The organism is Wolbachia endosymbiont (group A) of Urophora cardui (genome assembly GCF_964028435.1).
Taxonomy (GTDB): Bacteria; Pseudomonadota; Alphaproteobacteria; order Rickettsiales; family Anaplasmataceae; genus Wolbachia.
In genome coordinates this window covers 230,687-461,372 of sequence record NZ_OZ034774.1, presented here as the reverse complement: position 1 = coordinate 461,372, position 230,686 = coordinate 230,687, and the positions used below count along the sequence as shown (strand labels likewise).

General features: G+C 35.3%; 192 protein-coding genes, 10 tRNA genes and 12 pseudogenes (2 of these 214 cut by a window edge). 93 read left to right on the top strand and 121 right to left on the bottom strand.

All coding sequences use genetic code 11. The features are described from left to right. Positions 1 to 421, top strand: the end of a protein-coding gene (gene glyA / locus ABWU38_RS02220) for a serine hydroxymethyltransferase (protein WP_264688225.1). The gene continues 857 nt to the left of window position 1, outside the view; only the last 421 of its 1,278 coding nucleotides appear in the window; its start codon lies beyond the left edge, outside the window; the stop codon is at positions 419 to 421. A 598-nt stretch (positions 422 to 1,019) separates the two neighbouring features. Here glyA and ABWU38_RS02215 read toward each other — a convergent pair. The 4 genes from ABWU38_RS02215 to ABWU38_RS02200 all read right to left on the bottom strand — a co-directional run bounded on the left by ABWU38_RS02215 (position 1,020) and on the right by ABWU38_RS02200 (position 4,607). After that, a complete protein-coding gene (locus ABWU38_RS02215; RefSeq protein WP_353272405.1) occupies positions 1,020 to 1,937 on the bottom strand; it encodes an AAA family ATPase in 918 nt (305 codons plus the stop codon). Between the two features lie 99 nt (positions 1,938 to 2,036). Beyond that, positions 2,037 to 2,996 (bottom strand): IS5 family transposase, encoded by a 960-nt coding sequence (locus ABWU38_RS02210; protein ID WP_353272271.1) that lies wholly within the window; start codon positions 2,994 to 2,996, stop codon positions 2,037 to 2,039. A gap of 96 nt (positions 2,997 to 3,092) precedes the next feature. Further along, a complete protein-coding gene (locus tag ABWU38_RS02205; RefSeq protein WP_353272404.1) occupies positions 3,093 to 3,569 on the bottom strand; it encodes an AAA family ATPase in 477 nt (158 codons plus the stop codon). Positions 3,570 to 3,932: 363 nt separating this feature from the next. Next, on the bottom strand, positions 3,933 to 4,607 hold the full coding sequence (locus ABWU38_RS02200) for a septal ring lytic transglycosylase RlpA family protein (RefSeq protein WP_253309498.1): 675 nt from the start codon (positions 4,605 to 4,607) through the stop codon (positions 3,933 to 3,935). A gap of 26 nt (positions 4,608 to 4,633) precedes the next feature. Here ABWU38_RS02200 and murC point away from each other — a divergent pair, with 26 nt between their 5' ends. From murC to cgtA, 3 genes are read left to right on the top strand one after another with little or no spacing between them, the layout of a single operon-like run. Further along, positions 4,634 to 6,157: a UDP-N-acetylmuramate--L-alanine ligase gene (gene murC / locus ABWU38_RS02195; protein ID WP_353272403.1), complete on the top strand. Its 1,524-nt coding sequence runs from the start codon at positions 4,634 to 4,636 to the stop codon at positions 6,155 to 6,157. Between the two features lie 4 nt (positions 6,158 to 6,161). Next, positions 6,162 to 7,427 (top strand): phosphopyruvate hydratase, encoded by a 1,266-nt coding sequence (gene eno / locus ABWU38_RS02190; protein ID WP_353272402.1) that lies wholly within the window; start codon positions 6,162 to 6,164, stop codon positions 7,425 to 7,427. Further along, positions 7,415 to 8,437 (top strand): Obg family GTPase CgtA, encoded by a 1,023-nt coding sequence (gene cgtA, locus ABWU38_RS02185; RefSeq protein WP_264688220.1) that lies wholly within the window; start codon positions 7,415 to 7,417, stop codon positions 8,435 to 8,437. The genes eno and cgtA overlap by 13 nt, the downstream gene beginning before the upstream one ends. Before the next feature lie 617 nt (positions 8,438 to 9,054). Here cgtA and recG read toward each other — a convergent pair. Further along, positions 9,055 to 11,094 carry an ATP-dependent DNA helicase RecG gene (gene recG / locus ABWU38_RS02180; RefSeq protein ID WP_353272401.1) on the bottom strand — a complete coding sequence of 680 codons (2,040 nt, stop codon included), beginning with the start codon at positions 11,092 to 11,094 and terminating at the stop codon, positions 9,055 to 9,057. A 257-nt stretch (positions 11,095 to 11,351) separates the two neighbouring features. On the opposite strand from recG, the gene ABWU38_RS02175 reads away from it, so the two are divergent. Beyond that, the gene (locus ABWU38_RS02175; RefSeq protein WP_264688491.1) at positions 11,352 to 12,290 is read left to right on the top strand and encodes a hypothetical protein; all 939 of its coding nucleotides are present in this window, start codon (positions 11,352 to 11,354) and stop codon (positions 12,288 to 12,290) included. Between the two features lie 3 nt (positions 12,291 to 12,293). On the opposite strand, the gene miaA is transcribed toward ABWU38_RS02175, so the two are convergent. Further along, positions 12,294 to 13,187 carry a tRNA (adenosine(37)-N6)-dimethylallyltransferase MiaA gene (gene miaA, locus ABWU38_RS02170; protein WP_253309493.1) on the bottom strand — a complete coding sequence of 298 codons (894 nt, stop codon included), beginning with the start codon at positions 13,185 to 13,187 and terminating at the stop codon, positions 12,294 to 12,296. A 75-nt stretch (positions 13,188 to 13,262) separates the two neighbouring features. On the opposite strand from miaA, the gene ABWU38_RS02165 reads away from it, so the two are divergent. From ABWU38_RS02165 to ABWU38_RS02145, 5 genes are all read left to right on the top strand, one after another. Further along, the gene (locus ABWU38_RS02165) at positions 13,263 to 13,733 is read left to right on the top strand and encodes a hypothetical protein (RefSeq protein WP_353272400.1); all 471 of its coding nucleotides are present in this window, start codon (positions 13,263 to 13,265) and stop codon (positions 13,731 to 13,733) included. A 118-nt stretch (positions 13,734 to 13,851) separates the two neighbouring features. Beyond that, entirely contained in the window at positions 13,852 to 14,439 is a 588-nt protein-coding gene (locus ABWU38_RS02160; protein WP_253309491.1) for an L-threonylcarbamoyladenylate synthase, read from the top strand. 17 nt (positions 14,440 to 14,456) lie between these two features. Beyond that, the gene (locus ABWU38_RS02155) at positions 14,457 to 15,278 is read left to right on the top strand and encodes a DNA polymerase III subunit delta' (RefSeq protein WP_253309490.1); all 822 of its coding nucleotides are present in this window, start codon (positions 14,457 to 14,459) and stop codon (positions 15,276 to 15,278) included. Positions 15,279 to 15,351: 73 nt separating this feature from the next. Further along, complete coding sequence (locus tag ABWU38_RS02150) at positions 15,352 to 16,146, top strand: hypothetical protein (RefSeq protein ID WP_253309489.1); 795 nt, start codon at positions 15,352 to 15,354, stop codon at positions 16,144 to 16,146. A 58-nt stretch (positions 16,147 to 16,204) separates the two neighbouring features. Next, positions 16,205 to 16,876, top strand: a complete 672-nt coding sequence (locus ABWU38_RS02145; RefSeq protein ID WP_253309488.1) for a VirB8/TrbF family protein — start codon at positions 16,205 to 16,207, stop codon at positions 16,874 to 16,876. Here the strand turns inward: ABWU38_RS02145 and ABWU38_RS02140 are convergent. The 4 genes and pseudogenes from ABWU38_RS02140 to ABWU38_RS02125 form a co-directional block, all read right to left on the bottom strand. After that, entirely contained in the window at positions 16,873 to 18,369 is a 1,497-nt protein-coding gene (locus ABWU38_RS02140; protein WP_253309487.1) for a proton-conducting transporter membrane subunit, read from the bottom strand. The genes ABWU38_RS02145 and ABWU38_RS02140 overlap by 4 nt on opposite strands. A gap of 517 nt (positions 18,370 to 18,886) precedes the next feature. Beyond that, entirely contained in the window at positions 18,887 to 19,258 is a 372-nt protein-coding gene (locus ABWU38_RS02135) for a holo-[acyl-carrier-protein] synthase (protein WP_253309486.1), read from the bottom strand. Beyond that, on the bottom strand, positions 19,255 to 20,523 hold the full coding sequence (gene proS / locus ABWU38_RS02130; RefSeq protein ID WP_353272399.1) for a proline--tRNA ligase: 1,269 nt from the start codon (positions 20,521 to 20,523) through the stop codon (positions 19,255 to 19,257). The genes ABWU38_RS02135 and proS overlap by 4 nt, the downstream gene beginning before the upstream one ends. A 256-nt stretch (positions 20,524 to 20,779) precedes the next feature. Then, positions 20,780 to 21,903, bottom strand: a pseudogene (locus ABWU38_RS02125) (IS256 family transposase); the annotation flags it as partial. 129 nt (positions 21,904 to 22,032) lie between these two features. Between ABWU38_RS02125 and ABWU38_RS02120 the strand changes: the two are divergent. Beyond that, positions 22,033 to 22,251 (top strand): hypothetical protein, encoded by a 219-nt coding sequence (locus ABWU38_RS02120; protein ID WP_341819653.1) that lies wholly within the window; start codon positions 22,033 to 22,035, stop codon positions 22,249 to 22,251. Next, positions 22,238 to 23,359 (top strand): annotated as a pseudogene (locus tag ABWU38_RS02115) (recombinase family protein); the annotation flags it as partial. The gene ABWU38_RS02120 and the pseudogene ABWU38_RS02115, both read left to right, overlap by 14 nt. A gap of 501 nt (positions 23,360 to 23,860) precedes the next feature. On the opposite strand, the pseudogene ABWU38_RS08390 reads toward ABWU38_RS02115, so the two are convergent. The 6 genes and pseudogenes from ABWU38_RS08390 to icd form a co-directional block, all read right to left on the bottom strand. Further along, positions 23,861 to 23,983: pseudogene (locus ABWU38_RS08390) on the bottom strand (IS256 family transposase); the annotation flags it as partial. 57 nt (positions 23,984 to 24,040) lie between these two features. Beyond that, positions 24,041 to 24,166 carry a hypothetical protein gene (locus ABWU38_RS02110; protein WP_353272397.1) on the bottom strand — a complete coding sequence of 42 codons (126 nt, stop codon included), beginning with the start codon at positions 24,164 to 24,166 and terminating at the stop codon, positions 24,041 to 24,043. A gap of 54 nt (positions 24,167 to 24,220) precedes the next feature. Then, positions 24,221 to 24,505 (bottom strand): annotated as a pseudogene (locus ABWU38_RS02105) (IS630 transposase-related protein); the annotation flags it as partial. Positions 24,506 to 24,557: 52 nt separating this feature from the next. Next, a complete protein-coding gene (locus ABWU38_RS02100) occupies positions 24,558 to 24,659 on the bottom strand; it encodes an IS630 transposase-related protein (RefSeq protein ID WP_253309320.1) in 102 nt (33 codons plus the stop codon). Positions 24,660 to 24,811: 152 nt separating this feature from the next. Then, the gene (gene nth, locus ABWU38_RS02095) at positions 24,812 to 25,450 is read right to left on the bottom strand and encodes an endonuclease III (protein WP_353272817.1); all 639 of its coding nucleotides are present in this window, start codon (positions 25,448 to 25,450) and stop codon (positions 24,812 to 24,814) included. A gap of 27 nt (positions 25,451 to 25,477) precedes the next feature. Then, the gene (gene icd, locus ABWU38_RS02090; RefSeq protein ID WP_353272396.1) at positions 25,478 to 26,896 is read right to left on the bottom strand and encodes an isocitrate dehydrogenase; all 1,419 of its coding nucleotides are present in this window, start codon (positions 26,894 to 26,896) and stop codon (positions 25,478 to 25,480) included. Positions 26,897 to 27,039: 143 nt separating this feature from the next. Here icd and ABWU38_RS02085 point away from each other — a divergent pair, with 143 nt between their 5' ends. Both ABWU38_RS02085 and ABWU38_RS02080 read left to right on the top strand, forming a co-directional pair. Next, a complete protein-coding gene (locus ABWU38_RS02085; protein WP_264687985.1) occupies positions 27,040 to 27,519 on the top strand; it encodes an RDD family protein in 480 nt (159 codons plus the stop codon). Positions 27,520 to 27,541: 22 nt separating this feature from the next. After that, complete coding sequence (locus ABWU38_RS02080) at positions 27,542 to 28,018, top strand: RDD family protein (protein WP_353272395.1); 477 nt, start codon at positions 27,542 to 27,544, stop codon at positions 28,016 to 28,018. 841 nt (positions 28,019 to 28,859) lie between these two features. On the opposite strand, the gene sucD is transcribed toward ABWU38_RS02080, so the two are convergent. The 7 genes from sucD to hemF form a co-directional block, all read right to left on the bottom strand. Beyond that, a complete protein-coding gene (gene sucD / locus ABWU38_RS02075; protein ID WP_253309325.1) occupies positions 28,860 to 29,732 on the bottom strand; it encodes a succinate--CoA ligase subunit alpha in 873 nt (290 codons plus the stop codon). 3 nt (positions 29,733 to 29,735) lie between these two features. Then, positions 29,736 to 30,887, bottom strand: coding sequence for an ADP-forming succinate--CoA ligase subunit beta (sucC, locus tag ABWU38_RS02070; protein ID WP_353272394.1), 1,152 nt, complete (start codon positions 30,885 to 30,887; stop codon positions 29,736 to 29,738). 29 nt (positions 30,888 to 30,916) lie between these two features. Continuing rightward, positions 30,917 to 31,117: a 30S ribosomal protein S21 gene (rpsU, locus tag ABWU38_RS02065; protein WP_064125049.1), complete on the bottom strand. Its 201-nt coding sequence runs from the start codon at positions 31,115 to 31,117 to the stop codon at positions 30,917 to 30,919. 155 nt (positions 31,118 to 31,272) lie between these two features. Beyond that, a tRNA-Pro gene (locus ABWU38_RS02060) sits at positions 31,273 to 31,346 on the bottom strand. Positions 31,347 to 31,571: 225 nt separating this feature from the next. Beyond that, complete coding sequence (locus tag ABWU38_RS02055; RefSeq protein WP_353272393.1) at positions 31,572 to 32,258, bottom strand: 16S rRNA (uracil(1498)-N(3))-methyltransferase; 687 nt, start codon at positions 32,256 to 32,258, stop codon at positions 31,572 to 31,574. Positions 32,259 to 32,286: 28 nt separating this feature from the next. Next, positions 32,287 to 32,358: transfer RNA gene (locus tag ABWU38_RS02050), tRNA-Glu, on the bottom strand. A gap of 406 nt (positions 32,359 to 32,764) precedes the next feature. Continuing rightward, on the bottom strand, positions 32,765 to 33,589 hold the full coding sequence (gene hemF, locus ABWU38_RS02045; RefSeq protein ID WP_253309328.1) for an oxygen-dependent coproporphyrinogen oxidase: 825 nt from the start codon (positions 33,587 to 33,589) through the stop codon (positions 32,765 to 32,767). Positions 33,590 to 33,749: 160 nt separating this feature from the next. On the opposite strand from hemF, the gene ABWU38_RS02040 reads away from it, so the two are divergent. The 3 genes from ABWU38_RS02040 (at position 33,750) to ABWU38_RS02030 (ending at position 38,011) form a co-directional block, all read left to right on the top strand. Then, complete coding sequence (locus ABWU38_RS02040) at positions 33,750 to 36,230, top strand: response regulator (protein WP_353272392.1); 2,481 nt, start codon at positions 33,750 to 33,752, stop codon at positions 36,228 to 36,230. A 90-nt stretch (positions 36,231 to 36,320) separates the two neighbouring features. Beyond that, on the top strand, positions 36,321 to 37,163 hold the full coding sequence (locus tag ABWU38_RS02035) for a ParA family protein (protein WP_264687980.1): 843 nt from the start codon (positions 36,321 to 36,323) through the stop codon (positions 37,161 to 37,163). After that, entirely contained in the window at positions 37,160 to 38,011 is an 852-nt protein-coding gene (locus tag ABWU38_RS02030) for a ParB/RepB/Spo0J family partition protein (RefSeq protein ID WP_264731549.1), read from the top strand. Before ABWU38_RS02035 ends, ABWU38_RS02030 begins: the two co-directional genes overlap by 4 nt. Before the next feature lie 1,004 nt (positions 38,012 to 39,015). Here the strand turns inward: ABWU38_RS02030 and ABWU38_RS02025 are convergent. Then, positions 39,016 to 39,345: a TrbC/VirB2 family protein gene (locus tag ABWU38_RS02025; RefSeq protein ID WP_353272391.1), complete on the bottom strand. Its 330-nt coding sequence runs from the start codon at positions 39,343 to 39,345 to the stop codon at positions 39,016 to 39,018. Positions 39,346 to 39,479: 134 nt separating this feature from the next. Here ABWU38_RS02025 and ABWU38_RS02020 point away from each other — a divergent pair, with 134 nt between their 5' ends. The 5 genes from ABWU38_RS02020 (at position 39,480) to ABWU38_RS02000 (ending at position 44,743) form a co-directional block, all read left to right on the top strand. Next, complete coding sequence (locus ABWU38_RS02020; protein ID WP_253309333.1) at positions 39,480 to 40,295, top strand: YihY/virulence factor BrkB family protein; 816 nt, start codon at positions 39,480 to 39,482, stop codon at positions 40,293 to 40,295. After that, positions 40,282 to 41,037, top strand: coding sequence for an SDR family oxidoreductase (locus ABWU38_RS02015; protein ID WP_264687976.1), 756 nt, complete (start codon positions 40,282 to 40,284; stop codon positions 41,035 to 41,037). The genes ABWU38_RS02020 and ABWU38_RS02015 overlap by 14 nt, the downstream gene beginning before the upstream one ends. A gap of 616 nt (positions 41,038 to 41,653) precedes the next feature. Beyond that, positions 41,654 to 42,253 carry a peroxiredoxin gene (locus tag ABWU38_RS02010; RefSeq protein WP_253309335.1) on the top strand — a complete coding sequence of 200 codons (600 nt, stop codon included), beginning with the start codon at positions 41,654 to 41,656 and terminating at the stop codon, positions 42,251 to 42,253. Then, positions 42,240 to 43,178 (top strand): thioredoxin-disulfide reductase, encoded by a 939-nt coding sequence (gene trxB, locus ABWU38_RS02005; protein ID WP_264687975.1) that lies wholly within the window; start codon positions 42,240 to 42,242, stop codon positions 43,176 to 43,178. Before ABWU38_RS02010 ends, trxB begins: the two co-directional genes overlap by 14 nt. A 236-nt stretch (positions 43,179 to 43,414) precedes the next feature. Next, positions 43,415 to 44,743 carry an ankyrin repeat domain-containing protein gene (locus ABWU38_RS02000; RefSeq protein ID WP_353272390.1) on the top strand — a complete coding sequence of 443 codons (1,329 nt, stop codon included), beginning with the start codon at positions 43,415 to 43,417 and terminating at the stop codon, positions 44,741 to 44,743. 196 nt (positions 44,744 to 44,939) lie between these two features. Here ABWU38_RS02000 and ABWU38_RS01995 read toward each other — a convergent pair whose 3' ends face one another. The 6 genes from ABWU38_RS01995 to tldD form a co-directional block, all read right to left on the bottom strand. Beyond that, positions 44,940 to 45,872 (bottom strand): tyrosine recombinase XerC, encoded by a 933-nt coding sequence (locus ABWU38_RS01995; protein ID WP_253309339.1) that lies wholly within the window; start codon positions 45,870 to 45,872, stop codon positions 44,940 to 44,942. Positions 45,873 to 45,874: 2 nt separating this feature from the next. Further along, positions 45,875 to 47,263 carry a dihydrolipoyl dehydrogenase gene (lpdA, locus tag ABWU38_RS01990; RefSeq protein WP_353272389.1) on the bottom strand — a complete coding sequence of 463 codons (1,389 nt, stop codon included), beginning with the start codon at positions 47,261 to 47,263 and terminating at the stop codon, positions 45,875 to 45,877. Further along, positions 47,256 to 48,365, bottom strand: a complete 1,110-nt coding sequence (locus ABWU38_RS01985; protein ID WP_353272388.1) for a PQQ-binding-like beta-propeller repeat protein — start codon at positions 48,363 to 48,365, stop codon at positions 47,256 to 47,258. Before ABWU38_RS01985 ends, lpdA begins: the two co-directional genes overlap by 8 nt. Before the next feature lie 263 nt (positions 48,366 to 48,628). Next, the gene (locus tag ABWU38_RS01980) at positions 48,629 to 49,507 is read right to left on the bottom strand and encodes an IS3 family transposase (protein ID WP_264374805.1); all 879 of its coding nucleotides are present in this window, start codon (positions 49,505 to 49,507) and stop codon (positions 48,629 to 48,631) included. Then, positions 49,483 to 49,782 carry a transposase gene (locus ABWU38_RS01975; protein WP_264374494.1) on the bottom strand — a complete coding sequence of 100 codons (300 nt, stop codon included), beginning with the start codon at positions 49,780 to 49,782 and terminating at the stop codon, positions 49,483 to 49,485. The genes ABWU38_RS01980 and ABWU38_RS01975 overlap by 25 nt, the downstream gene beginning before the upstream one ends. An 847-nt stretch (positions 49,783 to 50,629) precedes the next feature. Next, positions 50,630 to 52,048, bottom strand: a complete 1,419-nt coding sequence (tldD, locus tag ABWU38_RS01970) for a metalloprotease TldD (RefSeq protein WP_353272387.1) — start codon at positions 52,046 to 52,048, stop codon at positions 50,630 to 50,632. A gap of 62 nt (positions 52,049 to 52,110) precedes the next feature. Here tldD and ABWU38_RS01965 point away from each other — a divergent pair. The 5 genes and pseudogenes from ABWU38_RS01965 to ABWU38_RS01945 all read left to right on the top strand — a co-directional run bounded on the left by ABWU38_RS01965 (position 52,111) and on the right by ABWU38_RS01945 (position 54,844). Further along, positions 52,111 to 52,195 (top strand) — tRNA-Leu (locus tag ABWU38_RS01965). A gap of 70 nt (positions 52,196 to 52,265) precedes the next feature. Next, positions 52,266 to 52,740: pseudogene (locus tag ABWU38_RS01960) on the top strand (hypothetical protein). A gap of 81 nt (positions 52,741 to 52,821) precedes the next feature. After that, positions 52,822 to 53,205 carry a hypothetical protein gene (locus tag ABWU38_RS01955; RefSeq protein ID WP_253309343.1) on the top strand — a complete coding sequence of 128 codons (384 nt, stop codon included), beginning with the start codon at positions 52,822 to 52,824 and terminating at the stop codon, positions 53,203 to 53,205. A 152-nt stretch (positions 53,206 to 53,357) separates the two neighbouring features. Next, positions 53,358 to 54,065 (top strand): uroporphyrinogen-III synthase, encoded by a 708-nt coding sequence (locus ABWU38_RS01950; RefSeq protein ID WP_264687969.1) that lies wholly within the window; start codon positions 53,358 to 53,360, stop codon positions 54,063 to 54,065. Then, a complete protein-coding gene (locus ABWU38_RS01945) occupies positions 54,065 to 54,844 on the top strand; it encodes an exodeoxyribonuclease III (protein ID WP_353272386.1) in 780 nt (259 codons plus the stop codon). Before ABWU38_RS01950 ends, ABWU38_RS01945 begins: the two co-directional genes overlap by 1 nt. A 37-nt stretch (positions 54,845 to 54,881) precedes the next feature. Here ABWU38_RS01945 and ABWU38_RS01940 read toward each other — a convergent pair whose 3' ends face one another. From ABWU38_RS01940 to ABWU38_RS01900, 9 genes are all read right to left on the bottom strand, one after another. Continuing rightward, positions 54,882 to 55,949, bottom strand: a complete 1,068-nt coding sequence (locus ABWU38_RS01940) for a hypothetical protein (protein ID WP_410542161.1) — start codon at positions 55,947 to 55,949, stop codon at positions 54,882 to 54,884. A gap of 59 nt (positions 55,950 to 56,008) precedes the next feature. Continuing rightward, a complete protein-coding gene (polA, locus tag ABWU38_RS01935; protein WP_264687966.1) occupies positions 56,009 to 58,573 on the bottom strand; it encodes a DNA polymerase I in 2,565 nt (854 codons plus the stop codon). 1,468 nt (positions 58,574 to 60,041) lie between these two features. Beyond that, positions 60,042 to 61,292, bottom strand: a complete 1,251-nt coding sequence (locus tag ABWU38_RS01930; protein WP_353272816.1) for a citrate synthase — start codon at positions 61,290 to 61,292, stop codon at positions 60,042 to 60,044. A 111-nt stretch (positions 61,293 to 61,403) separates the two neighbouring features. Beyond that, positions 61,404 to 61,673, bottom strand: coding sequence for a 30S ribosomal protein S20 (rpsT, locus tag ABWU38_RS01925; RefSeq protein WP_006279236.1), 270 nt, complete (start codon positions 61,671 to 61,673; stop codon positions 61,404 to 61,406). 50 nt (positions 61,674 to 61,723) lie between these two features. Next, a complete protein-coding gene (locus ABWU38_RS01920; RefSeq protein ID WP_319604560.1) occupies positions 61,724 to 62,449 on the bottom strand; it encodes a lysophospholipid acyltransferase family protein in 726 nt (241 codons plus the stop codon). Between the two features lie 55 nt (positions 62,450 to 62,504). After that, on the bottom strand, positions 62,505 to 63,491 hold the full coding sequence (locus ABWU38_RS01915; protein ID WP_353272384.1) for a tyrosine recombinase: 987 nt from the start codon (positions 63,489 to 63,491) through the stop codon (positions 62,505 to 62,507). Positions 63,492 to 63,864: 373 nt separating this feature from the next. Beyond that, entirely contained in the window at positions 63,865 to 64,500 is a 636-nt protein-coding gene (locus ABWU38_RS01910; RefSeq protein WP_253309351.1) for a DnaA ATPase domain-containing protein, read from the bottom strand. Positions 64,501 to 64,629: 129 nt separating this feature from the next. After that, entirely contained in the window at positions 64,630 to 65,703 is a 1,074-nt protein-coding gene (locus tag ABWU38_RS01905; RefSeq protein WP_264735948.1) for an AI-2E family transporter, read from the bottom strand. 49 nt (positions 65,704 to 65,752) lie between these two features. Beyond that, positions 65,753 to 66,661, bottom strand: coding sequence for an alpha/beta hydrolase (locus ABWU38_RS01900; protein ID WP_253309353.1), 909 nt, complete (start codon positions 66,659 to 66,661; stop codon positions 65,753 to 65,755). Positions 66,662 to 66,745: 84 nt separating this feature from the next. Here ABWU38_RS01900 and ispF point away from each other — a divergent pair, with 84 nt between their 5' ends. Next, positions 66,746 to 68,074 (top strand): 2-C-methyl-D-erythritol 2,4-cyclodiphosphate synthase, encoded by a 1,329-nt coding sequence (gene ispF / locus ABWU38_RS01895; protein ID WP_353272383.1) that lies wholly within the window; start codon positions 66,746 to 66,748, stop codon positions 68,072 to 68,074. A 597-nt stretch (positions 68,075 to 68,671) separates the two neighbouring features. Then, entirely contained in the window at positions 68,672 to 69,511 is an 840-nt protein-coding gene (gene prmC, locus ABWU38_RS01890; RefSeq protein ID WP_253309355.1) for a peptide chain release factor N(5)-glutamine methyltransferase, read from the top strand. Between the two features lie 171 nt (positions 69,512 to 69,682). On the opposite strand, the gene ABWU38_RS01885 is transcribed toward prmC, so the two are convergent. From ABWU38_RS01885 to ABWU38_RS01850, 8 genes are all read right to left on the bottom strand, one after another. Then, complete coding sequence (locus ABWU38_RS01885) at positions 69,683 to 70,534, bottom strand: P44/Msp2 family outer membrane protein (RefSeq protein ID WP_253309356.1); 852 nt, start codon at positions 70,532 to 70,534, stop codon at positions 69,683 to 69,685. A gap of 122 nt (positions 70,535 to 70,656) precedes the next feature. Next, positions 70,657 to 72,672: a type IV secretory system conjugative DNA transfer family protein gene (locus ABWU38_RS01880; protein WP_253309357.1), complete on the bottom strand. Its 2,016-nt coding sequence runs from the start codon at positions 72,670 to 72,672 to the stop codon at positions 70,657 to 70,659. A gap of 30 nt (positions 72,673 to 72,702) precedes the next feature. After that, positions 72,703 to 73,695 (bottom strand): P-type DNA transfer ATPase VirB11, encoded by a 993-nt coding sequence (virB11, locus tag ABWU38_RS01875; RefSeq protein ID WP_353272382.1) that lies wholly within the window; start codon positions 73,693 to 73,695, stop codon positions 72,703 to 72,705. A 1-nt stretch (position 73,696) separates the two neighbouring features. After that, positions 73,697 to 75,193, bottom strand: a complete 1,497-nt coding sequence (locus tag ABWU38_RS01870; RefSeq protein ID WP_353272381.1) for a TrbI/VirB10 family protein — start codon at positions 75,191 to 75,193, stop codon at positions 73,697 to 73,699. Positions 75,194 to 75,209: 16 nt separating this feature from the next. Next, positions 75,210 to 76,010, bottom strand: a complete 801-nt coding sequence (gene virB9 / locus ABWU38_RS01865; RefSeq protein ID WP_253309956.1) for a P-type conjugative transfer protein VirB9 — start codon at positions 76,008 to 76,010, stop codon at positions 75,210 to 75,212. Continuing rightward, entirely contained in the window at positions 75,997 to 76,677 is a 681-nt protein-coding gene (locus tag ABWU38_RS01860) for a virB8 family protein (RefSeq protein ID WP_253309360.1), read from the bottom strand. Before ABWU38_RS01860 ends, virB9 begins: the two co-directional genes overlap by 14 nt. A gap of 72 nt (positions 76,678 to 76,749) precedes the next feature. Next, a complete protein-coding gene (locus ABWU38_RS01855; RefSeq protein WP_253309361.1) occupies positions 76,750 to 77,832 on the bottom strand; it encodes a GTP cyclohydrolase II in 1,083 nt (360 codons plus the stop codon). 31 nt (positions 77,833 to 77,863) lie between these two features. Next, a tRNA-Leu gene (locus tag ABWU38_RS01850) sits at positions 77,864 to 77,951 on the bottom strand. Positions 77,952 to 78,141: 190 nt separating this feature from the next. Here ABWU38_RS01850 and ABWU38_RS01845 point away from each other — a divergent pair. Next, entirely contained in the window at positions 78,142 to 79,407 is a 1,266-nt protein-coding gene (locus tag ABWU38_RS01845) for a metallophosphoesterase family protein (protein ID WP_353272380.1), read from the top strand. A gap of 27 nt (positions 79,408 to 79,434) precedes the next feature. Here ABWU38_RS01845 and dnaA read toward each other — a convergent pair whose 3' ends face one another. Then, positions 79,435 to 80,817: a chromosomal replication initiator protein DnaA gene (gene dnaA / locus ABWU38_RS01840; protein ID WP_353272379.1), complete on the bottom strand. Its 1,383-nt coding sequence runs from the start codon at positions 80,815 to 80,817 to the stop codon at positions 79,435 to 79,437. 326 nt (positions 80,818 to 81,143) lie between these two features. On the opposite strand from dnaA, the gene ABWU38_RS01835 reads away from it, so the two are divergent. Further along, entirely contained in the window at positions 81,144 to 81,881 is a 738-nt protein-coding gene (locus ABWU38_RS01835) for a glutamine synthetase (RefSeq protein WP_265017437.1), read from the top strand. A 3-nt stretch (positions 81,882 to 81,884) separates the two neighbouring features. On the opposite strand, the gene ABWU38_RS01830 is transcribed toward ABWU38_RS01835, so the two are convergent. Next, positions 81,885 to 82,448 carry a hypothetical protein gene (locus ABWU38_RS01830; RefSeq protein WP_353272378.1) on the bottom strand — a complete coding sequence of 188 codons (564 nt, stop codon included), beginning with the start codon at positions 82,446 to 82,448 and terminating at the stop codon, positions 81,885 to 81,887. Between the two features lie 175 nt (positions 82,449 to 82,623). Between ABWU38_RS01830 and ABWU38_RS01825 the strand changes: the two genes are divergently transcribed. The 6 genes from ABWU38_RS01825 to ubiA all read left to right on the top strand — a co-directional run bounded on the left by ABWU38_RS01825 (position 82,624) and on the right by ubiA (position 91,305). After that, positions 82,624 to 85,137: an efflux RND transporter permease subunit gene (locus ABWU38_RS01825; protein WP_353272377.1), complete on the top strand. Its 2,514-nt coding sequence runs from the start codon at positions 82,624 to 82,626 to the stop codon at positions 85,135 to 85,137. A 320-nt stretch (positions 85,138 to 85,457) separates the two neighbouring features. Continuing rightward, positions 85,458 to 86,033, top strand: a complete 576-nt coding sequence (locus ABWU38_RS01820; protein WP_410542160.1) for an efflux RND transporter permease subunit — start codon at positions 85,458 to 85,460, stop codon at positions 86,031 to 86,033. Positions 86,034 to 86,121: 88 nt separating this feature from the next. Further along, on the top strand, positions 86,122 to 87,684 hold the full coding sequence (nusA, locus tag ABWU38_RS01815) for a transcription termination factor NusA (RefSeq protein ID WP_264731488.1): 1,563 nt from the start codon (positions 86,122 to 86,124) through the stop codon (positions 87,682 to 87,684). Positions 87,685 to 87,693: 9 nt separating this feature from the next. After that, positions 87,694 to 90,018: a translation initiation factor IF-2 gene (infB, locus tag ABWU38_RS01810; protein ID WP_253307362.1), complete on the top strand. Its 2,325-nt coding sequence runs from the start codon at positions 87,694 to 87,696 to the stop codon at positions 90,016 to 90,018. Between the two features lie 9 nt (positions 90,019 to 90,027). Beyond that, positions 90,028 to 90,444 carry a ribosome-binding factor A gene (locus ABWU38_RS01805; protein WP_353272375.1) on the top strand — a complete coding sequence of 139 codons (417 nt, stop codon included), beginning with the start codon at positions 90,028 to 90,030 and terminating at the stop codon, positions 90,442 to 90,444. Positions 90,445 to 90,447: 3 nt separating this feature from the next. After that, the gene (ubiA, locus tag ABWU38_RS01800) at positions 90,448 to 91,305 is read left to right on the top strand and encodes a 4-hydroxybenzoate octaprenyltransferase (RefSeq protein WP_253307364.1); all 858 of its coding nucleotides are present in this window, start codon (positions 90,448 to 90,450) and stop codon (positions 91,303 to 91,305) included. Between the two features lie 1,136 nt (positions 91,306 to 92,441). Here ubiA and ABWU38_RS01795 read toward each other — a convergent pair. After that, positions 92,442 to 93,860: a hypothetical protein gene (locus ABWU38_RS01795; RefSeq protein ID WP_265017439.1), complete on the bottom strand. Its 1,419-nt coding sequence runs from the start codon at positions 93,858 to 93,860 to the stop codon at positions 92,442 to 92,444. A 122-nt stretch (positions 93,861 to 93,982) separates the two neighbouring features. On the opposite strand from ABWU38_RS01795, the gene ABWU38_RS01790 reads away from it, so the two are divergent. Continuing rightward, positions 93,983 to 95,260, top strand: coding sequence for an APC family permease (locus tag ABWU38_RS01790; RefSeq protein WP_253307367.1), 1,278 nt, complete (start codon positions 93,983 to 93,985; stop codon positions 95,258 to 95,260). Between the two features lie 8 nt (positions 95,261 to 95,268). Here ABWU38_RS01790 and ABWU38_RS01785 read toward each other — a convergent pair whose 3' ends face one another. Continuing rightward, positions 95,269 to 95,715: a hypothetical protein gene (locus tag ABWU38_RS01785; protein ID WP_253307368.1), complete on the bottom strand. Its 447-nt coding sequence runs from the start codon at positions 95,713 to 95,715 to the stop codon at positions 95,269 to 95,271. Positions 95,716 to 95,855: 140 nt separating this feature from the next. Between ABWU38_RS01785 and ABWU38_RS01780 the strand changes: the two genes are divergently transcribed. Then, on the top strand, positions 95,856 to 96,890 hold the full coding sequence (locus tag ABWU38_RS01780; RefSeq protein WP_253307369.1) for an aspartate-semialdehyde dehydrogenase: 1,035 nt from the start codon (positions 95,856 to 95,858) through the stop codon (positions 96,888 to 96,890). A 236-nt stretch (positions 96,891 to 97,126) separates the two neighbouring features. On the opposite strand, the gene ABWU38_RS01775 is transcribed toward ABWU38_RS01780, so the two are convergent. The 5 genes from ABWU38_RS01775 to ABWU38_RS01755 all read right to left on the bottom strand — a co-directional run bounded on the left by ABWU38_RS01775 (position 97,127) and on the right by ABWU38_RS01755 (position 103,469). Next, a complete protein-coding gene (locus ABWU38_RS01775; protein WP_253309116.1) occupies positions 97,127 to 98,290 on the bottom strand; it encodes a porin in 1,164 nt (387 codons plus the stop codon). A 62-nt stretch (positions 98,291 to 98,352) separates the two neighbouring features. Beyond that, positions 98,353 to 99,168, bottom strand: a complete 816-nt coding sequence (locus ABWU38_RS01770) for a hypothetical protein (protein ID WP_353272374.1) — start codon at positions 99,166 to 99,168, stop codon at positions 98,353 to 98,355. Positions 99,169 to 99,268: 100 nt separating this feature from the next. Further along, on the bottom strand, positions 99,269 to 101,062 hold the full coding sequence (locus ABWU38_RS01765) for a reverse transcriptase/maturase family protein (RefSeq protein ID WP_253309139.1): 1,794 nt from the start codon (positions 101,060 to 101,062) through the stop codon (positions 99,269 to 99,271). Positions 101,063 to 101,471: 409 nt separating this feature from the next. Next, a complete protein-coding gene (locus ABWU38_RS01760) occupies positions 101,472 to 102,458 on the bottom strand; it encodes a hypothetical protein (RefSeq protein ID WP_353272373.1) in 987 nt (328 codons plus the stop codon). A 36-nt stretch (positions 102,459 to 102,494) separates the two neighbouring features. Beyond that, complete coding sequence (locus tag ABWU38_RS01755) at positions 102,495 to 103,469, bottom strand: hypothetical protein (RefSeq protein ID WP_264707162.1); 975 nt, start codon at positions 103,467 to 103,469, stop codon at positions 102,495 to 102,497. A 272-nt stretch (positions 103,470 to 103,741) separates the two neighbouring features. Between ABWU38_RS01755 and ABWU38_RS01750 the strand changes: the two genes are divergently transcribed. After that, on the top strand, positions 103,742 to 104,923 hold the full coding sequence (locus tag ABWU38_RS01750; protein ID WP_353272372.1) for a hypothetical protein: 1,182 nt from the start codon (positions 103,742 to 103,744) through the stop codon (positions 104,921 to 104,923). 78 nt (positions 104,924 to 105,001) lie between these two features. Then, entirely contained in the window at positions 105,002 to 106,924 is a 1,923-nt protein-coding gene (locus ABWU38_RS01745) for an ankyrin repeat domain-containing protein (protein ID WP_353272371.1), read from the top strand. Positions 106,925 to 107,205: 281 nt separating this feature from the next. On the opposite strand, the gene ABWU38_RS01740 is transcribed toward ABWU38_RS01745, so the two are convergent. The 6 genes and pseudogenes from ABWU38_RS01740 to ABWU38_RS01715 form a co-directional block, all read right to left on the bottom strand. After that, on the bottom strand, positions 107,206 to 108,678 hold the full coding sequence (locus tag ABWU38_RS01740) for a recombinase family protein (protein ID WP_353272370.1): 1,473 nt from the start codon (positions 108,676 to 108,678) through the stop codon (positions 107,206 to 107,208). Positions 108,679 to 108,680: 2 nt separating this feature from the next. After that, a complete protein-coding gene (locus ABWU38_RS01735) occupies positions 108,681 to 109,112 on the bottom strand; it encodes a DUF2924 domain-containing protein (protein ID WP_353272369.1) in 432 nt (143 codons plus the stop codon). Between the two features lie 4 nt (positions 109,113 to 109,116). Beyond that, on the bottom strand, positions 109,117 to 109,581 hold the full coding sequence (locus tag ABWU38_RS01730; RefSeq protein WP_353272368.1) for an ankyrin repeat domain-containing protein: 465 nt from the start codon (positions 109,579 to 109,581) through the stop codon (positions 109,117 to 109,119). A 33-nt stretch (positions 109,582 to 109,614) separates the two neighbouring features. Continuing rightward, positions 109,615 to 110,325, bottom strand: coding sequence for an ankyrin repeat domain-containing protein (locus ABWU38_RS01725; protein ID WP_353272815.1), 711 nt, complete (start codon positions 110,323 to 110,325; stop codon positions 109,615 to 109,617). A gap of 21 nt (positions 110,326 to 110,346) precedes the next feature. After that, positions 110,347 to 111,291, bottom strand: a pseudogene (locus tag ABWU38_RS01720) (IS481 family transposase); the annotation flags it as partial. 242 nt (positions 111,292 to 111,533) lie between these two features. After that, positions 111,534 to 112,159, bottom strand: a pseudogene (locus ABWU38_RS01715) (IS110 family transposase); the annotation flags it as partial. Positions 112,160 to 112,382: 223 nt separating this feature from the next. On the opposite strand from ABWU38_RS01715, the pseudogene ABWU38_RS01710 reads away from it, so the two are divergent. Beyond that, positions 112,383 to 112,928: pseudogene (locus ABWU38_RS01710) on the top strand (IS256-like element ISWpi15 family transposase); the annotation flags it as partial. 23 nt (positions 112,929 to 112,951) lie between these two features. Here ABWU38_RS01710 and ABWU38_RS01705 read toward each other — a convergent pair. The 3 genes from ABWU38_RS01705 to ABWU38_RS01695 all read right to left on the bottom strand — a co-directional run bounded on the left by ABWU38_RS01705 (position 112,952) and on the right by ABWU38_RS01695 (position 116,377). Beyond that, positions 112,952 to 113,884, bottom strand: a complete 933-nt coding sequence (locus ABWU38_RS01705; RefSeq protein ID WP_353272367.1) for an Rpn family recombination-promoting nuclease/putative transposase — start codon at positions 113,882 to 113,884, stop codon at positions 112,952 to 112,954. A gap of 344 nt (positions 113,885 to 114,228) precedes the next feature. After that, positions 114,229 to 116,226, bottom strand: a complete 1,998-nt coding sequence (ligA, locus tag ABWU38_RS01700) for an NAD-dependent DNA ligase LigA (RefSeq protein WP_353272366.1) — start codon at positions 116,224 to 116,226, stop codon at positions 114,229 to 114,231. A gap of 4 nt (positions 116,227 to 116,230) precedes the next feature. Further along, a complete protein-coding gene (locus ABWU38_RS01695) occupies positions 116,231 to 116,377 on the bottom strand; it encodes a hypothetical protein (RefSeq protein WP_264687924.1) in 147 nt (48 codons plus the stop codon). 78 nt (positions 116,378 to 116,455) lie between these two features. Here ABWU38_RS01695 and gltX (ABWU38_RS01690) point away from each other — a divergent pair, with 78 nt between their 5' ends. Together gltX (ABWU38_RS01690) and ABWU38_RS01685 are read left to right on the top strand one after the other, a co-directional pair. Continuing rightward, entirely contained in the window at positions 116,456 to 117,778 is a 1,323-nt protein-coding gene (gene gltX / locus ABWU38_RS01690; protein ID WP_264687925.1) for a glutamate--tRNA ligase, read from the top strand. Positions 117,779 to 117,941: 163 nt separating this feature from the next. Next, complete coding sequence (locus tag ABWU38_RS01685; RefSeq protein ID WP_353272365.1) at positions 117,942 to 118,823, top strand: Rpn family recombination-promoting nuclease/putative transposase; 882 nt, start codon at positions 117,942 to 117,944, stop codon at positions 118,821 to 118,823. 9 nt (positions 118,824 to 118,832) lie between these two features. Here the strand turns inward: ABWU38_RS01685 and ABWU38_RS01680 are convergent, their stop codons facing one another. The 8 genes from ABWU38_RS01680 to der form a co-directional block, all read right to left on the bottom strand. Further along, complete coding sequence (locus ABWU38_RS01680; RefSeq protein WP_264735675.1) at positions 118,833 to 119,228, bottom strand: cytochrome c-type biogenesis protein CcmH; 396 nt, start codon at positions 119,226 to 119,228, stop codon at positions 118,833 to 118,835. Next, a complete protein-coding gene (locus ABWU38_RS01675; RefSeq protein WP_353272364.1) occupies positions 119,212 to 120,252 on the bottom strand; it encodes a hypothetical protein in 1,041 nt (346 codons plus the stop codon). Before ABWU38_RS01675 ends, ABWU38_RS01680 begins: the two co-directional genes overlap by 17 nt. A 2-nt stretch (positions 120,253 to 120,254) precedes the next feature. Further along, positions 120,255 to 120,614, bottom strand: coding sequence for a ferredoxin family 2Fe-2S iron-sulfur cluster binding protein (locus ABWU38_RS01670; protein ID WP_064125547.1), 360 nt, complete (start codon positions 120,612 to 120,614; stop codon positions 120,255 to 120,257). Between the two features lie 564 nt (positions 120,615 to 121,178). Next, the gene (locus tag ABWU38_RS01665; protein WP_353272271.1) at positions 121,179 to 122,138 is read right to left on the bottom strand and encodes an IS5 family transposase; all 960 of its coding nucleotides are present in this window, start codon (positions 122,136 to 122,138) and stop codon (positions 121,179 to 121,181) included. 86 nt (positions 122,139 to 122,224) lie between these two features. Beyond that, positions 122,225 to 125,770 (bottom strand): hypothetical protein, encoded by a 3,546-nt coding sequence (locus ABWU38_RS01660; protein ID WP_353272363.1) that lies wholly within the window; start codon positions 125,768 to 125,770, stop codon positions 122,225 to 122,227. A gap of 170 nt (positions 125,771 to 125,940) precedes the next feature. Continuing rightward, a complete protein-coding gene (locus tag ABWU38_RS01655; protein ID WP_253309557.1) occupies positions 125,941 to 126,483 on the bottom strand; it encodes a demethoxyubiquinone hydroxylase family protein in 543 nt (180 codons plus the stop codon). After that, positions 126,458 to 126,988 (bottom strand): disulfide bond formation protein B, encoded by a 531-nt coding sequence (locus tag ABWU38_RS01650; protein ID WP_253309556.1) that lies wholly within the window; start codon positions 126,986 to 126,988, stop codon positions 126,458 to 126,460. Before ABWU38_RS01650 ends, ABWU38_RS01655 begins: the two co-directional genes overlap by 26 nt. Further along, entirely contained in the window at positions 126,985 to 128,310 is a 1,326-nt protein-coding gene (gene der / locus ABWU38_RS01645; RefSeq protein WP_253309555.1) for a ribosome biogenesis GTPase Der, read from the bottom strand. The genes ABWU38_RS01650 and der overlap by 4 nt, the downstream gene beginning before the upstream one ends. Positions 128,311 to 128,439: 129 nt before the next feature. Between der and ABWU38_RS01640 the strand changes: the two genes are divergently transcribed. Then, positions 128,440 to 129,195: a hypothetical protein gene (locus ABWU38_RS01640; RefSeq protein ID WP_353272362.1), complete on the top strand. Its 756-nt coding sequence runs from the start codon at positions 128,440 to 128,442 to the stop codon at positions 129,193 to 129,195. 12 nt (positions 129,196 to 129,207) lie between these two features. Here ABWU38_RS01640 and ABWU38_RS01635 read toward each other — a convergent pair whose 3' ends face one another. Next, complete coding sequence (locus tag ABWU38_RS01635; RefSeq protein ID WP_353272271.1) at positions 129,208 to 130,167, bottom strand: IS5 family transposase; 960 nt, start codon at positions 130,165 to 130,167, stop codon at positions 129,208 to 129,210. 102 nt (positions 130,168 to 130,269) lie between these two features. Between ABWU38_RS01635 and ABWU38_RS01630 the strand changes: the two genes are divergently transcribed. Together ABWU38_RS01630 and ABWU38_RS01625 are read left to right on the top strand one after the other, a co-directional pair. After that, positions 130,270 to 130,521, top strand: a complete 252-nt coding sequence (locus ABWU38_RS01630) for a hypothetical protein (protein ID WP_353272361.1) — start codon at positions 130,270 to 130,272, stop codon at positions 130,519 to 130,521. Positions 130,522 to 130,799: 278 nt separating this feature from the next. After that, positions 130,800 to 132,326, top strand: a complete 1,527-nt coding sequence (locus ABWU38_RS01625; protein ID WP_253309552.1) for an acyl-CoA carboxylase subunit beta — start codon at positions 130,800 to 130,802, stop codon at positions 132,324 to 132,326. A 53-nt stretch (positions 132,327 to 132,379) separates the two neighbouring features. Here ABWU38_RS01625 and ABWU38_RS01620 read toward each other — a convergent pair. After that, positions 132,380 to 132,452, bottom strand: a tRNA-Thr gene (locus ABWU38_RS01620). Between the two features lie 19 nt (positions 132,453 to 132,471). On the opposite strand from ABWU38_RS01620, the gene ABWU38_RS01615 reads away from it, so the two are divergent. The 4 genes from ABWU38_RS01615 to ABWU38_RS01600 all read left to right on the top strand — a co-directional run bounded on the left by ABWU38_RS01615 (position 132,472) and on the right by ABWU38_RS01600 (position 135,372). Further along, on the top strand, positions 132,472 to 132,693 hold the full coding sequence (locus ABWU38_RS01615; protein WP_253309551.1) for a hypothetical protein: 222 nt from the start codon (positions 132,472 to 132,474) through the stop codon (positions 132,691 to 132,693). 17 nt (positions 132,694 to 132,710) lie between these two features. Continuing rightward, the gene (gene mutM, locus ABWU38_RS01610; protein ID WP_253309550.1) at positions 132,711 to 133,526 is read left to right on the top strand and encodes a bifunctional DNA-formamidopyrimidine glycosylase/DNA-(apurinic or apyrimidinic site) lyase; all 816 of its coding nucleotides are present in this window, start codon (positions 132,711 to 132,713) and stop codon (positions 133,524 to 133,526) included. A 16-nt stretch (positions 133,527 to 133,542) separates the two neighbouring features. Beyond that, positions 133,543 to 134,136 carry a pyridoxamine 5'-phosphate oxidase gene (pdxH, locus tag ABWU38_RS01605; protein WP_353272813.1) on the top strand — a complete coding sequence of 198 codons (594 nt, stop codon included), beginning with the start codon at positions 133,543 to 133,545 and terminating at the stop codon, positions 134,134 to 134,136. A gap of 285 nt (positions 134,137 to 134,421) precedes the next feature. Then, entirely contained in the window at positions 134,422 to 135,372 is a 951-nt protein-coding gene (locus ABWU38_RS01600) for an IS110 family transposase (protein ID WP_151808084.1), read from the top strand. Positions 135,373 to 135,653: 281 nt separating this feature from the next. Here the strand turns inward: ABWU38_RS01600 and ABWU38_RS01595 are convergent, their stop codons facing one another. Then, the gene (locus ABWU38_RS01595; RefSeq protein WP_353272271.1) at positions 135,654 to 136,613 is read right to left on the bottom strand and encodes an IS5 family transposase; all 960 of its coding nucleotides are present in this window, start codon (positions 136,611 to 136,613) and stop codon (positions 135,654 to 135,656) included. A 102-nt stretch (positions 136,614 to 136,715) separates the two neighbouring features. Between ABWU38_RS01595 and ABWU38_RS01590 the strand changes: the two genes are divergently transcribed. From ABWU38_RS01590 to ABWU38_RS01570, 5 genes and pseudogenes are all read left to right on the top strand, one after another. Then, positions 136,716 to 137,039: an ankyrin repeat domain-containing protein gene (locus ABWU38_RS01590; RefSeq protein WP_353272360.1), complete on the top strand. Its 324-nt coding sequence runs from the start codon at positions 136,716 to 136,718 to the stop codon at positions 137,037 to 137,039. A 271-nt stretch (positions 137,040 to 137,310) separates the two neighbouring features. Continuing rightward, complete coding sequence (locus ABWU38_RS01585; protein WP_353272359.1) at positions 137,311 to 137,604, top strand: hypothetical protein; 294 nt, start codon at positions 137,311 to 137,313, stop codon at positions 137,602 to 137,604. 243 nt (positions 137,605 to 137,847) lie between these two features. Then, positions 137,848 to 138,258, top strand: a complete 411-nt coding sequence (locus tag ABWU38_RS01580; protein WP_353272358.1) for a recombinase family protein — start codon at positions 137,848 to 137,850, stop codon at positions 138,256 to 138,258. A gap of 212 nt (positions 138,259 to 138,470) precedes the next feature. Next, complete coding sequence (locus ABWU38_RS01575; RefSeq protein WP_353272357.1) at positions 138,471 to 139,775, top strand: recombinase family protein; 1,305 nt, start codon at positions 138,471 to 138,473, stop codon at positions 139,773 to 139,775. Positions 139,776 to 139,832: 57 nt separating this feature from the next. Continuing rightward, a pseudogene (locus ABWU38_RS01570) lies at positions 139,833 to 140,535 on the top strand (transposase); the annotation flags it as partial. A gap of 231 nt (positions 140,536 to 140,766) precedes the next feature. Here ABWU38_RS01570 and ABWU38_RS01565 read toward each other — a convergent pair. Together ABWU38_RS01565 and pdhA are read right to left on the bottom strand one after the other, a co-directional pair. Then, positions 140,767 to 141,782, bottom strand: a pseudogene (locus tag ABWU38_RS01565) (IS110 family transposase). A gap of 608 nt (positions 141,783 to 142,390) precedes the next feature. Beyond that, positions 142,391 to 143,371, bottom strand: coding sequence for a pyruvate dehydrogenase (acetyl-transferring) E1 component subunit alpha (gene pdhA, locus ABWU38_RS01560; RefSeq protein WP_353272356.1), 981 nt, complete (start codon positions 143,369 to 143,371; stop codon positions 142,391 to 142,393). Positions 143,372 to 143,436: 65 nt separating this feature from the next. Between pdhA and hemJ the strand changes: the two genes are divergently transcribed. From hemJ to ABWU38_RS01540, 4 genes are all read left to right on the top strand, one after another. Then, complete coding sequence (hemJ, locus tag ABWU38_RS01555) at positions 143,437 to 143,865, top strand: protoporphyrinogen oxidase HemJ (protein WP_253302778.1); 429 nt, start codon at positions 143,437 to 143,439, stop codon at positions 143,863 to 143,865. A 269-nt stretch (positions 143,866 to 144,134) separates the two neighbouring features. After that, positions 144,135 to 145,454, top strand: a complete 1,320-nt coding sequence (gene miaB, locus ABWU38_RS01550) for a tRNA (N6-isopentenyl adenosine(37)-C2)-methylthiotransferase MiaB (RefSeq protein ID WP_264688421.1) — start codon at positions 144,135 to 144,137, stop codon at positions 145,452 to 145,454. Between the two features lie 334 nt (positions 145,455 to 145,788). Next, on the top strand, positions 145,789 to 149,175 hold the full coding sequence (ileS, locus tag ABWU38_RS01545; protein ID WP_253309963.1) for an isoleucine--tRNA ligase: 3,387 nt from the start codon (positions 145,789 to 145,791) through the stop codon (positions 149,173 to 149,175). A gap of 68 nt (positions 149,176 to 149,243) precedes the next feature. Continuing rightward, positions 149,244 to 151,931, top strand: a complete 2,688-nt coding sequence (locus tag ABWU38_RS01540) for a hypothetical protein (protein ID WP_353272355.1) — start codon at positions 149,244 to 149,246, stop codon at positions 151,929 to 151,931. On the opposite strand, the gene pheT is transcribed toward ABWU38_RS01540, so the two are convergent. Beyond that, positions 151,925 to 154,321 carry a phenylalanine--tRNA ligase subunit beta gene (gene pheT, locus ABWU38_RS01535; protein ID WP_265016522.1) on the bottom strand — a complete coding sequence of 799 codons (2,397 nt, stop codon included), beginning with the start codon at positions 154,319 to 154,321 and terminating at the stop codon, positions 151,925 to 151,927. The genes ABWU38_RS01540 and pheT overlap by 7 nt on opposite strands. A gap of 120 nt (positions 154,322 to 154,441) precedes the next feature. Then, on the bottom strand, positions 154,442 to 154,729 hold the full coding sequence (locus ABWU38_RS01530) for a hypothetical protein (protein WP_253309467.1): 288 nt from the start codon (positions 154,727 to 154,729) through the stop codon (positions 154,442 to 154,444). Between the two features lie 230 nt (positions 154,730 to 154,959). Here ABWU38_RS01530 and ABWU38_RS01525 point away from each other — a divergent pair, with 230 nt between their 5' ends. The 6 genes from ABWU38_RS01525 to ABWU38_RS01500 are packed head-to-tail and all read left to right on the top strand — an operon-like array spanning position 154,960 to position 159,533. Next, positions 154,960 to 155,685, top strand: a complete 726-nt coding sequence (locus ABWU38_RS01525) for a F0F1 ATP synthase subunit A (RefSeq protein WP_253309466.1) — start codon at positions 154,960 to 154,962, stop codon at positions 155,683 to 155,685. Between the two features lie 59 nt (positions 155,686 to 155,744). Beyond that, positions 155,745 to 155,972, top strand: a complete 228-nt coding sequence (locus ABWU38_RS01520) for a F0F1 ATP synthase subunit C (protein ID WP_250294934.1) — start codon at positions 155,745 to 155,747, stop codon at positions 155,970 to 155,972. 3 nt (positions 155,973 to 155,975) lie between these two features. Continuing rightward, entirely contained in the window at positions 155,976 to 156,455 is a 480-nt protein-coding gene (locus ABWU38_RS01515; protein WP_264688424.1) for a hypothetical protein, read from the top strand. Between the two features lie 8 nt (positions 156,456 to 156,463). Beyond that, positions 156,464 to 156,940 (top strand): hypothetical protein, encoded by a 477-nt coding sequence (locus ABWU38_RS01510; RefSeq protein WP_064125097.1) that lies wholly within the window; start codon positions 156,464 to 156,466, stop codon positions 156,938 to 156,940. Positions 156,941 to 156,954: 14 nt separating this feature from the next. Then, positions 156,955 to 158,553, top strand: a complete 1,599-nt coding sequence (locus ABWU38_RS01505) for a glycosyltransferase family 2 protein (protein WP_309166964.1) — start codon at positions 156,955 to 156,957, stop codon at positions 158,551 to 158,553. After that, positions 158,535 to 159,533, top strand: a complete 999-nt coding sequence (locus ABWU38_RS01500) for a COX15/CtaA family protein (RefSeq protein WP_253309463.1) — start codon at positions 158,535 to 158,537, stop codon at positions 159,531 to 159,533. Before ABWU38_RS01505 ends, ABWU38_RS01500 begins: the two co-directional genes overlap by 19 nt. Here the strand turns inward: ABWU38_RS01500 and ABWU38_RS01495 are convergent. Further along, a complete protein-coding gene (locus ABWU38_RS01495) occupies positions 159,516 to 161,594 on the bottom strand; it encodes an acetyl-CoA carboxylase biotin carboxylase subunit (RefSeq protein ID WP_353272354.1) in 2,079 nt (692 codons plus the stop codon). The two genes, ABWU38_RS01500 and ABWU38_RS01495, sit on opposite strands and share 18 nt — an antisense overlap. 72 nt (positions 161,595 to 161,666) lie before the next feature. Beyond that, positions 161,667 to 162,419: an ankyrin repeat domain-containing protein gene (locus ABWU38_RS01490; RefSeq protein WP_353272353.1), complete on the bottom strand. Its 753-nt coding sequence runs from the start codon at positions 162,417 to 162,419 to the stop codon at positions 161,667 to 161,669. A gap of 149 nt (positions 162,420 to 162,568) precedes the next feature. Between ABWU38_RS01490 and gltX (ABWU38_RS01485) the strand changes: the two genes are divergently transcribed. Then, positions 162,569 to 163,999: a glutamate--tRNA ligase gene (gene gltX / locus ABWU38_RS01485; protein ID WP_353272352.1), complete on the top strand. Its 1,431-nt coding sequence runs from the start codon at positions 162,569 to 162,571 to the stop codon at positions 163,997 to 163,999. A 1,014-nt stretch (positions 164,000 to 165,013) separates the two neighbouring features. Here the strand turns inward: gltX (ABWU38_RS01485) and purH are convergent. The 5 genes from purH to ABWU38_RS01460 form a co-directional block, all read right to left on the bottom strand. Next, the gene (gene purH / locus ABWU38_RS01480) at positions 165,014 to 166,525 is read right to left on the bottom strand and encodes a bifunctional phosphoribosylaminoimidazolecarboxamide formyltransferase/IMP cyclohydrolase (protein WP_253309458.1); all 1,512 of its coding nucleotides are present in this window, start codon (positions 166,523 to 166,525) and stop codon (positions 165,014 to 165,016) included. A gap of 80 nt (positions 166,526 to 166,605) precedes the next feature. Then, positions 166,606 to 167,505, bottom strand: coding sequence for a methionyl-tRNA formyltransferase (gene fmt, locus ABWU38_RS01475; RefSeq protein WP_253309457.1), 900 nt, complete (start codon positions 167,503 to 167,505; stop codon positions 166,606 to 166,608). A gap of 19 nt (positions 167,506 to 167,524) precedes the next feature. Next, a complete protein-coding gene (gene rplT, locus ABWU38_RS01470) occupies positions 167,525 to 167,890 on the bottom strand; it encodes a 50S ribosomal protein L20 (protein ID WP_064125369.1) in 366 nt (121 codons plus the stop codon). A 20-nt stretch (positions 167,891 to 167,910) separates the two neighbouring features. Continuing rightward, complete coding sequence (gene rpmI / locus ABWU38_RS01465; protein WP_253309456.1) at positions 167,911 to 168,117, bottom strand: 50S ribosomal protein L35; 207 nt, start codon at positions 168,115 to 168,117, stop codon at positions 167,911 to 167,913. A 98-nt stretch (positions 168,118 to 168,215) separates the two neighbouring features. Beyond that, positions 168,216 to 168,659 (bottom strand): PAS domain-containing protein, encoded by a 444-nt coding sequence (locus ABWU38_RS01460; protein ID WP_253309455.1) that lies wholly within the window; start codon positions 168,657 to 168,659, stop codon positions 168,216 to 168,218. 174 nt (positions 168,660 to 168,833) lie between these two features. Here ABWU38_RS01460 and alaS point away from each other — a divergent pair, with 174 nt between their 5' ends. Further along, positions 168,834 to 171,443 carry an alanine--tRNA ligase gene (gene alaS / locus ABWU38_RS01455; RefSeq protein ID WP_253309454.1) on the top strand — a complete coding sequence of 870 codons (2,610 nt, stop codon included), beginning with the start codon at positions 168,834 to 168,836 and terminating at the stop codon, positions 171,441 to 171,443. A 1,205-nt stretch (positions 171,444 to 172,648) separates the two neighbouring features. Here alaS and gatA read toward each other — a convergent pair. Beyond that, positions 172,649 to 174,118: an Asp-tRNA(Asn)/Glu-tRNA(Gln) amidotransferase subunit GatA gene (gene gatA, locus ABWU38_RS01450; protein ID WP_264688431.1), complete on the bottom strand. Its 1,470-nt coding sequence runs from the start codon at positions 174,116 to 174,118 to the stop codon at positions 172,649 to 172,651. 98 nt (positions 174,119 to 174,216) lie between these two features. On the opposite strand from gatA, the pseudogene ABWU38_RS01445 reads away from it, so the two are divergent. The 4 genes and pseudogenes from ABWU38_RS01445 to gpmI all read left to right on the top strand — a co-directional run. Then, positions 174,217 to 174,328, top strand: a pseudogene (locus ABWU38_RS01445) (IS5/IS1182 family transposase); the annotation flags it as partial. A gap of 35 nt (positions 174,329 to 174,363) precedes the next feature. Further along, positions 174,364 to 174,555: a hypothetical protein gene (locus tag ABWU38_RS01440; protein ID WP_353272351.1), complete on the top strand. Its 192-nt coding sequence runs from the start codon at positions 174,364 to 174,366 to the stop codon at positions 174,553 to 174,555. 19 nt (positions 174,556 to 174,574) lie between these two features. Then, a tRNA-Asn gene (locus ABWU38_RS01435) sits at positions 174,575 to 174,646 on the top strand. A 33-nt stretch (positions 174,647 to 174,679) separates the two neighbouring features. After that, complete coding sequence (gene gpmI, locus ABWU38_RS01430) at positions 174,680 to 176,254, top strand: 2,3-bisphosphoglycerate-independent phosphoglycerate mutase (RefSeq protein ID WP_264688433.1); 1,575 nt, start codon at positions 174,680 to 174,682, stop codon at positions 176,252 to 176,254. A gap of 31 nt (positions 176,255 to 176,285) precedes the next feature. Here the strand turns inward: gpmI and fabD are convergent, their stop codons facing one another. Continuing rightward, positions 176,286 to 177,266, bottom strand: a complete 981-nt coding sequence (gene fabD / locus ABWU38_RS01425) for an ACP S-malonyltransferase (protein WP_253309450.1) — start codon at positions 177,264 to 177,266, stop codon at positions 176,286 to 176,288. A 128-nt stretch (positions 177,267 to 177,394) separates the two neighbouring features. Here fabD and rpmE point away from each other — a divergent pair, with 128 nt between their 5' ends. From rpmE to ABWU38_RS01405, 4 genes are all read left to right on the top strand, one after another. Next, complete coding sequence (gene rpmE, locus ABWU38_RS01420) at positions 177,395 to 177,607, top strand: 50S ribosomal protein L31 (protein WP_253309449.1); 213 nt, start codon at positions 177,395 to 177,397, stop codon at positions 177,605 to 177,607. Positions 177,608 to 177,634: 27 nt separating this feature from the next. Then, positions 177,635 to 178,429: an NAD kinase gene (locus ABWU38_RS01415; RefSeq protein ID WP_353272350.1), complete on the top strand. Its 795-nt coding sequence runs from the start codon at positions 177,635 to 177,637 to the stop codon at positions 178,427 to 178,429. Positions 178,430 to 178,520: 91 nt separating this feature from the next. After that, the gene (locus tag ABWU38_RS01410) at positions 178,521 to 179,636 is read left to right on the top strand and encodes a hypothetical protein (protein WP_353272349.1); all 1,116 of its coding nucleotides are present in this window, start codon (positions 178,521 to 178,523) and stop codon (positions 179,634 to 179,636) included. A 65-nt stretch (positions 179,637 to 179,701) separates the two neighbouring features. After that, entirely contained in the window at positions 179,702 to 180,280 is a 579-nt protein-coding gene (locus ABWU38_RS01405; protein WP_265016513.1) for a hypothetical protein, read from the top strand. Between the two features lie 734 nt (positions 180,281 to 181,014). Here ABWU38_RS01405 and ABWU38_RS01400 read toward each other — a convergent pair. From ABWU38_RS01400 to mnmE, 3 genes are all read right to left on the bottom strand, one after another. Further along, positions 181,015 to 182,031: an NAD(P)/FAD-dependent oxidoreductase gene (locus ABWU38_RS01400; protein WP_353272348.1), complete on the bottom strand. Its 1,017-nt coding sequence runs from the start codon at positions 182,029 to 182,031 to the stop codon at positions 181,015 to 181,017. Positions 182,032 to 182,199: 168 nt separating this feature from the next. After that, positions 182,200 to 182,287 (bottom strand) — tRNA-Ser (locus ABWU38_RS01395). 47 nt (positions 182,288 to 182,334) lie between these two features. Continuing rightward, positions 182,335 to 183,684: a tRNA uridine-5-carboxymethylaminomethyl(34) synthesis GTPase MnmE gene (mnmE, locus tag ABWU38_RS01390; RefSeq protein ID WP_353272347.1), complete on the bottom strand. Its 1,350-nt coding sequence runs from the start codon at positions 183,682 to 183,684 to the stop codon at positions 182,335 to 182,337. Between the two features lie 213 nt (positions 183,685 to 183,897). On the opposite strand from mnmE, the gene nuoI reads away from it, so the two are divergent. The 3 genes from nuoI to infC all read left to right on the top strand — a co-directional run bounded on the left by nuoI (position 183,898) and on the right by infC (position 187,063). Then, the gene (gene nuoI, locus ABWU38_RS01385; protein ID WP_038199316.1) at positions 183,898 to 184,380 is read left to right on the top strand and encodes an NADH-quinone oxidoreductase subunit NuoI; all 483 of its coding nucleotides are present in this window, start codon (positions 183,898 to 183,900) and stop codon (positions 184,378 to 184,380) included. A 250-nt stretch (positions 184,381 to 184,630) separates the two neighbouring features. Further along, positions 184,631 to 186,532, top strand: coding sequence for a threonine--tRNA ligase (thrS, locus tag ABWU38_RS01380; protein ID WP_353272346.1), 1,902 nt, complete (start codon positions 184,631 to 184,633; stop codon positions 186,530 to 186,532). Positions 186,533 to 186,544: 12 nt separating this feature from the next. Then, positions 186,545 to 187,063, top strand: a complete 519-nt coding sequence (gene infC / locus ABWU38_RS01375; RefSeq protein ID WP_253309442.1) for a translation initiation factor IF-3 — start codon at positions 186,545 to 186,547, stop codon at positions 187,061 to 187,063. Positions 187,064 to 187,091: 28 nt separating this feature from the next. Here the strand turns inward: infC and nuoF are convergent, their stop codons facing one another. Further along, positions 187,092 to 188,345, bottom strand: coding sequence for an NADH-quinone oxidoreductase subunit NuoF (nuoF, locus tag ABWU38_RS01370; RefSeq protein ID WP_353272345.1), 1,254 nt, complete (start codon positions 188,343 to 188,345; stop codon positions 187,092 to 187,094). A 19-nt stretch (positions 188,346 to 188,364) separates the two neighbouring features. After that, positions 188,365 to 188,437 (bottom strand) — tRNA-Lys (locus tag ABWU38_RS01365). 442 nt (positions 188,438 to 188,879) lie between these two features. Between ABWU38_RS01365 and ABWU38_RS01360 the strand changes: the two genes are divergently transcribed. Continuing rightward, a tRNA-Ala gene (locus ABWU38_RS01360) sits at positions 188,880 to 188,955 on the top strand. Between the two features lie 198 nt (positions 188,956 to 189,153). Next, on the top strand, positions 189,154 to 190,353 hold the full coding sequence (locus ABWU38_RS01355) for an MgtE intracellular N domain protein (RefSeq protein WP_353272344.1): 1,200 nt from the start codon (positions 189,154 to 189,156) through the stop codon (positions 190,351 to 190,353). On the opposite strand, the gene ABWU38_RS01350 is transcribed toward ABWU38_RS01355, so the two are convergent. Beyond that, positions 190,297 to 191,958: a recombinase family protein gene (locus tag ABWU38_RS01350; RefSeq protein WP_353272343.1), complete on the bottom strand. Its 1,662-nt coding sequence runs from the start codon at positions 191,956 to 191,958 to the stop codon at positions 190,297 to 190,299. The two genes, ABWU38_RS01355 and ABWU38_RS01350, sit on opposite strands and share 57 nt — an antisense overlap. After that, entirely contained in the window at positions 191,945 to 192,163 is a 219-nt protein-coding gene (locus ABWU38_RS01345; RefSeq protein WP_341819653.1) for a hypothetical protein, read from the bottom strand. The genes ABWU38_RS01350 and ABWU38_RS01345 overlap by 14 nt, the downstream gene beginning before the upstream one ends. A gap of 147 nt (positions 192,164 to 192,310) precedes the next feature. Here ABWU38_RS01345 and ABWU38_RS01340 point away from each other — a divergent pair, with 147 nt between their 5' ends. From ABWU38_RS01340 to ABWU38_RS01330, 3 genes are all read left to right on the top strand, one after another. After that, positions 192,311 to 192,658, top strand: a complete 348-nt coding sequence (locus tag ABWU38_RS01340; RefSeq protein ID WP_353272342.1) for a hypothetical protein — start codon at positions 192,311 to 192,313, stop codon at positions 192,656 to 192,658. A gap of 62 nt (positions 192,659 to 192,720) precedes the next feature. Continuing rightward, a complete protein-coding gene (locus tag ABWU38_RS01335) occupies positions 192,721 to 193,035 on the top strand; it encodes a hypothetical protein (protein ID WP_253309440.1) in 315 nt (104 codons plus the stop codon). Positions 193,036 to 193,156: 121 nt separating this feature from the next. Continuing rightward, the gene (locus tag ABWU38_RS01330) at positions 193,157 to 193,585 is read left to right on the top strand and encodes a hypothetical protein (protein ID WP_253309439.1); all 429 of its coding nucleotides are present in this window, start codon (positions 193,157 to 193,159) and stop codon (positions 193,583 to 193,585) included. Between the two features lie 77 nt (positions 193,586 to 193,662). Here the strand turns inward: ABWU38_RS01330 and ccmE are convergent, their stop codons facing one another. The 8 genes from ccmE to ABWU38_RS01290 all read right to left on the bottom strand — a co-directional run bounded on the left by ccmE (position 193,663) and on the right by ABWU38_RS01290 (position 201,637). After that, the gene (ccmE, locus tag ABWU38_RS01325) at positions 193,663 to 194,055 is read right to left on the bottom strand and encodes a cytochrome c maturation protein CcmE (RefSeq protein ID WP_253309438.1); all 393 of its coding nucleotides are present in this window, start codon (positions 194,053 to 194,055) and stop codon (positions 193,663 to 193,665) included. Between the two features lie 117 nt (positions 194,056 to 194,172). After that, positions 194,173 to 194,895 (bottom strand): biotin--[acetyl-CoA-carboxylase] ligase, encoded by a 723-nt coding sequence (locus ABWU38_RS01320; protein ID WP_253309436.1) that lies wholly within the window; start codon positions 194,893 to 194,895, stop codon positions 194,173 to 194,175. A gap of 17 nt (positions 194,896 to 194,912) precedes the next feature. After that, complete coding sequence (locus ABWU38_RS01315; RefSeq protein ID WP_265045032.1) at positions 194,913 to 196,277, bottom strand: NADH-quinone oxidoreductase subunit N; 1,365 nt, start codon at positions 196,275 to 196,277, stop codon at positions 194,913 to 194,915. Next, entirely contained in the window at positions 196,274 to 197,716 is a 1,443-nt protein-coding gene (locus ABWU38_RS01310; RefSeq protein ID WP_253309434.1) for a NuoM family protein, read from the bottom strand. The genes ABWU38_RS01315 and ABWU38_RS01310 overlap by 4 nt, the downstream gene beginning before the upstream one ends. Positions 197,717 to 197,719: 3 nt before the next feature. Further along, positions 197,720 to 199,567, bottom strand: coding sequence for an NADH-quinone oxidoreductase subunit L (gene nuoL / locus ABWU38_RS01305; protein WP_353272341.1), 1,848 nt, complete (start codon positions 199,565 to 199,567; stop codon positions 197,720 to 197,722). A gap of 4 nt (positions 199,568 to 199,571) precedes the next feature. Further along, positions 199,572 to 199,880 carry an NADH-quinone oxidoreductase subunit NuoK gene (nuoK, locus tag ABWU38_RS01300; protein WP_019236815.1) on the bottom strand — a complete coding sequence of 103 codons (309 nt, stop codon included), beginning with the start codon at positions 199,878 to 199,880 and terminating at the stop codon, positions 199,572 to 199,574. Then, positions 199,871 to 200,458, bottom strand: a complete 588-nt coding sequence (locus ABWU38_RS01295; RefSeq protein ID WP_253309432.1) for an NADH-quinone oxidoreductase subunit J — start codon at positions 200,456 to 200,458, stop codon at positions 199,871 to 199,873. The genes nuoK and ABWU38_RS01295 overlap by 10 nt, the downstream gene beginning before the upstream one ends. 60 nt (positions 200,459 to 200,518) lie before the next feature. Further along, positions 200,519 to 201,637 carry a hypothetical protein gene (locus ABWU38_RS01290; protein ID WP_353272340.1) on the bottom strand — a complete coding sequence of 373 codons (1,119 nt, stop codon included), beginning with the start codon at positions 201,635 to 201,637 and terminating at the stop codon, positions 200,519 to 200,521. A 260-nt stretch (positions 201,638 to 201,897) separates the two neighbouring features. On the opposite strand from ABWU38_RS01290, the gene ABWU38_RS01285 reads away from it, so the two are divergent. From ABWU38_RS01285 to ABWU38_RS01275, 3 genes are all read left to right on the top strand, one after another. Further along, positions 201,898 to 203,811: an ATP-dependent helicase gene (locus ABWU38_RS01285; protein ID WP_353272339.1), complete on the top strand. Its 1,914-nt coding sequence runs from the start codon at positions 201,898 to 201,900 to the stop codon at positions 203,809 to 203,811. Positions 203,812 to 204,523: 712 nt separating this feature from the next. Next, complete coding sequence (locus ABWU38_RS01280) at positions 204,524 to 205,465, top strand: Rpn family recombination-promoting nuclease/putative transposase (protein WP_309166848.1); 942 nt, start codon at positions 204,524 to 204,526, stop codon at positions 205,463 to 205,465. Between the two features lie 167 nt (positions 205,466 to 205,632). Beyond that, positions 205,633 to 206,178: a hypothetical protein gene (locus tag ABWU38_RS01275; protein ID WP_265017317.1), complete on the top strand. Its 546-nt coding sequence runs from the start codon at positions 205,633 to 205,635 to the stop codon at positions 206,176 to 206,178. Here the strand turns inward: ABWU38_RS01275 and dapA are convergent. From dapA to ABWU38_RS01220, 11 genes are all read right to left on the bottom strand, one after another. After that, entirely contained in the window at positions 206,168 to 207,100 is a 933-nt protein-coding gene (gene dapA / locus ABWU38_RS01270; RefSeq protein WP_253309202.1) for a 4-hydroxy-tetrahydrodipicolinate synthase, read from the bottom strand. The two genes, ABWU38_RS01275 and dapA, sit on opposite strands and share 11 nt — an antisense overlap. Positions 207,101 to 207,109: 9 nt before the next feature. Continuing rightward, positions 207,110 to 207,583, bottom strand: coding sequence for a single-stranded DNA-binding protein (ssb, locus tag ABWU38_RS01265; RefSeq protein WP_096616007.1), 474 nt, complete (start codon positions 207,581 to 207,583; stop codon positions 207,110 to 207,112). Positions 207,584 to 207,650: 67 nt separating this feature from the next. Further along, positions 207,651 to 207,724: transfer RNA gene (locus tag ABWU38_RS01260), tRNA-Arg, on the bottom strand. Between the two features lie 110 nt (positions 207,725 to 207,834). Further along, on the bottom strand, positions 207,835 to 208,650 hold the full coding sequence (locus tag ABWU38_RS01255) for a hypothetical protein (RefSeq protein WP_253309204.1): 816 nt from the start codon (positions 208,648 to 208,650) through the stop codon (positions 207,835 to 207,837). Positions 208,651 to 208,654: 4 nt separating this feature from the next. Beyond that, positions 208,655 to 209,263, bottom strand: a complete 609-nt coding sequence (locus ABWU38_RS01250) for a hypothetical protein (RefSeq protein ID WP_253309205.1) — start codon at positions 209,261 to 209,263, stop codon at positions 208,655 to 208,657. Positions 209,264 to 209,267: 4 nt separating this feature from the next. After that, positions 209,268 to 210,707: a hypothetical protein gene (locus tag ABWU38_RS01245; RefSeq protein WP_253309206.1), complete on the bottom strand. Its 1,440-nt coding sequence runs from the start codon at positions 210,705 to 210,707 to the stop codon at positions 209,268 to 209,270. A 205-nt stretch (positions 210,708 to 210,912) separates the two neighbouring features. Further along, complete coding sequence (locus tag ABWU38_RS01240; protein ID WP_264687919.1) at positions 210,913 to 211,038, bottom strand: hypothetical protein; 126 nt, start codon at positions 211,036 to 211,038, stop codon at positions 210,913 to 210,915. After that, positions 211,031 to 212,776, bottom strand: coding sequence for a type I secretion system permease/ATPase (locus tag ABWU38_RS01235; protein WP_353272338.1), 1,746 nt, complete (start codon positions 212,774 to 212,776; stop codon positions 211,031 to 211,033). The genes ABWU38_RS01240 and ABWU38_RS01235 overlap by 8 nt, the downstream gene beginning before the upstream one ends. Positions 212,777 to 213,334: 558 nt before the next feature. Next, positions 213,335 to 214,342, bottom strand: coding sequence for a tRNA (adenosine(37)-N6)-threonylcarbamoyltransferase complex transferase subunit TsaD (tsaD, locus tag ABWU38_RS01230; protein ID WP_353272337.1), 1,008 nt, complete (start codon positions 214,340 to 214,342; stop codon positions 213,335 to 213,337). A 234-nt stretch (positions 214,343 to 214,576) separates the two neighbouring features. Continuing rightward, positions 214,577 to 214,867 (bottom strand): GIY-YIG nuclease family protein, encoded by a 291-nt coding sequence (locus ABWU38_RS01225; RefSeq protein WP_253309210.1) that lies wholly within the window; start codon positions 214,865 to 214,867, stop codon positions 214,577 to 214,579. 213 nt (positions 214,868 to 215,080) lie between these two features. Continuing rightward, on the bottom strand, positions 215,081 to 215,818 hold the full coding sequence (locus ABWU38_RS01220; RefSeq protein ID WP_353272336.1) for a hypothetical protein: 738 nt from the start codon (positions 215,816 to 215,818) through the stop codon (positions 215,081 to 215,083). A gap of 858 nt (positions 215,819 to 216,676) precedes the next feature. On the opposite strand from ABWU38_RS01220, the gene ABWU38_RS01215 reads away from it, so the two are divergent. Then, a complete protein-coding gene (locus tag ABWU38_RS01215; protein ID WP_264687915.1) occupies positions 216,677 to 217,285 on the top strand; it encodes a superoxide dismutase in 609 nt (202 codons plus the stop codon). A gap of 1 nt (position 217,286) precedes the next feature. After that, complete coding sequence (locus ABWU38_RS01210; protein WP_353272335.1) at positions 217,287 to 218,570, top strand: M16 family metallopeptidase; 1,284 nt, start codon at positions 217,287 to 217,289, stop codon at positions 218,568 to 218,570. 19 nt (positions 218,571 to 218,589) lie between these two features. Here the strand turns inward: ABWU38_RS01210 and ABWU38_RS01205 are convergent. Next, positions 218,590 to 219,063: pseudogene (locus ABWU38_RS01205) on the bottom strand (transposase); the annotation flags it as partial. Between the two features lie 43 nt (positions 219,064 to 219,106). After that, positions 219,107 to 220,066, bottom strand: coding sequence for an IS5 family transposase (locus ABWU38_RS01200; RefSeq protein WP_353272271.1), 960 nt, complete (start codon positions 220,064 to 220,066; stop codon positions 219,107 to 219,109). Positions 220,067 to 220,590: 524 nt separating this feature from the next. On the opposite strand from ABWU38_RS01200, the gene murD reads away from it, so the two are divergent. From murD to ABWU38_RS01180, 4 genes are all read left to right on the top strand, one after another. After that, positions 220,591 to 221,997, top strand: a complete 1,407-nt coding sequence (gene murD / locus ABWU38_RS01195; RefSeq protein ID WP_353272334.1) for a UDP-N-acetylmuramoyl-L-alanine--D-glutamate ligase — start codon at positions 220,591 to 220,593, stop codon at positions 221,995 to 221,997. Positions 221,998 to 222,003: 6 nt separating this feature from the next. Next, complete coding sequence (locus ABWU38_RS01190) at positions 222,004 to 222,603, top strand: COQ9 family protein (RefSeq protein ID WP_353272333.1); 600 nt, start codon at positions 222,004 to 222,006, stop codon at positions 222,601 to 222,603. A 147-nt stretch (positions 222,604 to 222,750) separates the two neighbouring features. Further along, positions 222,751 to 223,182: a hypothetical protein gene (locus tag ABWU38_RS01185; RefSeq protein WP_353272332.1), complete on the top strand. Its 432-nt coding sequence runs from the start codon at positions 222,751 to 222,753 to the stop codon at positions 223,180 to 223,182. A 69-nt stretch (positions 223,183 to 223,251) separates the two neighbouring features. Then, a complete protein-coding gene (locus ABWU38_RS01180) occupies positions 223,252 to 224,052 on the top strand; it encodes a hypothetical protein (RefSeq protein WP_353272331.1) in 801 nt (266 codons plus the stop codon). Here the strand turns inward: ABWU38_RS01180 and rsmD are convergent. The 4 genes from rsmD to ABWU38_RS01160 form a co-directional block, all read right to left on the bottom strand. Beyond that, positions 224,049 to 224,597 (bottom strand): 16S rRNA (guanine(966)-N(2))-methyltransferase RsmD, encoded by a 549-nt coding sequence (rsmD, locus tag ABWU38_RS01175; RefSeq protein WP_253309159.1) that lies wholly within the window; start codon positions 224,595 to 224,597, stop codon positions 224,049 to 224,051. The two genes, ABWU38_RS01180 and rsmD, sit on opposite strands and share 4 nt — an antisense overlap. Positions 224,598 to 224,717: 120 nt before the next feature. Beyond that, positions 224,718 to 225,350, bottom strand: a complete 633-nt coding sequence (locus ABWU38_RS01170) for a hypothetical protein (protein ID WP_253309160.1) — start codon at positions 225,348 to 225,350, stop codon at positions 224,718 to 224,720. Beyond that, positions 225,334 to 228,708 carry a type IV secretion system protein gene (locus tag ABWU38_RS01165; RefSeq protein ID WP_353272330.1) on the bottom strand — a complete coding sequence of 1,125 codons (3,375 nt, stop codon included), beginning with the start codon at positions 228,706 to 228,708 and terminating at the stop codon, positions 225,334 to 225,336. The genes ABWU38_RS01170 and ABWU38_RS01165 overlap by 17 nt, the downstream gene beginning before the upstream one ends. Positions 228,709 to 228,798: 90 nt before the next feature. Next, positions 228,799 to 230,686, bottom strand: the 3' portion of a protein-coding gene (locus ABWU38_RS01160) for a type IV secretion system protein (protein WP_265045102.1). It continues 1,106 nt past the right edge of the window; the window shows 1,888 of its 2,994 coding nt (coding positions 1,107-2,994); its start codon lies off the right edge, out of view; its stop codon occupies positions 228,799 to 228,801.

Here is a 230,686-nt window from a genome sequence, read left to right as displayed (position 1 = left end):
AGCGCCAGAGTTTAAGACTTATAGCAAGAAAATCGTGGAAAATGCGAAAGTACTAGCTCAAGAATTGCAAAAGCATGGACTCGACATTATAACCGGTGGCACTGACTCTCATATAGTGCTAGTTGACTTAAGATCGCAGAAATTAACTGGAAAAGACGTTGTAGATAGCCTTGAGAGGGCTGGCATTACCTGCAATAAAAACTCTGTACCATTTGATACAGAAAAGCCAACCATCACTTCAGGGCTCCGTTTTGGCACCGCTGCTGAGACAACACGCGGACTTGAGGCAGAAAATTTTAAAGAGATAGCCAGCCTAGTAAATGAAGTGGTTCAGGGATTAATCAGCGGAAATAGCTCAAGTGTCGAAAAAGCAGTAAAAACTAAAGTTGAAAAGATTTGTAGTAATTTTCCTATTTATTAATTTATGTGGTGTCATCCAAGTAGCTGGTAGAAACGAAAAAACTTACTTGACAAACTCCGCCAGTCCCCTTATTATGACGATAAGGGTATTTATGACTCAAAACTTGTTTTTGACCTGCAGGCTCAATGACAAAATTCAGTAAAAAACTCAGGGTATTTTTTGGCGGATTACATAAAATTATAGCGGCTGCATGTCTTTTAAATTTTTTCTACATTCAGCCAAACCGCGCTTATTTTAAGCGTTAGCACATTATTACAGCGCCACTTACAGTAATATAGAGTCAAAACTCGCACCACGGGAGTTCTTTGCCTTTTTTTTCATTTGGTAAATTTCTTAATGTTTATAGCTAAAAGAGCCCAAGAGAGGTGTCATCCCGCTGCTTGTTAGCGGGATCTATGTGAGATACCGCGGCGGTATGACGGTTAATTATTCCGCGCGGGATGACAAGAAAGGAGCAGCAGGATGACACCTCACCATGTCATTCCAGCGCGTGGCACACATCTGTACGAACATTGTTATAATAAGAGTTCATGAAAGATGTCATCTGGAATCTTGTTCCAATGTTAAACAACACAAAGTTGAAAAAGTAGAGCAAGAATTACTTACAATTCAATAATTCTCCAAAATCAATTATGTTTGAAAAGTAATCACTATCTATAACGTCATCACTCACACCGTTAACGTGAATAAGGACTGGACGACATGAAAAGCCTTTTGGACGCTTTAGTGTATCTATTTTCTTTTGTACTTCTTGTATTATTGAATGACCGATTTTATTTTTTGAAAATTTGATTTCGCAAATGTAGAGAGTGTTAAACCTTGTTTGAATCATGTAATCAATTTGACAACCAGCACCTGTCTTCCTCTGAAAAAATGGATTTTCGCTTACTATTCCATCAATTCTCAAGATATTATGTATGCTCTTTCTATTGTTAAGCACCAAATTTTCAAACTGAAGTCCAATAATTGTATGCCACTCTGGTAGAGATGTAAGTAACCCTATAGAGTAGGTGTCGCGATTAATTTTTCCTAGATTTTTTTCAATATATTTTAGATAAAACCTTAAATAATTATCTTGAAGTCTGTACTTCCTGAGTCGTGAATCAGTACCCGTTTTTATATCCCAAGTGTGATCCTTTGCAATAAAACCGGCAAGCTCGAGCTCATATAGATACTCAGAAATGCGTCCGTGTCTTGCAATGTTTAAAGCAGTACAAATTTCTTCCTGTTCTTTAGCTCCAGTAGAAAGAGCTCTCACTACTTGCTTATAAAAAGCTGTTTTTCGCATGAATAGATCTGAAAATATTTGGTCAAACTCCTCAACTAAAAACCCACCTTTTGTAAAACAAAGCTTTTTAATATTTTCTTCAGTACCATGTTTAAAATTTACCTCTTCTAAATATTTTGGAATTCCACCGGTTACTGCAAGCACCTTAAACTTTTCGTATGCTGAAATATTTTTTGGCCAAAATTCATTGCAATCAGAAAGTGATAACTCCCCGAGTGTTAAAGTCAACGATATTCTTCCTACAAAACCAGTACTACTAAGTATATTTTTTTCAATCCAGGATGGCTTTGTTGCATAGCACTGATAGGCATGTAAATCACAGTGAATTTACGCAGCTAATTTAAATTTAGCCATACCTATATCAGTAAATTTGTTCAATAAGTAGCACTTAATTAACAGCTCTTTTTCACGATTTACCTCTGATTTATTTTTCAAGCCAAACCCAAATATTTGCTTCAACCTATAGAAAAAGACTTCAATATAAGACCGTGCTCCATACTTAACTTTTTTCTTCCATTCATTAATACCATCTTCATAATTCTCATATGACCTAATTCTACTAATATACTTGTTTCTTTCTGATAAGTAGTCAGCTAAACAAATTTTAGTATCCTTCCTAGGGCGAATAATAGGCACAATATTGTATTTTCTGCATTCTTTATACACACTTTTTATATCATAAGCCGCATCTGCTCGAATAGAACAAATGTTATATTTATCACTGACTTCTTCTAACATATCGCAGACCGGCAAATAGTCTACAGCAACACCACTAGTGTAGTTCATGCTTATTGCTTTCTTATCATTTATGTTTAAAACAACATGTAATTTTCTTACTTGACCATAACCACTGTATTTTCTTTTTCGAATATTAAGCTTACTATGCCCACCGTTCTTATTGTAGATACTAACTCTAGTGCTATCTACGGCAATTTCAACATTTTCCAGATCATCTTTATTGCTTCTATGGTCATCAATCTTCAAATTAAGCTTTTTAAATCTTCTGGAAGCTTGTGTATAGCTGATAATCTTAAGTTTTTTGCCTATTTGTACCATATAACCTTTTACAAAACCTACAGCTTGTCTCAAGCCAATTCTAAAAAGATGAACTATTATGTGTATTAAAATTACAACTTTATCACTATAAGTGTTATTGCCACCTGCAACTTTTGGACTATTTTCATACCAATTTTCTATGGCTTGATTAACAAAATGAAAAACATTTCCTCTTTTTTTGAGAAACTCGTTATATTCTCTTTGGTTACTTACTCTCATTTTTTGTGGCATAAGTTGTACTTGTTTGAAAAATGCCTATTTTACAACAAAATGCGTTAGTAGCCATATATTAAAAAGCTTTTCTTCTTACAATAACCTCAACCAACACTAGCTATGCAACAAAGCCATCCAGGATGAAGCTGATCCACAGACAACAAAAATTAGCTTGTTATTATTTTTTAGCTGTGTATCCCAAAAATTCTTTATTTTGCCTAAAAAAGTTGGATCTTTTGAGCCCATCCAAGAAATTTCATCAAGGAGCAATAATATTTTGCCAGATAGTAAACGTTCACCAACTGCCCATAGTAAGTCACTCCAGTCGTCATATCTAGCAAAAGATGTATTAAATTGTCTAGCAACTTGTCTAGAAAATTCATTAAGTTGGTGGGATGTTGTAGTATGCTTTTCTGGTGGCAAACCTGCAAATGAGTAATGTTGTTCGAAATGTTTACCAAACTCTTGAATTAAACGACTTTTTCCTATACGACGCCTTCCTTTGACTACTACAAAAGATGCAGTGTTTTTTTCCGTAAGCTCCAGCAGTTGCTTCAACTCGGTTTGCCTACCAATAAATGATGGAGACATAAAATACAAAATATAAATCTTTGTCTCCATTATACACAATGAAATTGGAGACGTAAATAAGTAAATTTCGATCTTTGTCTCTATAGTGCTATAGCTAAACTGACTTACGACAATTTGAAAAACCGTCATTCCGCTACGTGTTAGCGGAATCTATGCTGGGATACCGCGAATGAATCGCGGTATGACGGTTCGCGGCGGTATGACGGTTCGCGGTGGTATAGTAACTCGTCATTCCGCTACGTGTTAGCGCCGCGGCGGTATAGCTATAAATTGTTGATATCTTTTTTATATCACATTTTTAACTTACAATAGTTAGCCAGCGTTTCTTACATTAACCAAATCTTTCGAATTCTGCACTCACCACTACCTATAACTCACTTTCACGCAATATTGATCGTTCTTAAAAAGCAATCTAACATTTTTTATTCCTTGATTGCGAAGCTTTGATGCAGCTGATTTAGCAGCCTGAGCACTTTTAAAAAATGCAACATATCCCTTACTTTCTGCACTGTCTTGTTTCGGGTGACGTTTCTGCATTTCTTTTTCATATTGCTTTCTGTAATGAGGAGTATTTTGTATCAATTGTTCTGACATCTTTCTTAGGTATTGGACTTTTACCTTTGCAAGCCCTACTTTATGAAATCCTAAGACTTGAGCTGCTTTTTCTGATAAGTCTATTATTCTGCCTTCAATAAAAGGCCCTCTATCGTTAATCCTTACAACAAGCTTTCTTCCATTTTCTAAATTAGTGACAAGAGCAAAGCAGGGTAGGGGCAAAGTCTTATGTGCTGCAGAGATCAAGTGACGGTTAAACACTTCACCATTTGCTGTAAGCGTGCCATGATCTTCTATTCCATACCACGACGCTATCCCTATCTCTTCATAGTGTTTACAGTTTTTTGGATAATAAGTTATACCATTTATTGTGTAGCTGCAGCCAATTTTATAATGACCTGCAGTGCAATTAAACCTGTTGCTAAAACTGCAACTACTTATCAAAACAAATATTAGACATAGGAAGGCTAGGTTTTTTATCATTGTATTCGGTAAGAGGGTTCGATACTATGAGGATTTTAAATTATACTATAATAAATTTAGTAATGAGTAAACATCTACTGCTAAATATTAACAAAACTCAAAAAAGAATAATACATATAATTGGTATAGGTGGAATCGGAATGAGTGCCATTGCTGAAATTCTTCACAATTCCAATTACAAAGTTCAAGGCAGTGATGCACAATCAAACAACAATGTAGATAGATTACAAAGGCTGGGCATAGAGGTTTTTATTGGTCACAATGCTAATAATATAAGCCAAGCTCAAATAGTTGTACATTCTTCTGCGATAGAATCTGATAATGTGGAGTTAGTAACAGCGAGAAATAACAATAAAACCATTTTGCATAGATCAGACATACTTGCTGAAATTATGAAAGATAAATATGTGATAGCAGTTTCAGGTTCAAGTGGAAAAACGACAACAACGGCTATGATTGCTTCTATTTTTGATCATTCTGGCATTGATGCGACTGTAATTGTAGGAGGAATACTAAATTCGTATCAGAGTAATTCAAGACTTGGAAAGAGTGACATTTTTTTAATCGAAGCTGATGAGTCTGATGGAACCATGCTAAAAATTCCTGCAAATATTGCTGTCATAACGAGTATTAACGACGATCATATGGATCATTATGGTACATTCGACGATATTAAAAATGCGTTTTCTCAGTTTATAAGCAAAGCAGGTTTTGCAGTTTTGCCTGATTCTGTAGGCATTAATTATGATGCGAGTAATTCTATAACGTTTGGGTTTGAGAATGGTAGCATAAGAGCCAGCAACATTAAACAGCATGCTAACAGCATAGAATTTAACGTGTTGAACAACTGGATTCCAGCATCAGCTACTTGCATGACAAAAAAGCAGGTGTCATCCCATCACCTTCTGTCATCCCATCACCCTCTGTCATCCCAGTGCGTGACACTGGGATCCAGCCCTTTAAAAAACATAGTACTATCAAACGCAATAGGTATTCACAAAATGAGTAACGCCTTGGCTGCAATATCAGTTGCGATAAAGCTCGGGATTAGCAATGCAGAGATTAAAAAAGGCCTTTTGGAATTTCAAGGAGTAGCAAGAAGATTCTCTTTGATTGCCAATATTAAAGGTGTTAAGTTAATTGAGGATTATGCCCATCATCCAAATGAAATATATGCAACTTTAACGGCTGCACGTTCGATTACTAAAGGAAAAGTAATAGGAATTATCGAACCACTTCGTTTTGCTCGCGTTCGTAATTTTTTTGGTGAATTCATAAGGATCTTTATGATGTTTGACTATGTAATCCTTACTCCTATTCATCCCCCAGAAGACAAGCCTATTCCTGGTTGTGGGATTGATGATATACAAAAAGCTTTAATCAGTAATGGGTTTAATGATGTAAAGATTATGAATGATGCTCTACTCATTTCACATTTTATTAGTGATTCGACAAGTCCAGGTGATATAGTATTATTTATTGGTGCTGGTAGTAATATAGCTAAATTGGCAAAGGAAACTGCAGCACTTATTGCGGAAGTTAAGGTTTAATGCGATGAATAAGATAATCAACAACGTATTTGCAAGAGAAATTTTAGATAGCAGGGGTTACCCCACTGTTGAGGTGGAAATTGAACTCTGTGATGGAGCAATAGGTAGGGCCTCTGTACCTTCTGGAGCTTCAACTGGTAAATTAGAAGCCTTGGAACTCAGAGACCAAGATGAGAAAAGGTATTGTGGTAAAGGAGTGCTGAAAGCTGTTCAAGCTGTAAATGGAGTGATAGCAAATGAAATCATTGGCATGGATGCAACAAACCAAAGTGCAATTGATAAAGCATTAATTGAACTAGATGGAACAAAAAATAAATCTAAACTTGGAGCAAATGCAACTTTGGGTGTGTCTCTTGCGGTTGCAAAAGCAGCAGCAAACAGTTTCAAAATACCGTTGTATAGATATTTGGGAGGAGAGCAGATGCCGGTTCCACTCATTAACATAATTAATGGTGGAGTACATGCAGACAATAAGCTCGATTTCCAAGAATTCATGATTCTTCCGGTCGGTGCTGAGACTTTCAGTGAAGCAATCAGAATATCTGCGGAGGTGTTCCACAACTTACGTAGCATTCTTAAGAAAAAGGGTTATAGCACAAACGTAGGAGATGAAGGCGGTTTTGCACCAAATATTGAAAGTACTGAAGAAGCACTTGACTTGATCATATACGCTATAGAATCAGCAGGTTATTCAGCGCAAAGTGATTTTGCACTAGGCCTTGATGTTGCTTCATCTACTTTTTATGAAGATGGAATTTACAAATTTGAAAATAAAGAGCTTACTTCAAAAGAATTGACTGAATATTGTTGTAGTCTTGTGGAAAGATATCCAATAATTTCTATAGAAGATGCAATGAGTGAAGACGATTACGAAGGTTGGAAATTACTTACTGCAAAATTGGGGAGTAAAATTCAATTGGTTGGGGATGATTTATTTGTTACAAATTGTGAACTAATAGGCAAAGGAATAGAAGAAAAAATGGCAAATGCTGTACTGATCAAGCCAAATCAAATAGGGACGTTAACAGAAACTTTTGCTGCTATTGAAATGGCAAAATCAAACAACTACAAAGCTGTTATTTCTCACCGCTCAGGTGAAACAGAAGACACAACAATATCTCATATAGCAGTTGCATCAAATTGCGGGCAAATAAAAACCGGGTCGCTGTCGCGTTCTGATAGGCTCGCGAAGTATAACGAGCTAATGAGAATAGAAGGCACATTAGAAAAAGATGCTAAATATTATCATGGGTTAGCATGGGTTTTATAGACGAAGTAAAATTGTACTTAAAAGCCGGTGATGGTGGTGACGGTTGTGCAAGTTTTCGTCGAGAAAAGTTCGTTGAATTTGGTGGTCCAAATGGTGGTAATGGAGGAAAGGGTGGAAACATAGTTTTCATCAGCGACGCTAATCTCAACACTTTGCTTCATTTTCGTTATAGAAGACACATTAAAGCAGATAATGGGAAAAATGGTGCAGGCAGGGATAGATCTGGCACAGCAGGGAAAGACGTTATACTTCGAGTTCCAGTCGGTGCACAAATAATTGATGAAGAAAGTGAAGAGATAATAGTAGATCTTGACAAGCCTGGTATGGAATTTCAAGTAGCACAGGGTGGAAAAGGTGGACTTGGAAATACTAATTTTAAATCTTCTACTAATAAGGCACCAAGACATTTTACTTACGGTCAGCCTGGCGAAGAAAAACATGTATTATTAAAACTAAAAGTTTTATCAGATGTTGGAATTATTGGCATGCCAAACGCAGGTAAATCAAAATTTTTGACTCGCTGCTCAAATTCCGATACAAAAGTAGGCGATTATCCATTTACCACCGTAAGACCCCACTTAGGTGTGACAAAAGTGGATGATAGCGAAGTTGTAATAGCAGATATTCCTGGAATAATTACTGATGCTCACCTTGGAGTTGGGCTCGGGCATAAATTTTTAAAGCACATAGAAAGGTGTCAAATTTTACTTCATTTAATCGATGTAACTCACGATGACGTTGTTTCGGCTTATAGTTGTATCCATAATGAATTGGAACTTTACAATAGTGATCTTGTTGAAAAAGAAGAGATTGTAGTATTAAACAAATGCGACTTATTGAGGGAAGCAGAAATTCTGGAAAAGAAGAATCACCTAGCTAATTATCTCAATAAAGAAGTGCTGTGCTTATCAATTAATGGTGATTTACAGCCTATTTTAAGATTATTAAGTGAAAAATTGAAAAAGAGTAATTCTAAGGAAATCGATGTATATGATCCTTTTAAGATGTGAATTTCATTTAGATAATTGATGTTTTTCATTTATTTTATCATATAACTAGAATATATGTGTACGAACGTTTGTTTTTGAAGGTGATTTGCACAGTAAATGGTCAGCGCGTGACGCACTGCCCAGTTCATGTTAGCTATAAATATTTAAGAAATTTACCAAACGAAAAAAAAGGCAAAAGAAGCCCTAGTCATTGTCTATTTTCAGTATTGGCGTTTTTTTATGTTTTAAACGTCTAATAACCGCGACTCAGCTGCTTTTTAATGCAACTAACCTTAGTTTAAATGTTTAAGAAATTTACTAAGCAGAAAAAAAGGCAAAAGAAATCCCGTGTTAGCTAGTTGTCACTCTCTAATCCTGCAAATTGGCGTACTATACTGTCTTAAACGACTTATAAGCGCGTTTCAGCTTATATAGGTAAAAACCCAGAAATGTTGTGAAGACATAAGGTGCACATAGTGCAAAAAATTAAAAATAAGACGCCAACTACGTTGTTTTCTTGCTGTTTAATCTGCACAGATGAAGATAACTGAATACCTTCACTATCATGATAAGGGGGCTGGCGGAGTTTGTCAAGGAATTTTTGCATTTAATTCGTTTCTGCGAGCTACCTGGTTTTCCTACTGAAATTTTGAAAAATGTAATCTACTTCTATATTCAAATATATCAAGCAGTAATTCAAAATTAGCCATTGCGCCTTTTGCGTTATTATACGCGAGATTGAGCAGCTCTTTGTCCTGATATAAATCAGCAAATTTAAATTCCATACATCCTGATTGTTTTGTGCCTAAAATATCTCCACTGCCTCTTAGCATCATATCCCTTTCAGCAATGTAAAATCCGTCCTGTGACTCACACATGATCTTTAACTTTGAAGATGAGCTTTTACTTAAATTATCGTATAATAATACACAAAAAGATGGCTTGTTTCCTCGCCCTACTCTGCCTCTTAACTGATGTAATTGCGATAACCCAAATTGCTCTGCATTTTCTATAATCATAATGGTTGCATCTGGCACATCTATACCAACTTCTATCACAGTGGTTGCAACAAGCAAAGAAAATTCATTTCTTTTGAAGGAAAACATAACTTGATCTTTCTGCTCCTGAGTCAATTTTCCGTGTATTATCCCGACTCTATCAAAAAATGTTTTTTGTAATTCCTGAAAACGCATCTCTGCTGCAGCAATATTGGTCTCTTCGTTTTCTTCTATATATGGACAAATCCAATATGCTTTTTCGCCCCTGTTTATAGCACCTTTTAGCTTTTCAATAACATCTGGCACCCTACTAATGTTCATAGTTACAGTTTTTATTGGCAATCTGGATTTTGGTTTTTCTCTCAAAATTGAACATTCAACGTCACCATACATAGCTTGCTGCAAGGTTCTTGGAATGGGAGTTGCAGTAACGAAAAGTATATCGGCATTTTCTCCTTTTCCTACCAAGCGATTTCTCTGCATCACTCCAAATCGCTGTTGCTCGTCTATGACTGCAAGCCCTAAATTTTTAAATGTAACGTTAGCTTGAAATAACGCGTGGGTGCCAATCACTATATTTAAAACACCACTTGCAAGTTCGTTCATGATAATCTTTCTTTCCTTGCGCGAAGTTTTACCAGTAAGCAGCGCAACTTTTATATCGGTACAGGATAAAACTTCCTCAATCCAATTATAATGTTGCTCCGCCAAGATAGTAGTCGGTGCCATTAGAGCTACCTGCATGTTGTTTTCTACCACATTTAGCATCGCAAAAAGTGCAACTACGGTTTTGCCACTACCAACATCACCTTGCAGCAAGCTCATCATGCGATACTTGGATTTTTGCCTCTCTGAAATTTCATCTATTGCACGAATTTGATCGTTTGTTAATTGAAACGATAATTCATTTAAAACTTGCTCTTTATATTTATTCAATACTATAAATTCTCTTCCCCTTTTTTTTACATGATTTTCTCTTGCAAGTTTCAGTGCTAGCTGATACGCAAACAATTCATCATAAGCAAGCCTTTTTCTACAAACCTCGGCTTCCGCCAATGAGCTTGGTCTGTGCAACTTTATGATGCTTTCCCTCCAACTTAGCCATTTTTTTTGCTTGATTAATGTATCATCTATCCACTCTGGCAAATCAGGCAATTCTTTCAGGTTAGAGCTTATTATGTTTCCAATGCTCTTATTGGTAATGCCACGGCATAATTGGTAGACTGGCTCTATGCGAGCTATTTCTTTAAATTGGTTGATGTCAAGCGACACGTAATCTGGATGAGTAATCTGCCAATGCTCAGCAAATTTTTCGAGTTTGCCACTGATGATTACATAGGCTCCAACTGGAAATAGTTTATATAAATACTTAACTGAGTGATTAAAAAAGACTATGAATATATACTGACTCTCACTTTCAACGACTATTTTATATGGTCTACCTCTAAAAGTGGGCGACTGATGCTCATAAACTTTTGCCATGAAAGTTGTAAATTCTCCAACTCGAGTATCAAGTAGTGACTTACTTCTATCTATATAACCAAGCGGCCTATAAAACAGCAGGTCCACCACTTTGTTCCCACCACAGAGTTTAGGTAATATTGCGGAATGGAACTTAAGCATATTTTCCAGCTTGCCATTTAGAAAAGCCAGCACATCTAATTGCTCATTGAGATTCATACATGTGTAAAAACTGTTTATCAATAATAGAGCCTTTTTAAAATCTTGTCACCTTATGGTCAGGTATGCACTATAGCTAGCACAGCTCTCTAACATCATACCACCGCGGTGCTAACAAGCAGCGGGATGACGGTTGTCAGTAAGCCTAAGTTACCCCTAACTATATTTGCTATCATAGGGCTTATAGCAGGTATTTTATTGAATTATTAATAATTTATGATATAATTAATTATGATGTTAATAGGTCTATGATAGAAATGAATAGTACCAATCCAGTAGTTACATTAAGGGCTCAAGCAGAAGAGTTTGATTTTGGCAAATTAAGAGCTGGTAAAGATAATGCTGAAGCAAACTCTGGTGAACAGATGTATAAAGACATCAATAGAATGGATTTTGTTATTAATGGTAAAAGTATAGACCAAACTTTAACTAGTGCGTTGATGGAAGGAGCTAAGCAACGTGAATTCGATAAAATTTGGAGCGAATATTGTGAAAATGACAATACTCCTGATCATAAAAAAACTGACCAGTATGAAAAGGAATTTGAGAGATTTTACAATTTAGGCAAGGAGTATGCTCACCTATTACCAAAGGAAGAAGCCAGAAATTATCGCCCGTTTGCAAAAGAAGTTTTTAAGGAAATGTTTAAATATGCTGAAGCAAAAGTTCCAAGTGATTCTATTCTAGAAGAGCTAATTACTAATTGTAATCAAGCAGGGTATGAAGGCACTTTATTCACTGATGTTCTCTTTCAAGCATTTCGCCAGTCCGAATTTACGCTACTAAGTCCTCAAAAAACAATAGTTATTGATTGCACTGATCCAAATCATGTAAAAGTCAAATCTGAGATGGCAGTGCCTACGGTAAAATCTGATAATCCAGAAGAAGAAGTTTGTCAGATAAATAGCTCATTAGAGTTTACACTTGCATTCCAAGATGAGAAAAATGATGTAACATATAAAGATGGTAAATTGTTACTTACTGCTCCTCGAGAACTGAAAAATTACAAAATTGATGGCAAAAATTTATTTGATATTATTAAAGAGTATTTCCAGAAATTTTGCGAGAAGTTAGGATTTAAGTTTGAAGCAGAGATAGAACATAGTTTAGGTAATCCACTAGAAGTAAACAGCCATCTGGAAAATATGGAACCGCCCATTCATAGCAATGAGCATGGAAATACACCTGGAAACTAACAATTAAAATATTTCAAGCGCTGTTAGCTCATTTGCACAATCAATTACTTCAGAACTTGGGAACTGGTTTTTAAACCAAGTGTACTGGCGTTTTGCGTAGTGTCTTGTGTTTGTTTGAGCAATCTGTATCGCTTCGTCTAAAGTAATCTCACCTTTCAAATACTTTACAATTTCTGGCACTCCATGTGCTTTCATAGCTGGCAAATGTGGAGCTAAGTTCATACTAAGTAGCTTTTTTACTTCATCAATTGCTCCATTTTCGATCATTTTGATAAAACGAGAATTTATTTTTTGGTATACATCCTCACGTTTAGGCAAAATTGTATATATCTTAAAATTATCGAATAAAGGAGGCTGTCTATTTTCTTGCCATACAAAGATTGTCTTACCAGTTTCAGTGATAACTTCAAGTGCCCTTGAAAGGCGGTGCGAGTCATTCATGAATACTTTACCTTGAATCCTTGGATCTTTGCTTAGCACTAATTTGTAAAACTCCTCTTTACTTAAATTTTTCCTTAATTCGCTTACATTTTTCCTTACTTTCTGACTTATTTGTGGCATTGATGATAAGCCTTTGATTAAACTGCTGATGTAAAGCCCGCTTCCTCCAGTGATGATAGGTATTTGAGCATTTTCTAATGCGTGATTAACTTCTTTTTCTAAATCCTCTAACCATAGACCCACGGAATAATTTTCTTTTGCTGAAACATAACCATATAATTTATAAAATTCTTCTTGCTTTAGTGGTTGAGCAGTAATTATGGGAATTTCTTCATATACCTGCTTTGAATCACAATTTATTATGCTGATATTATTATATTTTTTTATCAGGTTATCACACAATTCTGATTTACCTGAAGCTGTAATTCCTGTAATAATTACTATATTATTTTTCATTTATATTAATTTAATTAACATATGATAGAGTGTAGTAAAAATTTGGGTCCTACAATCTAAAGTTTGGAGATTTTTATGGCAGAAAACAACGACAATAATTCATTTATTAAGCGTTTCACAAACAGGACTCCTGGCGGTACAGGGGAAGGTTTTTCCAGTAAGTATTCGTCTCAAAACACCAAAGAACGGGCATTAGGGGAAAAAGGGGGAATTTCTGAATTAGCAAACAAAAAAACCGAATCCAAGGAAGCTTTTTCTGAAAGTGGCGGCATAAAAAGTAAAAGCAGAACTGTCAATGAAAGATCTTTTGCTGATGCAACAAAAAGAAGTAGGTCAGATCTTATATATTTAGTCCGTGGTAAAGATCGTGGAAAATCAGCGTGGCATTATGTATTAGTTGATAAAGAGAAAAGAGAAATGTTTCTAGCAAAAAGCAGAACTGGCTCTATAGATGTTGCAGACTATGGAGAGATTTTGTATTCAGGATGGGGAGAGGATCCACCACAGGCAATAGTTGATAAAATCAATGAAGAGTTTGGGTTGTAGCAAGTCTGCATAACAAATGGTAAGCTGCGTTGCATTGCGTTCACAAAAACTAGCAGTTACTATATAAGATACAATGCAACAAAACTGATCTAGTTGTTATGAATAAGTTTTTAGCTATATGGTATCTAAAATAATAAATGCAATACAGAACAACTTGTTAGTGTGTTTTCCAACAGAAACAGTGTATGCTCTTGCTTGTAATGCATTAAATAATGAATCTATAGGAAAAATATATCAGATAAAGAAACGCTCTCAAAATAAACCACTGTCTATATTTGTTAGTGATATTTGCAGCTTGATGAGAATAGCAAAGCTAGAGAAAAAGTATATTGGTTTAGTAAATCACTTTTCTCCTGGACCGATTACCTATATTTTACCACTTAAAAACAATAATATATTGCCAAACGAATTCTTTAAAGATAGTATAGGCATCAGAATCCCTGAGCATCCTATTGCAATTTCAATACTAAACAAACTGAAAGTTCCAATAGTTGCAACTAGTATAAATATTTCAGGAGAAAAAAGTGTATGTAAGGCAGACGATATACCACAATCCATTAAGCAACATTTATCTGCAGTGATTGAAGATGATGAATTAGTTTCTGGTATAGAATCTACTATTATTGACTTAACCGAAGATAAGATTAAGGTTTTAAGGGAAGGTGCAATTTTATTACAAACAGTAACCAATGCATTTTCAAACTAAGATCTATAGGAGAAAGAATGAAAAAAGTAATAGGTCACAACCAGGCCAAAAAAAAATTAATGAACAACTTATCTGTTCAGTCTTGGCTGATCTGTGGTAAAAAAGGTATAGGAAAAGCAACACTTGCAAAATCCTTCTCCAATTGGTTACTCATAAAAAGCTATAATGAAGTAGCATTGGACTTACACATTGTTGAAGGTGATACTATCGGAATAGAAAAAGTCAGAGAAATGAAAAACTTTCTACACTTAAGTCCCATTCAATCAGAACACAAAATAGCTATAATAGATAGCTTAGAGGCAATGACTAATAACGCTAAAAACGCAATATTGAAAATATTAGAAGAGCCGCCAAAAAATTCTAAGATATTTATAATTAGCCATAAGCCATATGATATACAAACTACTATCCAGTGTAGGTGCTTTCAGCTAAATTTACTTCCATTAACTTATGACGAAACAAAGCAAGTTGCTTCATCTCAATGTAAATTTGATGATCAAACGTTTGACGAAATGATTACTTTATTTCCTGGAATGCCAGGAATGATAATAAATGCAATAAGTAGTGATGCTTATGAAGCATACAAATGCTTTTATAAATTTCTTCATGATTTAAAGAATCCCAATATGATTAATAAAGTAATTAATAGCGAAATCGAACTAGAACTAGCATCATATATAATTCAGGCCTTCATTTTAGAAAGCATAAAGAGAGAGGTAAATGGTGTTGAAATTTTACTAGGTCAGTGGAAAAAAATAGATGAACTTTTTGTTGTTGCTAAGCAACTTCACTTAGATAAAAAGCATGTTTTAGCTAATGTAGTTAATATCATGACATAAGTTTACAAAGTATAATACTTTTAACATAAATTCATGATAAAATTCTGTTAATTTAATACTCAAAGTATATAATTTGACTGATAATAAATTAACTGTATGGCAATCAATAGAAGTTTTGACGAAAGCCATACTAAACATGCAGAAAGAATTAAGTTCAATCAAGAATATAGCTTTAGACCAGGACGTCACCTTAGAAAAAGGAAAGGAGTTGTTAAGCGGCATTTATGAAGCAAATTTTAAGCTAAACAAGGCAATCAATATAGCTACTTTGCCAAAAATTGGCTATCATATGCTAAATGGTGAGCTTGTTGTACGTAATCATATCACGGAAGAGGAAGTAAAGATTCCTAGAGATTTTCATTACCTTAAAGTCGTTAAATCCGATCATGATGATTATAAATTAACGTTTTGTAATTTTTTAGGTAATGAGTTCTTTGAATATAAAAAGTATGATCCACAATATTCTGGCGTTTCAGATGAATATAAGTTTGTGGATTTTGGTAGTGTAAAAAAGACTCATAATCTAAAATTTAAGGAATACGTTGGTCATGCACCTAAGTTTTTTGCTGCAGAAGGGCCTATTGAGCCTGGATCTCAAAACCATGCAATTGATCTATTTGAGCTAGTCAAAAGTGGTAAAGGTAGCAAAGTGGGAACCCTCGCTGATGAATTTGGTTATTTTGATGATCAAAATAAATTACATTATTATAATTATCACAAAAGTGCTGAAAGTAATATTTACAATCCTGAAAATTTCAGTGTAAAAATGATCAATGTAGATGTGAGCAAAATCGATAAATTCTACCTTATTGCGGAACAAGGTGATATAATCATTCATCCTATTTTGGAAAATTTAGACATATTTTAAAGTTTTTTAGAGTATCTAATCTTATTGTTATTATAATTGGGTTTGGTAGCATTGTGTTATGGAAGATAAATTGCTTGAATCAGTAAAAAACAAAAGTTATTTCAGTAAAGCAGTCGAATGGTACTGCCATAGGTATCTGTTTTGTGTAGCAGAAAGATCTTGGATGGCATTAATAGTATCGCTTCTCCTAGTATGCTTATGTTTATTAATATTAAACATATACCTGTTATTTCCTGTTAAAAAAGATTTAAATTTTGTGAAGTACATGAACCACACAGAAGATGAGTTCTCTGCAATGCATAAGCTTAGTTTCAGTAAAAAGGAAGATGAATACACTTCCACAGCGAGGTACTTAATAAGTAAATACATTGAAATATACGAGTCCATTAAGATCGTTGAACCGAAGTACCAAGAAAATTTTATAAGAAACAATTCTATACATAAAATCTATCAAGGCTTTCAGGAAAAAACGAACAATGAAGCTGTTAGTTCACCTTCATCCAAAAGAAAAACTGCCAACATAAATGTAATAACATTATCTATTGATCGATCGACCAAGGACTTAGTTACATTTGCTGGAAATGCTACTGTAGTTTTTACAACCGAGCAAAATAAGGAGGTGAAAGATCATACTGTGGAGATTAGCTTCACTTTGTCGAGTATAAAAGCAACTCTGGCTGGTATAATACCATTTAAATTTATTGTTAATGGTTATAAATACAGATTTTAAAATATTACTTGGTAGCTAAAAAAAATAACTAAAGTGCATGTAGCAGTAATAACTGGAGGTAAAACTAGAAGAATTGGCGTTTTTTTAATAAAGTAATTCTGAGAAGGTTTTAAGAAAAAGGCATTGTAAATTATCGGTAAAAAGTACAGAGCGTTAAGTATAGTACTAACAATTAACACTAGAGTTACAAACACAGAAAGTATTACATTGCCAGAGTTGAAAACAGCTTGAAAAATGAGAAATTTACCCCAAAAAGTCGGAGCAGGCGGCACCCCTATCATAGACAATGCACCTATAGCAAATGCTGTCATGTTAATTGGCATACTGCGTCCTATACCGTGAATCTTATCTATATATTTCTCACCTGTTTTCGTTATTATTGCTCCGGCAATGAAAAACAAAGTGATTTTTGCAAATGCGTGGCAAACTAATTGAAAAATTGCAACCCTCATGCTGAGCTCACTAAAAATTGAAGCAAATAATATAATATACGACAATTGAGAGATGGTAGAGTAAGCAAGCAATTTCTTTAATTCTTTTTGCTTTAATGCAATCAATGATGCAGTAATAATAGTAAATCCAGCAGCGTACGGAAGCCACCCTCCAGCAAACCAATTTTGCTGCACAAAACGTTGTATATTATCGACGCCGAAAGTGTATAATATAACTTTTATGATGATGAAAACTCCGGATTTCACAACAGCAACAGCATGTAATAGTGCACTCACAGGAGTTGGTGCAACCATTGCTTTTGGTAACCAAAAATGCATTGGCATTAATGCAGCTTTTCCTATTCCATAAATCAGCATAGCAAAACACACTGCAATGAAAGTGATGAGTGAAGTATCAAATTTGAATATTCCACCACTTACAAAGTCTAAAGTATGAAATTCATTATATAAAAGGCCTATTGCAGGAAAAAATAATACTAAAGAAGAGAAAAATAGCACGCCAAAGTAATAGCGCCCTGCAATCATTGATTCATTTGTTGAGTTGTAAGTAACCAGAGGGTATGTACTAATAGTTAGAAGCTCATAAAAAACAAATGTAGTGAGCAAATCTCCAGAAAAAGCAATAAACATTGCACAGCTAATCGATATTGAAAAAAAGCATAGAAAACTTGAGTGATTGCCATCAGCATAGTTATTCTGCATATAACATATTGCATATATACTGGTTAGTATCCATAAAAACGATATTAATAAACTGAATATTACTCCGGTAGACTCTAGCTTTAAACTAATGTGCAAATTATTACCAAAATCCATGAGAATAAATTGAGAATGATCACCATATACCCAATATAAAGTGCACAGACACGTATACGTAAACAGAAGTACAGAAGAAATGACAGTAATACTATTGTTCACTCCGGGCCATTTACCAGTAAAAAAGATAACAAAAGCACTTAAAAGCGGAATCAACGCAGTAATTAATAAGTAATTCTCAGTAATTGAAAATGGTAAGGAAAGATACATTAAGATATAGTCCATTAAATTTTCTGTTTAGGTAAAGCTAGAATTATACTCAAATCATAGAAAAACCGCCATGTTTTTTTGGCAAACTAGTTGTTTGTGTATGCTATAGCTATACCGCCGCGGTATCTCTAGATCCCGCTAACACGTAGCGGGATGACGAATTTGTCGTTACGTCATCCCGCGATTCATTCGCGGTATCTCATCCGCTAACTAGTAGCGGGATATGAGGTTATCGTCATACCGCTGCGAACCGTCATACCGTGATTTATTCACGGTATCTCTTAGCATAGATCCCGCTAACACGTAGCGGTATGACGAACTTGTCGTTACGTCATACCGCGATTCATTCGCGGCATCTCATCCGCTAACACGTAGCGGGATGACAAGCTTATCGTCATGCCACCGCGAACCGTCATACCGCCGCGGCGCTAACTAGTAGCGGAATGACGGTTTTTCAAATTGTCGGTAAACCTAAGTCAGTTTAGCTATATAGATAGCATAAAGTCAACTGCATAAATTGAAACAATATCTGCTAGACGCAAATTATAACAAATGCAGTAGCGTAATCTCCATCGTCACTCAGAGAAAGATGAATCTTGTAGTCCTTTGAGATGAAATCCTTTCTGACAGCAATATATGGTTTTCCTCTTACATCGCTGTATATTTCTATATCTTTCATTATAATGCCCTGGCTAAATCCAGTACCTCGTGCTTTAACAAAAGCTTCTTTTGCTGCAAAGCGTTTGGCAAAATACCTTGCTCGCATTTCTTGACTATTATACTTTCTACTTAGCTCTATTTCTTTTTCAGTGTAGATTCTATTGAGAAATTTTTCCCCGTATTTTTGTAATATTCTCAATACTCTTGGTATATATACTATGTCAGTGCCGATACCGCGTATCATTTTGTGCTAAAGCGATTTATTGCTTCCTCAATCTGCATTTCTTTTACCTCTCCAGTTGCTCTATTTTTTACTTCAACTATATTTTCATCTATTGCCTTTTTTCCAACAATTATTTGCCACGGCAAGCCTATCAGATCCATTCTAGAAAATTTTACTCCTATACTTCTTTCCGTATCATCGTAAAGCACTTCATCACTTTTCAAAGCTTTGTATATTTTATCTGCAGCCTCCGTTACTTTCGTTTGTAAATTGATTAAACCAATTCTGAAAGGAGCTACCGCTTCTGGCCAGATAATTCCCTTATCATCATGAAAAGCTTCTATTATTGCACCGACAAGCCTTGAAACCCCAATGCCATACGAACCCATATGCATGTTGACATTTTTTCCATCTTGAGAAGTAACACTTGCCTTCATAGGCTTTGAGTATTTGTCGCCAAAATAAAAAATATGCCCTATTTCAATACCTTTACTAACATTTAACTGCTCTTGCGGCACAAGGCAAGTTTTAGGGTCGTGCATATCATCTGCAACTGCATATATATTCTTCAAACTTTCAACATCTTCACTTTCCAGTAGTTCAGAAAATTTATTGTCATAATATAAAGTGCTCTCACCAGTGTTTGCCAATATATGAAACTCGTGGCTCAAATTTCCTCCAATTGGCCCAGTGTCCGCTCTCACTCCAATTGGAGTAAGTCCCATGCGTTTGAAGATTTTTATGTAAGTTTTGTACATCAAATTATATGAATTCAGTGCACCTTCGTAATCTACATCAAAACTGTATGCATCCTTCATCAGAAATTCCCTACCCCTCATAACACCATAACGTGGTCTTACCTCATCACGGAATTTCCACTGGATATGATACAAACAAAGTGGCAAATCTTTGTAACTTTTTACCACATCTCTAATTAGATCAGTTGCTACCTCCTCATGCGTTGGACCGAAAAGCATATCTTCCTCATGCCTATCCCTTATACGTAGCATTTCCTTACCGTAATCATCGTAACGTCCCGATTCTCGCCAAAGATTTGCTGGTTGCACACAAGGCATTAATGCTTCAATTGCACCAGATTTATCCATTTCATCTCTGATAATATCTTCAATATTCTTAAGCACGCGCAGACCAAGCGGCGACCACGTATAGATGCCAGATGCTATCTGCTTTATTAAACCTGCACGTAAAGAATATTGATGGGAGATAATTTTAGCATGGGTAGGCTTTTCCTTTAGAGTTGGTAGGTAATATTTGGATAAACGCATATAATAGACCTGATTGTATTAAGTAATCTTAATACAATCAGACCTGTAGGTAAACTTATTTTGAAAAAGAAGGGAAGTGTGTGGTACTTCCCTTGATAATTTTATAGCTACCGTGGTCTTGGTACAACATTTTCATCCCGCTAACAAGTAGCGGGATGACGATTGTCAGGGTGTCATCCCAGCGCCCCTATGATGTCATCCCAGTGCCCAGACACCTTAGACGGGAGTATTAAATAAACTGTGTCAAACCGCATTTTTAGTTCAACTCAATTTTCAATCTGCCAGGAAAGAAAACATCAAGTTGAGAGATAGTTAATGCCCAATCATGTACAGGCATCGTCCACTTTTCCTCTGCCTTCTTTATAGCACAATATACCTGCTTATACAAGGCATTTATGCTGGTAAATGAGCCTTTGGTCTTAGTGAATTTCCTAATTTGCCTATGTAGCCCCTCTATGGGATTGGTGGTGTAGATTATCCTCCTAACTGGACCAGAATACTTAAAATAACCAGACAAGTTTTCCCAATTATTCTGCCAAGATTTTATAACCATAGGGTACTTTGTGTCCCATTTTTCATCCAATTCCAACAGATAATTCTCGGCAATTTCCTTGCTTGAAGCTTGATATACCTTCTTTAAATCGCTCAAAAAACTCTTCGCATCTTTACTGGCCACATACTTCAGTGAGTTGCGTATCTGATGCACTATACACATCTGCACTTCCGCATTAGGAAAGACACTGTTTATAGCTGCAGGAAAGCTTTTCAGCCCATCAACGCAGGCAATAAGGATATCTTCTACTCCTCTTTCTTTGAGGTCATTTAGCACTCCCAACCAGAAGTTAGCTCCTTCACTTTCAGCCAAATAAAAACCTAATACTTCTTTTTTGCCATTTTGATCTATGCCTAATATGTTATACATGCATTTACTTACGCAATGCCCGTCCTCTTTGACTTTAAAAAACCATGAAAACTATCGGATATACAGACTGCAGCGGGCGACTACGCCATTCGTTGATTACTGGTAGCAATTTGTCAGTAATACTTGATATCTCTGCCACCGATATTTTGTGATCATAAATTTCCTCAACATGTGACACTATATCTCTATAGCCCATACCACTGGCAAATGTGCTCAAAATCTTCGTTTCAAGCTCTGGATGTAAGTTTGTTTGCCTTTTTTTGACTATTTGTGGTTCGAAACTTCCTTCCCTATCTTCTTGGCGTCAAAAGCTCAAATGACCCTGCGCTTGTACGTAAAGTCTTTGCATTCCTCCCATTTCTTCGATTATTCTCTTCGCTTTCAGCCGACAAGTGGTTTTCTATTTCACCTTCCAGGCTTACCTCCAGCAACTTTTTTATAAACGGTGTTAATACCCCTGCAACAATGTTGCAACAAACATAAAACTAAAAAAAATAATTTCCCGGCAGCTTCTACTCAAAGAACGAGGAGTTGTTTTCACTTATAGAACCAACGATCAACTGACCATCTGTTTCGATGAGTGATATATGAACATATTTATATATTTTCAAGGAAAGCTCATGGGAAAAAAGAAACTGACTGTTCGTGTTAGCTATAGTTATGAACCTAATCGGTTAGCAGAATTGTACTTATTAGATGCATATAAAAAACTAGCATTAAATAAACAAGTAAATGGGAGCCAAAAGGAGAAAATTTTTGAATGTAACAATAGAATCAATTTAAGGGGGAGCAATGATAACTGTTAGTCTGTACGCGAGAGTTTCTTCAGGAAAACAAGTGCAAGGAGATACAATAGCAAGCCAAATTACTGCTATAGAGAATAAGATTAGTGCTGATGGACATAAATTACTAAGTGAATATAAATTTATTGATAATGGTTATAGTGGCTCTGATATAATACGTCCTAGTTTAGAAAAATTAAGAGATCAAATAGCAGAAGGTAATATTAATAAGGTTTATATTCATTCTCCTGATCGTTTGGCTCGCAAATATGTACATCAAATGTTATTAGTTGATGAATTTAAGAAATTGGGTGTAGAAACAGTTTTCTTGAATTGTCAAATTGACGATAATCCAGAATCTCAATTACTATTACAAATACAGGGTATGATAGCAGAATATGAACGTGCAAAAATTATGGAACGAAGTCGTAGAGGCAAGATTCACGCAGCCAATAAAGGCAGTATAAATGTAATGAGTGGAGCTCCTTATGGCTATCGTTATATAAATAAGCATATAGGAGGAGGACAAGCCTTTTTTGAAATTAATGAAGAGGAAGCTGAAGTCATTCGTAAAATGTTTTTTTGGGTGGGAAGGGGAAGAGTAAGCATTGGAGAAGTATGTCATAGATTAAGAGCTATGTCCATCGTAACACGAACAGGAAAAAGGTATTGGGATAGGAGTGTAGTCTGTCGTCTATTACAAAATCCTGCTTATAAAGGACAAGCAGCATTCGGTAAAAAAAAGCTAGGAGTAAAATTAAAACACGTAAGACCACAGAAACGCTCTTGTGAGCAACCGAAAGACAATTATTCTACTTTTCGTACTGATAAAGAAAATTGGATTTATATTCCTGTACCTAATATTATAAACGAAGATTTATTTGATATAGTTCAAGAACAGCTAACTGAAAATAAAAGAATAGCTAGGAGAAGACGAATGGGAGCAAATTACTTGTTGCAAGGTTTAACAGTATGTCAGCTTTGTCATTATGGATATCATGGTATTAGCACTTGCTCTAGCGCTCGTCGAACATATTATCGTTGTACTGGTACGGAGCGAGGTCACTTTGGTGGCAATAAAATGTGTAATAATAGAATGATTCGTACAGATGTATTAGACGTGGCTGTATGGGAAGAGGTAAAATACCTATTGAAAAATCCTACTCGGATATTAGAAGAATACAAGCGTAGACTTTCAGAGATTAAAAAATCACCATTAGATCAAAAAAGTGACTTTCTTGAGAAAAAAGAAGATCAATTAAACTGTGGCATTGCAAGGCTTATTGATGGCTATACTCAAGGATACATCAATGAAGAAGAGTTTAAACCAAGAATTAAAGCAATGAAACAAACCTTACAAATGATCGGAGAGCAAAAGAAAAAGATATTTGATCAAAAAAGACTTGAACAAGACTTAACTCTAGTGGTGACTACTTTAGAAGAGTTTTCTTCTAGCGTTAACTCAAGTCTTGATAACGCAGATTGGCTAACTAGACGTGATATCATTAGAACATTAGTTAAGCGAATTGAGATTAACCATGAAGACGTGCATATCGTGTTTCGAGTAAAAGAGCTGCCAGACTCTTTCACACACAGTGGAAAAGCGGACCAAAGTTTATTGCAACATTGTTGCAGGAGTCAATGCTCCATCTCTTCCTGTCAACGGTCTTCCTTCTCGTATAGACAACAGGATATTTGTTTCTAATTCTTTATAATCTACCAAACCGGTAGTTCTGTTTACTACTTTCTGACTCATTGTCAAACCTCCATTTTTTTATATCAATTTATTACTTTTTTTTCGGTTTGACACAGTTTATTTAACACTCCCTGCAATTGTGGTTCGCTCTAACCATACATTAAATACATCTTTATTACACTCTCCTGTGAAGGTCATTGGTGTAATAAACTTCTTTTCAATCCATCCACCTATTATACTCACTCTTTCCCACTTTTTTCCTGGAACATCAGCATATATTTTTTCTCCTCTTGGAGCTCATGCATATTCTCGGTATAGTCTATTATCAACTCCTGCTTCATCTATATATAAAATGCTACAGTGGTCTATTTTTGAGACTTTATCGATAAATTGCTGCCTATCTTCTTGATTGCGCTCTTGATAGAATGTGACTTTTTTTAAGGTTATTTTTAGCTGTTTTAACCTATACCAAATTGCACTTATTCCAAAGCCAAGGTTTTGTTTCATTTCTGCTAGTGTGTGATCTGGGTGTTTTTTAACATAGTCTACAAGTATTTTTGGGTCTATTTTCCGAATAAAACCAGTACTTTTTACCGCTTTGAGACCTTGGCCAGTAGCTTTCTTTTTTAGCCATCTATATAGTTTCTATCTCAAAAACCTCTGCAACTTCAACCTTTGACTTTCCTTTTTCTACCAAAGACACTGCTTTTTCCCTTAAATCTACACTATATACCATCGCTTTCCCTACTTTAAAAAAACATATTATACCTTTATCATTCGCTTTTGAAAATACTATAGTTTGCTTATGAGCAACCTGGATCCCAGCGTCAGCTACTCGGATGATAAAAGGAAGGAATATCGGAGTGACAAGAAAGGGATCATAGTGTGCTAGACTTTATACCTTTTGCATTCAAACTCACACAAATCATGAATTATACACGTTTCACACGAAGGCTTTTGCGCTTTGCAAACATATCTACCATGCAAAACTAGCCAGTGATGAGCATAAAGCAGGTATTCTTTTGGAACTACATTTAAAAGAGATTGCTCTGTTTTAAACACATCTTTTTCTCTCACAAGTCCAAGTCTATTGCTTACTCTAAAAACATGAGTATCAACTGCCAATGTTGGAATACCAAGTCCTGAATTTAAGAACACATTAGCGCTCTTTCTCCCAACCCCTGGTAAAGATACCAAATCATCGAAATCAGTAGGCACTTTGCTATTGTACTGCTCAATCAATATTTTGCTGAGCCCGATTATGTTTTTTGCTTTGGAATTATATAAACCAATACTGCTTATGCATTTTTTCAGCTCATTTTGTCCAAAGCTCAGCATTTTTTCTGGCGTATCAGCGATACTAAATAGCTCCTTTGTAATTTTATTAACACTGACATCGGTTGTCTGCGCTGATAGAACTATTGCAACTAATAACGTAAAATGATTGGTATAATTTAGCTCTATTTTCGGTATAGGATTTGATTGTTGAAACTTTTCAAATATCAATTCTACTTTTTTTGAATCCATTTCATTTATCACACCTCTTTTAAAGAATTAAGAAAAGAACCCCTCTTTCCCATCATATAAATACAACTTATCCATTCTCACCACGTCAAAGCTATTTTCTTCGAGTTTGATTAGCAAGTTATTCACATCAATATTTGTAATAGTTTTCTTTTCATTATTTGCGATAAACCTACAGGTTATTTGATTGCTTGAAGATTTTGAGCTTCTTGGCCAAATTGCCAGTCCTTTTGAGTATATTGCTATCATTTGCAGATTATTTAATCCTACTATTTGATCAAAATTGCTGGATTTGTCCCAAGCAAGCGTTATATCACTACCCACTAGCTTTTTAACTTTGTAATCTTGTTCGTAATTGTCTTGTACTTTATTTATTTTACTATCTGAACCACTGCTAATTATAAGCTCAGGTAATGTTGCAGGTTTCTTTCCTAGATTATCTATAACAGCTTCTGCAAATTCTTTTGTACCAACTTTCTGTTTACTTCTTTTCTCCTTATACAAATCGGCAGTGTGTATTCCATCCTCTAAAGTCTTCAGCCATGCATCGTAGATTAGTTTTGCAGTACCCACTTGACCTATGTAAATTAGCATATGCACTGCAGCATTTAAAAGACCAGAAGGATTAGCTATGTTTTTTCCTGCAATATCAGGAGCAGAACCATGAACCGCTTCAAACATCGCATATTCATTACCTATATTGCTACTTCCAGCGAGTCCCACAGATCCAGAGGTTTGTGCCACTATGTCTGATAATATGTCGCCATATAGATTTTCAGTTACTATAACATCGAAATTCTCCGGTTCTGTGGCAACACGTGCCATTCCAATATCAACTATATAATGTTCTGCCTTTATGTCCTGGTATTCCTTTGCAATGCGATCAAACGCTGCATGGAAAGTTCCGTCAGTCATTTTCATTATGTTGTCTTTAGTCAGGCAAGTTACTTTTTTTCTGTTGTGTTTTTTCGCGTATTCAAAAGCATACCTGCATATCTTCTCTGAGCCAGATCTAGTAATAATTTTAGTGCATTGGTAAGAATCACCAGTGAGCCTATGCTCTATTCCGGTGTAAACGTCCTCTTCATTTTCGCGTATCACTACGATATCAAACTTATCGAATTTATTTTCTATAACAGGATGATATGAAACGCATGGTCTGATATTTGCATACAACCCTAGATTTTTTCTGAGTGCAACATTTAAGCTCTTGTGGCCTTTACCTTGAGGAGTTGTTGTTGGAGATTTTAATAATATTTTTGTCCTTTCAATTGATTCCCAACCACTTGGAGAAATTCCGTGAGACCATTCCTTACTATAAACACGCTCACCTATTTCAATAATATCTATTGAGATTTTTGCTTCCGCTTTGCGCAATATCGACAGCACCGCTTCCATGATTTCTGGTCCGATACCATCACCATATGCAACTGTGATTGGTGTTGACATAACTTTCCTAGTTATAAATGATTTAATATTAATTCAAATAACAGAGTGGCACAAGTAGCTAGTATTATCCAAATTAGTATATTTACGGTTATTTAATAACATATTTTTATACTAGTTATGTCACAGTAGAACATGGGCAGAGTATGGATACTAAAGTAAGTTATGCAGGGATTCTGAGGCGAGTTTCAGCATGTGCGATCGACGGTGTTTTATGGATGATAATAGCACTTGTTTCACTCCTTTTTCTAAATTACGATGTAGATGATATATCTACCCATAGGATAATCCTTATGGCAACACTGCTTATAACATATATAGTATTTAATATATTAACAATAACGAAGTACGGTTGCACTCCAGGAAGACTACTGTGCGGCGTACGTATAAAAGATGCAAATACATTTAAAAACGTTACTCTAATGCAAGCAACAATAAGATACATTTTTAGGGAAGGCATTTGGGTTATTTATAATTTTCTGTCTTATCTTCTGCCTGGCTATGTTTCTGGATGCCTTTTTATTATACTAACTTTAGTTTTAATGTTTGCAATATTTGACCAACGTAAACAGACCTTTTATGATAAAATTGCAAAAACAGTGGTAATAGACTATAAACCTAGTTGATATTTTTCTTTATAGGCAGTGTATGGATAAAAACGTAAACTACTCAAAAATGATAAGGCGTATTCTAGCATTTATAGTTGATTGTATTTTATTTATCGCAATACCATTTGCTTTAATGGCGGTAGGTTTCTCACTTACACACGTAATACAAGGGATCATGGGTGCAATAATTGTAATCACCACGATTGTATTTTCTTTATTTTTAATGATACCATGTATATTTCATATATTCATGCTAGTAAAATTTGGCGGCACTCTAGGGCACTTGTTATTTAGCATGCGTGTAAGAGACAAAGATACACTTGAGCAGATCACTCTAATACAAGCAATAAAAAGAACCATCGCTTTTTTCATAATTTACTGTATATCGCTTTATAATCCTATTTTACTTTTAGCTATACTAATCCTAGTTTTAGTATGTGCAGTAGATGATGAACATAAACAAGCTTTTCATGACAAAATTGCAAACACGGTAGTGATAGATTATAAACCTAGTTGATATTTTTCTTTAGTTGTTACCACCAAGGGTGTTATTCCAGCGCGTGACGTTAGTTAGAATCCAAAAACCATGAGAGCTACAAAAAATTACTTTACAAACTCCGCCAGCCCCCTTATCATAACACTGAAGCTATTTATTTATCTTCGCAATCTCTGCAGTGGATTAATGACAAAAAACTTAATGTATTTGGCGTAAATCATGCTTAATTTTTGCACTATGTGCACCTCATGTCTTTATAAAACTTCTAGGTTTCTACCTATATAAGCTGAAACGCGCTTATAAAGCGTTTAAGACAGTAAAAGACGTCAAATAGACAAGGGAGAATTTGAATACTAGCTACCCTAGGGTTTCTTTGCCTTTTTTTCCGCTCAGTAAATTTCTTAACGTTTATAATTTAGGTTAGTCGCATTTAAAAGCAGCTAAATTGCAGCGTTTAGAATAAAAAACGCCAATATTTTGAAGTACATATAAATAACTAGCCAACCATGGGGCTTCTTTTGCCTTTTTTTTGTTTGGTAAATTTCTTAATATTTATGACTAAAGTAATTTAGGCCTACCGACAACCGTCATCCCTGTAAAGGTCAAGTATCCCGCTACGTGTTAGCGGATGAGATACCGCGAATGAATCGCGGTATGACGTAGAGTCAGCGTTAGCTATACTTTTATACTCACCAAATCAGTTTGCTTGCTTACAAGCAAACTTTCCTGGATCCAAGTAGTCAAGCTACTCGGATGACACCATTATAGAGTGAACCAGTGTCAGCTACTTGAGTGACACCCTTTCTAGCAGAAACTGCTCCTCAAATCACAACGTTCGTACAGCTGCGTTTTAGATTAGGCACTAATGCATTACTTCCAATACCTTCTTACCAATCACTGCAGGGGTTTCAGCAATTGCAATCCCGGCGCTCCGCATAACTTCTAGTTTTGCACCAGCACTTCCACCACTGGAAGAGATGATTGCTCCAGCGTGTCCCATACGTCTTCCTGGAGGTGCTGTTTGACCTGCTACAAAACCAACGATTGGCTTTTTAGTTTTTTCTGTTTTCACAAAATGTGATACATCTTCTTCTTCGTTTCCACCTATTTCACCAATAACTACAATACCATGAGTATCGTCATCTTTTAAAAAGAGCTCCATACAGTCGACAAATGTCATACCATGAACTGGATCCCCCCCAATTCCGATACACGTGGATTGACCAAGACCAACAGCGGTCGTTTGTGCTACTGCCTCGTAAGTTAAAGTTCCAGAACGAGACATAATCCCTATATGTCCACGCTTATGGATATGGCCAGGCATAATCCCTATTTTGCACTCTTCGGGCGTAATAATTCCCGGGCAGTTAGGACCAATCAATCGACTTTTTGAACGAGCAAGAGCATGCTTCACCTTTACCATGTCAAGTATAGGAATGCCCTCTGTAATGCAAACTATTAGCTCTATCTCTGCATCTATTGCTTCAAGTATTGCATTAGCTGCAAACTTAGCAGGTACATATATTACCGTGGCATTCGCATCAGTTTTTTCTTTGGCTTCTGCTACAGTATTAAAAACTGGTAAGTTAAGGTGAGTGCTACCACCCTTGCCAGGAGTTACACCACCAACCATTTTTGTTCCGTAGCTAACTGCTTGCTCTGAATGAAATGTACCTTGCGCACCAGTAAAACCCTGGCATATTAACCTTGTATCTTTGTTTACTAAAACGGACATACTCTATTTCACCTCTTGTACTATTTTCTGCGCAGCATCGCCCAGTTCATCTGCAGCAATAATATTTAATCCTGACTCTTCTAAAATTCTTTTTCCTTCTTCGAAATTAGTGCCTGATAATCTAACCACTAGAGGAACTTTAATGCTCATTTCTTTTACAGCCGCAACAATTCCACTTGCGATAATATCGCAACGCATTATACCACCAAATATGTTAACCAAAATTCCTCTTACATTGCCATCAGACAATATGATTTTAAATGCTTCAGTTACAGTTTCTTTACTCGCTCCACCACCAACATCCAAAAAGTTAGCAGGCTCTGCTCCGTAGTATTTTATTATATCCATTGTTGCCATAGCAAGACCTGCACCATTTACCATGCAACCAATACTGCCATCCATTTTGATGTAACTGAGCCCATACTTTGAAGCCTCTATCTCTTCTTTCACTTCTTCATCATAATCACGAAGTTCCATAATTTCTGGGTGACGATATAAAGCATTGTCATCAAAATTAATTTTCGCATCGAGCGCAATAAAATCTCCAGAACTTGTTTCAACCAGTGGATTAATTTCAATTTGGCTCGCATCAGTTGCAATAAACGCATCATATATATTTTTTGCAACATTTGTTATTTTTTCTATTTGTTCTGAACTCAAATTAAAACTGCTGCTTAACTTGCTGCTATCAAAACTTGTAGCAAGATCAATATCAAATTTCACAATTTTTGCGGGAGAATTTTTCGCCACTTCTTCGATGTCCATTCCACCTTCTGAGGAAAATATGAATATTGGCCTACTGAGCTTCGGGTCAATTACCAGGCTTAAGTAATACTCTTTCTTAATGCTTGAGCCTTCTTCAATATATACTCTTCTTACTTGCTGCCCGCTTGGCCCTGTTTGATGAGTAACTAAAGTCATACCAATCATGTCTTTTACAAACTGTTGAGCTTCTTCAGCTGACTTTGCTAGCTTTACGCCACCGGCTTTACCCCTACCACCTGCATGAATTTGAGCTTTAACCACAAACACGTCAGATTTTAATTGACTTACTTGAGTCTTTACTCCTTCTGCAGATATAGTGACAAAACCTTTTGGCACCGAGACATTAAATTTATGCAAAATCTCTTTTGCTTGATATTCGTGAATATTCATAAAACAACCAATGATAAACTATTAAAAAATTACCAACCGTAACGCTGCCTTCTGCATTCTTGCTGGTGCCTCTTTTTTCTCGCTTCAGCTTTCTTTTTAGCTCTTTTTTCTGATTTTTTTTCATGATATTGTTTTTTCATTTTCAACCCTCTTCCTTCCTTTTGAATTGTTTTTTTCAATACTGGAAGAGCTCTGTCTACATCACCATAATGGACTGATACTTCAATCAAACTCTATACCTCCTTCGGTAATCATTTCAAAATTTATTTATAAATTAGAAAATTAACATTGTCAATTATTTTATAAACTTGAGCGTTAAACTGCAATATGAACGAAATGCCTTTAAAAGCTCTAACTATTAAAAGCGTTAAAACTTCTGCTAGCATCGGGGCGGAGAGATTTGAACTCCCGACCCTTTGGTCCCAAACCAAATGCGCTACCAGGCTGCGCTACGCCCCGACTTCTTTACTCAGAGTATCAATAACTCAGGCAAAATGCAAGATTCATTTGTTTATTTTAGAAAAAATATAATATAAGATTTAATATTATTTTAGAATATGTTTTTTATTAGCTCCTCTTTAGTAGCAAACTGCTTCGCAGGCGGCCTATAGAGTTTGTACAGTTAGCGCGTGCAACACTGAATCAGATTTCTCTATGGCCCAAACCTTAGCCATATTTAAAAATCTAGCTACACCAATTGGTGAAAGTTAGTGCAGCAACCACAGCAGTATCGACCCTTAAAATTCTTTTTCCTAGACTCAATTTTTGACAAAACTTATCGGCAAGATCAAGTTCATAAGATGAAAAACCACCTTCAGGGCCAACAATAATAGCAACATTTTTCTTACCTTTCAGCACTTTATCAGCTTTACCTGTTTCATCACATAAAACAAAATTTTTACTCTGGGAATCAGGTAACTCACAAAAGTTAATAGGAGGCAAAATCTCTGGTATACTCATCCTACCGGATTGTTCCGCAGCTTCGATTGCCTGTAATTTTGCTCTACTTAGGTTAATGTTTTTTACTACTGTACGTTCCGTTGAAATAAATTGAATGCAGGTTACTCCCATTTCAGTTGCCTGTCTTACTATGTTGCCTAAAGCACCACTTTTTACCATGGCACAATATAAGTATAAATTTTCCTCATATTGCTGTTGTTTAGTGCATTCTTTGAGTGTAACTTTTGTTAATTTACGCAATATATTAACTACTTCTCCTAACCATTCTCCATCCTTTCCATTAAAAAGAGAGAGATTATCATACTTCTTAAGCCGCATTACATTGCAAATATAGTGACTTTGTTGTGGATTAAGTGCTAAACTCACGCCTTGTGATAAAGCTTCTTCAAAATAAAGCCTAATTTTTCCCATTCAAAACTTTAATTATATTCTACTTGAGTGACTCTTACGGGATTTGAACCCGTGTTACCACCGTGAAAGGGTGGTGTCCTAACCACTAGACGAAAGAGTCAATGCGAATTAACTCAAGTTATATTGATTATGCACATAAAGTCAATTATTTTATGGCGCAAACGTCTTTCTCTATTCCATATTTAATATTCACTGAATTTATTTCAGATTTAGGAGTTTTAGATCCTAATTCTAATTGTTGTTCAACTTTTGTATCGGAATCATAGCCAGAATCGTAGCCAGAATCTCTACGCTCATATTTCTGCTTTATTTCTTCTACACTAAAGCCAGCCTTTTAGTGCATTGTAGAGACTTAGAGTCAGTTTAACACCTTTTATGTCATTGTTTTTGACAGATTTAATTAAAAAATTATCTATTATACCCATGATTATACCCCCTATATAAAAGCTCACTATCATGGTACAACTTTAAACTATGATGATTTATTTTCTGCTAATAGCAGCTCTCTATAACCACTTAACAAGTGGTGGCATTGACATCATAATTGCATCTGGATTGCCGTCAGTCATTAAACCAAACCTTGTGCCACGATCGTATAACAGATTGAATTCTACATATCTGCCACGTTTTATTAATTGATTTTCTCGTTGTTCTTTTGTCCAAGATTTTTGTATATGTTTACGTATGATGTGCAAATAAATTTCCAAAAAGGCTTCACCTACTGCTTTTGTGAACTCAAAATCATTTCTCCAATTGCCAGAACTCAGATTATCATAGAAAATACCACCAATGCCACGCGGCTCTTTTCTATGTGGTAAGAAAAAATAGTTGTCACATTGCTCTTTAAATTTTGGATAATATCCGGTGTCAAATCTATCACATGTCATTTTGATTGATTCATGAATATACTTGCAATCTTCTTCATTTTTATATATTGGCGTAAAATCCATCCCTCCACCAAACCATTGTTTTGAAGTATATATCAGCCTTGTGTTCATATGTGCTGCAGGGATAAGGGGCGATTGCATATGAGACACTAAAGATGTACCGCTTGCCCAAAACTCTCCGTTACTTTCACTTGCACCAGGAATTTCATTAATGGCTGAATCTGCAAATTTTCCGTGTACTTTTGAAACGTTTACTCCAACTTTTTCAAAAACATTGCCAAAAATAATTGTAGATTCACCACCTCCACCACCTGGGCGATCCCACTTTCTTTTTTCAATCTTTGGCTCTGTGGATGATTGTTTTTCAATTAATAAGAAAGATTCTATGATCTTATCTCTTAGTGCACAGAACCACTTAAATGCTTGTGTTTTTTGTTTTTCCATAATGTCCTCTTGCTAGCTTATTAACATTGTTATATCTGATATTTAAGGAACTTAATTAGATTTGGATGATAATTATCTATCAAAGACGTTAATAAATCTATAATAATTAAATCAATATAATAAAACATTTTCGTATATACAACAATGCCAAATAGCAATAATGAATAAAAGATACATAGATAACAAGAAAGAGAACAGGGTTGACTTCATACTAAGAAATTATGGAATGTCAATTGTTGTGATGGCAGTTATTATGCTCTTACCTCCAGTAGCAATATCGATACTCTACTTTTTTGATATATATAGTCAGCATATTAATATAGAGATTAATTTATTAGTGAGCATTCTAACAACTCTCTTTATGATATATAATGTAAAACGCTACAGACACCTACTTAATACTATAGAATTTCAAAATGCAATATTTGCAAATGCACTAAATTATAATACAGAATTTTGCCTTATTTTACATAGAGATGAGGGTATTATTTATGCTGATGCAAGGTTCTACGAAAGGTTTAAAGATCATATAGATGATGACATTACGTTAGGCAAGATTTTTGAAATAGGAGATGTTTCAGAAGAAGACAAAAAAGTACTCTATCATGCACTAAAAAATAACTCTTCTGTACAAGTATGCATTTCCTTAAACAAGAAGAATAGAGTATCTAACTTTCTTTTGCTCTTTGAGCCGATACCAGATAATCCCCAAATTGCTATAAATAGTAATAAGATTTTAAATTTATCATTAGTGCCAATAGCAAGGCCAGATGGGTATTTTGTGTTAAAAGCAACACAGATAAACAAGGAGCAGATATATGAAGAGTTAATAGAAAAACACAGTATAGGAACTTACATTGCAAATGCCAAAGGGGTGATTTTATCTGTAAATAAAAGATTTTTAGATATATTTGAACTGAAAAAACTGGAAAAAGGTAGCTCAATCAGTGATTTTATATCTCAATCTAAATATAACAATACAACAACCGATAATGAAATTTTGTTTTTTACTATAAGTGGTATTCCATTCAAGGCTTATATGAGCACTGCTATATTTTGTGATAAATACAACCATAGCTATATATATGGCTTTATAACACCAACCGAATCAAATATTGTTGATTATCAATTACACCCTTGTTTTGCAAATTCATCAATTGCTATTGCACAATGTGACATAAACGGCAACTTTGTAAAGAAAAATACGGCACTAATAAAGCTTGCAGGGTCAGATAATAATTCAATCTTTACATTGATATTAGATAGTTATCATGTGAAAATACGTGAATATTTTTCGAGTAATAGAATAAATAATGCGTCCTTTGATGTACAGCTCAACGGCGATAATAACATAAAAATATATTTCAATAAGTTTCTTCATAATAAAATGATCTTCATACTTTGTTATTTTATTGACAATACTGAACACAAAAACCTAGAGATAAAGCTTGAGCATTATCAAAAGATGCAAGCTATAGGGCAGTTAGCAGGTGGTATTGCGCATGATTTCAACAATATATTGACTGGGATAATAGGATTTTGCGATTTGCTTTTACTCCAACATTCAGCTGGTGATCCATCTTTTGGAGATATAATACAGATACAGCAAAATGCAAAGCGTGGATCAAATTTAGTAAGACAATTGCTTGCTTTTTCAAGAAGACAGACCTTGCAGCCAAAAATTATTGATGTAAATAGTACTATAGCTAATCTTTATGAAATGATAAAAAGATTAATAGGTGAAAATATAAAGTTTAATATTTATTATGGTAGAGACTTGGGTGCTGTTAGGGCTGATCAAGGGCAATTAGAGCAAGTTATACTTAACTTAGCAGTCAATGCTAGTGCTGCTATGGAAAAGGGCGGAGAATTAACTATACGAACCTTTAATCAAAAGATTGACTCATTAAATTCTACATCTCAGGACATGTTTTCTCCAGACAAGGAAACGATCGAACATGGAAATTATGTTGTGATTGAAGTAATTGATACTGGATGTGGAATGACAAGTGATACAATTGAAAAGGCATTTGACCCATTTTTTTCTACCAAAGATATTACCTCTGGTACAGGTCTTGGCCTCTCTACTGTATATGGCATTATTAAACAAACTGAAGGATACATCTATGTTGCTAGCAAAGTAAATCATGGAACTAAATTTAGCATATTTTTGCCCATGGTTTACATATCAGATGAAAATCTGATAGAGGAAGATAGTGAAGAAATAGAAAGACCGGTAGTAAGTGAAATTAAAGGTAATGGTATAATTTTATTGATTGAAGATGAAAATTCAGTAAGGGAATTCATCTCTAAAGCACTCAAAAGAAAAGGATTTGATGTAATAGAAGCGAGCATAGGCAGCGAGGCGCTAGAAATAATCAGTAAAAAAAATCAACACATAGATCTAATAATCACTGATGTAATCATGCCAGAGGTGAGTGGTCCAGAAATAGTTAAAGAAGCATTGATCCATAGGCCAAATATCAACGTTATTTTTATTTCTGGGTATGCAGAAGATGCTTTTTTAAAGAGTGATGACATCAATATAGAAGATTTTCACTTTTTGCCAAAACCATTCACTCTGAATGAATTAGGAAACAAGGTTCAAAGTGTGTTACACAAAGCAAAAAAGACAGTCTAATTTTAGTGTGATTAGCAACAAAAAAATTTTCTAATGCAAAAGTTTCTTGCATATATACAATAGAATTATTTTATACATAAGATAAAAGGCGTGAGCAAGATTATTGCAATAGTAAATCAAAAGGGTGGAGTTGGCAAAACCACAACTAGTATAAATTTATCGACAGCCTTTGCTGCTGTGGGAAAAAGCACTTTATTGGTAGATCTTGATCCTCAAGGAAATGCTAGCACCGGACTCGGGATTTCTTATCGTAGTAGGGAAGAAAAAAATATATACAAAATACTACTGAGCAGAGAAAATAAATTGATAGAATCGGCAATTTTCAATATAAAGGAAATTCCAAATTTATCACTAATTTCGTCAGTAGTTGATCTGTCAGCTGCAGAAATTGAATTATCGCAACTTGAGCGAGGAAAATTTGTGCTAAAAAGCGCATTAGAGAAGATACGCGATAATTATGAGTATATAATCATCGATTGCCCTCCATCACTTGGGCTTCTAACCATAAATGCTTTGACTGCTGCTAATTCTATTATTGTTCCTCTTCAGTGTGAGTTTTTTGCTCTGGAAGGATTAAGCCATTTAGTTAAAACTGTAGAACTGATAAAAAGGAATAACCTAAACCCTTTTTTGGCAATAGAAGGGATCGTGTTAACAATGTATGACAGGCGCAACAAACTCAGTGAACAGATTAAAAACGATATTTGCCAGTATTTAAATGATAAAGTATACAAAACTATCATCCCATTGTATGAGACTGTTATTCCACGTAACGTACGGTTATCAGAAGCGCCTTCTCATGGAAAACCCGCTATTGTGTATGATCTTAAGTGTCCTGGTGCACAAGCATATATAAGTTTGGCAAGGGAAATTTTAAAAAAGCACGCGAGCAGTTGTAAGGAGAAGAAGCTAGTGAGTGAGGGCGTGGTATGAAGGATGATAGACGCCTCGGCAGAGGTCTTGCCGGCCTCATAGGCGATAATTATGATAATAAAGAAGATCGACAAGAGTATTTGCCTATTTCATTACTGCACCCAAGCAAATTTCAACCGAGGAAACATTTTGACGAGGAGTCATTAAGAGAACTTGCAAATTCGATAAAGAAAAGTGGCATTATACAGCCTATCGTGGTACGCAAAGATTCAAATGATGATGGTTACGAAATAATAGCTGGGGAACGTCGTTGGCGAGCAAGCAAGATTGCAAATCTTGATAGTGCACCCGTTATCATAAAAGATCTGAGCGACAAGGAATGCTTGGAAGTATCCATTATTGAAAACATACAAAGGCAAGATATTAATCCAATAGAAGAAGGTGAAGCGTATAAGAGACTGATAGATGAGTTTTCCTATACACATGAAGAATTAGCTTCAACTATAGGCAAAAGCCGCAGTCACATAACCAATATGATTCGGATGTTGTCACTTCCTGATGGAGTAAAAACAATGATCAACGAAAAAAAGCTATCTATGGGCCATGCAAGAGCGTTGATTAATGTTGAAAATGCGGAAAGTATTGCAGAAAAAATAATTTCCCAAGGCTTAAGCGTTAGGCAAACTGAAAAATTGATAAAAGACTTACATCAAAGTAACAACCAAAAAGAGCAGAGATATACCAAAAATCAAGATATGGCAGCACTAGAAGGTGCTATATCTTCTCAACTTGGTTTAAAGATCAAAATTAATGACAGTAATTCTAAGGGTAAAGTTATGATACGGTATAATAATCCAAATGAATTGAATTTAATATTAAAAATTTTAAATAGGAAACTTGAGTGCTAGTAGAGCAAAAAGATAATATAAAATACAACTGTTGGTGTCACCCAAGTAGCATGGAGAGACAAAAATCACTTGACAAACTCTGCCAGCCCCCTTATCATGAAACTGAAGGTATTCAGTTATCTTCATCTGTGCAGATTAAACAGCAAGAAAACAACGTGGTTGGCGTCTTATTTTTAATTTTTTGTACTATGTGCACCTTATGTCTTCACAACATTTCTGGGTTTTTACCTATATAAGCTGAAACGCGCTTATAAGTCGTTTAAGACAGTATAGTACGCCAATTTGCAGGATTAGAGAGTGACAACTAGCTAACACGGGGTTTCTTTTGCCTTTTTTTCTGCTTAGTAAATTTCTTAAACATTTAAACTAAGGTGAGTTGCATTTAAAAGCAGCTAAATTGCAGTGTTTAAGACTTAAAAAACGCCAAATACTGAAAATAGACAATGACTAGGGCTTCTTTTGCCTTTTTTTTCGTTTGGTAAATTTCTTAATGTTTATAGCTAACATGAACTGGGCAGGAAGGTGTCATCCCAGTGCTCCTTTCTCGTCATCCGAGTAGCCCCTATGATGTCATTCCAGCGCGTGACGCTGGAATCTAGTCTTTATTATGCAGCCACTTATTTAAAGTTAAGTTTTCTGGATCCAAGTAGTCAAGCTACTCGGATGACACCTTGACAATCGTCATCCCGCTACGTGTTAGCGGGATCTATGCTAAGAGATACCGCGAATGAATCGCGGTATGACGGTCTGCGGCGATATGACGGTTCGCGGTGGCATGACGATAACTTCGTCATCCCGCTGCTTGTTAGCCGGTATCTAGAGATACCGTGACGGTATGCGGCAGCATGACGATAACCTTGTCATTCCAGCGCGTGACGCTGGAATCCAGACTTTAACTGATATGATTACAGAAAGAGAATTTATTAGGTAGTCATAGACACTGAAAGTGGTAAAACTTACCACTTTCAAGTAAAGAAAACTACGTTTTGTGCCTCCAATAATTTCTATGGATGAACCGCTACTGCACCGTCTTTACAAATCACACCGCTTGGTGTTATTTTTGAAACGACTATAGGAGCGCCAAAAAACACAGCAGTAAATGCACCGAGTGCAAAAAGCGCTGGCCACGGCATTCTGCCGAATATTGCAAGCAACGCTGCACCAATTATCACTATTGTGATCATTGGTCCACCTATGCCATGAGTATAGCCTATTATCTTGCATATCACTAATGATGTTGTATCATTTTGATCAACAAAAGTAGGACTAGTATCAGCATTTGCATCAAATGCAAAGGAGAGAATTAAAGCTACAAGTAGAAGAAAATTTTTCATTACGCCTCCTATAATTTCTGTTTCATATTTGATTATCTATCACATTGATTAAGTTTAAGTAAATGGTGAGGATTTTTTGCTTAAAAGTATCCTTTATTTCATTTAGAATACTTTTCTTGGTTCGTTTATATTACATGCTACAGAAATTTTACAGCATCGTTTATTGCCTTTATCGTGCTTTGATTGACACAATTCATAATGATGGAGTGGAGCATGCAGGGTATCTATCATTTTTAATCCTGTTATCAATATTCCCTTTTCTCATCGTTTTAATGGCTGTGGCGTCAACATTCGCAAATTTCTTAGACCAGTATAACATTGGCTGGGTATTTATCATTGATAACATGCCACAGGATATTTTATCATCTTTGATGCCGCGTATCAGAGAGATAATATCAGGCCCGCCGCAAAGCTTACTAACTTTAGCAATTGTAGGCGCTGTTTGGACCGCCTCGTCAACAATTGAAGGGCTAAGAACAATATTGAACAAAGCTTATAAAGTTCCGGTTTCGCCACCTTATATATTAAGAAGGTTGTTAAGTATACTACAATTTTTAGTGATCACGCTTATTATAACTCTAACTATAGTGTTCTCTACATTAGTGCCAATGCTAATTGATTTTTCCTATCAGGGGATTAGTTATACTAAATATCTCCTCATTGAATTTGTACTTTTCACAGTAGTCTCTTGGCTATATTTTATGTTGCCAAACATAAAACAAAATTTATCAGACGTCTTTCCTGGATCTTGTGTGGCTGTTATTCTTTGGACAATTTCTGCTTCAGCTTTCAAGCAATACTTAAAAGCTTCCTTTGATCAACTGAATTTGATATATGGAAGTTTAGGTGGTATGGTAGTGTCATTACTATTTTTTTATATGCTAAGTTTGATTTTTATATATGGAGCAAAATTTAATTTTCAGCTAAAATATTTCAATGAATCTCGCTAAGGAGAAAGAAATGAGTAAGTTAGAAGGTAAAGTAGCTTTAATCACCGGAGCTTCAGGTGAAATAGGCTCTGCTGTTGCAAAAAGATTTGTAAAAGAAGGTGCATGTGTAATTCTGATTTCAAGATCTCTTGATAATCTCAAGCCACTATATAATGAAATTGAAGAGCTTGAAGAATTTAAAGAAGGCTCTGTGAAACTAATTCAGCTTGATCTTTTAGACTTTGAGAATGTAAAGATACTGACAAACATGATAGAAAGCCTGAAATTATCAGAATCTGGAGCACTTGATATATTAGTTGCATGTACTGGAATTTTAGGCAAATTGAACCCTATTCACGACTGTGAGATTGAAGAGCTACAGAACGTAATGAATACAAATTTTACTGCCAATTGGTACTTACTAAAAAACTTAGATCCAATGCTAAAGAAGTCTAATGCTGGAAGAGTGATATTCATGACCTCAGAGGTGACACTTTCTCCTTCCTCTTATCCATATTGGATGCCGTATGCTGCAAGTAAAGTTGCACTAGAAATAATGGTGCAGATATATGCATCTGAGACAAAACATACAAAATTATGTGTAAATGCTGTATACACGAAAGGACCTGTGGGTAGTGAGCAGGCATTTCCTGGATCTGAATTGGTGTCACCTGATAAACTAACAGACAAATTTGTGGAGTTAGCTTCTAACGATTGCAGCGTATCAGGAAAAATCTTACCGCTTAGCAAATCTCCCGAATAAATTACACTAGAAAGGATGTCATCCCAGTGCCCAGACACTGGGATCTAGTTTTTAATTTAACATAATCAAGAACGTTGTGTTTTACTTTTATGCTTACCAAATTAGTTTACAATCAAAGTTTCCTGGATCCCAGTGTCTGGGCACTGGGATGACACCATTCTTTTTCCTGGATTCCAAACTGGGATGACAGCTAGCCTGACAATCGTCATCCCGCTGCTTGTTAGCGGGATCTAGAGATACCGCGGCGGTATGACGGTTCGTGGTGGAATGACGATAAGCTCGTCATCCCGCTGCTTGTTAGCGGGATCTATGTGAGATACCGTGAATAAATCACGGTATGACGTAGAAGCTATACTTTTATGCTTACCAACCCAATCAAAATCCTGGATCCCGCTGCTTGTTAGCGGGATCTAGAGATACCGCGGCGGTATGACGGTTCATGGTGGAATGACGTAGAATTTTATACTCACCAACTCAGTGTCCAATCTGGATTGTATCTTATCGGTAAAAAAGAAGAGCTATTTTAGGAAGTTTTTATAGGGCTAAAACTAAAGAAAACTTGCATATAAGTTCATCAAGTGTAAAATTAGAGTTGTTTTAAAAGAATAGGTCAATTATGAATCTTGTAACAAAATCTGCTATCGATTTTACTGCTTCAGCTGTTCTCTCCGGCGGAGAAATTGTTGATGATTTCTGTCTGAGTAAGCACATAAAAAATAAGTATGCTGTCCTTTTTTTCTATCCACTTGATTTTACTTTTGTTTGCCCAACTGAATTGATATCGCTCAATAATAGAATAAATGAGTTTGCAAAGCGTGGTATTGAAGTGATAGGAATAAGTGTAGATTCAAAATTTTCACATTATAAATGGCGAAACACTCCAGTTAATGATGGTGGTATTGGAGAGGTTAGCTACACTTTAGTGTCTGATATCAAAAAGTCTATATCAAGAGACTATGGGGTCTTATATGATGACTCAATTGCGCTGAGAGCAACTTTCGTTATTGATGATAAATTTATTGTACGTCATCAATCGATAAATGATTTGCCTTTAGGGCGTAATATCGATGAATTCGTTAGAATCATTGATGCAATTAAACATAATGAGGAGCATGGTGAAGTATGTCCAGCAGGGTGGAAAAAAGGTAAGCCAGCAATGCAGGCAAGCGATGAAGGAGTAGCTGATTATCTAAACTCATACAGTGAAGAATTATAGATTTAGTACAAAAGTTCTTATTATTGGATCTGGAGCAGCGGGTTATGCTGCTGCTATATATGCAGCACGTGCAAACTTAGAGCCAATTGTAGTAACGGGAATGCAGCCTGGTGGTCAGCTTACAATTACTACAGATGTTGAAAACTATCCTGGTTTTGTTTCAATACAGGGTCCAGAACTAATGGAGCAAATGAGGTTGCATGCAGAACAGGTTGGAGCAAAAATAATAGATGATGAGATAAAAAGCGTTGAACAACTTGAGGATTCTAATGAGTATAGGTTTAGATCTTCTGGTAATACTAATGACTACTATTCAGATGCAATTATAATTGCATCTGGTGCGCAAGCGAAGTGGCTTGGTCTCAAGAGTGAAAAGGAATTTCAAGGTTACGGAGTTTCGGCTTGTGCAACTTGTGATGGTGCATTTTTTAGGAATAAAGTTGTAGCCGTGATTGGTGGTGGAAATACCGCTGTTGAAGAAGCAATATTTTTAACTCGATTTGCCAAAGAAGTGATATTAATACACAGGCGTGATAAATTGAGAGCGGAAAAGGTAATGCAAGATAGGCTCTTTAAAAATGATAAAATAAAAGTAATGTGGAACCATACCGTAGAGCAGATTCTTGGAGAAGAAAATCCGAAAAAAGTTACTGGTATTATAGTTAAATCAACGGAAGCTCAAGAATTGAAAGTCGATGGAGTGTTCATTGCAATTGGGCATGCACCAAATACAGGTATTTTTAAAGGCTTTGTTGAAATGGATGAACAGGGTTACATAATTACAAAACCTGGAACAACTTTAACTAGTAAAGCAGGAGTATTTGCTGCAGGTGATGTTCAAGATAAGGTATATCGCCAGGCAGTAGTTGCCGCAGGAACAGGGTGCATGGCTGCACTTGATGCAGAGAAGTTTTTAGAGTCGTAATTAATTAACTCAGAATTAGGATTTTATAGCTAAAGTGACTTAAGTTCATCGATAATTTTAAAAACAAAAATTCGTCATTCCGCTACTTGTTAGCGGAATCTATGCTGAGATACCGCGAATAAATCGCGGTATGACGTAGGAAAACCTTTCTTGGGTTAGCTATAGATAAATCGCTTGCAATTTTCCTTTTTTTTTACATAATTATATTAGTAAATCATTAATAAAGAGGGTTTAGTATGCCTTATAGAAACGGTGTAACATATTATGGAGCTTATGGAGGTGGTGATAACACGGCATCGCAAGCTCGAAATTCGACAACTTTAAGACAGCTAAGTGAATCAACAAAACAGTTATTTAAAGCTATTGATGATGAAAACCTAGAGAATTTTAAACAAGCTCTAGCAGAAGGTGCGGATGTTAATGCGTTTGATGAGAGATATACACCACTAATGACTATTATCATGAATGGTGATGACAGCCCTATATGCTTAAAAATGATGATGTTGCTTTTACAACATCAAAATTTAAATATTAATGCTCAAGAAACTAAAAAATGTAATACAGCTCTACATCTAGCCTTTCACATGGAAAATAAGAATTTTATACGGATGTTACTTAGACATCCTAGCATTAATACAAACAGTAAAAACAAAGTTTTTCTTCTTCAGGATAAATATCTTGAGCCTGAACATGATCGTACCAGAGCATATCTTATAGAACATGCAGAGTACAACCAATGTTTTTTTTATACTTCTAAGGAATATATTGAAAAAATAGGGCGAATACAAAAAAAGGACTTTTCGCATCTTACAATGGAAATAACAAAAGCACAAAAAGGAAAAAAATTATTAGATGCTCTTTTTAATGGAAATATTAACCGAGCAAAAACACTGTTGGCTCAAGAGCTTAATCCTAATTGCTGGAAAAGAAACCAAAATGGAGAAATAGAAACACCCCTGAGCTTAATATGTTTACAAGGAATAACACAAGATAACGAAGAAGTATTGATTAAACTTTTAAAACATAAAGACCTAGATTTTAGTCAAATAAAGCCAATACGAGCTATAGAGCAAAATTCACGGTTGAAGAAAATAATTGAACAAGCTATTACAGAGCGATTAACTGATGCTATTAATAGAAAAGATTTAGATGATGTAGAAAAGTTAGTAGAGGATAATTGTTTCATAAATCGTGCAATTGTTACTGCTGCATTTGAAAGTATTGAACGTATCAGAAATTATCTAAATGAAAAATTCCCTACAAGTGCAGAGCAACCTGTAGCAAATACGAATAATATACCAGCAGGTTTTGAGGAGTTTGCACAAAAACTTGTAGATGAACTTGAAAAGACAAAAGCTCAACTTGCAGAAACAGAGCAAAAGCTGGATAAGGTTGTGCGTGAAAAAACGAGCGAAACTAGCAAAATTTCACAATTAGAAAGAGATTTGAAACAAGTAAGGGAAGAAAGAGATAGGCTTTCATCAGAAAATATACTGCTCCGTACTAAAAGTCTGAGTAATAAAAACGAAAAATCCTCGGAGGCAATTTCTCCTGGTAAAAAATAAAGCAACTATGCTTATGCATTTTTTATATTATCTGGAGCATTGACTGGTTGTGTAGGTTTAGCAATTTTATACGATTATCTAGTAATAGGTGCTTGTCTTACAGCAGTTGCACTGGTTCTTTTTTTAGTAGGATATTATTTATGTAAAGCGGATGAACGAGATATAGGACCTGGTGGTACCACCGACAATCCTCAAGTTACAAGGGTTTTGATTTCTTCTCCAGGCCCTGCTGAAAATTTTTGTACATGTTAAAAACATCTTGATAATTGAGGTGAGTGTAAACCTGGGTGGTTTCCAGGCTTGAGTGGCCAAGCAGTTGTTGTATTGATCTTATGTCAATATCTTCTTGAAGCAAATGAGTAGCAAAACTATGACGAAATGCATGTGGAGATAAGATTTCTGGCAGATTTAATATTCTCCTTATTTTCTGCAAACGATTAGCCACATAAGTTCTTCCCAATTTTTTTCCTCTTACTCCCAAAAAAAGATATTGTGTTTCATTATTAATGCCAAGATAAGGACAGGCTTTTACATATTCCTGTATACACTTTTTTACTACCGGAAGAATGAATACCTGCCTTTGTTTATCTCCCTTACCTGTTACTATTAAACTTTCATTGTTAATATCACTAACCCCAAGGTTCAACGCTTCACTGATTCTTAAGCCTGTACCATATAGCAGGACGATAATTGCAATTTCTCTTTTTACCACCCAAGGTTCGCTCAAGTCAGATAATTTCATTTCTTTCACCAAAGTTTTTATATCAGGTATTGATAATGCTTTGGGCAGAGTTCTTCTCTGAATTGGCCTTGATAAGGAAAATACAGCTTCATTGTCTATATTGTAGTTGTTTTTTATGTACTTGAAGAAATTTCTGATTACTGACAATGCACGAGCGTTAGATCTTGCATTCACACCTCTTGCATAACGAGAGGTAAGCCAACTTCTTAACTCAGGTATACTTAAATTTTTCAGAGTACCAACATTTACTTCTCCACCAATGTGAGTATTTAGGAAACTTATAAGATCCTTCAAGTCCCTCATGTATGACTCTAAAGTGTTTGGTGAATAAGATCTGTTGCACCTCAGCCACTCATACCATTTTTCAATGATTGAACCGAGGTCCACAATTATTTTTTAAAGAAAGCATCGATGCACGCATCTCGAAAGGCTTCATTTATATCAGGATGAGAATGACAAATTCTGTATATATCCTCTGCTGCTGCGCCATATGCCATTGCAACCGCTGCTTCGTTGATTAGCGTATCAGCGTATGCTCCTATGATATGCACACCTAGTATTGTATCTGCTCTGCTACAAGTCAGCACTTTCACGAATCCTTCAGCATCATCAGTGATTTTTGCTCTGCTGTTTGCAGCAAATTGACATTTACCAACTTTGTACTTATAGCCAGCATTTTTGAGTTCCTCTTCGGCTTTACCGATCGAAGAAACCGCAGGGTGAGTGTAAATGACAGATGGTATAATTTCATAATCAACGTGAGGTGACTGTCCTGCTATTATCTCTGCAACTGCCACTCCTTCTTCCTCTGCTTTATGAGCAAGCATTGCTCCACCAATCACATCACCAATAGCAAATATTCCTTTCACATTAGTTTCATATCTGTTGTTAACTTGAACGAAACCGCGATTATCTTTTTCTATTTTTTCATCAATACTAAGATTCTCAGTGCATGGTTTGCGTCCTGCTGCCACCAATACCTTATCCGCCTCTATAGTGTTTGTTTGATTATCTTTTACAGAGCAAACTTTCACACTCAAAGAGTTACTACTTTGTTTTATTCCCTCAACTTTAGTGCTAAGTAAAAATTTTATTCCTTGTTTTTGTAGACTAGAAAGTAGAGACTTACTTAATTCTCCATCCATTGCTGCAGCGATTCTGTCAAAAAATTCTACTACAGTGACTTCAGACCCTAGCCTCCTCCATACAGAAGACATTTCAAGCCCTATTGCCCCGGCTCCGATTACGACAAGTTTTTTTGGTACTTCAGTTAAAGACAATGCACCAGTTGATGAAATAATACTTTTCTCATCGATATTAATTCCTGGCAAAGAAATAACGTCAGAACCGGTTGCAATTACTATATTTTTTGTCTTCAGCACCTTATCTTCAACTGAAACTTCAAGATTACCTTGGTCAAAAGAAGTAATTTTCCCAAGTCCATTGATTTTAGTGATTTTGTGAAGGTTAAACAGATATTCTATACCTTTTCCAAGTTCCTGAACTCTGGCGTCCTTATAGCCTAGCATTTCTTTTAAATCGAAACTTGCATCCTTAATTTTTATGCCAAGCTTCGACAGATCATTTTTCGTGTGAGCATACTGATAGGAAGAATGAAGTAGTGCTTTGGAAGGTATGCACCCAACTCGCAAGCATGTACCACCAAAAATGCTATTTTTATCTATGCAGACAACTTTCAATCCAAGTTTTGCAGCAGCGATAGCACACTTATAACCGCCTGGACCACCACCTATAACAATCAGGTCATAATCAATCATAAAGAACAAACCTATTTTCTAAAGAATAAACACCATTTCCCTCAGTTGTTACATATATTTTATCGTGAGTAAACACTGGAGTGTGAAACACATTACCAGGTACTTTGATTACCTTTCCTGCACTTTCAGATCCAGGAAAAGCAAGCATTGAACCTTTATTGCTTGTCACCCACAGTGTATGGGCATGCACAATTGGAGCAAACAATTGCGTATTTTCTATTAAATCAGATGCCCAGACTGTTTCTCCATTTTTTATATCCAGGACGATTATTTTATTATCTTCAGTTACTATAAAAATTCTTCCGCCTTCTTTTTGTTTCTCTGCAGGAATAAGAGGACTATAATATGACTCAATGTCTGATACACTTTTTACTTGCAGTGACTTTGACCACAAAATATTTCCTGATTTCACGTCAATACCATAAATATAAGAATTGTTTGTAGCTATTAAAGTATCGCCAAGCACTCTCGGTGTAGTAGTTACATCTGTGAGCTGTGTATCCAAAAGGTTTGTAGCCAATTTTTGGCTCCACAATTTTTTACCGTCTTCATTAAAAGCTATTAACTCACCATTTGAAAATGGTGCTATTATTTTATCGTTAGAAATTGTTGGCGATATGGAATACAAACCTCGAACCTCATTGATACCGTTTTGATAAGCCCAAACGGAGCTGCCATCTTTTATATCAAACACGTACAGATAATTATCAATAGTCAATACTACCAATTTATTATTTATTACTGCTGCTTTCCCTCTTACTGGAGCTCTCAATTCTTTTTCCCACTCAATCTTGCCAGTTTTTGCATCTATTGCGTGTAAAGTGTTATCCACTATAAAGAAAACATTTTTTTCATAATGCGATAGGCTCATGTTACCAATTTTTTTCCTACGTGAGAGGTGTAATTTCCAATTCATAGCCTTTGAGTTATCAATATCAAAGGAATATAAAGCGCCGTGCTTGTCTGATAAAATAACGCTATCTTCTGTAAGCACTGGAGCTACATATCCTTGAGATAGTTTTTTATCCACTAGACTTATTCGCTCGCTTGCCATTGTGTAACTGCTACACAATAACATTATTATAACAATTATTACTTTCATTACTTAGTTGAGAACAAGATTTATTAATATACATACTAGAAATCTTAATCACAATGAAAATGTTCTTGTTGTACGTTGAAACATTGATTTATGAACAGAATATTATATTATTATGTAAAAATCATACTCTTAGAGGTAATACACCTCATCCACTATGCGGCAACGTGCATAGCTGTATGAACATTGAGATATAAAAGTAATTTATACCAAGAAGAAAGATGACCTTACCCAGAAAAAGTAGACAGGTAGTTAAGACGTTTTTTTCATGAAAATGATGAATCAAATTTTTCAGGAATGCAATAGTTAATAGTAGAATGTCTACGCTGTTTATTATAAAAAATTTCTATATATTCAAATATTGCGGTTTTAGCTTGTTGTGCAGAGTGTTGTGAAGTATCAATGAGTAACTCTCTCTTAAGTGAACTAAAAAAGCTCTCTGAAACAGCATTATCATAACAACAACCTTTGTGACTCATACTAGAAGTAATATTTTTTGTACTTAGTAAAAATTGATAATTTTTAGAGGTGTATTGCGATCCTTGATCGCTATGAAATAGTAGATTTTTAACGGGTTTGCGCCTATCAACAGCCATCAATAAAGCATCTATAACTAATTGCTTATTTATTGAATTACTCATTGACCAACCAACTACCATGCGTGAATATAAATCTATTATTGCTGTCAAATATAGCCATCCTTCGTTGGTGTTTATGTGTGTAATATCAGTTACCCATATCTTGTTTGGCTGATCAGTGGTGAAATTCTGATCCAATATGTTAGGAGTTATAACTCTATTGTCTGTTTGAAGTTTCTTAGTCTTAAACCTTCGTCTAAGTTGGGCTTGAATGCCATTTTCCTGCATAACATTTTGCACTGTTTTGATGTTATAATTTTTACCTAAAACCTTTAATTCAGCGTGGATTTTGGGAGCTCCGTATCTGCATTGTGACGCTTGATATATCTTTTGAATATCTTTTATGAGCTCTTCTCTTGTTGATTTTTTATTACTTTTTTCCTTAGAAATCCATTTATAATAACCACAAGCAGATACGTTCAAAAACCTGCATAGCTCTCTTATTTTACAGCAGTTTTCATGCTCTTTTATAAAAGAATATTTTACTCTTTTTGGTTTGCAAAATATCCCAGGGCTTTTTTTAAAATGTCTCTTTCCCTCGTTACTCTTGCCAGCTCTTTCTTTAAATCAAACTTTTCTTTGTCACAATGAGCTACTTTCCCTTTTCCTGGAAACGCATCTACTCCAGACATTCTATCATTGTATGTTTTTACCCATCTGCTTAATGAATCACTGCTAATACCCAAATCTCTTGCTATTTTTGCTGATGATTGACCTGTTTCTTTTACTAGTCTTATAGCTTCAATTTTGAATTCTGCTGTATATTCTTTTCTTTTTGTCATACCACACCTCTTTGAAAAAACGTTTTATTTTACTTCAAAAACGTCTTAACTTTCTGTCTACTTTTTATGGGTAAGGTCAAGATGTCATCCAAGTAGCTTGACTACTTGGATCCAGATTGGATACTGAGTTGGAGTATAAAAGTATAGCTAACGCGAGCTCTGCGTCATACCGTGATTAATTCGCGGTATCTCAGCCGCTAACACATAGCGGGATGACAGCAATCCTACGTCATGCCGCCGCGAACCGTCATACCGCGATTCATTCGCGGTATCTCTTAGCATAGATCCCGCTAACACGTAGCGGGATGAAGGTTTTCAGGGTAGCTGTCATCCGAGTAGCTTGACTACTTGGATCCAGAAAACTTAACTTTAAATAAGTGGCTGCATAATAAAGACTAGATTACAGCGTCACGCGCTGGAATGACACCATTTTCGGTCTCTTAAATTGCTTTAGCTACAAACATTAAGAAATTTACCAAGCGGAAAAAAAGGCAAAAGAAGCCCCGTGGTGCGAGTTTTGACTCTATATTACTGTAAGTGGCGCTGCAATAATGTGCTAACGCTTAAAATAAGCGCGATTTGGCTGAATGTAGAAAAAATTTAAAAGACATGCAGCCGCTATAATTTTATGTAATCCGCCAAAAAATACCCTAAGTTTTTTACTGAATTTTGTCATTGAGCCTGCAGGTCAAAAACAAGTTTTGAGTCATAAATACCCTTATTGTCATAATAAGGAGGCTGGCGAAGTTTGTCAAGTAAGTTTTTTCGTTTCTGCGGGCTACTTGAATAACGGCTACAATGTTTGTACAATTGTTCGTCATGCGCTGGAACCCGTTTTAGCCCTTATCTATATCTCAGTTCCACCAACAGTTATTGCGTCGACTTTGAGTGTTGGTTGACCAACTCCAACGGGCACATTTTGTCCATCTTTTGAGCATGTGCCAACACCGGGGTCCAACTTTAAGTCGTTGCCAACCATGGATACTTTTTTTAGCACTGTTGGCCCATCACCAATTAGTGTTGCTCCTTTGACTGGCTGTGTAATTTTACCATTTTCTATTAAGTAAGCTTCTGAAGATGAAAAAACAAATTTCCCTGACGTTATATCAACTTGCCCACCACCGAAATTTACTGCATACAGACCTTTCTTTACGCTAGATATTATTTCTTCCGGCGTATGTTTCCCTAGTAACATATAGGTGTTTGTCATGCGCGGCATAGTAACTTCTTTATAACTTTCTCTTCTACCATTACCAGTTGGATTCACACCCATGAGTTTAGCATTCATATGATCCTGCATGTAGCCTTTGAGAATTCCATCCTCTATCAACACATTATAACTGGGTGGAGTACCTTCATCATCTATGCTAATAGAACCACGCAAATTAGGCAGAGTTCCATCATCAACTACTGTGATGCCACTAGCTGCTACTTGTTTACCAATAGAATTTGAAAATGCTGAGACTCCTTTACGATTAAAATCGCCTTCGAGTCCATGACCCACAGCTTCATGCAACAATACTCCCGGCCAGCCCGGACCTAGAATAACTGTCATTTCTCCGGCTGGAGTTGGAATTGCTTCAAGATTTACCAGTGCTTGTTCCAAAGCCTGGTTTGCAACTTCTTTCCACTTTTTCTCAGAAATAAACTTACTATAAGAATCCCTTCCACCGTGTCCTGCGGAGCCTCTCTCGGTACGGCCATCCTTTTCTACAATGACTAGCACATTAAAACGTACCAGAGGCCTGATATCGCTTAATCTGTGATCACCCTTTATTATTTGTACGACTTGCCATTCTCCACTTAGAGTTATTTTTACTTGCTTCACGCAGTTATTTTTGGACCTTACATACTCATTAACCTCATTGAGTAGTTTAATCTTTGAATTCAGATCCATTTCATTTGTAGGGTTAATCCTCGAATATAGGCTTTTTGTCTCTTCGTTTAAATTTATTGAATTTGTCTTGTTTAAAGACACTGAGCTTTTTACCATAGAAGCAGCATTACTAATTTCTTTTTCGCTGATCTCAGAAGAACAAACGAAAGATGTACTATCCTCACAAAAAGACCTTAAACCAAATCCCCTTCTGGTATTCAAATCCACGTGTTTTAATATGTTATCATCGAAAATCAGGGACTCCGACTGGCAAAATTCTAGAAACAGCTCACCACCATCGCTATTGCTCAAAGCGTTATTGACTATTTTATATACGTTATTAATATTAACATTGTTTTGAGCGAAAAATATTTGATCTAGATTTGGCATTACCTTTGAACTAAAAATTGTTTAAGTATATTATTTAACTTTAACATAGTAAACTATAAAAAGCCCGGGTGGCGGAATTGGTAGACGCGCTAGCTTCAGGTGCTAGTAACTTTTTAAGTTGTGGAAGTTCAAGTCTTCTCTCGGGCACTTTTAGCTTCCATATTGCTTGTTGAATTAATTAATGCTACAATATAACGTATTAGGTAATATTTATGCTATGTATGGTGAAAAAGATAAGTTAGCCTACAGAAAGAAGGTACGAACTTACTCGAAACGCTTAGTTACTACACTATCTACTGCTTCTTTTATTGGATATATAGCAGCATTAGCCTTTAGTATTCCTGTCTTAAGTCTGTATTTTAGTATTGCCGGCACTATATTAAGTGTACTTTCGTTTGCTTTAAATATATGGTCATTAAAGGATCATTTCCTACAGCAGAAGCAACTTGGTGTAGCAGGACAAAAAAAAACTAACAAAGATCTGTCTTGATATTACATCTAACGTTTCGTTTTTAATAGGAGGAATTGCATCTATATTGCCTCTCGAATCTCCTATCATTCCTTTTGTTTCTACTGCCTTTTTTATTCTAGGCTGTACCTTTATGGCAGCTAATATCGTTCGGACTTTGATCAGCAAACCACAGGCAGAAAAACCTACTGATACCCTCTCTCCATCTGTAAAAGCAGTTTAAGTGTCAACAAGTTAACTTATTTGACTTGTATAGGAATATTAGCTATAATATTAATAGTTTAATAATAAAAGAGGTTAGTATATGGATTTTTTAAACAGTCACCCAGATTTTTTTGAGGATAATGCTTATTATGTAATATCTGAATATAATACGGATAATCGAGATCTTACAGATCTTAGTACATATGTAGTAGAACGTGATGCATATGAGAATTTGGTATTCAAAAACTTATATACATATATACGTTCCGATGGAAACGTACATAAAGATATAATGCTTAATCCAAAATCTTTACAAATAGAAGAGAGGATAGAAGATAGCAGAATCGAACAGTGTTATACAAATAACTATAAGATAGATAATGGAACTTTATCTTTAGATGAGAGAGAATTAGTATTCAATATAACTCCAGGTAAATGGAATGATTCAACAGAGTTCAATGTAATTAGCATTAGAAAAGTATAAGTGAATTTAAAGCTTAGTGGTAAATAGGGGACTGAGTATCCTTATTTCAACATCAATTACTTGAATAGTTGCTCAAGCCATCAAAATAAAAATTTTTATTCAGTAATTTGTGTATAAAGGGTACTATTTTACTAGTAGTGAAATAAATCAGAATGAAGTCTATTTTATTAACGAGGCCTTTATTGGATTCGTTCAATACAAGAAATATATTGAGAAAGTATGGATACAAAGTTTTTATAGAACCAGTATTCACAATAAAGTACTTAAATCCTGATATATCTGCGTACGAATTTGACGTTGTGATATCTACAAGTAAAAACAGTGTAAAGGCTTTTAGTCAAATATGCAAAGAGGATGACTTTCCGATTATTACAGTTGGTAATTCAACCATGCAGGCTGCAAAAAATTTGGGATTTTCTGATATAATCTCAGCAGACAGCAACGTTGATGGTCTGATATCATTCATAAAAGCTCATTATTCAAACGCAATAAAGTTCTTGTATATAAGGGGACAAGAAGTATCATGTGACCTAAAAAAGAGATTATCTGAAGAAGATTTTAATGTAAGAGAAGTTGTACTCTATAAAACAATTATAAAAAGGAGTCTAACTAATAGGTGTAAAAATTTACTGTTGGATGGTAAAATTGATAGTGTTGCTTTTTTTTCCTCACAGACAGCAAGGGTATTTTGTTCATTAGTTCTAAAAAGTGGGCTATCTCATGTGATGAATAATACAGTTGCATATACCATGAGTAAAAACATTGCTGATAGTTTAAGGTTAATCAAATGGAAAAAAATTATAACATCGAGGTTGCCTACTGGGGAGAGTTTAATTGATATAATTAATAAGGATTGTTGATGCTAAAGATTGCAACTTGGAATGTAAACTCCATACGTAAAAGAGTTAACCAACTTTGTAGTTTTATAGTTGACAGTCAGATAGATATAGTTTTGCTGCAAGAGATAAAATGTACGGAAGAGCAATTTCCTTATGTAGAGATAGAAAAGTTAGGATATGAATATGCTATCTATGGACAAGTTGCAAGAAATGGCGTTTGTGTTTTATCTAAATATCCGATACTGGAAAAATTAAAAATTGATGTTGTAGAGGGTCATCAAGAAGCACGTTATATAGAATGTGTGATAAAACACACCAATCATAAGGTAAGGGTAGGAAGTGTATACGTTCCAAATGGTCAAAGCCCAGACTCTCATATGTTTGAGTATAAACTCAAGTTTTTTGATAACCTATATGAAAGGATGAGCACTTTGTTGAAAAATGAAGAGTTAACTATTATAGCTGGCGATTATAATGTTGCACTGGATAAAATTGATGTTTTTGATTCAAATTTATTGAATGGCCAAGTGTGCTTTCATATAAAAGAACGTGAGAAGTTAAGAGCAATCTTGAATCTTGGGTTTAAAGACACGTTTAGAATATCCCACCCCAATTTGCAACAATTCACTTGGTGGCATTATCAAGGCAATTCACTCAGAAACAATCAAGGAATGCGAATAGATTATATGCTATTATCGCCACAAGCTGTAGATAAATTGGAAACATGCTACGTAGATGATAGATTACGTAAGCTAGAAAACCCGTCTGATCATACTCCTGTTGTATGCGTTATAGAATAATAGTAGACCTCTTACACAACTCACTTTATTGGCAAACTCAGGTAGTCTTACTTGGTTGCTGCCCTGTGGTTTTTTGCTGATCTAAAGTAACTTGTTCAAGCACAGTAGACTGCTCACTCTTTTGAGTAAGTTGCTCCTCAGTTGTTACAGCAGGTTGATTACCCTGCCCAGTTTCATTAACTTTGGATCCTAAAATTTTACTAATACCATCAAGAATTTTCCCATCCCATCCTTCTTTTTTCTTTTCATCTCGTGAATGAGGGTTATATAAAGTACCTTTTTTGTCATTTGAAAAAAGAACCTCCACTCCCCCTTTTATGGCGAATATTGTACCAATAACGGCAGCAACTATCGCGAGTGTAGTAGGACCAAAAATTAATATTGAAGCAATGGAAAAAGAAATAGGAAGAAAAATCTTACGTAAGAATGCTGTTGCCATCTCTTCATCACTGAGTGGTGGTTCATCCTCTTCTTTTTTATCTTTACCTAAGAATGGTATTTTTTCTTTCACCCCATTCATAAAAGAGCTGGAAATATTTTTTGGGTCTATCTTTATTCCAAGCGGCCACCCAGCAAGCTTTATGAGTGAATCTTTAGCTTCTGTACCGCGTATATCAGCTACACATTCAGCTACTTCTTGCTTTATTTTGTCATTCTTTAAATTCTCTTCACTAGCTAAATTTTTTTCTCTAATTTTTTCAAATACGGAAAGTAAAAGCTGACAAAAGTTTTCTTCACTTAGTAACTTTATATCTTCTTGATTAATATTATTGAATATACCTTCATGATTTTTTGATATAAAAGTAAAAATTTTCTTTTCATTTCCATTCTGTAATCGCTCTAATCGTTCATCTAATGACTTCAGATCATCATGTAATTCTTGTTTTTCTCGATCTGGAAGTTCTTCTTTCAATTTCTGTTCCTTCTTTTCTATTTCCTGTTTCGTTTGCTTTTTTAGATTTTCTAGAGTTTCTGGATTTTCTAAAGTATCTAGGAAAGCACGATAGATTAACTGGTGCTCCTCGTTTTTAAATTTAAAAACTTTCTCATCTTTGTTAGTTACCTGATTTGAAGGCTCCAAATTCTTTGTTTGTGGAGTTAATATTTTTGTCATAACTGAGTTACTCACATTTACTATACTTTAATTGTAGCATATTTTTCATATTAATTCAAATAATCTATACTCTTAGAATCCGCCATGTTTAAGTCATAATTAAGAGCCCAGTTGTCGCCAATTTTTATTTCTACTTCAAGTGGTATAGAAATTTCTATTGCATTTTCCATTACGTCTTTCATAAGTTTTGCTGTTTCTTGTACCTTTTCGTCTTCTACTTCAACCAGTAGTTCATCGTGAACTTGGAGGATTATTTTACCTACTTTTAACTGATCAAAAAGCTGAATCGTCGCACGTTTTATTATATCAGCAGCAGTTCCTTGCAGTGGTGCATTTATCGCTGCCCTTTCTGCAAATTGTCTTACATAAGGAATTGTATTGTTTATGTCTCTTACAAAGCATCTCCTGCCAAACAAAGTTTCTACATAACCATGCAATCTTGCGATAGACACTGCTTTTTCCATATAGGCCTTTATTTCTGGGTAACAGGAAAAATAGTAATTAATGTATTCAGCAGCTTCCGCAATGGTAATTCCAAGCCGTTTTGCAAGGCCAAACGGGCTGATTCCATATATAATTCCAAAATTAATGGATTTTGCTTTGCGTCTTAATTGCTCATCTATTTCTTGCACTCCAAAAACTTGCCTAGCGGTGATATCGTGAATATCTTGTCCGTTTGCAAAAGCTTCTTTAAATGCTGCAACGTTTGCAACGTGTGCCAGGAGCCTCAATTCTATTTGCGAATAGTCAGCAGAGATTATCTTGCACCCTTTTGGCACAATAAATGCTTGTCTGATAAGATTTCCCTCTTCGCTTCTGATAGGAATATTCTGTAAATTAGGATTGCTGGAGCTCAGCCTTCCAGTTGCAGTTGCAGTTATTGAAAAGCTTGTGTGTATTCTATCATCGAGCGGATCAACCTGTTTTATTAATGCATCAGTGTAGGTACTCTTCAATTTACTTGAATGTCGCCAACTTAAAATTTTACCTGCAATTTCTACCCCTTCTTCTTCGAGTGCCTCTAGAACTTCATAATTGGTGCTATACGATCCAGATTTTGACTTTTTCTTTTTATTAAGCCCCATTTTATTAAATAAAACATCACTTAATTGTTTTGGTGACGCAATGTTGAATTTCTCCCCTGCCAAATTATATATCTCACTTTCAAGTACAGCAATTACCTGCTGAAATTTATCGGACAGCTCCTGTAATTTTTGAATATTTAGCAATATTCCATTTTTCTCCATATTAAATATCACTTTCATAAGTGGCTTATCGAAGCGCTCGTAAATTGTGAACAATTTTTCCTGAAATAACCTTTGCTTTAGCTTTTCATGAATTGCTATTAAAGTTTTTGCCGAGAAAATTTCTGCATTTTCACTCAAATTATGCGCAACTATGTTTGGAATACTGTGATCATGTTTTCCTGTATCCAAGCTATACGACATTATCATCAAATCATCAACTGAATCTAGCATCTTCTCCACTGCAGGGAAGATTTTCCTCATCTCTTTAATGTTATGTATTATTTTAAGCACCCCATTTGAGAGTAAAGTTGAGTTGATTGTAATGAGTGCATTTTGTATGCTATCTTGCTCTATACAAAAAATATTACTTTCGCTATAAGATAGACTTAATACATTGTTTTCAAGGTGGTAATGAATTGCAATTTTGCCTTCATATCTACAATGCTCCAAAAATTTCTCTAACTCTTCACTACTATATTCTATTTTCTCTTTTGTGCTAGATCCATTATAGGAAAAAAGCTTTTCTATTTTACCTATTAAGGAATTGAATTCATACTTCTTTAAAAAGGATAATAGTTTTTCCATATTTGGAGGGCGAACTTCACATTTTGCAATATCATGTTGAAGGTCTACTTTTTCGCATAGTGATAAAAGTTCTCTTGAAATTAGCGCTTTTTCCTTATGTTCAGCAAGAATATTACGAATCCTCGTTTGCTCGATGTTATCAATGTTCTCTATAATATTATTCAATGAATCAAATTCATCTAGTAATTTAGCTGCAGTCTTCGGACCTATTCCCGGAACGCCTGGAATGTTGTCAGATGCATCACCAGTTAGAGAAAATAAATCAAGAAGCTTGTGTGAGTTTACACCAAATTTTTCTATTACTTGTTTTTCATCTATATATATATTTTTAATGGGGTCGAATATTAAAATATTGTGGTTCAAGAGTTGAAATAAATCTTTATCTGATGAAACGACTACCACTTTAAAGTCTTGGTGGTTGGCGTATTTTGCAGCTAGTGTTGCGATTATGTCATCTGCTTCATAACCTTCAATTTCTTCATAGCTGAGGTTAAAAGCTTCTACCGCTTCCCTCAGTATGGTGAACTGTGGAATTAGATCCTCAGGAGGCGTTACTCTGTTTGCTTTGTATTCAGGATATAAATTGTGCCTAAAATTCTTTTTTCCTGCATCAAGTGCTATAGTTAAGTAGTCCGAATGGGCAATGTACTTAAGAACCATATTCAGAAAGCCATATACACCACCTATTGGCATTCCTGTTGTGGTAATTAAGTGAGGTAGTACATAGTAAGCTCTGAAAAGAAAACCATAGCCATCGATGATTGTGAAAGTTTTTTCTTTCATTGTAGATATTTATGCGTGCTTTTGATGGTCCACTATTTAGCTGCGAAAATCAAGTTTTTGTTTTTCTGCTTTTGAGCATTGTAAGAGATTCTGCCGAAAATAGCATTCATGCATGGTTATACCAATTAGACTTCTTGCATAACCATATAACATTGGGAATAGAAACGAAAAAGCTACTTGACAAACTCCGCCAGCCCCCTTATCATGAAACTGAAGGTATTCAGTTATCTTCATCTGTGCAGATTAAACAGCAAGAAAACAACGTAGTTGGCGTCTTATTTTTAATTTTTTGCACTATGTGCACCTTATGTCTTCACAACATTTCTAGGTTTTTACCTATATAAGCTGAAACGCGCTTATAAGTCGTTTAAGACAGTATAGTACGCCAATTTGCAGGATTAGAGAGTGACAACTAGCTAACACGGGGTTTCTTTTGCCTTTTTTTCTGCTTAGTAAATTTCTTAAACATTTTAGCTAAGGTAAGTTGTATTTAAAAGCAGCTAAATTGCAGTGTTTAAGACTTAAAAAACGCCAATGTTTTTAAATAGATATTAATCGGGGCTTCTTTTGCCTTTTTTTTATTTGGTAAATTTCTTAATATTTGTGGCTAAACGACAATCGTCATCCCGCTGCTTGTTAGCGGGATCTAGAGATACCGCGGCGGTATGACGGTTCGCGGTGGTATAGTAACTCGTCATCCCGCTACTTGTTAGCGGCTAAGAGATACCGCGGCGGTATGACGGTGTAGAAGATGGTTAAGTAATTCGTCATCCCGCTGCTTGTTAGCGGGATCTAGAGATACCGCGGCGGTATGACGGTTCGCGGTGGTATGACGGTCTGCGGCGGCATGACGGTTCGCGGTGGCATGACGGTTCGCGGTGGCATCTCGTCATCCCGCTACTTGTTAGCGGCTAAGAGATACCGCGGCGGTATGACGGTGTAGAAGATGGTTAAGTAATTCGTCATCCCGCTACTTGTTAGCGGGATCTAGAGATACCACGGCGGTATGACGGGTTCGTGGCGGTATGACGGTCTGCGGCGATATGACGGTTCGCGGTGGCATGACGATAAGCTCGTCATCCCGCTACTTGTTAGCGGGATCTATGCTAAGAGATACCGCGAATGAATCGCGGTATGACGGTTCGCGGTGGTATAGTAACTCGTCATCCCGCTACTTGTTAGCAGGTGAGATACCGCGGCGGTATGACGATTCGCGGCGGTATGACGGTTCGCGGTGGTATGACGATAACCTCGTCATCCTGCTACGTGTTAGCGGATGAGATACCGCGAATGAATCGCGGTATGACGGTCTGCGGCAGTATGACGGTTCGCGGTGGCATCTCGTCATCCCGCTACTTGTTAGCGGGATCTAGAGATACCATGAATAAATCACGGTATGACGTGTTAGCTATACCTTTTTTCTACTTAGCTTGGGTTATACAAGAAGTCTAATGAAGTGAAAATAAATTTATTTACCAAAATAGAGTTGCCTTGGTCTACAGATCTTAGTTTCTTTATCATTTATCATTTCATACCACTGAGTAACCCAACCAGTGGTTCTTGCAAGTGCAAAAATAGGCGTGAACATATTTGAGGGAATATCGATAGCATTCATTATTATACCTGAGTAAAAATCAACATTTGGATATAACTTACGCACGATAAAATATTCATCCTTTAAAGCTATTTCTTCAAGTTTTTTTGCAATTTTGAGCAATTCATTATTTTGTTCTAGTTTACTTAGAACCTCATGACAAGCGTCTTTCAATATCCGCGCGCGCGGATCATAATTTTTATAAACACGATGTCCAAATCCCATCAATTTAAATGGATCTTTATCATCTTTAGCTTTTTCGATGAATTTATCTATATCTTCACTTTGCTCTATCTCTTTTAGCATATTTATAACTGCTTCATTAGCTCCACCATGTGCTGGTCCCCAAAGTGTAGCAACTCCTGCAGAGAAGCTTGCAAACAGATTAGAGCCAGCCGATCCCACCAATCTGACAGCCGCCGTAGAAGCATTCTGTTCATGATCAGCATGGAGAGTAAATATTTTATCCAGAGCTTTTGCAAAAAGGGCGCTTTTATCATTATCAACAGCATCGCCAAATATCATCTTTAAGAAATTTTCACTGTAACTTAATTCATTGTTAGCATTTATGAATTCCTGATTGTTGATATGCCTATAAATCATTGCAACAATTGCAGGAACTTGTGCTATTGCAGAAATTCCAAAATCTAAATCTTCACCATTGAAATTGTTGCCATGTGTTTCATGGTAAGATGCTGACAAATTTGCAAAACATGCAACTAAAATCGACATAGGGTGAGCAGTTTTTGGAAATGCTTTGATTACATTTGTAACTTGCTCTGATACTTTGGATGATTCTTGTATTTTGAGAAGAAATTTTTTGTGTTGCTCTGAACTGGGTAGTTCACCATAGAGTAATAAATAAATCACAGCAGTAAAACTATTATTCTCTGCCAAATCAGCTATATCATGTCCCCTATATTTAAGAACTCCTTCATCTCCATCAATAAATGTAATCGAAGAAGAACATGAAGCTGTGGAAACAAACCCCGGATCATAAGTGAATAATCCTGTCGTCTTATATAAATCCTTGATATTTAACACGTCAGGACCTATTGTTCCACTTAATATGGGTAGCTCAATTTTTAATCCATTACTTAGTTCTAATAGCACTTTTTTATCCATCACTTAGTTCTAATAGCACTTTTTTATCCATCACTTAAGCTACTTAAATTTTATACAGAATATACAAACTGAAGAGTATATATTAATACAGTTAACTTTACATTAACCATATTAAGCGGTCATCAATGCTTTTACTTTTGCATTTAAGCGACTTATTTTACGCGCAGCAGTATTCCTATGAATAACACCTTTATTCACACACTTGTGTAAATTAGATTCAGCATTCCGAAATGCCAGAACAACATTTTCTTTGTCGCCAGACTTGATTATATCAACCAATTTTCTAATAGCGGTGCGAGTTTTACTTTTCCGCATCTTATTTATTAAAGTGCGCTTTGCTATTACCTTTATCATTTTTTTAGCACTCTTATGATTTGCCATATATTAATACCTAAAATACTGTACTTTTTTTTAATTATAAAGTTTTTTTGTTAATTTGCAATATCAGTTTTTTCTATGGTTAATCTACTGCTTCTCTCTTCAATAATTTTTTCTAAACTTTGCAAGAATTCATTTTTGTTTAACCCAGGATATATTGGGGGCAATATTTCTATTACTGCCTTTCCGGGATTCTTTCTCAGAGAAAGTATGCTTTTTGGCCAAAACAAACCAGTGTTTAAAGCAACCGGTAACACAGGAACAGATAATACGCTATATAAAGCAGCAATACCTGGTTGATATTTTATATTTTGGTTTATAGTCGTTCTTGTACCTTCAGGAAATATTATTATGCTTCTATTTTCTTTTATACGCATTTTTGCTAGTTTAATTATATGGCGTATAGAACTGATACCATCTGAACGGTTAATAAAAATCATTTTCAGCGCTATAAGATGTAAACCAATGAATGGAATCCATTTCAATTCACGTTTTAAAATAAAAACCGCTTTTCTAAATAGTAGTATAAAAATAAATGTTTCAAATGGAGATTGGTGTTTAGATGCAATGATAAAAGGTTGCTTAGGAATGTTTTCCATTCCCCTCACTTCATATTTAATGCCACATAATAAACGCAGCATGAATAATACAACTCTCACCGAACAGACGAGGAAAATGGTTATTACATACTCAGGAAAGAAAATTACAGGGAGAGCAATTAAAGTATAGAATACTTCCCATAATATAAGGAAGAAATTAAACAATAAACTTGAAATCACAAACTCACATAAACTTATTTGAATTTAACTTTACTACAAATTAAAAGCAATAAGTTTAATTATTGATCATCTGAGTAATAGGATGCGAATCAGCTAATTTGTCCTTTAACTTTTCGTTAGCAATATGAGTATATATTTGTGTTGTAGAAAGGTTAGTATGGCCAAGAACTTTCTGTATCAACACAATATTTGCTCCGCTATCCAGTAGATGGGTAGCAAAAGAATGCCTAATCACGTGTGGAGAGATCTTATTTTCATCAATATTGCATTTTCTTGCTAACTCCTTCATTAATTGACCGACCCTCTGCCTTGTAATTGGTTTATTAGGTTTATCACCTGGGAATAGCCAATCGGATTCCTTTTCGTTAGGGATCAGATTGTCACGAACTGATAAATAATTTCTAAGGCTCTGCAATGCTTGTTCATTAAAAAGAATTTGCCTCTCTCTACCACTTTTTCCTTTTATTATTATATAGCATTCTTTGTTATTACTGTTTATTAAATGTGACACTTCACATAACTTTATATCAATTAGTTCAGAAACACGCATTCCAGAAGAGTAAAGGATATCTAAAATCGCACATAGCCTTTTACTGCTTATCTCTTTATTCGATTCGCTTGCTGATTTTCTCACTGCGTCCATTAGCAAAAATATTTCTTCGACACTTAAATACTTAGGCAAAGGACGAGAAACTTTTGGATTCTTTAATTCAGCATCATTAGCCGGTGCTGGATTAAAATCTATTATTCCGTCATTAAATAGACACTTATAGAAATTTTTCATAGCGGATATTTTTCTTGATATAGAGCTACTTTTATATTTTTTTTGTGTACATAGATATTTCACATAATCTTTAATATTGGTTTTGTTTACGCCAACCAAGGTAGTGCCGCTTTCTAATAAAAATTCTTCAAACTGGTGTAAATCCGAACGATAACTTTCCAGAGTATTTTGTGTAGCGGACCTCTCTGAAGCCAAAGCATCTATGTAATATGTTATGTAAAGATTTTCTTTTTTATTTTGCGACTGTTTATTTTTCATTATCAGCTCCTATATTTATTTCTTTGGCTATAATTTGATTGGAAGTGTTTCCTATGTGTCTTATGAGAAAATATGAGACAAATAAGGCATTTATCAATAGAGTGAACATCACAAACCTTTGCTTTAACCTTTTTTTTAAATTTAATCTTACTCTTATCATAGTTAAATTATAACGTCAAATCTATAAAAAACACCTTATAAAGTGAGCTCTACTATAAATATAGAATACTTCTTAGCTGTATCTATCTATATTTATTATAACATAACATTTATTATAATTCTAACATGGACAGATAGAGATTTCAATTACGTTAGTGTTATGGGTGTTAATAAATTTTTAATATATACAATGAGTACTTTACAAAAGAAGAAATCAAATGGCATCTTTTTTAAATAAAGTGCTAATAAAAGGAACGGTCACATTTGACCCTATAGATTCATTATCTATCTTCTCTATAATTTTATCAATGCTATAGAAAGAACGTTCTATTCTTGCTAAAATATAATTAATCACTTTTAAATCAATTTTTAACTGTTTATCTGAAAATCGTTTTATTAGCATGATTCTTAATAATTCTTCGCTTGCAGGCAAAATTTTTACGCTGATAGTTGATAATATTCGAGAACTTAAATCTCTTAGTTTGAAGTTAAGTTTTTTTGGCGAAATTGAAGAAGTGATTAGCAGCTTCTTATCATTTTCTTTCATGTAATTGTAACAATGTAATAACATTTCTTCATCTTTAATGTTTTGTACGTCTTCTAAAATAAAAGCATCGCTATACCTAATCTCGCTTACAAAGTTATTCACATTGATAAAAATTGCATCGTTTATTGACTGCCAAATATGAGCAAGATGAGTTTTACCAGAGCTTTTAGGTCCAAAAAGAATGAGAGATTTCCAAGATAAATCCTCAATTACTGAATTATATATGTGCTTATTTTCATCTAAGATGATGTAATTTTGCCGACTATAATCAGCTTGATTGTTGTTAAATAAATTTAATTGCACATTAAACCTCTTACGTAACCTCTTTCTGGTAGTAATTTTTGCGCATAAATTTACTTACGCTCCTCAAATATCTCAGGTACTCTGGGCTCATTTCTCCTCTTACCATAAATTGATTATGCAAAAGGTCTGTTAGCCGTTTTTATAAAGCTCACTTTTAAAATATTTATTGATTGCATATTCTACTGATACATTGAACATTGCTATTATTGGAATAAAAAGTAATATACCTGTAAATCCAAAATATGAAGCGCATATAGTAATTCCCAGAATAATTACAGTTGGATGTATATGAACTTTTTTTCCTATTAATAAAGGAACTAATATGTTTGAATCTATTAATTGTCCAACACCAAATAATAGCAAAACGGCAGCACTTTCAAACCATTCACTAAATTGAGTAATAGCGCTCAAAAACCCAATAATGGTATATAATAATGGTCCTACGTAAGGTATGAACGTTAATATTCCTGATAAAATTCCAATAACAATAGAGTGTTTCAATCCGATTATGCTCAGGCTCACAGAGTAAAAGACCATCATGACAATACATACATTTACCTGCCCCTTTAGATAATTAGATATGATGAAATCCACTTTGGAAAAATAATTTGCAACTTTTTCTCTATAAGAAACAGGAATTAATTTATTAGCTTTTTCTATAATTAAAGGCCAATCACGTAATATATAGAAAAACACTACAGGAGTAATCACCATTAATGATACCGTGTGAATCAAGCTAAAGCTTGAACTTAACACTTGGATTATAAAGTTACTAGCAATATCAAGAGCATTTATGAAATAAGATACATAGTCGCTGTAATTTTCTGCTAGATTTTTAGATAAGTGATCAAATAAGCTATCCTCGATTTTTATATTAAGAAATTCTAATACAGAGGGGATTACTTTAAGTTTTAATGAAGGCACTTTACTCACTAAGAAATTTAATATTGAAGTAATTTGAACATATATAATAGGTAAAACAAATGTTATAACTAGTATAAAAGCTATTAATAAAACAAGTATTATAAAAATTACAGAACATGAACGCGGTATTCTATACTTTTCAAACTTGACTACTAGCGGATTAAACAAATATGCAATAACAATAGACATTAAACATGGAAAAATCATAGGACGCATCAGGAATAACATCCCTATTATAAAAAGCAGTATAAAACAAATAGTTATATGACGTTTTTGCATGCGTTTAGCATAGTCAATTTACTGAAAAATATACAGTTTATTGTAAATACTATCTATTCATTGTTTTATCAATTTTATTAAGTATTAGGTCAATCAAATTTTCACCCAATTCCCAACTAGATAAAACTCCGTTATGTGGATCATCTTCATACCTTTTCGAATTAACAATCTTGATCAATTTTCCACGTAGCAATACATCATTTTCTATTGCGTGCGCCAATTGTGCAGGTTGTGGTATTAAGTAATCTCTTTTGCTATTAATAACTATTATTGGCATATTCAATTTTCCCTCATCTCGCAACTTTCGTATATCGTTCACTAAATCAAAATCTAGATCTAAAGCCTTTAGCAATTTTTTAAAAATGGATGAGGGCAACATACTTAAAATTTTTGCTTGAGGGATCGGAAAATGCCCTATTGCTGTATGAAAAGAGCTGAAAGTGCTAGTAAAAATAACACTTCCAAGTTTAACGTTTTTGTCTGCAAAGTGCTTCAAAACTGCCGATGCAACTGCTCCTCCAAAGGAATGGCCAAAAAGTATAATGTTTTCAGGCCTCACACCCTTGTCCATTAATTCATTGATTTCTTCTATCGAGGGCTTAAGCAAACTTTGATCTCTATTTATAAAGGGAATAATAATAAGCATTACGGATAAAAAAATGCAAGTTAGAGCAGCTAAGCTTGCTAAACCAACTACTCCAGCTGTTATGGGGCTTATAAGTAGTAATATTGCAATGGGCGCTGATACAGATGCCACGAGGAACAAAAAGCTAACTGCAGCATAAGTTATGTAGTTTTGGAATATAGCCGGATATTTATGTGTATGAGCAATAGCTTTTAGCCTATTTCTGCCACATAAATGCTGTAAGCATTGTTGAGCATTTTTATGATTATCCCCTATTCCATGAAAGAATATAAGGTGTATCTCATTTTCTTTATTACACTTAGTAATGTGCATTCTAGCATCGTATTATATCTTATAAGATAATACACTCTTTTTTTAAAACTGTAAATAACTTGTTACTATACACTTACGCTGAAAATGATAAATATGCACACTAACAGACTTAAGAAATACAAAATAGCAGCATTAATAGTTGCAGCAGGAGTAGGCAGTAGATGCAGTAACACAATTCCTAAGCAGTATACAAAACTTGCAGGTAAATCTGTTTTATTTCATGCAATTAAAAGATTTCTGGCTAACCAATATATAGATTACATAAGAATAGCAATTAATAGAGACCATGAAAGTTTTTATAGGGAAGCAATGGATCTCTTATCCAACCATTATTTAAGTGAAAAATCAGCAGTACACTCCTTCCAGCGCGTGACGCTGGAATCTAGAAAAAAAGAAAGTATGGATCCAAGTAGTCAAGCTACTTGGATGACAGGAGGTGTAGATACTAAATTACTAAGTCCAATATATGGAGGAGAAAACAGGCAAAATTCAGTTAAACTAGGGCTTGAAAGCTTACAAAAAATTAACCCAGATTTTGTAGTTATACACGATGCTTGTAGGCCTTTTGTGTCAGATGTTCTGATAGATAACTTGGCTCAGTCCATGATTAATGATCAATATACAGGAGTAGTACCAGCAATAGAAGTCGAAGACACTATGTCATTGGTGGGTAATAATTTCGTTGAATCTACGATTTCAAGAGGAAAACTCAGAGCCATACAAACTCCTCAAATTTTTAATTTCAAAGAATTATTATCGTGCCATCAATCAGACAAAGAATTTACTGACGATTCATCACTAATGGTAGAGCACAAAAAACATGTTGCGATTATTAAAGGTGAGAAAAGCAATTTTAAGTTAACCACAAAAGAGGATATCAATATGGCAAAGCTTCTCTTTGAAGAGCCAAAATTTCGTGTCGGAACTGGTTATGATATACATAAGTTCATTAAAGTTCAAAATGGTGCTGAGAGCTTTATAAAAATTTGCGGTGTGAAAATTGAACACAACATGGCAATAGAAGCGCACTCTGATGGTGATGTTGCAATACATGCAATCGTTGATGCAATACTCGGAGCACTGGGATGTGGCGACATAGGAGAGCACTTTCCTCCTAGTTTCTCTGAATGGAAAGATTGCAATTCATCTCACTTTCTTGACTTTGCTGCTAAAAAAGCAAAGGAAAAAGGGTACAGCGTGTCTAATTTAGATATTACTATAGTTTGTGAGGAGCCTAAAATATCGCCTTACAAAGTAGAAATGAAGAAATTCATATCAAAAGCATTAGAGATTGATGATGAATTCGTAAATGTCAAAGCAACCACTGCAGAAAAATTAGGTTCTCTTGGAAGAAATGAAGGAATAGCAGCATATGCTTCTGTGTTATTGCATACAAACTTTTATTGGGAATAGAAACGAAAAAACTTCCTTGACAAACTCCGCCAACCCCCTTATCATGAAACTGAAGGTATTCAGTTATCTTCATCTGTGCAGATTAAACAGCAAGAAAACAACGTAGTTGGCGTCTTATTTTTAATTTTTTGCACTATGTGCACCTTATGTCTTCACAACATTTCTGGGTTTTTACCTATATAAGCTGAAACGCGCTTATAAGTCGTTTAAGACAGTATAGTACGCCAATTTGCAGGATTAGAGAGTGACAACTAGCTAACACGGGATTTCTTTTGCCTTTTTTTCTGCTTAGTAAATTTCTTAAACATTTAAACTAAGGTGAGTTGCATTTAAAAGCAGCTAAATTGCAGTGTTTAAGACTTAAAAAACGCCATACTTGAAAGTATAATGTAAGTAATTAGCCAACCACGGGGCTTCTTTTGCCTTTTTTTTTATTTGGTAAATTTCTTAAATATTTATAGCTTATATCTAAAATAATACCTTGTATCTTTTTTCTGTTTAGGTTATGCAAGAACCCATGCTTGACACTTGGATTTAGTGCAGCTACCCTAAATTGGAATTGCTATTCTTGGCTGAAAGGAACACATTTTTAGAATAATGAAAACAATCAGCACTTTAATTCAAGAAGGATCGGAGTTATTATCGTCACATAAAGTTGAATCACCACATTTAGATTGTGAAATCATCATGCAGCACGTACTTGGAGTGGAAAGATCATTCATAATTATGAACCATGCTGATCAAGTGCCGATGGAGAAAGAACTTTTATTTTGGAAATTAACAAAAAAAAGAGCGGAAAGATATCCAATATCGCAAATAATAGGTAATCGTGAATTCTGGAGTAAAAATTTTATAGTTAACCAGCATGTTTTGGATCCAAGACCAGATAGTGAAACAATAATCCTAGCAGTGTTAAAATATTACCCAAATAAAAAGCAGAGACTAAAAATTGCAGATTTTGGTACAGGCACAGGTTGTTTATTGATATCCGTACTTAGTGAGTATGAAAATGCCGTTGGGATCGGTTTTGAAAAAAGCTTGGAAGCATACAAAGTTGCCTATCAGAACACAAAGAAACATAATCTTCTCAGCAGAGCCAAAATATTTCCAAGCTCATGGACAGAGTGCAGAGGTTCATTCGATCTTATAATCAGTAATCCTCCATATATTAAAAGAAGCAAATTGAAAGACCTGCAAGCCGAAGTGCAAAAGGAGCCAAGAATTGCTCTTGATGGTGGAATTGATGGTTTAAACTGTTACTTGAGTATTTTTTCAATATTAAGGAGGTGTCTTAAAAAAAATGGGTTTGCGATATTGGAGATAGGTGAAGATCAAAATGATATTGACAAAATAATACCCTCATACAAATTAGCTTTTCAGGAATATGTACATGATTTGGCAGGAATGAAGAGGTGCATTGTTGTGCAAAAAACATAGCTAATGTTTTCTTGTATTATCTCCTTCATCCCATATTATCCTATGTCATTCCAGTACCCTCTACCTCGTCATCCCAGTACGTGACACTGGGATCTATATTTAACTAGATCCTATGGTCAAGCCATAGGATGACAGGAACGGTTTTATGCATTTTTTAAAAGGGCAACATGTTTAAGCTTTGCTGGCAAAGTGGAAAGTAAGGCCAGCCTCTATGCCGTGTGTATGAAAAAAGCCATTCTGTATGGTAGTAGATACTTGATTATCTCCTGTTTGTTCAACCATTTTACCTTTTGGCTTACCTGCGCCATTATTAAAATTGGGATCCCACTTTGAGGTTTCTAGTTTGAACTCACTGCTACCAATAGCACCAAAACCTCTATATCCAATATGCATATTTACATCTTCGTTTATGCGATAATCAAGGCCAGCTTTTAATTGACCTGCGGGTCTTATTGACGATTTTTCAAACATTTTCATTCTTGTTGCACCGACTCCAATACCAACGTAAGGAGAAAAAGAGAAACGGTCACTTTTCCAATGATGATAAACATTTGCCATTAAAGACGCGTTTTCTATCTGGTCATGATTGACTATTGCTCCATATCTCTCTTCTGGGTTAGCTTTATCCTTTATGTAGGATATTGTTATCTGGCTGCTTGCTAAACCAATATTATCCACTTTTACAGAAGAATACATTCCTTCCAATTCAGCTCTGTAGCTATTGCCATTCAATTCCCCTGTATAACCAAGTGCCACATTTGCAGCAAAAGGTGGATTATAATCTCCTTTATACTTACTTAGTGATTGACCTTCTGTATTCTGAGCACTCCTGTCATTTACAGATACATTATTGGCAGCTGTAGCAGCAGTATCTCCAATTTTTGCTTTCAACTCACCCATGTAATTTAAATATTGACCGTAATACCCACTGCCAAAGTAAAACCCTTCTGTTTCACTTGCAAAAGATTGTTGTGACAACAGCAAAGCAAGTGCTGTAACCGCTAATGTTTTTTTACTAATCATTACTACTCCCCTAGTTAAAATAGCTAATCTAATACTAATTAATTAAAAATGGCTTAATATGAAAAACCTAATTATTTGCATAACTTGCACTTTTCTGAGCTAAAAATAGGCAAAGTTAACCTTTATTTTTGATCATTTTTTAATTTATCGTCAATATCCTCATCTTCAAATTCATCCTCCTCGTCTTCGTCATCAAACCCATCATCGCTCCTCTCGTCATCAAACCCGTCATCATCATCTTCAAACTTATCGTCAATATCTTCATCATCAATATCTTCGTCTGCAAATTCATCTGATTCATCATACACTGCATCCTCTGTTTTAGTTTCAGCAGGATAATCAGCAGCGCTAGGCCCCTCAAGAGCATTATTCCCCTCGTTATTAACCTTATCTTTGCTCGCAGCAGCAGAAAGAACTTTGTTTGGGTCATATGGTTCTTGTGTAGGCACACGAGTTTGCTTGAGCAGTCTTTTTGTGAAGGTGCTATCACTATAGTACAAAATTTTCTTTGATTTAATTGGGTAAGTTGACTCTATTAAAATTATCTGATCGTCGCGTGGCAACATAATAACTTCTTGAGGCAATAGCAATGCCCTCTGTGTTTCAGAGATATGCAACGACCTTGAAGCAGGATTTAAATCTAAAAATTTAGGCTTATTCAACGATTCTTGTTGTACAGTTTTGTTTCCTATAAGTTGCGATATTAAATTAGCTGTTTCAATATTATTGGCTGCAAAAGTTATTCTGTAAGTCGAGTTTGACAAAAAGGAGTTCATTCCTGCTTCTTCGTATATTCCTTTGAGCTGCTCAGTATCTTGAACAATTAAGAATAACCTAACTCGATAACCACGAAAATATGCAATACCTGTTTGAAATTGCTCCATTTTTCCAAGTGTAGGAAACTCATCCATTAAAAACAATACGCCATAAGGCTCGTCATCCGATGGCAATTTTCTACATAAAAACTCAGTTGCCTGTTGGTAAAAAACCTGCATTAAAGGCCTGAGCCTAGTCAAGTTGTCAGGAGTTAAACCAACATAAACTGTAGTTTTCTTCTTTTTAAAATCTAAAATATTAAAATCACTTGACGCAGTTGCAGTATCAATCAATGGGTTTGCCCACAATTCAAGCGATGAGTTCATAGTTGATACAACACCCGACCTTTCTTTATCAGCTTTTTGTAAAAAAGCTGCAATATTCATATATGCTACAGGGTGTAGTATTTTACCCATTGTATCAAGAGCAACAGCAAGATTATAAACTACGTCATCACTACGCATCGTACGCACAACTTCACCAAAAGATTTAACTTTCTCTGGTGCAGCAAGTAAGTATAATACCACTCCAACAAATAAGCTTCTTGCTTCATTTTGCCAAAAGTCTTGTTCAGGCATGATGAGGTTAGCTATTTTTTGCACATCGTCAACCATCTGCCCAGGTTTTTTACTAATCCATTGTAATGGATTGTAACAGTGACTTATTCCATCTGGCTGCGCTGGATTCCATACGTATACTTTTTGTCCTTGTCGTTCTCGCCAACCACTTGTTATTTCATAGTTTTCTAATTTTATGTCGTGTACAATTACCGAGTCAGTCCAAAATAATAAATTAGGAATTACAAAGCCAACACCCTTACCAGAACCTGTAGGTGCAAATAACAATGCATGCTGAAACCCATCAGCAATAAAGTATCCTCTTTTATCTTTACCAAGCAATAATCCCTTTTTGCTTCTTAATCCTGCTTTTCGTATGTCTTTCTCTGATGCCCACTGCGAGTCTCCATGAAGTGATTCTTTCTTTTTAAATGGTCGCCACTCAATTATCCTTTCTCTTAAATTCCATAAGATAATCATTAAAACAACAATAGGCATTGTAGAAGATAGAATTAATTTTAATTTGAGCTCAAGGCTATATAACTCTGGGTGGTGCCAACAATATTGTATATGATCAAAAATCGTTGGCCAAAGAGCTTGAGGGAAAGGCGTCAAACTAGGATTAATTGCCTTAAAATCCACAGCATCCGGACCGTCAACTAATAGAAAGAACAATATACCAGATAGATAGAAGCAAAACTCAAGTACGCTAAAAGCTACTACACCTCCTATGAGAATATTACGTAGGTGATTTCCATTACTCATAAACTACTCTTTTTTAACTTATGTATAAATTTAAGCATTTTCGCTTGCAGATCTAGTAAATAATATCTCAGAAATGCTTCTTTTGCCCCCACCGGTTCTTTTTAGCTGAATAACAATATCAATCACATTTCTAATGTATGGTATAATTTGGTCTGGAGGAATGCCAAGATTTGCCTGCATAACCATCAATTTTATTTGCTCAAGGGCCATTGTTGGACTATCCGCATGAAGGGTTGATATTGATCCAGGGTGACCAGTATTTATCGCCCTAAGAAAACTAAAAGCTTCCGCTCCACGGAGCTCACCAACTATTATTCTGTCTGGCCTTAAACGTAAGCACGCCTCTATCAAATCTTGAGTGGTTACTTTTGCTCTGCCCTGCCCTCCTTTGGAGGCAATCAGATGCACTCTATTTGGATGATCGTTCAAAACGATTTCCCTTGCATCCTCAACAGTAATAATTCTTTCCTCAGTTGGAATAGCACGCAAAGTAGCATTAGTAAAAGTAGTCTTACCAGTGGAAGTTCCACCGCTAATTATAATATTTTTCTTACTTATTACAGCGTATTCTAAAAACTCTTTTATTTTTTTTTGCCTTAACAGTAAATCCAAATGACGGTCAACTGGATTATCAGTTGCTTCTGTAACAGTTTCAGAAAAAGCCCCCATTTTTTCGTAATCATCGAGTGCTAATTGCATGCTAGAAGGCTTACGAATCGACATGACTACTTTATCAGGTTCACATGCTGGTGGAAATACTATCTGTATACGATAACCATTTGGTAATGTTGCCGAAAGTAAAGGTGCTTCTTCGCTAAGTTTTTGTTCTGTAGCTTGAGCAATCAGTCTGCCAAGAGATTTCAAATGGTTAAGATCGAATACTTCTAATTTTTCACACCTTATTTCACCGCGATTTTCAATCCATACTTCCTTTGGCTTATTTATTGATATTTCATTTACGCCTTCTTCTTGAAATATGCTTTGTAATGGCTCCAAATATGTATCAAGTGCAGCATAATTCATTTCATTGATTTAATATTGCCTGTGGAGGAAATACTATATCTTGGTTAACAAATACTTTCAACGCGGTGCCTTGATCAACATAAATAGTTGGTTTTTTATCTGTGTATCTGCCTACTATATCCCGCATATCTTTAGAAAAATCCTCGATTGATTTCCCGATTGCTTTATCATAAACAGACTTGCTTCTTTTCTGAGTTTGCCTCAACAGTTGACGTACATCGTCTAAAGTTATACCGATATTGTCACTAGTAATTGCATCAACTCCACTAGCTCCAGAACTTTTTATCACACTTACTATTTCTTCCTTTATTATTCTCAGTAAATCCTGATCACTTTTAGCATTCCGAATTTTTTCAATAGCCCTAAGACCCAATTTCCATTTTTCGTCTCCTACCCTCCCAACTTCAGTTTTTATAGCATCCTCCAATCTCTCAACAATAGCCCCTTTGAGAGAAGAGATATCTATTTCAGTTGCAGTGATGGATCTCACCGCATCCATAGCAGTTAGCGTATCAATAAGATTAGAGGCCTTTTGCCCTATAACAGCCGAACCAATTGAAACACCAGCAAGTGCCAATGAAGAGAATAATGCACTTACTATTTTATTATCAACTATTCCAGCTATTCCTGCTCTGCCAAGTTCATCCGTACCAAGTGATGAAATAGCAATATCTATTCCATGAGGAAGAATGACCCTACTCCAGTTTATATTTACACGAGCTCTTGCGACATTCGAGTCAAATGAATAACTGCCTATCAATCTTGAGCCTTTAGGTATTAAAACTGTATCACCAGTTTCTGCATAAACATCTCTACTCACCATAGCACGCAGCATTCCTTGCAGATCAGAGTTTATTGCAGTTTCAAGAACAGCATCAATAATTTTACCTTGAGTAACCATTAAACCAAGCTTTCCTACTCTGGTAGCTTTGCTCGATTGTGCTGAAGTGTCAGATAAAATAGCATCAGCAGCCTTATTCTCTCCACCATCACTTGAAATTGTTAACATTTGTGCACTACGTCTGTCTCTAGGATAACCGCTACCCCCTATTGTAGGAAACGAGGTAGGTAAATTGCCCATAACATTACTAGAAGGAAAATTTTGCTTTGGCAAAATAGGTATATTTGACACAGGAGTTTCTTTTGGTTTCTCTTCTTCTTTTCTAATTTGTTTTATTTCTGGTATGATTGGTGGTGTAGGAAGAGGAGGTAAGGGTGGTAAGGGATCAGTTATTATTCTTTCAGGAACCATTACATTATCTGGAACTTGTTCCAACTTTCCCTTCAATTCTTGAACATTTTGCTTTGTTTCCTCTTTTTTAATAACTTCTGAACCCTCTTTATGAGAAGGACTAAAATAGAGATAATACACTCCACCAACCAGAAGCACTAAAATAATGACCATCAATGCCCTATGACCTTGATTAGAGCCAACTGTTACTACCTTGTTCTCTATTTCTGATTCATCTTCTGAATTGTTACGCCTTTCTTTATTCATATTGCATATACCACAGCTAAAGTGACCTATTTATAATTTCAACTTCACCATCTTCATAACGCATAAATAGCTTTTTATGTACTCCTTTTATTATAACATAATCATCAAATAACAGCCTTTTACAAGGTTTATCCTCCTCTTCTACAAAAATCTGAGGTATTTTATTATTATTTCTAAATTTTAAATAGGTTAAATAACCATCATCAAATAGCTCAATCGGAACTATATCCGCATTACCACCTTCATCAATATATGTATAATTGTACTTCGTATCATTTTCTTGTATTATTTTTTCTGGCTTGTCTGTAGTATATTGCATTTGAGTAGGTAAAGAAACCTCATCTAAATCAAGATCAAATTCACCTTCTTCTTGAGGATAATAAAAACGTACTACGTAAGATATATCCTTTTCAGCAGAATAATCGTGACCCACTTTCTTAGCATCAGTATCTGGGTATTTATCGTAGTTTGGCCTTGAGATTAAATCAAAAATGTAATTTCTTTTTTTAGTTGTTGTAATAATCATGTTAGTGCGACTACTAACTTCAAATGGCATGATAAGCAATTTATTGTCATAAGGATTAATTTTCCAACTTGATGCATCACCAACAGCGATATTTTTAACTTTTTCTCCTTCCGCAAATTCAATATAAGAATAGTAACCCTGACTAAAAACCACCGTAAATACTTCATTAGGGCTATACACAAAAGTCTTTATTCTACTATCTACAGAAATAGGCTCATTATAATTAATGGATGCGTTTAAATTGCCACTTACAAGTAAAGCTAAAACTAATAATATCCTATACATATTCATCATCTACTCTATATGAAATAACTTGAAATCCTAATGGGTTAATATATCTTTGCTGATCATCCATTTCAAGCGATGCATATCTATATGACATAATAACTATCTTATTTTTTCTTGTGGAACTTCCATCTTTCCGTATAAATTCCACAAAAAACCTCACCTGAAGAGCATCGTTACCCAATTTTTGAATTGAGCGAATTTTAAATTCACTTTTGGTATCTGAGTACAAATTAAAAAGATCATCCATATTCTGTGATCCTACATAATTTCTAAATTCATTATACACATTAGGTGAGGAAAACAACCTCACCTTTGTATAATAGTTATAATTATAATGATATGGATCAAAAACCTCCCTTGCTTTTATATACTCTGAAATAAAATAAACGTTTAGCGCTTCATTTGCAGAATATTGTTTTACTGTGACAGGATCAACCAATTGCACTATTCCTGATTTCTTGTCAATTTCTATAACAAATGGCTCAATAGTGCTACTTGTGCTAATTTTAAATATGACTAATATGCTGATAGAGATCGTTGCTAATAATATTAATGCAAATAAAAGTAGAATATTCCTTTGAGCAATAACTGTGCTGTAGCGGTTTGAATTCCAATCTATATCCTTATCTAAGGATTCAGTATTTTTTTCTCGCTTAAAAAATCTTAGCATTTTAGTATTCCTAAAAATCTTAACTTATGTTAATAAACATAGCAAATTAACAAAGTAGTTACAACAAAAAAGCTAAAAAACTCTTAATCTATGGCCTAGCTTACCAAACTTTGTCTCCATATATGAATCGTTATATTTATTACGTTCCACAATAAGTGGTAGACACTTTGTAACTCCTATACCACTACTTTCCAATTCTGACAATTTCCTATCATTGTTTGTAAGTAATTGGATTTTGTTAATGTTCAATTTATTAAGCATTTTAGCTGCAACAGCAAAACTCCTTTCATCATCTTCAAAACCTAATATTCTGTTTGCATCAACAGTATCAAGATTATGTCCTCTTTGCACACTGTAAGCTCTTAACTTATTAGTTAAACCAATGCCTCTTCCATCTTGCATCAAATACAATATAATACCACTTCCAGAGTCAGCTATCATTTGAATTGCTTGATGTAACTGACTTCTGCAATCGCATGATAAGCTATCTAACAAGTCACCCGTATAGCACGAAGAATGAATTCTTACTAATGGTTCGCCATCTTTATCTGGATTGCCAATGATAATTGCATGATGTTCTCTTCCACCACTTTCTGTTCTATAAGATATGATATTTACTTCTTGAGTCTGTTTTAAAAATAATGATGTTTTGCACACTTCATATACATCCTGATTTTCTTGAAAATTATTTATGAATGACGTGTCCAGTGCAATAACGTCATTTTTCTCGCACCAATTTCGCATTTCATGGTTATTCTCAAAAGTCATATCAGCCACTAACGCGTATGGCAATAATTCTGAGAACTTAAGCAAGGCAATAGCACATTCATCTATTGTCTTTGAGCATTGCAACTCTCTTATGCAATCTTCCTTTGAACAGTTTATTAAATGGAGCAGTTCATCAAAATTATTCACCAACAGACGTTTGCTGTTATGTTCTTTATTCTGAGATATGTATTTTACCTTACTTGAAGTTAAAGTAACATATACATTACTTGATATAAGCTTGTATTGATTAAATAAATCTCTTTCTAAAGCCTCAGCAGCAGCGAACAATAGGTAATTACTTTTATCATATATTACAATTGGCCGGCCGCGCCTGATTTCGCTGATAGCTCTTTCTACCTTATTGCTACTCTGATTTCCTATAAACATTTTTACCCATATTAAGCAGCTATGAAAAAACTGGTGCGGCCGAGAAGACTTGAACTTCCAAGGCCTTATGAGCCACAGCGACCTCAACGCTGCGTGTCTACCAATTCCACCACGGCCGCACTATATTCTAGTTTTTATATAATTATTTTAAATTATTTAATCATTTTAGAATTTTTCATCTAGAGTGTCAATCTGATACTAGAATAATTTAGAAATTACTTGTATAATTTGATTATGAATTTTGTGATTATAAATTTTAATCATTTAAGACAACCTTACTACTAATTTTTAACTTAGGTTTTTATACAAATGAATGTAGCTAATATCTTTATTTTTTTAGCTCTCTCTCTTATAACTAGCTTTCATTTCGTCCATGCACAGATATTATACACATGGTCTCAAGTTATCCCAGAAAATAAATTAAGCATACGTGCAATTACAGACAATGACATGTGTCCCATTGTTTATGTCGATGGCGAGGAAATAGAAATGCTGAATCGCAGCTCAATTAACAATGGTGATCATAACGAAACAGCTTGTGAACTGACAGTACAAACAAGTGCCAAAAACATTAGTATTGAGGATCTACGAGTTCCTATATTACCAGAAAAGGTTAATAAAATTGCTTTTATTGGTGACACGGGTTGTAGAATAAATATGTTATTTCAGCAGGAATGTAATTCGGTAGATAGCTGGCCTTTAAAAAAAAATTTAGATTCAATCGCCCTTCATAAACCAGATTTAATTATCCATGTTGGTGATTATCATTATAGACAAACAAAATGTAGAAATACAAAAAAGTGTGGCGATATTTATGGATATAATAAAAAAGCTTGGTACGCTGATTGGTTTGAGCCTGCAAAGGATATTTCATTACAATCCCCCTTCCTTTTTGTTCGTGGAAACCATGAGAGTTGTAATAGAGCTTATGAAGGATGGTTCAGGTATCTAGATTCATACCCCTTTTCGTCTGAAAAATGTGGAAACTTCGTTTCTAGTTGGTCCTTAGATGCTGGACCGATGAAATTTTTTATCTTCGACTCTTCATCCGGTGAGGATATTTTTACAACCCAAAGCACAATTGATGCTTTTGAAAGGCAATTTGATAAATTGATACAAGATAAGCCCACGTGGTTTTTAACTCATAAACCGCTTTGGAGATCTCCAAAAAAAGAATTTTTGACATTAAAAAGCCATGGTAATCTTACACAAATTGAAGCTTTTGGAGATAAATTTCCAAGCAATGTCACTACCATAGTTTCTGGCCACATTCATATAGCCCAGATTTTATTAATGGATAATGTTCCAGACCAGATTATAGTTGGAAACGGTGGTGCATTATTACACGCTCAAGATCAAGAGCCTGTTTATCAAAATGTAGAATTTGACTATTCAAATGGTAGAAACTACTTAGCACACGAGGTTAGAAACTTTTTCGGTTTTGGCTTTGCAATACTAAACTTAGATGATCACAAATTTACCTTCTATAATCAACACAATAAGGAAATGTATTCTGCGAAGCTAACAGAAGATTTTAAACTTAAACGGATTAAAACTATAGTCGATTCATTTTAGGACTTGTTATTAGCTATTTTAACAACGCTACTTAAACATTTTTTTTAATCGATTGATTTCATCAGCAAATTTTGAGTCGGTCTTTATAAAATTTTCTACTTGTTTTACTGCATGTATAACGGTAGCATGGTCTCTGCCACCAAAGTTTCTCCCAATATCTGGTAGGCTTTTTTGCGTAAATTTTTTGGCAAAATACATAGCTATTTGTCTTGGCCTTGCAAGACTGCGAAGTCTTCTATTGGATTGCATATCTGCAACCTTTATATTGAAAAATTCAGCTACTTTCTTTTGTATTTCTTCTATTGTGATTGACCTATGATTTGACCTAAGAAGATCGATTAGGGTTTCAATAGCTGATTCTACCGTCATACTTCTTCCAATTAATGAGGTATGGGTAACCTTATTTAATGCTCCTTCTAATTCTCTTATATTAGATTTTATGTTCCTTGCTAAAAACTCTAGGACATCTTTCGGAACATACATATTCATCTGCTCCACTTTTGCCTGCAATATACCAAGCCTTAATTCAAAAGTTGTTTCATTAATATCTGCCACCAACCCCCAACCGAGTCGTGATCTTATTCTTTCTTCCACTCCATCAAGATCACTAGGAGACCTATCAGCTGATATAACCAATTGCTTATTTTGGTCTATCAATGCATTGAAAGTGTGAAAAAATTCTTCTTGTGTACTATCTTTACCACTGATAAATTGCACATCATCTACCATCAATACATCTACTGATCTAAATTGCTCTTTAAATAACATAATATCTTTGCTTCGCAGCGCTGTAATATATTGGTACATGAATTTCTCTGCTGATAAATATACTACTTTTCTTTTTTCTGATGGGGAATTGACTATGTGCCAGGCTATAGCATGCATTAGATGTGTTTTACCAAGTCCCACTCCACCATATAGAAACAAAGGATTGCTGCCTAATATTGGATCTATAGATTCTGCCACACGCTTTGCCGCCGTAAATGCTAATTCATTTGGCTTTCCCACTACAAAATTATCAAAGGTGAACCTTGGATCCAGCGGCGAACCAAGATTATGATTACTTTCCTCTCTGTTTTTTAGTATAACATTAAAATTTGAATTCCTTTCCTCAATTACTTGAATATCAATAGAACGTATGCTTTTATCTTCGCTTTGCCATAATGATAATATTTTTTTCATGTAATGAACTGTAATCCACTCTTTTATAAACCTTGTTGACACGGATAAAAGAACTTCCCCATTTCTGCTACTGACAAATTTTAGCGAACTCAGCCAGCTGTTATATGTTGCTTCTCCATAAAGATTATAAAGACAATTTTGGATTTTTTCCCAAGTAACATTGTGATCCGTTACTGTAATAATCTGATCAAAAAACATAGTAGAAACCTTAGGGCTAGTTAAGTTCATATACCATACCAAGAAAAAAGCAACAATTAGAAAAATATAAGATAATCAATAGCTTACTGCAAAATGAAAAGCTAATACTACTTAATACATACTAAAAATTATGGTGATTTTTTGATGAGTTGTAAAGGGTATAAAAACACTAAAATTGATCATTTTTATTTCAAAAAAATGAAAAATTTGTAAATGTCGCTTGTATCGAGGATTAGAAGCATGCTATTAAAAATAGTAATACATTATGTATAAATAAGATGTTAAATTTACTGGCAAATAAGTAAAGTATTCATATAAATATAGCTAACCTAATATAGATTTACTGAAGCAAATTTATGATTATATTAAGTAATTTGAGTTGTCATGCTGTATTCGGTATTGAACTAGAGTTTTACATTGAAGGAATAGAAAAAGAATATTTATTTCTGAATAGCATCAAAAATAAAATAGCATTTCTTGAATTTTCCTGCGAGAAGGAGAATTCTACACATCAATATGAGATAAAAAGTGGTTGTTATACGAACTCCGACAATTTAATTAAGCATTTTGAGTTAGCAAAACAATTACTTACTGAAGTAGTACAAAAACTTGGTGGGAACGTTTCTTTTAAAGCAAAGCCTTATTTGGATAGAGCAGGCAGTGCATTAAATGTGCATGTTAATCTCGTGAATTCAAATAACGATAACTTATTTTATATCAACGAGCAAAAGTATAGTGATTATTTGATTCATAGTATTGGCGGATTATGTGCAATGATGAAAAAACATATGTTGTTTTTTGCTCCAAATGATGATTCATATTTAAGATTTCAGTACCCGGATATTCACACTCCAACTACGATTAGTTGGGGAGTAAATAACAGAACTGCTGCGATAAGAATTCCCTATTTTGGCAACGATTCCAAAAGATGCCGCCTAGAGCACCGTGTTCCTGGAGCAGACTGTAACCTTGAAAAAGTACTCACAGCAATAATTGAAGGTATAGTTTTTGGTATAGAGAACAAAATTGCTCCGCCAAATAGGGTCTACGGCATTGCATCTGATTCTCAATATAAGATGAAGAGTTTGATATAAACTCTAACCACGTTGGTTAACAATATCTTCCATAGTTAGCCGCTCTGGCATTCTCATTAAGTTATCACTGAAAAAAGTCCTCGGAGCATTGGTAAGTTCTTTGATTGTTTTGTCATATCCATTCATATGCATAGGAGGGGATCGCATTAAGTCCATATAGTTCGTTGCGTATTTAGTCCGACTTGTATCATCAGCGTTAGTGCTTTTAGAAAGTGAATTACCTTTGAAATCCATATGTTCAGGTAGTCCATTTTTCATTTCTTCTTGTGCTCTTTTATTTTTTAATTCTTCTGCTAGCTCAGTTTCAGTTCTTTTTGGTTCTTTTACGGATATTTCCGTATCTTTTTCTTCACCTTCATCTTCTGAAACACGAGTAATTTCAGCTTTAGTTCTTATTTTATGAATCAGCAAAAGTAATAAGTAAGTAACTGCAGCAGCAGAAACGATAATGGCTATCTTTGCGGCAATGTGGATTGCTGTTAAAAATATTAAAGCTGATAAAGCTCCAGCTAATCCAGACACAATAACTTTTCTCTTGCCTTTTGTTACATTTAAAATTGCCACCATAATAACCTCTCAAATACTGTTCTAGAATTATTATACAGAAATTTTCTTATACTTGCAATTTTGCGAAAATTTTAATTATTTGCGTAAAGTTTTAAAGCTATACAAGGATTAATTAATATGCAACGTATCTCGACTATAATATTGTACAAACACACATATTTAGTTAACATTCAACATGCAGAGCTTACTCATAGAGCGAAACAGGGCGGTGGTATTATTACTTATAGTAATTTTTATCTTCGGTTCATACGTTTATGTAAAAATGCCAAGGGAAAGTAACCCTGATATACAGATTCCTATAATCAGCGTGTTTGTTGGACTTCCTGGGATTTCTGCTCAAGATAGTGAAAAGCTATTAGTGCTGCCTATAGAAAATGAACTAAGATCCATCGAAGGTGTAAGAGAATTGAGAGCTTTTGCAACTAATGATGGTGCTCACATGATACTCGAATTTGGAACAGAGTATGATAATAAAGAAGTGCTCGATAATGTCCGTTCAAAGCTTTCAAACATAAAATCGAAGTTACCTGTTGAAGCGGAATCTCCGATAATCAATGAAATAAACTTGAGCTTATTTCCGATACTCAATGTCGGCTTAATTGGTAATTTGCCAGAAAGAGCCTTAACTGAAATAGCACGCAAGCTAAAGAAAGAAATAGAATCTCTGCCAAATGTTCTCAAAGTTGAAGTGGCAGGTATGCGTAAAGAAACAGTGGAAGTTATAATTGAGCCCACAGTTCTAACAAAATATAACATTCAATCAAACGAAATATTCCAAGCTATATCAAGCAATAATAGACTAGTGGGAGCTGGGTCACTGGAAAATGATACCGGTAAATATTCGATTAAAATATCAGGGTTATTAAAAGATATAGAAGATATTATGAATATTCCTATTAGATCTCAAGGCGATGCAGTTTTGAGAATCAAAGATATAGCAAAAGTATACCCTAGGTTTGAGGATCACCAAGGGTTTGCTCACATTAATGGATTACCTAGTGTCATGCTAGAAATTTCAAAACGTAACGGAAAAAACATAATAGACACAGTAAATCAAGTAAAATACTTAATGGATAAGGCAAAAGATCAATTACCTGAAAATTTAAAAGTGGTGTACTTAAATGACCAGTCAAAAAACGTCCGCGATGTGCTTGATGACTTGGAAAACGGCATAATATTCGCTGTGTTGTTAATATTGATCATAATGATGCTTTCTATGGGAACAAGGATTGCTATTCTTGTGGCACTCTCGATACCCGGTTCCTTTCTCATTGGGATAATAGCTCTTTACTTTATGGGCATAACCTTAAATATCGTTGTGCTCTTCAGTTTAATCATGGCTGTTGGCATGCTGGTTGATGATGCAATTGTGATCAGCGAATATGCCGATAGAAAGATGATCTGCGGAATGGACAAAGTAGAAGCCTTTCACACTTCAGTTCGTGATATGTTTTATCCGGTTCTATCATCGACGTTAACTAAATTAGCAGTGTTTTTTCCTCTATTATTCTGGCCTGATACTGTTGGTAAATTCATGCAGTACATACCAATTACAATAATTCTAACTTTGACTGGATCGCTCATTATGGCTTTGGTTTTTATACCAACACTTGGTGCAATATTTGGTAAGCCTTCAATAACTTCAAAAAAAGAAATAAAAAAAATGAGTGCTATAGAAAGTGGTGAGATAAAAAATGCTGGGTCTATAATAAGAGCTTACATACGCATGCTAGAGAAGGTTTTAGATCATCCTAAAAAATTCATATGTGCTACTGTATTCGTCCTGTTTTCATTTAGTGTGCTGTACTTTACCTTTGGTCCTGGAGTGAAGTTTTTTCCGAAAGTGGATTCAGATAATATTTTAATCAGTGTTAAAGCAAAAGAAAGCTTATCAGCCAAAGAACGAGATCTGATACTCAAAGAAGTGGAAGAACGCATTTTGAGCGTTGAAAAAGAAATTCATGTTTCTTATGCTAGATCAGGAGCATTTTCAGACAACGTTATCGCCAGAATTCAACTAGAACTTATGGATTGGCGCTTCAGGCGCAAAGCTAAGCACATATTAAACGATATAAGGAGCAGTGTGCAAGACATGAAAGGAATAATAATTAATGTTCAAGAGGAAAAGTCAGGACCGTCGGCTGACAAGCCAATACAAATTAACCTCAGCGGAAGTGCATCCAATCTGAATTTAGCAGCAGAGAAAATTCTAAAAATTATGGACCAACCTTCATCCGGGTTTATAAATATTCAAGATAGCAGATCAGCACCTGAAATAGAGTGGAATATGAGTGTTAATAAGAGTAAGGCTACAAGTTCTGGAGTAAGTGTTGCAACCATTGGCGATTTTATAAAGATGGTTACAAATGGAGTGTTGATTGGAAAATATAGACCAAATAACACGGATGAAGAAATCGATATTGTACTCCGTTTCCCCAGAAGGGACCGCAACATGAAGACTATAAATAATCTTTTTATCAATACAGTTAATGGCCCGCATCCTATGAGCAACATAGTAAAATATGCTCCCGAAAAAAAGGTAAACAAACTAAATAGGATTGATGGATTACGTACAGTGACAATTTCCGCTGATGTGGATACAGGCTATCTTGTTAATGAAAGAGTAAAGTTCATTCAGAATTCTATTGCCCAGGATGGCTTTGTTGCATCGCTACTTATGAAAGGCTAACTATAGCTAGGATTATAAGCAACCTATTGAAAATCTTGTTTTTTTGCAATCAATCTGATCAAATTTAAGAATAGTAATTTATTATTTATATTAATAAACTTAATTCTATTGAAAATAGCTAAAGCATTGAAATTCTTGAATTTTAGCCGGATTAGTGAGTGGTAGTGAAATTTCTTTTACTCAAATTTAGGTATTCACTGACCGTTCTTGTTATAAATACCAGAATAATAAGCTACTGATATTCTCCATCTTTTTTATCTTTAATCCATCATAGCTAGCGATGCAACAAAGCCGCCCAGGATTGGGACAAGGGAGTAAAAATTGATTTTAAAGGCGACAAAGAAGATCAACAAAAATCAGGAACATTTTTGTTAAAGGCTTTTATATTAGCAATTACACTAATGATATTGGTATTAGTGACACAGTTTAATAATGTATACCATACATTTATCGTAATGACAGCAGTGTTTTTATCCACAACATGTGTGTTTTTTGTTTTCTTTCTTATCCAACAAGTTTTCGTAGTTGTTATGTGTGGAGTGGGGATAATTGCTTTGGCAGGAATTATAGTAAATAATAACATACTATTGCTTGATGCCTTTCATCACCAAATTAAGGTACACAAAAATGACATCAAGCGATGTGTAATAAACGCTGCAATTTCTCGCGTTAGGCCAATATTGCTTACCGTTGCAACCACAGTTCTTGGTTTAATACCGATGATTACCAGGTTAAATATCAATTTTTTTACGCTACAAATCACATATGATGCTCCATCAAGCCAGTGGTGGGTTGACATTTCAACAACCATAGCAAGTGGAATATTGGCTGCAACGGTCTTAACTTTATTCTTTACTCCGGCGTTGCTTGTCATACAAAGACATGAAAAAACTTGACTTAAATTAGCAATCATTTAACATTTAAGATAGCGTTCTTTGCCCGTTGAAGCTATAATTATAACTAATTACATTGGATTTATTTATTATGATTGCTAATCGTAAAAGCAGTGTTAAGCAGAAAAGTAACAAGAATAACATAGTTGGAAGCCTTGATGTAATAAAAACAGCAGGAGAACTTTCACTTCAAAAAGGTTTAGATTTTAATGTTGTAATAAAGGCACTAGAAAGTGCTATAGAAGCAGTGGCTTATCAAAAGTATGGTAGCAAAAGTAAAATTGTAGTTAATATAGATAGAAATACAGGCAAAGTTACTTCATACAGAAAACTAAAAGTTATTGATGACGAATCAAATGAAGAAGAGAACACTGAGTATGAATCAATTACGCTGACACAAGCTAAATTAATAAAAGGAGATGCAAAAGTTGGAGATACTGTTAGTGAATTGCTCTCTCTTAACACTGATCTTGCTTCAGCAAGGATTGCCCAGCAAAAGATTGCTCAAATAATTAAAGATGAAGAGTCAAAAAAGCAATATGAGGAATTTAAAGATAAGGTGGGAGAAATAAGGTATGGTATTGTTAAACAAGTAGAATATTCAGATCTTATTATAGACATAAATGGCACTAGGGCATATCTTCCATTGCGAAATTTGACCGGTGGTGAATCATTTCGTGAAGGCGATAAGGTTAAAACTTACATACAGACCGTTAAGCGCTCTGATGATGGACGTCAAATTATTCTTTCTAGGACTCATGAAGGCTTTTTAGAGGCATTATTAAATCAAGAAATACCAGAAATTGCTGACGGGTTAGTAACAATTAAAGGTATAGCTAGAGACGCCGGCTCAAGGTCTAAGGTTGCTGTTTTCTCTCCTGACAAGAACATTGATCCAGTAGGTGCTTGTGTTGGAGTTAAGGGAGATAGAATAAAAACTATTATACACGAATTAAATGGTGAAAAAATTGACGTTATAAATTACTCCTCAGATTTGGGTCAATTTGTTATTAAAGCCATTACTCCTGCAGAAGTATCGAAGGTTATTATTGATGAAAATGAAAATTGCATAGAGTTAATAGTTGCTGAAGATCAATTGAGTTTAGCTATAGGAAAAAAGGGCCAGAATGTAAGATTAGCTTCAGAGCTTGTTGGATGGAAAATTGAGATATTAAGCACTCAGCAAGAATCAGAAAGGCGAAGTAAAGAACTTAGTCAATGTTCAGCTTTATTTGCTGAAGCTTTAAACTTAGAAGAGATTATGGGTCAGCTATTGGTAACAGAAGGTTTTTCAAGCGTAGAAGATATATCCAACGCTTCAATTAAAGAGCTTTCTTCAATAGAGGGCTTTAATGAGGATATTGCAAACGAACTTCATAACAGAGCAAACAAGCACCTGAAAGCAGAAAATGATAGAAAAATAGAAGAGCTAAAAAGTCTAGGTATGGAAGATGATGTAATCAATTTAACTTTATCAATAGACAATAAAATTGCTCTTAGTAAACATGATATTAAGACTTTAGAGGACATAGCAGATTTATCAAGTTATGAGTTTTGCAGCATACTCTCTTCCTCAGCTGATAGTAAAGAAAATCTAAAAGATACAGTAGACTCAATAATCATAGAAGCACGTAAAAAGCTTGGGTTAATATAATAAAATAATATGAATAATGAAGATATCAGTAATAAAAAATTAACGCTCCAAGGCTTAAGCAAGCTTAAATTAGACCTCAATTTAAACTCTTCAGCTAGCCCAAGTACTGGAGCTACAATAGTAAAAAAAAGAAGAAAAAAATCTCATGATGCAGAAGAACATAATTTATTTGACGAGAGTAAATTAGGTTCTTTAACAGAGAAAGAACAAATTTTCCGCATTAATGCTGTGCAGAATGCTGCTTTGCTGAAAGAAAGAAATCAGAGAGAAGAAAAAGAGAAAACAGCAAAAGAAGACAGCAATAAAGAGATTGACGAGAAAAATGAAGCGGACACTTTATCTAAAGAAATAAATAAGAAAGTTTTAAGTAATACTCACTTAGTTGAACTAAGAGAAGATAATATTGACTATGAGAGCGACGATAAAAAGTCTTCTAAAGTCAACAAAGATATATATTCTAAGCATTCTAAACTGGTAATTGCACAGGCAATAGATGAAAAAACTGAACAACCCCCTGTATTTAAGCAAAGATTTGGTATAAGAAGTAGAAAGTCAAAGTTTACTAAGGGTAAAAATATATCAAGAGAAGTTATTATACCAGACAAAATAACTATCAGGGAGTTATCTGTTCGTATGGCAGAAGATAGCAAGAGTGTGCTAAAAATGTTCAAAGAAGAAGTCGGTGAGAGTTATAGAGTAGATGATCTGGTGGATCCAGATATAGCATATGAAATAGTGGAAAAATTCAATCATACGGCTAAACGAGTGAGCGATACCAACAGAGAAAAGGATTTATTTTTCATAGAAGACAGGGAAAGCTTGTCTAAAGAACCTAAACCACCAGTCGTCACTTTTATGGGACACGTTGATCATGGTAAAACCTCATTGCTCGATGCATTTCGTGAATCTAATGTTGCAGAAAGAGAGTCAGGTGGCATAACTCAACACATAGGTGCTTATCAAATAACGACAAAAGATAAGCAAAAAATTACTTTTATTGATACACCAGGACATGAAGCGTTCACTGCGATGCGTGCACGTGGTGCCAATATTACTAATATAGTTGTAATAGTAGTTGCAGCTGACGATGGAATCATGAAACAAACAGTTGAAGCAATAAATCATGCAAAAGCAGCAAATGTTTCTATTATAGTTGCTATTAATAAAATTGATAAATCTGAACCTGGTGATGTAGAAAAAATAATTAATAGTTTGCCTCAATATGATCTCATCTCTGAAGAGCTTGGTGGTGATATTATGATTGTGCCAGTATCAGCAAAAAAGAAAACTAATTTAGATAAACTAGAAGAGGCGATTTTGTTAATCGCTGAATTAATGAAGCTAGAAGCAATAGAAGATTGTCGAGCACTTGGATGGGTAATAGAATCCAAAATAGATAAAGCGAAAGGAATATCAGCTACATTGATAGTTGAGGAAGGAACGTTAAAGGTTGGTGATATATTGGTAGTTGGTACAACATACAGCAAAGTACGTAGTATGGTTAATCACCTTGGTCAAAGAGAAAAAGCAGCACTACCCTCCGCTCCAATTGAAATTACTGGTCTAAATGGTGTGCCAAATGCTGGAGATAAATTTGTTGTTGTAAATTCTGAAAAGCAGGCGCGTGAAATTGTTGAATACAGGCTAGAGTTGATCAAGAAAAAGAAAGAAGATTTAGACGACAATAATTTAGATATATTCAGTCGTAATAACAGTGAAACAGAAGAACTATCTGTAGTTTTAAAGTGCGATGTAACTGGTTCTATTGAAGCGATATCAAGTTCAATTGATAAACTCGGTAAAGACCAAGTGAAATTAAATATCCTACACAAAGCAGTAGGAGGGATAACAGATTCAGATGTGCTGCTTGCAGAAGCATCAAGTGCAGTAATTTTAGCTTTTAATGTAAAAGTGGACTCAAAAATAAGGGACTTGGCAAAACAAAAAGGTGTAGAAATACATATTTATAACATAATATACGAGCTCATTGACGACATGAGAATGTATTTAACTAAAATGTTAAAGCCTGTTACACGAGAGGTTCGTGTTGGTTCTGCATCTGTGAGGCAAATATTTAACGTATCTAAAGCTGGTAATATCATTGGATGTTACGTAAGTGATGGAGTCATAAGAAAAGATTCTTTAATTAAGGTAGTGCGTGGTGGCAAATTGGTGCATGAAGGAAAGTTAAAAGCACTACGTAGATTTAAAGATGATGTTAAAGAAGTAGGTGTAAACTTTGAATGCGGAGTATCACTAGAGGGTAATATCGATATTAAAGTTGGAGATATTTTGGAAGCTTATCAATTAGTGCAAGAAGAAAGGGTGTTATAGTAGATGGATATGAAAAAGGAAATTAGAAACCTAAAAATAGCATCGGTATTGCATAGAGCAATATCAAGAGTCCTAATGGAAGGTAAGGTGTTCAATAAAAATGTAGCGGTATCTGACGTAAAATTAAGTAAAGATTTGAAAAAAGCAGATGTATATATTGTGTTATCTTCATTGAATATCCAAGTAGCTGACTACTCAGATTTAGAAAAAAGTACATGGATTTCAGCATCACGCACTGGAGATCCTTCTGAGGATAATTGTGATATTAACACTGTTGTTAATGAAATGAACCAATCTGCATGGTCAATACGTAAATCTATATTGTGTTATGTTGATTTGCGATTTATACCTGAGTTAGTTTTCAAGCCTGATTTAGCGTTCGATAATTTTGTTAATGTAAGCAAAATATTACATAATCACACTTAATTAATGTATTTCAACCGTTACTTTTCATTAATGAGACTGCACAGTTTAACAGGTTTGTGGCTTGTGCTATTTCCCAGTTTGAGCGGTATTCTTTTAGCCTCAACTTCTCTATCGTATCAGGCTCTTTTTCTCCTTGTTTTATTTACTATAGGTGCATTTTTAATGAGACCTGCAGGGTGCATAATCAATGACATTTTCGATAGGGAAATAGATGCGCACGTTGAACGAACAAAATATAGGCCACTTGCAAGTGGTGCATTAAACATAAAGCAGGCTTTGGTTTTACTCTCACTGCTACTATCTATCGCCTTGGTAATTTTATTGTTAACTAATAAAACCACACTCATACTTGGAATAATCTCAATGTGTATGATAGCTACTTACCCTTTATTAAAGCGGTATGTTTGGTGGCCACAATTGTTCTTAGGGTTTACCTTCAATATGGGATCGCTCATGGGCTCAGCAGCAATAATAAACCAGATCAGTATAGAATCCTTGCTGTTTTATATAGGATGCGTCTTTTGGACACTTAGCTATGACACCATATACGCTCATCAAGATAAAAAAGATGATGAAAAACTCGGAATGAAATCTACCGCATTATATTTTGGTGATACAACAAAATCTTGGTTGAAAAGATTTTATTTAATATCTCTTATGACGTGGCTATATGCTGGTATCTTATCATCATTAAATAACATCTTTTATATTGCTCTACTTGCTGTAGGGTTCATATTTCACCGCCAATACAAAAATTTTAATCCTGACGATCCCAGTCAATGCATGTCCATATTTAAAAATAATTCCTACGTAGGGTTGCTTCTCTTTTTTGGCATCCTTTTAGATAGAATTATCACCTAGGTCTCAAGAGTTTTAGCTCTAATGAAGTCAATAAACTCAGGTAGCTCGCAGAAACGAAAAAACTTCCTTGACAAACTCCGCCAGCCCCCTTATTATGATAACAAGGGTATTCATGACTCAAAACTTGTTTTTGACCTGCAGGCTCAATAACAAAATTCAGTAAAAAACTTAGGGTATTTTTTGGCGGATTACATAAAATTATAGCGGCTGCATGTCTTTTAAATTTTTTCTACATTCAGCCAAATCGCGCTTATTTTAAGCGTTAGCACATTATTACAGCGCCACTTACAGTAATATAGAGTCAAAACTCGCACCACGGGGCTTCTTTTGCCTTTTTTTCGTTTGGTAGATTTCTTAATGTTTGTAGCTAAAGCAATTTAAGAGACCGAAAATGGTGTCATTCCAGCGTGTGACGCTGGAATCTAGTCTTTATTATGCAGCCACTTATTTAAAGTTAAGTTTTCTGGATCCAAGTAGTCAAGCTACTCGGATGACACCTTGACAATTTGAAGAATCGTCATCCCGCTACGTGTTAGCGGGATCTATGCTAAGAGATACCGCGAATGAATCGCGGTATGACGGTCTGCGGCGATATGACGGTTCGCGGTGGGATGACGATAACTTCGTCATCCCGCTGCTTGTTAGCGGGATCTAGAGATACCGCGGCGGTATGACGGTCTGCGGCGATGTGAAGGTTCGCGGTGGGATGACGATAACTTCGTCATCCCACTGCTTGTTAGCGGTTAAGAGATACCGCGGCGGTATGACGTAGGGAAACCTTTCTTGGTTAGCTACAGCAGCTTGCAAACCATTCAGAAAAGGGAAGACAAAACTATAAAAAACCATAGGCGCCAGATGGTTTTTAGCTAAAGTCAAGTGTCTGGAATTTTAGACATAGAATCCCCCATATGAACAAGATTCAGAAAAAATGCAACGTACATTGGGCAGAGATTAAGTATATGTATACACGCTGAAGAAGATACGCCACATTTTTAACTGAAATTCAGATGAAAAGTCTGCAGACGGAGATAGATTTTGAGCTCTCTAAATATCTCTAATTGTCATTATAATAAGGCTTTGAATATGCAGAAGTAATTTTTTTAGTTAAAATAAAAAAGTTTTCTGCTATAGCACTACTAAGCAGCAGAAGACCTTGCATGACCTCCAAAAAATGCTTTTACTCTTTCAAGATAAGTAGGTGGTACTGGAGGAATTTCTATACCATCTATAACAGCGCTTATTGCTTCTTTTACATCATCGCTTGTAATTAACTCTTTTAATTTATGCTTTATAGGGCCTCTTCCAACATCTTGCCCATACCTATTGTAATAATCCACATATAATTCATTAAAGACAGATTGTTTTGCTTCTTCTATCAGTTTACTGATGTTGCTTTTTATTTGAGGATCCATATCACCATCAGAATAAAAATTATCAAAATTGTCCTTTAAAACTGTAATTTTTTTATTGTTACAGCTTCTCAGGAATTTTTCTGTAATGCTTGGCATTCTCTCATACACTTGAGCGTTTACCTCAACTGTAAAGTTATTTTTAGCTTCAAGACAACTGAGTGAATAAATAATACGATTGAACATTCCTAGATTGCACTTACCATTTCCCTCTTTGAAACGTATCAGTAACATGCACTTTAGAAAATCTATATCTGACTTTTGATCCTTAGCTGCAGTCAAAACTAAATTTGCAGCTTGCGTGAGAGTAAGGCTAGTTTTTGATTCTCTATAAGCTGCTCCATTGGAACCATTAAAGTTAAGATAAAGTTTTAATTGCTCTTTTTGCTCAGTTGTAAGCTCATCTGAATTATTTATGTAGTCTTCAAACTCTTTATTGAGTACATTTGGTTGAGCTCCAAATTTCTGTTTTAACTCTTGAGCGCATTGGAAAATACTATGTTCAAAACTACTCGTGTGAACACTTTGACTGCCAGTGCCCACATCACTTACATTAAACAAAAAGCTTAGCTGCTTTACATTCAAACCCAAAGGTGAGAAAAGCCTCACTAATGGATACTTTATCAATTCAAGAAGTGCTACTGGAATTAATAATACAGCATTTATAAGCACAAGAAATATGTGATTACTTGGTATTTCTCTTCTAGTACTCAGTAGCAGCCACCCATTAAGGGCAGATATTTTCGATGCACAGTACAAAAATGGTAATTGAATGTAATATATTAAATATATAGAGAAAAATAGAATCTTATCTTTCAACCCTATTGTTGGGTCGTTATATACTTCAGAAAAAATACTATCATCACTGTTTTTATTTTTGAAAGACTGATAGTTGCTTGTAATTTTTTCTGTAAAGATAGAACAGAGCTTATGTATGCCATAGCATGCAACACAGGCAGCAAGAGAAATTGCAAGTGTTCCAAAAGCAGCTAATACCTCACTTGAAGTTTTGGCAAGAAGGAATGCATAAAGCGCATTAATAAAGATCTTAAGCAGAGAATCATGATAAAATAATGTTCCAATAGCAGCACCAATTAATAAAACATACCCACAAACAACCAAAAATGTTTTTAACCTCGGATTCATAGCCTTCTCCTAATAATCTATTTCATTATATGCATAAATTTAAAAAATGCAAGTTTTTATAAAGATCGATTGAAATTTCTGAGCTTCAGTTATATCGTTAGTCTATTTAGATAAAAATTATTGTGTCAAATAAAATAGGTTTTTGGGCTATTTTTGCCTTAGTGATTAGTAGCCAAATTGGCTCTGGAATTTTTATGCTTCCAATTAGCCTTGCTCCATATGGCATGTACAGCCTTGTAAGCTGGGTGATATCAGGGCTTGGTGCTATATCTCTTGCTTTGGTTTTTGCCTTACTCTGTGCAAAATTTCCAGAAACGGGTGGTCCTCACGTTTATGTAAAGCATGCTTTTGGCCCTGCTGCAGCTTTCTTTGTTGGTTGGACATATTGGGTAATTTCATGGGTTAGCACGACAGCAGTAATCGTTGCAAGTATTGGCTATCTTACTTCGCTTTTTCATGGAGATATTCAAAATATACGCTTATTTTTAGAAATACTATTATTTACGATCATTACACTAATAAATTTAAGAGGTGTCACTGCTGCTGGATGTGTTGAGCTTTTATTGATGACTGTCAAAATTACCGCACTGCTTGCTATACCAGTAACAGCGTTGTTTTTCTTTGATAGGAATAATTTTATCATAAGTGAGGAAATATCAACCCTCACGATGTCTCAAGTCCTTGCTCGCTCTACACTACTCACTCTATGGTGTTTTATTGGACTTGAATCAGCAACAGCACCTGCAGGATCAGTCAATGATCCAGCAAAGACTATACCAAGAGCCATAGTACTTGGCACAATCTCTGTTGCAGTTATATATTTCATTAATAGCCTTGCAATCATGGGATTGATAAACGGCAATGATCTAGTTAATTCAAAAGCGCCGTATGTTGACGCAATAAAAATTATGTTTCCTGGTAATTGGCATTTGATCATTTCTATTGTTGCTTTTATTGTTTGTGTTGGCAGTTTAAATGCTTGGGTACTAGCTAGTGGACAAGTGGCCCTTGGCCTTGCAGAAGATAAACTGATGCCACAGTTCTTTGCTAAAAGAAACAAGCACGGTTCTCCTTTCTGGGGCATAACAATCAGCTCCGTTGGCACTTCAGTTCTACTAATTCTCACTTCAAGCAACAATTTTGCTAAACAGATCACATCAATTATCGACTTTTCTGTAGTTTCATTTTTATTTGTTTACCTTGCATGCAGTCTTGCTTTTCTCAAGGTTATTATAAAGGAGAAAAACTATTACAAATTTTTAATTGGCAGTATAGCAACAACCTTTTGCTGCTGGGTAATATTTGAAACTTCTGTGAATACCTTGCTGATCGCAAGCTTATTCACCGCAAGTGGCATACCCATTTATTTATTTTGGTACTGCAGAGCTCCTGCACAATAAAATAGAGTTTAACGACTTTTCTTATTGTCCACTTGTTCAACATTACCCTTCTCAAGTTTACTATCTACTTCTTTTGCGTGTTCATCATCTACACTAGTCTCATCTTTTATCTTACTGGAGTGACCTGCTTGCGATTTTTCATATGCTTCCATGTTGTCATATATAGGGTTACTGATGATCTCTATTTTTTCAGGTGTGAAAATCCTTGCTAAAAATCTCCCTATTATTGGTATTGATCTTAAGAAATCTCTTAGCTTTGAAGATTCTTGTCTTTTATTTAGGAACTGTTGGTCTATTTTAAGGTTTTTTACACCATACTTTTTATCATCAAAATTTATTGCAGGCTTTCTTTTTTTCGAAAGAACATTTTGAGCCTTTAATCCATTGGTTCTTTCAGGCTCTTGAGGTGTAGACATTGCAGGTTTAACCTTAGTTTCATTGTATTCTTTATTCATCTTTCACTTTATTATGTAATATTACTAATATTGCATAATAATAGCTAAATTACAATTAATTGCAAGGTAAAAATATTAAAACAATTGTAAATTTTGTCAGTAAAAATATAATAGAACTTTAAAGTTAGAGGTTCATCTATATGGGATACAAAATTGCTGTTATTGGAGCAACCGGAAGAGTAGGGCGTGAGGTATTAAGCACGCTTGCTGAGTTTCAAGATGAGGCAATAGATTCTGTTATTGCACTTGCGTCGAAAAAATCAGAAGGGAAGAAGGTGAGTTTCGGTAATGAAGAATTAACTGTCTTGTGCCTTGAGAATTATGACTTCGTTGGAGTTAATATAGCCATTTTCTGTGCCGGATCTCATGTTTCTGAGAAACACGTACCGACTGCAATTGAGGCTGGGTGCATCGTAATAGATAACACTTCCCATTTTAGAATGAAAGAGGGTGTGCCACTCATTATTCCGGAGATTAATAAAGAAAAAATTATGGAATATAAAAACCATAACATAATATCCAACCCAAACTGTACTACAATACAGATGCTGCTAGTACTACATCTATTACACCAGAAAGCAAAAATAAAGAGAATCGTTGCTTCAACTTATCAATCAACTTCTGGCGCAGGCAAAGCAGCAATGGATGAGCTCTATGACCAGACAAAAAAAATCTTCATGAATGAGACTAAAAAGCCCGAGATATTCCCCAAGCAAATAGCGTTTAATTGCATTCCCCATGTAGGGAAATTCATGGAGAATGGTTCTACAGAAGAGGAATGGAAAATGCAAGAGGAGACAAAAAAAATTTTAGAGGAAGATATAAAAGTTACTGCAACTTGTGTAAGGGTACCCGTCTTTATCGGCCACGCTATGGCAGTAAATGTGGAATTTGGTCAACATATCACTGAAGAACAAGCTCGTGAAGTGCTAAGTGAAGCCGAAGATAGTGGAGTTTTAGTATACAACAGGCGTGAAGACAGTGAATACATAACTCAAATTGATGTTGTACAGGAGAATGCTGTATATGTATCGCGTATTAGACGAGACAATACTGTTGAGCACGGATTAAATATGTGGATAGTGGCTGATAACCTGCGCAAAGGTGCAGCACTAAATATAGTGCAGATTCTTGAGATTTTGATAAGAGAGCATTTGTCAATCAAGTGCATATAGAGTGCACGTACGTTGTAATTCGAAGGAAATTTGTATACCACATGGCAGCGCGTGAAGCTGGAATCCAGCTTTTTAAACCATGAGAGCTACGAAAACTTACTTGACACGTTTTGCCAGCCCCCTTATCATGATAAGGGGGCTGGCAAAACGTGTCAAGTAAGTTTTTCGTTTCTATGTTATCCGCTACTTGGATGACAGAAAAGAGTGCTGGGATGACAGGAGGCAATGTAACCTCATTAAAAACTTAATTTCAGTCCAGTCAAGAGCACATAACCAGAGTTGCTATTTTCTACTTCAGGCTCTTTGGTACTAAATTTTACAATATCGAAATAGTATGAAGTGCCCATAAAAAATGGATATTCAAGGCTTAAAGCATATGATGTTAACTCGTTTGCTGCAATATCCCTACCACTATTGAAATATGTTAAGCTCAATTTGCGAGAATCAGAATGGTAAGCAATACCTGCATTCATATAATACGTATTATTTATTTCAGGATTACGCTTCTCACCAGATTTACCGCCATTACCATACGAAAAAATGCAATCAAGATCGAACAATTTTAGCTTCAAACCAAAATTCCAGTGCAGTAATTGATTACGACATTCATAATTTTTAGAAGTTCCATCTGAGCAATCAGTTAAATTTTCTCTTGCAAATTCACCAGTTAAGGCAGTAGTAAAATTTATATCATCTGATAGGCCATTTTTATAGGAAAGGCCAGCAGCAATTAAATTGCTGTACTGTAAGTTATTTTTTCCTGGGACATAACTGAACCCGAGTTGAAAGTTATAGATTTCAGGGGAGATGTAGTTAATTGATGATTGTTTTAACCCTAGTTCGAGTCCATTATAATTACTGTAAATGTTGGGTTTTACCCAAAATACCTTGTCTTTATCATATCCAGGGCCATTATCTCTGTTTTCGTTACCACGCAAATTTGCATAGTTTGTCCAATGACCATTTACTCCTCCAGCAGCTGTATAAATTTTTGAAGTGTTAATTAACATGCCCTGACTAACTAAACTTCTTTTACCATATTCAATTGATCCAAGCACCTGATTTTTAATGATGAAATACCATTCCTCCATGTCTAACTTTTCTATGTCTAACGCTTTTAGGTTTGCAATACCAGAAACTCCTGCCTTAACATTAAACCCCATTTGAGTATTTGGATAAACTTGCTGTAAATAAAGAAAGCGCAAGTATGAATAACTTGAAGTTTTATCCTTAGCCTTAGCATTGAAAGAACCTCTGTTGAAGGCGTAGCCGAATCTCAAATCTATTTTTCCGTCTAGTTCTACATAAAATATTTCCTTATCCAAAATTGTTCTAGAGCTAGCACTACTCTGCAAAAATAATGATGAAAGCAGTGCTACCAGGTAGTACCTTAACTTCATAAATAAACTTAAATTTTTATAAAAATTTAAGTTTAAACTCAATATAAATAAAAAACAACTTTTCAGAAGGCGCCGCTGGTAGATTTTGCTGCCCGTTTTTGAGCTATATTCCCATAAATTATTGATACACTTGGTAATTTTCGCTTTAATAACTGCTTATTAATGGCAGAATGTATACGATTAATTATTTTAGACGTACTTTTTACATCGCAGTTAATCAAAACAAAAAGCACTTTATTCTCATCAATATACCCTAGAAAATCATCACTACGGCAATTTTTACAAAAATGTTCTATGATAACTTTCAGTGCATCATTTGTCTCAATACAGCTACTATTTAAGCCAATCACTCCTATAGCTGCATTAATTTGATGTTGAAAGGCAAAATTTAATATAACGTATAACTCTAGAATAGTAGACTCATTGTTTGGTATATCGAATAAGTCATGGTTTTTATATTTTTTACCCATTAGATATTCATCTCTAAAGATTCCTAATTTATGAGACAAGCTGATATCACGTATCAATAGCTCATAATTTATTTTATTACTAGCAAATTGTGCAGTGCGGAAAACTTTTACTTTTGTCTTTATATCTTCTCCTTTAGCATCAGTTAAGGAAAAACCTATCACTTTAGGTAATACATCAAGTAAATCGTGTCCATTTTCGGTATACTCTAAATAATTCTTCATGTCGTCAGCTGCTCTTGCACTTAAAATATTGATTAACGGCTTATTAAGTAAATTCCCTTCCTCGTATTTTAACAAATTCCTTGCGGCTTGATTGAGCCCTAAAATTAATACGTTTTTTTTCTTATTATCCTGACAAACAGATACTACAGCATCATCTTTCCTTCTTGCAGTTATGAAATCATCCATGTAGAGTGGGCAGCCAGCGAGTTACTTGTTAAGTACTTTTCCAACAACCCCTCTCCGAACCACGCATGATCGTTTCCGTATCACGTGGCTCTCCAATAATCTAACGTTTTAAGGAGTCACCATCATATTTTCCATATTGGATTTTCTTATGGCATTCATGACAAACAACAAGAGTCTTCCTCTGTCGTTCAATCATTCTCTTTTTCCATTTCGGTAGCTCAGTATTACGTTTACCTAGCAAATCAGCAAGTTTACGTACGTGATGTACTTCAATCTGCTCTTGTGATTTACATAATTCACAAGTTTGTGCCAATAGTCTTTGCTCTATTTCACTACGCTTATTCCATATTGGTATAAGGTTATCACTTATACTTACCCATTTATTCCATTTTAGTGACACAGCACCAAAGTGTGTAATTAATGGTATCTTTGATGGTAAACGATCTACTCTGACTTGGATGACTTTTCGTTTTTCACCTTCGTCGTTTTCAATCATTGCACCAAATTTTCTATAAATTTTCCTGCAAGTTGTTTTGTATTTAGATGCTAAAGTCTTTACTAATGATACTTCCATCACATACTTCAAATAACTTAGTGTGTGAAGGTTGTAGGCCATTTTGTAATATTGTACAATTCCTCGATATTCAGTTTGATACTGAGCAACAATACTGTAAGCTGTATCAAGTGTACGTTGAGGTAAATGTATAGGCTTTCCACAACGCATATATTCAGAACACTTTTTCTGCTTTATATGATGTGGTACACGTAACCCAATACTACCGTTAATACATCGTTGTGTCCGATGATCATGTTTATCATCTGCATGCAAGACGTGTATTTTATAACCTAAAAAATTGGCTTTGCTATCACACGCGTGTGTAATAAGCGTTTTATCTTCATTAAGCATAAGTTTGAGCTCCTCATTGAGGAATTTAGCAATCTCATTTTTAATTTGTTCAGCTTCATTTTTTGGTCCTGCAAACCCTACCAGAATATCATCAGCATACCTAACATACCAAAGACGTCGATAATTTAGATCACAAGAATCCTTAGATGGCATACCCTGCACTAATTGACGCAGTTGTTTTGCTTGATCCCAGTTCCCTTGTTTTCTCATCATCGATACTTGCATGGTTAACCTTAAATATTTTGGATTTGTCTTTCTTCGCTTACCTCGGTTATTTGCTGGTATTAGTATATGTTCCACATGTTTATCTAACCGATCGAGTAATATGTTACTCAAAATTGGACCAATAATAGAACCTTGTGGTACCCCACTATGACTCTTATTGTACTTCCAATTTTCCATATATCCTGCTTTTAGCAGTCGATTGATTAGCTGAATAAAACGGTTATCTTGGAAGCTTTCACTCAGTATTTTCAACAACATAGTATGATCAATTGAGTCATAACATGCACTGAGATCTCCCTCTATAAACCATTTTGTACCTCTGCCTTTTTGCATTACTGCTCTTAATGCAGTGTGGCATCCACGCTTTGGTCGAAATCCATGTGAACATTCACTAAATTTAGGCTCATAGTAGGCTTCCAATATTAATCGGATTACTTCTTGAAGTAACTTATTTGACCATGTTGGCAATCCTAACGGCCTGCGTTTACCACTCTTCTTTAAAATATAGATACGTTTTACTGGTGTCCACCGATATCGCTCATAGCGTAAATCCTCTATGATTTTATCGATTTTCTCCAAAGACATACCATCAACTGTTTCAGTTGTCACACCTTCTGTCATAGCACCTTTATTACGACAAAGTTTGCCATACGCTCGAAGGTAAAGATCACGCTGATAAAGTAGGCGATATACGTTTTTAACCGGCAAATTTCTTTGTCCACGTTCACGTATAATGTTAAGTATTGTTTCAGCTTTCCGCATCTTGCGTACCTCCCAATTTCAACATTCAATTATCTGTCACCCTTTGCCCTGTATGTGGCTTTCCCACGCTCCCCGGTGATTCGTTACTTTCACGACTACTACGATGACTCCGTAACCATAGAACTCGCGTTCCTTAGGTCATCCCATGTTCCGTCACTAAGAACTGTTCTAGATCAACTTAGGTTTTCCATTCATCCTCTTAAATAAGTTCACTACTTATCGTTCTACAGCCAGAATGTCACACAAACGAAAGTTTAATCTGTGCTTACCGTAGACATGGGGTTTTAAATGCGATACCCATGGATGTGAAGTCCCACCCCTGAAGATTAGAATTCAAGCAGTTTAGCTTTAACCATATTGATCAGGTGTTGCAAGCCGTTATCTTACACATCTTCAGATAACTCTCGCTTTACATACATGCTCTTGTCCTCCTTCCCTTTCGGGTTAAAGTTAGTTGTTCACCTCGAGGCCATTTATTCTGAACCCCGCTTAGCTCTGCTAAGTATTTCTTAATGCGTACCACGGCGCACCCTTTCATTACATCGGGATTTATCCAACATTCCAACAACCTCTTTCCAATTATGTAATCTGCCCTAAAATAATTAGGGTCATTACCCCAAGCAACACCCACTAACTTCATATTAAACCACGGATTCTTATTATTTATAGTACAATCATAAATAAATGTACCTGCAACCCACCCTGTTTCTTCTGATCTCTTATCTTTGACTAAAAAATCAATTTGGAATAATCTCAGCTGCTTAAATACCTTTGGAGTCCCTTTCTCAGACTGATTTACGTAACCAGTCCAAGTAATGCTGTTTTTAAGAGTTGGTATATCATCCTCCGTTGCTTCTGTAAATACTAATTTTGCATTTACTGTACCATCTAAGAATTCCCCTTTGGTAATATCAGGATTGTTTATATCTTTCCAGACTTGCCCATATGTATAGCTACCTTGCTCATTAACAATAGAAATTGCCCAATTTTGTAGCATGGATTTTTGATCATTATGCAATTCACCAGGCTTAAAGGATCGTTCTCTTGTTAAACCATTAACAAATTCTCTACCATTTATCCCGTAGTGCATCCATGGCGCATGATACCAATTAGCAACCTTATTGCAATGTAAATCAAAATCGCAGTCTATATTCCCATCATATATATACTTTAAAATTGTATAGGCGTATTTTTGTGGTTCCTCTTTAAATGATATGCATTCCCATGGTCTTTCTTTATTACTCGTTTCAGCTAGGTAATCAGTCTTAATTTTAAAAACCTTGCCTCTATAACCTGAAGGTATTTTATCGCATGAAGATACTAATGCTCCACTAGCATGTACAAAACTACTACTTAACATCAAAAACGATAAGCTTAATACTTCCCAAGTCCGCATTTTAAATTCCTCATAATATCTCTAATTTTTGCTAAACTATACCTTCATATGCTGGTATCCTTTTACCGCATAAACATCCTGTACCTCGATAAATGGCTGCACAAACCTATGATGATAACATGTTGGTTTTAGTATATATATACTAACTTGATCTAATGCATCAAGTGGTTTGTTTTCTTTAGGTTGAGTATAACAATATAGAACTAGGGCAATAGAACCTAAAATGGCAAAAGCAGCACCCAAAATTGCCAATAACATGAGATTACTTTTCTGATCAGAGATAAGAGGCTTTCCTAAAAATGAAGAAGTTAGTGATCCAAAAAAAAGAGTACATGACAATACTGTAAGACACAAAAAGATCTTCTTTCCTTTAGAATTTTTCTGCGATGGATTATAGCTTGAAGTTTTGTAAATTAATTCTTCACCTTTACTTGTATCTCTAGCGCTGAAACAGATTGCTTGAGGAATTCTTGGCGAATTGCCTGGAGTTCTACTTCCTGAAATCAGTGATTCACTGTGCTGTGGATCATCGTGTGTATAAATACCATCTTTACTTACATCAAATTTAGTACTATTTAAATACATAAAAATGCTATTATTAGGGCTTTCATATGGTTCACTTTCATTTTCATCAGTAAAAAAACTTTCTTCACTGAAAATAGGACTTGATACATTTTCAGTCGATGTCTCTTGCACTATGCCCGAGTCAGTACTCTCATTAGTATAGCTCGGAAGGTAACCATCCCAAGAAAGTCCCTGTGCCTCTAATTCATCAAGTGTACCAGTTGAAATACAGAAACTATTAAGACTACCAAACGTGTCACCCAATGTATGAAAACCAATCATATTAGAAACATCACTTTCCTGTTCTAAATTCTTGTTCTCACTCTCATCTTTTCTCTCTCTCCAATCAGAGTCACACACACCGCTCAACTCTTCAGGATTAGGTTGCAACTTGTTCTCCAAAGGTGATGATTTTAGACTTTTCCTTTGCAAAATGTTTCTATTCATACCGCCTGTTCCAATACAAATTTTTATTGACTACCTTAAACTTTGGCTTGAGCTAATTATTTAATCAACTTAGAATAACTAAGCGTCAATAATACTTCAAGCAATTATAACTATTGACTTTTACCTTGTGAAAGCTAAAAAAGATAGTAAAATTCTTTTAGCAGTGCTTGAAGGCTGAAAGTAGAAAATGTACAGTGAGTTTGGGTTTATGTTAATTTTTTATAACTTGCTTCCTTCTAATAATGTAATTATCGCAATGAGAAATCTATCCAATGAAACATACATCTTATATCATAGCTAGTGCTTTTGCCACCTTTATATTGCTTGCATCTGTAGCACTGTCTGAATCCTCTTATTTCGATTTTTTGTCTTCAGTTGAATTTTTAAGCTCAACTTTTACCGTCGTAACTGTTTTATCTATACTATCTGTTTTAGTAGTTGTGCTTTCATATAAAATAATTAGTAATAACAAAGAAATCGAGGCTAGGAAAAATAAATTTGCTCAAAAAGGGCTAGAGCTAGAAAAAGAGCTCATTCTGGAGCAAAAAGCTAAAGAAACTGCAAACAATCAAGTGGAAGAATTAAACAATCAATTACAGCAGAAAAATAAAGAGATAATTGATACAAAACAACAATTGGATGATAAATGTAAGAACATTTCTGAATTAACAACAGAAAAGGAAAAATTAGAAGTAGAGTTAAAAAGCCAAGAAGAAAAAATACAAAAATTGAGCACATTAAAAAACAAAGAGTTAAATGATAAAGACAGTGAAATCAGGGAATTAAAGAATCAGTTAGGTTATCTTAATGATAAAATGAAGGTTAGTGAACACAATAATCCTAAGATTAAGATATTGAAAGCGAAAAAAAACAATTTTAAAAATCAATTAGATTTTCTTATGGAAAAATGCCGAATTATGAAACAGAAAATTGCAGAGAAAGATGCTTGCCCTGCAAAACTAGATTATAATTTAAATAAAATAAAATGTAAGGAAGAACATTCTCTTAGCTCACCTTATGTTAAACAATTACAAAAGAAAATGCTAAATCAAATTGAAGAATCGTTTAAAAAACAAAAAGTTATAGAAGAAATGAATAATCAAATAGAAGAATTAATGGAAAAAGTTAACTTGCTTACTCAAACAAACAATACTCTTTCTGATAAAATGACCACTTATTTCAGTAAAAATGAAGAGCTGGTCACCTTCATAAATGAAACATTATCCAATATAGAACGAGAGAAAGAAGATTTGGAATTGCTTTATTCCAGTGAAAGAAAACAGAAAGGGTTTTTGGCTTTAAAAACAATTGAAGATTGCTTAGAAAACTTCAAAGAACTTTATTCAAAAACAAAAGATAGAGCAGAAAAATTGAGTATTCTAGTGCAGAGAAAAGGTGAGTTAAGTAATCCTCTTGTCTCTCCCGCTTGCAGGAGTTTTATTCAAGGACATTAAAATTATGTTTAATTGGCTTGACTTATATGATATAAATCATATATAACGTGTTGTCTGTTCAAGTTAGGAGGTGTTATCATGGTTGAAAAGTCAAGAGAACCTAGCATAGTGACTGCCGAAGTAGATAGTTATTATGAATTCATTAAGGAAGGTTTACTTTGGGCTGATAGAAGTTTGATTGATGATAAAAAGTATCTGGAGGATCTAGTAGACGAGTGGTTTATTCATTCACCTAACTTAAAACTGGAAGAGAGTCAAAAAAAGCTAAATCAAGCACTACTAAATAGTATTATAAAAGATTTCAATCTGAAGGATTATTACTCATTTTCAAATCTTAAGCACTTTTTAAAAAGTAATGAGAAAAATGAAGACCTTAGGCACGTTCTTAATCTAAAAAGAGGACATCTAGGGACAACAATATTGAACGTGTTTCTCGAACACGACGAGGTTATTCCTTCTCTTCTAAAAGCTGGTGCTGATCTAAATATGCAGGATAATAAAGGTAAAACACTTTTGCATGATACTGCTATTTATTCCGGTGGACATGAAGATCTTGGGTATCTCTTAGATGCAAAAGCTGATCCAAATATACAAGATGAAAAAGGTAACACACCTTTACACTATTATGCTGCTAAGTGTAGTGATTATAGCAGAAAAACTATGGATTTGCTCATAAGCAAAGGAGCTGATTTAAGCATAAAAAATAACGATGGAAAAACTCCACTACAAGTTGCAATTGATAATGGCAATATTATAGAATGTTTATTAACTAATAGTCAAAAAAAATTAAGAAAGCAACTAGGTAAAATGCTTCTCGCTACAATTTCTGATGAAGATTGGGATAGTGCTTATGATCCAGAGGTTGAAAATCTAAGGAAGTTTTTAAATCAATATGAAAATGACAACGACTTAAAGATAGTTTTAAATGTTAAGGATGATAGTTCAGTACTTCTTGATTGGCCATCTCGTCAATTTCCTAATGTAAAAGACTTGCTCTTAAAAGCAGGAGCAGCTGATTTTATAGGTAACAAACAAGACAATTATGAAAAATGCGATAGTTTCTTATCAGAGATTTATCAAATAAATTACCTTGCTAAACGCAATGAGTTTTTAAGTAAGGTAGTAAAAGCTAAAAGCATGATTGAATTACAAGAAGTTGTAAACGAAATCATATCTTCTGGAATAAGACTAAATTTGGCCAAGGGTGAAGAGTGTTATTGCACAGATGAAATACTAGAAAAAATTGCTCAACTAGGAGAAAATTATGAAATTGCTAGTAATATAGTATGTACATTAATATCAAGAGGGGCAAAGTTAAAAAGGTCAGAAAGTTTAAAAGTCATTGATACAATAGAATTAAAGTTCAAAGCTCATAAAGCTAATATGATCAGTGCTCATTTAGAGTATGTTAGTAATACTGAAGATATTTTTAGAATTGCAAGGGATGCTACTAGCGGTCAACTATATGATGGAAAAATCGATAATAATGTATCTTACTTAGAATACTCAGAGGATAGTATAATAGATGTCGCAAGAATCACAGATAGAACAAGAAATCTGGAACTAATCCAGGAATCATATAGAAGGGATATAATAAAAATTGGCAAAAGTGAGGTGGAAATTATAACCGAAAACGGCATAAGGTATTACACAGATCTTACAGAAGGTAGCAGTATAGTATTAACTTTCTATACCAGTTTAGGAAATGTAGACGTTAGACTGTATCCTGACGTACAAGATAAAAGCAAAATTATAGTAGAAGTGAGTAATAGAGAGGAAATATTAGAAAAATTCAAAGGTCGCGAAAAAGAGTTAGGCAATGATTGCGGGCTCGGTAAGTATTGGGTCTACTATGCTATTGAGCAAGGATATTTTGAAAGATCTAGAAAATTAATGCATTCTGAATCAATAAGTCAATCTAATGAAAAAACGCCTTTGACAAAGCTTGACAAAATAATAGGAGTTTCAAGTTTCAAAGAAACAGTAAGTCGTTGTATATAGTAAGAACAGTAAATTCCATCTACCAATAGCAGGCTACCAGCCAGACTTTGTAGCATTAGCGGTTTTTCTTTTTCACCTGTAGTATTTTCTTTGCCAGATTTACTATCAAAATATGATTTGGAAGAAAGTTTATTAGAAGGGTTTTGTCTTGCACAGTGATTTCTATTTTAGCTTTTTTACACACGAATTAAAGATCTTTACTATTTTCATTATATAGTTAAGTTTTTAACTGATTTACCAAAATTTTTAAAGTGTCAGTTTTCTGGCGCATACTGTCGCTTTTATAAATTAAGACCATAGAATTTCTCCATCTGCTCACTCCACAGCATCGATATTTCCTTCAAATCAGCTAACTTCAAACCCCTTGGCTGTCTCCCATTTACTATGTCTTCCTTAATCTTCGGAGCTAAATAATTTAACCTTAAAATTTGTTGTATTCGTCTTGTACCTATGTTAATTTTAATGCTCAGCTCTTTCACACTTCTATGTTTTCCTTCCTCTAGTTGACGTTTCCACAGGTAGGCTCTTACCACTGCTTTCAGTAGCGCATTATTTGTTTTCCCTTCTGGCTCTACTACTGTGCATTTATTTCCTTTCTTTTTTATTGGTATAAATTCCACCTTATCCTCTAAACTCAGCTCTATTCCATCTTCTCTTATCATTACTCCCTTTATTAATTTTTTCATCGCTTCTTTCTGTTCTCTGAAGCTTAAATTCTTCCATTCTTTCCCATTTTCATATAGCTGCTCTGTCTTTCTCATTACTTCTTTTTCCACTTCTCCAGCAACTACTGTTCGATTTACTGATTCACAATTCTTTCCCCTTAAGTGATTGTTGCATACGTAATATCGATATCTCTTATTCTCCTTTTTTGCATATGTCAGTGTCATGTTTACTTCACAGCTCTTGCACTTAATTATTCCCCTAAGCAATGCTTCCTCATATTTTGCTTTTCTATATGGCTGATCCTTTATCAATTCCTGCGCTTTTTGCCATTTTTCCTCTTTTATTATTGCTTCATGCTTTCCCTCATACTCTTTCTCATAATGTCTGATTTTTCCCACATATATTGGATTTGTTATTATTCTCCTTACCGTCGCTTTTTTAAAGATATCTACTTTTGTTCTGTAACCTTGATTATTTAACTCTCTTGCCAACTCTGCCATTGACTTCAGTTCCAAATATCTTTCAAATATATGCCCTACTATTTTCGCTTCTTTCTCATTTATTATTAATTCTTTATCTTTTACATCATACCCAAATGGCAAAGTTCCTCCCATCCATAATCCCTGTTCTTTTGATGTTGCTATTTTGTTTTTTACTCTTTCTACGATCATTTCTCTTTCTAGTTGTGCTGCTCCTGATAATACCGTTTGTACGAACTTTCCCATTGGCGTATTATTGTCAAATATTTGTGTTACTGCTACAAAATTTACTCGATGCCTTCTAAAAAATGATGTAACTTCTATGCTATCTTTTGTTTCTCTTGAGAGCCTATCCAGAGTATATACCACTACACAATCTACTTCTCCTTTTTTTACATCTTCAAACAATTCCTTTATTGCTGGTCTTTCTAAATTCTTTCCTGAGAAGCCTCCATCATCGTACCTTTTGGCCAATGCTACCCAGCCTTCTTTGCTCTTTATATATTTTTCACATGCTACTCGCTGCGCATCAAGACTATTAAACTTTTGTTCTAGACCGTCTTCATTTGATTTTCTCGTATATATCGCACATCTTACTTCTTTTAACATTTTCAACTTCCATTTTTATCACGCATCCCAAATAATAAAGGTCCGTTGTAGCTCATTCCCATTATTTTTCCTGCCACTGCTGACAATGACGTGTAAAACTCTTCTCTGTAGATTAAACCCTTATCTGTTACCATTACCGCATGCGTCTCTTCACCTCTCTCCAATATCAACTCTGTCCCTTCTACTGGTAATTTATCGCTACTTATTCTTTTTCCTTTCTCGAGCCGATCTGCCAGATACTCTAGTCTTTTTGTCCCCTTTCTTGACATTTCTCCATACGCTTTTTCCTGCATTCTATAAGCTAATCTTGGTATCAGATATTTCTTTGAGTATCTAGGCGCCTCTTCCCCAAATACCTTCTTCCACGTTTTTCTCAGCTCACCCAAAGGTTTTCTCTCTAAATTCATTACTTTCTTTTCTATTTCTTTCTCCATATCTTTAGCCCTTCATAAATAGCTTTTCAATTCTATCTGTTTCTTTCTTTAATATCTCGGCTATTTCCTCACTATTTTTTGCATAATCCATCGCTATCATTCCAAATTTATCCGCTTGCTCTATTTCTGCTCCTGCTTCCACTAACTCTTTTACTATTTCCACTTTCCCCACCATACATGCAAGGTGCAATGGAGTGCATTTACCTCCATATTCCTCAGCATTTACATTTGCTCCTGACTTTATCAATTCTCTAACTGTTTCTAGACGTTTCTCCGTTACCGCTAGGTGCAGCGCTGTGTATCCTTTCACATCTGCTGCATTCACATTCACTCCTTTTTCAACTAATAACCTCACTGTTTTTACCTCTACTGCATAATGTAGAGCTGTTCTTCCTTTTTCGTCTCTTTCATAAATATTTTTAAACGAGTTCTCTAATAGTGACTCCTCTTTTTTACCCAGCTTTACCATAACTTACCCCACCTTTTCTTTAAATTTAAATCCCTAAGCCTTCCTTCTCACCCCCTCATCTATCATTTCGTTCACTTTGCTCATTATCTTGCTTGCTAAATTTTGACATTCTTTCTTTATTAGCGATTTGTCTCTCTTCCTTATTTCTCCTATCTCTATTATTTTTAGCTCCGGCATGTAGCTTCCATTCAACATGTCTGCTATTTCTCCCACTAGCCCCTCTATTCCATAGCACGTCAGTTCTCTACTTTTTGTTATTCCTCCTTTTTCTCTCAAAAATTTACTCGCCTTTTCACTCTCTTTGCTATCACATAGACGATACTTTTCACTTTCCCAGATGTAATACATTGGCGTTGCGCCGTACTTATTCAGTTGATTAACTTCAGCTCCAGCCTTTACCAGCTCTTTTATTATTTCAACTCCTGCTCCTCCCATCTTGCACGCAGAGTGGAGTGGCGTACATCCAGTGACATATTGAGTGGCATTTACTTCTGCTCCCGACCTTAGCAGCACTTTTACATTTTCTAAACTCTTTGCGAATACTGCACATTGTAGAGGTGTATAACCATTTTTATCTCTTGCATTTACCTCTGCTCCTTTTTTTATTAATAATCTCACTGTTTTGTAATCAGAGATTTCTACTGCTTGATGCAAGATCGTCTCTCCTTCTTCATTTCTTTTATTAATGTCTTTAAATCCGTTACTTGATACTTCTTTAAAAAACTTACTCTTGCTAAAACTCATTTCATACCTCACAAAATTAGTGTATGGTCCCAGAGTGTGATGGTGTGGATTTAGTATAAATAATTCTGGAGACTGTGTCCACTGATAACATATAAATTCATAAGGAGTAAGACCCTTAAGAGTTTTGAGTCTCTTTGCATAATTATAAGCCATAACAAAGTTATAAAGGTGTTCTTTAAGTTGCTGGTGCGATTGATAGTAATACTTCTTAACTGTAGCATCCTTTAAAGTTTTATTCATACGCTCAACTTGCCCATTTGTCCAAGGATGGCTAACTTTTGTCAAACGATGTTCAATAACATTCTCTTCGCAAACTCTATTAAATATGTGTTGGAAAGCATACTTATGACGCTTCTGGTTTGTAAATTGTATACCGTTATCTGTCAAAATAGTATGGATTTTATACGGTAAAATTCTAATCAAATTACGTAAGAACTCAGCAGCTATGGGTTTTGTAGCACTGTTACGCAACTCAACATAGGTAAATTTGGATGTCCTATCAATAGCAACAAACAAATGTAATTTGCCCTCCTCAGTTCTAACTTCAGCAATATCAATATGAAAGTAACCGATAGGATATTGTTTGAATTTCTTTTTTGACTTAACTTCTCCATCAACAGTTGGTAATCTGCTAATGTTGTGTCTTTGTAAACAACGATGCAAGCTAGAGCGAGTCAAATGCGGAATTGTAGACTGCAGAGCGTAAAGGCAATCATCTAGTGGCAGTAGTGTATACTTGCGAAATGTAACTATTATAGCTTCCTCTTCTAGCGTTAAAACAGTCGATCTTGGACGCTTTGGACCCATATCAGCATCTTTCGTAAATGAACGTTTTCTCCACTTAATAATAGTTTTTGGATTAAGGTTATAATGCTTGGAGAGTTTTGCTATGCTCTCTTTTCTATTTTGTATTGCTCTACGAATCGTCTGTGTTGTTTTGGCGCACCCATGTAATATTTGTCCCATAACTCCTCCTTTGATGGTATTTTTTTCTCATATTTTATCATACCATCACACTCTGGGACTGTACAGTTTAGTGGATATGTTGATAAGTAAACTTCATCTGTTTTGTGCGTATAAAACTAATTTACTTATCAACATATCCACTAACTATAATCTGTGTACTGTTACACAATTGGAAGTATTTTTTGATTTTATGATGCAACTTGGGAAATTTTTATAATTTTTTTGTTGACTAACAAGACGGTATCTCCTATGCCTGGAATAGTCAATAGAAGTTGAAAATTTTCCAACAATTCTTTGTGTTGATTTAATAGTTCACGTACGGAGTTTTTTATTGTTTCTATTTTTTGAGCTATATTCATTGCAAGGTCTTCCCAAGCATTTGCAACTTCTTTAGGCAGTCTCTCTTTTTTTTCTAAGTGGTTATTTACTAATGTTAACTCATCTTTTAACGCAACTGAGCAACGATAAAGATGTTTTAATTTTTTCATTTCAGGAGAAGGTGGTGTCCAACTAGAAGGTTCCTGTCTTTGGCAATAATCAGCAATAACTTCTGCATCGGTCTGATCATTCTTTTGTCGTATCAGCTTACTCCTTGCATAAGATTTTATGCAATAAGGATTTACAACACTTACAAAATGTCCAGCATTGTGTAGAAATTCAGCCAGTGCTTCGCTATAACAACCAGTAGATTCCATGCAGGTTTTTACTTTTTCTACATTATGTTTGTGTAGAAAATTCAGTAGACTTTGAAACCATCGTTCTTAAAGCTTCTTTTTCTAGTTTCACGCTTTCCTTTTTTGCTTATAAATGAGAGAAAAACATCAAAGCGATCTTTTGATATATCTATGCCCAAAAAGTTGTTGATCATATATAACCCCATACGTTACCATTAAAAATGAAAAGTAAGGCTAGTCTTGTGAATACAGAATTAGAACCATTCAGGTCTTTCTACGATACCGTCCAGCCTATACTTTTGAGAAGGGAATTCTTATCTCCTCTACAGATTTTATATCTAAGAAGAAGCACAGAGTTCCTCCCTTCTCCACCTAATGCTTAAGCTTAAAACATTAGATGCTTTTGACAAGATACAAGTAGAAGATATCCTTATTGCCTGCGTTGATGGGCTGAAAAGCTTTCCTGCAGCTATAAACAGTGTCTTTCCTAATGCGGAAGTGCAGATGTGTATAGTGCATCAGATACGCAACTCACTGAAGTATGTGGCCAGTAAAGATGCGAAGAGTTTTTTGAGCGATTTAAAGAAGGTATATCAAGCTTCAAGCAAGGAAATTGCCGAGAATTATCTGTTGGAATTAGATGAAAAATGGGGCACAAAGTACCCTATGGTTATAAAATCTTGGCAGAATAATTGGGAAAACTTGTCTGGTTATTTTAAGTATTCTGGTCCAGTTAGGAGGATAATCTACACCACCAATCCCATAGAGGGGCTACATAGGCAAATTAGGAAATTCACTAAGACCAAAGGCTCATTTACCAGCATAAATGCCTTGTATAAGCAGGTATATTGTGCTATAAAGAAGGCAGAGGAAAAGTGGACGATGCCTGTACATGATTGGGCATTAACTATCTCTCAACTTGATGTTTTCTTTCCTAGCAGATTGAAAATTGAGTTGAACTAAAAATGCGGTTTGACACAGTTTATTTAACACTCCCCTTCAATCTCACTAATAGAAAGGCCAGTAAACTTGACAATAGTGTTGACATCAACATTATTAGCCAGCATTGCTTTTGCGACTTCAATTTTCCCTTCAATTTTCCCTTCAATTTTCCCTTCAATTTTCCCTTCAATTTTCCCTTCAATTTTTCCTTTCTCTATACCTTTTTGTATACCTTTCTCTTCAGCAAGATCAAGTCTGTATTCAAGAATGGCTTCTTCTTTCCGTAGATCCATTATTCTTTCTTCGTAAGCTACTAAATCTTTTTCGTTCCAACGAAACTTGTCTAATTCATCATATGCTAGCTTTATTATTGGCGCTTTTTCTGCAATTTTCTTTAGATCTTCATCTGTCGTTTCTTCAGCATATTTAAAGAAAAATAGCCAACGATCTACTATGCTTTCTAGCTGTTCTACTTTGCTTTTTGTAAATTTAGGTAACTCAATAAAGACAAATTGAAAATCTTTTAAGTAATGGCCGTTGGTTTTTATATCACGTATATTATGAGTAGAGATATAACCAACTTCTTCAGGAAGTAAGTTACAATTGGAAATAGCAATAAAGAAGACTTTCTTTAAATCAATGTAGTTGCCAGATTTATCTAATTGTCTTGAGTAGGCTTTAGCGGCATATAATTGAGCGCGTTTTTCGAAGCCCTTGTCTCTAGCGAGCTGCATTTCTGCTATATATCTATTTCCATGAGAATCCTTGCAGAGAACATCAACAATACTTTGTTTATCAGAGGCAACTTCGGGATCCATAATAGTGCTAAGAAACTCAACTTCTTGTATTGCATTTATCTCAGTAAACCCTAAAATATCGTTCAAAAAGTGGATCAGGATATTCTTATTTTTTTCCGTTCCAAAGATTTTTTTGAAACACAAATCATTGCGAGGATCGAGAAATTTTGAAAGAGCCATGGCAAAAATGCTTGAAAATATTAATAATTATACACTATTATTAACAATTATTCAACCATATTTTTGAAGATAGCTATAGCTAAAGTGACTTAGGTTTACCGATAATTTGAAAAACAAAAATTCGTCATTCCGCTACTTGTTAGCGGAATCTATGCTGAGATACTGCGAATAAATCGCGGTATGACGTGTTGCTTGGGTCAGCTATAGGACCTGTACCAGCACCATGACCTTACCCAGAAAAAATGGAGAGAAAGAAAGGAGTTTTTTTGTGGTAATCCAATCAATCCAATTAACAGCTTGCTCATTATAGTCTTGCAACTTTGATTTAATATACAATCCAAATGTTATTTGAACACTCCCAAACTTATCACTTTATGCCACTGGTCTTCATCTAAAATTTCTACACCTAATTCCACTGCCTTTTTATATTTGGATCCTGGTTTTTCTCCTGCAATTAGGTAGTCAGTTTTAGCAGAAAGATGTGAGCTGACCTTTGCTCCTAGAGTTTTGGCTCTTACTTTTGCCTCTCCTCTACTCATAGCAAGTAGCTTACCAGTAAACACTATAATTTTATTATTTAAAACAGAGTCACTAGAGTTGGAGTTCACAGGAAGAATTTGAAGACAAGCAGTAAGATCATTTAACATTTTGATGTTATGTTCCTTAGAAAAAAATGATTCCAAAGATTCAGCCCCTTTTTTTCCTATGCCGTCTATACCGACTAGCTCAGTATTATCTGATGACAGTTCAATCATCGAATTATACCAATTATCATAAGAAACATAATAATCTGCAAGCAATTCTGCTGCAACTTGGCCAATAAATCTAATACCTAAAGAAAATATAAACCTATCTAGAGTTATTACCCTTCTGCTTTGTATAGAATTTAACAAATTAGCTATAGATTTCTCGCCCCATCCAGACTGTCCTTCCAGATTAAATTCATCCAATTTTTCTTCTAAAGTAAAAATATCATGGATTTGTTTTATCAGATCAAGGTCGTAAAAAAACTCTATCTGCTTATCACCAAGGCCAACAATGTCAAATGCATCTTTCGATACAAAATGCTTTAGTTTTTCTATTATTTGAGCTTTACAGGCAAATTCCTCAGGACATCTTACTGCCGCCTCTCCCTCAACCTGACGTACTTTACTACCACATTCAGGGCATACTCCAGGAAACACAAATTCAGGTGTATTTGGAAGACGAGAATCTCTGCTTACTTCAACGATCTGGGGAATTACATCTCCTGCCCTTTTGATTGTTACAATATCTCCCTCTCTTATGTCTTTACGTTTTATCTCATCTTGGTTATGCAGACTTGCTCTACTAACTAGCACCCCACCAATATTGACTGGCACTAAATCTGCAACTGGAGTTAAAACCCCTGTTCTGCCCACCTGTATAAATATCTTATTTAACTTTGTTTTTGCATAAACCGCAGAAAACTTGTATGCAAGTGCTGAGCGCGGTGCTTTGTGAGTATTCCCTAGACGATTTTGTAGTACCAAATCATTTACTTTATAGACTATTCCATCAATATCATAATCCAAGTTATAGCGACAATTATAGACCTCGTTATAGAACTTCAGCATTCCATCCAAACTACTCGTTAAGGACTGATGCTCATTTACGCAAAAACCAAGTGCCTCAAGCTTATTTAGTATTTCACTTTGACTTTTCTCTGCTCCACCAATCAAAGAATAAGCAAAATATCTAAGTGGTCTACTTGCTGTAATGCTTGCATCCAATTGCTTTAGAGAACCAGCAGCTGCATTTCGAGGATTGGCAAATTCATCGTTTTCATTTAACTTTAAAAAGTCGCTGTTACTGATGTATATTTCACCTCTTACTTCTAGTCTTCCTTGCACGCCTTGCAAAAACTTAGGAAAGCCTTTTATTGTTGCAACATTGTGAGTGACATCTTCCCCTAAAAAACCGTCACCTCGAGTTGCAGCTTTAACAAATCTCCCATCCTCATAAATTGCAGAAAACGACAACCCATCAATTTTTGGCTCACATAATATCTCTATTTTGTCCTCAATTAAAAACCTCTTTATTTTAGACAAAAATTTCTCTACATCTTGTTCATCATAAGCATTCTCAAGAGAAAGCATAGGTTCTTGATGTTCCACCTTAGAAAACCTCTCATCAGGTGGAGCACCAACACTATCTTGTGTTGCATAAATTTCTGGAAATTGTGCCTCTATTTCAGCTAACTTTTTCTTCAGTTCATCATATTCAGCATCACTTATTTCTGGCTTATTTTTTTGGTGATACAAAACATTATGATAATTTATTTGATCTTGCAGTTTTTCTCTCATCTTTTCTAAGTTAGTCATGATATCAATATGATGCTACATTAGCCTTTGTCGTCAAGTTGTGAATTTTCTTGAATTTATCATATGGTCTTAATCCATCAAATATCAAAGGTGCCACAATGCTATAGCCATACTTATTCTTCTCTTGCTCAATTGTATTAGCAGATCTCACTTGCTTTAGCCGTATATTTATATAAAATTAAAATAAATTAGAGTAAATAAGTTATTATTTTACAATATTGCTATTTAAATGCTAACAAGATTCGCTCCAAGCCCAACTGGCTATCTCCACGTAGGAAACGTACGGACTGCTTTGGTTTGTTGGATGTACACACGTAATCAAAATGGAAAATTTCTACTCCGTTTTGATGATACTGACCTTCAGCGTTCAGATGTCAAATATATAAATAATATCATAGAAGACCTAAAATGGATTGGCATAGATTGGGATGCAAGTTTTAAGCAATCAGAGCGCTTTGAGCGTTACAATGAGGTGTTTTTGCAGTTAATAAAAGAAGGGCATGTTTATGCATGCTATGAAACAAGAGAAGAGTTAGACATTAAACGAAAATTGCAGTTAAAACAAGGACTTCCCCCGGTATATGACAGAAGCGCGTTACTTCTAACTGAGCAAGAGAAAATTCATTATGAGCAAGAAGGAAGAAGACCACATTTCAGGTTTAAATTGGATAGAAATGAAGTTGTTAAATGGAATGATGAAGTTAAAGGTGAAATAAATATTGCAACAAGTCACATCAGCGATCCTGTGGTAAAAAGAGAAGATGGAATTTATACATACATGCTACCTTCTGTTATTGATGACGTTGACTTTAATGTAACCCATGTTGTACGTGGGGAAGATCATGTAACTAATACCGCAGTTCAGATCCAAATGATTAAAGCATTAAAAGCGAAAATTCCTATATTTGCTCACCTTTCTCTACTACATTTTGATGATAGCAAGATATCGAAACGGAAAGGCGGGCTGGATATCAAGTCCATAAGAGAAGATGAGACTGAACCAATGGCGCTAGTTAGTTATTTAGTGAAGCTCGGAACATCCAATCCAATTGAAGCTTGCGCCTGTATGCAATCTTTGATTGACTCATTTGACATTAAAAAATTTAGCTCAGCATCTGTACAATTCAGCTTGAGTGAAGTATACAAGCTAAATAGCAAAGTGCTGCAACAAATGTCATTTGAAATTGTACAAGAACGTTTAAATCAAATTGGAGTGGGCTCCTCAGAGTTTTGGTATTTTATAAGGAACAATATAGAAAGGTTTTCTGAGGTGGCCAAGTGGTGGAAAATATGCAAATCTGATATAGAGCCTGTGATTCTTGATAAGGAGCTTATAAAAATTGCGTTCAATGCATTGCCTCAAGGCGACTGTAACGAAAACACATTATCAGAGTGGGTAAAAGCTATTCGACAGACAGTGGATATAAAGGCAAAAGACTTATTTATGCAGTTGCGTTCAGCTTTAACAGGAACAGAAACAGGACCAGAGCTCGCTAAATTATTAATTTTTATCGGCAAAGAAAATATCATTGCAAGGTTAAAAAAAAAGTGAAAATCAAAAAATTATATAGTAACCAGACTGCATTCTGTGAAAAACACGATCTTTCATTTGAGCTTTCTTCAATTTAAAGTAAATACAGAAACTAGCTATCTTCAAAAATATAGTTGAATAATTGTTAATAATAGTGTATAATTATTAATATTTTCCAAGCATTATGGCTCTTTCAAAATTTCTCGATCCTCGCAATGATTTGTGTTTCAAAAAAATCTTTGGAACGGAAAAAAATAAGAATATCCTTATTCACTTTTTGAACGATATTTTAGGATTTGCTGAGGCAAGTGCAATACAAGAAGTAGAATTCTTAAGTACTATCATGGATCCCGAAATTGCCTCTGATAAACAAAGTATTGTTGATATTCTCTGCAAGGATTCTATTGGTAATAGGTTTGTGATTGAGATGCAACTGGCTCGTGATAAAGGTTTTGAGAAACGCGCTCAACTATATGCTGCTAAGGCTTACTCAAGACAATTAGATAAATCTGGCAACTACATTGATTTAAAGAAAGTCTTCTTTATTGCTATTTCCAATTGTAACTTACTTCCTGAAGAAGTTGGTTATATCTCTACTCATAATATACGTGATATAAAAACCAACGGCCATTACTTAAAAGATTTTCAATTTGTCTTTATTGAGTTACCTAAATTTACAAAAAGCAAAGTAGAACAGCTAGAAAGCATAGTAGATCGTTGGCTATTTTTCTTTAAATATGCTGAAGAAACGACAGATGAAGATCTAAAGAAAATTGCAGAAAAGGCACCAATAATAAAGCTAGCATATGATGAGTTAGATAAGTTTCGTTGGAACGAAAAAGATTTAGTAGCTTACGAAGAAAGAATAATGGATCTACGCAAAGAAGAAGCCATTCTTGAATACAGACTTGATCTTGCTGAAGAGAAAGGTATAGAAAAAGGTATAGAGAAAGGAAAAATTGAAGTCGCAAAAGCAATGCTGGCTAATAATGTTGATGTCAACACTATTGTCAAGTTTACTGGCCTTTCTATTAGTGAGATTGAAGAATTAAGTGGAAATCTGTGAACGGTTACATTACATAAAAGGTTTAAATATACTGGACATACTGATATACTTTCGTATTAAAAAACACCCAATAAGCAGAGTTGTGAGTGGAATAAACCACAAAATGTAAGTGCTAGGTGGGGTAGTTATAATTGAATTGCCGTAAGAATTTTTTAACTCTGAGATTATCTCTTCATCTGTGTATCCATCATTGATTTTTTTACGAATTGCTTCTCGCATATCATACGCAATCTGAGATCCAGATTCAGACAATGATTCGCCAGAACATATTGGACACCTTATTATTTCAAATAAACTGGTTGCTCGTTTTTCCATGCTTTTATCTCTGAGTTTATTATCCAGAGTAAAAGCGTTTACGCCTGAGTGAAATATCAATATGAAAAGTAAACTAACTACTGCTCTCATCCTTGGTTAATTGGGTTATTTTACTGAGTTGGTTCATAAAATCAGTGGTGGATAACTTTCCAATAAAGCTTGACCCTACATCATCATCGTACTTTATTGAAAATTGAACGCTGTCATCAGTTGTTTTTTCTGATAAGGAAGACATTAATTTTTCAAACGCATCTGAAGTTTTTGAGTCACCAATCATAAACGAGATTAATTCTTTATAATTTGATATAGCCACGTTGATTTTGTCTTTAAATGAAGACGTAACCAAATTATAATTTTGCATTCCACCATCTGCAGCAAGAGAAAAATTATTACTTTGAATTAAAAATTTCTCTATGTTGAAATTAACTCTGGAAGCTGAGATGTGGTTTACAAATTCGTAATCAAATTTAGTGTCGATACTAAGGTAACTTTCAGGACTTGCAGTATTTTTATACCGATAAGTATAAAAATCAAATCTTAGTTTAGTATTTCCACTTGGTTCTTTATCGAGGTGAAATTGAATGTAATTGCTTTTATCATTCACTTCAGTTATAACACTTTGCTGATTTTCTGAAACATCACATTTTAATCCATAATCTGCGTAACGAAGTGTATCTATATAGTCTATCACGGTACTATTTCTGTTGAATCGCAATGAAGATGGTAAATCATTTAGTCTAACAACAAAGTGGCTGCTATCGTTTGTGTGGCATTTTATATTCTTTTTCTCATCACCATGAACAACAATGTTGACTTCATTGCTTGGTATGTAGATATATACTGATTTATCAAACAATCTATTTTTTATCAATAAAGCATCAGATGAGATGGTTAATTGCTTATTGGAAAATTTTGGGTTTGTCACACGGAAAATTAGGTTAGAAGGAAGTCCACTGAAATCATGTGAAATATCAAACTTTTCGTCGTTAATGTATAGTATTGCTTCAGCTAAAAGATTTTTTACCTTACATGCAGAAAAATACCAAAAACCACCATACGCTACAGGAATAAACAAAAGTAAAGAGATGATAATATAGATAAAAATCTTACGCATAGCTAATTATTCCCCTGTTTATCCAATGATATATTTCTTGTACCCCTTGGTATGGTTACACACAAACCGTCGATATCTTTTGTGATTTTTATTTGGCACCCAAGTCTTGATGTCTCTGTTAAGCCGAAGGCTAGATCTAACATATCGTTTTCCTCATCAGATATGGGATTATGCGTTTCTACAGCATCATAAAATTCTGGATCAACAATCACGTGGCATGTAGAACAAGCAAGAGAGCCTTCACATGCACCTTCAAGCAGATCTGGATCACTTCTGTGGGCTAAATTAAGCAGAGTTTCTCCCTCTGCAGCTTCATAGCTTTTCTTACTCCCATCAGGTAAAACAAAAGTAACAGATGGCATATTATTCCTATTAAAATCCTTACTAATTTCTCTGTATTCTACAGGTAATAACTAATATTTGCAAACTCTTTGCAATTCCAGTGCCTATTTTTTGTCATCCAAGTACCCCTTTCTTGTCATTCAAGTAGCTGACTACTTGGATCCAGATTGGATACTGAGTTGGTGAGTATAAAAGTATAGCTTCTACGTCATACCGCCACGAACCGTCATACCGTGATTTATTCACGGTATCTCATCCGCTAACACGCAGCAGGATGACGAGGTTATCGTCATGCCGCCGCGAACCGTCATACCGCCGCAGACCGTCATACCGCCGCGGTATCTCTAGATCCCGCTAACAAGTAGCGGGATGACGAATTACTTAACCGTCATACCGTGATTTATTCACGGTATCTCACATAGATCCCGCTAACAAGCAGCGGGATGACGAGGTTATCGTCATGTCACCACGAACCGTCATACCGCCGCAGACCGTCATACCGCCGCGGTATCTCCAGATCCCGCTAACACGTAGCGGGATGGCTTTGTTGCATAGCACTGATAGGCATGTAAATCACAGTGAATTTACGCAGCTAATTTAAATTTAGCCATACCTATATCAGTAAATTTGTTCAATAAGTAGCACTTAATTAACAGCTCTTTTTCACGATTTACCTCTGATTTATTTTTCAAGCCAAACCCAAATATTTGCTTCAACCTATAGAAAAAGACTTCAATATAAGACCGTGCTCCATACTTAACTTTTTTCTTCCATTCATTAATACCATCTTCATAATTCTCATATGACCTAATTCTACTAATATACTTGTTTCTTTCTGATAAGTAGTCAGCTAAACAAATTTTAGTATCCTTCCTAGGGCGAATAATAGGCACAATATTGTATTTTCTGCATTCTTTATACACACTTTTTATATCATAAGCCGCATCTGCTCGAATAGAACAAATGTTATATTTATCACTGACTTCTTCTAACATATCGCAGACCGGCAAATAGTCTACAGCAACACCACTAGTGTAGTTCATGCTTATTGCTTTCTTATCATTTATGTTTAAAACAACATGTAATTTTCTTACTTGACCATAACCACTGTATTTTCTTTTTCGAATATTAAGCTTACTATGCCCACCGTTCTTATTGTAGATACTAACTCTAGTGCTATCTACGGCAATTTCAACATTTTCCAGATCATCTTTATTGCTTCTATGGTCATCAATCTTCAAATTAAGCTTTTTAAATCTTCTGGAAGCTTGTGTATAGCTGATAATCTTAAGTTTTTTGCCTATTTGTACCATATAACCTTTTACAAAACCTACAGCTTGTCTCAAGCCAATTCTAAAAAGATGAACTATTATGTGTATTAAAATTACAACTTTATCACTATAAGTGTTATTGCCACCTGCAACTTTTGGACTATTTTCATACCAATTTTCTATGGCTTGATTAACAAAATGAAAAACATTTCCTCTTTTTTTGAGAAACTCGTTATATTCTCTTTGGTTACTTACTCTCATTTTTTGTGGCATAAGTTGTACTTGTTTGAAAAATGCCTATTTTACAACAAAATGCGTTAGTAGCCATATATTAAAAAGCTTTTCTTCTTACAATAACCTCAACCAACACTAGCTATGCAACAAAGCCATCCGGTATCTCCTTTATCACCCATATCGCCTTTAGGACCAGCATCCCCTTTATTACCAGACACACCTGGCGCTCCATCTACTCCTTGAGGACCTACTGGACCTGAATCTCCTTTATCACCTTTAGGACCTACTAGACCTTGAGCACCTTTTTCTCCTTGCGTGCCATTAAAGCCTTGTAGACCTGGCAATCCATCTACTCCTTTTGCACCCATATCCCCTTGATCACCTCTAGGACCTACTAGACCTTGAGGACCTGTATCTCCCTTTGCTCCCGGCAATCCATCTGTTCCTGGTGCTCCAAATTCACCTTTATCCCCTTTTAGACCCTGAGAACCTTTCTCCCCTTGCGTACCATTAAAGCCTTGAGAACCTTGTATACCTTCGTCACCTTTTTCTCCAGGTATTCCTGGCGCTCCATCTGCTCCTTTATCTCCCTTACCACCTTTTGGTCCTTGAACTTTTCCTGGATTTTTCCTTAATTCTTCTGAAATGCTTTTTGTTAGCTCAGTACTGTTTGCAAGTTTCTCTACCAATGTATCATTGTCAGCACTACTTAGTAACGCGTCTGCTAAATCTTGAGCTCTGTCATCAATTAGTTTAGTAGCTATTCCTTCGTGAATATTTTCATCATAAAGTCTTCCTATAATCTGTTGCTCTAGCAGTAAATTTCCACCTTTATCACGATATTCAAGTACTTTATTCGCAATGGTTTCATTGTCAATTAATTTTTGTGCAACCCCAGTATGCAGACTTGAACTGCCTGCAAGTTCTTCCATTAACATTTTTCCACTGGAATCAGTGAAGTTAAGCATCATCTCCTTAAACCCAGTGGCTCTAGTAGTGACTAGCTTATCTGCAACTTCTTCAGGATTTGCATCCATGCCACTATGCCCTTGTTCACCCTTTGCGCCTCTTGAACCAGAGAGGCCCTTGAAACCTCTAGGACCTTGTATACCCTGTTCTCCTTTATCTCCCTTGAAACCTTGTGGACCTACTAAACCTTGATCACCTTTATTTCCTTGAGGGCCTCTTGGACCTGCATTTCCTTGGTCACCTTTTTCTCCAGGCATTCCTGGCAACCCAGTATCCCCTTTATTACCAGACACACCTGGCGCTCCATCTACTCCTTGAGGACCTACTGGACCTGAATCTCCTTTATCACCTTTAGGACCTACTAGACCTTGAGCACCTTTTTCTCCTTGCGTGCCATTAAAGCCTTGTAGACCTGGCAATCCATCCATTCCTGGTGCTCCAATTTCACCTCTATCTCCCTTGAGACCAAGATCACCTTTTTCTCCTTGTACACCTTGCGTACCATTAAAGCCTCTTGGACCTACTGGACCTCTAAGACCTTGAGCTCCATCTGCTCCTTTAGAACCCGGGGTTCCATCTTTACCAGCTTTACCTTGCGCTCCTTCTTTACCTTGCAAACCAGATTCACCTTTCCAACCTCTCAGCCCTTTAGGACCACTACTACCTTCATTACCTTTCTCTCCCTTCGCTCCACTTGGGCCTTGTGGCCCTATAAGCCCTAAATCACCTTGTTTGCCTTTAGGGCCTTGTGGCCCTATATCCCCCTTTGAGCCTTTCAATCCCGTTTCTCCACGATCTCCTTTTGGACTCGTTATACTCAACCCTGGCATTCCCTTTTCTCCCTTTGGACCTTGTGGGCCACCAGCTTCTCCTTTTTCACCTTTTGGTCCTCCAGGCATTCCATCTAGTCCTGGTGATCCAGGTGCACCTGGATCACCCTTTTGGCTTGGATAGCCGTAACCCGAATAACCTTGATCACCCTTGTCACCTTTCTCTCCAGGCAACCCGTTTAGACCTGGATGACCTTGATCCCCTTTAGGACCTGGCTTTCCTGTTAGTCCTGAGACTGCATAAAACTCGCCTTTTTGGCCCTTTTCTCCAGGTATGCCTGGCAGCCCATCGAGACCACGTGGTCTTGGTTTGCCTCCTTGACCTGGCAAACCTCTTGGCCCAGGAGGTCCATCTAGTCCTTTAGGACCAGGGGTTCCGTCTCTACCATCTTGACCTGGATAACCTTTCTCACCTCTTAGACCTTGAGGACCTGGATAACCTGGCTCACCTTTAGGACCTACTGGACCTGGAGAACCAACTTCTCCTCTTAATCCTTGATCGCCCTTTTCACCCTTTATACTTTTTTTTAAGTTTTTATTATTTGCAATTTCCTTCGGCAGGTCTTGAGTAACATAGTTATTAAGTGTTTTACCTTTTAATTCAGTTATAGGTGTATTAAACAGCGCTTTTTCGAATCTTTCTAGTTCACTTGATAATAAAATAGCTGCCACATTCTCGGGCTTTGCATCTCTTCCTGGCTCACCTTTAGGACCTGGATAACCTTTTCCACCTGGAAGACCTGAATGATCTCTAAAGCCTGGCGACCCAGGCTCGCCCTGTCTACCTTTTTCACCTGGAATACCTGGAATACCTCTAGGACCTGGAAAACCTTCATAACCTCTTAGACCTTTATCACCTGGAGGACCTCGATAACCTGGAGGACCTCGATAACCTGGAAGTCTAGGCATTCCTTCTACTTGTTCTGTATGTCTTAATTGCTTAATTTGCTCTTTTAAATGTTGAACTTCTGCTTTTAAGTCTTCAAATTCTCTAGTATTCACCACATCAACCTCCAAAAAGTTACCAAAATTTTCTAAGTTATAATAATAAGGATATAAATCTAAGTTATGGCTGTAGTTATATCCTACAAAATCAGGTTTTAAACCATAAAAATTCTTACATTCGCTATTTTCATCTGATATGCAGCCAACATAATTATTACCTAATTTTTCTGTTGCGAAATAGCTATTTTTCACATTCAATCTCTTTATTCCATGAAAAGGAAATAATTTGAAACCATCACTTCTCCGATCGAATATTGGAACAACATTATTCAACATACCAACCTTACTACCAGTGGAATTATATACCTCAACACTCCTGTAAGATTGGTATAATTGATTTTCCGATCCCTTAAAAAAATTGTCTCCAATTCGTATATCAAGTCTATTGCCAATAAGACTCATATTTTTACTACTTATTACATCTTTTGGATCTATTAAAACCTTACTACTTTCAAGTGGTTTAAATTTTATAGAACGTGTATCATAATCATATACATGAACATATTCACCATTCTTGCGGGATTGAGGTATAAAATCAATAGTAGCTATATTAATAATATTGCCATCATGGTAATAATAGTAATATTCACCTGAGTCAGTAACCAAAGCTAACTTGTTGTCATCTCCTACTTTTTCTAGCTTTAGTTGTAGTCCTTGAGATAAACCATTCAGCACCTTTTGTGTTCCACAGCTATAGTCAATCACAATAAGGCGCTGACCTCTAGGCTCATCAATAATAACGTAAGATGTAGTAGGTAGACTAACTGTTGTTTCGTTATTTACTCTTACTTTAGTAGTTATCACATAACGAGTTGCGTTACTACAGTCTTTACCTGGGGCATCTTCCTTTTCTAGTTTAAAACGCATTTTCCCTTCCTTTGTGGTCTATGTTTTAGACACAGTTAATTTACAAACACTAATTATTGATTAATAATGGTGATATGTAAATATAGTTATAAAATAATTGTTACACTTGAATTCCTTCCTGGTTTCTGTTGTCATCATAACATTAAAAATACTTTAAGAAAGCTGCTTAGTTAAATTAACTTGGACAAGTAAATAGCAGTTTTGCAGCCTGTTTTTATGAATGAAGATAAAATGTTGTAGCCAAATGCGCTTTCAGCATTGTGCTGAATTGCAATATCTTTGTGCTCTAACTCCTCGTCGCGAAATTTACTTATAGTTTCTCTTAATTCCCCATCTTCTAAATGTGAAACTTGCTCTTTGTAGTGCTCCCCTATAACTTCTTCAACTGCAGCAGTGCAAGCCATAGCAGCTTTTTTGCCCATAATGGCAGTTGCAACGCCAAGTGACACTCCTAAAACACGCCAAACTGGCAACAAAACAGTAGGACGAACTTTTTGCTCTTTGATTTTCTCATTAAAATAGTGAAAATGCTTTTTTTCCTGCTCTTCCATTTCAATTATTTCATTGATTATAGAAGATTTTTTAAGAATAAATTTTTGACCAGAATAAATGCAAATAGCTCCATATTCCCCAGCATGATTTACTCTAATTGCCTGTTGCAAGAACTGATTGTTGCTGTACCTTAAATTATTTAGATTTCTTTCTTTCTCCACAATACACCTTACCTGATACGAACAGAGCTGCTATGAGATAAATTAAATTCCATGTTGCTAAGGAAACACCTAGAACGTAATGAGGTCTGTCACAAGATGGAGAGTAATTAGGATTTAGTAGATTATTTCTGAGCTCTTCTATACTAACGTTACCACTTGCTTGCTCTGTACAACCTAAAACATCATGAAATAAGTGGAGTTCAAGACCTACATGATAAAAAGATATTACTGCACCTATGAGGTAGCTGCAAAACGTTGCATAGATTAGAATTTTGTTGTCTTTAAGCATGCATACTACTGCAAGTAACCCTGCAACATAGTAAACTACCCGCTCGTATGTACATAACTTGCATGGCAGCATGTTGAAAAAATATTCTAGCACATATGCAAAAATTAGAGCAAAAGCACTTGATAGCAGAAAGATTGTAGGAATTCTGGAGTTATTACACACGACTTTAAGTAAATTATTATAAAGACCCCTGAAAGTATAAAGCAGAGTATTCATTTTGCATAGGGATTTTTATTTTTTTTCAAAAGTAATCTGACTGGCACACCATCTACGAAGAAATTTTTTCTAAGATCATTAATTAAATAGCGTTTATAACTTTCATCAACACTTTCAGGTATGTTACATATCAAAGAAAAAGCTGGAGGTTTAGTACCAATTTGAGCGATATACTTCATTTTAACTGCTTTACCTTTTACAAGCGGGTGAGAGTGCCTATCTAAAGCATCAATTAGCCACTTATTCAGTTTTGCAGTGCTGACTTTCTTGTTCAAAGATTCACTCACTTCAAGACACTTATCTATCACATCGCCGCAGCGCATGCCTTTCAATGCAGAAATTGTTACAGTTGGCACTTCCAAGAATAACCGAGTCACTTCCTGTTGTTTGACAAATTTTATTAACTTACTTCTGTCATCCTTACCTATTAAATCCCACTTATTTAAAACAACAATAATCCCTTTCCCTCCCTTAATTGCAGCTTCACCAATTGATAAATCCTGCTGCTCAATACCAACTAGGGAGTCTAGCATTAAAACTACCACATGAGAGCGCTTGATTGATTCTAAGCTTTTTTCAACAAATCTTGATTCTAAGTCATCTATAACATTCGCCTTTCTGCGGATTCCTGCAGTATCAATGAGAGTAATTAGCTCCCCATTATGATCATATACAATATCTACAGAATCACGTGTGGTGCCTGGCTCTGAATTCACTATTACTCTGTTTTCTGTAAGTAGGCTGTTTAAAAAAGTTGATTTTCCGACATTTGGGCGACCGATGATTGCAATTCTAAGTTTACTGGACTCATTGCCCAATAGATCAGTGTTTTCGTTCAAATTTTCAATAACATCAGCTAATGCATCATAAAGATCAACCATGCCAAGATTATGTTCGGCAGAGATATACACCGGGCCAAGAAAATCAAAAAACTGCAAATAATCAACATTTTCAGACTTATGACTCTCGCATTTATTTGCTATCAGTATCACAGGTTTATTTATTTTTCTCTTCAGCCACTTTGCAAATTCTTTGTTTTGCTCATTTTGCACTTTTGCATCAACAAGAAAGAAAATGATGTTTGAATTGGATAGAGAAAATTTTATTTGTTCAATAACTTGTAGTGAAAAATTAGTTTGGTCGTTCCATCCTCCTGTATCTATAACTTTAAACTCTAAATCGCTAATTCTGCCTATTCCTTCTCTTCTATCTCGTGTAACCCCTGGAATATTGCTGACCACCGCTGCTTTTCTTCCCACCAATCTATTAAAAAGAGTTGATTTACCAGCATTTGGTAGGCCTACTATAGCGATTTTTAGCATAATTTAAGAGCACCTTCTATACACAGTAAATTATAACCGAAATCTTGCAATTTAACTATTGACTTTATAGATCACGCGAGCATAATACAACTAGAATTTCTTGTTTTATTATGTCAAGTAGGGGGATATATGGTAGGGCAAGATATAAATGAGCAGCTTAGTTCTCTAGATGATGGCAGGCATTTTGAAGATGAGGCTATGGATGAGTCTGAGGATGAAGATACGCCTGAATTTAGGGCATCGTGTGAAAAACTCGAAGAAGAAATGAACCGTCCAGAAGTGATGTCGGAATTTCAATTAGATGGAGCAATATATGAACAAGTTGATGAACGTATGAAAGAAAATATCTCGAATGTATTGGAAGCTATACGTCAAGCTTTTAGGTTATGTGGTGAGAAGCGACTGACTGTGGGACAAATGATAAAGAAATGGATAAAATCTGTAGAACTTGGAGAAAGTCAAAAGATCAGGTTTGGCATGCCGTACTATGTGTTCTTCGAAGAATTATCAATAATAGATTATCTGATATCTAATGTGCACTTGCTAAAGAAGTTCGAGTTGTCCATTCATGAAAAACATCAACTAGATCTTCTTTCGTTAAAAATATCCGACCTAGTTTCAACAGGCACTTATGTGAGTGAGAAAGTTTTGGAGTTATTGCCAACAAGTCTACTGGAAAAACATAACAGCTATTTATCAAATCTAAAACAAATTGTATGTGAGGGCATTGAAAAAGATGGAGAAGAAAATGTGATAAAAGATGTTATAGTAGAAAGAGATAATAAATTTTATTGTATACAGTGTCCAGAAGCAAGCATTGTGATTCCTGCAAAATTCCTGAGTAATCCAGACAGGCTTTGTTGCATAGCACTGATAGGCATGTAAATCACAGTGAATTTACGCAGCTAATTTAAATTTAGCCATACCTATATCAGTAAATTTGTTCAATAAGTAGCACTTAATTAACAGCTCTTTTTCACGATTTACCTCTGATTTATTTTTCAAGCCAAACCCAAATATTTGCTTCAACCTATAGAAAAAGACTTCAATATAAGACCGTGCTCCATACTTAACTTTTTTCTTCCATTCATTAATACCATCTTCATAATTCTCATATGACCTAATTCTACTAATATACTTGTTTCTTTCTGATAAGTAGTCAGCTAAACAAATTTTAGTATCCTTCCTAGGGCGAATAATAGGCACAATATTGTATTTTCTGCATTCTTTATACACACTTTTTATATCATAAGCCGCATCTGCTCGAATAGAACAAATGTTATATTTATCACTGACTTCTTCTAACATATCGCAGACCGGCAAATAGTCTACAGCAACACCACTAGTGTAGTTCATGCTTATTGCTTTCTTATCATTTATGTTTAAAACAACATGTAATTTTCTTACTTGACCATAACCACTGTATTTTCTTTTTCGAATATTAAGCTTACTATGCCCACCGTTCTTATTGTAGATACTAACTCTAGTGCTATCTACGGCAATTTCAACATTTTCCAGATCATCTTTATTGCTTCTATGGTCATCAATCTTCAAATTAAGCTTTTTAAATCTTCTGGAAGCTTGTGTATAGCTGATAATCTTAAGTTTTTTGCCTATTTGTACCATATAACCTTTTACAAAACCTACAGCTTGTCTCAAGCCAATTCTAAAAAGATGAACTATTATGTGTATTAAAATTACAACTTTATCACTATAAGTGTTATTGCCACCTGCAACTTTTGGACTATTTTCATACCAATTTTCTATGGCTTGATTAACAAAATGAAAAACATTTCCTCTTTTTTTGAGAAACTCGTTATATTCTCTTTGGTTACTTACTCTCATTTTTTGTGGCATAAGTTGTACTTGTTTGAAAAATGCCTATTTTACAACAAAATGCGTTAGTAGCCATATATTAAAAAGCTTTTCTTCTTACAATAACCTCAACCAACACTAGCTATGCAACAAAGCCATCCAGAATTTCAAAATTTAGATGGAGCATTAAAGATTGGGGAAGGAGATAATGTAATACGAATACAAGATGGAAAATATCATGATATAAAGGGCAGATTACAGATGACTTTTCCAATAAGCAACAGTGAAAAGATTGTAATGACTCTATCTTCTGAAAAGGCTGACAAACCAGAAAATGCCTCAAGCTTTGGCAAAATAATAGTACATATTGATGATAAAAGTTGTGAAATCTTCTAAAAGTACCTAAAAGAGCTAGAAAAAGAACCTCGTATAAGCAAGGTTGTTGAAGCTGCTAAAAGTTTTGCACAAACGAAAAGCAGTAAAGTTAGTTTACCTTCTTCTGTTCTAGAAAACGTTAGTCAACCACAACATTCTCAAAGTAGTGGCCAGGAATTACCAGCGCATTAACAATTATCATACATACACTGTTGCATATAGCAATAGTGTATGTGTATAGTTAATAGGGTTTGTAAACTTAATAAAGTCTACAACTAATTTGAAAACTACTTTATTGTATGCAAGACTTTGAAATACTAGAAAATCTAAAAACCAAAGCACTAGAAGCTGAAAAAGGAGGCGGTTCTAACAGAATCAATAAACAACACGAAAAAGGGAAATTAACTGCTAGAGAAAGGCTCAGTGTATTACTCGATGAAAATTCGTTCGAAGAATACGATAAATTCGTGAAGCATCACGCAACTGATTTTGGCATGCAAAATGCTAATTTTTTAGGTGATGGAGTAGTGATTGGTCATGGTACTATTTATGGCAGAAAAGTTTTCGTTTACTCGCAAGATTTTACTGTCTTTGGTGGGTCACTTGGTGCGTCACATGCAAAAAAAATATGCAAAATTATGGATATGGCAATTAATGCCAGGGTTCCAATTATCGGACTAAATGATTCTGGTGGAGCCAGAATTCAAGAAGGAGTAAATTCCCTTGCTGGTTATGGAGAAATTTTCCAAAGAAACGTAAATGCATCGGGCGTTATACCACAAATCTCTTTAATTATGGGTCCATGTGCAGGAGGGGCTGTTTATTCTCCAGCATTAACTGACTTTACTTTCATGGTAAAGAATAGTTCATACATGTTTATAACCGGACCAGATGTAGTAAAAAAGGTTACCTATGAAGATGTAAGCTTCGAAGACCTCGGTGGAGCAAAAATTCATACAAGCAAAACAGGAGTGGCAGATTTTGCATTCAATAATGATGTTGAGATGCTACTCAAAATGCGTGAATTCCTTACCTTTTTACCAGCAAATAATCAAGAATCACCGAAATCTGTACCAACCTGTAATGATGTTAATGAGATTGATGAATCCTTAAACACTCTAGTTCCTACCAATCCTAACACTCCTTATGATATGTATGAACTCATTGAAAAAGTTTGTGATGAGAAGAAATTCTTTGAACTAAAACCTGATTTTGCTCGTAATATTATAATTGGCTTTAGTAGAATTGGAGGAAATACTGTTGGTATTGTTGCAAATCAACCCATGCACCTTGCAGGATGTTTGGATATTGATTCTTCAAGAAAAGCTGCAAGATTTGTAAGGTTTTGTGACGCATTTAACATTCCGATCATCACACTTATTGATGTTCCGGGGTTTTTACCTGGTACAAACCAAGAATACAATAATATAATACAACACGGAGCGAAACTGCTTTACGCTTACGCTGAAGCAACTGTGCCGAAAATTAGCCTTATCACTAGAAAAGCGTATGGTGGTGCATATATCGTTATGAACTCGAAACATTTAAAAGGTGACATAAATTATGCTTGGCCAACTGCTGAAATAGCTGTAATGGGCCCTGAAAGTGCAGTTGAAATTATATTTAGGCATGAAAAAGATCAGCAAACGTTAATCAAAGAATATAAAGAGAAATTTGCTAATCCATTTTTTGCTGCATCACATGGATACATTGATGACATTATAGTGCCAAGTAAAACAAGGCATCACTTTCACAAAGCATTAGAGCTACTCAAAAACAAGAAAGTAGAAAGGATATGGAAAAAGCATGACAACTTACCTCTGTAACTTTCTTTTAGGCCTTGCTTGCAAGTTATGCAATATTATAAGTGTAATCAGTGTGCCGTTACCAAGACTCGAACTTGGGACCTCGTCATTACCAATGACGTACTCTACCACCTGAGCTACAACGGCAAGTTTATACATTATGATAATGAATAATACAAAAAAGAATAAGGAAAAAGAAGAGGAGAAAAAAAGATTAGCGAAAGCTTTAAAGCAAAATATTTTGAAAAGAAAAAAGCAGCAACAGAGTAGACAAAGCAGACCCCTTTCAAAATTTGTTTGTGGTGAGGAATTTTTAGGAAGAAGCGCCGCAGAATACCCAAACGTATTTGAGGAAGCTTTAACGACAAAATTACCATCAGAAACTTAAGTTTTGAAGGAGGTATCATGCCAGAACTACCAGAAGTAGAAGTAATCTCTAACTTTTTGCTTGATAAAATTAAAAACAAGCAAATTAGCAATGTTATAGTTAATAATTGGAATTTACGTGCCCCAATAACAAAAAATATTGATGATATGCTAAAGGGCAAAGTCATACGCAACATCAAGCGTAGAGGTAAGTATACGATCTGGAATACAGATGGTAGTATGGCTGTAATCATACATCTTGGCATGAGCGGAAAGCTTATATATGCTGACCATGATCAAGTGCGGAATAAGCACGATCACGTGGTATTTTTATTTTCCGATAATACTTCAATAATCTTTAATGATCCAAGAAGATTTGGATTAGTTATTATTTTAAGCAAAGAACAAGAAATAAATTTTTTTGATGGTTTTGGAATAGAGCCCCTCACGGATGAATTCAGTGGAGACTATTTACAGGAGTTGCTGAAAAACAAAAAAGTGAATATCAAATCAGCATTAATGGACAATAAATTAATAGTTGGCGTAGGCAATATATATGCTTCTGAAAGTTTGTTTAGAGCCCGCATATCACCACTCAGGTCAGCAAAAGACTTGACCTATAGAGAGTGCGAAAAACTTGCTGCTGAAATAAAAAATACTCTGAGTGATGCAATTGCTGCAGGCGGTTCAACACTGAAAGATTATGCACAGCCATCTGGATCTGCTGGATACTTTCAAAATAACTTTTACGTATATGGTAAAGTTCAAAAACCTTGCAAAATCTGCAACAATATCATAACACTTATACGACAAAATGGCCGTAGCACTTATTTCTGCAACGTATGTCAGAATTAAGATTTTATTTTTGAATATGACATTTTTACCTGAAAAAGATCCGATTAACTTGTTTTCAAAGTGGTATGAAGAAGTACTTAATTCTCCGTGTAAACAACCAACTGCAATGACGCTAGCAACTTGTAGCAAAGACTGCATTCCATCTGCAAGAGTAGTATTACTAAAGGAATATAGTAAAGAAGGTTTTGTGTTCTTCACTAACATAAATAGTAGAAAAGGAAAAGAACTGACTGAGAACCCTAAAGCTGCATTAGTGTTTCACTGGATAGAATTTGCTAGGCAAGTGCGAATTGAAGGAGATGTTAAACTTCTAAACGATGAAAGAACTGACAAATACTTCTCTTCTCGAGCGCGCGATAGTCAAATTAGCGCATGGTGCTCAAAACAATCGAGCATTCTGAAAGATTGGCAAGATTTTGAGCAAGCTATAAAATTGAAGGAGAAAGAATTTTACAATACACAAGTTTCTCGTCCTGACTTTTGGGTGAGATTTTGCGTAATCCCAAAAGTAATTGAATTTTGGCAAGAAGGTGAATATAGGAGACACACTAGGTTTAGATATACTCTTGTTGAGGGAAGCAATTGGAAAATAGAGCAATTATATCCCTAGCTACATTCGTTGTTGCAGACCCTTCTTAATTTACCATTGAGAATTGGATGACACCCTACTAATTGTAAGTTAAAAATATGATATAAAGAAGATAAGAGGGAAGATAGTCCTATCTTTATAAGAAAATAGGGCTATCACGGGCGTGTGCGACCGACCAACTATTGGTATTACAACCGTTCGGATCAAGGTACACTAGCCCATCTCTCGATATGTTTGAATAGTTGTGTGGGACATAAATATGCACCCGTTTACAATCTTAAATCAATTAAAACTATCGAGGTTATTATGATTACGTCTTATCAAAATTTTATTGGCATTGACATCGGAAAATTTAAAAATGTTGTTGCAGTTCACAAACAGAAGAGCGCTGTCGAATTTGACAATGATACTGCTGGTTGGCAACGAATGTTTCAAAAATTTTCAGATATCCTACCTAATTCTTTAGTGACTTTAGAAAATACAGGAAAATATGAGCTTGGTTTATCACATTTTCTTATTGACATGAATATTGCTGTACATCGAGCTAATACTCGCAAAGTAAAAAGCTTTGTCCTATCTCATGGAACTTTAGCAAAGTCTGATCAATCAGATGCAAGAGCCCTTGCTCAATATGGGTTTGAACGCTATAGTACTCTATCTCTATTTGTGCCTATGTCAAAAGAACAAACAACCTTAGCTGCACTTTGTCAACGTCGTGATGACATTACAAAAATGAGAGCTCAAGAGAAATGTAGGCTTGCAGCACCTGAAAACGATCATATAAAAGAAAGTTGTCAAAAAACCATTGAATTTTTCAACAGTCAGGTAAATGAACTCAACAATACTATACAAAAAATTATTGATGAGAATCTAGAGTTACAGAAGCGCCAAAAAATTCTTAGAACAGTTCCAGGAATAGGTCCAAAATTATCTCAAGATTTTCTATGTCTAATGCCGGAACTTGGCTACTTAGGTAGAGGAGAAGTTGCAAGTCTTGCTGGAGTTGCACCTCATCCAAAAGAAAGTGGAAAAACTATTGGTTACCGAAGAATAACAGGTGGTAGAAGCAACGTTCGTGAAAAGCTTTTTACAGCTGCAATGGCTGCTTCAAGGTCTAAGTCTGCGCTTGGTACCTTCTATTCCAAGCTTGTTGGTAAAGGTAAAAAGAAGATGGTGGCTATGACAGCTCTAATGCGTAAAATCATAGTGATTGCTAATGCGAGACTGAAAGAAGCAATGAGCCTACATACTATTTGAATCTACAGTGAATATGTGCGTCCACACAAATTTAAAGCACATATTCACTAACCACAAAATCTAAGCAGGAATTGCTGTGATGGCTGTTTGATATAAAATTCTTTTTCTATAATGAATAGGTTTTTAATTACCAAAATACCCCTCATGATTGAGTAGAATTGTAGAATTACAATAAAAAGTTGTAATAAAACAAAATTGAAGAAATTTTAAAAAACATAGTTGATCCGAATTCTGGATGGCTTTGTTGCATAGCACTGATAGGCATGTAAATCACAGTGAATTTACGCAGCTAATTTAAATTTAGCCATACCTATATCAGTAAATTTGTTCAATAAGTAGCACTTAATTAACAGCTCTTTTTCACGATTTACCTCTGATTTATTTTTCAAGCCAAACCCAAATATTTGCTTCAACCTATAGAAAAAGACTTCAATATAAGACCGTGCTCCATACTTAACTTTTTTCTTCCATTCATTAATACCATCTTCATAATTCTCATATGACCTAATTCTACTAATATACTTGTTTCTTTCTGATAAGTAGTCAGCTAAACAAATTTTAGTATCCTTCCTAGGGCGAATAATAGGCACAATATTGTATTTTCTGCATTCTTTATACACACTTTTTATATCATAAGCCGCATCTGCTCGAATAGAACAAATGTTATATTTATCACTGACTTCTTCTAACATATCGCAGACCGGCAAATAGTCTACAGCAACACCACTAGTGTAGTTCATGCTTATTGCTTTCTTATCATTTATGTTTAAAACAACATGTAATTTTCTTACTTGACCATAACCACTGTATTTTCTTTTTCGAATATTAAGCTTACTATGCCCACCGTTCTTATTGTAGATACTAACTCTAGTGCTATCTACGGCAATTTCAACATTTTCCAGATCATCTTTATTGCTTCTATGGTCATCAATCTTCAAATTAAGCTTTTTAAATCTTCTGGAAGCTTGTGTATAGCTGATAATCTTAAGTTTTTTGCCTATTTGTACCATATAACCTTTTACAAAACCTACAGCTTGTCTCAAGCCAATTCTAAAAAGATGAACTATTATGTGTATTAAAATTACAACTTTATCACTATAAGTGTTATTGCCACCTGCAACTTTTGGACTATTTTCATACCAATTTTCTATGGCTTGATTAACAAAATGAAAAACATTTCCTCTTTTTTTGAGAAACTCGTTATATTCTCTTTGGTTACTTACTCTCATTTTTTGTGGCATAAGTTGTACTTGTTTGAAAAATGCCTATTTTACAACAAAATGCGTTAGTAGCCATATATTAAAAAGCTTTTCTTCTTACAATAACCTCAACCAACACTAGCTATGCAACAAAGCCATGCGGGACAATATAGACCATTGCACTTAGCAGTAATGGGACAACGTGTAGAAAATACAAAGGAGCTGATAAAGGCAGGAGTAGAGGTAAACGCAGTGGAACGAAGTAGCAAATTTGCTGCGTTACACCTGGCATGCATGGTAAGTGAGGTAAAAATAGTAGAAGAGCTAGTAAAAGCGGGAGCAAATGTAGAGCAAAAGGATAAATTTGGCAAAACGGCAATGGATTATGCGAGAAATAATAAAGAGATAAAAGAAGTGTTAGAGAACGTAAAAATCGCAAATAAGCAGAGAGAGTTCATAGAAAAATAAGGGTCGTATCAGCAGCAGGTGTGATAGTGGCAAAAGAAGAGCTTGTGAAAATTTAGAAGGGCTGTGGCTAAGAAAGAGGTGATTATGGAAAAAGGGAAATTTTATCATTAGAGGGAAAAAAGAAGCTTGATGATTTGGGAGAGTGCTCAATTGATGAAAGATAGCGTATGTGTTTCTAAAATTTTGCATAAAAGCTGAGAGAAATAAAGGTTAACAGTTGCGTCTTTTTCGCAAGAGTAATGGATTTATGGAAAAAGGGAGTGCCTGAACTATGAAAACATTTACAGGAGAAATTATGAGAAAGAGAACGTTAACTGTGACCTGTCGATATGAGCCTGATGAGTTAGCAGATAAACATTTATCAGAAGCTTACGAGCAGTTACTAAAGTATTCAGTAAAAAGAAACAACGAAAAGGAGGTAGAAAAAGATGATAACGGTAGCCTTGTATGCAAGAGTTTCATCAGACCGACAAGTGCGGGATGGCTTTGTTGCATCGCTAGCTATGATGGATTAAAGATAAAAAAGATGGAGAATATCAGTAGCTTATTATTCTGGTATTTATAACAAGAACGGTCAGTGAATACCTAAATTTGAGTAAAAGAAATTTCACTACCACTCACTAATCCGGCTAAAATTCAAGAATTTCAATGCTTTAGCTATTTTCAATAGAATTAAGTTTATTAATATAAATAATAAATTACTATTCTTAAATTTGATCAGATTGATTGCAAAAAAACAAGATTTTCAATAGGTTGCTTATAATCCTAGCTATAGTTAGCCTTTCATAAGTAGCGATGCAACAAAGCCGTGCGGGATCATACAATAGAGAGCCAAATTGCAGAGCTTAAGCGTAGAATTGCTGTAGATGGACATGAGTTATTGGAAGAATATGTATTCACTGACGATGGCCGTAGAGGGTCAAATTTAGAGCGTGAAGGTTTAAAGAAATTACGTGATAAAGTAGCAGAAGGAAAAATTAATAAGATTTATATCTATTCACTAGATCGGTTGTCACGTGATCCTGTAGATCAAAGAGATGTAATAGATGAATTTAAGAGAGCAAGAGTAGAAATAATCTTTTCAAATCATAAGGTTGATGATACACCAGAGTCCGATTGGCTTTGTTGCATCGCTACTTATGAAAGGCTAACTATAGCTAGGATTATAAGCAACCTATTGAAAATCTTGTTTTTTTGCAATCAATCTGATCAAATTTAAGAATAGTAATTTATTATTTATATTAATAAACTTAATTCTATTGAAAATAGCTAAAGCATTGAAATTCTTGAATTTTAGCCGGATTAGTGAGTGGTAGTGAAATTTCTTTTACTCAAATTTAGGTATTCACTGACCGTTCTTGTTATAAATACCAGAATAATAAGCTACTGATATTCTCCATCTTTTTTATCTTTAATCCATCATAGCTAGCGATGCAACAAAGCCAGTCCGATTTAATGACAGATGTGCAAGGAGCAGTAGGAAGGTTTGAACTGAGACAAATCTTGATACGAAGCATGAGGGGAAAACTGCATGCAGCAAGAGAAGGTTGTGTGAGTGTAATAAGCAATGCACCTTATGGTTATCGATATATAAGAAAGCATGTAAAAGGAGGAGAAAACAAATTTGAAATTAATGAAGAGGAAGCAAAAGTAGTGAGAGAGGTGTTCATGTGGATTGGAGAGGAAAGGATAAGTATTAGAGAAGCGGTAAAGAGACTAAGAGAAGCTTCTGTTAGAACACAAACAGGAAAAGAGGTGTGGCATTCAAGCACCATCCATAAGATGTTAAAAAATCCAGCATACAAGGGGCTAGCAGCATATGGTAAAACAAAGGCGGGCCCAGTAATGCTAGAAGTCAAACCAAAAAAAAGCAACAGCCGGCGAACTCACTCTATTTACAGTACAGATGAGGAGAATTGGATTCATATACCGGTGCCGAAAATAGTTGACGAGGATTTGTTTAATGTAGTACAAGAACAATTGATTGAGAATAAACAGAGAGCAAGAGTGCAGCAAAGAAAAGAGACATATCTGTTGCAAAAGCTAGTTGTGTGTAAGTGTTGTGGACGTGCTTACTGCGGAAGGCGAAATTACAGCAAAGAAAAAAAGATTGTGTATACTTATTACACTTGCCTGGGTACAAGAAATTTTTACGGTAATAAGGTATGCACTAACGGATCTATTCGTGGAGAAGTGTTAGAAACAGGTGTGTGGGAAGAAGTAAAAAGTGTATTAAAAAATCCAGATAGGATGGTAAAGGAGTACCAATGTAGAATTTCAGAACATAAGAATGAATTATTAGATGAAAGGTTTGCAAGACGTGAGAGTCAATTAAAACAAAATATTAAAGAACTTATAAATGATTATTATATTCAAGAGAATACAAGTGAGGAAAAATATATAAGTAAGGAAGACTTTAAGCAGGCAATGAAAAAAATGAAGGAACGTTTAAAAGAGATTGAAGGAGAGAAGAAAAAGGTGATTGATCAAAAGGGACTACAGGAGAAAATGAATCTTATTACAAATAGCATAAAGGGCTTTTATTCTAGTGTTAAATCGGAATTGGAACAACTAGATTGGCAAGCTAAACGTAGTCTTATTAGGACATTAGTAAAAGAAGTCAACATTGATCTTGATGAAGTAAATGTAGTATTTAAGATCAGAGAACTCAACAATCCCGCCCAGAATGGACAAAATCAGAAGTTGGCAGATTGTCTAAGGGGGAGTGTTAAATAAACTGTGTCAAACCGAAAAAAAAGTAATAAATTGATATAAAAAAATGGAGGTTTGACAATGAGTCAGAAAGTAGTAAACAGAACTACCGGTTTGGTAGATTATAAAGAATTAGAAACAAATATCCTGTTGTCTATACGAGAAGGAAGACCGTTGACAGGAAGAGATGGAGCATTAACACCGTTTATAAAAAAGTTGCTGGAGGTAAGCCTGGAAGGTGAAATAGAAAACCACTTGTCGGCTGAAAGCGAAGAGAATAATCGAAGAAATGGGAGGAATGCAAAGACTTTACGTACAAGCGCAGGGTCATTTGAGCTTTTGACGCCAAGAGATAGGGAAGGAAGTTTCGAACCACAAATAGTCAAAAAAAGGCAAACAAACTTACATCCAGAGCTTGAAACGAAGATTTTGAGCACATTTGCCAGTGGTATGGGCTATAGAGATATAGTGTCACATGTTGAGGAAATTTATGATCACAAAATATCGGTGGCAGAGATATCAAGTATTACTGACAAATTGCTACCAGTAATCAACGAATGGCGTAGTCGCCCGCTGCAGTCTGTATATCCGATAGTTTTCATGGTTTTTTAAAGTCAAAGAGGACGGGCATTGCGTAAGTAAATGCATGTATAACATATTAGGCATAGATCAAAATGGCAAAAAAGAAGTATTAGGTTTTTATTTGGCTGAAAGTGAAGGAGCTAACTTCTGGTTGGGAGTGCTAAATGACCTCAAAGAAAGAGGAGATACCGTCTTGTTAGTCAACAAAAAAATTATAAAAATTTCCCAAGTTGCATCATAAAATCAAAAAATACTTCCAATTGTGTAACAGTACACAGATTATAGTTAGTGGATATGTTGATAAGTAAATTAGTTTTATACGCACAAAACAGATGAAGTTTACTTATCAACATATCCACTAACCAACAACATTCAATAAATTTGTGTAAGATACCACTTTACATAAGATAGATGATAGGAAGCATTTTTGATTTTAAAGTACTAAACCTTCAGTCAACCTCCTAGCCCTGTAGTTTTTGATATGGTTAGGATCAAAAGCACTTTTGGATGTCAGAATACCGAAAATGATATGGAGTAGCTTACGCATTGCAGCACCAACGATGGCCATATTATGCTTACCCTTTTCCTTTAATCTTTGGCAAAAGCTCATAATGATAGGATTGTGATTCTTAGCTACTATGGCAGGAAAGAAAAGTGCCTTACGTAATGTTTGTGAACCGGATTTACTTAATCTGGGTTTGGCATATACAGAGGAACCTGACGTCATATTTCGTGGTATAACTCCTGTATATGCTGCCAATTGCCTGGCATCTCTAAAAACCTCTATATCAGAAACTTCAGCTAAAATAGCTATTGCTGATTCTTCTCCTATGCCTGGAATAGTCAATAGAAGTTGAAAATTTTCCAACAATTCTTTGTGTTGATTTAATAGTTCACGTACGGAGTTTTTTATTGTTTCTATTTTTTGAGCTATATTCATTGCAAGGTCTTCCCAAGCATTTGCAACTTCTTTAGGCAGTCTCTCTTTTTTTTCTAAGTGGTTATTTACTAATGTTAACTCATCTTTTAACGCAACTGAGCAACGATAAAGATGTTTTAATTTTTTCATTTCAGGAGAAGGTGGTGTCCAACTAGAAGGTTCCTGTCTTTGGCAATAATCAGCAATAACTTCTGCATCGGTCTGATCATTCTTTTGTCGTATCAGCTTACTCCTTGCATAAGATTTTATGCAATAAGGATTTACAACACTTACAAAATGTCCAGCATTGTGTAGAAATTCAGCCAGTGCTTCGCTATAACAACCAGTAGATTCCATGCAGGTTTTTACTTTTTCTACATTATGTTTGTGTAGAAAATTCAGTAGACTTTGAAACCATCGTTCTTAAAGCTTCTTTTTCTAGTTTCACGCTTTCCTTTTTTGCTTATAAATGAGAGAAAAACATCAAAGCGATCTTTTGATATATCTATGCCCAAAAAGTTGTTGATCATATATAACCCCATACGTTACCATTAAAAATGAAAAGTAAGGCTAGTCTTGTGAATACAGAATTAGAACCATTCAGGTCTTTCTACGATACCGTCCAGCCTATACTTTTGAGAAGGGAATTCTTATCTCCTCTACAGATTTTATATCTAAGAAGAAGCACAGAGTTCCTCCCTTCTCCACCTAATGCTTAAGCTTAAAACATTAGATGCTTTTGACAAGATACAAGAAGGGGCTACTCGGATAACAAGAAAGAGGCTACTCGGATGACACCCTGACAACCGTCATCCCGCTGCTTGTTAGCGGGATCTATGTTAAGAGATACCGCGAATGAATCGCGGTATGACGTAGGAATGAATCGCGGTATGACGTAGGACTGCTGTCATCCCAGTGCCCAGACACTGGGATCCAGTTTTCCATATAATCTCATCGAAAATGTTGTAACCACTTTCGAAGAGGGCACTGGGCCGTCATAAAGGAATCAGTTTCAGCTACTCGGATGACAAGAAGAAGGCTACTTAGATGACGGGGGAAGGAGCTACTTGAATGACATCGTTTACTATACAATGTTCGTACAGTTAGTTGCCACCTGGATAAAAAAAAAGAAGCCTACTTAGCTAACAAATTTATAAACATCAGTATACAACTCATCAACGCTTGGTTCTTTACTATTTTTGGCAAAATCTTCCGACTTTTTTACTAAATCACGTACTTCCTTATCAATTACTTTACATTCTTCTTCTGAAGCAATTTTATTATCTATCATGTATTTCTTTAAAGTGCCTATAGGGTCATGATTTTGCTTCATATCTTCAACTTCTTCTTTTAAGCGATAAGTAGCAGGATCTGAAATCGAATGGCCGCGATATCGATATGTCTTCATTTCAAGCAGGATAGGCCCTTTTCCGCTGCGTGTGTGTTCCGCTGCTTCGCTTGTAGCCGCATAAACAGAGAAAAAATCCATTCCATCAACTTGTTTTCCAGGAATACCAAAACTTTCTCCTTTTTTATATAGCTCAGTTACCAAAGTGGATCTTTCTACAGAAGTACCCATTGCATATCCGTTATTCTCTATAATATAAACTACAGGTAACTTCCATAAAGCTGCCATATTAAATGATTCATATGTTTGCCCTTGATTTACAGCACCGTCACCAAAATACGTGAATACCACGTTGTCTCTTTTCTTATATTTATTAGCAAATGCTATTCCTGTGCCAATTGGAACTTGTGCCCCCACTATTCCATGTCCGCCGAAGAATTTTTTTGCAACGTCAAATACGTGCATCGAACCACCTTTACCTTTCGAGCATCCTGTTTCTTTGCCAGTGAGTTCTGCCATTACAACATTTGGATCAGAATTACATGCGAGCATTAAGCCATGGTCTCTATAACTTGTGATAAAAGCGTCACCTAATTTTGATGCAGCTTGAGTTCCAACTGCAACTGCTTCTTGCCCTATTGATAGGTGACAGAACCCACCTATTAATCCCATTCCATATAATTGTCCTGCTTTTTCTTCAAATCTGCGTATGAGTAGCATTTTCCTGTAGAATCCAATTATCTGTTCTTTAGTGAAATTTTCTGCTTTCATATCGATTTCTTTTTCATTAAACTAAAATAATATCAGAAATTTTTAACATTTTGTAATAAATCTCAATGGATTACTACCACTGGCTTGAAGCTTTTCACGTTATCTCCGCCATTATGTGGATGGCAGGTATGCTTTATTTACCCAGGCTTTATGTCTACCACGCAACTGTAAAACCGGGATCGGAAAATGATAGCTTGCTTCAAACAATGGAAAAGAGGCTACTTAGATATATCATAAACCCTGCAATGCTTTTCTCACTTGGTCTTGGAATCACATTAATGGTTATTAGGGAAGCATATCGTGAAGGATGGTTTCATGTAAAAGCATTTGCAATACTTTTGATGTTAATTATTCATATGCTACTTGCAAAATATAGGAAAAATTTTGCAATGGGTTCAAATGAAAAAAAACACGTTTATTTTCGTGTTTTAAATGAAGCAGTTACAGTATTGATAATAGTTATAGTTATTATGGTTGTTGTAAAACCTTTTTGACTGACCTTACCCAGAAAAAGCAGAAAGCTCAGCTACTCTTCTATTTTCATTTTTGACTTTTTTGAAAATAACATAAGCTAAAGTTACTGAGGTTTACCAATGATTTTTACAGGGATACTGGTGAAGTCGAGTTGCAATAGCTGTGTGCTTGACATTGGGATCCAATTTTATAAAAATCTATTGTGCTAGCAAGTTCACTAGCGTCACGCGCTGGTCTGTTGGACATTTAATGTGATTATATGTAGGGTTTTGAAAAAGACATACCAAATATGAAAGGCCTATATATTAAAACTTACGGCTGTCAGATGAACGTTTATGACTCCGTTTTAATGGAAAATATAATTAAACCTTTGGGGTTCAACGTTGTTAGTGATGCAGAAAAAGCTGATTTGGTGATACTGAACACTTGTCACATTAGAGAGAAGGCAGCAGAAAAGCTTTATTCTGAGCTCGGGAAGATTCATTCGTCACGAAAAGAAATTACTATAGTGGTGGCTGGATGTGTAGCGCAAGCAGAGGGAGAAGAAGTATTCAGAAGGGCTCCTTTTGTTGATATTGTTGTTGGTCCGCAGAGTATCGCTACCTTACCGGAGCTGATAGTCAAAGCAAGCAGAAGTAAAGGTCATGTAATAAACACTGATTTTCCTGAAGTTGCAAAGTTTGATAAATTGCCAGATGAATGCTATGGCAATAGCCAGGGGTCTTCTGCGTTTCTTGCCATACAAGAAGGTTGTGATAAATTTTGTACGTTTTGTGTAGTACCATATACTCGTGGAGCTGAGTATTCACGGCCAGTGAATGAAATATTTCGTGAAGCATTGAAATTAGTTGCAAATGGGGCGAAGGAAATCAATTTGCTTGGTCAGAACGTCAATGCTTACCATGGGAAATGCGAAGGGGAAGTGTGGGATTTAGGCAAATTAGTTAGTCATATTGCTAAAATTGAAAAGCTAGAGAGGATTCGTTATACAACTTCTCATCCAAGAGATATGCATGAATCTCTCTACTTGGCACATGCGGAAGAGCCAAAACTCATGCCATTTATTCACCTGCCTGTGCAGTCAGGTTCGAATAAAATATTGCACGCGATGAACAGAAAGCACACTGCAGAGGAGTATTTGGAAATAATAGACAGATTTCGCAAATTGAAACCTGAAATCGAATTTTCTTCTGATTTTATTGTTGGTTTTCCTGGAGAAACCGAAAAAGATTTTGAAGAAACTGTAAAATTAGTAGAAAAAATTAGATATGCTCAGGCTTATAGCTTTAAATATAGCCCAAGACCAGGTACACCAGGAGCAGAAAGAAAAGATCAAGTACCAGAAGAGGTTAAAACAGAACGCCTTCTTCGTTTACAGAAATTAATTAGTAAGCAACAACTTGAGTTTAACCAGAGTATGGTAGGCAAAACTATACCTGCTTTGTTCAGTGATAAAAAAGGCAAACACCAAAACCAAATTATTGGTAAAAGCCCATATATGCAATCAGTGTGCATTGATGATCCTGAAGGGAAGTATAGAGATAAAATAGTAAATGTGAAGGTATTGGAAGCTCGGCAGAATAGTTTGTTGGGGTGTGGTGCAGGATAGCTCTGTTGGACATCCGTCAGAGAATTATTTTGATTGAGAGAAAGTACCCCTATAGAACAAGATAGAAGTACTTCACGTAGTTTATTTCAAGTTTATCAACTATAGCTAAAGTAATTTAGGCTTACCGACAACCGTCATCCCGCTACTTGTTAGCGGGATCTAGAGATACCGTGACGATATGACGGTTAAGCTGAGATACCGCGAATGAATCGCGGTATGACGTGGGATTGTGTTAGCTATAGGGTGTGGGGTGCAGGAATAAGTTTGTTTCTTTTTGCATTTGTAATTTTCTAGAAAGCCCTATATTCTTTGGCTTTATCCGGTCAAAATGAACATGAAGTCAAAGCATTATCCTGATACAGTAAGTAGTCCTGATTTTTCGTCGTTAGAAAAAGAAATCATAAAATTTTGGCAGGAAAATAAAGTTTTTGAGCGGTCAGTTGGAGAACGTTCCAAGGATAATTGTTTTGTGTTTTATGATGGGCCTCCGTTTGCAAATGGACTTCCACATTATGGACATTTACTCACTGGTTTCATCAAAGACGCATTTGCAAGATATCAAACTATGCTTCAAAAAAGGGTTGAACGTAGATTTGGTTGGGATTGCCATGGATTACCGGCTGAGATGGGTGCAGAAAAAGAACTTGGAATATCTGGTAGAACTGAGATAGAAAAATTCGGCATTGAAAAATTCAATAACCATTGTCGTACTTCTGTAATGAGATTTTCATCAGAGTGGGAAAAATATGTCAATAGGCAGGCAAGGTGGGTGGATTTTCATAATGACTATAAAACCATGGATAAATCATTCATGGAGTCGGTCATGTGGGCATTTAAACAGCTTTATGATAAGGGTCTAGTGTATGAATCAGTACGCGTTGTTCCATATAGCTGGGCGTGCGAAACTCCATTATCCAATTTTGAAACAAGGCTTGATAACGCATATAGAGAAAAGACTAGCAAAGCTGTAACTGTTGCATTTGAGCTTTTAGAAAACCCACAGCAGTTTAAAAGTGTTAAACAAAAATGTAAATTACTTGCTTGGACTACAACTCCTTGGACTCTTCCTAGCAATCTGGCATTGGCGATAGGAAAGGACATCAAGTATTGTGCAGTGTCAGTCCACTCTTTGGTGTCATCCCAGCGCGTGACGCTGGAATCTATTTCTGGATCCCAGTGTCGAAGCACTGGGATGACAGAAGTTAATGAAAGGAGTTCAGTGAAGAGTGAAATTTATATTTTCGCTGAAAGCTACCTAGAAAAATTTATCAGCCACTCTGAACAAAACAATATTCCATATGAAAACTGCAATATAAAACTTAAAGCGAATGATCTTGCAGGCCTTTCCTATAAGCCGCTGTTTGATTACTTTAAAGATACAAAGAATGCATTCCGTGTTTTTGTTGCTGATTATGTTACAGGAGAAGATGGTACTGGCGTTGTACACACTGCTCCTGGATTTGGTGAGGAAGATTTTTACCTTTGCCAAAGCCATGATATTCCAGTTATTTGTCCAATTGATAACAGTGGAAAATTTACTGCTGAAGTTTCAGATTTGGCAGGGGTTCATGTTTTTGATACCAATGATACAGTAATAAAAAAATTGAAAGAACAAGGAAACTGGTTCAAAACTGAACAATATATTCACAATTATCCACACTGCTGGAGAACTGACACTCCTTTGATCTATCGCACTATGCCTTCTTGGTATGTTGCCGTTACAAAATTCAAAAGCAGAATGGTAGAGCTAAATAAGAGAGTTAATTGGATACCAAACCACATTAGAGATGGTCAATTTGGAAAATGGCTTGAAGGGGCACACGACTGGTCAATTTCACGCAATCGATTCTGGGGTACTCCGATTCCTGTGTGGCAATCAGATGATACAAGATATCCAAGAGTGGATGTATATGGTTCGATAGAAGAACTAGAGCGAGATTTTAATGTTAAAGTAGATGATTTGCACAGACCATTTATCGATACTTTAACGAGGCCAAATCCTGATGATCCAACAGGAAAATCAGTTATGCGTCGTGTGCCTGACGTATTTGACTGCTGGTTTGAATCTGGCTCGATGCCATTCGCACAAGTCCACTATCCGTTTGAAAATAAGGAGTGGTTTGAAACTGCAGATTTTATCACTGAATACATAGCGCAAACCAGGGGGTGGTTTTATACGCTCTTTGTATTGTCCACTGCTTTGTTTGATAGGGAACCATTTAAGAACTGCATATGCCACGGTGTTGTTTTGGATGTAAAAGGGCAAAAATTGTCCAAGCGTTTGAATAACTATGCAGATCCAATGGAGGTTTTTGATAGATACGGTTCTGATGCACTGCGTTTTCTTATGCTTTCTGGATCTATTGTTTGTGGTGGTAATTTGCTACTTGATAAAGAAGGGAATTTAGTACGAGACGTTCTGAAAAACGTAATAAAACCTATTTGGAACAGTTATCACTTTTTTACCATGTATGCAAATGCAGATGGAATTAAAGCTGAAGTTTGTAAGGATTATCAAAGTACTATTGATCGCTACATGATTTCCAAATGTTTTGAAGCTGTAGAAAGTATCCAAACTTCTATGAACAGCTATAACTCCCAAGAGGCTTGCAAAATTTTGATGAACTTTTTTGAAGTGCTAAATAATTGGTATATTCGTCGCAGTCGCGAGCGTTTTTGGAAAAGTGATTTGGATCAGGATAAAACTGATGCTTATAATGTTCTATATACGGTTTTTTATTACATACTAAGAGCTGCAGCCCCTTTGTTGCCACTTATAACAGAGAATATATGGCAAGGGCTTAAGTATGAAGAAACATCTGTTCATTTGGCTGATTTCCCACAATTAGAGAAGTTTGATAGTCAGCTCATTGCCAAAATGGATCTAGTGAGAGAGATATGTAACTCTGCACTCTCTATTAGAAACACTTTTAATATACGTATCAGACAGCCACTTGGCAGTATGATCATTTATCATCAGTCTTCCTGTAGTTTTCTTGAAGGTGAGCCGTTTTCTGTCATCCCAGTGCGTGACACTGGGATCCAGTGTGCTGAAAACTCAAATGAGTACCAAGAGATGATAAAAGATGAGGTAAATGTAAAAAAACTGAAGTTAGTAAACAGACTTGAAGATATTGCATCACTAGAGTTAAAACTCAACTTCCCTGTGCTTGGAAAAAGAATTCCGGAGAAGATTAAGACACTGGTTCAATATGTTAAACAAGGAAAGTGGAAACAAGTTGAATCCGGTGTCATCCGAGTAGCTGACACTGGGATCCAGACGCAGATTCCAGCGTCACGCGCTGGAATGACAGAAAGAGGTCTCATATTTTTGGGGGACGAGTCAGAAAATTATATCATAGAAAAAGGCGAATATGAACTATTATTAAAAGCAAACAGTGAATTCTCCTCTGTATTTGATAACAACAAAGGGGTTGTTATCCTAAACACTACTTTAAATGATGAATTGATTCTAGAAGGGCTTGCAAGAGATGTAGTGAGGCTCATTCAGGAAACTAGGAAACAAGCTGATTTTCATATGTCCGATAGAATCAGAGTAATAATCAAAACAGAAGATGAGAAAATTAAGGAAGCAATAAATACGTGGATTGAATATATAAAAGAGCAGACCCTTGCCTTATCTTTGGACATTAATACAGAAATTGGAACTAACTTTTATTCTAAGGAATATCAGGATTTAAATGTTAGCATTGAGCGTTAGATTTTTAATAAAGTTGCAAGACTGTCAGTATTTATGCTATACTTAAGGTAATTGGATAAGGTTATGGTATGAATGCTGTTGTAGGTTGTGAGGAAGTTGTTGACTTAAATAACAATAGTGGTGATTTAGATGCATTAAATGGACAACCTAATTTACAAAGAGAATCTTTTGCTACTTCAGAAAAACAGGAAGGACCTGTTGCTACTTTGGAAGAGCAAGAATCTGTTAGTAATTTAAAAAAAATAGGTGCTGATTTTAGCATTCCACTAAGTATATTTCATTATAAAGGTTACGGCTCCGATTTTTTTACTTCCTGGTATAATATATCAAGCGAAATATTTAAGGAAATAAACAGAGCTTGCCTGGAGAAGAAAGTATTAAATTCAGCTCTATCAGTTTTAATGTTTCCTTATGTTGCTTCTGTTGCATTGGGGTTAGTTATATATAAAACAAACAGTAAAACACAAACCAGTTCAGAGGAAAGTAAAACAAAAAAGAGTGAGGTAAGTACAGCAAAAAGATTGGCATATGGCGTTCTTGCTGCAATTGCAATTCTTGTTGATATAGCTGTGCTTATAGCCTTAATTATTCCTGCAACACCCGCCTTAGCTACTTTTTATCTTACAAACAGAAAGTTATCTCATTCTTTGGTTGCTGCTCTAAAAATAAGTAATGGGTTATATCAGAATGAACACCAGAATATTGAAGTGTCTTTTCGTGAAATAGATGCTGGTAAGTCGGACATTAAGTGGGATATGGAAGTTAAGTTTCCACCGCAATTTGAACAATTACTTAGAGATTTATATGAAGATAAAGATGGTAGTTGGTTTAATGTTGCACGTGATTCAGAACATAATACCATACTGAAATTATCAGCTAATATCAATTTAAAAAACGGCCTTAGGCCTTTACGTAATGAGATCAAGAATGTGCTTGCAATTTCGATTCAGGAATTCGCAAAGACTATGGAAGAGCTAATGAAGCTAGAAGGAAAAGATATTACATATGATAAGCTGAAGGAACTGTTGAACGAATTCAGACTGAAAGTGGTGGATAGTGTAGATTCTAAACTGGTGAATTACTTAATACAAAATGCTTATCGAGTTGCTTTTATACAAGCAATTAAATTTGCACAAAAAAGAAGAGAGGAAAAGGAAGATTTTTCATTAGAAGAAAGACTGAAAGAGGTATTAGTGGAGCAAGAACTGAAAAGCCAAGGTAAGGAATTGCCGACTGAAAAGGAAATGATACTAGAAGATCTAAAAAAAGCAGGAGCAAAAGTACCAGATGACTTGGACGATAGAGGGCTTCCTATGTTTAAAGCAAAATGGAAACAGCTTATAAAAGAAGGGAAAATAGCTGAAAGGACAATAATTAATACTTATGAAGATATGTACCCTCAAGAAACAAAGAAAGCTCTAGATAATGCTGAAAGAGAGATTAAGGATTTAAGAGAAATAGGACAGAAAAGATATAATGGGATATGTGAAAAATTAAAAGAGATGCATAAAAATAGGAAAAACGGTAACTTAAAAGATGGTGCTTTAAAAAGGAAATTAGAAGATCTTTTTAAATTTGAATATGATGATCAAAAAGTTGAGGAAAGGCTAATAGAATCGAGAATAAGGACTATTAACACTCTACTGAGTAAGTCAGATAAAAAAATAAAGCAATCTTTAGCAGAAGATTTTAGTGAATTAAAGGAAACAAGGACTTCGGATAAAGTGAATGACTTTGTAGAGAAGATGTATTTAGAAATAACAAGATGTAGAATTCAAGAGTTATTTGAAAAGCAAGGGGAAAGTATAAAGAATGTAGAAGATAATAAGGACATGCTATTCAATGGAGAAGATGAAAAACGTCTAGTAAACAAGATTGTTTCTTATCGAAAAGAAATTGGAGAATATTTTACGCAACCTACAAGACTGAAGGAAATAATAGGAAAGCAGAATGAGGATTTGGATGTTGAGAAAAATAGTAAAGAAGAGAAATCTTCAAGTATGGAGTTAATAGAGTTATGCTTGCGAAATAACCAAGAAATTTTAGAAGCATTAGAGCAATTAGAGTTAAAAAAAGAAGGATTGTTGATAAATGAAGAAACAAAAAATAATTATAGAGAAGAGCTGGAATCTCGTGAAAAAGTAAAATTTGCAATAATAGAAGATGATTTACTGAAAGCGTTCGAGCATGAAACTTTTAACGAAGAAGCAATTAAGAGATTATTAGAGGAAGCGGAACTTGAGTACTATTTGGCAGAAAGATGCATCAAATATCCTGTGATTAAAACGAAAGATAATATCAAGCATTTTTGTCAAGATTTATTGTCTCCTCTGGTAGACAGGTTAGCGAACCTCATAATAAATAATGTACCAAAAGATAATGGGAATAGTTTGTGGAAGATTTGGAACTCTCTTAAAGTTGGTTTTAATTATAATGTGATTGGATGGTCAGCTACCGTAAACAAAGATAAGAGCACAGAAGGAAAAGCGTTGAGTGTGGCACATGATACTCATAAGGAAATAGAGACATTTCTTCAACATTTCGAATCAAGTTATGAAGAAGTAGGAGCCTTGATAGGTGATGTATTTTCTGATGATGGGAAAACATTTAAAAATGATGTATGGCCTAAAGTAGAAGAGCATTTGCATGGAATGTGGAATAGATTTTTTAAGGATGTTGAATTCAAGATTGGGAATAGATTGGATGAAGTAAGTGTGACACAGCAAAAGCAGAACACTATGATTGTGACTCAATGATGAGTTCTCAAAGTTCCTCCGGTATTTTCATATACCAAATTGACTATAGCACTTGATTCTTTTTGGATCTCTTTTTCAGTTAAAGTGTGGATTGGAGAGCAGAAAGTAACTGACAATGCTATAGACATCTTATTCGGTTCTATATTGTTTCCATGGTATACGTCAAATACTAAAACTTCTGTGATGAGCTCTGAGCTTTTTTTTACCACATTGATTATGTTACCTACTTCCACATCCTTATTTACAATAAATGCAAAATCACGTTTTACACTTTGGTATTTATAATCGATAAATTTCTTTCTACTTACAGGTAAATTTTCAATATTTTCTAGTATTACCTCAAAACCTACAACTTTTTGCTTGATGTCAAAAAGATCTAATATATTAGGATGCAACTCTCCAAAATAACCTGCTACTTTATTCTTAAAAGAGAGAGTGCCTGACTTTCCTGGGTGGTAATGTTCTTTTTCTGCTCTCTCTATCGTTAAATTATCGCAATTGACGTTAAAAAACTCCAAAGCTGCTATGCAATCAGCCTTTGCGTCAAAAACATCTACTTTCCTATCAATATTATAATGGTTTCGCGGTAAATTATTTCCTGTTCTTATTCCACTTAAGACATGTTTAGACTGAGCTTCACCATCGTAAATCGGCCCAATTTCGAAGATTGCAAGATCAGATACTCCATGGGCAATATTATCAGCAGTGACTTGCAATAAATTTGGCATAATACTTGGTCTCATCATATTAAAGTTATTGTTAAACGGATTATCGATGATAAATAACTTATTCGAGTAACCAAATTTTTCAGCTGTTGATTCACTCATAAATGACCAGGTTAGCACTTCATGAAACCCTCTGTTTGTCATCAAAATACGCAAATTGTCGTATGTACTATCTACTTCTTCAACATTATTTGGTAGTGGTTCTTCTTTTATTTTGTCATAGCCGTATATTCTTGTTACTTCTTCAATTAGGTCAGCAGGTATAGTCACGTCCGGTCTCCAGCTTGGTACTTGTACATTCCAATTGCCTTCGGTTTTTTTATCAATACTAAACCCTAGTTTCGTTAAGATATCGAACGTCTCATCAGGTGATACAGATACACTTCCAAACTTGTTTATATCTTGGTAATCAAGGCTTATCTTAGCATCATTCCGGCATGGTTTTTTCTGGATCCCAGTGTCAGCTACTTGGATGACAGAGGTGTATTCTTTATCTAGATTACCGGCAGACACTACGCTTGAGACTTCTCCACCACATAAATCCAAAATCATTTTGGCTGCAAGATTGAGTCCATCAAGGGTAAATCCAGGATCGATTGAACGTGCAAATCTGTAACTAGCGTCTGTGGAGATGCTGAGCTGTCTTGAAGATTTAGTGATAGAGATTGGATCGAGCAAAGCTAATTCCAAAAAAATATTGGTGGTTTCAAGAGTACATTCACTGCACTTTCCACCTATAATTCCAGCAACTCCATGAATATTTTTACTATCAGAATAAATGTTTATATTATTGTCCAGTAAATATTCCTTACCATTTAAAGCAAAGAAGCTTTCTCCATCATTTGCTTTTCTTATTGTAAGTTTGCCATCTACTTTGTTTGCATCAAACGCATGCATTGGACGGTTAAAAGATATCATAATATAGTTAGTAATGTCAACTATTGTAGAAATGGAGCGCATTCCTATCGATTCCAATTTATCTTTTAGCCACTTTGGGCTTTCTTGATTTTTTACATTGGCGATGTATATTCCACTAATAAAACTTTCTCCGTCAGTCACTTCAACATCGATTGGTGAATTTATGGAGCTGGTAAGTTGTGGAATGCTTAAAGTCTTTAATGTCCCAATTCCAGTTGCAGCAAGGTCGCGAGCTATTCCATAAATGCCTAAGCAATCTCCACGGTTTGGAGTAACATTTATATCAATTACAGGGTCACAATTGAAAAATTTATCCCCTACTTTATAATCATCGGAAAGCTCGATTATTCCTTCACTTTCCTCTTGAACTAGCGCAAGTTCAGAAGCAGAGCAGAGCATCCCTTCACTTAGCACTCCTCGTATTTTTGTAGGCTTGATTGTGAAATCACTTTCTGGCAATGTGCTACCAAGAGATGCAAGCACAGTTTTCATACCTTCTCTAACATTGTTTGCTCCGCAAACTATTTGTAGAGTTTTACTTCTGTCATCTACTTTACATAATTTTAATTTATCGGCATTTGGATGAGGTGCAACTTCTAATACTTTTGCAACAATAAAACCAGCTAATTTGGTATTGTCGATCACATCTTCTACTTCTAACCCTATATGAGTTAATTTATCGGTAATTTCTTCTAAACTAGCATTGGTTTCTAAGTGTTCTAATAACCAAGATAATGTGAATTTCATGAACCTTTAAAGAAATAAAAGAGTTATTGTAATATAAAATGTAGTGCTTTTAAAGCTTGTTGTAATGGAATAAAAGGTAACTTCTACATCATAAACAAGGATGCAGAAGTTTTTGTAATTTTATATATTATTGTAGAGAGAATTTATCTTCTCGATATCACCTTTTAAATCTATCTCCATAGAGAGCTTAAGATTCATATTGTGGTTATCTTCATGGAAGTTATGAATGTAACCATCAATAGTTAAGTTTCCTATCATATTATGGCTTTTATCTAGTATTTCGCTTCCCATTTGATAATGGCCAGTATATTCGTTAAAGGAGCCATCTGTTAGTTTAATGTATCCACTACCAAATTCCTGCTCTAAATTTAAAGGATGATTAGTGTTAATAAAATCTATTTCGTTCATAATAATACCTCACTAAAAATTAAATTATAATTAAAATAAGATGTTAAGTCAAGATATTGAATTATTTAATAAGATTAGTAAGTTTTAAAATACAGAGCTGACTGTAATTAACACTCTAATTACATATTTTGTTAATGTATCAATGTTATAATGATACAGGGCTTTATCTTAATTCTTGACTTTGTCCTATAAAATTCATACTTTATTTACTGTTTATAGTTCAGATTAAAATGGCATTAAATCCACTGGAACAGTTTAAAGTATATACAATAATAGAGTTACCTAGGTTATTTGGGTATGACGTAAGCTTTACCAATTCATCTCTTTTCATGATGATTTCGGTGATATTGGTGATACTCTTTTTGCTTTTTGGAATAAAGAAGGGGTCAGTAATACCAGGATATTTGCAAGCTGCAGTTGAATATGTATATGATTTTGTTGTTTCAATAATAGAAAGTAACACTGGAAGCAAAGGCTTGCAGCACATTCCATTGATATTTACAGTGTTTATTTTCATTTTATCATGTAATTTGGTTGGTGTTCTTCCTTATAGTTTCACGGTCACAAGTCATGTGATAGTCACCTTCGCTTTATCGATGGTGGTTTTTATTTATATAACGATTGTTGGATTTAAAGAAAGGGGAGTAGAATTTTTACGCATATTGCTACCAAAAGGAACTCCTTCGTGGCTTGCACCTATAATAATTATTATTAAGTTGTTTGCTTATTTAGTAAGGCCGATTAGCCTATCAATAAGGCTTGCAGCAAATATGATTGCGGGTCATACAATTATCAAAGTGATAGCAGGGTTTATTGTAAATATGAACATATTTCTCACTCCTGCGCCGTTTTTGTTCATAATTGCATTGATAGGGTTTGAAGTATTTGTTGCAGTTTTACAAGCTTATATATTTACTATATTAACATGTGTATATTTGTCAGATGCAGTAAAGTAATTGACTTCCTTGCAGAATATTTTACAATTATATTATAAAGAAATGTTTAAAGGTAATATATGGATTTAGTAGCTTTAAAATTTATAGCAATTGGTTTAGTTGCGTTTGGAATGCTCGGTGCTGGTTTAGGTATAGCTAATATCTTTTCTGCTATGCTGAATGGGATTGCGAGGAATCCTGAATCGGAAGGTAAAATGAAAACTTACGTTTATATTGGTGCTGCTATGGTTGAAATAATGGGATTGCTTGCGTTTTTACTTGCAGTATTATTAATATTTGTTGCTTAACACATGCCACAGCTTGATGTTTCAAACTTCTTTTCTCAAGTTTTTTGGTTTTTAATTTTTTTCTCTTCACTTTTTTTCGTAGTAAGTTGTTTATTTTTACCAAAGTTAGATGAAATAATAAGCACTAGAAGTAAAAAAGTATTGGATTCTTTTAATAGTTCTGTTCATCTTTTAAGACTCACGGAAGAGCAGATTGCCAAGTATAATGCCGCTTTAAACCAAGCTAGAATACAGGCAAAAAGGATCATAGATGATGCACTTGCTCAGGTAGAAGAAATGAGAGCTAATGTTAAGAATATATTAGAAGAGGAAGACAAAAAAATGAGCAAGCTTATTGAAGAAAAAGTGGCAGAATTTAAATCTGAATATACTGATCAGTTAAAACAAATGGCTACTAGTATTGCTTTAATTTATTATACTAAATTGACCAATTCTGAAATTGAAGAGGAGTTTGTTGCTGACTTGGTGTCCAAAGAATTTTAGGGGTTTTTATGTCTACATCACTGATTATCGGTCTTGCCTTCTTGGTAAGTTTTGTCCTTTCGTATAAATTGCTAAAGAAAGTGATAAAAAATGCGCTTAACAATAAGCGTAACAAAAGCAAATTTTCAAGTGAAGAAACTGAAAAATTCAGGAAAGATATGTTGGAGTATTACAAAAAATCTTCTGAAAAATACAAAGAATTAGATGCAGAAGTTAATAAAATGATGAATGAAGCACTTGATAAAGCTAATAGTATCATTAAGCACAATAGACAGCAGCTAGATCAGACATTAGATGACAATGCCCATTCTAACTTGAAGAAAGTCACTGACCAAGTTGAAAAAGCTCTTGGAGACTTACAGGCTAACACAGCGAATATAGCTGCTGATGCTGTAAAAAAAATAATGCATGAACGTAAAGATGATAAGCGTAGTAGCGAGGTCATATCTTCATTTTCACGTGACTTAAATAAAAAATTGCATTAGGTTTAATGCAACAATTGCCTATACTTCAAGCTGATAATGTAGAAAAAATTAAGTTTGATTCTAGTTTATGCAAAGAGCAAGAGAAACTTTTTTACTATAAATTTAATATAATTCCTTGGCAAAAATTAAATGATACTACTTTTTTTATGGTTGAAGACACAAGCCGAGATATCAACCGTTGGGTCGAAGCTCATTACGGTATTGACTATGTATTAATAAAAGTGGATAGCGAACAGATTTTAAATCTTCTTAACTCGCACTTTGGTATTTCAGAATTTGCAAGCAACTACTTATATTACAAGAATGCTAATTTTTCAGCTAAAAGCATTAAACTAAGCTCAATATTTTTTGCTTCTTTCTTTATTGTAACTTCAATTTTAACACTAACAGAGAAATATACATATTTTGCTTTGATGTTGATATTTATAATCGGATGTTCTAGTTATTTATTCAAGTTTATAGCTACAATTTTTAACTTATGTGAAACCTCCAACCAAAAAGTGGATTATAGTAAGCTGAATGAAGAAGATTTTCCTATATATACTATTTTATTGCCTGCTTTTAAAGAAAGTGCAGTGATAGAGCAATTGATCGAAAGCATTGAAAGTTTGGATTATCCAAAATCGAAATTAGATGTGAAGCTTCAGGTAGAAAGTGATGACCAGGAAACGCTAGCAGCTATAGAAAAGTACACTTTACCACAGTATTTTGAAGTAATAAAAGTGCCTCATTCTTTGCCTAGAACAAAAGCCAAGTCATGCAATTATGCTATGAGCTTTGCTAGAGGAAAGTATGCAGTAATATATGATGCGGATGATAAACCAGACCCATTGCAGTTAAAAAAAGCACTGATTGAATTTAATAAGGGCGACGATAAGCTTGCCTGTGTACAGGCAAGGTTGAATTACTATAATTATGATCATAATTTTCTGACAAAATCCTTTTCTCTGGAGTATATGAACTGGTTTCAATACTTATTGCCTGGATTCCAAAAAATGAACATGCCAATGCCTTTGGGTGGTAGCAGTAATCATTTTTCAGTAAAAATTCTAAAAAAATTGTTTTTCTGGGATGCTTATAGTGTTACCGAAGATGCTGACCTTGGTTTGAGACTTGCGCAAATGGGATATAAAACCAGGATGATTGACTCAGAAACATTGGAAGAGTCACCAATTGCTGTATTTGCTTGGATTAAGCAAAGAGCGCGCTGGATCAAAGGCTATATGCAAACTTATATTGTTCATTTAAAAAATATAAAGTCACTTTATAAACACACTGGATTTAAGGGAATTTTGCTATTGAATCTTTTTGTTGGCTCTGCAGCTTTTATATTTTTTACTACTCCATTTTTACTGCTTTCATTGATATTAACTAAAGTTTTAAATGAATTATTTTTGTACTACTTTGTAGTGGTATACGTTACTAACCTGATTCTTTTGGTAATAGCTGTCAAACAGCAAAAGATGCCTTTTTATTTTTATATAGTATCGATATTTTTTCCGGTCTATAGTCTGCTACATAGTGTTGCAGCTTTTCTTGCCTTATGGGAATTTATTCTTTACCCTGAGCGATGGAACAAAACTCAGCATGGTTTATGGAATCAAAACCTGTAGCTATTTGGCTTTTTCTCTGCTGTATTATGGTAATTCTCATGGTGGGGATTGGTGGATTTACCAGACTTTCAAAAGCAGGATTGTCAATCACGGAGTGGAAACCCATCACTGGAACATTGCCACCACTGAGTGGACAAGATTGGCTACAAGAAAAATTAAAATATGAAACTACACCTGAGTATAAAGCATTCAACTATGGTATGAGTATGGAGGAATTTCAGGCTATATACTTAATAGAATATGTACACAGATTGGTTGCAAGACTAACAGGTTTAGTTTTTGTCCTGCCATTTATATATTTTACATTAAGAAGAAAAATATCTAAAAAGGTAGTAATAAGGCTATTTGTGGCATTATTATTTGGAGCTTTACAAGCTTTTGCTGGTTGGTATATGGTTAAAAGTGGTTTAGTAACTGAACCTCATGTTAGCCACTATAGGCTTGCACTTCACTTATTATTAGCATTAATTGTCTTTGCATTATTGTCATATCAATTTTTTGATTACCAAATCAGGCCAAAGCAAACTAAACTTAAGATTAGTAGTGACACTATATACTACACAGGGATGATTTTGGCCCTAATTGTAATACAAATAATTTTCGGTGCGTTTGTTGCGGGATTAAATGCTGGTTTGATTTACAATACCTTTCCACTAATGGACGGACAAATCGTTCCAGAAGATTTATTTTTCTTACACCCTATATGGCTGAATATCTTTGAGAACAGAGCAACAGTGCAATTTATACATCGAGCACTGGCATTGCTAATACTAGCTTTGGTAGTAATACTCACAGTAAAAAATGCTAGCGTAAAACCGGTGTATATTATGCTGCTCTCCGTTATCATTCAGATCATTTTGGGTGTAATTACTCTATTATTGCACATACCAATAGCCATTGCCATAGCTCATCAAGTGTTTTCATTTATCTTGTTTGGGTCAAGTTTATACTTCTTGTGTTATTTAAGAAAGCAGAGCTAATACTACATCACCAATCTGCACATTTTTTCCTTCTTGAACGAGAATATTTTTTATCACCATTGCTGCTTCAGCACATATGATATTTTCCATTTTCATTGCCTCCACCACAAATAAAGGTTGTCCTATTTCCACCTGATCTCCTATATTTACGTGCAACTTAACTAATAAGCCAGATATTGGGGATTTTACAGCATCTGCTGAAATCCCTTCTGTTTCATTATTTAGCATTAACCTACTTAATTCAGCTACATGAGGCTTAAATATACAACACTCAGCTTTCATGCCTGCATGTCTTATGAAGTATTTGCTGCCTTGTTTTTCTACTTTAAATGTTATATCAGCATCATCATTAATTGTAATATATAGTAACTTATGACTTGATTTCCACTTGCCTACTACAGAGTATGTATTGTGGTTATATACTGTTGTTAATATATTATCTTGATATCTTGCACTTACGGAGTACTCATTGTCATTTATATTCACTATGAATAAATCTCTTGCACGGTCACCTGCCATCCGAGTAGCTGATACTGGTGCCCCTTCTTTTTTACTAGATTCCAGTGTCACGAACTGGAATGACACCTGAGGTGTTTCATTCACTGCTTTATGATGGTACCTTTCTTCATTTTCCAAATGAACATATAACGCAGTGAAAATAAATATTTTAATATACTCCTCTGTAACAAAATCGCCGTGAAACCCACTAGGGTAATGGTCTGGAATGAATCTCGTATGGAGCTTTGCTGCAATAAAATTTGGGTGATGGAAGATGGATTCTAGAAATTCTATATTATTTGTTACTCCTTCTATATAGCATTCAGACAATGCTTTTTGCATTCTACTGATCGCTTCTACTCTATCTTTTCCATATGTTATAACTTTTGCAATCATTGAGTCATAGAACGTGCTAATTTCTGAACCTGCAGCAACTCCATCATCTATTCTTACATAATCATTTTCATCCGGTTTATCGTAATATTTTATTCTTCCGCTGGAAGGGAAAAATTTCTTCGATGGGTCTTCAGCGCAAATTCTACTTTCTATTGCAGAACCAGTAAGTTTAATATCATCCTGATTGAATCTCAATTTCTCTCCACAGGAAGTTCTAATCATTTCTTCTACTATGTCTATTCCAGTTATAAATTCTGTTACTGGATGCTCAACTTGCAATCTCGTATTTACCTCAAGAAAATAGAAGTTTTGGTCTTTATCTACAACAAACTCAACAGTGCCTGCTGAAAAATAGCCAACTTGCTTTGCCAGAGAAACACATTGGACATACATTTTTTGTCTTACTTCTTCACTAATGAATGGACTTGGCGTTTCTTCCATTATTTTCTGGTTATTCCTTTGTATCGAGCATTCTCTTTCTCCAAGACACACTATATTGCCATATTTATCTGCTATGATTTGTATTTCAATATGTCTTGGTAGTTCTATATATTTCTCTATAAAGATACTGCCATCCTTAAAACTTTTCTCTGCTTCATTTGTTGCTGATGTGAACGCTAGTTCAATTTCTTTTTTGGAATTTACAATTCGCATTCCTTTGCCACCACCGCCTGATGCAGCTTTAAGCATAACCGGAAAGCCAATTTCTTCAGCAACGATGGCTGCATGAGCGACATCTTTAATCTTGCCCATATATCCTGGTACTACATTTACTCTAGCCTTTCTTGCCTCTTCTTTTGCCGTTATTTTATTGGCTGTAACTTCTATTGTTTCTGCACTGGGACCGATGAAGTCTATATTATGTTTTTGAAGAGCACGTGGAAAATCTGGATTTTCCGCTAAAAACCCATAACCAGGATGAACTGCCTGTGCACCTGTTTCAACTGCTACCTCGCATATTTTTTCGATGTTTAAGTAACTGAGGCAAGATGGCGAAGGGCCAATATACCTCGACTCATCTGCTTGCCTTACATGCACAGAATTTATATCCGCATCCGAATATACGCATACACAAGATATATCCATCTTATGGGCAGTTCTGATAATCCTGCAAGCAATCTCTCCTCTGTTTGCTATTAAAATCTTACTGTACTTCTTTTCCGTCATCGTATCAGTATACTTTCTTAAGTTAAGAAAGTAAATTTCTATATCATTGCCTGCAAGTAATTTCTAGCTTCATCAAACACCCAAACCTTCTCCTGCAAGTTGTACATTAGTTTCCACTAAAGTGCTTTCGTTATGCAAGGCATGTATCTCGTTACATGCCTTAACTGACAGGTATGTGACTCCGCCAGAAGCTATTGCAACCATCGAGCTTAGTGCAAAAGTCTGAGAAGATAGATACAGAAAATATAAAGATAAACACAAGGCAGCAATACACGCTATAGCCCCTACTATATATAAACACAGGTGAAACTTCTGATTACATATAAAGCTGTCTTTTATGTCTGCGATTTGCTTAATTTCTTTCTGTTGTGCAGCATCTAAGTAATAAAGAGGAGTTCCCCTTTTCTTATTAAAAGCATGGTCTTTACTGCAGAGCGCATCTTTAATATATTTTTTATTACATTTGAGTTCCTCTTTCAATCTGCTTACTTCTTTCCGATCTCCAGCTTCTTCTGCTTTTGTAATTTTGTTATCAGCTTCCGTCTCTAAGTAATGCACAATCTCTTTTACTGCAGGCAGCAAAATCCCACTCCTTGCTGCTTCATGAAATGGATTATTTCCATATTCATTATGCGCAGTTACAGAAGCAATGTTCTTCCTGCAAATGTCTACAAATTTATCTTTTTTTGGTATTCTTGCAGCTAGATGCAAGAGATTATCTGCCCGTACTATTTGTTTTGTTTTATCAAAAGGGCCGGTGTAACGCCAACTGACAGTAGCTTCATTATCTGAAAGCAATTTTGCTATATCTACAAGTCCATCCATAACTCACCTCGCTATATTCAACCAATAATAAATTATACAACATAACTTATGAAAAACAAGTAAATCTTATCTCTCAGAATAAATAAATTCCACATTGTTGCAAGCATAAATTTTAGCTATCATCATTTACATTACTGTAATAGACAAATATGCCAGACGTAGTCACTAGATTCGCTCCATCACCAACAGGGTTTTTGCACATTGGAGGGGTTCGTACTGCTTTATTTAATTGGCTCTACGCGAGGCACCATGGTGGCAGGTTTTTGCTAAGGATTGAGGACACCGACAGAAAACGTTTAACACAAGAAGCAATTGATGCAATTATAGAAGGGCTAAAATGGCTCGGTGTGAGTTATGATGGAGAAATAGTATATCAGTCAAAAAGAATAGAGCGGCATAAAGAAGTAGCAAACCTTTTAGTTGAGAAGGGTAGGGCGTATCACTGTTACTGCCCTGAAGATGAAGTTGCAGAAAAGAAAATAAAAGCAAGAGAAGAGGGCAAGATATACAAGCATAAATGTACTACAAAACCTCCTTCTTGTCATCCCAGTGCTCGACACTGGGATCCAGAAAAAAATATGTGGTCACGCGCTGGAATGACATCGGGTGTGAGGTCAGTTATCCGTTTCAAAGTGCCAGACTCGCAAGAGATCGTCGTTGATGATAAAATATACGGCCAAATCAAAGTAAATAGCGACCAGCTTGATGATATAGTGATCTTACGCTCTGATAACACTCCAACATATATTTTCGCCGTGGTAGTTGACGATCATGATGCTGGAATAACTGATATAATACGCGGTTCTGACCATCTCACTAATACTTTTAAGCAATTGCTAATATACCAGGCTCTTGATTTTGATGTTCCACGTTTTGCACACGTACCGCTTATCCATGGGGAAGATGGGAATAAGCTATCCAAAAGGCATGGTGCCACAAGCGTTTGCGATTATGAAAAGATGGGAATATTGCCAAAAGCGATGCGTAATTACTTGCTGAGACTTGGCTGGAGTCACGGCAACGATGAGATTATTAGCGATGAGCAAGCAATAGAGTGGTTTAATTTAGAAAGTATTGGTCGTTCACCTGCACGGCTCGATTTCAAAAAACTGGAGCATTTGAATAACCACTATATTAGTAATATGAGCAATGAAGATATTCTGACTCTAATGCTTAGAGAAAATACTCTAACTGACAAAAAAAAGGGCTATTTACTGCAGGGACTGACAGAGCTGAAAAAAAGAGCAAACTACCTGACCGAATTATTGGATTTAGCAAAATTTTATATTCAAGATCCGCCACTTGATTTAAGTGAAGAAGCTTGTCAAATTGTCAAATCTAACCTCAATATAATTAAGTTACTCGCATCATTTCTGTCAAAGATCGGTGATGAAAATTGGAATAAGGGTTTTTTATCTTCTCAGATCAAGGAATGTGCAAAATCACATGATATGAAAATAAGCAGTGTATACCACTCATTACGTGCCCCTATAACTGGAGTAATGGATGCACCTGGAATCATCGATATCATGGTGATTCTTGGTAAAGACGAGTGTATAAGAAGGTTACAAGCAATTTAAATGAAATAAGAAAATTTCTTGACAAACTCCGCCAGCCCCCTTATTATGACAATAAGGGTATTTATGACTCAAAACTTGTTTTTGACCTGCAGGCTCAATGACAAAATTCAGTAAAAAACTCAGGGTATTTATTGGCGGATTACATAAAATTATAGCGGCTGCATGTCTTTTTTATTTTTTCTACATTCAGCCAAATCGCGCTTATTTTAAGCGTTAGCACATTATTACAGCGCCACTTACAGTAATATAGAGTCAAAACTCGCACCACGGGGCTTCTTTTGCCTTTTTTTCGTTTGGTAAATTTCTTAACGTTTGTAGCTAAACGACAACCTTCATCCTGCTACGTGTTAGCGGGATCTCTTGTTAGCGGATGAGATACCGCGAATGAATCGCGGTATGACGGTTCGCGGTGGAATGACGATAACTTCGTCATTCCGCTATGTGTTAGCGGCTAAGAGATACCGCGGCAGTATGATGGTTAAGTAGGGTGTCATCCCAGTGTCAAGCACTGGGATGACAAAAAAGGGGCTACTCGGATGACAAAAAAAGGAGCACTGGGATGACAGCTAGCCTGACAACCGTCATCCCGCTGCTTGTTAGCGGGATCTAGAGATACCGTGGCGGGATGACGAGGATGCCACCGCGAACTTGTCATTCCAGCGCGTGACGCTGGAATCTAGTCTTTATTATGCAGCCACTTATTTAAAGTTAAGTTTCCTGGATCCAAGTAGTCAAGCTACTCGGATGACACCTTGACGATTTGAAGAATCGTCATCCCGCTACTTGTTAGCGGGATCTATGTGAGATACCGTGAATAAATCACGGTATGACGTAGAAGCTATACTTTTATACTCACCAGCTCAGTGTCCAATCTGGATCCAAGTAGTCAGGGCACTGGGATGACAGGGGAAGGAGGCTACTTGAATGACATCCTACCTTGTGGACTCAAATCACAACGTTCGTACAGTTATGGTGGTATGATATGGAAAAATCTCTAGCCATAAGACACAAAGCCTAATGGAAAAAACTGCGAACGCCAGTGAAAAACATAGCAATTTTATTTTCATTTGCAGCTTTTATCACATCTTGATCTTTCAGCGAGCCACCAGGCTGAATTATAGCTGTAATTCCATGTTTTGCACTTTCTACTATGCTATCTGGGAATGGAAAAAATGCATCTGAAGCAAGCACTGCACCTTTACATTTTTCACCTGCTTTTTTTACTGCAATGTTCACACTATCTATTCTGCTTGTTTGCCCTGCACCGATGCCAATAGCACAACCATCTTTTGCTATAACTATTGCGTTGGATTTCACATGTTTACATATTTTCCAGGCAAAAATAAGATCTTCCTTTTCTTTTTCTGTTGTAGTGCATTCTGTTACTTGTTCTGCTTTTATTGTGTGGTCATTATTTTCTTGCACCAAAAACCCACCAACAACATTTTTAGTTTGGTATTTCACATTTTGTTGGAAAGATTTATGAATAATCACTCTTAAATTTTTCTTTCTTTGCAAAATTTTTAGTGCTTCATTGCTGACTGAAGGTGCTATCACTACTTCCAAAAATATCTCGTTTAATTTTTCTGCTAGCTTTAAATCTATCTCCCGATTTAAAGCTACTATACCACCAAAACTGCTTACTTCATCACACGATAGGGCCTTTTCATATGCCTCCAAAGCATTATCACTAACAGCAGTGCCACATGGGTTATTGTGCTTTATTATCACTGCTGCAGGCTCTTTAAACTCAGAAATTATGTTAAGTGCGGACTCTATATCTACTATATTATTATAACTCAACTCTTTCCCATGTATTTTTTCTAGCGGATATTTGGTAAATTGATTACTATAAAATGCAGCTTTTTGATGGGGATTTTCACCATACCTGAGTTCTTGTACTTTATGTCCATATAGTGCAAAAAACTCTGGCAACTCATTATTTTTACTCTGGGATAAAAACCAACTGTGAATATTAGAATCATAGTGTGCAGTGAGAGCAAATGCTTTGGTTGCTAAATGTTTTCTATATTCCAATGTTGTTTCATTGTTATTTTTTATCATCTCAGCTTTTAGTGCTTCATAGTCTTGAATGCTAGAAATAACTGAAGTAAAACAAAAGTTTTTTGCTGCAGCTCTAATTAACGCCACTCCGCCGATATCAATTTGTTCTATAATTTGATCTTCATTTGAGCCGCTACTTACTGTCTCCCAAAATGGGTATAGGTTAGTTATAAGCAGGTCTATTGGCTCAACACCTAGATTTTGCATTTCCGTTTTGTGCTTTTCTCTATTGCAAAGTATTCCTCCATGAATTTTAGGGTGTAAAGTTTTTACTCTACCACCCAGTATCTCTGGAAATTGTGTGTAATCTGAGACCTCTTGTGTTTTTATTCCGGCATCAGATAGTGCTTTATAAGTATTTCCCGTTGAGAGAATTTCTATTTGTTGCTGCATTAAAAACGATGCAAGATCAATTATATTCGTTTTGTCGTATACTGATATTAAAGCTCTTTTTATTTTCATTTTTGTACGGAAAGTTTTTTAAGATTATATCTAAGAAAAGGAAATTTAGCTATTACATTTCTACACTAATTTAAAGCAGTCTATTCTATAAATTTTTTTACCATGCTTGATTTCAAGCCACGAATAAAATCTTCAATACTGCAAGGATTTCTCCCTTCCATTTGTACAACTTTAGGAATTAAAGTGCCACCTTTTAAACTTATGTGCATATTATCGTTAACAATCTTACCTTGTTCTGAAGCGAGAGCTTCAAAGTCAGCATCAAGTATCCTGATACGTTTATTCTCTATCTTGATGAACGCTTTTGGGTAAAACGCTTTAACCTTTCTATAAGCAACCTCACAAGCATCACTTGCATAAATTTTATAGTCTTCCACTTTGTCAGCGTAACATGCATCATTATCGTTCTGTTTTAAGGGAACCTGTTTTTCAATTTCGTTTAGCACTTTCAGCAGTAAATCACTGCCTAATTCAGACAATTTATCATGCAATGTCTTGTAGTTATCGTTCTTTTCGATAAGAAATTTTTCCTGTTTTAAAATAGGGCCGGAATCTAATCCTTCATCCAATTGCATAATGCTAACCCCGGTTTCTTGATCTCCTGCTAAAATTGTGTGCTGTATCGGAGCTGCACCACGCCACCTTGGTAGTAATGAAGGATGAATATTAATACAACCATATTTAGGAATATTCAAAATTTTTCTTGGAAGTATCAATCCATACGCAGCAACAACTGCAACGTCTGGTTTGAAATTTCTAAATTTTTCTTGCTCTGCCAAAAACTTTAGAGAGATAGGAGTACATACCTCTATGTTACTTTCTTCAGCGATAACATGTACTGGAGATTTCGTTGGCTTCTGTCCACGTCCTGAAGGTTTTGGAGCCTTGGTGTATACTGCTACTATTTCATTCTGTGATTTCAATAGTAAGTTTAGCGTACTAACAGCGAATTCCGGTGACCCCATGAAAATAATTCTCACGCTTTCAAGTGTTTTTGCTTTAAGAATTCTCCGCTAATTTACCACTTACAGCTTCTACTAATTTGGCAAAATCATCCTTATAATTAACGGCCATCTCAGCAAGAATTTTTCTATTTAAATCAATGCCGGCAAGTGTAAGACCATGCATAAACCTACCATAAGTAAGCCCATGCTCTCTTGCTGCTGCATTAATACGTATTATCCATAAGCTACGGAAATCACGTTTACGGGTTCTTCTGTCTCTGTAAGCATATTGCAATGCTTTTTCAACTCTTTGTAATGCAATTCTATAACAGCTTTTTGCACGTCCTCTATAACCCTTTGCCAGTTTCAATATTTTTTTATGACGAGCGTGAGTAGTGACTCCACGTTTTACCCGAGCCATTTTATTTTACCTCCATTTTGTTAAATATCATAAGGCATATAAAGCTTAACTATACGCGAGTCAGATTTACCAAGAATCGTTGTACCGCGCTGATTACGAATATTAGATTTACTTCTCTTTACCATGCCATGCCTTTTGCCTGACTGAGTAGAAATGACTTTACCCTTAGCTGTAAGGTGAAAGCGCTTTTTAACAGAAGATTTGGTTTTTAATTTTATTCTCTTCATATTCCAAATAAATTTACAAACACTACTATTGAGTTCTTTAATAGTAATTAAGCATTAGTATAAATAATTTTATTAAAGAATCAAATTAAAATTGTATATTAAAGGAGTTTAAAAGTAATTACGCCCAATATGTGTGTTATACCTTCTTTATTCCCAAGTGGCAACAATACTTGCCTCATTTTAACACTTTCACTTTCTTCCTCTTCATTGATTGGGCATTTACTCTCTATTACAGCATCAAGTTTATCAATAACTGCATCTATTTTATATAGTCGCAAAAATGGTGCATCAATTGCATACTTATTATCAATGCGCGTCTTTTTCTCAAAACCATAGAATTCAACAGCCTTTTCTCCTGCATTTTCACAAATATAACCTTGATCCTTGACTTCAATGATAAAACAATGCTGCCATGACTCCATTATTTCTGCAGTGTCTATTTCGTGCCTTTCTGGCCAATCTCTGTCTGGTCCTTTTATGTCACTCCAGTGCTCAGTTACCACATTTGCTATTCTTTTTTCTTTGCCTACATAAATTTCCATTCCAATTTCCACATATAAAACACAGATATGAGGTAAATTTATCGTGAATATATTGATTTTTCCTTACCACAAGGTGCATATCACTAGAAGTTCTGAGATCTAGAGAGTGGTGGTATTGTAATTGATTTTATTTCCATTGCAGCTTATTATTCATGAATAATCTCAATAAAAATAATGAAGTTAAGTGAAATCAGAGAAAGATTTATAAAATTTTTTATAAGTAATGGCCACGAACAGGTTTCTTCTTCTCCTTTGATTCCAGAACATGACCCAACACTCATGTTTACAAATGCTGGTATGGTGCAGTTTAAAAATATTTTTACTGGTGCTCAAAAAACTGAAATGAAACGTGCTGTCTCAAGTCAAAAGTGCCTAAGAGCAGGCGGTAAACACAACGATCTTGAAAATGTTGGCTATACAACTCGGCATCACACATTTTTTGAAATGCTCGGAAATTTTAGCTTTGGTGATTACTTTAAGGAAACTGCGATAGAATTTGCGTGGAAATTTATCACTAAGGAGTTATCTCTTGATAAAAACAGACTATCCATAACCGTCTACCATACTGATGATGAGGCGTACGAGATTTGGCGTAAGATAAGTGGCTTTTCAAGTGATAAAATCATAAGAATTGCAACGGACGATAACTTTTGGAGTATGGGAAGCACTGGTCCATGCGGTCCATGTTCTGAAATTTTTTATGATCATGGGAGTCCTAATTTACAAGACGACGATAGAATTGTTGAAATCTGGAATCTGGTATTCATGGAGTTTAACAAAGATGAAGAAGGTAATTTACACAAATTGCCAAAAAAATGCATCGATACTGGAATGGGTCTTGAGAGAATAGCTACTGTAATGCAAAATGTCCATGATAACTATGATATTGATCTATTTTCTGCTCTGATCAATAAATCTCAAGAGTACTGTGGAAGAACGGAAAATAAAATAGCGCATAAGATCGTAGCAGATCATCTTCGCGCGGCTGCATTTCTCATCGCAGAAGGAGTGCTTCCTGGAAATGAGGGCAGGAATTACGTATTACGCAGATTAATTAGGAGAGCCGCGCGTTATATCCACCTGCTTGGATATAATGATTCTCTACTCCATCGCATTTTTCCGGCGCTGATAGATAGCACGAGTTCGGCTTATATGGGAGATGTTTATCCTGAATTAGTCAGAGCCAAAAGCTTAATAGAAACGACGTTAAAATCAGAGGAAGAAAACTTTAAAGACACTTTGATGAAAGGTATCAATCTTCTGGAGAAATTCACTACAGATTTAAAATCGGGCGATACTTTACCTGGAGAATCAGCATTTAAGCTATATGACACCTATGGGTTTCCTTTGGATATTACACTTGATGTTTTAAAAGAGAAAAAAATAAATTTTGACCAGAAGGGTTTTGATAATGCAATGGGAGAACAAAAAGAGAGAGCACGTGCTAAATGGGCTGGATCTGGTGAAAAATCTGTTGAGCAAGTATGGTTTGATTTGATCAATAAATTTGGCAAAACAAAATTTGTTGGTTATGAGTTCAATGAAGTAAGTGATGCGAAAATACTAGCTATAGTTTCCTCTAAAAATGAAGTAATTGATTCTGCAAAGGAGGGAGAAAAGATAATCATTATACTTGATAAAACACCTTTTTATGGCGAGTCAGGTGGACAGGTGGGGGATACTGGCAGTCTGATCAAACCTGGTAGAAGTATTATTATAGTCGAGAATACCCATAAGGTTAATGACCTATGTTTGCACAGATGCATAGTTAAATTCGGCTCAATTTGTAAAGGTGATGTAGTTACAGCAAGCATCGACAAGGAAAGAAGGCAAACCTTAAGAAGAAATCATTCGGCTACGCATCTTCTGCACTTTGCATTGAGGAAAATCTTGGGTGATCATGTCACTCAAAAAGGTTCCCTAGTTGCACCAGATAGACTGAGATTCGACTTCAGCCATAACACTCAAGTGACTCAAGATCAGTTATTCTGGGTAGAGGATATGGTAAACTCTCTAATCAGAGAAAATCTTTCTGCATCTACAAAAATTCAAAGCATGAATCAGGCAATAGACGAAGGAGCCATGGCGTTGTTTGGTGAAAAATATGGTGATCAGGTTAGAGTTGTAAATATTGGAGATTCGAAAGAGCTATGTGGTGGCACGCACGTTGAACATACTGGAGAAATCGGTTTATTTAAGATAGTAACAGAAAGTTCTGTTGCTTTTGGAGTGAGGAGAATTGAAGCTTTAACTGGTCAGGAAGCAATCAATTATGTACGTGATAATGAAATTAACTTAAAAAAAGTTGCAGAATTCGTAAAAGTGCCAGTAAGTGAAATAACAAGCAGATTAAGTGTTTTAAGTCAAGAACACAAAAAATCCGAAACCAAAATAAGAAACCTATATAAAAAGCTTGTGAGTGCAGAGAATATAAAAAGCACTGAAATAAATGGAATAAATTTTATAAGCCACACTTTCACTGATATTCCAGCAAATGTGATAAGAGAGTTTGTTTTGCAGCAACAAAAACCAAAAACGGTAATAGCTTTCACGGCAACAGAAAAAGATAAAACAGTCTTGATTATTAAAGTAAGTAAAGACTTAATCAATAAGATTAGCGCAAAAGAACTAATATCAATAGCAGTTGAAAAGAACTGTGGTGGGAATGCTGAACTTGCACAAACAGGCTGTGATAGCAATAAAATAGATGATGCCATTACAGCCATTTATAGCAAAATAACCGCTTCTAAGCACTCTACATCATACCGCCGCGGTATCTCTTAGCTGCTAACAAGTAGCAACTGTTCTCCCTCGTCATACCGTAACGGTATCTCTAGATCCCGCTAACAAGCAGCGGGATGACGAGGTTATCGTCACATGCCGCCGCGAACCGTCATACTGCCGCAGATCGTCATACCGCGATTCATTCGCGGTATCTCATCCGCTAACACGTAGTGGGATGACAGCAGTCCTACGTCATGCCACCGCGAACCGTCATACCGCCACAGATCGTCATACCGCGATTCATTCGCGGTATCTCATCCGCTAACACGTAGCGGGATGACAGCAGTCCTACGTCATGCCGCCGCGAACCGTCATACTGCCGCAGATCGTCATACCGCGATTCATTCGCGGTATCTCATCCGCTAACACGTAGTGGGATGACAGCAGTCCTACGTCATGCCGCCGTGAACCGTCATACTGCCGCAGATCGTCATACCGCGATTCATTCGCGGTATCTCATCCGCTAACACGTAGTGGGATGACAGCAGTCCTACGTCATGCCGCCGCGAACCGTCATACCGCCACAGACCGTCATACCGCGATTCATTCGCGGTATCTCTTAGCATAGATCCCGCTAACAAGCAGCGGGATGACGGTTGTCATGGTGTCATGAAAGTAGCTGACACTGGTTTCTATCCAAGAGGGTGTCATCCGAGTAGCTTGACTACTTGGATCCAGAAAACTTAACTTTAAATAAGTGGCTGCATAATAAAGACTAGATTCCAGCGTCACGTGCACAACTGTACGAACGTTGTGATTTTGGCCCATCAGGAGGGTGTCATCCCAGTGCTTGACACTGGGATCCAGGAATTTTAATTGTAAGTAAGCATACTGAGTTGATAAGTATAAAAGTAGCTAGAAAATAAACATTTTTGATGAGATTATATGGAAAACTGGATTCCAGTGTCAAGCACTGGAATGACAAGAAGAGGGTACTTGGATAAGAGGCATTGCCCTTCTGGTAGGCCCAAATCACAATGTTCGTACAGTTATGCGTTATGCGCTGGAATGACAACGTAAGGTGAATTTTTCAACATCCCAAAATTACAGAATTTAGTCTGTTTAATTAAGTGTGAACTGTTACACGAAAATTTTGTAAACAGATTAATATGCCCTGTTTTTGCTATTCATCTAAAAATGGAGCCATAGAGTACGTTGATGAGCATAAGCAAATTTTAATGCAAAAATTACTATCAGAAAATAGATTACGCAAGAGGTCTAATTATTCTGCCGCAATTTTGCTCTATCAAACTTGCCACATTTAATATTCCAGCTTCGTCATAATAATTTCCAATCACTTGCAAGGCAAGTGGTAAACCCTCATTGGAAAGCCCAACAGGAACAGAAATAGCAGGCAATCCTGCAAGACTTGCTGGCACGGTAAACACATCATTGATGCACATAATTAGCGGATCTGGCTTTTCATTTAAGCCAAAAGCTTCTGTTGGAGCAGATGGCACAAGTATGTAATCTATTTTTTCAAACGCTTTTATAAAATCATTTCTGATTAATGCTCTAATGCACTGCGCTTTTTCGTAATATTCATTATAATGACCTGAAGAAAGCGCATAAGCGCCAATTAAAATTCTTCTTTTCACCTCTTTACCAAAACCTTCTGCTCTTGTTAGTGAATACATTTCTTCAAGGGTATCAGCATCAACCCTTAATCCATAACGCACACCATCGTAACGAGCAAGATTGGATGAAGTTTCAGCAGAACAGATTAAATAATAGACCGGTATTGCATATTTAGTATGTGGCAGAGTAATGTCAACAACTTCAGCGCCATTTTCTTTTAAATAGGAAGCAACTCTTTCCCAATTATGAACTATTTCCTCTGAAATTCCATCCATCCTATATTCTTTTGGTATACCAATACACTTACCCTTGACATCACCATTTATAAAGCTAGAAAATTTAGGCACTGGCTTTTCGCTCGATATTGAATCTTTTTTATCATAGCCACAAATTGCTTCCAGCATTAATGCTGAATCAGAGACAGAACGAGTAATGACTCCTGCTTGATCCAGAGAACTCGCAAATGCAATCATACCAAAACGCGAGCATCTTCCATAAGTTGGCTTTATTCCAACTACTCCACAATAAGCTGCTGGTTGGCGTACAGATCCACCGGTGTCGCTTCCTAACGCTCCAGCGCATAAAAATCCAGCAACCGATGCTGCAGATCCACCAGATGATCCACCAGGAACAACTTTTTCCCCATCACTTTTTCTAATCCACACATTTTCAACAGGGCCAAAATAGCTGTTTGTGTTCGCAGAACCCATAGCAAATTCATCCATATTAAGCTTACCGAGCATGGCTGCTCCACTTTTTAAAAGCAAGTCAGACACCGTAGATTCGTAAGTCGGAACGAAATTTTCCAGCATTTTTGAGCATGCTGTTGTTTTTATTCCTTTTGTACAGAATAGATCTTTGATGCCAACTGGTATACCCATGAGCGGCGAGATTAAATCATCCTTTTGCCTAGAGAAATGTTCATCTGCAGCTTTAGCAGCTTTCATTGCTATCTCTGGGGTTTTTGTTATAAATGCATTTAATTTCTCATTTTCAACCGCACTGATGTGCGCCTCCACGAGTTCAACAGCGGAAAAACTCCTTTTTTTGAGCCCGTCATGCATTTGTGTAATACTTAACTTTTTTAGTTCATTCATCAATATTTAATTTTTAGCAAGACGTTAATTATAACATGGCACGATAAAAAATCCATACATTTATAGTTACAGCTAGAAATATAGCTAAGAACCTGTACATAATTGATGCTCAGAGTGTAAAGAACGCAGATACTGCTGAAGAAAAAGGCTATGACGCTGGTAAAAAAATCTCAGGGCCATATCGCAGTTGATACTCAAGACATGCAATTTATGTAGCAACTGCAGGAACAACTAGTGCTGTGAGAATGGTCAACAATGCAAAAGAAAACCTTTCTGGAGTTAAAAATATACTGGTTGATGCGGGCTATACAGGAGAGAATTTTGCAACTCAAATAAAAGATATTATTGGTGCAACTGTTGAAGTAAAAAAGCGAAGTGAATTTGAACAGGCTCTTACAAAGTATACAAAAAACGTTTACAATCAACGTTCAACGTGATAAATTAAAGACGGTTTATTCCTCGGTAGCTCAGTGGTAGAGCAGTTGGCTGTTAACCAATTGGTCGCTGGTTCGAATCCGGCCCGGGGAGCTCTTCTCTGTGAAATTCTAGTGTTAATCTTATATGGGCATTAAATCAGTTGTCTTATGTATACTAGATGGCTGGGGAAATGGAGTAGAAAGCAGTAAATATAATGCTATTAGCAACGCAAATCCACCCTGTTGGCAATATATTAGCTCTAATTATCCAAAATGCAGTTTGTCCGCCTGTGGAACTGATGTTGGGTTACCTGGTGGTCAAATAGGTAATTCAGAAGTTGGCCATATGAATATTGGCAGTGGTAGAGTAGTAATGCAAAGCCTTCAGCGCATTAATCAAGAAATTGGAACAATAGAAAACAATGCAAATCTACAAAGCTTTATTAGTAATCTAAAAAGTAAGAACGGAGTATGCCATCTGGTGGGATTAGTGTCAGATGGCGGTGTTCATTCGCATCAAAAGCATATTTCGACTTTAGCAAATAAAATATCACAGCATGGAATCAAAGTGGTGATACATGCATTTTTAGATGGCAGAGACACATTACCAAATTCAGGAAAAAAATGCATTCAAGAATTTATAAAGAGTATAAAGGGAAATGACATAAGAATTGCTACTGTTTCTGGGCGTTACTATGCTATGGACCGTGATAACAGGTGGGAGAGAACAATTGAAGCTTATGAGGCTATCGCATTTGCAAAGGCACCTCGTCATGATAATGCAGTATCGTTGATTGATGAAAATTATCAAAATAACATAACTGATGAGTTTGTCAGGCCCGCAGTAATAGGTGACTATCAAGGTATAAAACCAGAAGATGGAGTGCTGTTGGCTAACTTTCGTGCTGATCGAATGATACAATTAGCAAGTATTTTACTAAACCAATCAGGTGTCATTCCAGCGCGTGACGCTGGAATCTATGGTCAAACTACTCGTACGACAGAAGGTCGTAAACGAAAACCATTTTCTTCAATTCTAAGTATGATGAAGTATAAAGAAGATCTTAAAATTCCTTATATTTTTCCTCCTATATCTTTTGCTAACACTTTAGGACAAACAATAGAAGACAATAAATTGCAACAATTACGCATCGCCGAAACCGAAAAATACGCTCATGTGACTTTCTTTTTCAATTGTGGAAAAGAAGAACCTTTCTCTGGTGAAGAAAGAATACTCATTCCCTCACCAAAAGTTCAAACTTATGATTTGCAGCCCGAAATGTCAGCCTTTGAGCTCACAGAAAAGCTTGTAGAAAAAATTCACTCCCAAGAATTCGCACTGATAGTTGTAAATTACGCTAATCCTGATATGGTAGGGCATACAGGTAATATAAAAGCAGCCGAGAAAGCTGTGCTAGCTGTAGATGATTGTCTTGCGAAAGTGCTGAGTGCTGTTAAAAAGTCAAGCAACACTGCATTAATTGTTACTGCAGACCATGGTAATGTGGAATGTATGTTCGATGAAGAAAATAATACACCTCATACAGCGCACACTCTAAATAAAGTGCCATTTATTGTGTCTTGCGATAATCTAAAACTAAGAGACGGAAGATTATCTGATATCGCTCCCACTATTTTACAGCTACTTGGAATTAAGAAACCGGATGAAATGACAGGCAGTTCGTTGATTTCTTGCATTACCCTCTGTCATTCCAGCTAGGCAGCGTCATGCGCTGGCAAATAGATGTGTTTTAACTTAACCCAACTTTTAAATTTTTCGCTGTTAGTACTAATGATTCATTAAAGAAGCTGTCTATATCACCAATATTACCTATACTTTTTGTACTGATAGATTGGTCAATCCTTTTGACTAAATTAGATAAAACTTTATTAGGGCCAATTTCAACAAATTTGTTAATGCCACGGCTTGCCATATACAAAACCATTTCTCTCCATTTCACTCTGCTTATGACTTGTTTAGCAAGTAAAGCTTTTATAACTTTGGGATCACTCTCCTCTTTAGCTGTAACATTTGATATCAAAGGAACTATAGGACGGGTTATTTTAATACCCTCCAAAAATTCCAAAACTTTTTCATCAGCAGGTTTCATAAGAGATGAGTGAAAAGGTCCACTAACCTGTAACTTAACTAATCTCTTGATGTTCAAGTTCTTGAGCAAATCGGGTAATATTTCAAGACCCTCTCTAGTACCACTTATAACCACTTGTCCGCCACCGTTATCGTTTGCAATTTCACAAATTCCGTCAATTTGAACTGATTTCAATATATCTTCCACTTCATTTATCTCTGCTCCAAGCAACGCAACCATTCCCCCTTCACATTTCAAAGAAGCTTCATGCATTGCTTCGCTGCGAACTTTCAGCAGCTTGATTGCAGACTCAAGAGTCAATGCCCCTGCAGCACATAGCGCTGTATATTCACCGACTGAATGTCCACAAACATATTTAATTCCATAATTAGAAAAAAGAGATTCACCAAACACATGCTCGATAACGCGTAGCGTCGCGATTGACACTGCCATTATAGCTGGCTGAGCGTTTTCTGTAATGGTTAATTCTTCAATAGGACCGTTGAAGATTAAATGAGACAGCTTTCTACCCAATATGCTATCCACTTCATTAAATACTTGTCTTGCAACGGAAAACTCACTATATAAGCTCTTTCCCATTCCTACAAACTGAGAGCCCTGACCAGGGAAAGCAAAAATCATGATAACTATTATTTATTCCTTATTAAGTATAACATTTTATTTATTTTTTGTCAATATTTTAGAATAATGATTGACTTAGTGAATTAAGTTCACTAGAATATTAACTGACTAAAAGTTTATAAGCAACAATGGCAGAAATTGATTATCATAAGGTTACTATAGTCATGACAGATGGTCAAGAGTTTGAAACTCGTTCCACTTATGGAAAGGAAGGTGATAAGATAAAACTTGATAGGGATCCTCTCACTCACCCTGCATGGACTGGAAGTTTGACAAGCGGGTCAGCAAGTAAAACTAGCAAATTAGCTAAGTTTAACGATAAATATGGGGATATTTTCTAGTTTTTCGCTTCTTTTTCAGAGTGAAGCATGCATAAATACAAAAATATAGGCTATATCGCTTCTGAGTCACCAAAATCGCAGGAAGTATCTAAACTATTAAAGAAACTTAATTTTATCAATATAACAGAAGAAAATAAGTCCGAAATCGATCTATTGATAGTTGTTGGCGGTGATGGCTTTATGCTACGCACCTTGCATAATTACGTTATAGAAAACAAAAACACACACGTATACGGAGTAAACACTGGCAATGTTGGGTTTTTGATGAATAAATGCTTTAGCCGCAGTGAAGATTTAATTGATCATATAGAGCACGAAACTTCAACTCAGTTAACTTTACTAAAAATGGAAGCAACAGACACAAGTGGCAAGAAATACCACTATATAGCGGTAAACGAAGTATATGTTTTTAGGAAAGCAAACCAAATAGTAGAGATGAATATTACTATTAATGATAAACTAAAAGTAGAAAAATTTAGAGGGGATGGAGTAATATTATCTACTCCCACAGGCAGCACTGCATATAACTTCTCTGCCGGTGGCCCAATCTTGCCACTAAATTCAAACTTACTTGCACTGACCTCCATCAATAGCTATTACCCAAGGCATTGGAATGGAGCACTAATCTCAAATGATACGATCGTACAAATTGACATTAACGACACAAAAAATCGTCCAGCGCTTGTAGTATCAGATTACAAAGAGTTTCATAATATATCACAGATAAAAATACAAAAAGACCATGAGAACACAATCACTCTGCTTTTTGACAAAGACGACTCACTCAATGAAAGAATCTTTGATAGGCAATTTCTATACTAAATTTTTCATAATTATCCGTAAACTGGTATTTACTACATCTTAATAACTATAGCGTAATCAACACAACATAGTAATTAATTTTGGAGTAAATATGGGACCAGTAACGAATCTACCATCGTCTGAAGAGAATGCACTATTAATATTTGACTTTGATCAAACAATTACAAATAAGTCTATGTGCAATTTCTTTACATCCAAGGGATATGATGATTGTGATTCTGGCAAAGAAAAAGCAGTAATTAAAGAAAAAATAGAAGAATTTTTACAAAAGGAAGGCTCGGGAATCAAAAATAAAGAAAAGCTAAGGTCTGTATTAGATTCTGCACTTTCAAGCGGAGTAGAAGTTGCTATTGTATCGTCTGCAAAATACATAAAAGCAGTAGAGTATGTAGTGAAAAATCATTTAGGCTTAACAGAAGAGCAGGCACAAGGTATTAAAGTAGTTGGAGGAACGACTAAGCGTCAAGATCCACTAAATTCAGCAGAAGTAGCTAAAAGAATGAATGAGCCTCAAGATCCACAAATTGGAAAACATCTATGTGTTTTATCTCTTTTAAAAACATATAAGAAAGACAAAGGTATGTTACCGCAAAAAGTCATGTTAGTTGATGGTAATCAGCGGGGCATTAATCCTGCTGATGACTTTTATAAAAGCATCAAGGAAGGATTATTAGAAAAAGATATGAAGGGTCTCTTAGAAAATATAGATCAAGAAATAGCGGAAGTTGATGTCAGGGAAGAGGAAATAAACAATATTGCATTTAAAGGGATTAATGTATCTAGTGAGCCAACAACAGGAACAGACGGAGCAGCGGATGATGGTTATTTAGGCAAAGTAGAAAAATGGATTGGAGAACCTATACCGAATCCTCAGGATATTAAAAGTCCAGGTACGTTTCCAACTCCTCCACCATCGTATAAAAGCAAAGATGACTCTGAAGAGTCTTTGTCACTAAATTCTGATATAGGTAGCACAACAAATAAAAAAACAAACAGATCCTGGCCAAGAGCAAAATATGCCATGCAGCAGAAGGGCTTTATAATTTTTGGTGCAAGTGCTATTATACTTGGCACATCTGCAGCTTTATTATACTTACAAGATAAAGCAAAATTTATTGCATTTTTTACAAACAGCCCAAAATATATCACTATACCAGTTATCGCACTTGCTGCGTTGCTTGCAATTAGTCCAATACTTTTGCAATAAGGCAATTTAGAGATACTGCAGAGCATAAAACTCAAGAAAAAAATGCGGATGGAATTTTAGATGAGGTGTTAAAGCATCAGCCAGAAAATAAAGCTATAAAATCTGTAAGATTAGAGTATAACAACAACACTCATTCAAATTTTATATTTAATGCTTGGGAATCTAAAAACGACTTCATTAACATTGATGAAAAAGTAATTAGTAGAACTAATAAAATAGAATCAGTAATTAACAATAGGCCACTATTTACTGCATTACTGACCGGTGTAGTTGCTGCAAATATAGCACTTCCTTTATTGCTGTACGCGGAAGGCGGTGTTAATAACGTACAAAAATTTTACCAAAACCCTTTGACTAATAACATAGGGTTATCATTGCTTATAGGCTCAGGTGTACTTGCATTATTAGTTGTATGTTTTGGCGTGCATTATTATAACAAAACAAATTGCACTAACCTTATATATTCTCAGGAAAAGATTAACACTGAAAGCGTTAACAAGAAATTCATTGAAGAAATAAAACAAGAAAGAACAGAGGTTCTTGGAGAAAACCACAGTAAAGATGCTAAACGCAGCAGCTTAACGCTTGAGCAAGTTGTAGTCCAATCTCATAATTGTAAGGATGTTGTTTATAGTGTCGGTTAATAAAATGCATGATATAGCTAGTGCAACCCTACGTCATACCGCCGCAGAATAATTAACCGTCATACCGCCGCGGTATCTCAGCCGCTAACAAGAGATCCCGCTAACAAGCAGCGGGATGACGAATATACCGCCGCGGTATCTCTTAGCCGCTAACAAGTAGCGGGATACTTAACCATCATCTACACCGTCATACCGCGATTCATTCGCGGTATCTCGCTAACACGTAGCGGGATGACAGCAGTCCTACATCATATCGTCACGGTATCTCTTGGCCGCTAACAAGCAGCGGGATGACGGTTGTCGTTTAGCTACAAACGTTAAGAAATTTACTAAACGAAAAAAAAGGCAAAAGAAGCCCTAGTCATTGTCTATTTTCAGTATTGGCGTTTTTTAAGCCTTAAACACTGCAATTTAGCTGCTTTTAAATGCAACTAACCTTAGTTTAAATGTTTAAGAAATTTACTAAGCAGAAAAAAAGGCAAAAGAAACCCCGTGGTAATTAGTGTTCACTCCCTAATCCTGCAAATTGGCGTACTATACTGTCTTAAACGACTTATAAGCGCGTTTCAGCTTATATAGGTAAAAACCTAGAAATATTGTGAAGACATAAGGTGCACATAGTGCAAAAAATTAAAAATAAGACGCCAACTACGTTGTTTTCTTGCTGTTTAATCTGCACAGATGAAGATAACTGAATACCTTCAGTTTCATGATAAGGGGGCTGGCGAAGGGTGTCAAGTAAGTTTTTCTTTTCCGTGAATTCCCTTTGAAGTCGAGTATTGAAAATTGACTGGAGAGTTGTGGATTACTTTGTATATGTCATAACAAGCCATGGCACTCTCGGCAAAACCACTTAGTATCAACTTGAGTTTGCCTGGATAAGTAGCTATATCTCCGATTGCATATATTCTATCTCTACTGGTTCTAAGTGTAGCTGGGTCGACAATTATGCGGCCATGTTCTAACTCTATACCCCAACTGTTTATTGGACCAAGATTCATTGACAATCCAAAAAATGGCAGCAAAGAATCAGCGGATATTTCTTTTTCTTCCTTAGAGGCAATGTTTTTTACTATCACTGCGCTCAACTGCCCATTACCTCCTGCTAGTTCGTGTAATTGATATGGCACTACCAGTTCTATCTTTCCATCATTTTCAAGTGATTCTAATTTATTTCTAGTTTCAGGAGTGCAGCGAAATTCCTTTCTTCTATGTATCACATAAATTTTCTTTGCAACTTTAGAAAGTTCTACAGTCCAATCAGCTGCAGAATCACCCCCCCCCGCAATGACTATAGTTTTGTCCTGAAAATCAGAAATTTTATTTACACTGTAAAATACAGATTGATTTTCATATTCTAATATACCACTTAAGGGTGGACGGTTAGGTTCAAACATTCCGTTACCTGCAGCAACAATAACAGCCTTACATTTTACCTCTGTACCTGTGTTAGTTATGATAGTAAAGCTTTGATCACAGTTATTCGAAATCTTTTCCACTTTTTGACTTAAATGGTAAACAGGCTCAAATGGTGAAGCTTGCTCCGTTAATTGCTCAATTAATTTTTGGGCAGTAATTACAGGATAACCAGGTATATCATATATTGGCTTTTCTGGGTAAAGAGCTGTGCATTGTCCTCCTGCTTGATCCAAAACATCTATTATATGACATCTCATATCAAGCATTCCCGCTTGAAAAGCAGTGAATATTCCAATAGGCCCTGCACCTATTATTACTATATCGGTTTTCATATTCAGATGGTAATCTATTTATAGATATTAGCTTTCTTCGCTAATAAGGTCAATTTACAAAGGGATGTATTTTTAAAAGATGTGGCTAGATTAGATAAGATTTCCAGCGTTATGAACCACATAGTCCAAATAAGCTCTAAAAATCAGCTAACATCGCGGGATGCTGTGCGGACGGAATGGGATTCGAACCCATGGTACGCTCATCACGTACGTCAGTTTTCAAGACTGGTGCCTTAAACCGCTCGGCCATCCGTCCATTTCTTTTCTATCACAACATTTGATTTTAAGCAATCTATAAAAGCTTTACTTGCCCACGCAAAAGTTGCTAAACACACTACTCAATATTTCCTCAACATTAATAATTCCAATCACCGCACCAAGTTCAAATGCAGCAAGCCTCAAATCTTCAGATATCAACTCAATTGGATTATCGATATTAAAACGTTGTAAATGTTCCAGTGCTTTCTGCATGTGACTCCTATGTCTTTGCCGAGTAATCACAGGAGTGTCTCTATCATGCCCAAATTTTTCCTCTGCCTTCTTTTTTATGAGAGAGATCAACTTGTTTGTACCTATTCCCTTTAAAATAGAAATAGGTAGAAAATCTACATCGCCAATCAGTATATTTCTGTCATTAATTGCATCGTCAGCTTTGCTCAATACATAAATAGTATCGCTATTTACAACGTTGCAATTGATATTATAACGTTGTTCAAAAGGAAATAGTTCTATTCTTAGATCAGCTTCAAAAGACCTCTTTTTTGCTCGACTTATGCCTTCTGATTCTATCGGGTCTGAACTCTCACGAATTCCAGCAGTATCAGAGAGAATGATTGGGTATCCGCCAATGTCAATATGAGCTTCAAGCACGTCTCTTGTTGTGCCTGCATATTCAGAAACAATAGCAATATCACGCTTGGCTAAGAAATTAAATAGAGTTGATTTACCGACATTTGGTTCACCAGTTATTACAATATGTAAACCCTCACGCAACCTTTCGCCCCGTCTATTATCATTTAAATGCTCTTGTATCAACTGCACGAGAGATTGCACTTCATTATTAATTTTTTTCAATTCACTTTTTTCTGCCCAAATGTCCTCTTTTTCTGCCCAAATGTCCTCTGGAAAGTCTATATATGCTTCGATTTTGGATTGTATCGTTATTAATCTTTGCCTCCAATTGCTGTATAGTCTCTCCAATTCTCCCGATATCTGCTTAATCGCTTGTTTAGCTTGCATTTTCGTCTCAGCATCAATTAAGTCTGCAATCCCTTCTATTTGCGTTAAGTCAAATTTACTATTTAGAAAAGCCCTAAGTGAGAATTCTCCAGGCTTGGCCATAACGAAAATTTTTGATAATTCCTCCAAGATGATTTTTATGACTGCCTTGCTTCCATGCACTTGTAACTCTATAACGTTCTCGCCAGTGAAACTGTTTGGAGCAGGGAAATAGATGATTATTCCATTATCTATCAATTGATTGGAATCATCATATAGATCAACTAAAGTAGCAAATCTTGGTTTAATTTCTTTCTTAATATGAAAATGATTTAAAGCTTTAAGCGCGTAGTTGCCTGAAATTCTGATTACTGCAACTCCTGACTTACCCAATACGGTCGATAAAGCGAAAATAGTTTCATTTGTGTTTGTCATTATTTATATAAACTACTTAGCAATATTACACTTAAGAAACCAAAATACCTAATTTGAAAATATTCAAAATTTTTATCTATCTTGCTAGTTTATAGTAATATCATATTAATAAATACATTATATAAAAAACTGCAAAGGTCACTCAGGTGAAAATATTTATTTTGAAAACTGATAATATGATTTATAATTATCAACATAGGTTTTAAATATTTTATGCTCAAGAAATTAGCTTGGTATTGGTCTTTTGTAGAGTTAATTAAAGGGTTTGTTATTACATTAAAATATATGTTTAAGCCAAAGGTTACTTTGAGGTATCCTATGGAGAAGGGCCCTTTAAGTCCAAGGTTTCGTGGTGAGCATGCGTTGCGTAGGTATCCAAACGGTGAAGAACGATGCATAGCTTGTAAATTATGCGAAGTTATCTGCCCTGCTCAAGCAATAGTTATTGAAGCAGAGGAAAGAGAAGACGGTAGTCGTCGCACCACGCGCTATGATATTGATATGACAAAATGCATATACTGCGGACTTTGCCAAGAGGCATGTCCAGTTGATGCAATTGTGGAGGGTCCTAACTTTGAATTTGCTACTGAAACAAGAGAGGAGCTAATGTACAATAAAGAAAAGTTATTGCGTAATGGTGAAGTTTGGGAAGACGCAATTGCACTCAGGTTAAAAAAGAATAGACCGTACTACTGATGTTAAAAATTTATAGCTTTCAAATCATTCCTCTGTTACCCAGGTGCTGTTTTTCTGTCATTTCAGTGTTCCTTTTTTTGTCATCCCAGTGCGTGACACTGGGATCCAGGTATAAAAATATTTGTAAATTGTGCAATGGACAACAGATTTTAGGAGCATACGTTAAACTAATTTCCATTATAAAAATAAGATGGATCCCAGTGTCACGCACTGGGATGACAAAGAGAGGGTTAGACAAAAGGGTCGATAAATGATTAAAATTACTTTTCCAGCTGAAAAAAGAATAGAAGAATATGACGATAAAGTCACTGGCTTTGATATATTACAACTGGATGCTTTGAAAGAAGCAGTTGCATTGAAAGTAAACGGTGAGTTGTATGATCTCTCACGTGAAATTGAATCTGATACAGAGATAGAGGTGATACAACTGAGTGACGAAGTGGGTTTGGACATAATAAGGCACGATGCTGCTCATATAATGGCGCAGGCAGTGAAAGAGCTATTTCCTAATACTCAGATTACTATTGGCCCAACAATTCAGGACGGTTTTTACTATGATTTTGCTACAGATCGTACCTTCACTACGGATGATCTTGCTGCAATAGAAAAGAAAATGAAAGAGATTGTAAAAAGTAATCACAGATTTGTTCGAGAGGTTTGGACTCGCAAGCAGGCAGTTGATTTCTTTAGTGGTATAGGCGAAAAATATAAGGTTGAAATTATATCCTCTATACCAGAGAGTGAAAACCTAACTGTTTATAGACAAGGCGATTTTGTTGAGTTATGCCGCGGTCCACATTCTCCTTCAACTGGCAGAGTCAAAGCGTTTAAGCTTATGAAAGTTGCAGGAGCATACTGGCGTGGTGATTCTAAGGGTCCAATGTTACAGCGAATATATGGCACCGCATGGAGAAATAAGGATGAATTAAACGCTTACCTTGAGTGTCTCAAAGAAGCAGAAAAACGTGATCACCGCAAAATTGCTAAGGATATGGATTTATTTCACATCCAAGAGGAAGCTGTCGGGCAGGTTTTTTGGCATGAACAAGGATATACTCTATATAATGTTCTTGAGTCTTATATAAGAAAGAAATTGATAAATAATGGCTATTTTGAAGTAAAAACTCCTATTTTGGTAAGTAAAGAACTGTGGGAAAAGTCGGGACATTGGGATAAATTTCGTGAAAATATGTTCATTGTTGATGAATCTGAAAGCAAAAAGCTAGCAATAAAACCTATGAATTGTCCTTGTCATGTGCAGATTTTTAATTCTCACACGAGAAGCTATCGTGATCTACCAATACGTATGGCAGAGTTTGGTACATGCCATAGAAATGAAAGCTCAGGCTCATTGCACGGACTGATGCGAGTGCGTGGTTTTACGCAAGACGATGCACACATTTTTTGTATGGAAGAACAAGTAAATTCTGAAACTGTAAAGTTTTGTGACCTTTTAAAAGAAGTATATTCAGAGCTTGGATTCAATGAAATTTCTGTGAAATTTTCAGACCGTCCAGATATTAGAGCCGGTAATGATGAAGTGTGGGATAGAGCTGAAAAAGCGCTGCTTGAAGCCGTTAAAGAAGCGGTCTTGAGTTATGAACTGAGCCCTGGTGAAGGTGCATTTTATGGTCCAAAATTAGAGTTCGTTTTGAAAGACGCAATAGGCAGAAATTGGCAATGTGGAACATTACAAGTTGATTTCATTTTACCAGAACGTCTGGGAGCTTTTTATATAGGGGCAGATGGGCACAAGCATCACCCTGTCATGTTACATAGGGCAATTCTTGGGACTTTTGAGCGTTTTATCGGAATTTTGATAGAAAATTATGCAGGAAAATTTCCAGTTTGGCTTGCTCCAACGCAACTTGCTATTCTGACCATTACAAATGAAGCTGACGGTTACGCCACAGAAATTAGCAATATTTTAAAAGAACAAGGTGTGAGAGTCAAGACTGATTTGACCAATGAAAAAATTAGTTATAAGATACGTTTGCATAGTTCAAACAAGGTTCCTATATTATGGATTATAGGCAAAAATGAAGTTACAAGTAAAACTGTGTCAGTGAGAAATTTAGGATCAGAAAGACAGGAGTCTTTTTCTTTGGAAAAGGCTACTGAATCGCTGTTAAAAAGTGTTAATTTGAATTAAGGGAGTTAAAGTTTGCAAATAAAAAAGAACAATAAAAATAGAATTAATGAACTCATCACAGCTAAGGAGGTACGCTTAGTTGATCACAGTGGTGAAATGGTCGGAATTGTGCCAATAGAACAAGCTTTGGCATCTGCTCAGAATGTCGGTTTAGACTTGGTGGAAATTGCACCTGATTCAACTCCTCCAGTATGTAAAGTTCTGGATTACAGCAGACAAAAATATGATGCAAAAAAGAAGGCAAGTGAAGCAAAAAAGAAACAAAAAGCATTAACTATAAAAGAAGTTAAACTGGGTCCCAATATTGGTGATCACGACTACGAAACAAAATTGCGTCAAACAATGGATTTTCTTGTGCATGGACATAAAATTAAAGTTACAATGAGATTTAGAGGGAGAGAGCTTATAAACACTGAAGTTGGACTGGAAAAATTAGAACGGCTAATTAGAGACACTGAAGATATTGCAAAGGTAGAATTAGCACCTAAAAGAGAAGGAAATCAATATTTTTTAACTTTGGTTGCTAAGTAGCAAAACGGCTTAAGAAGTATAAGTAGAGTTAAATTATCGCTCTCTCTTTGATAACATGGCGAAAATGTCTTATTAATCCTTGAATCGGCCAAGCTGCAGCATCACCAAGCGCGCAAATTGTATGTCCTTCTATTTGAGTTGTAAGGTCAAGCAGCTTATCTATTTCATCAGGCTTAATATCTCCTGCCACCATCCTCTTCATAATCCTCCACATCCATCCAGTACCTTCACGGCATGGTGTACATTGTCCACAGGACTCATGCATGTAAAAGTGTGATAACCTCTCTATTGCAGCTATTATATCAGTTGATTTATCCATCACTATTACAGCAGCAGTACCAAGCCCTGATTGTGCGGTTCTTAATGAATCAAAATCCATTTCAATAGCATCGCATATAGATTTTGGAATTAATGGCACTGAAGACCCACCAGGTATTACAGCAAGTAAATTATCCCAACCCCCTCGCACTCCACCTGCGTATTTTTCAATCAATTCACGTAGTGGAATTCCGAGCTCTTCTTCAACATTACACGGGTTGTTTACATGTCCTGAAATACAAAAAATCTTAGTACCAGTATTATTTGGTTTACCAAGAGATGCAAACCATTCTCCTCCGCGATTTAGAATATCTGGAACCATGGCTATAGTTTCAACGTTGTTTATTGTGGTTGGACAGCCAAAAAGTCCAACACCTGCGGGAAATGGAGGTTTCATGCGAGGAAAGCCCTTTTTTCCTTCAATTGATTCGAGTTGAGCTGTTTCTTCCCCACATATGTAAGCTCCTGCACCCCTATGGATAAACACATCAAGATCATAACCTGATTTGCAGGCATTTTTTCCAATTAAGTTTTCTTTATAGGCTTCCTCAAGTGCTTTTTTTAGAACTAAATATTCATTATAAAATTCACCCCTGATATAAATATACGCAACTGATGCGCTGATCGCTTTGCCGGCTAGGAGAATTCCCTCAAGTAACTTATGTGGCTCATATCGCAATATATCTCTATCTTTACATGTACCAGGTTCTGACTCATCTGCATTGACTACTAAATATGCTTTTGGGAGATTTTTGGGCATAAAGCTCCACTTAAGGCCGGTGGAAAATCCTGCACCCCCTCGACCTCTCAAACCAGATTTCTTTACTTCATCAATGATCTTTTCTGATCCTAAATCTAGTAACTCCTTTGTTTTTTGCCAGCTACCACGTTTTTTTGCACCCTTAAGTAGTGGAGTTTCTTTACCATTTAGGTTGGTGAATATTTTGTCTTGTTCTTTTAGCATGTTTTTCAAAATTTGTGAGTGATCCCGACGCGATTCGAACGCGTGACCCACTGATTAAAAGTCAGTTGCTCTACCGGCTGAGCTACGGGATCATTTCATTTTTCAGCTATACTAAACATCAATACAGTTTTTATCCGTTTTAATCAAACTAAAATTTTCATGTGTGGTTAAATAAATTATATAATATACTGCGTTAGTGATAATTTAGTTAAAAAATCTATGGATAATTTAAAAAATTTTTAAAGGAAAACTTCTTGTTAATTTTCAGTTCACAGATTTATTTGGATGGTGTGAAGTATAACGCTAAGGAGATAAGAAAAATAGAAAACTGTATATACCCTGCAGAATTTGTGCACTATTATAATGCTTAGCAATAGCCTATAGCTAACACGTCACACTGCTGCAGATAGATTCCGCTAACACGCAGCGGAATGACGGTTTTTCAAATTGTCAGTAAATCTAAGTCAGTTTAGCTATAACAGATAAATATTTCTTGCATTTCAGCCTGAGTGATTTATGCTTTAAGCAAGAATTGGGGGCATAGCTCAGCTGGTAGAGCATCTGTTTTGCACGCAGAAGGTCAGCGGTTCGATCCCGCTTGCCTCCACCAATATAGGTTCTAGCATATCATAAAGTCAGCTTATTTTAGCCCATTAGTATTTTATACTAGTTCCCTAAAAAATCCCTCTTTCTGTAACTTTTCTTTATGCAAGTAATGTTTGTTATTATAATTCTAATATATACCAATTTAATAATAAATTAATCAATAAATGTTAGAATACTAACAGTTAATTTATTGGTAATGCCTATGAGTGGAAAAAAGCATGTTTTTAAGATGGTACCTGGAAAGTCTCTTGTGATAAGCGAAGGAATGACATGCTATCCAGGCAAAAATGTTTGTTTAGGAACCTCTTTTTCTGGCAGAGATAATGCTGATGTGAGTAGACCATACAAAATTGCTAAACTTGCTTTTATACCGCTGAATGATAAAAGTGAAGAGGTGCTAACACTAAACGTAAACTTCTGTCAATTTCATAACGGAATGTATACTTGTCTTAATGAATCGGGACAAAGTCTGAACGCTAATAACTGGTATAACCGAGATGCCACTAATAATTCTCTTATATACCTTAATGATCAGCTAGTAAACGTAGTAACTAGTGTAGGAGATAACAGTGAAAGATACAGTAGTGTGGATTTTCTTGCACAAGCTGTATCGTATCAATACGTAACGCGAGACGAAAGTGGTAAATACTATTTCTCAGATAAAAAAGGAAATATTATCGATTCACCTTACAATACAGCGCTGCAAAAAAACGTAGCACCTTGTAATGCAGGGGAAATAAAGGAAATAGTGAATAATATGTTACTTGATATACCTATTCAACTGCAAAAAATAATTTTTGAACTGAATTCAAATCAACTCCAGATTTTAGCACAGAATTTAACGAATGAGCAGCTGCAAAAAATAATTCCTGAACTAAATTCAAACCAGTTGCAGGTCTTAGCAGAGAACTTAATGGATGAACAACTCCAAGCTTTAGTGGATCATCTAACCAATCACCAGCTAAAAACCCTTGCTCAGGAACTAAATCCAGAAAAGTTACAAATAATTGTTCCTCTTTTAGATAAAAATCAGCTTACAAACCTAGTGAAAGACTTAAATCTAGACCAAGTAAAAGAAATTTTCCCTCACCTTAAAATGAATCAGTTTCTGGAGGCTATCAAGACAATAAGCAATGATCAGTTTGTAGAACTAATAAAAGATGCAGATGAGAAAAGTATAAACACTATTTTGGACGAAACGTTGAAAAATCGACTTCCAGCCCTAGTACACAATTTAGAAGGAGATAGATTACATGATTTAATTAATAAGCTAGACCACAAGAAACTTGCAATAGTAGCTCGAGATTTAACTGATCCTAATAAGATTCAGATTATCATTAAGTCTTTAGTTGATAACCCAGACAAACTTCAAGCTTTGACTCCTGCAACAATGTTGCAATAAACTTTGGTCCGCTTTTCCACTGTGTGTGAAAGAGTCTGGCAGCTCTTTTACTCGAAACACGATATGCACGTCTTCATGGTTAATCTCAATTCGCTTAACTAATGTTCTAATGATATCACGTCTAGTTAGCCAATCTGCGTTATCAAGACTTGAGTTAACGCTAGAAGAAAACTCTTCTAAAGTAGTCACCACTAGAGTTAAGTCTTGTTCAAGTCTTTTTTGATCAAATATCTTTTTCTTTTGCTCTCCGATCATTTGTAAGGTTTGTTTCATTGCTTTAATTCTTGGTTTAAACTCTTCTTCATTGATGTATCCTTGAGTATAGCCATCAATAAGCCTTGCAATGCCACAGTTTAATTGATCTTCTTTTTTCTCAAGAAAGTCACTTTTTTGATCTAATGGTGATTTTTTAATCTCTGAAAGTCTACGCTTGTATTCTTCTAATATCCGAGTAGGATTTTTCAATAGGTATTTTACCTCTTCCCATACAGCCACGTCTAATACATCTGTACGAATCATTCTATTATTACACATTTTATTGCCACCAAAGTGACCTCGCTCCGTACCAGTACAACGATAATATGTTCGACGAGCGCTAGAGCAAGTGCTAATACCATGATATCCATAATGACAAAGCTGACATACTGTTAAACCTTGCAACAAGTAATTTGCTCCCATTCGTCTTCTCCTAGCTATTCTTTTATTTTCAGTTAGCTGTTCTTGAACTATATCAAATAAATCTTCGTTTATAATATTAGGTACAGGAATATAAATCCAATTTTCTTTATCAGTACGAAAAGTAGAATAATTGTCTTTCGGTTGCTCACAAGAGCGTTTCTGTGGTCTTACGTGTTTTAATTTTACTCCTAGCTTTTTTTTACCGAATGCTGCTTGTCCTTTATAAGCAGGATTTTGTAATAGACGACAGACTACACTCCTATCCCAATACCTTTTTCCTGTTCGTGTTACGATGGACATAGCTCTTAATCTATGACATACTTCTCCAATGCTTACTCTTCCCCTTCCCACCCAAAAAAACATTTTACGAATGACTTCAGCTTCCTCTTCATTAATTTCAAAAAAGGCTTGTCCTCCTCCTATATGCTTATTTATATAACGATAGCCATAAGGAGCTCCACTCATTACATTTATACTGCCTTTATTGGCTGCGTGAATCTTGCCTCTACGACTTCGTTCCATAATTTTTGCACGTTCATATTCTGCTATCATACCCTGTATTTGTAATAGTAATTGAGATTCTGGATTATCGTCAATTTGACAATTCAAGAAAACTGTTTCTACACCCAATTTCTTAAATTCATCAACTAATAACATTTGATGTACATATTTGCGAGCCAAACGATCAGGAGAATGAATATAAACCTTATTAATATTACCTTCTGCTATTTGATCTCTTAATTTTTCTAAACTAGGACGTATTATATCAGAGCCACTATAACCATTATCAATAAATTTATATTCACTTAGTAATTTATGTCCATCAGCACTAATCTTATTCTCTATAGCAGTAATTTGGCTTGCTATTGTATCTCCTTGCACTTGTTTTCCTGAAGAAACTCTCGCGTACAGACTAACAGTTATCATTGCTCCCCCTTAAATTGATTCTATTGTTACATTCAAAAATTTTCTCCTTTTGGCTCCCATTTACTTGTTTATTTAATGCTAGTTTTTTATATGCATCTAATAAGTACAATTCTGCTAACCGATTAGGTTCATAACTATAGCTAACACGAACAGTCAGTTTCTTTTTTCCCATGAGCTTTCCTTGAAAATATATAAATATGTTCATATATCACTCATCGAAACAGATGGTCAGTTGATCGTTGGTTCTATAAGTGAAAACAACTCCTCGTTCTTTGAGTAGAAGCTGCCGGGAAATTATTTTTTTTAGTTTTATGTTTGTTGCAACATTGTTGCAGGGGTATTTGCTCGCAATATGTCTAATGAGCAGTTTAAAGAACTTTTGGATAACATAGGCGCAGAAGAGCTTAAAGACATCATTCACAAACTGCCTTATGAGAAAGTGACAGCTGTGATTGGTGATCTCAGCAATCAAGATCAGTCTAAAGCTATTATTGATGCATTAAAAGAGAAGTTTGATGAACAAAACAAGAAACAAGAGGAAATGAAAGAAAAACTTGAAGAACTTAAGGAATTGCTGGAAGGTGATGATATAGTTAACCCCAATCAATTTAGCTATCAACATTCTTCTGTAGTAAATGAAGAGTATTACCTTAACAGTAATGATGCTTATACTGTTCAGGATTACTCCATATCTGTTTAGCAGATTACAGAAGATAATGAATAACATTATTTTTAATATTATTATTTAAGGAGTTAATAAACATGAATAATTCAACAGAAGATAAAAAATTTAATGTGGAGTTAATTGAGGCACCATTAAAAGAGATAACAGGAACTAAAGGGATGGTAAAAGCTGACACATTTGTAGAATCAGTCAATCCCATAATAAAACATATCAATAATGTAGTAAGCCAAACCACACAGCACTTATCTACAATAAAGAAGGAAATTGGTGATAAAGATTCAGGTTTAATTGGGAAAATCGATAAATTGAGAGATGAAGTAGATTCATTCACGGATTCTGACATAACAAATCCCAACACCTTTTTTTCTCCAGAGTTAAATCCACTAGGATAGAAAATAGCTAATAATTAGCAAAAATAAGAAAAAGTAATAGCCCAGTGGGCTATTACTTTTTTCACATACCATTTCAAGGTAACTAGTTAGTTTTAAATTCTAATTTTTTATAGGAGTTAATATGAGTAATTACAGTGTAAAAGAAAGCGAAAGCAACTTTGGAGTAACAAGCAGAATGAGCGGTACCAATCGTAGAATAATAAATGACATAGAGGTCAAAATTAAGCCTAAATCTTTTGAAGGCAATAAAGAAAAGAATGCGTCGGTCGATTACGTCCACAAAATTCTAGATAAACTAGTCAAAGATTTAAATGACACATTTGTTCCTAAATTGAATGACGTGTTGAAAGGTCATCAAGATTATATGGATGAATTGTATGATAATTCAAATAGGGTTGAAGAGCTAGTTATGGATAATAAGAAGGATCTTAAATTTTTGAAAGAAAACTTTGACAACCTAAACGAAGAGGTTGGAAAATTAAAAACAGGAACAACTGGTGGTGATAACATAGATGAATGGGAAGCGCCAACTCACTCTGATATATTATAGTAGTTAGGAAAGTAACAGCTTGCTAGCAGGCTGTTACTCTCTCTACATATCGTTTCAATACAGCTGAATTAGGGAATCTATTTTAAAACTTTCGGCATATAGTTCTCATCATGTTTTGCAAACACTGTATCTGCAAGAAAAGTACTATTATCAAACATTTTACCTTGCACAACAACACCACTTTTTTCTGAAAACATTGGTGGAAGTATTCCCTGATATTTCACCATAACGCTCTTATTAAAATCTGTCATTTGAAAAATCACTTCGCTTTCGCTCCGTATCACACTATTTTCAACAACCATTCCACCAACACGGATTGGCTTTTGATTATTTGGTAAAACTATTGCCTCACTTACTGTATAGAAAAATGAGATATTTTCTTTGAGCGTTGTTAAAATAAAAAAAACTGCACAACTTAAAAAGCAGAAAATTCCTGAAGTTATAAGTAATCGCTTATGTTTCTTCTTCATTATTACTTTTAAGGCCCTCTAAGATTTTTTTACTTTTAATATAGCAAGAAATGGTAAAAATTAGCTCTCCAGCAATCAGCGTGAAACTAATAAGGTAAGCAAAAATTACATATGTATTCATAATGCATTATCAATAAATAACTCACCTGCATCAAAATAAATTAAGCTTCCATCCTTTTGCTGCAACACCAATTTACCACTTTTATCTATATCAGCAAAAATTCCTTCATACAATTTGTCAGCTAACTTTACACTGATTTGCTCATTCATTTTGAATGCTTTTTTTAACCACATTTCTCTTATAGCATAAAACCCATCAAATAGCCATTGCTTTCTTAGCTTATTAAAATTTATTATTAATTCCTTTAACAGATCCATGTTAGACACAGATTCACCGTAATTGCTAATGCACGTTGTTCCTGGAAGTGGTGCATGATTGACATTAATTCCAATTCCTATAATGAGCCAATTCGAATTGGATCTTTTTTCAAGCAATATTCCACTTATTTTCTTGCCATCGATTAGAATGTCATTTGGCCATTTATGTTGAACGTTACTGTCACTTATAAATGATAGTAACGTGTTGCCAACAGCAAGAGCAGTAACAAAAGTCAATTCTGTCAATTTGCTGACATCCGTTTCTTGGTTAATTATCAAACTCGCATAGAGATTACCCTCTGGAGAAATCCAGCTTTTTCCAGTGCGTCCCCTACCTTCTGTTTGTTTATCAGCAATAATGACAGTTTCATTTGATATTCCTTTATCAATTAAATCTAACGCTTCTTCGTTAGTGCTTGAAACTTCTTTGTAATGATGAATATGAAAGCCCTTAGGGATCACCTTGTCAGCCCTTTAGTTCAATGAGTGAGTAAAACGTATAAGAAAAGAACGAGGTTGATAAGTGAAGCCACTGAAGTGATAATGAATAGACCCTTAGAATAAGCAACCTTATTACCACTAGCTTTATCAAAATACATAACTTTCATGATATTTAAATAATAGTAGCATGATATCACACTCGCTATTACAAGGATCAAAGACAGGCTGATAAAGCCAGAATTTATTAAACTTTTGAATATAAAAAATTTAGCGATAAAACCTGCAAGTGGAGGTATTCCCGACATCGAGAGTAACAGTACAGAAAGATGAAATGCTACAATTGGGTGTTTCTTCCCTATACCAGATAAATTTGCAATATCACAATCGTCATCGTCAATTTGTACGAGATATGAGAATAGTCCTATGCTTGTGATGATATATATCACCAAATACATTAAGGCACTATCTGTTCCTGCTTGTGTAAAAATAGAAAGTGAAGCAAATATAAAACCAATGTGACCAATTGAACTGTAAGCAAGCAGCCTTTTTAAGTTTTGCTGACGCAAGGCCCCAAAAGCTGAGATAAGCACAGACAATGCTGAAACGTATAAGAAAATAGGCTGAACATAACTTTTTACATTTACTAACTCTTCATTCATCAATCGAATTAAAAATGTTACAAGTGCAGCTTTTGGGGCCGTAGAAAAAAACGCAGTTACTATGGTAGGTGCACCTTGATAGACATCTGGAGCCCACATATGAAAAGGAGCAATAGCAAGCTTGAAACACAAACCAATAAGGATAAAAACTAACCCAAAAACTATTCCATAAGTTATCTGATGGTTTTGCAAGAATGAACAGAGCTCAGAGAAATTGACTTGTCCTGTATATCCATAAAGCAGCGACATTCCATATAGCATAATGCAGGAAGATAGTGCACTAAGTGTAAAATATTTCACTCCTGCTTCACATGAATAAGCTGAATCTTTATTAAAGCTCGCAAGAACATATAAAGATATACTCATCAACTCAAAAGCTAAGTAAAAAGAAATCAGACTATTTGCTGAAACCAAAGTTATCATGCCAAATAGCGCAAAAAGAATCAGTATTGAAAATTCATATTTATAGTCATATTTTGATAAATTCAGCATCAAAAGTATTAAAATTCCTGTGCTGAGAATTAACCCTTGGGCTGACCTGATGTATAAATTGAGTTTTAACAACGAATTAAAGAGAAAAATTTCATTGTTTTCTGCCGAAATAATTAAAATAATCAAAGTTACCACTGTGCAGCCAAGTGCTAATAAGTTGATAGTTCGGCGGTTAAATATAATTCCAAGCAGTAGCAACACTAACGAGGAGATAATAGAGAACGTTTCCGGCAATATCTGTATATAATTCATAGCGCATTATATTTGACTAACAAATTTGCCATACATGGCTTCAAATAATTCAGTGCAAGGGTTGGGTAGAATCCAAGCAAAATAACAAACACTGCAAGCAGAATTAAGACAGAAAATTCTATGCTATCCAAGCGATTATTTAATAATTTAGAATAGCTAACCCCCCATATTATTTGCTTACATAAATTCAGCATATAAACTGCGCTTAAAATAGTGCCAAGTGCGATAAATCCTGTAAAAAAACCTATGCTCTTAAACATTCCAACCATAGCCAAAAACTCACCTATGAACCCAGATGTTCCAGGTAGCCCTATTGAAGCCATTGAAAACAAAATGAACATAAAACCAAATTTTGGCATTGTATTTACTATGCCAAAGTACTTTGCAATCTCCAAAGTTCCAGTTCGAGTATATAGCATTCCAACACACAAAAATAAAGCAGCAGAAATAAGGCCATGACTAATCATTTGAAATATGCTACCCAGTACTCCTTCCTCACAAAATGAAAAGAGGCCAGCGGTAACGATTCCCATATGTGCTATTGAAGAATAAGCTATTAACTTCTTTATATCATCTTGAGCAAACGCAACTAGAGAAGCATATATCACCGCAATAATGCTCAGCACAACAACGAAATTTGAAAAATACAAACTTGCCTGAGGAAGCATTGGAATAGAAAACCTTAAAAATCCATATCCCCCCATTTTAATAAGCAAGCCAGCTAAAATCACAGACCCAGAAGTTGGTGATTGCACATGCGCATCAGGAAGCCAAGTGTGAAATGGAAACATAGGTACTTTTATTGCAAAAGAAATAAAAAATGCAATCCACAGCAATGACTGCACTTCAAGATCAAGGCTTGGCACTAATGTAGCTAATTTTTGTATACTAAACGTTCCAAAAACACTATAGATGTATACCAACCCAAGTAGAAATAATAATGAGCCAGTTAATGTATAAAGAAATAACTTAAACGTCGCATATATCCTTTGCTTCCCTCCCCAAATGCCAATAATAAAGAACATTGGTATTAAGACAGCTTCAAAAAACACATAAAAGCTTATAGCATTCAGTGAAACGAAAAAACCGACTACAAAACTCTCAAGCAGTAGAAATAATGCCATATAGGCTTTTAGGGTCGTATAACTCATTTTGCAATTATAGAGCATACAAATAACAAACAAGAAGGTCGTAAGTAGAAGGAAAAGCAACGATATTCCATCCACCCCTATTCCAATATCTCTTACTGGATAGCTGACAAACTGAAAGTCCGCATTGTTATAATCAAATTCTATACAAGCTACAATGCTAAGCAAAAATGGAAGTACAGCAAAAAATAGGGCAAGGAATCTTAAGTGTATAGATTGATGATTAATCCTGATCGAGGATAAAATCAACGCTCCTATCAGTGGAAGCAAGAATATACTAAGTAACAACACCTTCTATTTAATTCCAATAATATATAAAGCACCGATTATTAAAGTAACAAACATAATAAATGCATAATCAAATATATAACCAGTTTGTAACTTTATAGAACTTTTTGAACATTCGTTAACCAACCTTACAACACCATTTGGTCCAAATGAATCAATAGCCTTAACATCAAACTTCCATAGAAGCCTAGATATAAACCTTATCGGTGCAATTATAACAAACTCATACACCTCATCAAAGTACCATTTATTCTGCAAAAACTTAAGTAAAAATTTACTCTTAATTTGCCTAATTACTTGATATTGGTAAATCAGGTACGCAAGAGCTATTCCACTTAGGCTTGCCAAGGTTGGTAGTAGTTTTATAAAGAAATTATGAACTCCATGCTCATCAATCACCATTAAACTTGATTTCCAAAACGCATTACTAGTTATGTTCAAAATATTTGCTCCCCACACTCCAGAAAATACCGATCCAAAAGCAAGTATCAGTAATGGTATAAGCATAATCTTCGGTGCTTCATGTATATTAATTTTACTTTGTTTTTGGCTATGGAACACAAGAAGCAATAACCTCCAAGAGTAAAACGCTGTGAAGAATGCAACAACTAAGCTTATTACAAAAGCAAAGCTATCCGTGCTATAAGCATGTTCAATTATCAAATCCTTTGAGTAAAAACCTGCAAATGGAAATATTCCAGAAAGCGCAAGAGACCCAATCCACATGAGAGTGTGAGTGCAAGGGATTTTCTTCCAGCAATTTCCCATTTTCTGAATGTTTTGCTCATGATGCATTGCATGAATTACATTGCCAGCACCAAGAAATAGTAGAGCTTTAAAAAAAGCGTGTGTCATTAAATGAAAAATAGCAACATTGTAAGCAGAAAGCCCACATGCCATGAACATATAACCAAGTTGGCTGCAGGTTGAATAAGCAATTATTTTTTTTATATCGTTCTGAGTAATCGCAACCGTAGCTGCAAAAAAAGCAGTAAGTGCCCCAACAATAACTATTAATTCTCGTGCCACATTTGATAGCTCAAACAATGGAGAACATTTTGCTACTAAAAATATACCTGCTGTTACCATCGTTGCTGCGTGAATGAGTGCAGAAACAGGGGTTGGCCCTTCCATTGCATCTGGCAACCAAACATGTAAACCAAGCTGTGCAGATTTACCCATACAGCCAATAAAAAGTAATATGCATATTATATGAATTATTTTAAATTCACAGCAGAATGCCCTAATGTTCTGTGCGCCAAGAAGATCAGCTGTGTCAAAAACTTCAGTAAATTTCAAAGAGTGAAATGTATAATAAATAAGAAAGATTCCAATTAATAGTGCAAAGTCTCCTACCCTATTTACAACAAATGCTTTAATTGCTGCATTATTTGCAGAATATTTTTGGAACCAAAATCCTATGAGTAAATAAGAACATAGGCCAACCCCTTCCCAGCCAAAAAAAAGCTGCACGAAATTATCGCTTACAACCAGCACAATCATGCAAAACGTAAATAGCGATAGGTAAGAAAAAAACCTCGACTTCCCTTTATCATGCTCCATATAACCGATAGAATAGAGGTGGACTACTAGTGAAACGGTGGTAATAACAATAAGCATTAAGGATGAGAGAGCATCCACACTAATTGCCCAATTTACTTTTAATACACTTAATGAAAACAAAGGAAATAAAACTAAATGATAGTTTTCAGAGAAGGTGAGAAAAACATACCAAGATAAAACTGCAGATATTCCAATCCCTGCCGTTGTAACTAACTGACTTTTTCTAAAAAGTGCTGCAAATAGCGAACCAAAGAGTGGCAAAAATACTATTAATTTCAGTATATCCATCATACTTTCATTCTTTCATTAAGTTCGCTTGTTCAACATCTATATTGCCACGACTTCTATAATATACAACCAATATTGCAAGCCCAACTCCTGACTCTGCTGCCGCAACAGTCAACACAAACATCACAAAAATTTGCCCTACTATATCATTCATAAAGGCAGAAAAAGCAACTAAATTGATGTTAATCGCCAGCAATAATATTTCTATTGATAACAGTATATTGATTATGCTCTTACGGTTAATGAAAATACCGCACACCCCAATAGTGAACAAAATAGCAGCAACTATCAAAAAATGATTTAATCCTATTTCCATTCTACTCCTTTTCCAAATTTAGCCTTAACCAATTTTACAGATGAAGATTGTGTCAATTGCTTTAATACATTCTGTTTTTTAACTCCTTTTTTCTTGTCCTGCAAAGTAAGAGCAATTGCACCGACAATTGCAACAAGCAGCAGAATACCAGAAAGATGAAAAGCGTACATGTAGTCAGTGTAGAGCAAATTACCGATAGCTTTCACGTTATTGGCATTATAGTTTATAACATTACTTATATTCAGCGTTGAGCTGCGGATTACAAAACTGATAATCAGAAAAAACACAACACATAATATAGCACCAGGAGTGAAATGCTTCGCAAAACCCTGGCGCAACCTTATGTAGTCAATATCGAGCATCATAACTACAAAAAGGAATAACACTGCAACCGCACCGATATATACTATCAGCACCATCATAGCAATGAATTCAGCTCCAAGGAGAATAAAAAGAACTGCAGAATTAACGAAGGTGAAAATTAAAAATAATACTGCATGCACAGGATTTCTTACACTAATTACACAAACAGCAGATAAAATGCTAAGAATTGCGAAAAAATAAAAGAAAAAAGGCATCGATACTTTAACTGCAACAACAATTACTAATTTAAAGTGACTATCGTTGTAAAGTCAATACTAAATGCCTACCTTATGGATTAAACACTCAGGGATAAGGACATTCTTAATTGCAGTACACATACTCATATCAGGATCATTTTGCTTCTCTTCACTGACCTTTTCACAAAATTTTCCAATACCATAACCCACCAGTGCACCAACAACAGTGGCTGCAATAAATACTGCAACAGCAACAACAGGAGTTAAAGCAGCAGCTCCTGCAAGATATGCTATGCTCAAACCTAAAAATAAGCCAATTGCTGTACTGTAGCCAGCATAATATTTGCTATTGTTTTCAGGACTGAATGGTAGATTTTGATTATGGTAATGTACAACAACAGTACAATTTGTAAGCTTAGCTTCTAGCTCTTTTCTAACTTCATCACCAACACCTTCGGTTAAGATAAGATGTTGAAGCTTTGTAAAGTTACCATTAGCTAAAGCTTTTGCACCTTCATTACGAATGTAGTTGTCTTTTAAACTAAGGTATTCAAGCTTTGTAAGATTGTTATTAGCTAAAGCTTTTGCACCTTCATCACCAATATTGTTGTTTTCTAAGTTAAGCTGCTCGAGATTTTCAAACTTACCATTGGCTAAAACTTTTGCGCCCTTTTTACCAATCTTATTCCGGGTTAAATTAAGTTGAACAAGATTGATAAGATTACCTTCAGCCAACCCTTTTGCACCTTCATCACCAATATTGTTGTTTTTTAAATTAAGCTGCTTGAGATTTTCAAGCTTACCATTGGCTAAAGCTTTTGCACCTTCATCACCAATATTGTTGTTTTCTAAGTTAAGCTGCTTGAGATTTTTAAGCTTGCCATTGGCTAAAGCTTTTGCACCTTCAACACTAATATTGTTACTCAATAAGTTAAGTCTAGTCAGACTGGTAAGACTAGCTAAAGCTTTTGCACCTTTATCACTAATGTTGTTCATGGATAAATCAAGTGAAGTAAGATGTGTAAGCTTAGCTAACTCTTTTGCATCTTCATCATCAATTTTACACCATTCTAGACCAAGTTCTGTAATGTGTGTTTCATTTTGTAAAAACCTTACTAGCTCTTTAACCACTATATCTACAGCAACACATCCATGTATAAAAAGTGCATTGCCTTTAATATATTTGTCAAAATCCATTTTTCCTCCTCACAAGAATTATCATATAAACATTTTAGCCTGTATCTCAGTGATTGTCAATTATTGACTTGTATCCTTATAATGTAAGGTATTGGAACTGAAATAGATTGTCCCGGCAGGTTATACTAGAATTAGTACAATAAATTGGTATGGTGGGACCATACACCTAGGACATTCTTTAACTGTTCTATTCAATAAAACCTTTACAATATTTCGATCATAGGTTTAACTTTACGAAGTTATAATCTATAGAGCTGCAAATGAACGATTATCTCTCACTGCTAAATCCAGAACAACAATTAGCTGTAACTAACATAGATGGACCGGTTTTAATATTGGCAGGAGCCGGAACCGGAAAAACAAGAACGATCACTTCAAGAATAGCGCACATAATTAGGAACGGTCACGCTTACTCTGATGAGATATTAGCAGTGACATTCACAAACAAAGCAGCAAATGAGATGGTATCAAGGGTACTTGAGCTAACAGGCACAAACATACCATGGCTTGGCACTTTCCATGCAATTGCAGCAAAAATTCTACGTCATCATGCTGAAGTCGTGGGGCTAAATTCCAATTTTACAATTATTGGTGTGGATGACCAATTACAGGTAATAAAAAACATCATGAATGAAATCAGCCCTGATTACCTATCAGAAAAATGTAAGACCATTATGAATATTATTCAGCAATGGAAAGAGAAGTGTTTGTTGCCATCTGAAGTGGAAGACGTTCAATCATTTAGATCAGTATACTTGATTGCACTCAAAGTCTATCACCAGTATCAGGAAAGGTTAAAATTCCTTAACTCTGTCGATTTTGGTGACTTATTGCTATATAACATACAACTCTTTAATCAAAAGACCGAAGTTCTGTCCTACTACCAAAACAAGTTTAAGTATGTCATGGTAGATGAGTATCAAGATACAAATGCAATACAATATCTTTGGCTAAAATACCTTGCAAAAAAGCACTCAAATATTTGCTGTGTGGGAGATGACGATCAGTCAATATACAGTTGGCGTGGTGCAGAAGTTGAAAACATTTTAAAATTTTCTGATGATTTTAAAAATGCAAAAACTGTCAAACTAGAGTGTAACTATAGATCAACATCTCACATACTTGCAACTGCGTCATATGTTATCAATCACAATAAAACTCGGCTAGAAAAAAAATTGTGGACAACAAACGTTGAAGGGGAAAAGGTAAATCTAATAAAATTATGGGACGGAAAAGCTGAAGCAAGGTTCATAAGCGAACAGATATTAAAGCTCAATAAATACAGATTTAGTGACATTGCAGTGCTGGTAAGGGCCACTTTTCAAACTAGAGTTCTCGAAGAGTATTTTATAAAATATTCAATTCCCTACAAGATTATAAGTGGCGTAAAATTCTACGAACGTCAGGAAGTCAGGGATATAATTGCATATTTAAGACTCGTTACAAACAATAACGATGACTTAGCTTTCGAAAGGATCGTAAATCGGCCAAAAAGAAGCATAGGAGCTACAACTCTAAAGAAAATATACACGACTGCTCAGGATAACAAAATTTCTTTTTTTGAGGCAGCAAAAATATTAGTTAATAGTAATCAAGTAACCGAAAGAATTAAACTCTCACTAAATGATTTTTTAAATAAAATTAAAGCTTGGGAAGAAATAGTAAGCGTAAAACCACTGCATGAATTCGTTAAAATCGTAGCAAACCAATCAGGGTATATTGAAATGCTTGAAAATGAGGAGGTAACAGGCTTAGCACGAATAGAAAATGTCAAGGAGCTCATCTCATCTTTAAAAAATTTCGATAATGCCACAACTTTCTTGGAGCATATAAGTCTAGTGATGGAAGTGGATAATATGAATAACGATGACACCGTATATGTTATGACTCTTCATGCAGCCAAAGGACTTGAATTCCCGTGCGTGTTTCTACCTGGTTGGGAAGAGGGATTATTTCCTCATCAAAGATCTTTTGAAGATAAAAGTGGTAAAGCTTTAGAAGAAGAAAGGAGACTCGCATATGTTGGCATAACCAGAGCCAAAGAAAGGTTAATCATTTCATGTGCAGATAGGAGGGAAATTAACAACCAGTGGCAACCGATGCGCACTTCTCGGTTCATTAAAGAATTGCCAAGAGAAAATGTTGAGGTAATCAAGAGTAACGCCTACTGTTGAAGCTATAACTGCAGATAAACATATCTTACAAATCTGAATTACTTCAACTATATGTGTAACCAGACTGCATTCTGTGATTTTTAGCAAAACATGATCTTTCATTTGAGCTTTCTTCAATTTAAAATAAATACAGAAAATTGCTGCCTATAGCTAAACTGACTTAGATTTACCGACAATTTGAAAAACCGTCATTCCGCTACTAGTTAGCGCCGCGGCGCTATGACGGTTGGCTTTGTTGCATCGCTAGCTATGATGGATTAAAGATAAAAAAGATGGAGAATATCAGTAGCTTATTATTCTGGTATTTATAACAAGAACGGTCAGTGAATACCTAAATTTGAGTAAAAGAAATTTCACTACCACTCACTAATCCGGCTAAAATTCAAGAATTTCAATGCTTTAGCTATTTTCAATAGAATTAAGTTTATTAATATAAATAATAAATTACTATTCTTAAATTTGATCAGATTGATTGCAAAAAAACAAGATTTTCAATAGGTTGCTTATAATCCTAGCTATAGTTAGCCTTTCATAAGTAGCGATGCAACAAAGCCATGACGGTTCGCGGCGGCATCCTCGTCATCCCGCTACTTGTTAGCGGGATCTATGCTAAGAGATACCGCGGCAGCATAGCTATAGCTATCTTCAAAAATATGGTTGAATAATTGTTAATAATAGTGTATAATTATTAATATTTTCAAGCATTTTTGCCATGGCTCTTTCAAAATTTCTCGATCCTCGCAATGATTTGTGTTTCAAAAAAATCTTTGGAACGGAAAAAAATAAGAATATCCTGATCCACTTTTTGAACGATATTTTAGGGTTTACTGAGATAAATGCAATACAAGAAGTTGAGTTTCTTAGCACTATTATGGATCCCGAAGTTGCCTCTGATAAACAAAGTATTGTTGATGTTCTCTGCAAGGATTCTCATGGAAATAGATATATAGCAGAAATGCAGCTCGCTAGAGACAAGGGCTTCGAAAAACGCGCTCAATTATATGCCGCTAAAGCCTACTCAAGACAATTAGATAAATCTGGCAACTACATTGATTTAAAGAAAGTCTTCTTTATTGCTATTTCCAATTGTAACTTACTTCCTGAAGAAGTTGGTTATATCTCTACTCATAATATACGTGATATAAAAACCAACGGCCATTACTTAAAAGATTTTCAATTTGTCTTTATTGAGTTACCTAAATTTACAAAAAGCAAAGTAGAACAGCTAGAAAGCATAGTAGATCGTTGGCTATTTTTCTTTAAATATGCTGAAGAAACGACAGATGAAGATCTAAAGAAAATTGCAGAAAAAGCGCCAATAATAAAGCTAGCATATGATGAATTAGACAAGTTTCGTTGGAACGAAAAAGATTTAGTAGCTTACGAAGAAAGAATAATGGATCTACGGAAAGAAGAAGCCATTCTTGAATACAGACTTGATCTTGCTGAAGAGAAAGGTATACAAAAAGGTATAGAGAAAGGAAAAATTGAAGGGAAAATTGAAGGGAAAATTGAAGGGAAAATTGAAGGGAAAATTGAAGGGAAAATTGAAGTCGCAAAAGCAATGCTGGCTAATAATGTTGATGTCAACACTATTGTCAAGTTTACTGGCCTTTCTATTAGTGAGATTGAAGAATTAAGTGGAAATCTGTGAACGGTTACGGATTGATTGGATTACCACAAAAAAACTCCTTTCTTTCTCTCCATTTTTTCTGGGTAAGGTCATGGTGCTGGTACAGGTCCTATAGCTGACCCAAGCAACACGTCATACCGCGATTCATTCGCGGTATCTCGGCATAGATTCCACTAACTAGTAGCGGAATGACGAATTTGTCGTTTTTCAAATCGTCGGTAAACCTAAAAAAGTTTGCATCATATGCAGCAATAGCCATAGGGTCTGTAGGGCTTATAGCTAGTATCACAGCTCTTAAATATTGTCCTAGTTTACCGCCTTTGATCGCAGGGGGGATGATTGGCTCTATGCTCCCGCTAGTTGCGTGTACGCTTGTTGGCATTTTATTGCTTATAGATAGAAGCTCTCTCGATAAAATATACGGTAATATATATGACCAAAAAAAGATAAATGAAAAAGCTGAATTGTTTGATAAATTGAGTAAGTGTGTTTTACCTCTTATAGCAGGGGCTGTTGTTTCTTTTGGAGTTGGAGCAGGTTTAGCTGCCCTTGGCCTTGAATCGCCCCTAGCTATAGCCGTCTTAGCTGCAGTAGCATGCAAAGTTATTATGTCACTTTTTAGTGCAATAACTGAACGCTCTTCTTCTCCACCAACACCACCAGGTAGCTCGGTTGACAGCGGTGTGAAAGTTAATGGTGCTAGTGCAGGTTGTGTTCCTAGCCCTAGTCATTAGTCAGTTCTTTCCATCCAAGAATCATTTTATTGGCTTGCCTCAATTTTTCAACAGAAGGCAAGTCTTCTGTGCTGAGTGGTAGGCGGACAGTTTGATGTTCTATAAGACCAATATCATGCAAAAGTGCTTTAGTGGGTATTGGGTTGCTGGCAATAAATAGAGCTTTGCAAGCTTGTTGCCAGATATCTGTTGAACTTTTCATGTCATTTCCTGTCATTTGAGGAGTTGTTTTTTTTCTAGTTACGTGCTGGAATGACAGTAGGCATTGCTTAACATATTCATGTGCTACATGTGGCCAAACATTGGAAGCAACGGAAACCAGACCAGCCGCACCATAAGCGGCCATATCGGATATCATATTATCATCTCCGTAAAAGACCTCAATATTTGGAGCAACTTTCTTATACTGAGCTAAAGTATCAACGGTGCCACTTGAATCTTTGATAGCCCAAAATTTTTCGTGGCTGGATAAGTTGCGTACAGTTTCAGCGTGAAGACTCACTCCTGCTCTCGATGGAATATTGTAAAACATAGCCGGCACATGTGCTTTCTCAAGCAGCTTTTCAAACCATAAAGTCTGCCCCATAATTCCGGGCTTTGCATAAATGGGAGTTGTCATTAGATAGCCATGAATAGGCATACCCTTGCAAAAATCAAGCCATTCAAGAGTTTGATATAGATTCACTCCTGGTACACCAATTATAATTTTCGTATTTAATTTTAGCTTACATACAAATTCAACTAATGTACGCTTTTCAGAATCAGTAAGCGATAAGCCTTCACCTGTGCTACCCAGTAACACTACGCCATTTTCAGCTTCAGCTTGTATTGTAAGTAAACGCTGCAAACTGCGGTAATCTATGTCATCCCCATTGCAATTAAAAGGAGTAACACAAGCAGTCCATAAAAATATAAATTTCAATTTAAATTGTTAAAATGGTATTTCATCGTCGATTAGTTCATCTTTTATATCGTTGTCAAAACTTTCGTGCTTATTTTTTTGTTCTGTTTCATTTTGCTTGTATTCACTTGGCTTGTAATCGGAATTTGGTCGCGAATCCAAGAGAGTAAGAGCGCTATTAAAATTATATAGAACCACCTCTGTTGTGTATCTTTCACTACCGTTTTGGTCAGTCCATTTTCTAGTTCTCAAAGAACCTTCAACATAAACTTTACTGCCTTTGCGTGCAAAATCTTTGACGATTTTTACTAATCCTTCACTAAAAATTACAATATTATGCCATTCTGTCTTTTCAGAGCGCATACCGGAAAGTTTGTCAGTCCAACTTTCAGACGTGGCTATTGAAAAACTTGCCATCTCTTTTCCATTTTGTGTAGTCCTAATTTCAGGATCTTTTCCTAAATTACCAACTAATATGACTTTGTTTATGGTACCACCAGACATAATTATGCTCTAAATAAATCCCTTTATTATCTTATGTGAAAGTACTATTGTCAAATTTAATTAAAAGTGCGCTTGGAGGGATTCGAACCCACGGCCTTTGCCTCCGGAGGGCAACGCTCTATCCAACTGAGCTACAAGCGCATATATAGCTACCCACCCGCGGTATCTATGTTGAGATCCCGCTAACGAGCAGCGGGATGACGGTTTTTCAAATTGTCGGTAAACCTAAGTCACTTTGGCTATATACTAAATTATTTAATAGATAAGCTATCCAAGTCAAATTTTTGTTTTGGATAAAGCGTAAACATAACACTCCCATGTCCAAGATATACATTTTGAGAATCATTCGCATGCTTTTTTATTGCTTTTTGATCTACGGCCCATACAAAAGTCACACAATTTTCAGTGACTGAGTGCACCTTTAAGTCCTTAGTATTTATAAACAGCTTTCCATTTACCCATATTTTCCATGTATCGGAAGAAAGATATAAAATTGAGTCTAAACTCACTACCTTACAGTTGAAATTATCTGATACCTCCTCTTTTGCAGCTCTTGAAGACCGTAAATTGAACTTTTCCATTTCATTGACCATTCTATTAACTGGCTCTTCATCAAAAAAAATGCTTTTTACGTTACTATATTGTGACAAAACGTCAAAGTCACTTTCCACTGCTTCTCTTATTATATCGTCCCGATCTGTATAGCTTAGTTTTTGATTGTTAATAAAGAAACACTCTTTTGCACGCAAATTTGCTATATCAATAAAATCATCGATTTCTTGATTGCCAACTTTAAGAATACTTTCAAAATATCTTTTTTCTATCATCATTCCATACTGAGAATGATGACAAACCATTTCATCATCACCTTGTTTTTCTATATATACGCATAAATTTCCACTATTTAATCCTAATATTTTATGCTCAATAAAATCTTCATTGCCAATATATTGTCGGCAAGAATACTCCTTACAAATTTCTATGCTTTCTATGATATCTTCACAACTGCAATATGCATTAACATTGGAAATGAGTAGCGTAAAAATAAAAAACAGCTTTATGTTCATCACCTTATCTACTTAATATAGTATACCAATCAAAGACTATATTAACTCTCACTATCTCTATCATATTACCATTCAAAATTTGATTCATAGTTGCAGCATCAATATTTCTCTGCTTGTTTAAAATAAGAGATTTGATCATAACATAACCGGGCAGATTTGGAATAGACTGTAGAAATAAAAAAATATGCTTATCGCTGATTGAACTTAAATTTAGGACCACTTCACTTTTTATTACTTTTGTGCGTTCACTTTTGTTGTGGAGCTCAACTTCTTCGGGTATAGAAATTGATATTTCAGGTTCTAATATATAGTACTTTTTATATAACCTGCTAAGCTCGAAATTTAAATTTGCAATGTATCTGCTACTGTGTAAATTTGAAGAAGAAATTTTTTTCCATAAATCTAGGTTTTTATTTAGAACAACTTCCTTTTTTTGAATTCCAGTAATCTGTAAATTAATAGAACGTATTTTATCAATCGCAATTTGGTTTTTATTATAAACCTTTTCGTTATAGATAACAACATATGTTAATAACCCTATTAATCCAACAGATAATAACAAACACGATATAAACTGAATTGTAGCTTTTCTTTTTAATTGAGAGATAGTCATTAATCTACATTGCCTCTCCTATTTCAACATCAATAGATAGATTTTGCCCTTTAGCAGCAGGTAAGTTAGAAATATTAATGTCATAGGTACGAAAATTATCGTTTAAATTTTTTCGTAGTTTCTCGTATTGATAGGAAATATTTTTACCGGATCGAAAATTAAACCTTAAAGTTGTGGTAATATAACTTTTTGCCTCATTATAATTCCATTCAAATGATCGAAGCTCTATACCTGGTACTTTTAACTTTTCTACATACTTAACTTGTGTAAGAGGAGAGTATTCTATTTTTGATAAAATATTATTGATATTAATAAAATCATAAATTTCATCTATTTTTTTTACATTATAGCTTTGGCTAAGTTTTGTTAATTGGTTATTTAAGGTGCTCTGCTTTGCGGATAAATTATCAGCGACACTGAAGTTTGAATACAAATTTAGCAAACAAAGGGCGTTAATTACGACTAAAACCAAAGCGAAGTATAGAAAAATTTGAGGAGAGTTTAAATAAAGATAATTGAATAGATAAAATTCTTTAGTTTCCTTTGTATTAAAAATAGCTGCTAATTTATTCTTAAAGCTGTGAAACAAAATTATGGTATCGCAAAAGTTATCTTTTTCACTTATAGCTAGTTCTGCTCCTAATAGTTTGCCTAACTCATATGGAGTTAATATGTTCACACTGTTCTCTGAAAAATTTATGACTGATAAACTAGCTTTAATATCTTCTGACACTATGATGCAAAGGTCGATAGGGTTATTTTTTTCAAACCCAAACTTAGTTAAGGATCGAATAGTATCTTGCACTTCCTGATATATTCCACCAGCAATAATTCCTGGTAAATTATCATTAGTAAATGGTACTAAACGCGTAAATATCATTTTATTCTCTTTAAGAACCACTTGTCTATAGCCTCCCGTTTTAGTTGCAGCAACTATAATTTTCCAATTATTAGGATCTTTATGTAGAATCTTTTTTGTTATATTACTTATTTCTATAGGAAACATTAATATTCCCTTAAAGTTGGAGCCTATCTCAATAAACACATTCAACCAATATTCTACTAAATGCTTTGCTTTTGATGAAACAAGAAGATAGCACCAGTTTTGATTGAATTTGTTTGGCTTCTCAACCAAAAAAACTGAACTTATGTCATTATTACGAGAAAAATGCTCCATCTTTGTTTTTGCTGATAGATAGGCACTAATCTTGTTTGCCCTTGTAATAAACTGTAGCGAGTAATTTTGATCTGCATGATTAAGCACCAGGTATAAAGGTGCTTTTTTGTCTGATGAAAGACATGAAATTAAATCGGAAACTGCTTTATCGTTTTTGCCCTTAACAAAATACCTTTTATTTAAAGTATTATTTTTAAAATATAGTAACATTATGCCTTCTTCTCCAATAGAAAGCATAAACTTACTTTTGGATTTTGAACTAAACATATTAACAAAGCATATACTTATCTAGAATTAAAAAGGCAATTTATTGAAATTCATTAAACGTTAGAGGGAAATATTGTTATAAATTTTCGCAGCAACATTATTTATATTATAATTTTTTTATAAAATCACTACTAATATTAAGCTATTTAATTAATAAATTAAGAAAACTCATTAATTAGAAATATACACTATCTGCCGATTAACTTTAATTAATAGGAGTTATTAATCTATTTACTATTCTTGTAATATTATTTCTAATGGTAAACATTTCTAGTAATACTGGAACAGTTGTTATTTCAGATACAGAATTTAGTGTAAGTAAACTAACCATTTGCTGAAGAGCGCTCATCTTCTTTGGTATTTGATGATGGAGCAACTAATTTGCTCAAAATCTCATCTTTTGGTCCCATAGCGTAAATGACACCATCTGACATGAGGATCACCTTATCAACTACGGACAATAACGGTAGCTTGTGAGTGATGATAACAGTAGTAGTATTTTGCTTTCTTGCAATGCCAATTGCATTAATTAAGCATGCCTCTCCATTGCTATCTAAGTTAGCGTTTGGTTCATCAAGTACTAAAAGTTTTGTGTGACCATAAAAAGCTCTGGCAAGTCCAAGAAGCTGTTTTTGGCCGCCAGAGAGCGTTACTCCTCCAGGACCTCCTATTGTTGTATCATATCCATTTGGTAAGCTTAGTATTAGTTCATGTATTCCTGCAATTTTTGCTGCTTTGATTATTTCTTCAGGATTTGGATCTGGTCTCATGCGAGCAATATTAGCTTTGACACTAGTGTTAAATAACTCAATATCTTGAGGTAAGTAGCCAACATAATTACCAAAATTTTCTCGATTCCAAGTATATACATCAGCGCCATCTAGTCTGACTACACCAGATATTGGCTTCCATACACCAACAGTTAATTTTGCGATAGTGGATTTACCAGAAGCACTTGCACCAATCACACCTACTACGTCCCCTGGTTCTATAATAAATGATATTCCTTTTACTGTTGGCTTATTGCTTCCATAAGGAGTAAAAAATACTCTATCAAATTCCAATTTTCCTTCAGGTTCTGGTAGAGCCATCGTTTGCTCTCTTTTTGGTGATGTTAATATAAGTCTTTGTAGCCTTCCATATGACATTCTAGCCTGATTTAAAAACTTCCAAGTATGAACCGCAGCGTCAAATGGTGCTAATACTCTACCCATTAAAATTGAAGCAGCGATGATGCTACCAGCAGTTTTATGAGCTGTAATTGCAAGTAATGCACCTGTTCCAATTACTGATATTTGCAGAGTTGAGCGCAAAAACTTAGTGATTCCAGTAATTACATTAGAGCGATTTTGTGCTTTAATTTGCATTGCTCGATTCTGATCATTTCGTTTACACCAATCAGAGACTATGAATTCTGACATGCCCATAGCTTCAACTACTTCTGCATTTCTTGTTGCAACATCTATAGCATTGATATTCCGTATAGTTTCTTCGTTGGTTTCTTGTAATATTCGTTTAGTGGCAAGTTCATTCCATATTGCCATAGAGACTAATATAATGATTCCAGCAATAGCTATAAACCCCGTGGAGGTGTGTATCATGAAAATCACAACAAGGTAAATTAACGACCATGGAGTATCAAACAGTGAGAATATACCATTTCCTGTAATGAAATTTTTTATTACCCCGAGATCTCGTATTGCTTCACCACTTGAAGTTGAGCTCTGCACTGACGTTAGCCTGATTGACCTTACTATCAGATCTGGTGTTGCAGTTTTATCGATCCAATCACCTATTTTTGCCATGGCTAAATATCGACAAGTTTCAAGCATTGCAGAACATGCAAATGCAGATAAAGTGATAATTGTCAGCATAGTTAGTGTTAATACACTTTCGCTTGATATCACCCGATCAAGCACTTGAGAGGTATAAAGTGGTAGAAATAACATTAATAAATTGATTCCCGCACTAAACCAAAAGATAAACCAAAATGCACTTTTGCATTTTTCTAGGCAAATATATAGAGTACTTTGCTTCAATTCTTTTTTTATTGATGGCGTAATTTCCACAATCTTCCTCTTAATTTAATTACATGCACCATATACAATTTTTATTACAAAAATATTAATAACGGCAGTTAGCCTGCTTTAAGTGAGTAAAATATTAATATATGTGAATAGGAAATATAAACAATGGTAAAAAGAAGTATAGTTAATATTTCCTTCATTGCCTATAGCTGAGCTACGTCATACCGCCGCGGCGCTAACAAGAGATCCCGCTAACAAGCAGCGGGATGACGAGGTATAAACCATCGTCATGCAGCCGCAAACCGTCATACCGCGATTTATTCGCGGTATCTCATCCGCTAACAAGCAGCGGAATGACAGCAATCCTACGTCATACCGCCACGGCGCTAACAAGAGAACCCGCTAACACGTAGCGGGATGACGGTTGTCAGGGTAGCTGTCATCCCTTGTGGAAATTGTTCTCAAATCACAATGTTCGTACAGCTATAGATTCATTCGCGGCGTAGATTCCGCTAACACGTAGCGGAATGACGAATTTGTCGTTTTTCAAATCGTCGGTAAACCTAAGTCACTTTAGCTATAATTCAGAATTGAGAGTTTTTAATAACTTTCTAACTCCCACTTAGGTCTTGGTGCAAAATTAAGTGGATCTATATAATTCTTCTGTAACCTTTCAATTCCTGCCCATCCAACCATTACTGCATTGTCTGTACATAGATTATTAGGGGGGAAAAATATGTTTAAGTTTATGTGTTCTTTCAGTTTTTCTCTCAAAAAATTATTTGCTGCAACTCCGCCGGTAATCACAAAGTCATTGATTTTGATATTTAAAGATTCGGCCATAATAATCGCATTACTAACCCTGTCCAGCAGTATGTCACTAATACACTCTTGAAACGAAGCACACACATCACACACATCTTGCTCGCTCATTTCGAGTTTCTGCACTAAGTTTTTTACTGCTGTCTTGATTCCAGAAAACGAAAAGTTACATCCAGAACGTTTTATCATCGCCCTTGGCAGTTTAAATCTTGCACCATTGCCTTTTTTAGCTAACTTTTCAATTAATGGCCCTCCGGGATAGCTTAAACCCAGCATCTTAGCAACTTTATCAAATGCTTCTCCTAACGAGTCATCAAGTGTCTCCCCGAGTTTAATATATTTACCTACATCCTGTGCAATTAAAAATTGACAGTGACCACCTGATATTAATAGAACTAAAAACGGAAATTTCACCTCATGCAGTAACCTAATAACTAATGCATGCGCTTCTAAGTGATTCACTGCAATGAACGGTTTTTGTGCTACATGCGCAATTGCTTTAGCCATCATTGTACCAACTATTAATCCACCTATGAGTCCTGGTCCTGATGTTGCTGCAATTGCACTGAGATCACAAAAGTTAAGGTTAGATTTTTCCACGGCGCTTTTTATTAGACCACTTAAATGCTCCATATGAGCACGTGAGGCTATTTCAGGGATCACCCCACCGCGTTTTTTGTGTTCTGCTTGGGAGAGAATTTCGTGAGCAAGGACTTGCTTGTCACTATTTACAATCGCTACTGCAGTTTCATCGCAGCTTGTTTCAACAGCTAAAATGGTTTTCATGTATATTCGAGCACTTTATTATAAAAACTATACCTTGAAACGCTGTAGAAGTTAACTGCAAAGTTAACTTCTATAGCTAAAAGATTTACCGACAACCGTCATTCCGCTGCTTGTTAGCTGATGAGATACCGCGAATGAATCTACAATCGTATGAACATTGCGCTATTGAGATGGAGCACTTTCTTGTTATTCCAGGTCTCCTCTCTCGTCATCCCAGTGCGTGACACTGGGATCTCACTTAGTAATTTCGTAATATAAATCATACCAATTTGGGTTTTTTCTTGCAACTAAATTGATTTTCCATTCCCTTCTCCAACTTTTTAGAAGTTTTTCTCTATCAAGAGCCGAATCTACGTCTTGAAATTCTTCAAAATAAACTAATTTTTGTACATTATATTTCGACGTAAAACCGGGAATAACCTTGTTCTTATGCTCCCAAATTCGTTTAATTAAATTCGACGTAACACCTATACATAGAGCCTTATTGTGTCTACTTGCAAGTATATAAATATAATAGTTTTTCATAAAATTTAGATCCCAGTGTCACGCACTGGGATGACAGGAAGAGGAGACTGAGATGACAGGAAGAGGAGACTGAGATGACAAATGTGAGTGCTGATGTAACAAATGTAAATGCTTGAATGACATCAATAATTATATACATTTTATCACTAAACTAGACGTTCGTACAGTCGTGGAATGAATTGCGGTATGACGTAGGAAAACCTGCACTATAAGCTAATCATCATCTCCAAATATGGAGCTAATTTTTTTGCCCCCAGGAGAAAATTTATTAGTCCAACTGCTTTGCACTTTGGTTACGTCTTTAGTGGCGGTTTTATTGCTGTATTCCTTGATTTCCTTATCTATTCTATCCATCATTTGTGGATCCAGGCAGCTCTTTTTCCATTGATCAGTAGCAAGGAACACTTTGTTTAAATCTTGAGTGCGAATTAAGTATTCTTTATCCTTAGGATAAACCTCTTGTGCCCAAGCAAATAGCTCAAAATAGCGTGCAAACAATTCAGATGCGCGTGACTTTGCAGTTTGATAAGCTTGTATCTCCTTAAATATAACTTGGCTAATAATTTTCTGCACAAGAACATTTGCTTGCCTTAAATTCTGCTCAATATCCTGGTAAACCTTATGGAGAAATTCCTGCTCTAGGCTCAAGTTAAGCTCATTTTCAACCATATGTAAAAGTTCATGCACTATAATGTATGGATTTGACCTTCTCAGCACAATAACATACCTATTTACACCGGAAGACCTGATTGTCTTACACACCCCTTCTTCCATATCCACTAATCCCTCTTGGTATATTTCAAACGAAAGCTTATTTTGCTTTATTAGTGATAAAGTGAGGTTTAATGTGTTTCTAAACTTCTCAAATTGATAGAGATACTCAATATATCGTATTGCATTTTCACTGCTTCCTACTTTAGTCGCTTGTTTGATTAAATTCCTGATTAGCATGCCTTATTATTAAAGGAATTTTTTTTTATACTCAAGAGCTATAAAGTGTTTTTTAGGAAATCTCATTGCATAGCTAAAGTAATTCAGGTTTACTGACAACCGTCATACCGCTAACACGTAGCGGGATGACGAGATGCCACCGCGAACCGTCATACCGTCACGAACCGTCATACCGCGATTCATTCGCGGTATCTCTTAGCATAGATCCCGCTAACAAGTAGCGGGATGACGATTGTCGATGAACCTAAGTTACTTTAGCTATAAACATTAAGAAATTTACTAAACGAAGAAAAAAGGCAAAAGAAGCCCTGGTCATTATCTATTTTCAGTATTTGGCGTTTTTTAAGTCTTAAACACTGCAATTTAGCTGCTTTTAAATGCAACTCACCTTAGTTTAAATGTTTAAGAAATTTACTAAGCAGAAAAAAAGGCAAAAGAAACCCCGCGTTAGCTAGTTGTCACTCTCTAATCCTGCAAATTGGCGTACTATACTGTCTTAAACGACTTATAAGCGCGTTTCAGCTTGTGTAGGTAAAAACCTAGAAATATTGTGAAGACATAAGGTGCACATAGTGCGAAAAATTAAAAATAAGACGCCAAGTACGTTGTTTTTTTGCTGTTTAATCTGCACAGATGAAGATAACTGAATACCTTCAATACCATGATAAGGGGGCTGGCGGAGTTTGTCAAGGAAGTTTTTGTATTTAATCCGTTTCTATGGCTTATATAATAATCATTATTGTGATATAAAACTTAGAATAATGCAATAGATACCTAATGTTTTAGCTATTAATTATATGTTGCACAAGAGCACATATTACAATACCATCCAAGTAGGTCAAAAATAAGGAGATTGTCATGAGTTTTACTTTACCTGAATTACCATATGATAAAACAGCTTTGGAGCCTTACATATCTGCAAAAACCTTAGATTTTCATTATGATAAGCACCACAAAGGATATTTAAATAAACTCAACGAGCTAGTTGAAAATACAGATTATCAACATGTGAAAATTGAGGAATTAATAACAAAAGTGCATGGTAATAGCGATAAAGTTCCCATATTTAATAACGCAGCGCAAGTTTGGAACCACACTTTTTATTGGAATTCAATGAAGAAGAATGGTGGTGGTAAACCTAAAGATGATGGTTTTCTGGCAAAAAAAATTCAAGATGATATCGGTGGTTTTGATAAGTTTTGTGGGGAATTTGCCAATCATGGAGTAAGCCAATTTGGTAGTGGATGGGTATGGTTAGTGCTCGAAAAAGGAAAGCTCAAAATCACCAAAACTCCAAATGCAGATTTGCCATTAATTTATGGCCAAGTTCCATTACTCACTATGGATGTCTGGGAGCACGCCTATTATTTAGATTGTCAAAACCGTAGAATTGACTACATAAAAGTTTTCCTTGACCATTTGATTAATTGGGATTTTGCAGAAGAAAATTTAAAAAAGAATACATAAGATGAATACACCTCAGGTAACAAAATTAGATAATGGTCTGCGCATAATAACTGAGCAGGTGCGTGATGTTGATTCCGTAGCTTTAAGCATACGAGTTGGTGTTGGCAGTAGAGCGGAAAGTGCAAATCAAAATGGAATATCCCATTTTCTAGAACACATGGCTTTCAAAGGAACGAAGACAAGAACTGCGTTTGAAATTGCAAAAGCTTTTGACGACATAGGTGGGGTTTTCAACGCCAGCACCGGTAGGGAAAGCACCACCTATTATGCAAAAGTCCTCAAGAAAGACATAAAAACTGGTATTGATATATTAATAGATATATTGATGAATTCAACATTTCCAGAAGATGAATTGGAACGTGAGAAGGGCGTTGTAATACAAGAGATTTTTCAAACTAATGATTCACCAAGTGACATTGTTTTCGATAAATATTTTGAGGCAGCTTATGAAGATCAACCTTTCGGCAGGTCAATCTTAGGCACGCAAGATACTGTAAAATCTTTTACTCGAGAAGATCTAAATAACTACATAAATGAGCATTACTTTGGCGAGAATATGCTATTTGCCGTTGCAGGAAATGTTGAACATGAAGAAGTTGTTGCATTAACCAAAGATTTTCTCTCAAAGATTCATTCTAAAAAGCTGAAAAAAAGCCAAAATGCGACGAGCTACACTGGTGGTGAGTATTTAGAACATCGTAAATTAGATCAGGTGCACTTGCTAATTGGTCTACCTAGCGTTTCTCGTTATGACGATAAATATCACACGTTTCAAGTGCTTGATTCTATATTAGGGAGCGGAATGTCATCACGTCTGTTCCAGGAAGTAAGGGAAAAGCAGGGATTAGCTTACTCTGTTTATTCATTTAATTCCAGCTACACTGATACAGGGATGTTTTCCATTTTTGCTGGCACAGATAGTAGTAACTTAGATAAGCTTTTAAAATCTATGACGACAGAGTTGAAGAAGCTGTCTACAGATAATCTGAGGGAAGAAGAAGTAAATAGAGTGAAAGAGCGAATAAAATCCCAAATTTTAATGTCACGCGAAAGTGTTAGCTCACGCGCTGAAACATTGGGGCACTACTATGGTAACTATAATAGGTACATCAGTAAAAATGAATTAATAGAAAAAATTAGTGCAGTTACCACTGCTAACGTAAAAAAAGCAGCAAAAGAATTGTTATCTCAGCATGAAAAAACCACTCTAGCTGCAATTGGAGAAATTAAATCATTGCCAAGTTACGATAAAGTGGTTTCTATGCTTAAAGGGAGTATTAAATAAACTGTGTCAAACCGCATTTTTAGTTCAACTCAATTTTCAATCTGCCAGGAAAGAAAACATCAAGTTGAGAGATAGTTAATGCCCAATCATGTACAGGCATCGTCCACTTTTCCTCTGCCTTCTTTATAGCACAATATACCTGCTTATACAAGGCATTTATGCTGGTAAATGAGCCTTTGGTCTTAGTGAATTTCCTAATTTGCCTATGTAGCCCCTCTATGGGATTGGTGGTGTAGATTATCCTCCTAACTGGACCAGAATACTTAAAATAACCAGACAAGTTTTCCCAATTATTCTGCCAAGATTTTATAACCATAGGGTACTTTGTGCCCCATTTTTCATCCAATTCCAACAGATAATTCTCGGCAATTTCCTTGCTTGAAGCTTGATATACCTTCTTTAAATCGCTCAAAAAACTCTTCGCATCTTTACTGGCCACATACTTCAGTGAGTTGCGTATCTGATGCACTATACACATCTGCACTTCCGCATGGCTTTGTTGCATAGCACTGATAGGCATGTAAATCACAGTGAATTTACGCAGCTAATTTAAATTTAGCCATACCTATATCAGTAAATTTGTTCAATAAGTAGCACTTAATTAACAGCTCTTTTTCACGATTTACCTCTGATTTATTTTTCAAGCCAAACCCAAATATTTGCTTCAACCTATAGAAAAAGACTTCAATATAAGACCGTGCTCCATACTTAACTTTTTTCTTCCATTCATTAATACCATCTTCATAATTCTCATATGACCTAATTCTACTAATATACTTGTTTCTTTCTGATAAGTAGTCAGCTAAACAAATTTTAGTATCCTTCCTAGGGCGAATAATAGGCACAATATTGTATTTTCTGCATTCTTTATACACACTTTTTATATCATAAGCCGCATCTGCTCGAATAGAACAAATGTTATATTTATCACTGACTTCTTCTAACATATCGCAGACCGGCAAATAGTCTACAGCAACACCACTAGTGTAGTTCATGCTTATTGCTTTCTTATCATTTATGTTTAAAACAACATGTAATTTTCTTACTTGACCATAACCACTGTATTTTCTTTTTCGAATATTAAGCTTACTATGCCCACCGTTCTTATTGTAGATACTAACTCTAGTGCTATCTACGGCAATTTCAACATTTTCCAGATCATCTTTATTGCTTCTATGGTCATCAATCTTCAAATTAAGCTTTTTAAATCTTCTGGAAGCTTGTGTATAGCTGATAATCTTAAGTTTTTTGCCTATTTGTACCATATAACCTTTTACAAAACCTACAGCTTGTCTCAAGCCAATTCTAAAAAGATGAACTATTATGTGTATTAAAATTACAACTTTATCACTATAAGTGTTATTGCCACCTGCAACTTTTGGACTATTTTCATACCAATTTTCTATGGCTTGATTAACAAAATGAAAAACATTTCCTCTTTTTTTGAGAAACTCGTTATATTCTCTTTGGTTACTTACTCTCATTTTTTGTGGCATAAGTTGTACTTGTTTGAAAAATGCCTATTTTACAACAAAATGCGTTAGTAGCCATATATTAAAAAGCTTTTCTTCTTACAATAACCTCAACCAACACTAGCTATGCAACAAAGCCATGCGGGATGACGGTTGTCGTTTAGCTATAAATATTTAAGAAATTTACCAAACGAAAAAAAAGGCAAAAGAAGCCCCGAGTAGCGAGTTTTGACTCTATATTACTGTAAGTGGCGCTGTAATAATGTGCTGACGCTTAGTTTAAGCGCGATTTGGCTGAATGTAGAAAAAATTTAAAAGACATGCAGCCGCTATAATTTTATGTAATCCGCCAATAAATACCTGAGTTTTTTTACTGAATTTTGTTGTTGAGCCCGCGCGGATCAAAAACAAGTTTTGAGTCATAAATACCCTTAATACTACAATAAGGGGGCTGGCGGAGTTTGTCAAGGAAGTTTTTTCGTTTCTACTGAATGACAGTTGTGACCTATGCAAGAAGTCTGTTGTAGTTTGTACGATATCTTTATAAAATGGTTCGCATAAGTTATCTAGCAGTGCAACTAAACAAATACAAAAATCAAAACGTCGCGGTTTTTGGTCTTGGTAAAACTGGTTTATCCGCCATTAACGCTCTAATAAAGAGTGGTGCAAGAATATATGCATGGGATGATCATGAAGAGCAAATAGCAAATGCAAAAATGATGTATAAAAAATGTAATTTTATTCATCCCAAGGAATACAATTGGCATGAGATCAGTGCATTGGTTTTAAGCCCTGGAGTGCCAACAGAGCCACATTGGATAGTAAAACTTGCAAGGAGATTTGATTGCAAAATAAAATCAGACATTGAGCTATTTCTTGAAGCTAAAACTACGAACCAGAAGGTAATAGGCATCACAGGAACAAATGGTAAATCAACCACTACATCACTAATAGGGCACATATTAAAATCTGCAGGGAAAAAAGTAGCTATTGGTGGAAATTTAGGCGTTCCTGTTTTGGATCTAGAAAGAGATGCAGAAATTTATGTAATTGAATTTTCCTCTTTTCAATTGGAGTTGATGAATGAAATTAACGTGGACATTTCAGCACTGCTCAATATTACACCAGATCACATAGATAGGCATGGAAGTATGGAGAACTACATAGCAACTAAATTAAAACTGATAAACGGTAGTGAGGTTGCCGTAATAGGATGTGACAATGAGATTACTGCTGACATATTCAACAAATTCACTGGAAACAAAATTCCAATCTCAGCTTCGATGTCATCCTCTTTGTCATTCCAGCCACTTCTTTTGTCATCCCAGTGCTTGACTACTCGGATCCAGAAGATCTCGTTAAAACTAGAGAGTCATAGCTTATCAGTAAGCGACGTGAAAATAAACCTAATATCCAACGCAGAAAACATAGCAGCCGCATATGACGTATGTAAGCTACTTGGAGTAGATAGCAACACTATTATCAATGGAATCAAGTCCTTTTCAGGACTGAGGCATAGGAATGAACTGCTTGGCAAAATAAGAAATGTGTTTTTCGTGAACGATAGCAAAGCAACTAATGCAAAGTCGAGCGAAAAGGCGATCTTATCTTATGAAAACATAAATTGGATCGTTGGTGGAAGAAGCAAAAAAGGTGGAATAGAATCATTAAGCAAGCATTTCACGAGGATTAGAAAAGCTTTTCTTATTGGAGAATCAACCGAAGCCTTTGCAAACACTATGGAGAATAAAGTAGATTATGTTAGATGTTGCAATCTAGAAGATGCATTCAGATTGGCTTTTGAAGAGGCCTTAAATAGCGCAGAAGAAGTAACTATATTACTTTCTCCCGCGTGTGCTTCTTTTGATCAATGGAAAAATTTCGAGGAACGTGGTGAAGCATTTTGTAGAATGTTTGAAAATCTCAGGTACAATCACACATGCTGTTTAGTATAATGTTGCGTGGAACAAGATGAAATAAAGTTAATAATAGATAAGCTAATTATGGTTATTCCATTTGAAGGGATAAGCGATGAAACCCTATTAAAAATTTGCACAGACCTTAATCTAGCTAATAGCTTTTGCAAATTTCAGAATGGAATATATAGCGCTTTGGAGCACATAGCAGAGGACTTAAATAGCTCAATGGAAGCTGAACTAAGAAATTCCAATTTAGAAGATATGAAAGTGCGAGAGCGGGTAAAATTAGCTATTCAAATACGCCTTTCAAACTACGCTAAGCTACCGAATTATAGAGAACTTTTAAAAAATGTTTTATCATTCTCCGTATCACCAAAAAATACATATTTTTCTAGTAAACTTTTATACAGAACTATTAGCGCGATTTGGTATGGCATTCATGACCAATCAACAGATTTTAACTACTATACAAAAAGAGCAATATTAGCTGGAGTGTACTTAAGTACGATACTTTTTTTTATCAATGATTATTCAGAAGATTTTGCGGATACTTTATCGTTTCTTGATAACCGTATCAACAATGTCATGACATTTCAAAAATTCAAAACTCGCTTAAAAGGAATCATAGGAAATTTCTTATAAGCTTTTCATCATACTGGTTATTCATATTTATATTCTCTTGTTTTTTTTTGATCTTTATGTTAAAATAACTAAATATTCATTAACGATAAAATGAAAGTTATTTATCATACCAATAGTGATATCAAGCCAGAAAAAAATACAAAACACGTGATAAACTTTTTTGGAGTACTTGGGTGTATTAAGGTTAATGCTCGTGGTAAAAATCCACTTAAGGGACAAGAAAGTAAGTTAGTTAAGCATTATTTTGACTATCCCTATTTCTCTAGAATTGTTAATCCAAGATTCTTTCAAGAAGAATTAAATGCTGAAGAAAAAAAATTCAATAGGAGAATAATCTCACTATGGTTATGTTCTGCTATATTGTCCACTGCTTCTATTGTGTCGTTATACTTGGCATACCAGAATCAAAAATCAAAAAAGGTACTTACAGGGTTAGCTTTTGCATCAGTAGTGCTATCAATTTTGGCTACCATATGTTTTATCGTACTTTGCCTATGGATGCTTTTTGACTTTATTAAGAAGAGATTTGTAGTACACAGAATTAAAAGCTTTTTAGAAAATGAAGTCAGCCCTGAGTAGATAAAGCGTTATAAAAAAGAACTTATAGATAAAGATTCGAAAAGAGATGCAGAAGCTTGTGATCAAGAGTTGGAAAAAGATATAGAGGATATTATAGAGTTCCTCTTGGAAAGAAAGAAAATTGTAGCGCTATATGAATTTCTAACAAACGGTGAAAAGTTAGTTCAAGCTGGAATGGCAATGGTAAACATGTTACTTGTAAAAGGTGTGCATCCAAACAATATAATTTTGGATACTAACTCTCTTGGAGGAGGAATTGCAGCAGAAGTTTTAAAAAGATTTGAAAAACAAGGTATCTATTTAACATTAATTCATAGTAATTCTTATAGCTCACTTAAGGATGCAACTAATAACTTTCCTCATGGGATAGGGAATTTTTTCATGAGACGGCTTCCTGCAAAATTCTTGAATTTTTGGTTTAATCGTTGCGGATTGGAATTTAATTCACGAGAGATTATAGAGAATACAAAATGCCCTGTATTAATTGCTGGCAGGAAAGGCGATACTGTAATTCCACAGGAAGCACAACTCGTTGGTAAACTTCCAGATTCATCCACATCTGACACATCTGAATGGTTTAGATGGAATATAGTACTTGAACACGATCCTCAAAACACGGAGTGTAAGAGCAAAAATATTCATGCTGATCATAAAGAACATTTAGTTTATCGTGAGGATAATGATGATATAACAAAATACACCAGTTACGAAGAAAAAGAAAATAAATTTATTGAAAAAGCACATAAGTATTTGTTGAAAGGTAAATTTAATAGAAATTTTAAGCTAAAAGACTACTGTAAAAGTAGTATCTTTGGAAGCTTGACGGAAATAGAACTGAAACCCATCAATGAAAAGCATATACAAGTTTAAGTTAATAGAGAAAGAAAAATTATTCTTGCTATACCGTAGGTACGTTCCAAGATTATACTGAAGTTTTTATTGCACTCAAAACCTTCGTTTTTCCTAATCTCTAGAATTATCAATGCATCATCACTTAACCAGCCTGAGTGAGCTAGTCCATTCAACGTTGATTCAACTAGATTGCTATTGTAAGGTGGGTCTATAAAAACTACATCGCACTTTGAAATAGGTTGTGGCAATTTGTTAGCACTGCAACAAATTAGCGTGACATTGTTCGTAATTCCAAAATCTTCTGCTGTTTTTTTAGGCAGTTGCAAATTGTAATAATCTGAATCCACCATGAATGCATGTTTAGCGCCGCGAGAAAGTGCTTCAAATGAAAAAGAGCCACTTCCGCAGAATAAATCAAGTACATTCAAGTTATAAATAGGTTTTCTTGAGGAAAGTATACTAAATATTGCTTCTCGGACAACACTCATAGTTGGTCGTGCAGCTAAATGCTTACCTGTAGTTATTTTTCTTCCGCGATATTTGCCTGCAATGATGCGTAGCATACTAAATAAGCTCCAAAATAACTAATTATTTAATACTATATGATTAATGTCAATATGGCTTTAGCAGTTTAATAGAGAGAAGCTATCGAGTCGCTTGTAAGAAAAACACAAACACAAAACTCATCCGTTATTTTTTTCTGATTTGCCTACTGCATTAATTGCTTGACCAATCTCATCTTGTAAACCACCATAATCATTTCTTTCATCATGATTTATCCCTTCAATTCTGCTTTCTAACTCCAGCTTAATTATAGTATTAATTTTATCTATGTTATCGAGAAAGCTTTTACATTCTTCATCACTATACTCTTCGCCAGATGCTTTTTTTTCAACAAATAGGTTTTTAAATCCTACTAAATTGGAATTCTGATCGGTATTCAGTACAACATTTCTCTCTACGAAGCTAAGATCTGATAGTAATAAACTAACCTCTAATAGATCTTCACTTTTAATGTTTGCAAGATTATCAAGATTGTCTAAAATATTAAACACCTTAAGCCTTTCTTGTGCAATCTCTTTGTCTTCCTTATCAAATTCAGACAATAAACTATGATTATCTACAAATTTCTCACTCAAAGCTTTATTTAATTTAGTGAGGTCGATATTGTTGTCTAGTGTGTTGTCTAATAGTAGATCTACTCTTGCCCTACGCGCATTTAAAATGTCATCGTAGTCATTTAACTTTATATTACCATCACCGTCTTGCTGCAGACCATAATAATTTAATCCTTTAAAGTTATGATTCTTCGTCATTATCACCCCTGTTATCAGCCCTTTCATTATTCTCACGTTCTGTATCTTCTCCAAAAAGTAATGAGGTGTCGTAATTTTCGCCTTCTTGATCTCTTTCTTTTTTTCTTCTAGCTCTTTCAGCACGTTTTTCTATATCTTCCGGAGTATTAGTGTATTTTTCTGTGCCTAACTCTCGTGCTAATTCATTTGATTGATCAGACTTATTTTCCTTTAGTGGTTGATCAAGCTTGTCTTTTTCTGGTTCTCTCTTACGTCCGATAGTGTAATCATGAAGTTTTTCTAAGAAATCTCGCCTATGCGATTTTGCTCTACAGAGCAGATTACCTTGGTAACCATCTTTTTCTCCTGTACGGTGGCTAACTCCTATAGAATCAAGGCCATGCTCCCAAGTAAACTTCATAGCATCTTCTATTGTATAGCCCAAATGTGACCCTACATATCCTTTATAATAATCTAAATATTTACCAATCCTTCTATGTGTAATATCTTCTTTATCAACTCCAAATGCCCTGTAAATTTTTTCCTCAAGCTTATCAATGTCATTTTCAGGCGATGTCACAAATTTTGTTGCTTCAATAGTAGCATTTACAAGTTTACGTGGCGCATCAATAGCATGTTTCAGTACACCTCCAACTCTTGGTATCCTACCCAGTAGATTAGCTGTACCTCCGGCTAATCTGTCTGGTAAATGAGTAGCCCAACTGCCTAAAGACTCTAGTTTTCCACCAGCAAAATCTTGCCACTTCTGCTTTAATCCTTCTGCTACACCAGCTAAAGGTGACGCATGATACATGCTAGATATGCTGTAAACGCTGTATCCACCACCGGCAATACTTGAGCCCATTTGTTGCACAAACTCACGTAAGGAGAACATTAAGAATGAGAGCAAGAATAATACAAAGATTTCCCCCGCATTGATTAAATAGCCCCTCTGTATGTCTTGCACCCTTTGGTAATCGCTATTTTCTTGATAATTTTTGCAATCCTCACAATCTTTACATTTCTGACAGTATTCACTGTTGGGATCCCTATATAATTTGTGCAAATCCTGTAATTGGCAATGTGGCTCTCGTCTAATAACATCCTGCACCAAAGACTTTATCTCTCTTTTAAGATCTGGTCTTATGGTACCTTTTCTGTAGTCATCCACTATTTTCCTATAATTTTTACATTTTTCTTCATCTTGCTGAGGTTGACAGTAAAGCTCTGTTATTTTACTATTCATACCACCTATCTCTTTGTCTATATTGTTGATCAGTAATATAATGTTAGCCCTCTCTGATGCATGAGATAAACTATTTGTTAAGCGTACTAGATCCTTTGCACTACAGTTATTATCCACTACTATATCACTTTCCGCAATATAGTGGTCTGCTGGATTCCTTTTAGTACCAGGAATTGGATTAAAGAAAGGATAATCTATATAACGAAAACCTTTTTCAATGTAATCCGGTGGAAGCAGGATATATCCAGCGCCTCCAGTAAATTTTATTGTACCACCTTCTCTGCTTATCTTTTCTATACCTTCTATGTTCTTATCTACGTTCAGCGGAGAAGCTTCTCCAAGAGTGTAAGGTACGAAAATTTGCCCTGGGGTCCAACCAAAGTACTGCTTATCAACGATACAAAAACCGCCAAACACCCATTTTGGAGCACATAACCTTACCTCAAACCATTTATTGTAGCATACAGTAAAACCTAACTGCCTATAAAAGGTATTCATTATAATGGAAGCCAGTAATGACAAGAGAGCAAATATCATAATCGACTGTAAACAAAAGCTGATGCAGAATTTTATCCAACCTTCAAACAGACTTTTCAGCGGTGAAAATAAAATAGAGATCAGGAACAATGGCATGATAGCTATAAGAAAAGCTATACCCATAAAACCAGAGAGAAATATTATGTAAGCATATAAGCACAGCAAGAAATATAAAACTATCCCTATGAAAATTGCTGGTATCATAAGTAAGCTTGCCCACATTTGGTAATGTAAAAACGCTGCAAACTTTTTCCAAACAGAATAAGCAAAAAACTTATTGAACATGTCCTCCATGAACTTAAACAACTTAGCTTCATCTCCTTGAGCAATACTTCCGGTGTTCATGTTGGGAGCAAAATTAGTAATTATACTTATCAGTTGTTCAAGACCTTTAACGAATAGAACGAGAAAATGATCATAGAAAAATCTAAAACTTCCAGGAGATATAAGCACTATTACTAGAGTGATTTTCATCATTCTGATGAGCATATCATGCTTAGTTTCTCGTATCATGCCAAAAAGATAAAGAAGCGATGAAATCATTACAAATAGAACAAGCAAGGAAAGAACAAAATTGTGAAAACTTGAACCTTTTTTAACTATATTCTCAAACATAGTTTGCGCAGCCGCACACTCACTACCTTTACAATCTTTATTAGGTGAGATCAATAAAGTGTCTTTTAGATAATGATAAACTTCATTGAAAAATCCAAAGGTACCTGGTTTTTGTACTCCATACAAAAACTCAAAAGAGTAGCCACCTACATTATCTAAGTAATATCTATCTAATATTTTTACATATATTTTCCATCCCTTTTCTAACTTCAACTCATTACAATTTCTGTCCTTTAATTCAGTGCTATCTCTGTCTAAAGTAAAAAGTCCATTGGCGCCCTCTGCTGTGGAGTTATAACCTAGATGTACAGTAGGATATTGAGGATCGCGCATTAACTTTAGATTTTCGTTAGGATCATCTTTCCCCGTTTGAAACAAAAGATAAGCACCATGACCATTGGTAAACCAGCATGGAGCACCACGTGATACTGTATTTGCGCTATCATCTTCATTAATGCACTTGCAATTTACAGTGCAACTTGCATTAGGCTTACTTGAAAATTTTTGTATGCTAGGTTTATAATCATTACAAACTAAGTGAAAGTCAGGTAGACTATTATCACCTGACTTGCCTTCAAATTTAGTTGCATATTTTAACTGCTCCAAGCTTTGTAAGGTATAACTGCCTTTTTTAGATTCCTTCTTGTTATTATTGCTCCAAGATGTCCATGCACCATTAACTCGCACTCTTAAACTATCTCCATTGGTTTCGAGTCCGGTATCCTCCCACTTCACCACTTGGTTATGGTGAAAACCATAATTAATTTCGCCAGTTTCAGGATCAATAACTTCTCCATCTTCTGGAATAAACGCATCGTGATCGTTTGTAAAATGAGCGCTTACTGCAATAGGTTCAGGACCAAAATAATCGGCAGATATGCACCTTGGGAAAGGCATATCGTTCTTACTACAACCTGTGATCAGCACATAAGCTGCAAGAAGTAATACCCTAAACCAACATTTGCCTAAGCGTGATTGCATATCTAAACTTTTTCCAAATATAGAAATAAATTTCTAAAACTTTACTTAAAATATCTTTTTAATTAGTTACTCCATAACATCATTCATATCTTACTTCTCTCCATTTCCTTCCTTGTTTTTAGCTTTATCACTAGGATCACTTCTTATTGTTTCATCAGGATTTTTTTGCTGACCTGATTGTTTTGGTGCTTCAGGTTTAGAGCTCCCCCTCTCCTTTTTATCAGGACCTTCTTGCTTACCTGATTGTTCTGGTATTTCAGATTTAGGGCTCATGGAATTATCCTTCACGTCAACTTCCGTCCGATCTTTACCCACTTGTTGCCTAATGTTCTGTATCATACCTTGGGTGTTATTATCAAGGCCAACAGTTGACAGTATAGCTTGTGATGCGCTTGTGGCAACTTGACGAACACTGCCAGCAACTCCCCAACCAGAGCTGAATAGTGCTTGTGCCATAGTTTCTGATATAGTAACAAAAGCTTCCATTGCATTAGCAATAATTAAGTACATAAATGCTTGGATCAGATCTATGGGCAACGCTGCAAAGTGCCCACCAGCCCTTTCTCCGGTACTGAGTGCAACATCAACATTAGTGCCAGGACTGTATCCAAGAGGCAGTATTGATTTCATCAAGCACAGATCATACGATAAGAAATTTACGCTAATTAAACATTGATAGCATGCAGAAAAATTTGTGAGATTGTATAGAACTGAATACATCAACTGATTTAAAAGAGATAAAGATGAAAATAAAATAACTGGTTGTACTGCAACGTGAGCCAGCGTTTTTATCCAGTTATCAAACAAGGGTTTAGTCTGTTGAAATAAAATAAACACGATAAACAAAGGTGTTAATGACAGTAAAAACGCTACTAGAACAGTAGATATTACATATTTAAACGTAGCGCTAATAATGCATTTTAAAAACGCAAAAGTAGCGTAGAGTATTGCCAAAAATGCAATAAAGCCAAAAGGACCAGAGAGCATCAACGATAAAAACTTTAACCAAGTTTCTGCTGTGAATAATATTCCTGCTGTCAAGTCTAAGAATGCAAATTTTCTCCCCCCTTCCCCTATATAGCCAGAAAAGCTATCAACTAAATAAGTGCTACCATCTATAAAAAGTCTGGATAAAGTTGTACCAAAAAGTTCCCAGCTTCTATCGCTAAAGGCAAAAGCTATAAATGCTATCTTGAACATTCTTACAATGAAATCAAATTTACTTAGCTGTATTGTTCCAAGCATATAGCCAACGACAGTAAATATAACGTATAGAGTAAGCAAAGCTCTTACTCCTTGAAGAAGACCTCTTGCATATCCTTTGTATGAATCTTTAACGCTGTCACCAATTACTTCTTTTTTCATAAAACCAAATATCTTGTTTATATTTGATGAAATAAAATCATTAATTTTTCTTTTGACAAATAAAGTTACACTATACTTATTGTTTTCGTAATATTTGCCATTTTTGTCCGTAATGTCATCTCTCTCTACGTTGCTTACATCAATACCAAAATATATCTTCTTAGATTCTTCGTTCTGAAAGTGTTTTCCGCTTATTACATCTAATATAGTGTACTCATCTTTTCCGTCTACTCTTTCTCTCACTCCTACCACTTTGAAATCATTAGTTCCCACACCATGCAAATCTTTAGGTGGCTCATCACCCAAATACACATACAGTTTTTCGCCATTAATATATTCACATGATCTAGTCACTTTAACATGGTACCCACCCCTATTAGCTCCATAATGATCATAATCTGCAATGGCAAGCATCACACTGCTACCAGGTGTTACACTTCCTATTGGATAGTCATGATTTAATTTCAGAGAAAAATCTCCAAATTCATCTTTAATTTGTGAACACACATTATCCCCTTTTGCACCCCTTTCCTTTGGAAGACATTGAATACCTTTAGCAGTATCTTGATCACCAAGATCACCAATTTTTGCAACAAGAGCCTCAGCCCATGAG

Bases quoted from the DNA above. Each gene is read 5' to 3' on its own strand.
- ABWU38_RS01165 (WP_353272330.1), bottom strand. From the start codon at position 228,708: ATGCAATCACGCTTAGGCAAATGTTGGTTTAGGGTATTACTTCTTGCA.
- ABWU38_RS01685 (WP_353272365.1), top strand. From the start codon at position 117,942: ATGGCTCTTTCAAAATTTCTCGATCCTCGCAATGATTTGTGTTTCAAA.
- pdxH (WP_353272813.1), top strand. From the start codon at position 133,543: ATGACATTTTTACCTGAAAAAGATCCGATTAACTTGTTTTCAAAGTGG.
- cgtA (WP_264688220.1), top strand. From the start codon at position 7,415: ATGGGTTTTATAGACGAAGTAAAATTGTACTTAAAAGCCGGTGATGGT.
- ABWU38_RS01240 (WP_264687919.1), bottom strand. From the start codon at position 211,038: ATGGTTAGTTTACTTACACTAAATTCTGTATCTGAAATAACAACTGTT.
- sucC (WP_353272394.1), bottom strand. From the start codon at position 30,887: ATGAATATTCACGAATATCAAGCAAAAGAGATTTTGCATAAATTTAAT.
- purH (WP_253309458.1), bottom strand. From the start codon at position 166,525: ATGAAAATAAAAAGAGCTTTAATATCAGTATACGACAAAACGAATATA.
- ABWU38_RS01830 (WP_353272378.1), bottom strand. From the start codon at position 82,448: ATGGTGGCAATTTTAAATGTAACAAAAGGCAAGAGAAAAGTTATTGTG.
- ABWU38_RS01735 (WP_353272369.1), bottom strand. From the start codon at position 109,112: ATGGAGAAAGAAATAGAAAAGAAAGTAATGAATTTAGAGAGAAAACCT.
- ABWU38_RS01880 (WP_253309357.1), bottom strand. From the start codon at position 72,672: ATGAGTAATGGAAATCACCTACGTAATATTCTCATAGGAGGTGTAGTA.
- tsaD (WP_353272337.1), bottom strand. From the start codon at position 214,342: ATGAAAACCATTTTAGCTGTTGAAACAAGCTGCGATGAAACTGCAGTA.
- ABWU38_RS01210 (WP_353272335.1), top strand. From the start codon at position 217,287: ATGAATACACCTCAGGTAACAAAATTAGATAATGGTCTGCGCATAATA.
- ABWU38_RS01750 (WP_353272372.1), top strand. From the start codon at position 103,742: ATGAAACATACATCTTATATCATAGCTAGTGCTTTTGCCACCTTTATA.
- ABWU38_RS01760 (WP_353272373.1), bottom strand. From the start codon at position 102,458: ATGCGGACTTGGGAAGTATTAAGCTTATCGTTTTTGATGTTAAGTAGT.
- pdhA (WP_353272356.1), bottom strand. From the start codon at position 143,371: ATGAAAGCAGAAAATTTCACTAAAGAACAGATAATTGGATTCTACAGG.
- ABWU38_RS01975 (WP_264374494.1), bottom strand. From the start codon at position 49,782: ATGACAAAAAGAAAAGAATATACAGCAGAATTCAAAATTGAAGCTATA.
- ABWU38_RS01280 (WP_309166848.1), top strand. From the start codon at position 204,524: ATGGCTCTTTCAAAATTTCTCGATCCTCGCAATGATTTGTGTTTCAAA.
- nusA (WP_264731488.1), top strand. From the start codon at position 86,122: ATGATTGCTAATCGTAAAAGCAGTGTTAAGCAGAAAAGTAACAAGAAT.
- ABWU38_RS01315 (WP_265045032.1), bottom strand. From the start codon at position 196,277: ATGAATTATATACAGATATTGCCGGAAACGTTCTCTATTATCTCCTCG.
- ABWU38_RS01495 (WP_353272354.1), bottom strand. From the start codon at position 161,594: ATGACGGAAAAGAAGTACAGTAAGATTTTAATAGCAAACAGAGGAGAG.
- ABWU38_RS02025 (WP_353272391.1), bottom strand. From the start codon at position 39,345: ATGAAAAATTTTCTTCTACTTGTAGCTTTAATTCTCTCCTTTGCATTT.
- prmC (WP_253309355.1), top strand. From the start codon at position 68,672: ATGAAAACAATCAGCACTTTAATTCAAGAAGGATCGGAGTTATTATCG.
- ABWU38_RS01330 (WP_253309439.1), top strand. From the start codon at position 193,157: ATGAGTAATTACAGTGTAAAAGAAAGCGAAAGCAACTTTGGAGTAACA.
- ABWU38_RS02135 (WP_253309486.1), bottom strand. From the start codon at position 19,258: ATGATACGCGGTATCGGCACTGACATAGTATATATACCAAGAGTATTG.
- ABWU38_RS02010 (WP_253309335.1), top strand. From the start codon at position 41,654: ATGAATCTTGTAACAAAATCTGCTATCGATTTTACTGCTTCAGCTGTT.
- ABWU38_RS01530 (WP_253309467.1), bottom strand. From the start codon at position 154,729: ATGAACGAAATAGATTTTATTAACACTAATCATCCTTTAAATTTAGAG.
- ABWU38_RS01665 (WP_353272271.1), bottom strand. From the start codon at position 122,138: ATGCCACAAAAAATGAGAGTAAGTAACCAAAGAGAATATAACGAGTTT.
- miaA (WP_253309493.1), bottom strand. From the start codon at position 13,187: ATGAAAAATAATATAGTAATTATTACAGGAATTACAGCTTCAGGTAAA.
- ABWU38_RS01630 (WP_353272361.1), top strand. From the start codon at position 130,270: ATGCAACAAAGCCATCCAGAATTTCAAAATTTAGATGGAGCATTAAAG.
- fabD (WP_253309450.1), bottom strand. From the start codon at position 177,266: ATGATTTTTGCTTTCCCTGGTCAGGGCTCTCAGTTTGTAGGAATGGGA.
- ABWU38_RS01795 (WP_265017439.1), bottom strand. From the start codon at position 93,860: ATGAATCCGAGGTTAAAAACATTTTTGGTTGTTTGTGGGTATGTTTTA.
- ABWU38_RS01740 (WP_353272370.1), bottom strand. From the start codon at position 108,678: ATGTTAAAAGAAGTAAGATGTGCGATATATACGAGAAAATCAAATGAA.
- ABWU38_RS01615 (WP_253309551.1), top strand. From the start codon at position 132,472: ATGAATAATACAAAAAAGAATAAGGAAAAAGAAGAGGAGAAAAAAAGA.
- thrS (WP_353272346.1), top strand. From the start codon at position 184,631: ATGATTAAAATTACTTTTCCAGCTGAAAAAAGAATAGAAGAATATGAC.
- ABWU38_RS02160 (WP_253309491.1), top strand. From the start codon at position 13,852: ATGGTATCTAAAATAATAAATGCAATACAGAACAACTTGTTAGTGTGT.
- pheT (WP_265016522.1), bottom strand. From the start codon at position 154,321: ATGAAATTCACATTATCTTGGTTATTAGAACACTTAGAAACCAATGCT.
- miaB (WP_264688421.1), top strand. From the start codon at position 144,135: ATGAAAGGCCTATATATTAAAACTTACGGCTGTCAGATGAACGTTTAT.
- ABWU38_RS01590 (WP_353272360.1), top strand. From the start codon at position 136,716: ATGCAACAAAGCCATGCGGGACAATATAGACCATTGCACTTAGCAGTA.
- ABWU38_RS01780 (WP_253307369.1), top strand. From the start codon at position 95,856: ATGGGATACAAAATTGCTGTTATTGGAGCAACCGGAAGAGTAGGGCGT.
- ABWU38_RS01950 (WP_264687969.1), top strand. From the start codon at position 53,358: ATGAAGTCTATTTTATTAACGAGGCCTTTATTGGATTCGTTCAATACA.
- gpmI (WP_264688433.1), top strand. From the start codon at position 174,680: ATGGGCATTAAATCAGTTGTCTTATGTATACTAGATGGCTGGGGAAAT.
- ABWU38_RS01540 (WP_353272355.1), top strand. From the start codon at position 149,244: ATGAATGCTGTTGTAGGTTGTGAGGAAGTTGTTGACTTAAATAACAAT.
- ccmE (WP_253309438.1), bottom strand. From the start codon at position 194,055: ATGAAGAAGAAACATAAGCGATTACTTATAACTTCAGGAATTTTCTGC.
- lpdA (WP_353272389.1), bottom strand. From the start codon at position 47,263: ATGATTGATTATGACCTGATTGTTATAGGTGGTGGTCCAGGCGGTTAT.
- rplT (WP_064125369.1), bottom strand. From the start codon at position 167,890: ATGGCTCGGGTAAAACGTGGAGTCACTACTCACGCTCGTCATAAAAAA.
- hemF (WP_253309328.1), bottom strand. From the start codon at position 33,589: ATGGAAAAACAAAAAACACAAGCATTTAAGTGGTTCTGTGCACTAAGA.
- murC (WP_353272403.1), top strand. From the start codon at position 4,634: ATGAGGATTTTAAATTATACTATAATAAATTTAGTAATGAGTAAACAT.
- ABWU38_RS01525 (WP_253309466.1), top strand. From the start codon at position 154,960: ATGGCATTAAATCCACTGGAACAGTTTAAAGTATATACAATAATAGAG.
- gltX (WP_264687925.1), top strand. From the start codon at position 116,456: ATGCTAACAAGATTCGCTCCAAGCCCAACTGGCTATCTCCACGTAGGA.
- ABWU38_RS01520 (WP_250294934.1), top strand. From the start codon at position 155,745: ATGGATTTAGTAGCTTTAAAATTTATAGCAATTGGTTTAGTTGCGTTT.
- ABWU38_RS01640 (WP_353272362.1), top strand. From the start codon at position 128,440: ATGGTAGGGCAAGATATAAATGAGCAGCTTAGTTCTCTAGATGATGGC.
- ABWU38_RS01705 (WP_353272367.1), bottom strand. From the start codon at position 113,884: ATGGCTCTTTCAAAATTTCTCGATCCTCGCAATGATTTGTGTTTCAAA.
- eno (WP_353272402.1), top strand. From the start codon at position 6,162: ATGAATAAGATAATCAACAACGTATTTGCAAGAGAAATTTTAGATAGC.
- ABWU38_RS01670 (WP_064125547.1), bottom strand. From the start codon at position 120,614: ATGCCATCTGTTACTTTTGTTTTACCTGATGGGAGTAAGAAAAGCTAT.
- ABWU38_RS02205 (WP_353272404.1), bottom strand. From the start codon at position 3,569: ATGTCTCCATCATTTATTGGTAGGCAAACCGAGTTGAAGCAACTGCTG.
- ABWU38_RS01905 (WP_264735948.1), bottom strand. From the start codon at position 65,703: ATGCAAAAACGTCATATAACTATTTGTTTTATACTGCTTTTTATAATA.
- ABWU38_RS01355 (WP_353272344.1), top strand. From the start codon at position 189,154: ATGAGTGGAAAAAAGCATGTTTTTAAGATGGTACCTGGAAAGTCTCTT.
- ABWU38_RS01400 (WP_353272348.1), bottom strand. From the start codon at position 182,031: ATGAAAACCGATATAGTAATAATAGGTGCAGGGCCTATTGGAATATTC.
- proS (WP_353272399.1), bottom strand. From the start codon at position 20,523: ATGCGTTTATCCAAATATTACCTACCAACTCTAAAGGAAAAGCCTACC.
- ABWU38_RS01765 (WP_253309139.1), bottom strand. From the start codon at position 101,062: ATGCGGAAAGCTGAAACAATACTTAACATTATACGTGAACGTGGACAA.
- ABWU38_RS02040 (WP_353272392.1), top strand. From the start codon at position 33,750: ATGAATAAAAGATACATAGATAACAAGAAAGAGAACAGGGTTGACTTC.
- ABWU38_RS02210 (WP_353272271.1), bottom strand. From the start codon at position 2,996: ATGCCACAAAAAATGAGAGTAAGTAACCAAAGAGAATATAACGAGTTT.
- ABWU38_RS01285 (WP_353272339.1), top strand. From the start codon at position 201,898: ATGAACGATTATCTCTCACTGCTAAATCCAGAACAACAATTAGCTGTA.
- mutM (WP_253309550.1), top strand. From the start codon at position 132,711: ATGCCAGAACTACCAGAAGTAGAAGTAATCTCTAACTTTTTGCTTGAT.
- ABWU38_RS02140 (WP_253309487.1), bottom strand. From the start codon at position 18,369: ATGGACTATATCTTAATGTATCTTTCCTTACCATTTTCAATTACTGAG.
- ispF (WP_353272383.1), top strand. From the start codon at position 66,746: ATGATAAATATGCACACTAACAGACTTAAGAAATACAAAATAGCAGCA.
- ABWU38_RS01290 (WP_353272340.1), bottom strand. From the start codon at position 201,637: ATGGATTTTGACAAATATATTAAAGGCAATGCACTTTTTATACATGGA.
- nth (WP_353272817.1), bottom strand. From the start codon at position 25,450: ATGGATTCAAAAAAAGTAGAATTGATATTTGAAAAGTTTCAACAATCA.
- ABWU38_RS01930 (WP_353272816.1), bottom strand. From the start codon at position 61,292: ATGGATAAAAAAGTGCTATTAGAACTAAGTAATGGATTAAAAATTGAG.
- ABWU38_RS01600 (WP_151808084.1), top strand. From the start codon at position 134,422: ATGATTACGTCTTATCAAAATTTTATTGGCATTGACATCGGAAAATTT.
- nuoL (WP_353272341.1), bottom strand. From the start codon at position 199,567: ATGATGGATATACTGAAATTAATAGTATTTTTGCCACTCTTTGGTTCG.
- hemJ (WP_253302778.1), top strand. From the start codon at position 143,437: ATGGATTACTACCACTGGCTTGAAGCTTTTCACGTTATCTCCGCCATT.
- ABWU38_RS01675 (WP_353272364.1), bottom strand. From the start codon at position 120,252: ATGCGTAAGATTTTTATCTATATTATCATCTCTTTACTTTTGTTTATT.
- ABWU38_RS01805 (WP_353272375.1), top strand. From the start codon at position 90,028: ATGAAAAAGGAAATTAGAAACCTAAAAATAGCATCGGTATTGCATAGA.
- ABWU38_RS01885 (WP_253309356.1), bottom strand. From the start codon at position 70,534: ATGATTAGTAAAAAAACATTAGCGGTTACAGCACTTGCTTTGCTGTTG.
- ABWU38_RS02085 (WP_264687985.1), top strand. From the start codon at position 27,040: ATGGATACTAAAGTAAGTTATGCAGGGATTCTGAGGCGAGTTTCAGCA.
- ileS (WP_253309963.1), top strand. From the start codon at position 145,789: ATGAAGTCAAAGCATTATCCTGATACAGTAAGTAGTCCTGATTTTTCG.
- ABWU38_RS01345 (WP_341819653.1), bottom strand. From the start codon at position 192,163: ATGAACATATTTATATATTTTCAAGGAAAGCTCATGGGAAAAAAGAAA.
- ABWU38_RS01855 (WP_253309361.1), bottom strand. From the start codon at position 77,832: ATGTTTATAGGAAATCAGAGTAGCAATAAGGTAGAAAGAGCTATCAGC.
- rpmE (WP_253309449.1), top strand. From the start codon at position 177,395: ATGGCAGAAATTGATTATCATAAGGTTACTATAGTCATGACAGATGGT.
- ABWU38_RS01770 (WP_353272374.1), bottom strand. From the start codon at position 99,168: ATGGATGATTTCATAACTGCAAGAAGGAAAGATGATGCTGTAGTATCT.
- ABWU38_RS02145 (WP_253309488.1), top strand. From the start codon at position 16,205: ATGGAAGATAAATTGCTTGAATCAGTAAAAAACAAAAGTTATTTCAGT.
- ABWU38_RS02080 (WP_353272395.1), top strand. From the start codon at position 27,542: ATGGATAAAAACGTAAACTACTCAAAAATGATAAGGCGTATTCTAGCA.
- ABWU38_RS01625 (WP_253309552.1), top strand. From the start codon at position 130,800: ATGCAAGACTTTGAAATACTAGAAAATCTAAAAACCAAAGCACTAGAA.
- ABWU38_RS01215 (WP_264687915.1), top strand. From the start codon at position 216,677: ATGAGTTTTACTTTACCTGAATTACCATATGATAAAACAGCTTTGGAG.
- virB11 (WP_353272382.1), bottom strand. From the start codon at position 73,695: ATGAATTATGCTGCACTTGATACATATTTGGAGCCATTACAAAGCATA.
- gltX (WP_353272352.1), top strand. From the start codon at position 162,569: ATGCCAGACGTAGTCACTAGATTCGCTCCATCACCAACAGGGTTTTTG.
- nuoI (WP_038199316.1), top strand. From the start codon at position 183,898: ATGCTCAAGAAATTAGCTTGGTATTGGTCTTTTGTAGAGTTAATTAAA.
- ABWU38_RS01870 (WP_353272381.1), bottom strand. From the start codon at position 75,193: ATGAATAAAGAAAGGCGTAACAATTCAGAAGATGAATCAGAAATAGAG.
- ABWU38_RS02015 (WP_264687976.1), top strand. From the start codon at position 40,282: ATGAATCTCGCTAAGGAGAAAGAAATGAGTAAGTTAGAAGGTAAAGTA.
- ABWU38_RS01745 (WP_353272371.1), top strand. From the start codon at position 105,002: ATGGTTGAAAAGTCAAGAGAACCTAGCATAGTGACTGCCGAAGTAGAT.
- ABWU38_RS01250 (WP_253309205.1), bottom strand. From the start codon at position 209,263: ATGACTATCTCTCAATTAAAAAGAAAAGCTACAATTCAGTTTATATCG.
- murD (WP_353272334.1), top strand. From the start codon at position 220,591: ATGGTTCGCATAAGTTATCTAGCAGTGCAACTAAACAAATACAAAAAT.
- ABWU38_RS01660 (WP_353272363.1), bottom strand. From the start codon at position 125,770: ATGCGTTTTAAACTAGAAAAGGAAGATGCCCCAGGTAAAGACTGTAGT.
- ABWU38_RS01680 (WP_264735675.1), bottom strand. From the start codon at position 119,228: ATGAGAGCAGTAGTTAGTTTACTTTTCATATTGATATTTCACTCAGGC.
- rpmI (WP_253309456.1), bottom strand. From the start codon at position 168,117: ATGAAGAGAATAAAATTAAAAACCAAATCTTCTGTTAAAAAGCGCTTT.
- ABWU38_RS01255 (WP_253309204.1), bottom strand. From the start codon at position 208,650: ATGAACATAAAGCTGTTTTTTATTTTTACGCTACTCATTTCCAATGTT.
- ABWU38_RS01945 (WP_353272386.1), top strand. From the start codon at position 54,065: ATGCTAAAGATTGCAACTTGGAATGTAAACTCCATACGTAAAAGAGTT.
- nuoF (WP_353272345.1), bottom strand. From the start codon at position 188,345: ATGCTAAAAGAACAAGACAAAATATTCACCAACCTAAATGGTAAAGAA.
- ABWU38_RS01440 (WP_353272351.1), top strand. From the start codon at position 174,364: ATGGTCAACAATGCAAAAGAAAACCTTTCTGGAGTTAAAAATATACTG.
- ABWU38_RS02155 (WP_253309490.1), top strand. From the start codon at position 14,457: ATGAAAAAAGTAATAGGTCACAACCAGGCCAAAAAAAAATTAATGAAC.
- rpsT (WP_006279236.1), bottom strand. From the start codon at position 61,673: ATGGCAAATCATAAGAGTGCTAAAAAAATGATAAAGGTAATAGCAAAG.
- ABWU38_RS02200 (WP_253309498.1), bottom strand. From the start codon at position 4,607: ATGATAAAAAACCTAGCCTTCCTATGTCTAATATTTGTTTTGATAAGT.
- ABWU38_RS01275 (WP_265017317.1), top strand. From the start codon at position 205,633: ATGACGAATTTGTCGTTTTTCAAATCGTCGGTAAACCTAAAAAAGTTT.
- icd (WP_353272396.1), bottom strand. From the start codon at position 26,896: ATGTCAACACCAATCACAGTTGCATATGGTGATGGTATCGGACCAGAA.
- ABWU38_RS01755 (WP_264707162.1), bottom strand. From the start codon at position 103,469: ATGAATAGAAACATTTTGCAAAGGAAAAGTCTAAAATCATCACCTTTG.
- ABWU38_RS01595 (WP_353272271.1), bottom strand. From the start codon at position 136,613: ATGCCACAAAAAATGAGAGTAAGTAACCAAAGAGAATATAACGAGTTT.
- ABWU38_RS01915 (WP_353272384.1), bottom strand. From the start codon at position 63,491: ATGAAAAATAAACAGTCGCAAAATAAAAAAGAAAATCTTTACATAACA.
- ABWU38_RS01295 (WP_253309432.1), bottom strand. From the start codon at position 200,458: ATGCCTTTTTTCTTTTATTTTTTCGCAATTCTTAGCATTTTATCTGCT.
- ABWU38_RS01500 (WP_253309463.1), top strand. From the start codon at position 158,535: ATGGAATCAAAACCTGTAGCTATTTGGCTTTTTCTCTGCTGTATTATG.
- ubiA (WP_253307364.1), top strand. From the start codon at position 90,448: ATGTATTTCAACCGTTACTTTTCATTAATGAGACTGCACAGTTTAACA.
- ABWU38_RS02000 (WP_353272390.1), top strand. From the start codon at position 43,415: ATGCCTTATAGAAACGGTGTAACATATTATGGAGCTTATGGAGGTGGT.
- ABWU38_RS01460 (WP_253309455.1), bottom strand. From the start codon at position 168,659: ATGGAAATTTATGTAGGCAAAGAAAAAAGAATAGCAAATGTGGTAACT.
- nuoK (WP_019236815.1), bottom strand. From the start codon at position 199,880: ATGGAAATAGGATTAAATCATTTTTTGATAGTTGCTGCTATTTTGTTC.
- ABWU38_RS01340 (WP_353272342.1), top strand. From the start codon at position 192,311: ATGTCTAATGAGCAGTTTAAAGAACTTTTGGATAACATAGGCGCAGAA.
- ABWU38_RS01335 (WP_253309440.1), top strand. From the start codon at position 192,721: ATGAATAATTCAACAGAAGATAAAAAATTTAATGTGGAGTTAATTGAG.
- ABWU38_RS01775 (WP_253309116.1), bottom strand. From the start codon at position 98,290: ATGAAGTTAAGGTACTACCTGGTAGCACTGCTTTCATCATTATTTTTG.
- ABWU38_RS02100 (WP_253309320.1), bottom strand. From the start codon at position 24,659: ATGGTATATAGTGTAGATTTAAGGGAAAAAGCAGTGTCTTTGGTAGAA.
- ABWU38_RS01410 (WP_353272349.1), top strand. From the start codon at position 178,521: ATGGGACCAGTAACGAATCTACCATCGTCTGAAGAGAATGCACTATTA.
- rsmD (WP_253309159.1), bottom strand. From the start codon at position 224,597: ATGCTACGCATCATTGCAGGCAAATATCGCGGAAGAAAAATAACTACA.
- ABWU38_RS01985 (WP_353272388.1), bottom strand. From the start codon at position 48,365: ATGAAAGTAATAATTGTTATAATAATGTTATTGTGTAGCAGTTACACA.
- recG (WP_353272401.1), bottom strand. From the start codon at position 11,094: ATGAATCTCAATGAGCAATTAGATGTGCTGGCTTTTCTAAATGGCAAG.
- gatA (WP_264688431.1), bottom strand. From the start codon at position 174,118: ATGAATGAACTAAAAAAGTTAAGTATTACACAAATGCATGACGGGCTC.
- ABWU38_RS01860 (WP_253309360.1), bottom strand. From the start codon at position 76,677: ATGCTAAGATTTTTTAAGCGAGAAAAAAATACTGAATCCTTAGATAAG.
- ABWU38_RS02165 (WP_353272400.1), top strand. From the start codon at position 13,263: ATGGCAGAAAACAACGACAATAATTCATTTATTAAGCGTTTCACAAAC.
- ABWU38_RS02055 (WP_353272393.1), bottom strand. From the start codon at position 32,258: ATGGGAAAAATTAGGCTTTATTTTGAAGAAGCTTTATCACAAGGCGTG.
- ABWU38_RS01245 (WP_253309206.1), bottom strand. From the start codon at position 210,707: ATGTTTAGTTCAAAATCCAAAAGTAAGTTTATGCTTTCTATTGGAGAA.
- mnmE (WP_353272347.1), bottom strand. From the start codon at position 183,684: ATGACAAACACAAATGAAACTATTTTCGCTTTATCGACCGTATTGGGT.
- ABWU38_RS01635 (WP_353272271.1), bottom strand. From the start codon at position 130,167: ATGCCACAAAAAATGAGAGTAAGTAACCAAAGAGAATATAACGAGTTT.
- polA (WP_264687966.1), bottom strand. From the start codon at position 58,573: ATGAAAGAAAAAACTTTCACAATCATCGATGGCTATGGTTTTCTTTTC.
- ABWU38_RS01955 (WP_253309343.1), top strand. From the start codon at position 52,822: ATGGATTTTTTAAACAGTCACCCAGATTTTTTTGAGGATAATGCTTAT.
- ABWU38_RS01825 (WP_353272377.1), top strand. From the start codon at position 82,624: ATGCAGAGCTTACTCATAGAGCGAAACAGGGCGGTGGTATTATTACTT.
- ligA (WP_353272366.1), bottom strand. From the start codon at position 116,226: ATGACTAACTTAGAAAAGATGAGAGAAAAACTGCAAGATCAAATAAAT.
- alaS (WP_253309454.1), top strand. From the start codon at position 168,834: ATGAAGTTAAGTGAAATCAGAGAAAGATTTATAAAATTTTTTATAAGT.
- ABWU38_RS01725 (WP_353272815.1), bottom strand. From the start codon at position 110,325: ATGAGTTTTAGCAAGAGTAAGTTTTTTAAAGAAGTATCAAGTAACGGA.
- sucD (WP_253309325.1), bottom strand. From the start codon at position 29,732: ATGTCCGTTTTAGTAAACAAAGATACAAGGTTAATATGCCAGGGTTTT.
- tldD (WP_353272387.1), bottom strand. From the start codon at position 52,048: ATGCCAAATCTAGATCAAATATTTTTCGCTCAAAACAATGTTAATATT.
- ABWU38_RS02030 (WP_264731549.1), top strand. From the start codon at position 37,160: ATGAAGGATGATAGACGCCTCGGCAGAGGTCTTGCCGGCCTCATAGGC.
- ABWU38_RS01900 (WP_253309353.1), bottom strand. From the start codon at position 66,661: ATGCACATTACTAAGTGTAATAAAGAAAATGAGATACACCTTATATTC.
- ABWU38_RS01515 (WP_264688424.1), top strand. From the start codon at position 155,976: ATGCCACAGCTTGATGTTTCAAACTTCTTTTCTCAAGTTTTTTGGTTT.
- infB (WP_253307362.1), top strand. From the start codon at position 87,694: ATGAATAATGAAGATATCAGTAATAAAAAATTAACGCTCCAAGGCTTA.
- ABWU38_RS01220 (WP_353272336.1), bottom strand. From the start codon at position 215,818: ATGCTAATCAGGAATTTAATCAAACAAGCGACTAAAGTAGGAAGCAGT.
- ABWU38_RS02120 (WP_341819653.1), top strand. From the start codon at position 22,033: ATGAACATATTTATATATTTTCAAGGAAAGCTCATGGGAAAAAAGAAA.
- ABWU38_RS01575 (WP_353272357.1), top strand. From the start codon at position 138,471: ATGCAACAAAGCCAGTCCGATTTAATGACAGATGTGCAAGGAGCAGTA.
- dnaA (WP_353272379.1), bottom strand. From the start codon at position 80,817: ATGAACTTAACTAGCCCTAAGGTTTCTACTATGTTTTTTGATCAGATT.
- ABWU38_RS01490 (WP_353272353.1), bottom strand. From the start codon at position 162,419: ATGGATGGACTTGTAGATATAGCAAAATTGCTTTCAGATAATGAAGCT.
- ABWU38_RS01510 (WP_064125097.1), top strand. From the start codon at position 156,464: ATGTCTACATCACTGATTATCGGTCTTGCCTTCTTGGTAAGTTTTGTC.
- der (WP_253309555.1), bottom strand. From the start codon at position 128,310: ATGCTAAAAATCGCTATAGTAGGCCTACCAAATGCTGGTAAATCAACT.
- ABWU38_RS01585 (WP_353272359.1), top strand. From the start codon at position 137,311: ATGAAAACATTTACAGGAGAAATTATGAGAAAGAGAACGTTAACTGTG.
- ABWU38_RS01650 (WP_253309556.1), bottom strand. From the start codon at position 126,988: ATGAATACTCTGCTTTATACTTTCAGGGGTCTTTATAATAATTTACTT.
- ABWU38_RS01225 (WP_253309210.1), bottom strand. From the start codon at position 214,867: ATGAAAAACTATTATATTTATATACTTGCAAGTAGACACAATAAGGCT.
- ABWU38_RS02175 (WP_264688491.1), top strand. From the start codon at position 11,352: ATGAATAGTACCAATCCAGTAGTTACATTAAGGGCTCAAGCAGAAGAG.
- ABWU38_RS01845 (WP_353272380.1), top strand. From the start codon at position 78,142: ATGAATGTAGCTAATATCTTTATTTTTTTAGCTCTCTCTCTTATAACT.
- ABWU38_RS01730 (WP_353272368.1), bottom strand. From the start codon at position 109,581: ATGGTAAAGCTGGGTAAAAAAGAGGAGTCACTATTAGAGAACTCGTTT.
- ABWU38_RS01350 (WP_353272343.1), bottom strand. From the start codon at position 191,958: ATGATAACTGTTAGTCTGTACGCGAGAGTTTCTTCAGGAAAACAAGTG.
- ABWU38_RS01200 (WP_353272271.1), bottom strand. From the start codon at position 220,066: ATGCCACAAAAAATGAGAGTAAGTAACCAAAGAGAATATAACGAGTTT.
- ABWU38_RS02020 (WP_253309333.1), top strand. From the start codon at position 39,480: ATGCTACAGAAATTTTACAGCATCGTTTATTGCCTTTATCGTGCTTTG.
- ABWU38_RS01170 (WP_253309160.1), bottom strand. From the start codon at position 225,350: ATGACGAAGAATCATAACTTTAAAGGATTAAATTATTATGGTCTGCAG.
- virB9 (WP_253309956.1), bottom strand. From the start codon at position 76,010: ATGAATATGTATAGGATATTATTAGTTTTAGCTTTACTTGTAAGTGGC.
- ssb (WP_096616007.1), bottom strand. From the start codon at position 207,583: ATGTCTGGTGGTACCATAAACAAAGTCATATTAGTTGGTAATTTAGGA.
- ABWU38_RS01415 (WP_353272350.1), top strand. From the start codon at position 177,635: ATGCATAAATACAAAAATATAGGCTATATCGCTTCTGAGTCACCAAAA.
- ABWU38_RS01785 (WP_253307368.1), bottom strand. From the start codon at position 95,715: ATGAATAAAGAATACAATGAAACTAAGGTTAAACCTGCAATGTCTACA.
- ABWU38_RS01835 (WP_265017437.1), top strand. From the start codon at position 81,144: ATGATTATATTAAGTAATTTGAGTTGTCATGCTGTATTCGGTATTGAA.